The sequence below is a fragment of the Bradyrhizobium liaoningense genome (assembly GCF_018130785.1).
GTDB classification, from domain to species: Bacteria; Pseudomonadota; Alphaproteobacteria; order Rhizobiales; family Xanthobacteraceae; genus Bradyrhizobium; species Bradyrhizobium liaoningense_A.
In genome coordinates, this window is sequence record NZ_JAFCJT010000009.1 from 1 (window position 1) to 225,930 (window position 225,930).

Here is a 225,930-nt window from a genome sequence, read left to right on the forward strand (position 1 = left end):
ATGTTGAGGCGTCCCGCTCCATTCGCCAGGCCGAGGTCGGAGCGGCGAGGACAATGATCGAACGAACAGAGGAGCGCTTTGGTCTCAAGCCGGACCGGCTTGCCGGGGATACCGCTTACGGGGCTGCTCCGATGCTGAACTGGCTGGTCGAGGAGAAGGGCATCGCGCCACATATCCCCGTGTTCGACAAGTCGAAGCGAGATGACGGTACCTTCTCGCGCAGCGACTTTCGATATGATCCGACCAGTGACGTCTACCACTGCCCGGGCGGAAAGCGGCTCGGGACGAGCGGCACCGTGCACGAGGGCAAAACGCTTCTGTATCGTGCGAGCAAGCTCGACTGCGACGCATGCCCGCTTAAACCGCGGTGCTGTCCAAAAGAACCATCGCGCAAGATCCCGCGCGACATACATGAGCACGCCCGGGACGTCGCCCGGTCGTTCGCTGGCACCGAAGGCTTCGAGACGTCGCGACGTCAGCGCAAGAAGATCGAGATGCGGTTTGCGCACTTGAAGCGCATCCTGAGGCTTGGCCGGCTTCGGCTTCGTGGCCCACGGGGCGCCCAGGACGAGTTTGTTCTGGCTGCCATCGCTCAAAATCTGAGGCGCCTCGCGTCGTTCGTTGCGCGACCACCACCCGCTCATGCTTTGCGCATTGCGTAGCGTAGGAGTTGCGTTGAGAGCGTTAGGGGCGGCGGATCAAAGCCGGTCGGCCTGACCGAATGGCCGAAAGACATCCGTCGGTTACAGCCGACTTTTGCAACAAAATCGGCCAACAGGCGACGTGCCTTATCGGTCCCGAAAGGAGATTAGGGGCCGGCCTCCGGGAGGCCAGCCCCTTGCTGATCGGATCACATGCGAACAAGCTTATGCGGCGCTCTTCATAAGCCCAAGTTGCGTCAAAGCAGCCACGCCGTCGTCAAGGCCGATCTCCTCGACGATCATGCCGTTCTTAAGCTTAAGAACGGTCGTTCCGGTGAACCTCATCTTGAGTCCAGTGTTGGCTGGAAGCGATCCCGCCAGAAAGTCGCGAAAAGCAGGGCCGGTGTGGGTACCTCCACCCTCCCAGCGCCCGACGACGTAATCGCCCTCGGCGATTAGGTCAGCCGCCCCCCAGAAGTTGAGGTCGGGAAACGCTTTGCGAAAGTCGGTCATGAAAGCCTTGATGTCGTCGCGGCCACGGCGTGGCTCGTGAAGCGAATACCGCAACAGCATGTCCGGCGCGGCGAGTTCATCCACGATATTGAGGTTGCAGGTCTCGCCCCAAAAATCGGTAAACCAGCGACCGACGATCGCCTTGTTCTCACTTTCCATCGACATGTAGCTAACTCCTGTATTTCTGTGTTCAGCTCGAGTGGACGCCTTGGAAACGGGATCTGGGCCGGCTTGAACCATGCCGTCATGGCGGATGTGCAGCCCAGAGTGCGGATCAATCGCCAGCCTCTGGAACAGCTCTCGCAGTTCTGGTCGTAGACCGTCTCCACAAAGAGCTGCGATCGAATGAAATTTGTGCATATCGTCGTGCTCCTATGTGCGCGCCCTCACGATAGGATTTCACGTGGACCGATCCACCCGATTTCTGATTGGCTATTATCGTAGCGAAACCCATCGGGTTCACCGCGCGATATTGATGGGTTTCGCTTCGCTCTACCCATCCGACATCATGGAGCTCACGCCCTCTTCCCGCTCCGTTTGGTCATCGGCGCGTTACGGCGCTCCCGCTTGCCGCGCGCGATCTCGGTTGCCAGTGCGTCCAGCTTCGGCTCCCAGAAATTCCTGAACTGACCGATCCACGCATCCACCGACCGAAGCCCCGCACCATCGACCGAATAGAGCCGTCTTTGCGCCTCCGCACGAACCGTCGCAAAGCCGCTCTCGCGCAGCACCTTGAGGTGCTGCGACACGGCCGCCTGCGTGATCCCGAACTCGGCCCCGATCACTTCAACGACCTCACCGGACGCCATCTCCCCCGGGGCGAGCAGCTCGAGGATGCGACGGCGCACGGGATCGGCGAGGACCTCGAAGACGTGCATCAGCTTGCTGTGCCCGGATGTGCGACGTCAGGCGGCATCTCGCCGCGATAGAAGGCGATGGTGCGGTCGGAGCGCTGCTTCGCCGTATCAGGATCGACCCCGCTCGCGACATGCGCCGCGCACCAATCTTCACCGCTTGTCGTCATGAATTCCTTGCCGGCAGGAGAGCCCATCCAAGCCTCGGCCGTCTCGTGGTCGACCGATGCGCCGGTCGCAACATATCGCTCCAATCCCGCGATGGCGAGATCCCAACCGATACCCACCGCACCTGGACCGAACTGATTCCAATGGTCCTCGATAATTGCGGTGTGCTCCAGCGTCAGACGCGCCTGATCTCGTTCTGCTGCCAGCTTGACGTCGATCCAACTCATCCCGCCGCCGAATTCCCACGTGGCTGCAAAATGCGTCGGCGGCGTGCATGCCGTGATGGTGCCGCCCGCGTTCCCCTTCAGCTGGTACCTTCCGCCCAACTGGAGGTCTCCCTCGATCGGCAGGAACCAGCGCGGAATGCGTTGCCGGCTGGTCACTGCGTCCCAGAGATCGTCGAGGCTGGTCTCGTAAAGCCGCGACAGCGTCACCGTGCTGGCTGCTTTTCCATCCTTCTCGAAATTCTTCACCGAACGCGTGACAAGCCCCAAGACCCTGGCGACGTCGATTTCCATTGCATCCCTCCGCATCGTTTCGCGCAATGGCGAGTATCGGCCCTCACTAATATAAGTCAACTCTTATATTAATGACCGTGCCGCTATGTGGAGCGCGTGATATTGAATGATGCCGGTTCGTCCGCGGTCGGAGGGCGCTATTTCAGCGGCAGGAATACATCCGCGACCGTCTCATGCTCCGGCACCTCCGGGAAGAGTCTCAGCCGCTGGCAATAGATCGGGAAGTCGCGTGCTTCCTCGCCGCTGGCCGGAAGCCAGTCGCGATACAGGTAGAGCGCGGCGGGCTCCAGATTGTCGGTATAACCGACGACGCGCAGCACGGCGCAGCGCCCGCCGGGGATCTCGCCGGCCTTGATCGCTTCGCCATTCGCCTCGATCGGCTGGTCGGTCCCGACGCAAAGGTCGATGCTATATTCGGCCTGCTGCGCAGGACGCCCCTCGGAATGCCAGACAGTGAAGGTCGGATTTGTCCTGGGGTGCAGGTTGGCCGCCTTGCGCCACGCGATGAACCGCCGGATGGTGGCACCAAGCGTCTCAGGGCTCCCCCGATGCTCCATGATCGCCACCCGCGTGGGGGGCACATCGCGTATCGTCACGTCGTCAGTGGTAAAACTCGTCTGCATGAGCTTGCTCCTCGCGTTGTCGAGAGGCCCGAAGGCCGCAAGCCACGGCTCCCAGTCGGGAGACTTCCGGAACGACGACGGCGATTGCCCGAACCGTTGCCGAAAGGCGCGGGCGAAAGCATCCGGTGCGTCGTAACCGGCATCCATCGCGATGTCAGTGACATCAAGGGCGTCATTGTAGGCCAGTTGATGCGAAGCGCGCTTCATACGGGCCAGCTGGACATAGCGATGCACCGACAACCCGAAAGTCGCCGTGAACTGCCGGTGGAAATGAAATTTCGAGAAGGCCGCAACACTGCTCAGCGTTTCCAGGTCCAGATCACCATCGAGATGCCGGTCGATATGGTCCAGCACCCGGCGCATCCGGTCCTGATAGTTCTGCAGCGCCGCCTTCATCGTCCCTCCTCCGTGGCGGCTCCAGATAGCCGCTGACGGCGATCATTTGCTCGACCGATCTTGCGGTTTGGCATGAGAGCGTAGGATGTGTAGAGCGCAGCGAAACCCATCGACTTCTTTATGGAGGAGCGATGATGGGTTTCGCTTCGCTCTACCCATCCTACAATTGCGCCCTATCCGCCCGCCATCAGCTCCTTCGCCAGCGCCATATAGGCCGGCAGCGTTACGGGATCGTTGGCGGCGTTGCCCGCGACGGGGTGCGATGCGTAGCGCGCGATCACCATCTCGGCCTTGGGATCGACGTAGATGCCCTGGCCATGAACGCCGCGCGCCATATAGGCGCCGTGGGCGTTGTGCGTGACCCACCATTGGTTGCGGTACGACGCGCCGGGCAGCGTGGTGTAGCCGGCCGGCTTGAACTTCTCGGGATCGCCGCCGCGCACGATGTCCTCGACCACCTGTGAGGGGACGATCTGGCGGCCGTTGAAGCGGCCATGATTGCGCATGGTCTCGCCGAAGCGGGCGAGATCGCGCAAGCTGGTCGAGAGTCCGCCACCGCCGCTCTCGGTGCCGATGCGATCGACGTGATAATGCGCGTCCTCCTCCGCCCCCATAGGCGTCCAGATGCGCTCGGAGAGAAGGTCGGACAGCGTCATGCCGCTGGCGTGCCGGCAGATCCAGGCGAGCACGTCGGTGTTGACGGTCTTGTACGCAAAGGCCTTGCCGTGCTCGCCCTGCTTCTTCTGCGCGACGAGGAAATCGAAGATATTGGTCGGGCCGTCATAATCAGGCGGAATCGGCGCCATGCCGTTGGCGCGCCGCAAGCCCCACACGTGGGAGTTCTTGTCGGTATAGACTTCGGTGTATTCTAGCCCCGTGGTCATATCCATGACCTCGTGCACGCGCGCATCGCCGAACGCGCTGGCCTTCAGCTCCGGCACGTAATCCGTGACCTGTGCCTGCGGATCGATCTTGCCCTCGGTGACGAGAATGCCGGCCAGCACGCCGGTGAAGGATTTCGTCACCGACATCGCAATATGCGGCTTGTGCGGCTTCAGCGCGCCGAAATAGCGCTCATAGATCAGCCTGCCCCGATGCAGCACGGCGATGCCGTCGGTGTAGGTCTCCTCCAGCATCTTCGCGAACGTCATGGGCCGGCCGTCCAGGGTGCTCGAGGCGACCGCGCCGATGTCGTGGTCTTCCCGCGGCAACACGGACGCAGGCCCTGCCCCGCGCCAGACATTCACCGTCGGCACCAGCTGGCGGACGTTGCTCCAGGCCCAGCGCAACTCGGGGAAATTGCGGAACGAGCCGTTCTGGAAGGTGATGGCGCGATCGGGAGACGGCGGGAAGCCGATCATCCAGCCGAGCGCTTCGGGATCGGTCTCGGTGGCGGTTGCGGGCTGTTGGTTGGGTGCAGTTGCGGCGGACATGAAGACGGGCTCCGGGGGCGGCGATGCAGTCGGCGTATCATGGGACAGCGCCGTCTACATCCCGCGTTTGCGCCGGGGGGCTGTGCAGTGATCCCGCCGCGCTTCACTCGAAGGTCGCGCTGTTCCAGTACACTGTCGGTGACGACTTGCCGGGATGCACGACAAGAAAGCCGCCCTGCCAGGGGACCACGCTGGGCGCCGCTTGGAGAACGCGCCGGCGACCCCGCCGGTGGAGGTGACGGCGCGCAAGGCCCACGACGTCGTCGCAGGTGCGGCCGTCGCCTTTGACACCGACGGTCTTCACCGAACTGTCACGAAACGTTCACCCCTTCCGGCCCCTGCGCTTCTTCGCCTTCGCTGCGCGCTTGCGGCCCGGCGCTGCCGTTCGCCCCGGTCCGCGTGCCGTGCGGCCGCCTGTGTCGGCGGTCAGCTCGGGACGCAATCTGGCGAGCTTGGCGCGGTCGGGCAGCAGGTCCGCAAAACCGTCGAGCACGCTTGGCGCGGGCGCGCCGTCGCCGGCGGCAGCTCGCGCAGCGCCTGCGGGAGCGGTCTGGCTGAGCGCCTGCAACCGCCGGCACGCTTCACCGAGGTGATAAGCATCGCCGCCGAGCGCCACCCATTTGCCGACCTCGGGATGCAGCACGAGATTGGCCGAATGGTTGTCGGCGTTGCTGGTCGGATAATCGACGAACACGTCGATGCCCGACTGCACGCCCACCATTACGCCCTGCGCCGACCATGACACCGCGACGTCGACGCGGTAGCGGCCGGGCTTCTCGAAGGCAAAGCCCGCCGTGCTCCAGAACACCTTCGCCGAGGCGGTGACGCTTTGGCCGGGCTCAAGCTCGCTGAGCTTGGCGTGCTCGCACAGGATCACGAAGGGCCTGACCGGGCGCTCGCGCCCCTCGCCGTCGGTGACGGTGATCGATGCGAACAGGGCCTCGATGCTGACGTCGTTCGGCGCGCGCAGCGACACGCCGCTGGTATTCGTCATCGTCCAGGTCAGGTCCAGCGGCTGGCCGAGCGCGACGCGGTCGGTCGTGGCCGTCACCGTCAGCGCCAGCTCCGAAGGTTCGAAGTCGTGGCGATCGGCGGCCTGCGGCGCGCCGGTCGGGAACCAGCTTGCGAACGGCCATCCGCCTGGACGAATGACCGGGTCCGGCATGTGGTTGAGGTGATGACGGACGTTGGTGTTGTGCGCGAGCTGGATCTGGTCCGGGAACACGCCGGGCTGACCGGTCGCGGGCCCGCCGAGCACGTCCGCAACGCTCGGCGTCGTCGTCATGATCGAGTTGTCGGCCGCCGTCTCCTGCTCCTGGTGGATCTGATTGAGCGTATGCGTCAGCTCGTGGGTCGCGCTGCGCAGGAACGCACGCGGCACGTCGCGCTGCTTCTTGTTCGCGGCGAGACCGAAGTTCGAGGAGTCCGAGACGGGATAACCGTCATCGGAGAAGCTGGCGCAGCCCTCGCGGGGAACGCCGATCTGGTCGTACATGATGCCGCGCGAGCACCCGAGCTTCGCGGGCACCACGATCATGTGCACGCGCCATTCGGTGTCGAGATTGGTCGCGGGATTGCGCACATTGGTCATCAGCGCGTGCAGATCCGCGGAGCTCCAGCAATTGGTCGGCACCACGCCTGATGGCACCGGCACGTTGAGCTGGTCCTGCACCACCGTCAGCTGCCAGCCGGTCTTGGCGAAGACCGTGTCGAAGAACTCGGTGCCGCCGGCACCATCGGGCACCGGTGCGGGCCGCACGGCTCCGACCAGCGTGTCGATCTCCAGGGTGCAGCGGCGGAAGAATTTCGACACCCAGGCGAGCGTGACGCTGCCCTTGTCCACGCCGCCGTCGAACAGCCGGCCCTGGTAGAACGGCCCGCCGGTCAAGGAGAACGGGAACGGCGCCGGCACCTTTGAAAGCTTCATCGTCACGGTGCGCGACGGCGTCGCCGGGAACGTGCCCTTGAACTGGCCGGCCGGCGGCTGCGTGTAGTTGAACTGCTCGGCTGTGATCGTCAGCTCGCACTTCTTCGGGAACGCGACCGCGAACGGCGCGGACACGCTGGTCACCCTGAGATAGGAATGATAGCGCGCGCGGGGGAAGATGGGGATCCGCGGCCTGCGGATCGGAAGCGGAATCAGGGGTTCATCGACTGCGCTGAGCGAACCGGCCAGGCTCGTCAGGCCCGAGTCCGCCGCCGCTTCATCTCCGTCCGCGTCGCCCACCGGAAGCACCGGCCCCACCGGCGGGAACGGATCAATCACCAGCCGGCGCGAGTAGAGATCGCCGCTGACGATCAGACGGTCGGCGCCGCCGTCGGGCGCAGAGCGATCGACGCGCAGCGTGCCTTCGAAGGTCACGAAGCTCGCGGTCGGCCTGAAGTTGATCTGGTAGCAGCCTTCGCGGAAGTCGAGCCTGCAGAGCCTGAAGGGCGGAATCGGCTGCAGATCGGTTGAGGCCGGCTGATCGCCGGACTCGTCGTCGCTGAAGCTGATCTGGCGCGACAGGGGCGCTAGCGGCTTCATCGCGGGTTCGACCGATGCCGCGGTCATCTTCGAAAGGCTTCCACTCGCTTCATGCTCTGAGCAATTGCACATGTCGTCTTCTCCTCGTTGAAATGGCGAGGCGATCGACGTGAGCATCGGGCTCGTTCGCGGCTACACCCGCGTTATCTAAAGTCAGCTGTGGCGTGCGCAGTCCTACGCGCGCCGATAGGTCACGACACAGCCCTCTGAATCCGTAAACTCAAACCGGTCGGCCTCGAGTGAAATGCGATAGGTCACAAGTTCATCAGTCGCCGTCCCGACGACGAGTGTGTTGGAATCCTCGAGACGGTAGATTCCCGCATCCCACCACACCATGCCCTGCCCTTCGCCGCGCATGCCGCGGTAGGTGCCGGTCGAGAATGTGAGGGTGGCGGGATATTTGTCCGCACACGCAGCCGACGTGGTTTTGCTCCACGTACCAACCATGCTCTGTTCGAGTTTGTCAGCCATAGTGTCTCCATAGCTCTCATCGGCCGAGCGGCCGATTGATGGCTATTTCAACATGCCGTTCTGGCGTGTGCAGCTCATTTGAGGCTGATGTGATGGCGGGTGTGTCAAATCGACTAAATTCACCACGTTCAATCACAACAGGTACTCTATCGCAGCATTGACGCAAGCGTGCGTGTGAGATGCTTCACACCGAAGGTGCGACAATTGAGCACCGGCGGTGAGAGCGAGATGAAAGCGCGGCGGAGGAGCAGCTCAGCCCGCACGTTCAATCGGAGACGTTCACTTCCGAACCGTGCGGTTGACCTTGGCTTCCATCAAGGCGTTGAGCGGCCCGGTAGCGGCCCGGCGACAGGCCGTGATGTCGATGAAAGAGTTTTGAAAACGCCGCCGTTGTCTCGTAACCGACGCTGCTCGCGATCCGTGCGATGGGCTCGTCGCTGGTTTCGAGCAGGAACGCCGCTTCCGCCATCCGGCGTTCGATCACATAACGGTGCATCGACTGGCCGACGAGCTTGGTGAAGCGGGCCGAAAATACCGAGCGGCCGAGCCCCACGCGATGGCCGAGGTCGCTCAGCGTCCAGGGCCGTTCCGGGTTTTCGTGGATCAATTTGAGCGCCGGTCCGATATGCGGGTCCGATATGGCCCCGAGCCAGCCGCCTTGTCCGGGACTGAGAGACGCGATCCAGTTTCGGAGCACCTCGACAAACAGCACTTCCGTCAGTCGTGAAAGCGCGACGCGCTGGCCGGGACGCTCGAGCGCGGACTCGCTCACCATGCGCCGCAGGATGGCTTCGAGCCAGCCAGCGTCCGCCGTTGGCTTCAGCAGAAGCACGGGCGGAAGTAATTCCAGCACGCTGCCGAACGAGGGCCGCGACACCGTGAAATTGCCGCAGATCATGGTCGAGAGCGGCCTTGCACGGCCGCCGTGACGAACGACGCCAAGACGTGCCGACGATCGATCGAGGTCCACGATCTGCAAAGGCTTGGCCCGGCGATCCGAATAGAACACATGGGGCTCACCGCGTGTGATGACGACAAAATCGCCCTCGGTCATCTGGATTTCCTGTCCCGGTTCGAGCGCGAGGGTCGCGGAGCCCCGACTGAGATAGTGAAACAGCGCGTAGGGGCGTGCCGGCAGCTCCAGATTCCAGGGATGGCCGAGCTCGAAGTGGAACAGCAGCGTCCCGCCGAGACGAACGCGATCGAGCACCTGAGCGAGGATGTCCATGCCGCCGAAGTTAGTCCGGTGGACGATCGGACACAACATCCGGACGATTGATCCCTATCGTCCGAAAAGCCCGCGAACTAGGTCATGTCGCGGCGGGCCGACGTCACGTGCGGCAACCATTTCGCCAATGGCGGATGGAAGAAACCGCGACCTGGCTGGAAACGCCTGTCCATTCCTTCCGGACCTCATTTCCGTCCGACATGCCAACAGGAACAATCAATGCGACATATTCTACTCTCAGCTGCCGCCGTACTCCTGGCCGGAACGACATTGGTCGGCTCCGTCCATTCCGCCGAACTGCCCAAGGGAGCAGCCCACAACATCGTGCTCGTGCACGGCGCCTTCGTGGACCAGACTAGCTGGCAGCCCGTTGCCGATATTCTCACCAAGAAGGGCTATCGCGTCACGCTCGTGGAAAATCCGCTCACCTCGCTCGGTGCTGATGTTGACGCAACCAGACAGGCGCTCGCCAAGCAGGACGGCAGAACCGTTCTCGTCGGCCATTCGTGGGGCGGCGTGGTGATCACGCAAGCCGGCAACGATCCCAAGGTTTCGGCGCTGGTCTACGTCTCCGCGTTCGCGCCCGATGTCGGCGAATCCCTGGCGTCGCTTGCAAAGGCAGGTCCGCCGACCGAAGGCGGCAATGCGATCCATCCCGACGCGAGGGGCAATCTGTACATCGACCCCAAGGTGTTCCCGTCGGCTGTCGCGGCAGACCTTCCTCCGGAGATCGCCGCGCACCTGGCCACCTCGCAGCTTCCGTTGAATCACGTTGCGTTCGAGGCTCCCGTCGACATCGCGGCCTGGCGCGACAAGCCGACGTTCTATGTCATCAGCACCAAGGACAAGGTGCTCGCGCCCGAGGCCCAGAAATTGTTCGCGGCCAGGATCAAGGCCCAGACGACGGAAGTCGCCGGCAGCCATGCCTCGCTCGTGGTCCATGCGAAGGAAGTCGCCGAGGTCATCGAAAAGGCGGCGCTCGCGAAGTGAGGAACCTGCTCCCGGCACGTCGGTGTCGGGAGCGACCCCACGTTTGAGGGCAGACGCCCAGGCGCGCCCTGTCACGTGCTGCATATGCGCGAGCGGCGCAAGAGTCGAAAAGGCAATCTGCTTCATTATTGCCAAATACGTTGTTATCTTTTGTCGACAGAAACTTGACTGACCAGTCGACCGAGACCCACTCGAATGAAAAGCTTGAACAATCTGGAGTGCGTGACCCTCTTCGTTTGACGATCTCGCGCGCGCGAGAACATTCTACGAGACCGTGTTCGACGCCAGGCCGATCTATTCCGACGCCGTATGCAGCGTGATCGGGCTCGGTGGCGTCATGGTCAACTTGCTCCAGGAGACGCAGGCGCTGCAGCTCGTGGAGCCGGTGGTGCCGGCTGCTTCAAGCGCCGGACCTCGCATGCTCATGACCATTCGCGTCGCCGATGTCGATGAAGCGTGCGCGAGGCTTCGGCAAAGCGGCGTAGACCTGGTGAACGGCCCCATCGATCGTCCCTGGGGTCGTCGCACTGCCGCCTTTTCCGACCCATCCGGCCATATGTGGGAGATCGCACAGGAGATCCCCTCCTAGAATCCGCCACCCAAAGCGGTTCTCACCGGCGACTAGCGGAGCGATGGCATCAATAGGTCAATCGACCAATAGCGCCGAGATCCCCTACTCCCACTCTATCATTTCAGACAAAGTCTCGTCGTTGATTTGCCAGCACAATTCTTCAAGTCTGACGGACAAATGCCGACGGTATACCTGCCGCAATCTTTTGGTCTTGAATTCACAGAAAGATTCGAGCCGTTTGCGCTCTCCGAGATTTCGCCACCTATCGGTGTCAATCGAGTGATCAACGCAACCGGCGCGGTCAAGACTGCCGTGACCGCCCGGGTTAGGCGTATGTTCAAATACCGTCAGAGATCAGCGACGCGCGAGTCGGTCGTCCGATGCCCTTGCCATCGCTCGCCACTGCGCGCAAGCCATTCCGGTCCGCTTTGCGCTACGAGCGACCGACCGTCGGGTGGCAAGTGTTCCTACGGCTCTTTCCACCAAGGATACTGACTGGGCATATCGGTCGAGACGTTACCCGGGAATACTGGCGCCCGCTTCTCCAGGAAGGAAGCGACCCCTTCGCGGACATCGGCATGACTGCCGCGCTCGCGTGAGATGGGGCCATCGATCGCCAGCAGCTCGAACGGATCCGGCGCGCCTGCGAAGCGCCACAACATCTGCCGCGTGAGAGCAACCGACACGGCCGAAGTCTCGGCAGTCAATTCCCGCGCGATCTCTTTCGCACGTGCCAGGAGTTCGGCAGGCTCCGTGGTTTCGCTGACGAGACCGCCGCTCACTGCTTCCTCAGCGCCGAAAGTGCGACCGGAGATCGCCCAGCGCAATGCCTGCGGCAGTCCAACCAGCTTGGGCAGAAACCACGCGCTGCCCGCCTCCGGCACCAAGCCGCGTCGCGCAAAGATGAAACCGATCTTCGCGTCCTTCGCGGCGATGCGTACGTCCATCGGCAGGGTCATGGTGATGCCAATGCCGACCGCGGGGCCGTTGATGGCGGCGATCGACGGTTTGCGGCAGCGGAAGATGGCATCGACGAAGCCACTGCCCGAGCGCGGACCGCCGCCCGCCAGGCGATTGCCGAACACACCGGCGCCATGCGCGCCCGAGGTATCAAAGCTCGCAGCGCCCCCCGAGACATCGGCGCCGGCGCAGAAGGCACGGCCCGCGCCCGTCACAATGATGGCGCGGATCTCGTCATCGAGATCCGCCTTACGGAAGGCATCCTCGATCTCGGAGCCCATGGCGCCAGTGTAGGCATTGAGCTTGTCCGGACGATTAAGCGTGATCACCAGGACTGCGCGGTCGATCTCGCACCTGATCAGGCTGTAGGTCGAATATTTCTGATCCACGAACTTCTCCTCAAATCGCCCGGCCCGTCCCCTGCCAGAACGGCTCCTTCAGCTTCCGTTTGAAGATCTTGCCGGTGTCTTCGCGCGGCAGCGAACTGGAGAACTCGATCCGCCGCGGGATTTTGTAGCCGGCAAGTCGGGACTTCAGGTCCGTGCGGACCGCGTCCTCATCGAGCACGGCACCAGGGCTAGGCTGAATGAAGGCGCAGACCTTCTCGCCAAACTCGTCGTCGGGAATGCCGAACACCGCGCAATCGGCCACGCCGGAAACTTTCATCAACTCCGACTCGATCTCGGCGGGATAGATGTTGGTGCCGCCGAAGATGATCATGTCACTGGCACGGCCCGACAGGTAGAGAAAGCCGTCGGCGTCGAAGAAGCCGATGTCACCGGTGGCGACGAGACGGCCCCGCGCGGACTTCGCCCGCTTGGCCGGATCGCCGTGATAGGTGAATTCCGGATAGAGATCCCGCCCGCAGACGATCTCGCCGGACTGGCCGAGCGGCAGCTCCTTGCCCTCCTCATCCATGACAACGACGGCGCAGCCGGGCAGCCTCCGCCCGACGGTGCCGGGATGCGCCAGCCATTCGTCCGCGGTGCAATGGGTGACGGCGCCGACTTCGGTCGAACCGTAATGCTCGGTTATGACAGGCCCCCACCAATCGATCATGCCGCGCTTGACGTGCGGCGGACAGGGCGCGCCGACATGCATCGCGTAAGTCAGGCTCGACAGGTCGTAGCGCGCCCTCGTCTCGGCCGGCAGCGCAAGCATGCGCACAAACATGGTCGGCACAACCAGAGCGTGGGTGACGCGATGCTGAGCGATCGTTGCGAGCATCCGTTCGGGCTCGAAGCGTGGCTCGACGATGATGTTGGCGCCCATGTTGTAGAACGAGAACATCCAGCCGTTCGGGCTGGAGTGATAGGCCGGTCCCGGAATCAGCAAAACGACATTACCGAGACGATCAGCCCAGTCGGCAAGGCCACCGACCATGCGCATCATCTGCTGGCTGGCCGCTGCCTGCTCCGGCGTTGGCGGCTGCCGACGCACCCCCTTGGGATGGCCGGTGGTGCCCGACGTGTAGATCATCGATCCCGGCGAGGTCGGGAACGGCGGCACGGCGGGCTCGAAGCCCGCAAGCCAGTCCTCCCAATCATTCATCCCGGCCGGCACTCCTGCGGCCTCGTCGGAGACGCGATACGGGCCGCGCAGGCCCCGCGGCGTCTCAACAACGATCACTGCGACCGACGCAGGAACGGCATGTCCGACGCTACGCCAGAGATCGGCGTGGATGACCAGCACCTTGGCGCCGGAATTCTCGATGACGTAGCGGGCCTCCTCCGGCGTGTTGTGCCAGTTGACCGGCACCACATAGGCGCCGCACAGGCCCGCGGCGAGCGAAGCCTCCATGAAAGTGAAATCGTTGCGCATGTAGACCGCGACGACGTCCCCCGAGCCGACACCGATGCTGGCATAGCCCCGTGCGGCGCGCTGGGCGCGCGCGTCCATCTCCGCCTTGGTCTTGACGCGATCGCCAATTCTGACCCACGAACTCATCGCGTGCCTCCCGGCTTGTTGCAGTCCCCGCTTGTCGCGGTGTTTGAGCTTTGGCAAGAACGGCGGTCCGCCCTCGCAATTCTCACGTCAGCGGCCGGAGAACACCGGCTCGCGCTTCTCGAGGAAGCTGCGCACGCCCTCACGATGATCCTCGGTGTCGAACAGCTTGTAGATAACCTCGATGGCCCAGCTTCCGGTCTCCCTGGGATCGCCATGGGTGGCACGGCGCAAACCTTCTTTCATGAAACGAAGCGCCAGCGGCGAATTGCGCGCGATGCGCGCGGCAAGGTTCATCGCCTTTGGTATCAGGTCAGCATGCGCGGTGACCTCACCGACAAGCCCGATACGCGCGGCCTCATGCGCATCTATGACGTCGCCGGTATAGAGCAGTTCGGCCGCCTTGGCCGGCCCGACGATGGCCGGCAGGCGCAAGAGCCCGCCGACGTCGCAGATCAACCCACGGCGGATGAACAGCTCGGCGAAATTTGCCTTTTCGGACGCCAGGCGAATGTCGGCGTAGAGAGCAAGCTCCATGCCCCAGCCGACCGCCGACCCATTCACGGCCGCGATCACAGGCACCTGGCATTCCAGCGCCGCCATCGCAGCCGGCGTCGGAGGACGATGCACCACCGGTGCGCTGGCCCGCTTCTCGCCGGTCATCATCTCCTTGACGTCCTCTCCGGCGCAGAAGGCCGGGTCGGCACCGGTGACGACGACACAGCGGACCTCGCTGCCGATCGACGCGGCGCGGAAGACGGATTCAACCTCATCATAGGCGCGGCGGTTGAGTGCGTTGCGCCGCTCCGGACGGTTGAGCGTGACGATTGCGACATGATCCGTCACCTCGTACTTCAGACACTGGAAATCCGCCGGCGCGATTTTTGGCTGCATGGTCATTGCAAGCTGCTCCCATCAATCCCGCGTTTCGGGCTGCATCACCGTCTCCGACATGATCGGCCCGACCTTGTCGAAACTCTCGCCGTTGAATCGGATCAGTTGCATCTGGGTAATCGGGAAATAATTGGTCGGACTAGTGTTGATGGTGATGCCGTCGAACAGCAGGCCGAATTTGAGATTTTTCAGGTTCGTTGCCTGCTTCATGACGTTGTCGCGCGAGAGGTCGTCGCCACACTGCTCCAGCACCTTCTGGAGCACCTGCGAGGCAAGGAAACCATACGCATTCTGCGCGTTCGCCACGTCGCCCTCCGGATTATAGCGCTTCATGAAGTCGAGATATTCCTTCACGCCGGGATCGTCGACATAACGGGGATCGTTGGGCTCCTTGATCGCCTGCGCCGTCATGACGCCAACCGCGTTCGCTAGGCCCGCAGGCTTGAACACGGTCGAGATCGACGAGGCTGTGGTGTTGATGAAATGCACCGGCTTCCAGCCGAGCTCGGCCACTTTCCGGATCGCCAGCGCACCGAAACGCGGGGTCGAGAAATTGACGAAGATGTCGGCGCCGGACGCCTTCAGCTTGCTGATCTGGGAATCGACGGTCGGCTCGGTGCTGTCATAGGACGCCTCCGCGATGATCTTCGTCCTCGCCTTGTCGCCGAGCGCGTCCTTGAAGCCGCCATAGATGTCGCGGCCGTAATCGTCATTCGGAAACAATACAGCGATTTTGCCTTCCGGATAGTTTGCCAGGATGTATTTTGCGTAGATCGCGCTTTCGATACGATAGACCGACGGCGAGAAGCCCATCGTCCAGGGAAAGTTCCTGGGATCGCCGAACTTGGTCGCGCCGGTGGCGGAGAAGAGCTGCGGCACCTTCTTCGCGTTCATGTACTTCATCATCGCGGCGTTCGAGGGCGTACCCACCGCCTGGAAGATCGCCAACACCTCGTCCTGCTCGACCAGCTTGCGCGCCTGCTCGACGGCCTTCGGCGGGCTGTAAGCGTCGTCATAGGAGATGAACTGGATCTTGCGCCCGTTAATGCCGCCCTTGTCGTTGAGCATCTTCATGTAGGCCGCCTCAGTCTTGGCGAAGGCGCTGTAGGCCGAGGCCGGACCGCTATAGGGCGCAATATTGCCAATCTTGATGTCACCCTTCGCCGTTTCCGCGCGAACCGGAGCCGGCGACTGGACCGCGAGCGCTACTGCCGCAAGCAGAATGCAGGCGCGCGACACCAGCCGCGATCCATTGCAGGCATCCATGGCATTTCTCCCGTAACGGCGATTCCGGATGCACGAGACCTCGCGCCGTCCGTCCGCCGAAATATTTTTATAACGCGTTCTTATAACGTGATATAAATTTGTCAGGGTGTCAACCAGCGCCTATCCTTCACGCGAGAGTTCACGGCAAGCAGGCGAGAATGGAAAACCGACGCGACACGGCAAAGGCTGAGCGGCGCTCGCGCATCATCAAGGCGGCGCGCGACCTGATCCGCGAGACCGGCGACGCGGGGCTCTCGATGCGCGCGCTCGCGGCAAAGGCCGGCGTCAGCCTCGCCACGCCGTACAATCTGTTCGGCTCGAAACGCGCCGTGCTGGTCGCCGTGCTCGAAGACATCAAGGGATTTGGGACCCGCTTTGCGAGCTTCAAATCACTCGATCCGCTGGAGCGGATCTTGCGCGCCGCAAGGCTTGCGGTCAGCTATTACGAGGACGATCCGGTGTTCTATCGGGCACTGTGGACCAGCATCCTGGCTGCGTCCGCATCCGAAGAGCGCAGCGCGATCTTCAACCAGAAGCGCGATGGCTTCTGGATGACACTGCTCGACGACGCCGTCAACGAGGGCCTGCTGCTACCCGACATCGACACCGCCATATTGCTGCGCAATCTCGACTACACGTTTCGCTCCATCATGCTGCACTGGGTGATCGCAGAGATAGAGATTGAGGACATCCAGCCCGCGGTCGGCTACGGCTACGCCCTCGCCCTGCGCGGCGCGGCGACGCCGAAGGGACAGCAGTTGATGCTCAAGCGCCTGAAGGTTCTTCAGGCGCAGTGTCCGACGCCTGGCACAAAAAGCAGCCGACGGCTGGCCGACGCGGAGACAACGGTCTGATGATTGCGAAGTGACGAGGTGAACGACTACAAGACGCAAGTTTGACACTGACATCAGTGTCAGTTTAGCGTCACCTTTGATCGACGACGTGCGTCAATGCGCACGCCGCGACGTGCACAAAGCACGCGCGGGAAAGACAGGGAAGAAACGTGGCAGGGAAACGACGCATTACGCGTTCGGCCGCCGTGCGCCGTGGTGCGCCTGCGGGAGATTCGCGACGCACCCGCAACTCGGCCGAGGCCACCGAGCAAATCCTGCTCGATGCGGCGAAACGCGTGTTCGCTGAAAAGGGCTACATCCGCGCTACCGTGCAGGACATCATCGAATCCACCGGGCTAAGCCGCGGCACCTTCTACCTCTACTTCCGCAGCACCGACGACATCTTCGTCCGCACCATTGCGAAAGTCGTCGACGACATCGTCGCCTCCTCGCGGGTACACTCCGGCCAGACGCTGCGCCAGCGCGTCTACGACAACAATCTGCGTTATTTCGAGATCTTCGGCGCCAATCGCGGATTGCTGCGGGCCTTCTTCGAGGCAAGCTATGTCGACCCCGAAATCGGCCGGAAGCGCGCCGAAATGCGCAGCGCCTATATCATTCGGGTGCGCGACCATCTCGAACGCCAGCGCCAGCTCGGTCGCTGCTTGCCGATCGATCCCGACGCCGCAGCGCTCTCGCTCGCAATGATGGTCGAAGGCACCGCACAGTCCTTTGCCGTATTGAAGATGGAGCCGTTCGAGCAACCGCTGGAGTTGAAGAAGCTCTGCACCGCCGTCACCGAGATCTGGTGCCGCGCGGTCTACACCGATCCCGATCGGCCGCTCACCCCCGCCGCCGAAAAGGCCGCGGCAGCCGGTGGCAAGCGCAGGAAACAGCTAGCGACGGCGGCGCGAGACAGATGAACGCGATGGACAATAGCTTCAGCCACGCGCTCGAAACCATGACTGCCCGCATCGTGCCTGGCGCGCGAGGAATCGCCAATCTGCGACGGCTGTCGGCTGGCGCGACGCTGGAGACCTGGTCGTTCGATGCCGTTGACGGCGAGCGGGTGTTGCATCCGATGATCTTGCGCCGCTCGCCCGGCGGCCTGCGCAGTACCGAATCGCTGTCGCTGGAGGCGGAAGCAGAGCTGATCCGCGTGCTCGACGGCAGCGGCGTGCCGGTGCCGACCGTGGTGCACACGCTGATGCCCGCGGACAATCTCGGCGACGGATTTCTGATGACGCGGATCGAGGGCGAGACCATCGCGCGCAAGGTGCTGCGTGACCAGGAGTTCGCAGGTGTGCGCCCTCGCCTCGCCGCGCAGTTCGGCACCATCCGCGGCACCATGACCAATGTGGACACTGCGCGCCTGCCGCCGCTCCCATTCAAGCCGGCCGAAATCATCGTGGCACGGCTTGCGAGCCGCTATGAGGCCCTCGGCGTGGCGCGGCCGGTGTTCGACCTCGCATTTCGCTGGCTGGAGCAGAATGCACCCCTCCCGCTTGACAAATACAGCCTGGTGCATGGCGACTATCGCAACGGCAATATCATCTTCGGAGCCGAGGGCGTACGCGCGGTGCTCGACTGGGAGGTCGCCCATATCGGTGATCCCGCCGAAGACCTCGCCTGGATCTCGACGCCGCCATGGCGCTTCGGCGAGCTCGACCATCCGGTCGGCGGCGTCGGCTCGCGCGAACAATTGTTCGAAGCCTATCAAGCCGCGAGTGGCGAACGCATCGATCCCGCCCGCGTGCATTATTGGGAAATCCTCGGCAGCCTGCGCTGGGGCGTGAGCTGCGCCAGCATGCTGGAATGGTTCACCAGCGGACGCGACCCAAGCGTGGAGCGCGCGATGATCGCGCGGCGCGTCTCCGAGAACGAGCTCGATCTGATGCGTATCCTGACCGGGACGAACTGATATGCTGGATCAACCCCGTGGCGCCGAAATTCTTGCAGCGGTCTCGAAGCTCCTGCGCGAGACGCTGATGCCGCAACTGCCGGCCAATGCCGCATTCCAGGCGCGGGTCGCGGCCAATGCGATCGACCTCGTCGCTCGCGAGATCAATTTTGGCGAGGCTGCCGAAAGTGAGACGCTAGTGCGATTGCGCACGCTGCTCGGCCATGACGGCTCGCTACAGGAGCTGGAAACCGACCTGTCCGGCCGCATTCGCCGCGGCGAGCTCGACCTCCAAAGCGACGGCCTCGCCGAGCATCTCTGGCTGACCACCCTCGACAAGATGAAGATCGACCAACCCGCCTACGCCAGTTATCGCCGCACAATCGAGGCGCGCGCTGGCCAGCAACAACCCCGAAAAGAGGATTGAGCAGAGATGGATTTCAGCATCCCCAAGGATCTCGTCGATTATCTCGCCAAGATCGACGCCTTCGTCCAGGCCGAGATCAAGCCGCTGCAGGCGCAGGACGACAATGAGCGTTTCTTCGACCATCGCCGCGAATGGGCTCGCACCGATTTCGACAAGGACGGCCTACCTCGCCCGGAATGGGAAGCGCTGCTCGAAAAGGCCAAGGCGCTCGCCGACAAGGCCGGCTTCTTCCGCTTCTCGCTGCCCAAGGAATTCGGCGGCCAGGGCGGCGGCAATCTCTGGATGGCCGTCATTCGCGAGCATCTGGCGACGCAAGGCCTCGGACTGCACAACGACCTCCAAAACGAACATTCAGTGGTCGGCAACTTCCCCTTCATCGTGATGCTGCGCGACTTCGGCACGCAGGAGCAAAAGGAGAAGTTCATACGCGGCTCGCTGGAGCGCAAGATCCGCGTCACCTTTGGCCTCACTGAACCGCACCACGGTTCAGACGCCACCCATATGGAAACGCGCGCTGTCCGCGAGACTCGCGACGGCGTCGCCGGCTGGCTGATCAACGGCGAGAAGATGTGGACCACCGGCATGCACACCGCGTCCCATTGCAGCCTGTTCGCGCGCACCAGCGGCGAGGACGGCGACGCCAAGGGCATCACGGCGTTTCTCGTCCCAACCACCACGCCAGGCGTGAAGGTCGAGGAATATATGTGGACCTTCAACATGCCGACGGATCATCCGCGCGTCAGCTTCACCAATGTCTGGGTGCCCGAAAGCGCGATGTTCGGACAGATCGACCGCGGCCTCGCGCTGGCGCAGGCTTTCGTGCACGAGAACCGCATCCGCCAGGCGGCGAGCTCGCTTGGCGCAGCGGCGTATTGCGTCAACGAGAGCGTCAAATACGCCAACCAGCGCAAGCCGTTTGGCAAGCCGCTGTCGGTCAATCAGGGCATCCAGTTCCCGCTGGTCGAGCTGGCCACGCAGATCGAGATGCTCCGCCTGCTCATTCGCAAGACCGCCTGGGAGATGGACAGCATGCCCCACCCGGAAGTCGAGAAGCGGCTCTCCGACAAGGTCTCGATGTGTAACTACTGGGCCAACCGGCTCTGCTGTGAGGCGGCTGACCGCGCCATGCAGGTGCACGGCGGCATCGGCTATTCGCGCCACAAGGCGTTCGAGCACATCTACCGCCACCACCGCCGCTACCGGATCACCGAGGGTTCCGAAGAGATCCAGATGCGCAAGGTGGCCGGTTATCTGTTTGGTTTCATGGGCCCCAACAAGAGGGCCTAGGACCAGATCCGCCCGCGCAGCCAGCACGGGCGGACGCGTTAGGGAAGCACAAGGAGGGTATCATGCCGGACGTCTCTCGGCGAACGATCACGCTCGCCTCGCTTGCTACACTTGCCGCCACGCTCGCTCCAAAGGATCGCGCCTGGGCCGAGAAGAAATACGGTCCAGGTGTCAGCGACACCGAAATCAAGGTCGGGCAGACCATCGCCTATAGTGGTCCGGCTTCCGCCTACGGCCAGCTCGGCCAGGCCGAAGCCGCCTTCTTCAAGGCGATCAATGATCGCGGCGGCATCAACGGCCGCAAGATCAACTTCATCTCGGTCGACGACGGCTATAGCCCGCCGAAGGCCGTCGAACAGACCCGCCGCCTGGTTGAGCAGGACGAGGTGGCCGTGATGTTCGGCATGCTCGGCACGCCGCTGAACCTTGCGACGCGAACCTACCTCAATTCCAACAAGGTACCCCAGCTCTTCGTGGCTGCGGGTTCCGAGCAGTTCGCCAATCCGGAGAAGTTTCCGTGGACGATGGGCTTCCAGCCGACGTTGCGTTCGGAGAGCACGTTCTTCGGCAAGCAGATCCTGGCCGTCAACGCCAATCCGAAGGTCGGCGTGCTCTACCAATACGACGATTTCGGCAAGGAGATGCTGTCGGGCCTTTCCGACGGCCTCGGCGCCAAGGCTTCGGCGGTCATCGCGGCCGAGAGTTTCACCCCCACCGATCCGACGGTCGACTCACAGATCGTCAAGCTGAAGTCGGCCGGCGTCGATACCGTTATGCTGTTTGCCTACGCCAAGCAGGCGGCCCAGGCGATCCGAAAGATTTACGAGCTGAACTGGCAACCCGACACGTACCTGCATTCAGGCTCGGCCTCGATGAGCGCGACCCTGATCCCGGCGGGCCTCGAGCGCTGCGTCGGAATCAAGACCGTGCGCTACATGAAGGACCCGTCGGACCCTCGCTGGCGCGACGACCCCGAGCTGAAGCCGTTCTACGAATGGCTGAAGGAATACATGCCAGCTGCGAATCCGTCCGACACGTTTTTCCTGTCGGGTTGGACTTTCGCCCAGATGCTGGTGCAGGTGCTACGCCAATGCGGCGACGATCTGACGCGCGAGAACATCATGCGCCAGGCCGCCAATCTCAAGGATTTTCGCAATCCCGGATTGCTGCCAGGCAGCCTCATCAACACCAGCCCGACCGACTACCGGGTCGTGAAGTTCATGACGCTCGAACGCTTCAACGGCAAGAGCTGGGAAAACTTCGGGACCTGAGCTGATCATGTCCGGCGGAGCAACTCCGAGTGCTGCTCCGCCGAGACCGTATCGTGCGCTTTCTGCTCCTTTCAACTCGCCAGCAGACTAACGCAAGCATCAACCCATGATGTCGCTTTAAGATTTCCTTGCGTCGCGCCTTTCACGAATTGCGCTTCGCCAACAACAAGCCGCGACGAGGCAAAAAATGCAGTCTGAGCGACGCAATTGGCCATCGGTCTCGCTCGACGAAACCTACCGCATCCTCACTGCTCCTGCCGCACCGTTCGAGATGGAGACCATCGACGTGGCGGGGCGCCCCGTCCGGGTCTACAAGAAAGCCTATCGCGATCTTCGCTGGATTTTCGAGGCCAGCAAGGCGTGGGGCGACCGAACCTTCCTCGTATTCGAAGATGAGCGGCTGAGCTTTACGGAACATTATCGCGCGGCCTCCGCACTGGCGTGGCGGCTGGTCGATGACTACGGTGTGCAGAAGGGAGACCGCGTGGCGATCGCCATGCGAAACTTCCCGGAATGGCCGATCGCCTTCTGGGCCGCAGCGACCATCGGCGCGATCGCGGTGCCGCTCAATGCCTGGGGAACCGGGGATGACCTCGCCTACGGCTTGCGCGATTCTGGCGCCTCCGTTGCCATCGTCGACGGTGAACGCCTGGCGCGGCTCAACTCGCTAACCCCGGGAAGTCACTCCGCCAAGCTCATCGCAGTCCGCGCTGTATCGGACATCCGGAACGCAACCGACACGCTGGAAAATCTGATCGGCCCGGCTTCGAACTATCGTGCATTGCCGGACCGGGCACCACCCGACCGCGACATACATCCCGACGACGACGCGACCATACTCTACACGTCGGGCACGACCGGCCGCTCCAAGGGGGCGCTGGGCACCCATCGAAACATCATGTGCAACCTCGTGAACATCACGTTCTCGAGCGCCCGCGCCGCGATCCGACGCGGTGATCCCCTGCCGGCGCCACCGGAAGCCCAGAAAGCGGTGCTGCTTCCGGTGCCGTTCTTCCATGTCACGGGGTGCCACTCGATCATGATCCCCGCCATGGCGAACGGTTCGAAGATCGTGCTGATGTATAAATGGAACGTGGAAGCAGCGCTCGAACTGATCGAGCGCGAACGCATCAACTCTATGTCCGGCGTGCCGTCGATGACATGGCAATTGCTGGAATCGCCGGATTTCGAACGGCGCGACGTCTCGAGCCTCGAGGGTCTCTCCTACGGCGGCGCCGCCGCGTCGCCTGAGCTGACCCGGAAAGTCGCTGCGCTGTGCCCGGGTAAGTTCGGCGGCACGGGCTATGGCGCCACCGAGACGTCCTCGGTCTCGACTTCGAACGGCGCCGAGGACTATCTCGCACGGCCGGATTCCGTCGGGCCTGCTGTACCCGGATGCGACTTGCGTGTCATCGATGAGGCCGGAAACGTCCTGCCGGTTGGCGCGATCGGCGAACTCGAAATCTACGGTGGCAACGTCGTGAAGGGTTACTGGAACAACCCTCAGGCGACGGCGGCAGCGTTCCGCGATGGCTGGTACCGCACCGGCGACATTGTCCGGATGGACGCGGAGGGTTTCGTCTATCTGCTTGACCGCGCCAAGGACATGCTGATCCGCGGCGGCGAGAACGTCTATTGCGTCGAGATCGAGGACGCCCTCCTCGCGCATCCGGACATCTTCGAAGCCGCCATCGTCGGCATTCCCGACCGCGTGCTCGGCGAACTCGTCGGCGCCGTCGTTCGCACACGGGCCGGATCGCGTCTGACCGCGGACCAGGTGACCGAGCATCTGCGCCCAAGGCTCGCAGCGTTCAAGCTGCCCGCGCATGTCGATATTCGAACCGAGGAGCTGCCGCGCACCGCGAGCGGCAAGATCGTCAAGCGTCAGCTCCGCGAAGAACTCGCCGCAAAGGCAAGTGCACCTGGATAATGGTGAACAACAAAACAGGATCGGGAGGATAGAATGAAGAGACTTTTGTCGGCCGTGGCCGTTTTGTCGGCCGGGCTCCTCTTCGCGACCAGTGTCACTGCCGCCGAGAAGAAATATGACGAAGGCGCCTCAGACACCGAAATCAAACTCGGCCAGACCATGCCCTATAGCGGCCCCCTGTCGATACACGGCATCCAGGGCCGCACCGAGGTCGCTTATTTCAAGATGCTCAATGAAGAGAAAGGCGGCATCAACGGCCGCAAGATCAACCTGATTTCGCTCGACGACGCGTTCTCGCCCCCAAAGACCGTCGAGCAGACTCGCAAGCTGGTTGAGGGCGACGGCGTGCTCGCGATGTTCGGCTCGTCCGGAACTGCCGCGCAATCGGCGGTGCAGAAATATCTGAACAGCAAGGGCGTGCCGCAACTTCTGGTCTCGACGGGCGCCAATAAGTGGAACCAGCCGAAGGCCTTCAAATGGTCGACGCCCGCGTTTCATCTCTACGGCACCGAAGGCGAGATCCTCGCAAAGTACCTTCTATCCGTGAAGCCGGACGCGAAGGTCGCGATCCTCATGCAGAACGACGATTTCGGGCGCGACTACGTCTCCGGGTTCAAGAAGGGGCTCGGCGACAAGGCCTCGACCATGATCGTCAAGGAAGTCACGTATGAGTTGACTGACCCCACGATGGATTCGCAGGTCGCGCAGCTCAAATCATCGGGCGCCGACGTGTTCTTCAACGTCTCGCTCGGCAAGGCAGCCTCGCAGTCGATGAAGAAAGCGTATGAGCTCGACTGGAAGCCGCTGCAGCTCGTCGTCAGTCCCTCGGTCGGGCGACAGTTCCTGGAAGCAGCCGGCTTCGACTCGGTCACCGGTATCATCGCAGCAACGCCCTACAAGCAGGTGTCGAGCCCGAAATGGGCCGAAGACCATGACGTCGTCGCCTATCAGGCCTTCATGAAGAAGTACCTGCCCAATGAAGACCCCAAGAACGAGATCGGCTTTGCCGTCTATTCGTTTGCCTACATCATGGGGAAAATCATTGAGGCCTGCGGGGACAATCTGACCCGTGAGAACCTGCTATATCAGGCGACGCACCTGAACAACGTGGCCGCGCCCTCCCTGCTGCCCGGTACCACTTACAATACGACGCCGGACAACTACGTTCCGTTCAAGCGCCTGGTGGTGCAAAAATTTGATGGGCAGGATTGGGTCCAGGTGACGGCGATCACGGTCGATTAAATTCTCAACGACGCGCAATCGGGATTGCTGGAGCGACCGGATTTGATGTCCGGTCGCTCCAATTACTTGTGCTCCTAGCGGGGGGCCATGCGGATGGCGCCGTCGAGGCGGACGTCTTCGCCGTTGAAGTAGCCGTTGGTGATCATGGTCAGCGCAAGCTGCGCATATTCCTCCGGCATTCCGAGACGCTTCGGGAACGGCACCGAGGCGCTGAGGGCAGTCTTGACGTTCTCCGGCGCACCCTGCAGCAGCGGCGTGTTGAAGATTCCCGGCAGGATGGTGTTGACGCGGATTCCGTCGCTCATCAGGTCGCGCGCGATCGGCAACGTCATACCGACGACACCGCCCTTGGAAGCCGAATAAGCGGCCTGCCCCATTTGCCCGTCCTCGGCCGCAACCGAGGCGGTATTGACGATCGCCCCGCGCTCGCCGTCCTCGAGCGGGGTCAGCGACAGCATGCCCTTCGCCGACTTCGCGATGCAACGGAACGTGCCGACGAGGTTGATCTGGATGATGCGGTTGAAGGCATCGAGCGGAAAGTGGGTGGGCTCACCGGTCTTCTTGTCCCGACCTGCGGTCTTCACCGCATTGCCCGTGCCTGCGCAGTTCACCAGGATCCGCTCCTGGCCGTGAGCCGCGCGGGCCTTGGCGAAGGCCGCATCGACCTCGTCGTCGGAGGTGACGTCAACCTTGCAGAATACACCGCCGATTTCCTTGGCGACAGCTACACCCTTCTCTTCGTTGAAGTCGAAGATGGCGACCTTCACGCCATGCGCAGCGAGCGCCCGCGAAGTGGCTGCACCGAGGCCGGAAGCGCCGCCGGTGACGACGGCAACGATCGATGAATCGAGTTTCATTGCAGTTCCCTCCCTGGTCAGATGCGCTCGATGATGACGGCCGGCGCCATCCCGCCGGCGGCACACATGGTAACGAGACCATAGCGTCCACCGCTGCGCTCGAGTTCGTCGAGCGCGGTGCCGATGAGTATCGATCCCGTCGCGCCGATGGGGTGGCCGAGCGCGATGGAGCCGCCATTGATGTTGACCTTGGTCCGATCGAGATCAAGGTCGCGGATGAACTTCTCGGCGACGACCGCGAAGGCCTCGTTGATCTCCCAGACATCGATATCGTTCTTGGTCAGGCCGGCCTTGGCGAGAACCTTCCTGGCCGCTGGAACCGGAGCGTTCAGCATCAGCGTCGGGTCGTCACCCTGATTGGCATAGGCCACGATCCTGCCCCGGGGCTTGAGGCCGTGCTTCTCGGCATATTCCTTCGACGCGATCAGGACCGCGGCCGCGCCGTCCACCACGCCCGAGCTGTTGCCGGCGTGATGCACGCCTTTCCACTCGAGGTCCGGGTAGCGACGCTGAATCTGCTTTTTGAACGTCGATCCGCTGCCGAGATCGAAATCGGCGAGCTGCTCGAAGCTGGGCTTCAGCGAAGCAAGTCCTTCGGCGGTCGTCTCGGGGCGCGGGAATTCCTCACGATCAAGGGCGACGCTGCCGTCGTCGTTGTAGACGGGGACCACCGACTTGGCGAAGCGGCCTTCATCGATCGCCCTCTTGGCCCTCTGCTGGCTGACCAGTGCCAGGGCATCGCAGGCCTCCCGGCTGATCCCCTCACGGGTCGCGATGGCGTCGCCGCATACACCCTGGTGAGACTGCGGGTGGACGGCATCCAGCGCCGCGTTACCCGCACCCATCAGCCGCGCCGGTTGCCCTGCCCTGGACCGTTCGGCAGCCAGGGCCTGCTGATAGCTCATCATCTCGGTGCCGCCCGCGATGACACAATCCTCCATCCCTGACATCACCGAAGCGGCCGCCAGATTGACGGACGTAATACCGCCGCCGCAGAAGCGGTCGAGCGTCGTGCCGCTGGCGTTGATGTCATATCCAGCCGCGAGCGCCGACATGCGCCCAAGATCGCCGCCTTGCTTGCCTTCCTGGGTCGAGGTCGACCAGATGATGTCATCGACGGTCGACGTATCGAGCTTGTTGCGCTCCTTGAGCGCCTTGAGCACCGTTGCGGCCAATTGTTGCGGATGGAGGTGCGACAGCGCACCCTTGCCCGGCTTGCCGATACCTCGCGGCGTGCGAACAGCGTCGATGATATATGCTTCAGACATGCGTTCCTCTTCGTTTTGAACGTTCTTGCTTCAACGCGGGAGCTGATTTTCCGCCATACGGACACCAGCGCGTTCGTGGACGTCCTGATCTGCGGCGCAGGCAGGCCTGCTCCAGCTCTCCGCAATCGAGAGCCACCGGCCGCCATTGCATGCGGAGCCAGCACTTCGGTCGGAGAACTCGACGAACTTGCAATTTGCCCCAAAGACAATCAAGGGCGCCCAAGCTCCATAACGCAGGACGCCCGAAACATCCATGCGTTCCAGCTCATCGAACTCGACGCAGAGCGTCTTTCACTTTCACGAGACGGAATTGACTTCGCCTGCGCGTCATTAAGGCTCTTTCCTCAAGCACTCTTCATATCTCCAGTACTGCAACCGTATTACCCTCGTTGACGGCGGCGCCCTCCTCGACGGAAATCTTCACAACCACCCCGTCAGCCTCCGCCACGACCGGGATCTCCATTTTCATGGACTCAATCAGGATGAGCGTGTCGCCCTTCACCACGCGCTTGCCGAGCTCGGTCTCCACTTTCCAGACGAAACCGCTGACCTCAGATTTTGCTTCCAGCTTTGCCATTCCAAATTACCTTTCAGCTTTCTCAATGTAACTCACTCGGGGTGTTCGATTATCTGTCGCCGAAGGCGCCCGCGGCGGCCAGTTGCACCAAGCGCTCCTCGTCGTAGTCCAGCACGCGCCGGAGTGCGTTCCTCGTTTGTGATCCCAGCAGCGGAGCACCGGCCGGCTTGCGCATCGGCGTCTCCGAGAATGTGATCGGTAATCCGACATTGGGGATTTTGCCGAGCTTCTCGTGCTCGGCCTCACCGAGAATACCCAGCGCGCGCACCTCGTCCGAGTCCAGGGCCTCACCGACGCTGCGCACCGCAGCAGCAGGAACGCCCACGCGCTGCATCGCGTTGAGCCAGTCTTCGCGCGCGCCCTGTGACAGCGCGGCGCCGATGATCTGCTTCAACACTTCATTATTGGTGCGGCGGCTGACGCTGGTGCGAAAGCGCTCGTCATCGGCAAGCTCCGGGCTTTTCAGCACATCCCGCATCAAACGCCTGAACGTGCCATCGTTTGCGCAGGCGATGTAGAGCGGACCCGTGCTGGTGGCGAAGGAGCCAACGGGCACCGCGGTCACCTGCCAATTCCCGAACCGCTTCGGGCTCACGCCCGACATGAGGTAGCCCATGTGGAAATTTCCGAGCATGTTGACGGCCGCCCCGAGCAGATTGGTCTCGATCGGCTGCCCTTTGCCGTTCCGCGCACGCGCGTGCAATGCCGCCAGGATGGCATTGCAGGAAAGCATCGCCGTGGCCATGTCCATGATCGACGATCCGGCCCGCATGCCCTCGTCATCCGAGCGACCGTTCATCGAAATGAAGCCGCTTTCGGCCTGCGCGATCGGATCGAAACCGAGACGATCGGCGAACGGACCGCTGCGGCCATAGGCCGAGATGGAGCAATAGATCAGGCCCGGATTACGCTCCCTAAGCATGGCATAGTCGAGCCCTAGCCTTTGCATGACGCCGGCCGAAAAGTTCTCGACGACGACGTCGGCCTTGTCGGCGAGTTCGAGCGCAACCTGGCGGCCGGCCTCGGTTTTCAGGTCGAGGGCAACGCTGTCCTTGTTCCGATTGGTCCAGAGATACGGCGCGCCCTCCCCGTCGCGGTGCGGCGGATATTGCCGGAAGCCATCGCCCCCATCCGGGGATTCGATCTTGATCACTTCGGCGCCAAAATCCGCGAGAATCATGGTGCAAAACGGACCGGCGATGAAATGAGTGAAATCGACGACGCGCAAATCCGTCAACGGCGTCTCGATCGCCCGTTCGCTCATCGCGCGCTCCCTCAGAACGGCTCAATGACGCGCTTACGCGTCGCTCGCGGCGCCGGTTGCGGCAACGTCTCCAGCGTCTTGACGAGGATGTCCCGCGTGTCAGCAGGATCGATCACGTCGTCGTAGAGGAACTTGGCGCCGCTTTCGACCGCCGTATTCGAGCGCTTCAGCTCCGCGGTCAGGCCGGCGTGCAATTCGGCTCGCTCCTCCGGCGTCGCCGCGGCCTCGAGCTCTTTCGCGTAGATGATGTTGACCGCGCCTTCGAGGCCCATGCCGCCGAACTCGGCGGTAGGCCAGGCAACGAGGATCGCTGGCTCGAGCGGGCGCGAGCCCATGATGTAATAGCCGAGGCCGTAAGCCTTGCGCAACACGACCGTCAGCACCGGCACGGTAGCATTGGCAAGCGCCGACAGTACGCGCGCGCTGTGACGCATCAGCCCGGTCTTCTCGACCTCCGGCCCGACCATCAGGCCAGGCGTATCGCAGAGCACGACAAGGGGAATGTCGAACGCGTCGCAAATCTGGATGAAACGCGCCATCTTCAGGCAGGCCGGCGTATCCATGGCGCCGGCCAGATACATCGGCTGATTGGCCACGATTCCAACGGTGCGGCCCGCGATGCGACCGAAGGCCGTCACGGCCGCCTTGCCGTAACCCGCCTTGACCTCCATGACGCTGTCGACGTCGCAAAGCGTCTGGATCACGTTGCGGACGTTGTAGGCCCTGCGGGGATTTTCCGGGACCATGTCGCGAAGGACCGCCTGGTCCGGCGCTTCGCCCGCCGGCTGTTGCATCTCGAAATAGCCGAGATATTTCTTCGCCGCGGCGATCGCCTCGGCCTCGTCCTTGACGAGGATGTCGATCACGCCAGATGCCCAGTGCACCGACGCCGGGCCGATCTCCTCCGGAGTGTATCTCTTGCCGAGCGCGGCTTCGACCAGCGGTGGACCCGCCATGCCCATGGCTGAATCCTCGGTCGCGATCAGGACATCGCACAGACCGGCGAGATTGGCGTGCCCTGCAAAGGCACGGCCGGGCGAGATGCCGACCGTCGGCACCAGACCCGACAGACGGGCAAACACGACGAAGGTCGGTGTCGAGGGTCTCGCGGTGACGTGCATGTCGTGCGGCCGGGCGCCGCCGCCGTCGAGCCAGCAGATCACCGGCAACCGGTGCTTCTCGGCATGCGTGAACATGCGCGTGATCTTGGCGTGGTTCATCGCGCTCTGCGTGCCGGCGTACACGGTGTAATCGTAGAGAACCATGTCGACCGGCCGCCCGTCGACCTTGGCCGTGCCCATCACGAGTCCGTCGGCGGCACCTTCCATTCCCTTTGTCGCGGGACGTACCAGACCGCCATATTCGACGAAGCTATTCTGGTCCACGATGGCTTCGACGGCGCGACGCGCGGTCCAGCGGCCTCGCTTGTCCTGACGCGCCACGGCACGGGGGCGCGCGGCGTCGAGACGTTCGGCCTGGGCATCCAGAACGAGCCTGAGGTCGGCCCGCAATTTCGTATCATCCTTCATCGCGCGACCTTCAAGTCTCCGGCGGTCAGTTTTTCGCGCTTGAGGCGGATACCCGCCTGCTCGCGATCCCACGTGTCGCCGGTGACCCCTTCCGAGCGCAGCACGTGCTTTTCGATCTTTTGCGTGGGCGTCTTCGGCAACTCCGCCAGGAAGCGGATGTAGCGCGGCACCATGAAGTGCGGCAGACGCGGCGTCAGGAACGAGATGATCTCGAGCGGGTCGATGTCGGCCCCGGGGACCGGCGAGATCACCGCCATGACCTCGTCTTCCGCAAACTCGCTGGGAACGCCGACGACCGCACTCTCGCGGACCTTCGGATGCGCCCCGATTTCCGCCTCAACCTCGAACGAGGAGATGTTCTCGCCGCGGCGGCGGATGGCGTCCTTCATGCGGTCGACGAAGAAGAAATTGCCGGCCTCGTCCCGACGAAAGGCATCGCCCGTGTGGAACCAGCCGTTGCGCCAGGCACGCGCGGTCGCCTCAGGATTTGCGTTGTAGCCGTGGTTCATCGTCCAGGGCTCGTCGGCCCGGACCATCAATTCGCCGATCGTGCCATGCGGCACCTCGACGTCGTTCTCGTCTACGACCCTTGCTTCAAAGCCGTCACGCACCCGACCGCAGGTCTTGAGCACATCCGGATTGCGCACCGACACGATCGGGCACGAGATCTCCGTCATGTTGAAGACCGTGTAGATGTCGACGCCGAAGCGGGCGGTGAATTCCGCCGCGTCGTCGGCGAGCGGCACCATGATTGCTTGCCGAAACGTATGATCACGGTCGCGCGGGCTCGGCGGTGCCTTCATCAGGAACGGGATCATCGCCCCGAGCAGCGTTGTCGTCGTGGCGCCGGTGCGGCGCACCGTGTCCCAGAAGGTCTGGGTGTCGAAGGCCTCGACCAGCGCGATGGAACCGCCGCGCACGAGCATGCGGTACACGCCGCTGGTGCCGCCGACATGGAACAGCGGCAGGTTGACCATCGCCCGGTCATCCGAGGTCACGGTATCGATCGCCTCGGTCGTCGCCGCGAGATGGCGATAGGACGACAGCACACCTTTCGACGGACCGGTGGTGCCCGACGTGTAGATGACCGCATGGGTGTCCCATGGCATGACCGCGCGGGACGGATCGACGGGCTCGCCGGCAGCAGAGCCAAGTGCATCTTCGGTCAGGCCGCGAATCCCCTTGAGGCCCGGCGGCGGATTGCCCGACACCGCGACCAGGGTATCGAGCGCGGCCGTCTCCACCTCGGAGAGCCGCTCGGCAAGCCTGGCATCAGCGATCATCAGCCGTGCGCCCGAATTCTTGATCACATGGGCCAGCAGCCGCCCGCGATAGGAGATGTTCACCGGCACGTAGACCGCACCGATATAGTTCAGCGCGAACCAGACGGCGATCGCGTGCGGCCCGTTTGGGAGCCAGGACAGCACGAAATCGTCCTGCTTGACGCCAAGCGCCTGGAGGCTGGCGGCAACCCGGCGCACCTTGTCGCGCAGCTGCGTGTAGCTCCACTCCTCTCCGGTCGACAGCACGACGAATGTCTTGTCGCCCCGCTCGCGCGCATGGCGATCGACGAGATTGCGCAGCACATATCTGTCCGACGGGGACAGCCGATCGTTGTCGCCACTCATGGGCGCCTCCCATTGCGCCGCCTTCAGGCGGTCGTTTATTCCGGCGCGAACGCCGTCAGTCGTTCTTCCGGCGGCCGGATGCGCGTCCTCCCGCCCCGTTCAGGCGTTTGCGCAAGCCCGCATCGATGAATGCATGAATTTGCGCACGGTTCGTTGCGAGGCTCCGGGCATCGCCCTCGAGCAGCGACTGGATGATCAGGCCGCGCAGCATGCCGACCAGCACGTTGGCCATCTTCGCGCAATCGACCCCTTCGCGGAGCTCGCCGCCGCGGCGCGCCTGCTCGAGATGCCTGCGAAAACCATCATGGAAGCTGGCGCTGATCGCGCGCGTGCGCGGCTGCAGCTCCGGTATTGCGCAAAGCGATTCGACGAAAAGCGAATAGAGTGCCGCGGTTGCCACCGGGCTCGCACAGGCACTGTCCACATGCGCATCGATCCGCGCCTGCACGGCATCGATCCCGGTCTTATCTCCGATGGCGTGACGCAGCCGCTCCGCAAACCAGCCCTCCATGAAATCCATCAGCGCGTTCAGCAGCGCGAATTTCGTGCCGAAGCGCTCGGCCGGAAGCCCACGGCTGAAGCCCGCGGCGAGACCGATTTCAGCGAGCGTCGCGCCCGCGGCACCCTTCTGCGCGATGATCGACATCGCTGCGCGGAGCATGCGTGAATCTGACGCGCGCCGGCGCTCTTCCTGCCGCGACGCAGGCTTCGTCTTGAGTTGAGGCGCTAGGGAAACCATGGCCGAAGTTAATAATCTACTTGCTGGTCGGTCAACAAGTATTATGATTGAGCCAAATTGCGGCCAACACAAGAGCCGCACATCCGGGAGAGAAAACGCATGCGCTCGACGCCCGCAATCCCTTTGCTTGCCCGCAACGTCATCGACAGACGCGCGTTGCTGCGCCTCGCCGCCCAGCTCGGTGTCGCCTCTTTCGCCGGCCCGGCATTCGCGCAGCAGCAAGCATTCAAGGTTGGCTGGATCAGGCCGACGACGGGCCGCCTCGCCTCTTCCTTTGCTCCGCTCTATTTCGGCGGACTCATCGCCGTGGATGAAATCAATGCCGCCGGCGGCATCCTGGGCCGCCAGATCGCGCGCGTCGAAGAAGACGACGAGGCATCCCCGGCAAAGGAACCAGGCATCGTGCGCAAACTGCGCGAGCAGGATATCGGATGCTTTGTCGGCCCTACCGGCAGTTCGCAATCGCTCGCCTCGATCGCTGCCACGACATCTGCGAAGACCATCCAGTCGACCTACGCGGCGGCCGCGGAAGCCGGTGATGGCCGCAAATACCCCTATCACTACCAGATCATGTTCAACACCGACCAGCAGGCCGACGTCTGCGTCGAGTACATGATCAAGACGCTCGGCCTGAAGAAGATCGGCATTCTCCAGGAAAACACCGCCTTCGGTGAACAGGGAACAGCCGCGACGAAGGCGATCCTGCAGAAGAAGTTCGGCCTCACGCCGGTCAGCGAGCAGGTCTACCCGATCTCGGCGCCCGACCTGTCGGCCTACGTCGCCAATTTGCAGAAATCTGGCGCGGACGGCGTCATCGGCTGGATCGCGAACGTCCCCAACGCCGCGATGATCTTCAACGCGATGAAGACGCTAAAATGGTTCCCGCCAGTCACCGGTCACAGCGGCCTGATGCTGCCGGCCCTGTTCGATCTCGTTCCAGCCGAAGCCGTGAAGAACGTGTTCGCGACCTATTACCGCAACTTCACCTGGACCGACACCGAGCAGCCGGGTGCGCGGCAGGTCGAGTTCGCCAGGAAGCTCGCGAAATATCCGGAGTCGAAGGGCTACGAAGTCAACGTCGCCGCCGCGCCCTATTACGATTTCCTCTACTGCCTGAAGGCTGCGATCGAATCCGAGAACAGCTTCGAGCCCGAAGCCATCAAGCGCGGGCTCGACAAACTCAGCAATCACAAGGGCCTGCTGGGCGACATTTCCTTCACGCCGGAAAACCATTCGGGCATCGGAGCAAAGGACGTGGTGCTCGTGTCGGTGGCGTCGGGACAGGACCCGCGCGCCATGGGCTGCCTCCGCGCCCGCGCACCCGGCCAGTGAAGGTACGCTGATGGATATCGACGTCCTCGCGCACGGCATCGTCGCCGGCAGCCTCTATGCATTGGTCGCGGTGAGCTTCAATATTCTCTACCGGCCGACCAACGTGTTCAACTTCGCGCAAGGAGAGCTCGTCATGCTCGGCGCGATGATCTTCGCGAGCCTCACCTCGCTCGCGGGCATGCCGTGGCTGGTCGCCTTCGCAGCGACGCTGATCACCGTCGGATGCATCGGGCTGATCGAGGAGCGTATCGCAGTTGCACCCATCCTCGCGCGGTCGCAGACGGGAACGGGCTGGGTCATCACGACGCTCGCGACGTCCCTGATCATCTCCAACTTCGTCGGACGCTTCTGGGGACCCGACCCGATCCTGGTCAAGCCGCCCGCGCTGCTGAGCATGGAATCGCTCGACATCCTGTCGTCGCGCATCTCGTCCTACGAGATTGCGCTCATCCTGGTCACATTGGTGCTCGTTCTCATCGTCGAACGAATCTACCGGACGCTCAAGGGCAAGGCCGTGATGGCGGTCGCCGAAGATCGCGAGGCGGCCCTGCTGCGCGGCATCGATCCCGGCAGTCTCGGCCGCTGGTCGTTTTTCCTCGGCGCCGCGTTCGCGGCCATGACCGGCATTCTCGCCTCGCCCGTCCTCTATGCATCGACCTCGCTCGGACCGGATCTGTTGCTCAAGGGTTTTGCGGCCGCAGCCGTCGGCTCAATCGGTAACAATCGCGGCGCGCTGATCGCCGGATACGTCATCGGGGTCACGGAAGCGGTCGGCGCGTCGCTGCTGTCGCCTGGCTACCAGGAGGCGGTGATCTTCATCGTCGTCCTCGCGGTGCTGCTGCTGAAGCCTGAAGGCCTGTTCGGCAGCCCGAACGCACGGACGGTCTGATCATGTCACGCGCCGTCATTCCTATCGCCATGCAGCTTGCCGCACTCGCCGCTGCGCTCGCCCTTCCCGCCTTCGTCGGCGCCAATTCCTATGCGTTGTTCGTCGCGACCCAGCTCGGCATCTACATCATCGCCGCGATCGGGCTCAATCTGCTCGCGGGCTATGCCGGGCAGGTCTCGCTCGGCCACGCCGCGTTCGTCGCGATCGGCGCCTATTCGGTGGCGCTGCTGACCGTCGATCATCATTGGCCGTTCTGGGCCGCGGCCGTGGTCGGGATGGTGCTAGCCGCCGGGCTCGGCGTGCTGGCAGCCCTGCCTGCCTTCCGACTCAGCACCTGGTACTTCGCTTTCATCACCCTTGCCTTCGCGCTCGTCTTCGAGAAGATGATCGTCGAATGGCGCTGGCTGACGAAAGGCTTTGCCGGCGTCGTCAGCGTGCCGCCGCCCTCGGCCTTCGGCTACGAATTCGGCCCGCGGCCGCTCTATTACACAATCGTGGCAGTCACCGTCGTCGCCTTCATCCTGGTGCGCAACGTCGTGCACTCCCGCTTCGGCCGCGCCTTCGTCGCGGTGCGCGACGTCGAACCGGCGGCGCTTGCCGTCGGTGCCTCGCCGCAGCGGACCAAGCTCGTCGCTTTCGTGATCTCGGCCGCACTTGCGGGTGTCGCGGGGGCCTTCTTCGCCGTGCAGAAGACGGTGGTCACACCGGACGATTTCACCGCCGACTTCTCGATCTTCTTCCTGCTGACCGTGGTGCTCGGCGGTCTCGGCACGCTGTGGGGACCGATCATCGGCGCGCTGGTCTTCTTCCTGATCCCGGAATTGCTCGCGGGCCTGCAGAGCTGGCGCATGCTGATCTACGGCGGCATGCTGCTCGGCCTGATGCTGTTCGCACCGCATGGCCTGTACGGCGCACTGCGGCAGGCCTGGCGGAGGATGGCGCCGGCCAATCCGGGGGCCAACGCTGCCGCGTCCGAAGCCAGGGAGCATCCGCCGATCGCGGGCCTGGCGCTCGACATCACCGGACTGCGCAAGCAATTCGGCGGCGTCCAGGCGCTCGACGCCGTGGATCTCTCCGTTCCGGCTGGAAGCTGCTGCGCCATCGTCGGTCCGAACGGCTCCGGAAAGACAACGCTGCTCAACCTCGCCAGCGGCTATTACGTGCCCGATGCCGGCAGTGTGAAGATCGGCGACGTCGAGGCGCTTGGCTCCGGCGCACAGAAGATCGCCGCGCGCGGCGTCGGACGCACCTTCCAGACGCCGCGCCTGATTGCCGACCTCACGGCGCTCGACAACGTCATGCTCGGTGCCTATACGCGCGAACGCGCCGGGCTGCTGGCGACGGCACTGCGGCTGCCATCCGCGCGTGCCGAGACGCGGCGGCTGCGGCAGGAGGCCCTCGGCTTCCTGCAATTCGTGGGCGTCGCCGATCGCGCCGATGTCGAGGCCGGCGAGATCCCGCATGGCCAGCAGCGGCTGATCGAGATCGCCCGCGCCATGATGGGCGGCGCGCGGCTGATCCTGCTCGACGAGCCCGCGGCAGGACTGTCGATGTCCGAACTGGAGCGGCTGGAGCGGCTCATCATGCGCATCTGCGGCCTTGGTGCGACGATCGTGATCGTCGAGCACCACCTCGACCTCGTCGCCAATGTCGCAAGCCACGTGACCGTTCTCGACCGCGGCGTGGTGCTCGCCGCGGGCAAGCCGTCAGCGGTGTTCAACGACGAACGCGTGATGCGGGCCTATATGGGCGACAGGGCGCTGAAAGCTGGAGTTCCCGCATGAAGGCGATAGTCTCCGCACCGCTGTTGTCGGCCGCCAATGTGGATGCAGGCTATGGTCATGTCCGCGTTCTGGAGGACGTCTCGGTCGACGTTCGCCAGGGACGCATCGTCGTGCTGGTCGGACGCAACGGCGCCGGCAAGTCGACATTGCTGCGCGCCTTATCCGGCCTCAATCGTCCGACCTCGGGCAGAATCACCTTCGACGGTCGCGACATCACCACCGCGCGGCCGAATGGGATCGTCGATGCCGGGCTGCTGCACGTCGCGGAAGGCCGACGCCTGTTCCGGCGCCAGAGTGTCGCCGACAATATCGAGCTCGGCCGCTATGGGCTGCGCCTCACCGAGCAGGAGCACGGCCGGCGTGTTGCGCACATCCACGAGCTCTTTCCGATCCTGCAGGAGAAGATGAACCTGCCGGCCGGCAGCCTGTCCGGCGGCCAGCAACAGATGCTCGCCATCGCCCAGGCGATGATGCGCGAGCCGAAATTGCTGATGCTCGACGAGCCCTCGCTCGGCCTCGCGCCGGTCCTGGTGGACCAGGTGCTGGCCGCCATCCTCGCACTAAGAGCGCAAGGGGTCGCGATCCTCCTCGTCGAGCAGATGGTGGAGCGCGCCCTCGAGATCGCCGACGATGCCTATGTCATGCAGAACGGGCGCGTCATCGCCAGCGGCCTGGCTGCCGACATCGCAGCCGGCGACGCCCTGCACGCCGCCTTCATGGGCGAGCACGGCGCGCCCCATCATTCCGAACCACGACAGAGCCAGCCATGACGATCAATCCCGATGCCGGGCAGCGGCAGATTCTTGCAGCCATCGAGAGCGAGCGCGCCCGGCTGATGGACGAGGCGCGCCCCGACGCGATGAAGCGGCTTGCCGAGCGCGGCCGCATGTCACCGCGCGCGCGGATCGCACAGCTTGTCGATACCGGCACGTTCGACGAAATCGGTGCGCTCGCCTCGGAGGAGCCGCAGGCAGGCCAGCCCCATCCCCGCGACAAATCGCCGGCCGACGGTGTCGTCACGGGCACCGCACGCATCGACGGGCGCCCCGTCGCCGTCTTCGCGCAGGATTTCAGCGTGTTCGGCGGCAGCATCGGCAAGCTCGGCAGCGCCAAGACCCACCGCCTGGTGAAGATCGCGATCCGCCGCGGAATCCCCATGGTCATGATGCTCGACGGCGGCGGCCACCGCATCCAGGGCGGACAGAACTCGCGGCACTTCGCCCAGGCCAACAGCATGTTCCACGACCTCGCGCGCGCCTCGGGCTGGGTCCCGATGGTCGCGCTGATGCTCGGCGCCGGCTTCGCCGGTCCGACCAATTATGCCGGCCTTGCCGATCTCGTCGTCATGGTACGCGGCCAGTCCGTGATGGGCCTTGCCGGACCGGCGCTGGTGAAGGCCGGGACCGGCGAAGAGGCCGACCAGGAGGCGCTCGGCGGCGCCGCGGTGCAGGTCGACAAGCAGGGCCTCGCCGATCTCGGCGTCGCCAGCGAGGACGAGGCGTTTGCCGCCGCGAGGCGCTTCCTCTCTTATTTGCCCGGAAACGCCCGCAAGCCCCTGCCCCTGGTCGCGACCGACGATCCCAGCGATCGCGCCGACGATGCGCTGCTCGACATCGTGCCGCCCTCGACCCGACGCGCCTACGACATGCGCCAGATCATCAGTGGCATCGCCGATGTCGGCAGCCTGTTCGAGATCAAGCCGACCTTTGCCGCCAACATCATCACGACGTTCGCGCGGCTTGGCGGACGGCCGGTCGGCTTCATAGCCAACCAGCCGATGCGAACCGGCGGCATCCTCGATGCCAATGCCTGCGAAAAGGGCGCGCATTTCATCGCGCTCTGCGATGCCTATGGCCTGCCGCTGATCTCGCTGATCGACGTGCCAGGCTTCTATATCGGCTCGGCCGCGGAACGCACCACGCTCGGGCGCCGCAGCGCCAAGCTGATCTACGAATGGGGCCATGCCAGCGTGCCGCGCGTGTCGGTGGTGATCCGCAAGGGTTTTGGCCTCGGCTATTTCGCGATGAACGGTGGCCGTGCCTTCGATTCCGATGCCTCCTTCGCCTGGCCTTCGGCGCAGATCTGCGCGATGTCGATCGAGGGCGCCATCGACGTCGCATTCCGAAAAGAATACATGTCGGCTCCCGATCCGCAGGCACGCCGCCAGGAAATGATCGAGGAGACGCGTGCACAGACCGGCGCCATCCATGCGGCCGAGGGCTTCGGCGTCGACGACGTGATCGATCCGCGCACCACGCGCCGCCGCATCATCGAGATCTTCGCGCAGGCGCCGCCGCGGCGTGAGCCGGATCACCCGCCAAAATTCCGGTCGATCCCGCCGATCTAGCTCCAGCGCCTCGCGCAGAAGCAACAAGAACATATTGGGAGGAATGCCATGACGATCCGACGCAACACTCTCGACCGTCGCCTGTTTCTCGGCGGCGTGGCAGCCCTCGGCGCGAGTACTTTGGTGCGACCGGGTTTCGCCGACGACGACACCTTCAACGTCGGCTGGGTGCGACCGACGACCGGCCGGCTCGCCTCCTCCTACGCCCCGCTCTATATCGGCGGACTGATCGCGATCGACGAGATCAATGCGGCCGGCGGCATCATGGGCCGCAAGATCGCGCGCCAGGAAGAAGACGACGAAGCCTCCCCGGCGCGCGAACCTGCCGTGATCAAGAAGCTGCAGGAAGGCGGCGTCCGCTACATCTGCGGTCCCACCGGTTCGAGCCAGTCACTAGCCGCGCTCGCGGTCACGACGGCGTCGAAGACCATCACCACCATGTACGCCATCGCCTCGGAAGCCGGCGACGGCAACCGCTATCCCTGGCATTATCAATGCACCTTCAATTCGGACCTACAGGCAGAGATGGCCTCGCGCTATCTCGTCGAGACGCTGAAGCTGAAGAAGATCGGCATTCTCCAGGAGAACACCGCCTATGGCGAGCAGGTCGTCGCGGCGTGCCAGACCATCCTGAAGAAACTCGGCGTGGCGCCCGTCGGCGTCGAAGTTTTCCCGATCACGGCGCCGGATTTGAACGGCTATGTCGGCAATCTGCGCAAGGCCGGCGCCGACGGCGTGCTGTTCTGGACCGGGTCGACGCCGATCACGGCCAAGGGATTCAACTCCATGCACAGCCAGAAATACTATCCGGCAATCGCCGGTCACAGTTCGCTGTTCGCAGATTCACTGCTCGACCTCGTGCCCGCCGAAGCACTGCAGAATGCGGCCGGCACCTACTACAAGACGTTGACCTGGAGCGACAAGGAAGAGATCGGCAGCCGGCAGATGGACTTCGCCAAGAAGGCGAACGCCTTTCCCGAGACCAAGGAGGCCGGCGTCAACGTCGCTGGGTCGCCGTTCTACGACTTCCTCTATCTGGTGCGCGCGGCGATCGAGCAGGAGAAGTCCTTCGAGCCCGAGAAGGTCAAGCGCGCGATGGATGCGACCAAGGATTACAAGGGCCTGCTCGGAAATCTCACCTTCACGCCGACGAATCACGCCGCGATCTCGGTCGAAGACATGACGATGGCGACGCTGCTGTCAGGTCGCGATCCCAAGGCGATGTCCGTGTTCCGCAAGCGCGCGGTCTAGGCATGGCGCCGATGCAGGCTACGAGCCCCAGCCGAGATGCGGCCTGGAAGGACCCGCGCATCCTTCCGCCTGACGTCTGCGTGCTCCCTCATGTTCTCGACCGCCATGCGGCTGATACCCCGGAAAAGGTGTTCGTCCGCTTCGACGACGGCCATGAGTGGAGCTATGCACAGATCCATTCGACCGTTCGCCGCACCGCGGCCGCCCTGCAGCGCATGGGCGTGGCGCAAGGCGACCACGTCCTCACCTGGCTGCCGAACAGTCCGGATGCGCTGCGCATCTGGTTTGCCATCAACTATATCGGCGCCGTCTACGTCCCCATGAACATCGCCTGGCGTGGGCAGGTGCTCGAGAACGCCGTGCGGATTTCCGGCGCGCGGCTGCTGATCTCCCACGCGGGGCTCGTCGACCGCCTCCACGACATCGACCGCTGCGCGCTGACCGATTTGCTGCTGATCGGGCCTGATGCCCGCGACAAGCGCTTGGCCGGCTTCCGGCACCATGACGCGGCCGACCTTTCCACGCCGGGTGAGCCCGACGCGCCGCAACGCCCGATCATGCCCTGGGACAACCAGATGATCATCTACACGTCGGGCACGACGGGCCCGTCGAAGGGCGTGCTCTGCACCTACATGCATTGCGGCTCCTGCGCGCTCGCCTTTGCGCCGCTGACCACCGATGACCGCAATCTCGTCAACCTGCCGCTGTTCCATATGAGCGGCACCGGCGCCGTCTACCGCATGCTCGTCAAGGGCGGATCGATCGCGCTCGTCGAGTCCTTCGACACGCGCACGTTCTGGGACACGGTACGGCGAACGCAATCGACCTATCTGACCCTGCTCGGCGCCATGGTGCCGTTCCTGCTGAAGGAGCCACCGGGACCGGGCGACCGGGACCATCCGCTGCGCGTTGTCAACATCGTGCCGCTGGCCGATGGCTTCAGGGAATTCGGCGAGCGTTTCGGCGTCGAGGTTTACACCGTCTTCAACATGACCGAGACGTCGTGGCCGATCATCTCCGAGCGCGATCCCGAGACGCTCGGCACCTGCGGCCGGCCCCGCCCCGGCGTGTTCGCGCGCGTCGTCGACGAGAACGACATCGACGTCGCGCCGGGCAAGACCGGCGAGCTGGTGCTGCGCACGGACGCGCCCTGGGCGATGAGCCATGGCTACTACGGCAACCCGGAGGCCACCGCGCGCGCGTGGCGCAACGGCTGGTTCCATACCGGCGATGCTTTCCGCCAGAACGAGCGTGGCGAGTTCTTCTTCGTCGATCGCATGAAGGACGCGATCCGGCGGCGCGGTGAAAACATCTCCTCATTCGAGGTCGAGGCTGCGATCAACGCACATCCCGATATCCGCGAGGTCGCGGTCGTCGGCGTCCCCAGCGAGTTCGGCGAGGACGAGGTGCTTGCCGTCGTTTCGCCGGTCGAAGGACGATCGGTCGATGCGACCGCCCTGCTGGAGTGGCTGCGCCCGCGGCTCGCCCACTTCATGATCCCGCGCTACATCCGGATCCTGCCCGTGCTGCCGAAGACGCCGACGCAAAAGGTCCAGAAGCACCTGCTGCGCGCCGACGGCGTCTCCGCGGACACATGGGACCGCGAGGCGGCCGGGCTCAAAATCCGCCGCGACAAGCTCGCCAGCCTCGGCGGCGCCGGCGAGATCAGCCGGTGAGCGGGCCGCTCGCCGGCCTGCGCGTCGTCGAGATGGCCGGGATCGGTCCCGGCCCGTTCTGCGCCATGCTGCTCGCGGATCTCGGCGCAGAGGTCGTGCGCATCCGCAGGCCCGGCGGCTCTATGTTCGACACCGAGCCGCGTTTCGATGTGACGGGCCGCGGCTGCCGCTTCGTCGAGCTCGATCTGCGCGCGGACGGTGCCGTTACGAGCGCGCTTGCGTTGATCGAAAAGGCCGAGGTCCTGATCGAGGGCTATCGCCCTGGCGTGATGGAGCGCCTGGGTCTCGGCCCCGACCTTTGCCTCGCACGCAATGCGCGCCTCGTCTATGGCCGCATGACCGGCTGGGGGCAAAACGGCCCGCTCGCGCGCCGCGCCGGCCACGACATCAACTACATCGCCTTGACTGGCGCTTTGCACGCGATCGGCCGCCCCGGCTCGCCGCCGCCACCGCCGCTGAACCTGGTTGGCGACTTCGGCGGCGGCGCGATGTTCCTGGCCTTCGGCATCATGGCTGCACTGCTTAGGCCCGCGCCTCCGGCAAGGGACAGGTGGTCGATGCCGCCATGACCGATGGCGCCGCGCTGCTTGCCGCAGGTCGCTACGCAGGTCGTGCCTCCGGCAGCCAGAGCAATCAGCGCGGCGACAATCTGGTCGATGGCGGCGCGCCGTTCTACGACACCTATGCTTGCGCGGACGGAAAGTTCCTCGCGCTCGGCGCGATCGAGCCGCAATTCTATGCGCGCTTCCGCACGCTGTGCAGGCTGACGGACCCGCTGTTCGACGACCAGATGAACAAGCCGAAATGGCCGGCGCAAAAGCAGCGGATTGCGGCGATGTTTCTCACGCGGAGCCGCGCCGAATGGGTTGCGCTGCTGGGGAGCGACGACACCTGCGTCGCGCCCGTGCTCGACTGGGATGAGGCACCGAACGATCCGCACAATATCGCACGCGACACCTTCGTCACGATCGACGATGTGACGCAGCCGGCCCCTGCGCCGCGCTTCAGCCGCACGCCGGCTGCCACCCCGCGATCTGCCCGCGTCTCCGGCGACGATACGCGCGAGGTGCTGCAGCGCTGGGGAGTGGCGCAACCGATCGTCGAGCGTCTGCTGGCGTAAGCGGCTTGCGACAAACCGTCAGGCACCTAATACCGCCAGCGGACCAATGCCTGCATTCATGTCAAGATATTGACATATATAGGCCTCCGTGAAATCGTGGATGCAAACATCGACGAAGAAACATCGGGAGGACAGAATGACGCGGACAACGGCGACGCTTGCGTCGCTTGCACTTTTGGCGGCCGCCATGGGCATCAGTGCGGCTTCGGCCCAGGATCGGCCCGTCAAGATCGGCATCCTGAACGACCAAGCCTCCGTCTACTCCGCCATCACCGGGCCTGGCTCGGTCGCGGCTGCCCGCCTCGCCATCGAAGACATGGGTGGCACGCTGTTGGGCAAGCCGATCGAGCTGGTCTCCGCGGACCACGGCCACAAGCCGGACGTCGGCTCGGTTATCGCCCGGCGCTGGTTCGATACCGAGGGGGTCGATGCGATCTTCGACATCTACAGCTCCGGCGTCGCACTCGCCGTGCAGGGCATTGCTGAGCAGAAGAACAAGCTGCTCATCGTCTCGATGGCCTCGAGCCGCGACATCAGCGGCAAATCCTGCTCGCCGAACGGCATGCAATGGGCCAATGACGGCTACGAGGTCGCCAACCTGACCATCAAGGGTGCGTCCGACGGCAAGCCGACATCCTGGTTCTTCCTGACCGTCGACTACACGGCGGGCCACTCGATCGAGCGCGACTCCCAGAAGCTGATCGAGAAGGACGGCGGCAAGTTCGTCGGCTCCGTGCGCTTCCCGCTCAATACGCCGGATTTCAGCTCGTTCCTGCTGCAGGCGCAGAACTCCGGCGCCAAGAATATCGGCTTCATCGGCGGCGGCGCCGACATGACCAACGCGATCAAGCAGGCCGCCGAGTTCGGCATCGACCGCACCGGTCAGCGCTTCGTGCCCTTCTCGCTGACGACGGTCGATATCGACGCGCTCGGCAACGATGCCACACAGGGCATGCCGCTGGTCCTGAGCTACTATTGGGACGCTTCCGACCAGACCAAGGCCTTCGCCGAGCGCTTCAAGAAGGCCTTCGGCAAAATGCCGAGCGATCCGCAAGCCAACGTCTATAGCGCGGTGCTGCACTATCTGAAGTCGGTGAAGGCCGCCGGCACCAGCGACACGACGGCTGTGCTGGCGAAGATGAAGGAGACGCCGGTCGAGGATCTCTTCACGTCGGGCGCCCGCATCCGCGAAGACGGACGCCTGATGCGCGACGTCTATTACGCCGAGGCGAAGAAGCCCGGCGCCAAGAGCGGCCCCACCGACCTGATCACGCTCGTCAAGAAGGTGCCGGGAACGGAAGCCTTCATCCCGGCCAGCGAAAGCGAATGCAAAGCCCTCAAGAAGTAAGGCCCTCGACAACCAAGGCCTTCGAGAAGAAACTCTACGCGACCTCGGGACTCGCTCAGCTGTAAAGCCGAGCGAGTTCTTCTTTTTTGACCTTGCCGGTCGCAGTCATCGGCAATGCATCGACGATCCGGATCTCGGGAATCTTGTAGACCGCGAGACGCTCCCGGCAGAATGCCGAGAGCACCTCAGCAGTCGTCTGCCCCTTGCGCTCCGGCAGCACGGTGACGAAGGCGACCGGGACCTGCCCGCGCGCGTCGTCGACGCGTCCGATCACACCGCTTCCGGTGACATCGGGATGCTGACCGAGCGCCGCCTCGATCTCGGAGGGAAACACGCTCATCCCCTTCACTTTCAGCATTTCCTTGCGCCGGCCGAGGAAGTGGATGGTCCCCTGCTCCGAAATCATTCCGATGTCACCGGTGCGCAGCCAGCCATTGACGAGACCCTCGGCCGTCGCATCCGGCTTGTTCCAGTACCCCTTCAGCAGCGACGGCGTGCGCACGCACAACTCGCCCTCCTCCCCGAGCGGCAGAAGCCGGTCCGAGCCGAACTCCAGGATCTTGAAGTCGGTCTGGGGCACGGGAATGCCGCAGAAGATCTGCCGCTGCTTGAGGTCGCGATCGTCATCCTGCCAGCCGCGGTTGAAGGCATCGTAGGAATGCGTTTCGGTCATCCCCCACGCCGCTTCCCGCAGCGTCGTTCCCGTGAGCTTGCGCCATCCGTCGCGGAACACCGGATTGAGCTTCTTGACGAAGGACGCCACCATGACTTCCCGCAATGAGCTGAGGTCGTACCGGCTCGCGTCCGCCCGGTTCATGATCTCGACCTCATTGTCGACAACCATGTTCGAGATGGTCGCGCGATAGCGCTGGACGGCGAACATGTAGGCCTGCGGATCCCAGCGGGCCATCAGCACGCAGGTCGACCCCGTCACCATCGGCAGGATGATGCCGAGGTCCTCGCCGGCCATCCAGAAGATCGGCCAGAAATTGATGATGACGTCGTCGGACGTGACCCTCATCGACACCGATCCCATGACGGCGCCGGTGAACAGCATGTCGAACTGCGTGTGGACGCAGCCCTTCGGCATACCGGTGGTACCGCCCGTGTAGTTCAGCGCCGCAATATCGTCGATGCCGGCATCGACCCGCGGCGGCGCATCGGCTTCCTGAGCGAGCGCTGCCATGAGGTCGATGGAATTGGCGATCGCGACCCGCGGCGCCGTCAGCGCCGGCGGCAGCGGCCCCTCGGGTTCGGCCCCCAGCGCATCGCCAAAGCTCGTGACGACGAGATGCGCGATATTGCACTCCTGCCGGACCTCCTCGACGAGATGGGCCAGCTGATCATGCGCGATCACGATGCGCGCCTGCGTGTCGTTGATCTCGTAGGCGAGCTCCGGCCGGGTGAACATCGGGTTCACGGGCACATGGACACAGCCGGCTTTGAGGATGCCGTAGAAGCAGACATAGAATTGCGGGCAATTCGGCAGGAACACCGCGACACGGTCGCCCCGCCGCGCACCGAGACGGTTGAGGAGGCTCGCGAAGCGATCGCTGAGACGATCGAGCTCGGCGTAGCTGATGGCACGACCGTAGAACAGCACCGCCGCCTTGTCGGGTTGCCGCCGTGCCCACTCACGCAGGTAATGCGTCAGCGGCTGGCGGCCGAGCGGAAACACCGGCTCCCTGGGCACGCCAGCCGGCCAAAGCGTGACCTGCAGGCCGCGCACATGCGCCAGATAGCTCTCTTCGTTGCGTGTGTAGTCGGTATCGGGCTCGACCCCTGTCATTGCTTCCTCCCTTGTTCGCCCGTGTTCACCACAGGTCGACGCGTGTCGTTCGTCTCACGCTGAACCGTCCTGGCTGCATCGACGCCTTGAGCCCGCGGACGATCCAGCGCCGGGTCTCGCAGGGGTCGATGACGTCGTCGACCTCGAGGAAGGTCGCGCCGCTCAGCGCCTTGTTGTCCTCGTAGGACTTGGCGACCATCTGGTCGAACCAGGCTTTTCGTGCCGCCGCGTCCTCGATCGCGGCGAGCTCTTTCCGATAGGCGAGCTTCACGGCGCCTTCGAGGCCCATGGCACCGAACTCGGCGCTGGGCCAGGCCACCATGAAGAACGACATCTGGCTCGATCCGCCGGCCATGGCCAGCGCACCGAGCCCATAGGCCTTGCGCAGCACCACCGTGAAATACGGCACCGTTGCCCGCGACGCCGCGACGAACACCCGGGAGACGTGGCGGACCTGGGCGGTCTTCTCGACCTCCGGCCCTACCATCATGCCCGGCGTGTCGCACAGCGAGACGATGGGAATGCCGAACCCGTCGCAGAGCTGGATGAAGCGCGCCGCCTTGTCGCCGCCATCGGCGTCGATGGCACCACCAAGATGACGTGAATCATTTGCGATCAGGCCAACCGGGATGCCCTCGATGCGCGCGAGCACCGTGATCATGCCTCGCCCGAAGGACGGACGCAGCTCGAGCACCGACCCGGCATCCGCGAGCGTCTCGATGATCGGCCGCACGTCGTAGGCGCGCAGCCGGTTCTCGGGCACGGCGTGGCGCAGCAGGCGCTGGTCGGCGCACGACCAGTCACGGACCCGCCCCTGGAAATAGCCGAGATATTTACGGGCAGCAGCGACACCCGCCGCCTCGTCCTCGACCAGCACGTCGATCACGCCGTTCGGCGCCTGGACATCCACCGGGCCGACGTCTTCAGGCCGAAACACGCCAAGCCCGCCGCCCTCGATCATCGCCGGGCCGCCCATGCCGATGTTCGACGTGCGGTCGGCGATGATGACGTCGCAGCTGCCCAGCAGCGCAGCGTTGCCCGCAAAGCACCGTCCCGAAACCACACCTATCAACGGCACCTTGCCGTTAATGGCGCCGACCTTCGAGAAGGTCGTTGTTTCCAGCCCCGCAGGCGTCGGCCATTCGTCACCGGGCCGGCCGCCGCCGCCTTCCGCAAAGAGCACGACGGGCAGCGACCATTTGTCGGCGAGCGACAACAGTCGGTCCTTCTTTTTGTGATTGACGACGCCCTGCGTCCCCGCGAACACCGTGTAGTCGTAAGCCATGACGGCGCAGCGCGACTGCTCATCGCTGAACAGCTCGCCATTCACCGCCCCGACGCCCGTGATCAGGCCATCGGCGGGACTCGTGCGGCGCAGTTCCTCCGGCGAGCGCCGCTGGCGCTGCGCCGCGAGCGCGAGCCCGCCATACTCGATGAAGGAGTCGGAATCGCAGAGGTCGGCGATATTCTCGCGCGCGGTTCGCTGGTTGGTCTTGCGACGGCGCGCAACGGCATCCGGGCGGCCCTCGTCGAGCCGTTCTGCACGTCGCGCCAACGCTTCGGCCAGATCGCCTCTGATGTGATCGAGATCGATGGCTTCGGCTTCCTCGACACCGACCCCGACGTCGCCGGAAGGCGTGATGTGCAGGAGTGACTCGCCTTCGAAGATGGTGTCGCCTGGCGTGACGAGAATGTCTTCGACGACGCCCGCAACCGGTGCCGCGATCACATGCTCCATCTTCATGGCTTCGATCGCGACGACCTGCTGTCCCGCTCGCACGCGGTCTCCCCGCGCGATGTTGCAAGCAACGATCGTCCCCTGCAGCGGCGCCGGGATTGCGACCAATCCCTCCGGCGCATGGACCGCGTACCGCGCGCGTCCTGCGGTAAGCTGCGAGGACGCGATGGCCGCCTTGCTGTCGAAGACGCCGAGCGGATCGATGTCTCGGACATCGCGCGAGCGCTTGGCCGGCTGTTCAGCGCGGTCTGCAAACTTCGCCGCGGCCGCAAAGATGCTTTCGTGATGTTGCTCCAGGAATTTCGTCGACAGGCGGTCGGCAAGAAAATCCGCGTTTTCCAGGAGCGCGCGCAGCACGGGAATATTGGTCTCCACGCCGTCGATGCGAAACTCCTCCAGCGCCCGCCGCCCGCGCCGAATGGCATCGTCCATGCCTTCGGGTGAATAGGCGATGACTTTCGCCAGCAGGGAATCATAACGAGGACTGGTGCGGTAACCGACATAGCCGAACGTATCGACACGGATGCCTGGACCGCTCGGCAGGGTGAACTCCATCAGCGCGCCTCCGGTCGGCCGCGCGCCGCCATCGGCCGTCATCTTCTCCATGTTGACGCGGAACTGGATCGCGCCGCCGCGCGCAACGGGCGCGTAGCCGAGACCGATGTCGAGCAAGCGCAGGCCCGAAGCGACGCGGATCTGCGTCTTGACCAGGTCGATCCCGTAGATCTCCTCGGTCACGGTGTGTTCGACCTGCAGGCGCGGATTGGCCTCGATGAAGACGAAGCTGCCGCCGTCCGCTGGCATCAGGAATTCGAATGTCCCGAGGCCGCGATACGCCGCAGCAGTGGCCATGCGGACCGATGCCTCGCACATGGCGTCGCGCAGTTTTGGCGTCAGACTCCGGCTCGGCGCCATCTCGACGATCTTCTGATGGCGCCGCTGGATGGTGCATTCGCGCTCGCCCAGATGGACGATTGCGTAGCCATCGCCGACGACCTGCACTTCGATATGGCGCGCGTTCGGCAGGTAACGCTCAACATAGAGCGCATCGGCGCCAAACGAGGCCTGCGCCTCGGAACGACAGCGCTCCCAGGCAGCAGAGAGTTCGGCCGGGGCCGATACGACGCGCATGCCGCGGCCACCGCCCCCGGCCACCGCCTTGATCATGATCGCGCCGTCGCTGCCAAGCTTGTCTAGGAAGGCCGCGGCCTCGGCCTGGGAAACCGCTCCGGCGGATCCTTCGAGTACGGGGACGCCGGCGTCGCGCGCGTGCCGCCGCGCTTCCGACTTGTTGCCGAACAGTTCGAGCGTCTCCGCGGCCGGACCGATGAAGGTCATCCCTGCAGCAGACAGCGCCCGCGCGAAGGCCGGGTTCTCCGACAGAAACCCATAGCCGGGATGCACCGCATCGCAACCGGTCTGTCGCGCTGCATCGACGATGGCTTCGATATCGAGATAGGCCGCAGCTCCCACACCCGGCAATTGGCGTGCTTCGCTGCCGGCCTTAGCGTGGGCGGAAGCCGCGTCATCCGCGGGAAACACCGTGACGACGGGGATGTCCAGCTCGAACGCCGCCCGTGCGATGCGAAGCGCGATTTCGCCGCGGTTGGCGATGAGCATCTTTCGAAACGGCATGTCGATCCTTCCCGGCTCTTCCCAGCTCTTGTGCTAACTGTCGTGCTAGCTCTTGGGACTGCGTTTGGCCGGAAGGCTATGGACAAGCCGATATTATGTCAATATCATTACATAACTAAGGGGGCGCGCGCGATGCCGACTGCCATCAAGACCGGAACAAGGACCAGCCGCGACCTGCCGGCCGGCAATTCGTCACGCGATCACCTCAACAACAAACTGTTCTTCCGGCTGTTTCAGGCCGCCAACATCTACGAGACCCAGGCCGTCCGCGAAGTGGGTTTTTCTGCCGTCACCGGTGCGACGCTGGGCGCGCTGTATCGCGACCCCAAGGGCATGCTGTTCTCCGATCTTTACGCTTATCTCGGCGTGAGCCGACAGAATCTCGACGCCGTCCTGAAGGGGCTGGAGAAGAAGGGCTTCGTCGAACGTGTCGAGGTCGAGGACGATCGCCGCAAGCGGATGGTGTGCCTGACACCTGATGGCATCGAGGCCTGGACCGATCTGCACACCCGCTCGCTGGAATTTTTTCGGCAAGGAACGAAGGGCGTGTCGGCCGCGGAGATTACCGAGTGCATCGAAACGCTGTCCCGCGTCGCGCGCGGACTGCGCGCCATCGGAGCGGACTGAGATTGCACGGTTGCGCCCTCCGGCGCGGGACTGAAGGAAGCTCCGGCACATCGCAACGACCGGGGCCATTCAAATCGGCCAGCGCGCCTCTGGTGCGCGGTCGGAACACGAACAAGCAGGGAGGTTTCAATGACGAGCCACAAGGTTCCCGCCGCGGAAGAATGCGTCCTGAGCTGCCTCCTTGAACGCTGGGGGCGCGAGACGCCGGAGAAGGTCTACGCCACCTTCGACGACGGCACCCAGCTGGAATATGGCGAACTGCTGCGTCTGGCGCGCAGAACCGGCAACGCCCTGCAAACGTTGGGCGTGAAGCAAGGCGATACGGTCCTTGTCTGGCTTCCGAACGGCCCCGAATGTTTGCGCGCCTGGTTTGGCATTAACGTGATAGGCGCCGTTTACGTACCCATCAACACAGCCTATCGTGGCGGAATTCTCCAGCATGTCGTCAACAATGCCGGCGCAACGGTCGCGATCGTCCACGCGAGCCTGCTGCCGCGCCTCGGCGACATCGACAGAGCCGAGCTACGCAAGGTCGTCGTGATCGGCGGTGAGCCAGCTTCAATTGGCGGCCTCGAGGTGCTGCCGTCGAGCGCCCTCGATTCAACGTCCGAGAATGCCCCGCCCCTCGATCGTCCGATCGCGCCCTGGGACACCCAGACTATCATCTACACATCCGGGACGACCGGCCCCTCGAAAGGCGTCCTGTCGTCCTACGCCCACCTCTATGCCACAGGGCGAGGCATCTCGGCCGACCGGGACGGCATCCCGTACCTCGACTCCAGCGACACATTCATGGTGAACCTTCCGCTGTTTCATGTCGGCGGGACGGGGCCGAGCTACGCCATGCTGATCAACGGCGGCTCTATCGCCATGGTCGATCGTTTCGACACCGGATCATTCTGGTCCACGGTGGCGAAGACCAGGACAACGATGGTGATCCTGCTCGGCGTTATGGCCAGCTTTCTGATGAAGCGAACAGACAACGGCGATGAGAAAGACAGCCCGCTCAAGAACGTCACCGTCATTCCCCTGAGCGAGGAAGGGATCGCGTTCGGCAAACGCTACGGCGTCACAACGCACACGCTCTTCAACATGTCTGAAGTCTCCTGCCCGCTGGCCACAGAGCCCAACCCGACCGTCGCAGCCGCCTGCGGCAAGCCACGGGCCGGCGTCGAGGCCCGCCTCGTCGACGCTCACGACTGTGAAGTCGCGATTGGCGAGATCGGGGAACTTGTCCTGCGAACCGACACGCCTTGGGCCATGAACCACGGTTACAACAAGGCCGCGGAGGCCACCGCACTCGCCTGGCGCAATGGCTGGTTTCACACGGGCGATGCCTTCCGCGTTGATCAAGACGGCAATTTTTTCTTCGTCGATCGCTTCAAAGACGCCATCCGCCGGCGTGGCGAGAATATCTCTTCATTCGAAGTCGAGCTCGAAGTCGCCGCTCACCCGGCCATTCGAGAAGCCGCTGCCGTTTCCGTACCGAGCGAACATGGCGAGGACGACGTTCTTGTCGCGATCTCCCTCGCGGAAGGACAGACGCTGGATCCCGCGGACCTCATTCACTTCCTCAAGCCAAGAATGGCTCACTTCATGGTGCCACGATACATCCGCATCCTGGGAGACCTGCCGAAGACGCCAACCAACAAGGTTGAAAAGTATCTTCTACGCAGAGACGGAGTAACTGCGGACACGTTCGATCGCGATGCGGCAGGCATTGTCATCAAGAGCGAGCCGGTGCGCCCGCTGCGTTAGGCACAAGGCACTCTGTTCACTAGATTGGTGCGTTTGGGTCGCCGACTTAGTGCTCCCTGTCTCCTCGCTATACGTACGCCACGCTACGCAGCACCACTCCTTCAGCAAAACGTCTGTTGGAAATCCGCCTCCACACACTTAAACCCAAACCCGCGAGATCCATCGAGACCTAAGCTTAATGCAGCCGTCAACCGCCGATCGCACTACTCCCACTCAATCATTTGGGACGACGTTTCGTCGTTGATCTTCAAGCACAATTCCTCGAGCTTGCCGGACAAATCCCGACGGCATATCCGCCGCAATTTTTTGGTCTTGAATTCACAGAATAATTTTGGACCTCACAAGCACCAGCAGTTCCGCCACCTATCGGAGTGTATCGACTGGATAGCTCGCCGCACGCGCAAGCAACACTGACAGTGCTCGCACTGACACAGATCTTCAAATACCGTCAGATGTCAGGAACACATCTCCGGTCCCCGGAGCCGCTCTCCGCATTGCCGTGCTTCGGCTCAAGCGTCCAGCGTCGGCAGATGCTGGCGGCGTCGACATTACGCGCTTTGGCGTCAGTCTCCTCCCTGAGTCAGCGTTGAAAGACGACTTTGCCTCCGACGAGCGTGATGTCCGCTTTGATGTCTTTGATCTGCTCTTCCGGGATGGACATGTAGTCCGCGGAAAGGACCGTGAGGTCAGCAAGCTTGCCCGGCTGGATCGTACCCTTGCGTGCTTCGTCGAACGTGTAACGCGAAGCTGCCGACGTATAGAGGCGGAGCGCCTGTTCGCGACCGATAGCTTCCGCCGCGCCGTAAACGTTTCCATTGGGATCTTTTCGGGTCACCATGATGTACATGTTGAGGAACGGGTTGATCGGGTTGACGGGGAAGTCGGTTCCTGCGCCGAGGCTCTCTAGCCCCATTCTTTCGATCAAGGTCTTAGTCGGCACGGCGCGATCGGCGGTCGGCCGTCCCAGGAAGCGCTCGACGGTCGCGGCCTTGTCCCACATGAAGACGTTTTGGAAATCGACCCTAACCCCCAGCTTGTGGGCCCGCTCCATCTGCTCCGGCCTGATCAGACTGGCGTGAATGAGAACGAAACGCCGATCCCTGATAGATCTCTCCTTGTCGGCAGCTTCAAAAGCATCGAGCACCTGGTCTATACCGAGATCGCCGACGACGTGTACGCCGACACGCCAACCGTAGCGATTGCAGATCGACACGAGTTGCTTTAGCCGCTCGGGCGTCTGCTGGGCGATGCCGTGGTAGTTGTCGTGCGAGTCCGGATAGACGTCGCGCATCAGCGCCGTCTTCAGCGTCATGCCGCCGTCGTAGAAAATCTTAATACCGGCAAACCTGACCCAGTCGTCGCCGAAGCCGGACGAAGCGCCATTACCCGACATGATCGCTTCCCAGGCGCTCAGATCGGCGGGCGGCTCTGGTCTGTACATCAATCCCGTCCGCAGCGTCGCTCGTCCGGACGCGGCGAGCTTTTGCAGCGTACGGACGTCGCGCGCTTCCGTGGCGCCTTCCACCGCGCTTGTGATCCCAAAACTGTTCAGCGCGCCTTCCGCAAGCGTGAACTGCCTGATTTCATCCTCTTCGGTCCACGGCGGAACGGCCTTCTCGACCCGATCGATCGCGGTCTCGACGAGGACGCCGGTCAGTTCGTCGGCCGCGTCGCGCTCGAAAGAGCCACCGTCCGGGTTCGCGGTGGTCTTGTCGACGCCTGCCTTCTGCAAAGCCATCGTATTCGCCATCGAGAAATGCCCGACGGTGCGCAAGTAGACCGGATTGTTCGGAGCGACGCTGTCGATCTCCTGCCTCGTCAGGTAGCGCTTCTCGGCGAGTTGTGACGGAGGATGCCACGCTCCGCCAACGATCCACTCGCCCGGCTTCTTTTTGGCGACGAAGGCCTTGATGGCCTCGAGCGCTTCCGTGACCGTCTTCGCCCGGCCCATGACGACGACATAGTCGCCAAGTCCAGCCGCCTTGAAGTGCGCATGCGTATCGATCAATCCGGGAACGACGGTCTTGCCGGATATATCGAGCACCTGCGTGCGCGCTCCAGCGAGCGCCCGTATGGACGCGCTGCTTCCGACCGCGAGAATCTTTCCGTCCCGGATGGCGATCGCCTCGGTCACGCTGGATTGCTCGTCGAGGGTCAGAACCTTTCCGTTGATGAGGACGAGATCGGGCGAGTTGACCTCCGCCTGCTGGGCTATAGCAGGCGCCGCGCCTGCGAACAGAATTCCCGCACCGAGCATCGCGACTGCCGTCGATCTGCAGACCATTCCAACCTCCAGATTATTGTGTTCAATAGGCGAACATTTGGTCTTTCTTCGATGATAGCCGCGCGTATCGAAGCGGTCCAACGATCCGGCAGCCGCTCACGCCGCGATGGTGGCCCCCCATCGACGACGACGGTCGAACCGGTCGAGAACGGATTGCATGCGAGAAAGAGGACCGCGTTCGCGATGTCCGCTGCCTCGCCAATACGACGCAGCGGCAGGCGCTCCGCCGCGCCGGCGAACATCTTCTCGCGCTCAGCGTCGGCCATGCCAGACCACATCGGCGTAGCAACCAGGCCGGGCGAAACCGCGTTGACGCGGACCGGAGCCAACTCGAGCGCGAGGCCACGCGTCAACGCCTCGAGCGCCGCGTTTACGGCTCCCTGCAGCACCGTGTTTGCGGAGGGGCGCGCGCTCCTGAAGCCGGAGACGAAGCAGAGCGAGCCAGTACCAGAAGCCGAGCCTCTTCATCCGAATAGCGAACAGGCGGATCACGCAAGCGCAGCGCCTGTCAGCCCGCCCGCGCAAACCGTGGCTTCTTGGGAAGAACAGCCGACCAACCCACCGCAGATCATTGCCGCACTTCAAAGCGCTCGAAACGGGGAGAGCTGGAATGCTCTCGCCCGCCTTCGGCGCGACTTGGAGGGTCGGTTTCGAGCCGAACTCATGGGGGCTGAGCCGGGCACCTCTCGGATACCGATGAAAAAGGTGCCCGTGCCTGTTGAAGCGAAGTCCGTATTCCGGCGCTTCTACAGAACTGCAGGCCGCGCCATTCACGGGGAAGACGTCACCGACGAGGAGGTAATCCAAGCACGACCGAGCACCGGAAAGCACACAAGACGATCTTGCCCTACGTTCTAGGTGTGCTCACGCCCATGACATTGGCAAAGCGGTGGGAGATCGAGATTCTCTAACACTACACCGTCACGCAAAAATCGCCGGGCCTATGCTACAGCCGCCGATTTCCCTACTCCACTCAATCACTAGGACGAGATCGCCGCGTTAACTTGAAAGCACAAACTTTCGCAGCTGACGGTCAAATCCCGACGGTACATCCGCCCAAACCTTTTCCTCCTGAATTTACAGGAAAATTATCATCACTCGGCGGGACTGCTATTTCGGCAAGTATCGGAGTCTTTCGGTTAGGGACCGCGCGTGCTTCTGCCGTAAGGGCCACCGCCACACACGCGGCTTCGCGTCCCGATACCGTCAATGATCAGGATAGCCTTGGCCTACCTGATTGGTAGGTGATGGCTCGCACCGCTCACGGGACCGCCCTTAGCAAACCGTCAGGCCGCTTCACGCTGATAGATTCCGATCTTCACGCACTCTGGAAAGCCCGGCACCGCGCTCACGGCAACCGGGCTTAAGGAGAACTCGTCATGCCCAATACGCCGAGCTCTCTGCAACAATAGGCTGAGAAAGGCTACCTGCTCTCTTCAGCCGCAGATCGAAATCCTGGTCGACGGCTGTGGCGACGTAGTCCTTCAGCGGGAGGAACCGCGTAGCGAAGACCGCGCTCGCGACGTCATCTTCGTGAGCCGCGAATATCTCCCGAAGTTGATCGATATATTGCGAAATGCCCGGGCGAGCTTCTTGTGCTCCCTCCATCATGTGATGGGACATGGCGCACTGCGCGTCGGCACCCTTGCGGTTGCGGTGGATGTATGACACTATTTTGATTATAGCCTCGACCCCGCGTCTGTGAGCGATTTCACAGTAGTAGCCTGCGCTGCAGGGTAAGTCTGAGCCTGTCCGCACGAGTGTTGTCGGGTGCAGCATATGCCGCCAGAGATCGAACCGTCAGGGCATGCTCCTCAGGACCTCTCGTGGCCCACATCCGAGCGCGCTGATCCGGCTACTGCACCACCGCCGATTCGCCTCGCCATCGCCAGCGCGGTGCGGCTCGTCCGCGAAAGCCTCGCTCTGACCTTGGTGGATCGCCCGGACATCACGATCCTCGATTCCGTAAATCTCGAGCCGGCCGGCATCGCCCGTATCGCCGAGCTCGCACCCGATGTGGTGCTGGTGGACCTCGGGCACGTCGACGTCATCGCCATCACGCGCCTGATAAAGGTGGCCTGCACCGAGGCGAAGCTCGTCGCTTTCGCGCTCGCCGAGGTCGACGACGACGTGTTCGCCTGCGCAGCGGCCGGCTTCTCGGGCTACGTCCCGCGCGAGAGCGGCGCCGACGAGCTCTACGGCGCGCTGATCGACGCCGCGAGCGGCCGCCTGCGTTGCCCGCCGCACATCACGGCCGCCATGTTCAACCGCCTGTCCAACCTAATGCGGCAAGCGCCCGCGCGAGCGCCGCTGCCTGAGCTAACCGCGCGTGAGAGCGCGATCCTGGCGCTGGCCGCGGAAGGCCAATCCAACAAGGAAATCGCCCGGCAGCTGCAGATCTGCTCGGCGACCGTGAAGAACCATATGCACAATATCCTCCAGAAGCTGCACGTCGGACGCCGCGGCGCAGCCGTCGCCCGCTTGCGCATGGCGCGCTCGGGCTGACGCTCCCGGATACTCTCTGGCACATAATAAATCTCGACGCGGCACTAACGCGTTCCCAAGCGTCCTTGCGCGGTGGGCTCCACGCGGCGACGGTCTAGATCATTCGGCCCAGCCCCGGTCTATTCCATTGCCGCAGCCGCATGGAGCATCCGGTTCGGGCGAGAGGATTCCGCACGGCGCGCATCAGATCGGGACCATCGCCCATCCCCTCCGATCCATGGCCTCGTCCGCCGTATCGTGGTGAAACTCGCAAACCTCCTCTCTTCATCCAGGAGCCGCAGGCTTGGCCTCGACGATCGTCCTTCTCGCCGACCTGCCGCCAATGCTGGAGGACATGGTGTCGAGCGTGCTCAAAGGACGATCCGATCTCCAAGTCGTGCGCGGCACCAGCAAGGGCAGCAGGCTGATCAATTCGGCGATCGCGGCCGGCGCGCCGGTGGTCGTGGTGGCGCGCAGCGATCCCGCGGATCTCGCCTCAATCGATCCATATCTCGCCGAAGCCTCGAACGTCTCGGTAGTCGCGGTCGCCCTCGACGGCGCGTCGGCCTGCACGCATGCCTTCAAACCGACGCGGAAGCCCATCGACGACGTATCGGCTGAGCAGATCCTGAGCGCGATCACCGACGCTGCAGCCGGACGAGGTCAATGATGCGCGGCTCACGAGCAATCCAGGTGCGCGATGTACACGTCGCTCTATAGCGCCAGCATAGCGCTCGGCTCATACCTGCGCACGCAGCTCGAGGCGCTGCCCGCGCCGGGCCTCGGCTTCGGAGGGGCCGGCACCCGCGTCGTGACCCTCAATTCCCCGCAGGAGATGCGGGAGGACATGAAGCAGGAGGGGCTCGCGGTCTGGCTCTACCGGATCGAGCGCGACGCCATGCGGATGAACCGGCCGCCGGAGCGCATCGCGAGCGATCTCTTGCGCCCGCCGCCGCTGCCCTTGCATCTGCATTACCTGATGGCACCCGTGACCTTCAAAGGGACCGGCGGCTCGCCCGACATCGAGCAGAAGATCCTCGGCCGCGTGATCCAGGCGCTGCACAGCAAGCCGATCCTGCAGGGCGTCGACTTCAAGGACACCGACCTCGAGGGCACCGACGCCGAGGTGCACGTCCATCTCGAAGCGCTCGGACTCGACGAGATGTCGCGCTTCTGGGAGGCGCTCGAAGGCTCGTTCCAGCTCGCCGTCTCCTACGAGGTCGCGGTGGTGAATATCGACCCGGCGCTTGAGCCGATCCGCGTGGCTCCGGTCGAGATCGCCATGCCCGAGCTCGCCGTCATCGTGGGAGCCCCGTGATGGCGCGCCGCAAAGTCCAGGTCCAGGACCGCATGCTCACCGTCTCCATGCTGGAGCCGCCGCCGGTGGGGCATCGTCCTTGCGCCCTGCTGCAGGTGACGCTGCTCGACGAGTTGACCGGGCGGCCGCCGCTCTCGAGCTTCACGGCACGCCTGATGACGCCGCCTGCCGCCGACGCCAGCATTCGCGTGGTGCACGAAGGGCTACTCGGCGTGGCCGGCCGCCCCGAGCGCGCCTTCGCACCGCAGCTCGCGACCATCGGCGTGATCGAACTCGAGATCGAGGCCGCGCGCTTTGCGCGCCGCCGGCTCGCGGTGAGGTTCGCCTGCGCGCGGCGCGCGCTTGCGAGCGCGGCCACCTCGGCGGTCATCACGCTCAATTCCAATGCGGGCCTGGAGCCCGGGCAGCGCCTGCTGCTCGGCAGCCTCGACGGCTCGCGCGCGGAGTTCGGCGTGATCGCGGCGATCGGCCCGGGCGCCAATCAGGTGACGCTGCAGCAGGCGGTGAACTTCCCCTACCCGGCCGGCAGCCCGGTGCAGCCCCTGCCGGCTGACCAGCTGCTCGCGCTGCGGCGCAAGCCCGTGACCATCGTGGGGCGCGTGCTCAAGCGCACCGGCGCCGTGACGGCGCCGCTCGCCGGCGCCACCGTGCGCGTCAGCAAGATCTGGCGGCAAATCCCTCCCGCCGGCACCACTGTGGATCCCGAGCTGCCGGTCCCCGGCGGCCCGGCCCCAGCCGGGCCCTGGGACGTGCCGATCGCCGCGCTGTGGCCGGCGGCTTATGCGGATATACCGGGCACCGGCTCGATCAGGATCGAGGACCGCTCCGTCGACGGCGCCACCAGTCCCAAGACGCTGCTCGACGACGTGGCAGCCGGCAGCACGGCGCTGCGGCTGTCCAATGCGGTCGGGCTCGGCGTCACCGACGTGATCGCGGTGGATGCCGACGATGCCGGCCGGCGCGAGGTCTTCGCGATCCGCTCCATCACGCCTTCGGGTTCGGCGAGCGACTGGTCGCGCGTGGTCGTCAACCAGCCGCTCGCCTTCGATCACAAGCGCAATCGCCTGGTGCGGCGGCTGCTCGGACCGGCGGCCGGCGCACCGGTCGCGCTCAACTATGCGGTCGCGCGCGGCGACGAGGCCGTGCTGTTCGATGCTTCCGGCACCACGGGCTCGCACCAGGTGCGCGTCTTCGATCCCGGTCCGCCGCTGGTGCAGTCCTTTCATCGCATCGACGTGCTCGCGACGACGACCGATGCGGACGGCCTCTATCGCCTGCCGCCGATCACGCGCGCCGGAAAGATCGAACTGCTCGCAAAGGACTCGAGCTCCCCCGCGAGCAAGGCCATCGAGTTTGTGCCCGACTACGCCATGTTCGAAAACCGCGTCGATGTCACGGTGAGCTAGACGTCTCGAGGAGAGCGCCATGCCTGAATACCTCGCTCCTGCAGTGTACGTGGAAGAGGTCGATACCGGTTCCAAGCCCATCGAAGGCGTCTCCACCAGCACGGCCGGCATGGTCGGCATGACCGAGCGCGGCCCGCTCAACGTGCCGATCCTGATCACCAGCAACGGCGAGTATCAGCGCTGGTTCGGCGGATATCTCGATCCCGACGTGTTCGACGCCGAACGCTGCTACCTGCCGCATGCGGTCGAGGGCTTCTTCACCAATGGCGGCAAGCGCGTGTTCATCACGCGCGTGCTCGATCCGGGCGCAGCGTCCGTCGCACGCCGGCCGCTGGTCGCGCCCGACGCGACCGCGCCCGCCACCACGCAGCTCCTTTCGTCGGCGGCCGCTGCTGCATCCAGCGTGATCGTTGCCGACGGCACTGGTTTCGCGGCCGCCGATACTGTCCAGATCGGCACCGGCACGGGTGCCGAGTTCCGCACAATCAATGCGCCGCTCAACAATGCCTCGGTGCTCGCGCTCACCTTGCCGCTCTCATTCGAGCATGCGGCGGCACAGACCGTGGAAGTGCGCACGATCGTCGATAACCCGGCCCCGCTCCCCCAAGTGCATTCCTCGACGCTGCAAGCCGACGCCGCCGAGGGAGCGAGGAGCATCACGTTGGTCAGCGCGGCCTTCACCCCGGCGCTGGCAGGCGGCCAGCTATTGCGCATCGGATCCGGGGGCACTGCTGAATATATCGTGGTCGCCGGGGCGCCGGCCGGTAATGTCGTGCCGTTGCGCGCGCCGCTACGGCTGCTGCATAGCGCGACTGCGCAGGTCTTCCGCCAGGACGTTACGGTCCCGCTAGGGCCGCCATCCACGCAGGTCGCGGCCGGCGGCGTTGCGGCCGGTGCTTCGGTGGTCAATGTGGCGAGCACCGCCGGTTTCGCCGCGGGCGATTTCCTGTTCTTCGACCACACCAATCCCGATCGCGAAGAGTATCGGCCGATCGGCGGCCTGGTGCGGCTCAGCCTCGACAAGCAGGCCTATGCGAATTACCCGACCGGCTCGCTCGTGGAAGTCGTCACGATCGCCCCGGCGACACCGCCCTCCTACGATCTCACCGCGGACGCCGCCGCGAACACGAACGTCATTCAGGTCTCGAACCGCTCGACGATGAAGGTCAACGACGTCGTCCAGATCGGTCTCGCCGCCGACGCCGAGTTCGCGCAGATCGCCGCGATGCCGGCCACCGCGCCCGGCAACAACCCGGGACCGCTGGTGCTGCGCAGCGCGCTGCGCCGCAAACATGATGCCATGGCCAACGTAATCTTCCGCTTCGTCGATCCATTGACGACGACCTTCGCAACCACGCTCGCGATCGACTCCGCGATGGACGAGACGAGCCTGATCGTCGCGGCGGCCGGATCGATCTCGGCCAGCACCATCGTTCGCGTGACCCCGCCCGGCGGGACGCCCTCTTATCACGTGGTCAGCGCCGCCCCGGTCACGCTTACGGCACGCAACGTGCCGCTCGACCTGCCGCTCGACCTGCCGCACGCGGCGGGTGAAGCCATGGTCACGCGCACGCCTATGATCGAGGTGCGCGCGCTCGACGCCGGCGCCTGGGGCAACCGGCTACAGGTCGGCGCCGAGGTGGCCGGGCAGCCGCTGCTGACGACCACGATCCGGCAGATCGTCCCCGGAGGCCTGCGGCTCAATTCCGCGGCAGGGGTCGAGGCCGGCACCGAACTGGTCGTGACCGACGCCGGCGGCATCGAGACCGCCCACAAGGTCCAGGCAATCGACCGTCAGAACAACTACCTGATCACGCTCGAGACGGGGACGCCGCTGCCTGGGACTGCAGCCATCAACAATCCGGTCCGTTCGCGCGAGTACCGCTTCGTGGTCGAACTGCTGCGTCAGCCCGATCCCGCCAACCCGTCGCGCAACAACACCGCGATCGATCGCGAGGTATTCGCGGCGCTGTCGCTCGACCCGCGCCACAGCCGCTACTTCGAGCGCATCGTCGGTGCGACCTGGGACACGACCAACCCGGCGCTCACGCAGGACGACGCGGGCCGCGACCTGCGCAAGAGCGATCGCCGCTCGGAAGGCGAGTCCGCCTATATCCGCGTGCGCGACCTCTCGCCAGGCACCGGGCTGCGCGCGGGCCCGGTAGCGGACTATGAGGTCCGGCCCGACGGCACGCGCCGGCTGATCCTGCTGCGCCTGTCGCGCGGCGATGATGCGCTCGGCGCCGTCACGGACGCGATCTATATCGGCACTGACAACACCGAGCCGGAGCAGCGCACGGGCCTGTTCACGTTGCGCAATATCGAGGACATCAGCATCGTTGCGGCGCCGGGACGCACCTCCGTCACGATGCAGGCTGGACTGATCAATCACTGCGAGCTCGCGCGCTATCGCTTCGCGGTGCTCGACGGCACGCCGCCGCCGGCCGACACGATGACGAACGTGCAGGTGCAGCGCCAGCAGTTCGATACCAAATATGCGGCGCTCTACCACCCGTGGCTGGTCATTCCGGAGCCCTACCCGCTCAACCCCGCGATGCCGGCAGACTATCCGCTGCCACCCTCCGGACACATGCTCGGGATCTATGCGCGCACCGACATCGAGCGTGGCGTGCACAAGGCGCCCGCCAACGAGGTGGTGCGCGGCGTCACCGGCCTGCAGCGGCTGCTCAACAAGGAGCAGCACGACATTCTCAATCCCTATCCGGTCAACATCAATGTGATCCGCGACTTCCGTGCCAACAACCGGGGCATCCGCGTCTATGGCGGGCGCGTGATCACCAGCGACTCGGATTGGAAATACGTCAACGTCCGGCGCCTGCTGATCTTCATCGAGGCCTCGATCGACCGCGGCTTGCAATGGGTGGTGTTCGAGCCCAATGCTGAGCCGCTGTGGGCGCGTGTGCGCCGCTCGGTGAGCAACTTCCTGACGCAGGTCTGGCGCAACGGAGCGCTCGAAGGCACCCGCGTCGAGGAGGCGTTTTTCGTCAAGTGCGACCGCACCACCATGACGCAGACCGACATCGACCAGGGACGACTGATCTGCCTGGTGGGCGTCGCGCCCGTGAAGCCGGCGGAGTTCGTGATCGTGCGCATCGGCTTGTGGACGGCGCACGCCGAGGAGTGACGCAAACATCGCGTAAGACGGCGCCGTTCCCGCGCGAGCGCAACAGGAGAGACAGCGATGGCGACCGACAAACGAAACGATCCCTTTCGCGCCTACAATTTCTCCATCGAGATCGATGGCGTGCCGAGCGGCGCATTCTCGGAGGTCGGCGGCCTGACCGCCGAGGGCGACGCGGTCGACTACCGCGAGGGCACCGACCTGCAACGCAACGTCCGCAAGCTGGTCGGGCTGCGCAAGTACACGAACCTCACGCTCAAGCGCGGCTACACGCCCGATAACGTGCTCTGGAAGTGGTACAACAACATCATGAACGGCGACCCCGATCGCCGCAACGTCACCATCGTGCTGATGAACGAGGCGCGCGAGCCGGTGCTGCGCTGGCATGCCGAGAACGCCTGGATCAACAAGATAGAAGGTCCGGCCTTCAAGGCAAGCGGCAACGAGGTGGCGATGGAATCGGTGGAACTCGTCCACGAGGGTCTCACGCTCGAGATGTAAGGGGGAGCGCTCCGCGATGGCCACCTACGAGACACCAGGAGCCTATATCGAGCGCGCCGACCGCGCGCAGGGCGGTATCAGCCGCCTGCGCACGGATATCGCGGGCTTCGTCGGCATCGCAGAGCGCGGGCCGGCACGGCGCGCGGTCGCGATCGAGTCTTGGAAGCAGTTCAACGCGGTGTTCGGCGGCTTCTTCCCGCACGGCTATCTCGCCTATGTGGTGAAGGCCTTCTTCGAAAATGGCGGCCGACGCTGTTGGGTCGTGCGGGTCGAGGGCAAGGCCGCGCTGACGGCGAGCGCGGTCCTCAAGGCTTCAGCGGGCGCGCCGGTGTGGCGCGCGGAGGCCGAGTCGAGCGGCGCCTGGGGCAATGGACTCAGCCTGCGGCTGATCGAGGTCCGCCGCGTCGCGCGTCGCGCCACCAGGGTCACGCCGGATTTCGCGGTGGTGGATTCGGTCGCCGGCTTCTCGCGCGCGGGCACGGTGGAGCTCGTCCAGGACAAGGGCGGCGCCATCGTTCGCGAGCTGCGCATGTTGAGCGCGGTCGATTCGGAGAGCGGCAAGCTGATCTGGAACATCGGCGATGCCGCGCTGCGACTCCAGAGCGACGCACCGCTGGCGTCGCTGATTGATCCGGTGCTGCCGCTGCGCATCGAGACCGTGTCCTATCAACTCCAGGTCTCGAAAGACGGACGTCCGTGGCGTGTCTATGACGACCTGGCGCTTTCGCCTGACCATCCGCGCTACGGCCCGAAGATCGTCAACGGCGTCGGCAGCCTGTTCGCGCCGGCGAGCCGCGGCGGCCGGCCGCCGCAGCCGGAGCGCGAGAGCACGGCGGAGCTGGTCGCCTTCGGCAAGCGCAGCCGGATCGGCGCGCTGCCCGAGCCGGCGCGGCTGGTCGAGCTTCGTGCCGCGCCCGGTGCGAACGCCGTGCGACTCGCGGACCCGGGTCCGGTGGTGCTTACGGGCGGCGCCGACGGGCTGAGCTCGCTCACCACGCAGGACTTCATCGGCGCCGACGTCGCGCTCGACGATTCCGACGCCGCGATCCTCGCCAACCGGCGCGGCACCGCCGCACTCGGCGAGATCGACGAGATCTCGCTGGTCGCGGTGCCGGACATCCACATCCAGCCGCGGATGGTCGAGATCGTCACGCCGCCACGCTGCGAGCCGAACCCCTGCCTGCCGACCGAGGCCGTGATCCTGCCGCCGCCGCCCGTGGTCCATGGCGACCTCCCGCCGCGCTTCCCGGACGCCGCGGTGGAGCGCGTCATGCGCGCCCTGGTCGAGCACTGCGAGAAGCGGCACGACCGGGTCGCGCTGATCGATCCGCCGTTCGCGGCGTCGACGCGCGACCGCCTCGGCGTCGCGGCGGTGCGCGACTTCCGCCGGCTGTTCGACTCCACCTTCGCGGCGCTCTACTTCCCCTGGATCGAAGTGCACGAGCAGCTGCCGCATGCGCGCCTGCCGGCGCTGCCGATCCCGCCCTGCGGCCACGTGGCGGGCCAGATCGCGGCCACCGACCTGCGCATCGGTCCACACAAGGCGCCCGCCAACACGCCGCTGCTGATGGCGGAACGCGCGACCTTCGCGATCGACGAGGCGACCCATGGCCTGCTCAATTCGGAAGGCATTAACGTCATCCGCGCGGTGCCGGGGCGCAACCTGCGCATCGCCGGCGCGCGCCTGCTCTCGAGCAATCCGGAATTCCGCTTCCTCAACGTGCGGCGCCTGCTGCTCATGATCGAGCGCTCGCTCGAGAGTGCGGTCCAGTGGGCAGTGTTCGAAGGCAACGACTGGCTGACCCGCGCCAAGCTCGCGCTCGCCGCCGACAGTTTCCTGCGCGAGCTGTGGAGCCGCGGCGCACTGATGGGATCGGTGCCCGCGGAAGGCTTCTTCGTGCGCTGTGACGAGACCAACAATCCGGCCGACGCGCGCAACCGCGGCGAGCTTCTGTTGCAGATCGGAGTAGCGGCCTCGATCCCGTTCGAGTTCGTAGTGCTGCGCATCGGCCGCACCGGCAACGGCTTCGAGATCACCGAAAGCATCACGGAGGCGGCGGCGTGATGGCGGCAATCAATGAGCTGCGCAGCGACCCGATGCTCAACCACAATTTTGTGGTGAGCCTGCTCGACACCAGCAGTGTGCTGGCGACGGTCGGCTCGGCGCTCGTCTCCGGCCTGCTCGATGTCGCGGTCGGCGGCTTCTCCGAATGCCAGGGGCTCGAGGCCAGCATGAAGGTCGAGGAGTTCAACGAGGGCGGCAACAACGGCGCGGTGCTGAAATTCCCGGGCCGCGTGTCGTGGACCAACATCACCCTCAAGCGCGGCGTCGCCGGCAACAGCTCGCTGTGGGACTGGTTCTACGGCTTCGTCGAGGGACGCGGCAAGCGGCGCGACGGCGTCATCGTGCTGCTGAACGAGATGATGGTGCCGAACAACATCTGGTACTTCCGCCGCGGGCTGCCGCTCAAATATTCCGGCCCGCAGATGAACGCGACGCAGAACAACGTCGCGATCGAATCGATGGAGATCTCGCACGAGGGCATCTATCAGCTGCCGTTCGTCGGCCTCGCCAGCAGCCTCTCCTCCGCGCTGACGGGCGGCGGCGCGGGCGGTCTGGTGACGGCGGGGGTCTCCGGCACCGCGGGATTGGTGGGCTGACATGGCCAATATCCACATCCAGAACGCGATCGGCACCGTGAAGGCCATGGACGGCGATGCGCTACTGTCGCCGCAGACCCTCGAGCAGATCGTGCAGGCTGTGCTCGCCGCCTTCGACGAGCGGCAGCTGCGCGACAAGCGGTCCAAGTCCGACACCACAGTCACCACCGGCGTCGCCGCCGAGCAGGAGACCGCATGAGCACCAAGGTGAAGAAGGCCGTCATCTATGTCGAGTGGCAGGATCGCTCGCGCGAGCCGAAGAAGATCGACGTGCAGTACAATCCGACGGAGTTCAGCCTCGACAAGCAGGTGACGCTCGGTGAGGTCGCGATCCCGGGACTCGACGCTCCGGTCCAGCAATATGTGCGCGGCAATGCCGAGAAGATGACACTGGACCTGTTCTTCGACACGACCGAGCACGGCATGGGCGCCGGCGCGGTGAGCGTTACGACCGAAACCGACAAGATCTATCAGCTCATCAAGATCGAGCCGGAACGGCACGCACCGCCGATCCTCACCTTCGTGTGGAGCGACCAGTTTCCGGGCGCCTCGATCGGCGGCGCACCCGGCAATGTCGCGGGCGCCGCCGCCAAGGCGATCACCAGCGCCGTGGCGGGCGCAGTCTCGGCCGCGGTCGACGCAGCGGTGTCGGCGACCGGCGCGATCGGCGCGGCGGCCCTGGCGCTCGCGGGACCCGCGCTCGGCAACCAGCGCCGCAACGGCTTTCGCTGCGTGATGGAGTCCATCAAGCAGAAGTTCACGCTGTTCTCGCCGGACGGCGTGCCGCTGCGTGCCACGCTTTCGATCACGCTGCGCGAGTACAAGACGCTCAACGACCAGCTCGAGCAGCTGAATCTGAGCTCGCCCGACCGCACGCATGCGCATGTGCTGATGCAGACCGACTCCCTCTCGGGCGTGGCGCATCGCTACTACGAACGGCCCGCCGACTGGCGCACCATCGCCGACCATAACGGCATCGACGATCCGCGCCGCCTGCGCATCGGGCAGATGCTCGAAGTTCCCCGCATCAGTTGAGCAGCGCCATGGCAGTCGTCACACTCGCAAAGCAGGCCAGGGAGTTCGGGGAGTTCTACATCCCGCGCTTCGAGGTGCATGCCGAGGGCACGGCGGTACCGGAAGCGATCATCCGCGACATCACCCAGGTTACCTACAAAGACAGCATCAAGGAGATCGACAGCTTCGAGCTCACGGTCGGCAACTGGGACTCCGCCGCACGGCGCTTCAAATATATCGGCTCGGAGACCGAGAAGACGCTCTCGCCCGCCTCGCCGGAGTCGCTGCGCTACAAGCTGCTCGAGCCATGTGCGCGCGAGTTCGAGCTGCGCATGGGCTACGGCAGCCGCTTGACGGTGATGACCCGCGGCAGTGTCACCACCATGGAGCCGAACTTTCCCGCGAGCGGCCCTCCCACCCTCGCGGTGCGCGCCCTGAACGTGCTGCACCGGCTGCGTGACAAGCAGCGCTCGCAGCATTGGACGAACAAGAAGGACAGCCAGATCGCCCAAAGCATCAAGACGCTGACCGATCCGGCGACGCAGAAGAAGCTGAAGATCCGCGTCAGCAAAACCGCGATGAGCAAGGAGATCCCGCTCGACTATGTCGCGCAGGACAACCAGTACGATATCGACTTCCTGTTCCTGCGCGCGCGCAACGCCGGCTATGTCGTGTTCATCGACAGCGAGAAGAAAGCGAACGGCAAGATCGAGGAGTTCCTCTATTTCGGCCCTTCTGACGACAAGCATCCCCGCCTGCGCGACGTGACCTACGAGCTCGAGTGGGGCATTTCGCTGATCGACTTCAAGCCGACGCTGTCCACCGCGAAGCAGGTGAAGAGCGTCGAGGTGCGGGCCTGGAACCGGCAGACCAACAAAGCGATCCGCGAGACGGTCGACCTCAAGCATCCGGACATCAAGACCAACAGCGACCTGCTGGAGCTGCTGACGCAGCCGGGCTGCCAGCCGCGCGAGGAGGTGGTCGCGAACGAGCCGCAGGTCACGCCGCAGCAGGCGCGCCGGCGCGCGCTGGCGATCCTCTCCGACCGCCTGAAGGAGATGGTGACCGCACAGGGCACCACGGTCGGCCTGCCCGATCTCCGCTCTGGCCAGCGAATCCGCATCAAGGGTGTCGGCTCGCGCTTCTCCGGCACTTACTTCGTCACCGAGACGACCCACACGATCGGAGATTCCGGCTACACGACGCGCTTCACGGCGCGGCGCGAAGAACCCTTGCCGAAAGGGACGAAGCCATGAGCCACAGGCAGGGCGTTGTCACCGCCTTCGTCAAAAAGATCGACGCGAAGCAGGGACGCTGCATCGTCGAGTATCGCTCGATCGACGACAAGCTCGAGAGCTGCTGGGCGCCGATCGCGAGCCCCATGTCAGGCAAGGGGCGCGGCGCGCTCTTCATGCCCGAGAAAGGCGACGAGGTCCTGGTCGGGTTCCAAGACGGCAAGGTGGATACGCCCTACGTGTTGGGCTTCCTCTGGAACGGCGAGCATGTGTCTCCGGAGAAGGAGGCGCATAACCGCGTCATCGTCACGCCGGGCGGCCATCAGCTGCGTTTCGAGGACAAGGAGGGCGACCGCCGCGTCATCGTCAAGTCGGCCGGCGGGCACAGCATCACGCTCGAGGACAAGGAGCCCGCGAAGAAGATCGAGATCAAGTCCACCCAGCACACGGTGACCCTCGACGACACGGCGGGTGCGTCCAACATCTCGATCAATGCGGGCCCGGCGGGGCTCGTCAGCATCAAGCTCAACACCACGCCGCCGTCGATCACCATCACGACGGGCGCCGGCACAATCGGCGTCGACTCCACCGGCGTGTCGGTCACCTCCCCGGGCACGCTGACCATCAACACGGCGGGCGTCGTCACCGTGAACTGCACCTCGGCCTCGATCAATGCGGCAGGCGTCACGTCCATCAACACCGGCGTGCTGTCGGTCAATGCGGGACTCGCAAACTTCACAGGCGCGGTCACGTGCAGCGCGCTTATCGCGAATGCGGTGGCGAGCCCCGTCTACTCGCCCGGCATCGGCAACCTGATTTGAGGCGCGTCATGACAACCGTCCCCGCCCCCGTCCTGGCCAGCACCACGGCTCCGCTCACGAAGCCGCTGACCCTCCGGCTGACAGACGTGAAATTCTCCGACGGCGCCGTTGCGGGCGAAGCCGACGTGACGCTCGCGGGCGTTTTCGTGTTTCGTGGCAGCCCAGCCGAACTCTGGGACGAGATGCAGAAGACCTGGCGTGCCGCGCCCGGCGACGACGAGCTCAAGTCGGCGAAGCCGCTGGCGGCGGCCTTCAAGGCGGGCGGCGCGCCCGCCTGGGAGGCGACGCTGGTCGCGGTCGGGCAGAAGGACGCGGCCGATGCCGACGTCTACAAGCCGGCAGAGGCCGGCACGCCGACCTATTTCGTGCGCGGTCTGGTGAAGACGACGCATGCCGGCGTCGAGGAGACGACGCTCGGAGCGCCGTCGCCGACCTTTACCTTCGTGGACGAGAGCGCCAACAAGCGCTTCACCACGCAGTTCGATACGCCAACGACCAAGCCCGACGAGGCGCACAAGGTGCGCATGCAGCTCAAGGGCGATGCCATGCAGGCTGCGGGTTACCTGGAGATCCGGGCACAACCCAACTTCGAGGTCGAGATCGCAAATTGCGACGGCGGCGGCAACGTTCTCGCCAAGTTCCTGCTGGTGGCGAACGGCGACATCCGGCTCACGCCCGCGGCCGGCGCACACGTCATCGTCGAGGGCGACATCGAGACCAACAAGATTCTCTACGCGCCGTCGGGCGGCGGCGCGAAGCAATGGTTGTCGTGAGGACTGCATATGGCCACCCCCGCACCCCAGGAACGGCGCTTCCTCGGCATCGGCTGGAAGTTCCCCTTGCAGGTGACGCCGAACGGGAAGATCGCCCAGGCGCGCGCCGAGCAGCGGGTCGAGGAGTCGATCCTGCTGATCCTGGCGACCGCGCGCGGTGAGCGGCCAATGCTGCCAGACTTCGGCTGCGGCATCCACGATCTCGTGTTCTCGGAGAACAATGCCGGCACTATCGCCCTGGTCGTGCACATGGTGCGCGAGGCGCTGGTAAAGTACGAGGCGCGCGTGGACGTGCTCGACGTGCTCGCGGAGAGCACCGCCGACAGCCCCAATCTGCTGCTGATTCGCGTGAACTACCGCATCCGCGCCACCAATGCGATCGGCAACCTGGTCTATCCGTTCTACATCACGGAGGGACACTAGATGGCCCTCAAGGACGCGGTTCCGATCATCGACGATCGCCGCTTCGACGACATCGTCGAGGAGGTGAAGACGAGGATCGCACGCTACACGCCGGAATGGCAGCCGGTGTGGAACGACCACAACGACAGCGACCCGGGCATCACGCTGGCGCAGCTCCTCGCCTGGCTCTCCGAGATGCTGCTCTACCGCATGGGCAAGGTGCCGGAGCTCAACTATCTCAAGTTTCTCGAGATGGTGGGGATCGAGCTGCAGGCCGCGCAGCCGGCGCGCGTCGACGTGATGTTCCCGGTCACCGACACCACGACCATGCCCTTTATCGATGTGCCGCCGCGCACCCAGGTCTCGGCGCCCGCGGACGACGGCGGACCGCCGCTGATCTACGAGACCGAGAAGAGCGCGCGCGCCCTCACGGCGACGCTGCAGTCGGTGCAGAGCTACGACTCGGGCGTGCACCGCGACCTGACGGCCGCGAACGAGGCGCTCGATCCCTACCTGCCGTTCGGCGAGCTGGCGCTGACGGAAGCCGCGCTTGTGCTCGGGCTCGGCTTTCCGAGCGCCTATCCGACGCCGGACGACTTCCCGGACACGACTTTCGACATCGCGGTGTATGCTAAAGGCGACCGAGCGGAAAAGCCGGTGGTGACCTGCGGGCCGGGGCAGACCGCGTTCCCGTCGGCACGGGTGCAGTGGGAGTTCTGGAACGGCGCCGAATGGCAGCGCATGGCCGCGCTGAAGGACGGCACGCTCGCCTTCACGCGCAGCGGCTTCATCACGCTCCGGGCGCCCGCGCCCGGCCCGATGAAACGCGACTATGTCGGCACCTATCCGAGCGACGGCAGCAAGCCGAAGCTGTTCTGGATCCGCGCGCGTCTGGCCAAGGCGCAATACGAGACGCCACCCACCATCGTCGCGATCCGCACCAATATGGTGATGGCGCTGCAGGCGCAGACTGTGCAAGGCGAAGTGCTGGGCGGCACTGACGGGTCACGCAACCAGACATGGGAGCTCGCGAATACGCCGGTAATCGCCGGCAGCGTGCGCATTCAGATCGACGACGGCACCGGGCCCGCGGTTTGGGAGGTGCGTGAGGATCTACTCGACGCAGGATCGAACGATCCGGTGCTCGCGCTCTCGGCCAGCAGCGGCACGCTCAATGCCGGCGACGGCGTGCACGGCGCGGTGCCGATCGCCAATGCGCAGAACCCCGACGCCAATGTGGTGGCACTGGAATATCGCTACGGCGGAGGTGCGCGCGGCAACGTGCCGGCGCGCGCGATCAACAGCCTGATCACGCCGGTCGAGGGCATCGACGGCGGCAATGTCACCAATCTGTTCGCGGCCGTCGGCGGCCGGGAAGAGGAGCGCATCGAAGCGGCGAAGGAACGGGCCCGGCGCTCGATCCGCGCGCAAGGACGCGCCGTGACGCTCGAGGATTTCGAAGTGCTGGCGAAGCAGGCCGGCGACATCGCCCGCGCCAAGGCGTTCCCGCTGCTGCATCCGCAGTTCCCGACCGTCGAGGTCCCGGGCGCGATCAGCGTCGTCATCGTGCCGAACGCCAAGCGGGTCCCGGGGCGGCCGTTCATGCCGATGCCTTCCGAAGGACTGCTGCGCACGGTCTGCAGCTACCTGGATGCGCGGCGGCTGCTTACCAGTGAGGTGTTCGTGGTGGCGCCGAGCTATCAGGAGATCAGGATCACGGCCGACATCGTCGCGGAGGACGATGCTGACACCGCGGGCGTGCGCGAGCAGGCCGAGGCGGCGATCGCCGCCTATTTCGACCCAATCATCGGCGGTGACGAAGGCGACGGCTGGGGCTTCGGCGAGACCGTCCGCTACTCCAAGGTGTATCAACGGATCTTCTCGGTCGAGGGCGTCGACTCGATCGAGCGGCTCGTGATCACGGTCGATGGCGAAGACTTCCCGGAATGCAAGGACGTGCCGATCGCGGCCAACAGCCTCCTGTTCTCCGGTGAGCATCAGCTCGAGGTCCGGCTCACGGATGCGGAGGCAGCGGCATGAACATACACGCCACCGCATCGTCGACCGGAGCGCTCACCGTAGCGCAGCGCGACGCGCTGCACGTCGGCGCGGAGCACGGGCTGCCGCATGATCCGCTCGCGCTCGTACTCTATGCGCGCGGCGGCGCGGATCCGCGGCGCGGTTTCGCGGTCGGCCGGCTCGATGCGGTCGAGATCGATCCCTGCGCGCGCGCCCTCACGCTCACGCCCGCGCCGGACACAGACCGGACGCTCGCCGAGGGCTCCGGCAGCTTCGGCGGCCTGAAGCCGCCGACCAATGTCGCGGTCGCGCGCAACGGTGCCGTCTACCTGGCGGACCGCGGCAACGGCCTCATCAAGTATTTCGACCCGTGCGACTGCGCATTCAAGCCGCTGCCCTGCCTGATTGCCCGCCCGCCAGCCGGAAACGATTGCGTCCCGAGGCCGCCGAGTTTCGTGCCGCCTGACCAGCTCGGCGATCCGACGGGACTCGCCATCGCGGGTCGCACGCTGCTGATCGTCGACCGTGCGTATCATCGCGTGGTCTTCCTGGACCTCATCGGCTCGGTGCCGCGCGGCACGCTGCGGCTGCCGGTCTCCACGGGGCTGCGCAAGCTCTGGGCGCCGTTCGGGATCGCGGTCGACTCCCACGGCCGCATCCACGTCAGCGATCCGGACCACGGCCGCATCGACGTGTTCGACCGCGATGGCCGCTGGCAGAAGGCATGGATAAACCTTGGTCGGGTGTCGCATCTCGCGACCGACTGTCACGACGCACTTCTCGCCGTCATCGAGAACAACGTGCTGGATGCGTCGGGCAAGCTCGTCGCCGCCGCGGTCGAGATAGTCGACGGGCAGCGTCAGCCGATCCCGCCGCGCGCGGTCGATGCGGCGCGCCGCTTCCCTTGCCCGCCGATCGCGGTCGACCGCGACGGCAGGCTGCATCTCGGGACGCCCTGCGACGCGGTCTTCGACGCCCAGGGCTATCCGGCCAAGGAGAAGGATCGCGTCGCGCCCGCGCTCTATGGCAAGCTCGGGAACTATCGCAGCGCCGCCCTCGACTCGCGGCGCCGCGGCTGCGTCTGGCACCGCGTGCAGCTCGCCGGAACGCTGGCCGCGCGCACGCGTATCGATATCCGGACAACGACATCCGATATCGTGCTCGATGACGGCGAACTCGCGGATCTTCCGCCACAGGCGTGGAGCGACACCGTCGCAATCCGCGCGATGAAGGACGGCGTGGCCGACGCGCTGGTGCGCAGCCCGCCCGGCCGCTATCTCTGGCTGTGCCTGGTGCTGAGCGGCGACGGCCAGTCAACGCCGGCGATCAGCCGCATCGTCGTCGAATTTCCCCGCGTCTCGCTGCGCCGCTACCTGCCAGGCGTCTACGGCATGGATCCGATCAGCGCCGACTTCACGGACCGCTTCACGGCGCTGTTCGACACCACGCTGCGCTCGATCGAGTCGCGCATCGACACGACGCACGAGCTGTTCGATCCCTTGAGCGCGCCCTCCGAACGTCCGCGCGCCAAGACGCGCGAAGGACAGCCCGTAGTCGATGTGCTGACGTGGCTCGCGAGCTGGATCGGGGTGACGCTCGACCGCCAATGGCCGGAGGCAATCCGGCGCGCATTGCTCAAGCGCGCGACCAAGCTCTACGGTCAGCGCGGCACCGTCGCCGGCTTGCGCGACCTGCTGTTGACCTTTCTCGGCTTCGATCGCGCCGAGTGCGACGATGCCTGCCCGCAGATGCGCTGCTTTCCGCGGCCGGACAACTGCGCCCCGCCGCCCAGGCGCTGCCCGCCGCCGCGGCCGGCTCTGATCCTCGAGCATTTCCGCCTGCGGCGATGGCTGTTCGTCGGCGCAGGCCGGCTCGGCGACGACGCCATGCTGTGGGGCAAGCGCATCGTCAATCGCAGCGAGCTGAGCGGTGCCGAGCGGACCGGCAATGCGCGCGTCGGCCCCCTCTCCTGCCCGCCCGACGGCAATCCGGCGACGCAACTGATCTCGACGCCGGATCCGTTGCGCGATCCGTTCCACACCTCGGCGCATCAGTTCACGGTGTTCGTGCCCGCTTGCCTGAAGCGCAACGACTGGCAGCGCCGCGGCCTCGAACGCCTTCTCGCGCAGGAAGCTCCGGCGCACACGAAATGGCGGGTCGAATATGTCGAGCCGCGCTTCCGCGTCGGCGTGCAGGCGATGATCGGCCTGGACAGCGTGATCGCGCGCGTGCCGGCCGGCCTGCGGCTGCGCGACAACCGTCTCGGACACGGCACGGTGCTGCCGCCGCATCCGGGACGTCCCGCAGTCGTCGGCGTGAATGCGCGCGCCGGCGAAACGATGCGCCTGAATTGAGCTGGGAGGTTCGCGATGAATTCCAAGCACGACGCCGAAGCCGCACTTGGATGCGTCACCTGCGAATTTGAGCCGTTCGTCAGGAACAACTATTTCACCGGCAAGATGATGGGCGCCTCCGATTTCATCGCGGAGACACATTTCCATCAGGAGAAGATGCGGCTGCACCAGGCGCGACTGCATGGCTGGGGCGTGGTCTGCGGCCTCAATGTTTTCCAGCATCCGAACCAGGACTGCCAAAGGCGCTATGTGCGCGTCGAGCCGGGCTCGGCGGTGGACTGCTGCGGACACGACATCCTGGTGCCCGAGGAGGAGATGCTCGACCTCCTCACCTACAAAAAGGTCGCCGAACTCGCGAAGGAGGACCCGCGGCGCATCCATGCGCTCGGGATCTGCGTCCGCTACGTCGAGTGCCCGACCGAGAACGTGCCGGTGCTCTATGACGATTGCGGGTGCGACGACAATGGCTGCGCGCCCAACCGGATCCTGGAGTCCTATGCGTTTGACGTGACGGTAGATCCGGCCCTGACGCCCCTGCCACGCGTGCAGCCAGCCGAGCTCGCCAGCGTAGTCTTTGCCCGCGCCGCCGAGGCTTCGCTCGGCGCCAATACGCCGCGCTTCGGCAACGCACCGCTGGTCGGCAACGTGATCTATGCGCTCGATGCCAAGCAGCCGCAGAAGCTGATCACGTTCGATCTCGCGACCCATCACGCGGGCAGCAGTGATCTCGGCGCCGACGCCATGGCGGTCGCGGGCCGTGGCAACTTCGCCTTCGTAGCCACCGGCCCGAAGGCCGGAACCACCGACGTCATCCAGGTCTTCAGCCCCGCCTCGCCCACTGTCGTCGCAACCATCGACATCACGGGCACCACAAGTGCCAACACGGTCGCGCTCGCGGCGTCGAGCGACGTCAGCCGCGCCGCGATCGTCTATGTGCGCCAGTCGGGCGCGCTGCTTGCCTACGCGGAGGACGGGGCCAATGGGCTGAAGTCCGCCTCAACCTCGCTCGGCAGCATCACGGCGTCGCTGACGAGCTTCGTTGCCAAGTCGGACGGCAGCGCCGCCTATGCGATCGACGAGGCGGCCGGCAAGCTCAAGGCGATCACGCTGGCGAGCTCGTCCTCGGCGACGGACGCGACGGCGCTTCCGGCGACCGCCAAGCCCTCCGCCCTCGCCTATCTCGAAACCGGCGGCAAGACGTTGATCGCGGTCGCGAGCCGGACCACCAAGTCCCTGTTCATCCTTGACGCGGCGAATCTCGGCGCCGCTGCCGGCTTGCTCGCCACTCTCACGCTCGATCATGTGCCCGAGTTCGTCGCCTCTGGCGCCGACGGCATGCTCTATGCGATCGAGGAATCCGGCACCACGACCTTCGTGCAGGCCGCCGTTCTCGCGCCGCTCGCGACCGGCCAGCCCGCGATCCTGACGGCGCCGCGGCCCGTGCCGGGCACAGGATTGCGTCTCATCGGCCTGTTGAAGAATGCCGGCCTCGGCGTTGTCGTGTCGGACGAGCAGATCGAGATCGCCTGCGCTGACCTGATCTGGCATCAGGATTGCCACAGCTGCGACACGCCGAACTGCATCATGCTAGCCAGCATCGAGCGCTACCAGGCCGGCGCATCGGTGCTCGATGCTGCGAACGAGTCGCTCGCCAACGATCTCGCGGCCAAGCGCGCACGCATCGACAACCGCGCGGGCCGCAAGATCCTCGCCAGCACGCAGACCCTGCAAGCCTGGCTCGAATGCTTGCAGACCAGGGGCACGCAGGGACCGAAAGGCGACAAGGGCCAGGACGGAAAAGACGGCACCGGTACGAACGGGGCGCCGGGGAAGGACGGGATCGGCTTCTATCCCGACCTGCCGAAGATCCTCGACATCGGCTGGCGCTTCGAGGAGCGGCGCAACATCAACCAATTCACCGATCAGTACATGGCGCCCCCGACGGCGCCAGTCGACCTCACCGACCTGATCGTCGAGCGCATCAAGCGCGGGCGCGACGTTCCGCCGCTCACGGTCTACTTCAACCGCGAAGTTAAGGGCGTGACGCGCCGCACGCTCGAGGTACGGATCGACGCGCCCATGTCGACCCAGGAGGGCAAGCCCGCTCAGGCGGTCTCTTCCGGTGTCTATTTTCCCATCGATCTGAGAATGTATGGCGACATCGTCCAGATTCCGGGACCGGTACCAACGCCGCACACTGGCGAGATCGCGAACTTCGCGGTCACCTTCATCCCGCGCCGGCAATTCTTCTGGGTGTTCGATTCGAACAACCAGCCGCAAGCGGCCTGGCCTTATCTGCTGCTTTACTACCTCATAAACGCGAACATGCGCGTGCCACTCGACTTGCCGCGTGTCAACGTATCGCTGAAGGGCAACTTCGTGTTCGCGCCCGACGCCGGCGGCAAGTACACGGAGTTCGGCGTGCTCGACGGTGATAATATCGGCGGGCAAGTGGGCGAGCCCCCGCCCGCCGCGCGCCAGCCGCCGATCCTCGGCGGCAAGAATCCCTCAGGCAATCTCACGCAAGGTGGCCTGTTCGAGAGCTGGTTCTTCCTCACCCAGCGCGACTCGCAAGGCCGCGAGCAGCCGCAAGAGGTGTCCCGCCTCGGCGAAATGTTCCGCAACTTCACGCCGGAACAACCAACGCTCGAGCGCATGCCGACGCTCGCGAACTTCAGCAGCGCCGAGGCCATCGTGGCGGCGACCGGCGTCTCCGACGCGGTGGCGCGGCGCATCGCTGCGGCGCGCGAGCGCCAGCCCTTCGCGGACGCCGACGACTTCCGCAGTCGCGCCGGGATCTCCGAGCGCGACTGGGCCAAGCTCGACAAGGCCAGGCGCGAAGGAAAGCTCCTGATCCTGTGATCGATCACGGCTGCCGATACGGAGAACGACCATGCCCATGGCTCACGAACTGATCGATCGCTACATCGGCCGCGCGACCGGCCTGCGGCCTCACACTCCCCCGCGCGGCGACGTCGAGTGCGAGTGTCCGCCGCCCTGTCCGACCTGCGGCGGCCTGGAATGCCTGTGCCGCCCCCGCTTCTTCGCCGGTCAGGTGCTGACCGAGGACGATCTCAATCGTCTCGAGAACTACGTCATAGCCAAGAACCGGCTGCACAATCGCTACTTCCACGGCTCCGGGGTGGTGTGCGGGCTCGAAGTCGTCTGCGACTTTTGCGATCCCGGTAGCGTTGTGGTGAAGACCGGTTATGCGCTTTCGCCCTGCGGCGACGACATCATCGTCTGCAAGGACGCCAGGGCCAGTATCTGCGACCTGATCAGCCGGTGCAAGCCGCGCGACAACGACTGTGATCCTTACGGCGCGCAGCAGCCGACCGAATGCAAGGAAGGTATTCGGCAATACGTCCTCTCGATCTGCTACGAGGAACGTCCCTCGCGCGGCGTGCAGCCGCTGATGACCGAGCCGTGCTCGTGCGGTGGCAAGGGCTCGTGCGGCTGCGGCGGTTCAGGCAAGCACGCGAGCGGAGGTGGATGCGGCGGTGGCGCATCGATCCACAGGACGGCTGCGAGCAAGGCGGCCACCAGGTACAATCCGCAGTGCGAGCCGACGCAGATCTGTGAGGGTTTCCGCTTCACGGCGACGAAGTATGTCGATCCGAAGCGCAAGCCCGCTGATCTAGGCCGCTACGGCGTGTGGGGCATGCTGGCCGCGAAGGCGGAGCAGTTCGGACCGCTGCTGCTGCGGCTGATCGCGTGCTATCTCAAGGCGGTCGAGATCCGCGACTCCTTCGCTCAGATCCAGAACAACCTCACCGGCAATGTCCACGAGATCGGGCTGGCGCATAGCGAGTATCTGTCGGCGCTGCGGGACTTCGCGGCCGAGCACGTCGCTCATCGCTGCGACCTCGCGCGCGAGCTCGACCGGATCGCCACCCCGCGGCCGACCATGCTGCACGGACGTGAGAACGCGGTCTCGGCCGGCGATTGGAAGGCCGCCTTCGACCGGCTGAACGACCTCTGGCTCGACGCGTTCCGGGAATGCTTCTGCTCGGCGCTGTTGCCGCCCTGCCCGGAATTCGCCAGCGACTGCGTGCCGCTCGCGGTGGTCACGGTCGACACCGAGAGCTGCCGCGTGATCGAGATCTGCAACTGGTCGGCGCGCGAATTCGCGCTCGCCCTGCCATCGCTTTACTACTGGAGCTCATTCATCCAGTGGGCCGCGATCAAGGACGGGCTCGCCAAGCTCTGCTGTGGGAGCAGTCGCGAGATCTGGCAGATCATCTTCCGCGCGTTCGAGAGCATAATCCGCAGCAACACCGAACATGTCGGCCTTGCCGCGATGGTGCAGCCGTCCGGCGCAGCAGCGGCGCCGGTCTCGGAGCTGCCGAACGGCGTCACACCCGCTACGCTCACGGCGCTTTCCGAGATGATACAAAAAGCGACCATGCCGGACGGCATGGCGCGGCTCCTGTCCAGAGCCGGCGGCGGAGCGCCGCCGGAGGTCGCAGACCTGCGCGCGACGGTGGCCGAGCTGCAACGCGTCGTGAGCGCGCAAGGCGCGGAGATCGAGAGACTGGCGCGGAACAGGTAAGACGGAGGCCGTGATGGCAAACCAGAATCAACGGCCACGCTTCTACGAGAGACAGTATATCGGCGCCGACGACATGAATGCCGTGGTCGAGTACGGCCATGTACAGCTCGGCCGCCACGAGCTCGGCGCGCACACGGCGGGCATCGCGATCGGGCTCTATCTGGTCGAGAGCCCCACGCCGGGCGCGCCGGAGCGGCGCAACGTCACACTGGTTCCCGGCATGGCGCTCGACGGCTTCGCGCGCCAGATCGTCGCGCTCAGACGCGAACTGCTGCCCGAGAGCCTGTTCGCCGGGATTGCCTATGACGCCGATGTCGACGATCCCGTCAAGAACAACGGCACACCGCGCGGACGTTTCGTGCGCGTGTGGCTCGAGTATGACGAGACCAACGCGAGGGCGCCGGCGCCGGGCTTCGAGCGCTGCGACGCCGGCGAGACATACGCTCGCGTGCAGGAGAGCTATCGCTTCGTGATCGGCGATAAGCCGACCCTCACGGACCGGCGCGGCCGTCTCGCCATCGCGGGCCAGGCCGTCGCCGCGGATCGCGCATTACAAGCCTTCGACATGACAGCTGGCCTTGTGTTCGACGAGAGCATCCCGCACCAGACCTTCCCGGCCGACAGTCAGCGGGCACGCTGGCTGGTGCCGATCGGGTTCGTCCGCTGGGTAGTATACGCACAGGGCGGCGGCTATTTCGTCAATCGCAACATCGACGCTGCCGATATTGGCGACGATCGCTGCCGCAAGTTCCGCCAATATATCGGGGTTCCGGCCGAGACTATTCTCGCGACGGACGGCGCATTGGTGCTGCGAAACCGCAGCGATCGCCCGGACGATCCGGGCCGCTTCCAAGCGCGTCTCCAGTCGGGCGATCCGCTCGCCGAGACGCGGCGCGATCTCGTCTGGATGGAGGGCAACCTGCGCATGATCGGCGATGTCCGGCTGGCGCGCGGCGCGCTCCGGTTCGCCGACATCAACGGCTCCGACCGGCAGACGCCGCTCTCGATCGAGCGCCTCGGCGACAGCGCGGCGCCCCCCGGCGGGCGTGCGCTGCAGGTGTTGATCGGGCCCGACGCGCAGGCCAACAACCGGCTGGCCGTGAGCACAGTCGCGATAGACGACCCCGACCCGGCCACGCGGCAGTTCAGCGAGAAGCTCACCGTGATGTCTGGCGGCAACATCGGCATCGGCAACGATACGCCAGCGCGCAAGCTGCACGTGAAAGGCGACCGCGTGCGGCTCGACAGCACCGACGGGACCAAGACCATCGAGATGCGCACCGACGGCGCGGCGGTCGACCTGCAATCGACCACGAGCGATCTCTTCCTGCGCTCGGGCGGTGGCGCCCCGCCGCATCATATCGTGATGAACCCGGACGCGCCGGACGGCAATGTCGGCATCGGCACCCCCGCGCCGAAGCACAAGCTCGACGTCAACGGGAATTCGATCAAGCTCGGGCTCGAGGCGGCCGGCGGCGGCCAGCTGATCCTCAAGAACAATCCCGGCGACAACAAGATCTTCCTCGAGGCGTTCAACACGGCCGGCACGGGCAGCGCCGCCGAGATGCTGCTAACCGGCGCGAACGACACCAACGCGCCGCTCATCTCGATCAAGGCCAACGCCACCTTCGTGAGCGACAAGCTGGGCGTGGGCGTGAACGCGCCCACTGCGAATCTGCACGTGGTCGGCGACAACATCCTCCTGGAGAACGGCGCGCGCAACAAGCACATTGCGCTCTTCACGAACGGGTCCATGGTCGATCTGTTCACGGCGTCGAACGACCTGTCGATCCGCAGCGCGGCCCACAACTGCGTCATCAACTGGATCGCGGGCGATGGCAATGTCGGCATCGGCATGGCGAGCCCCGTGGACAAGCTGCATGTAGGCGGCTCGTTCATGCAAGTGAGCGGCGCCGCCAACGAGCAGGCGATCGTCGGCGGCGAAGGGCAACAGGGAGTCACATTCGGGACGCGCAACGGTGGCGTGCAGTTCTTGGATGCGCGCAACCTCGCGGTGCCGTTCGGCCAGTTCAATGCCAACGCCTGGCTCACGGTGTGGTGCCGGGACGTGCACGAGGTCTCCGACGAGCGTGCGAAGTCCAACATCCGTGGCATCTCGGGTGCGCTCGACAAGGTCACTCAGCTGCGTGGGGTCGCTTTCGAGTGGAAGGGCGGCGCGGCGCGCGGACAGACCGAGAACCGGCTCGGCCTCGTTGCGCAGGAGGTGCAAAGGGTCGTCCCGGAGGCCGTCACCGTCAACGAGCGCGGCGCAGCGCTCTCGACCTCGGCGCTGATGCCGTTGCTGATCGAGGCCATCAAGGAGCTCAAGGAGGAAAACAAGCAGATCAGGGACGAGCTCGCTCGCCTTTCGGACGAGCGCTCCGCGCGCAAGGCGACCAACCGCGCCAAAACTTCGCGCAGGAGGAAGTGACCCATGTCCTCCGCCCTGGCGATCGAGCAGCTCATCGTCGAATGCCACGTGCCGGCGGCCGCCGAGGAGCGCCGCGCGCGCGGCATCCTGGAGCGGGTCCTCTCCTCGGTGCAGCACGAGCTGCCGGATTATCTCGACCGTATCCTCGCGGCGGAAACCGACAGCGAGGCCATCGTCGTGATCGAGACCTTGCGGTTCGACGCCACTATCAATGCGCAGTGGCCGCGCGAGCGGATCGCACGCGCGCTGGCGAACCAACTGTCGTGCAGCTTGTGGCGCGCGCTCGAACGTCCCGACGCCATGCGCTTCCAGGATCGGCCCGAGATGCTGTCACGCTTCTTCAGCGATCTCGCGCAGGGCACCGCCTACGCGCGCGTCTGGCACCGCGCCTTCGATGGGCTCCGCCTGCTGCCGGCTTCCGCGATCGTCCGCACGCTGATCGGCGACGAACCGGTGGCGAGCCGAACGGCCCTCAGCCGGCTTCTTCCCGCCGATCTCGATCGCGTCATCGCGCTGCTCTCGCGCGCCGATGCGGAGCGCGCGCTGGCTGCCGTGCTGAGCACCGCCAATCCTGAGACGGCCTGCGATCCCGCGAGCGTCGTCGCGGCTGCGCTTTCGCAGCGTTGCCTTGCACTCGAGACGCCACAGCAGCAGCTCGCCCTGGCGGTTGCCATCGCGCGGCAACCGGATGCTGAAGCGAATGCCGGCGCCCTCGCGCTCGCAGGCGTGCTGTTTGGTCTGGCCGCGACGTGCGATCCGGACGAGCCGGGGGCATGGGTGGAGTTCCAGGGCCTGGTGCAAAGGCTCGCCGCCGACGGCGACGCGGCTGCACTCGCCGAGGTGCGAAGCGGCCTCGCACAGTTCGATGCCGACGCCGTTGCGGACGCCGTAAAGGCGCTGCGGCGTGAACAGCCGCGCGCGGACGTTCGGGAGCTCCATGCCGGCTGCGGCGGGGCCTGGCTCCTGCTGCCCTCGATCCTGAGTGCCCTCGAGGGTCGGCCCGACGCCGCTGCTTTCGCACTTCATGTGCTCGGCGCATCCGCGGGCGCGCGCGCCCCGGAGGTTTGGAACAGCGCCCCGTTGCGCGAGGCCCTCGGTGTCGATGAGGGGCAGCTGGCTCATGTGACGAGCGTGGCGTGGCCCCTGCCCGGCCTCGGCGCGGTATCGCCTCCAACCTCGGATGGGATCGAAGAGCAGAACCGTGCGCACATCCGGCTCGGACTTGCTCCGCTCGCGGTGCCCCGTGGAGCAGCGCGGATCATCGGCCAGCTCGCCTCCGAAGCCATGAATGCCTATGCGTGGCGGCTGCCGGGCTTCGCGGGATCGAGCTTCCGCTATCTCTGGGACAATCTTCTGGCCACCGATGGATCGATCCGAATGGACAGTCGAGCAATCGACGTCGCCCTGAAGCCGCCTCCGCTCGACGTGATCTGGAAGATCACCGGCGCCGATCGCGCAAGCTATGCGCTGCCCGACGGCCGAGCGGTGCGCGTCGCGGTGCGCCGATGACCCCGCGCCCCAGCATCGTCCCGGCCGCGGTCGCGCAGCTGCGCGCCGAACTGGACTGGCTCGACGCGCTGATCCATCGCGAGACGCTGCGGCTGCGCGCTGCGTACCAACTCTCGCTCGATGAGTTTCGCGGCCTCTACATCAGCGACGAGCAGGTCGACGCTCTGGTGCGCGAGGCGTCCGACGGCACATCGGACCTGACGCAGCTTGATCTTGTGGCTCAACAGCTGCGTGTCGATCGCGCGTCGTTCACCGAAGCCATGTCGCCCTTCGTGCGGCTGTCCCGTGAATTCGAGCTCACGAGGGTCGAGCAGGACATCCTGCTGGCGGTGGCTGCGCCCGAGATCGAGTTCAAATACGAGACCCTGTACGCCTATCTGAACAACGACGTGACGCGCAAGGCGCCGACACTCGGCCTGCTCGAGCGCCTCTTCGGCCGCGACGCGGCTTCGCGCCTCGACGTCCGCGCGGCGCTGCGCGCCAACGCGACGCTCCTGACCAGCCGGTTGCTGCATACGATTGGCCCGGATCCGGCAGGCACTATGCACGCCGCGCTCAAGATCCACCCCGCGCTGCCCGGCTATCTGCTCGCGCTCGGCTATGCGGATGGCAGCGACTTGATCGAGCATCGGCCGCGCGAGGGCCTCCTGCGCACAGCCGCCCTCGACGACCTCGTGCGTGCGCGGCTGCGCACGACCTGCCGCGCTTGGACGCGCGGCTCCGAGACGGCGCCGATCTGGCTGCTGCACGGCCGCGACGCTATGCTGCGGGAGGCTGCGGCAGCGACCCTCTGCGGCATGCTCGACCTCGACCTTTTGACGCTCGATGCGGCCGCGCTGCCGCGGCACCACGAGGAGAATGCCGCGACACTGCGCGATGCGCTGCTGCGCCAACGACTGACCGATGCCGGACTGCTGCTGAGCGGCGTCGAGCAGCTCAGCGACAGCGAGGGGCGGCTCACCAATGACGCCCGCATGATCCTGCGTCTGGTGCGGCAGACACGTCGGCCGGTCATCCTCGATTGCGAGACGCCGGGGCCACTGGCCGAGGCGCTGCGCGGCGCGCACGTGATCTCGATCGGCATCTCCGACCTCGATCGACGCGGCCGTGTCGTGACCTGGTCGACCGCGCTCTGCGCACGGCAGCTCGCCGCCGGCCCGGCCGCCGTAGAGCATGTGGCGGACAGTTTCGGGCTTCTGACCGAGCAGATCGACCGCGCCGCGCAGGCGCTCGCGGATCATCGCGACGACGCCGAGCCGGTGTCCGCGGCCGAGCTCGCGGCGGCGGCGCGCGCGGCCTCGGACCAGTCGATCGCCCGCATGGCGCAGCGGATGCCGCAGCCCTTCACGTGGTCGGATCTGGTGCTGCCGCCCTCGACGATCCGCCGGCTACGCGACATCGTGCATGCGATCCGCGACCGCCAGCTCGTGTTTGGCGACTGGGGCCTGGCGCAACGCGCCGGCGGCTTCGGCCTGCGCCTGCTGTTCTCGGGACCGTCCGGCACCGGCAAGACCATGGCGGCCGCGACCATCGCGCGCGAGCTCGGGCTCGACATCTTCCGCGTCGACATCTCCCAGACGGTGAGCAAATACATCGGCGAGACCGAGAAGAATCTGGACAAGATCTTCCACGCCGCCGCGCACTCCAACGCCATCCTGTTCTTCGACGAGGCCGACGCGCTGTTCGGCAAGCGCTCCGAGGTGAAGGACGCGCACGACCGCTACAGCAACATCGAGACCGCCTTCCTGCTCCAGCGCATCGAGGAATATGCCGGGGTCGTGTTCCTCGCGAGCAACCTCAGCCGCAACATGGATACGGCGTTCTCGCGGCGGCTCAACTTCGTGGTCGATTTCCCGCTGCCGGACCGCGACGCGCGCGAGCGGCTGTGGCGGCTGATGCTGGCGAACGGCATTCCGATCGCGGGCGATGTCGACGTCGCGTTCCTGGCGGCTCAGTTCCCGCTCAGCGGCGGCGAGATCCGCAACGTCACGCTCGACGCGGCCTTCTTCGCCGCGCAGAGCGAGCAACGTTGCGTCGGAATGAAGGCGATCGTCGTCGCGCTCGCACGCGAGCTCATGAAACAGGGGCGCGCGCCGTCGCCCGCGGAGTTCAAGCAGCACCACACGCTGATCGCCGACAGCCTGTAGGACGAGGACGCGCGAGGCCGCTGGACAGGCCGCGACACCTGAGACGCGGCTGAGGTGCTTGGGAGGTTTCGATGGAACGCGTTGCGAAGAACGGTGCCAAGCTCGCGCTCCGCCCGCTGGCGGGCCGCGCGGGGTCGTGTGTCCCGCGGCACGCGGATGCAGCGCATGTGGATCGCGCCGGCGTGCAGGAGTCGGCCGGCAACTTCGCGATTCAGTCGCTGCTGCGCAGCGGCATCATCCGGGCCAAGCTCACGGTCAGTCAGCCGAACGATCCCGACGAGCGCGAGGCCGATCGCATCGCGGACGCAGCCGTCTCGGGCGCACCGCCGACTCTCGTGCGCCGCAAATGCGCGTCGTGCGCAGCCGGCGTTCCATGCGGCCAGTGCGACGAGGAGACTCCGGTGCGCCTCAAGGGTAACGGTGCGCAGCCGACGCCTTCGGCGGCCGCCGCGATGCCGGCGCTCTCGTTTTTCGGCAGCGGCGGCCGGCCCTTGCCGCGCGAGACCCGCCGCGGCTTCGAGACGATGCTCGGCGCGGACCTCAGCGGCGTGCGCATCCACGACGGACCTGCCGCCGTGCAGGCGGCGAGCGCTCTCAACGCGCGCGCTTTCACGGTCGGCAGCGACATCGCCTTCGCACCGGGCCAGTTCGCGCCGAGCACGCGCAGCGGGCGGCATCTGCTGGCGCACGAGCTGGCGCACACGCTGCAGCCGGCGCGAGGGTCCTCCGTTCCGGTGCGACGATCCTGGTACGATCCGTTCGTGGACGCGGCCGAGTGGGTCGGTGGCAAGGTCGAGGCCGGCGCCTCGGCAGCCTGGTCGGGAACCAAGTGGGTCGGCGGCAAGCTCTATTCGGCGGGCCGGTGGGTCTACAATACGGCCGAAGACAAGCTCAAGGCAGCCTATCACTGCGCAAAGGGGATCGGCAGCTCGCTGTTCGCGCCAATCTCGCTGGACATGCTCACGGCGCCGCAAAACCTGTCCCTCGCGGAGGTGACGGGTCACTCGAAGCCGGACGCCGAGGACGCTCCCACGGGCGTTCTCAACACGGTTCTCGATGTCGTTGGGCATCCGTGCGTTCAGATGCTGCCCGGTGCCGGCCTGCTCCTCGGCGGCGTAAAGGTCCTCAAGGGATCGGCCGACCTTCTGGAGCTCGCATGGGACATCTACAAGAATCCGGATCCCTACATGGAGCGGATCCGCGCGTCTCTGACAGGAATGATCGGCGGCGCGGCGGACAAGGCGCGGTCGCTCGCGACGGCGATCGCTTCCAACGAAAACGTCGACTGCATCCTGCGGCACCTCAATCCGAAGCTCCAATACATGGCGGAGAACTGGTGGCCCATCCTGAAGGAGATGGCATGGGAGCTGATCTGGCCATGGCCCGGCGTCGGGCAAGACTTCGGAATGATCTGGGAGAAGATCAAATCCCTCGGCTCCAATCTCTGGGATCTGGAGTTCAACAGGGCGGCCGACGACGCCTTCTCGATCCTGCGCCACCTCAACTCTGCGGCCGGCCGGCTGTACGGCTGGTTCCTGATCGGTGCGGTTCTGGCCGGCGCCATCGTGGGTGGCATCGCGGGCACCGCCGCGGGCGGCGCCGGAGCCATTCCGGGCGCGGCCGCAGGTGCTGTCTCGGGCCTCGCGTTTGCCAGCGAGGTCGGATACGGGCTGCTGCTCGCGACATTGGCGATCGAGGGCGCGTCGATCTACAAGGCGAGCTACAACCTCTCGCGGTCCGACCGCTCGCCGAAGGAGCGCGAGTGTGACTGCGAGCTGATCAGCTCCAGCAGTCTCACGATCGGTGTTTGCGGAGCCATGGCCCTGCTGGGCGGGCTCGCGGCCCGCTTCGCCAAGGCCATTATACAAAGAGTCGGCAATCGGCTGTTCAATCCTCAAATCCTCGCTCCGCTCGAACGCGGCCGCCTGGTCGAAGCGCGCATCGCCATCGGGGAATTGATCCGCGCCCGTTTCAGGGCCGCCGCCATCAGGATCACGGACCGGCTGACGGCCCGTGGACTCTTCCGTGGAGAGGGCAATTTCCCCGGCATCGATCTCGCCCGCGACGCGCAGATCACGATTCGCGGGCAGCAGGGACAGGTCATTGCGGATACGGCCGGGCTGCAGAATGCCATGCGCAACGGGGAAAGCATCACGATCGACATCGCGGGTGGAGATCTCGTCTCGGTGAAGTCGCGTGGCGGCGCGGACGTTGCTGCGGCCGTGGAGGAGGACATCGCTCAGCTGGCAAATTTCGGAGCGACCCCCCGCAGAATTCCGAGCTTCACCGCTGGTGTGAGGCAGGCTCGCGTCACGATCACCAATCCGGCGGCGCGGACCCTGACGGTCGCCTACGAGCCGGGCAGCCTGACGACGGCCGAGATCGCCAATCTGCGAGTCACCGCAGCCCAGAACGGCGTCACATTGGATCTACGTGCAGGCATCCCGCCGGACCCGCGGCTCGTCACGCCCATCGAATCGATGCCGGACATTCTGGCCGAGACAGCGACACTGGCGACGGAGGTGTCCGACACGCAGCAGCCGGGCGCACAAGAGTGCAAGCTTTGAGCATGCTCGAAATGGTGCGCATTCCGCGCAGGGCGCGAAGCGCCGGCCGCGCCGATCATGGGCGCGGTTACCTTCCTGATGGTGGGGTATCTGGCGATTCCCTATCGGACGATCATTCTCGCCGCGATCGCGGCAGCGTTCATGGCCGACCCGCATCGGAGCCGCAGCATGCGCCCTTGGATTGCCAGCGGTTCGAGGGTGGCGCGACAGCAACAGTCATCGAAAATTCTGACGCCATGTCTTCATTGCCAAAAACTCGGCGCCAGCTAGTACCGTCTTCAGGTGCGAGTTGAGCTTGCGCCGACGCACAGCGCGACTTTTCGTTGAATTGCCCTCTTTTTGCTGAGGGCAAGCCGTGACGTCGGCGCAACAACTCGCATCGCGATTGCGGGACAAGCGGGGGCGCAGGGCCCGCTGCTAGCGCGAGCCGCAAGGCGCTTTGCAGCTAGAGAAGGTTCGACTGCGGCACCAGTCCCTCCGCCAGCGCAATCGGTTCCGCACGCGTGGTCGGGCATGCGGGCCCTGCACGAAGGGAGGCGGCGCGGCGCCCCCCCCACGGCCATCACAGCCAGCGCCGCACCTTCGCCCGATACGCCTCATAGGCCGCACCGAAGCGTGCCTGCATCGCCCGCTCCTCCGGCACGATCTGGAACCGCGTGATGAACGCGACGAAGGCTGCCGGGCCCAGCGCCAGCCAGGGCTGGGCCGGGAAGGCCACCAGCGCGCCAAGCAGCGCCGTCATCGCCAGGTACATCGGATTGCGCGACCAGCGATAGACGCCGTCGGTCACCAGTACCGATGTCCACCCGATTATCAGCGAGTCGCATAATATATTGATGCAATTGGGAAACGAATTTTGTTCGGACGGATGTACCGTCAGCCAAGCTGTCGAAAGTTGTGGCTTTAAAATCGCTGGAGGTTTTCGCCGGATTTGCCGGCCACGGCTACTGACGCATTCCCGATACCAATTCACCGTCTCCCGCCGTTCCGACGCTACAGGTCGCTTAAGACCATCCCCTCACATCCGTACCGGACGCGGTGGGCCGCCGCAAAAAACACCAGCCTTGCGCTTCAAGCGCCCGTAAATTCTAATCGCCCCTCCGGGAGATGCCGATGGCGAGGTCAACACGAATAGCCGACCTGTTGCAGCTTGTAGCGAACGACGCGGTTGATCCACATAAGGCCGTCGAAAAGAGCTACGAGTGGGAGCACGCACGGGCGCTCGAGGTAGGTAAGTGGTCTCTTGCTGGGTCGACTGCGTTGCTAGCCGCGGTGGCAACGGGCATTTTTCGGCTAGGAGACGCCGGCCAGCATGTCACGGCTACCTCTACCAGCCCCGCCGCTATGAGCGTCTGGACTATTGCCACTCTTGTCCTGGCGGGCCTGTTACTTGGGATTGGAGTGAGCTCCTTGGTGCTTGCCTCACGAGTCGAACGTCGCTTTGTTTTGACGCTGGCCCTCGTCGCCAAAATGGTAGAATTGCGTCCGTTCCTAAAGCGAGCAGCTGAAGACGGGACAGCGTTCCAATGAGTCTCCTCAACCAGCTAGAATATGCCTTTTATGAGGTTCGCTGGTTCGGTGCCCTACCATTTGTCGTCGGGGCAGCAGTTCCCTGGGTTGTCGCGTTGGGACGCATTTGGTTTCAGGCACGCAGCGCTCAGAAGTTGTCCGCCGAAGCGGCTTTCAACGAGGCCCTAAGCAGCGACGATCTCGGCAAGCTCTCTAGCTATCTACGCGACGAATTCGGGAAGGTGTCGCTGGCGATCTATCTTAGCGACGAGGAACTGCGTGCTCGGCTGGATAAGTACCTTGCTCGCTTGACTGAATTCGTTGCTCCTCCAGTACCAGAAGCCGAGCCTCTTCATCCGAATAGCGAACAAGCGGATCACCCAAGCGCAGCGCCTGTCAGCCCGCCCCCGCAACCCGTGCCTTCTTGGGAAGAACAGCCAACCGACCCACCGCAGATCGTTGCCGCACTTCAAAGCGCTCGAAACGGGGAGAGCTGGAATGCTCTCGCCCGCCTGCGGCGCGACTTGGAGGGTCGGTTTCGAGCCGAACTCGTGGGGACTGAGTCGGGCACCTCTCGAATACCGATGAAAAAGGTGCCCGTGCCTGCTGAAGCGAAGTACGTATTCCGGCGCTTCTACAGAACTGCAGGCCGCGCCATTCACGGGGAAGACGTCACCGACGAGGAGGTAATCCAGGCCATACAAGACGCGCGCGTGGTCTACCGTGCAATGGAGCAGCTAGTGCCAGGATGGAGCAATCAGCCAGTCCCCGTGCCACCGACCAAGCGTCGGGTCATCTTCTAGAATCTGGCGCAATCCTACTTGCAGCCTATGATCTTGCGCGAAGCATCTCCATTGTCGTGGCCCGATCTAACGAACGGATCCGTCTAGCTGTGTGTATTTGTTGAAATGTCAACGCCGTATTCCCCCGTGTAGAGAAAGTAATCTCTCACTGAGGTCAGCTGCGTGGCAGCTAAACATACAACGACTGTCATTGCTGCGCCGGCAATCAAGAAGCTGACGCTCGCTCGTTTGTTCTCGTTCTCGCTCGCAACGTGCATTTCAGTTTGGTCGGTCGGACACACGCCTGCAATCATCGAATGCCCTCCATAGTGAGCAGGTTGTTCGCTGCTTAGCCGCAACGGCGACCGCCGCCCCTCCGCTTTCCGTCCGATACCGTCAATGGCCATCTATCCCCAGTTCCGATGACATGGTCACGTGAACGTCGACACCCAAGCCGATGGTCGCTCAAAGAGGCAGAGTCGCTACCCGGCGATATCGAAGAATTCATCGCGGGTCATCGTGCAAGCGCATCAGCGGTGCTCGAACGTGTTAGGTATCGCAGAAAGGCATGATTTTTCGTGACTTTCTCGAAACCGCTTCAATATAGGGGATCGGGAGGGATTGCCGCGCGACTTAAACAATCCAATTAAAATCAGGCACTTCCTGTACGCCCAACAGCGGCGTGCGTACCAAGTCCTGTGTCCCCAAAGTCGACCAATTTCGGTGCATTTGCCGCGGCAAAATGCGGCAGATCGGTTTAGTGGCGGCAGTAACGCCGCGCTATATGGTAGCAAGATTTCTAAACCAAGGATTGTCTACCCGCTTTGCCTCAAAACATGATGAAAAGCGTAGGAGTCATTGGATGCCCAGGCCAAGCGCTCGATCCTACAACACCGATTTGCTGGACGACTTGCCGGGCCCTCGCGATAGCCATGGAATTGCCCCTCGTCGCGAGTGCGAGCACACCGATACGAGAGTGAGGCGTCAGAGCGCGGAGCTCGCGCTCTTTATCCTCTCCGATGTGTGCTTCGTTCGCGAAGGAGTGCTCGCCGCGTTTCTATCGGACGGCGATTTTTCGCGCGTTGTCGCCGGTGCGACGATCGAAGAAGCGGTTGCTGTCTGCTCTGCAGACAGACCGGGAGTAGTCCTTTTGGATGCGACCTTCCCGGACGCGAAGGCCGCCGCCAACACGCTGGCGCGCAGCGCACGGCGTTGTCTGTTAATCATCCTCGCGATCGAAGAAAATGCCGAGACCGTGATCGAATGGGTCAGCATTGGCGCGAGCGGATATGTACCGCGCCAAGCTTCAATCAAGGAACTGGTGGCCACCGTGAAGGGCGTCATCCGCGGAGAGCAGGCCTGCGGCCCGGCCATCGCAGCCGGGCTCATGCGTCACATTTCGGAGCACTCCCGGACCTCGGTGACGGGCTTCGTCGACCCGATCCCGCAGCTCACGGTTCGTGAGGCAGAAATCCTGCAACTGCTCGGCACCGGATGTACCAACAAGGACATCGCCCGCCGGCTGGAGATCGAGGTGACCACGGCGAAGTGCCACGTCCACAATATCCTCGGCAAGCTCCGGTTACAGCGCCGAAGCCAGGTGGCCCACTGGATCGAGAGCCAGTGCCGGGCGAGTAGCAAGAAACAGATATAGGTTTGCAGCCCGGCAAAGCGATCCCAGTTTGGCTTGACCGTACTCCGTCCCAATCTCTCTCGAACCTTTGACTGATTTTGCTCTCGCGATAGTAGTCGTAGCATCCCACTCCTCGTCGGCGAAGGGGGATGGAATGTGAACTCCTTGCGCGTGGCCTTTGTTACGATGCCGGGCGTCTACGCAGACATCATGTCCGCGAGCCTCGCCAAGAGGACAGACGTCGCTATTGTCGGCAGCTTGAGCACGCGCCACGATTTGACTGCCGAAATTGAACGCCTCGCACCCGACGTCGTGTTCATCGGACTCAGCGAGAACGAGGGCGAGGCCGACGTCGGACAGGCTCTGCGCGCCTGTCGGGACGGCTGCGTCATTGCGCTTGCGTTCGATGGACGCAGCGCCACCCTCCACTTCCTGCGTCCCCACCGCATCGCATTTGGAGCGGCCCATCCGGACCACATCACGTCGGCAATTCTCGACCGCCACCTCCACCCAAAGGACTAGTTCCCGCTCTACGCTCCTCGCTCCTCTTCGATCGATCCTCGTCTCTGTCCTTTGGACGATTGGGCCCGCTGCCCTTGCCGAATAACATTCCCGCCGGTCATCCGATCGACGTGGCGGGCACGCGTAAACGGGGAGCAACTCTTATGAGCGAATTTTCGGAAAATTGGGTCGCGTGCATGCGTGGTAACGGGCTTCCCGTGCCTGACGTCGAGGGTATTAACGAGGCACTTGAATTCGTCCACAAGATCCATTCTGCCTGGGAAAACGCAGGTGGTGGAGAGGAATTAACAATCGTAGCGCTTATCGCGGCTGGCGCATTTGCAGGAGTTGATGAAGCGGTTTTGGCAGTACTTGCTGAAGCCGGAGCAGTTGCCGCTGTAGCTTACCTTTCGGCTTGCATAGGATGTATAGCCGCCGTGGCTCTCGATGATCTAAAGGGACTGTTTGCCCAGGGCGAGCTTCCGGATTTCGTGGTGGCGGAGTTGGAGACCCAAGGCATCGACCTAGCCACCGCATGAAATCAGATTTACGACTGCCAGGTTGTGATCATTTTAAGGTCAAGGGGTGGCGTCACCCGAGACGCTTTCGCGACACTTTAACATCGACACCGTTTCGCGCCCAAGTTGGCGCCCTACGCGCGCCGCCACACAGGGGGACCGCCTTATGCCGCGACCTTCGCTCGTCCGCATCGGTGTCGTGACCTGCATTGCCACCGACGACTTCACCGGCAGCGACACCCTCGTCGCCCAGCTCGGCGGGGACCGCGTCTTCATCGGCGACTTTGTTGCCGAGGACAGCCGCGACGTCGGCGTCGAGGCCTCGATCGCCCCTGGCATCACGGAGCTCACCATCCTCGAGGAGGACCCCACTGGCGACGACGAGCTCATCACCATCGATCTCACCAGGGACATGGACGTCGACCGTACCGTCGGCGTGCTCGTCGGCGACGCCCGCTACGACATCAGCTTCAAGGTCATCAGCGAGCCCGACCCGTAAGACCCGACCGAGGGCGATCCGCGGCGCCCCCCGTCGGCCACCAGCCTTGTTGCACCTGACACACCGCATGGGGAATGCGATGCCGAAAGTCTACGGCAAGCCGGCGGTTGCATCGTGGGAAACCAATAGGCTGGACGTCTTCATCCGGTCCCAAGCGCGCACGCTCGTTTACGCCTTCAACCATTTCGGCGTCGAGGGCGCCGTCAACCTAGGCGGCGCGCTCGGCTCCGATCCCGTTGCCGTGACACGCGGCCCCGGCCGGCTCGACGTCTTCGCACGCGGCGACGATTTCCGCTGCCTGCACTGGGCGTGGGACCAGACCCTCGGCCGCATGGTCGAGCGCCCGCCGCTCCCGGGGCTCCTCGGCACCGACCCGGCGCCGGCCGCACTCGATGCCGATCGCATCGTCATCTTCAGCACCACCGTGGAAGGTTTCGTGCGCTATTGGGAGTCTGACCCCGACGGCTTCGGCGGCGTCATCTTCAGGCCGCCCCGGCTCGTCGAGGGCCTGGTCTCCTCCGACCCGGTGCCGGTGAACCGCCAGAACGGGCTCGACGTCTGGGTCAACGGCGGCGGCGAAGGCCTGGTCCTGCGCCGCTTCATCAATGGCGTCCTCGGCGAGCCCATCGCCCTTCCCGCCGACATCAGTGGCGCCGTCGTCGCCATCTCCTGGGCGCCGGTGCGCTCCGACGCCTATGCCCGCGACCGCGATGGGCGGCTGCGCCACTGGGGCCGCGGACTCATCGGCAACCCAAGTGTGCCGGGCGGCTTCTTCATCGACGCCGACGTCCTGGGCGAGTCGCTCTTTGCTGCCCCCACTGTGGTGACGCTTGCTGAGGATGACGCCGACCTCTTCGCCCGCGACGCCAACGGCGACCTGCGCCACTGGAACTGGAATGGCGCCGCGCGCAAATGGGACCCGCTTGGTGTCGTCCTCACCAACCTCAAATCCGACGCTGGCGCCACCGTCATCGGCCCCAACCGCATCGAGGTCGTCGCCCGCGCCGGCGACACGCTGCTCCACCATTTCCGGCAAGAGATCGGCGGCACCAGCGCCCGCGCCTGGCGACTCGACATCACCGACACCCTGCCGCTGCCCGACCCCGGCGAGGCCGGCGACTCGGTCGGCCCCGCCTTCCTCATCACCCGCGCCGCCGATCACCTCATCGCCGGCGTCTCGGCGCCCGACCACGAATTCGTCGCGGGCACGCCGCCGCGCCTCGTCACCGATACCGACGCCGCTCTCTTCCTCACTCTGCCCCCCCAGCACATCGCCGAGGAAGTTTCAAAGCCCGGCGCCCCACCGCTCAGCGGCGCCGACCTCTGGCGGGCCGAGCTTGCCGCCCCCAGCCGTCTCGCCTTCGACCTCCCCGCCTCCGCCGGCATCGCCATGACCGCCGAGGGCATCCTCGCCAGCACCATGACGGGCAACATCAGCGCAGTGGAGGAGTTGACCGCGCTCGAGGTGCCGTGGGGCCTCATCGTCAAGCCCGTGGCCGACGACGGCGCGGTCGTCTCCCGCCACCCCAGTGCCCCGCTCGACTTCGACGGCACGACCGCCCTCTGGCGCACCCGCATCGTCACCGAGGCCGGCGCCCCGCTCCGCCTCGAGCCGCTTCGGGTCGAGCGCGCCGAGCCTTTCCCGATCCCGCTGACGCGCGCCAACCGCACCCAGATCTTCTTGCAGCGCCCCGCCGCCGAAGCGAGCCGCCTCGAGCTTTCGGCACTCGGCGCTTCGCTCACCGCCTCGGGCAAATGGCGCGCCTTCGAGTGGGACCACCGCGCAACGCTAGGCCGCGACCAGACGGTGCGCACCGTAACCAAGGGTGTGCTCTACCCGCTCGGGCACAAGGCGGTCTTTATCGAGATGACCGAGCGCAGCGATCTCGAGCCCATCGCCGTGCTGCGCAAGACGCGCACCCTCATCGTCACCGAAGCGGTCACCGCCGATCCGGTGCAGCCGCGGTTCAGGAACGCCTTCCCGTTCAGCGCCGTCGAGCTCACCACTCTCCTCTTCGAGAACATCGACGAGCCGTCCCCCTGGGAGAAATTCCCCGTCCCCACGACGACGATCGAGCGTCTCGAGGAAACCCAGCTCCGGCCCGTCCAGGCCCGGCTCGACGAGCTCTTCAGGGAAATCCACGGCCCGGTCATTGGCCCGCCGCGGGATCGCATCGAGGATCTGGCGGAAACCGACTCTCGCGCCTTCGCCTACCTCGAGTTCACCGCGATCGAGCGCGACATCCTCGACAAAATCCGCCAGCTTAAGGAAGGCGGACTCGACGCCATCGCGGTCGAGACGTTCTTCGCCCCCAAGCGCGGCGGCGAGGAGATCAGGTTCCCCGTGAGCTGCCGCGCTGGTGACCGCGACATCCACTTCACCATGCCGTTGATCTTCGTCGTCGATATCGTCGCCGGCGGCGGCACCCACGATCAATTCCTCTCGCTCAGCGACGAGCGCGTCGCCCAGCGCCTCAAAGTGGTCTATGACAAGAAGGGAGTCGTCGAACTCTTCGGCACTTCACTCAACCTCACGCCGCTGGGCGCCCCCCCCGGCGGCACCGACCTGCATGAGGTCCACCGCATCAACATCGCCGGCAACCACGCCGGCGTCGGCTTCCGCCCGACCCTGGGCGCGCTCGACGATGCCAACGCGTGGGCCGCCGAGATCGCCCTCCCGACGCTGCGCACTCTGCTCGGCACCGACCCGCGCGAGCGTGTAAGATTCTCCGAGCAGTATCTGGCCGAGGGCGCCGGCGACATCGCCCTCAACCTCTTGCCAAAAGTCCCGCCGGAGGGCGGCGAGGCCATCAAGCTTGCTGTCGAGTTCAGTAAGAAAACCGACCGCTCAGGCGGCCTTGCCGCCCCCAATTTCGTCACCGACGGCATTTCCCGGGCCAAGGGACTGATCAACGTCGCCGCCCAGGTCGCCGACGATGCCGGCAATCTTGATCCGGCCAAGCTGTTCTTGGACGGCGCTTCCCTGTTGGGCTTTCGCCTCAAGGACCTCGTCGGCAAGATCGACAAGGCCCCCGAAGTGACCACCATCTACGAGCCGGGGAAGCCCCCGACGGTGCGTATGCGCTGGAAGGACGTCCCCCTCAAGGCGCCCGACATCGGCGGCTTCAAGCCGCGCGCCGGCTTCGACTCAAAGCTGGACCTCGTCGTCGAGAGCGCCCCCGACCAGAACATCAGCACCTGCACGGTCACCAACTTCACGCTGGTGATGCCGCCCACCAAGCCACTGATCGAGATCGACTTCGAGCGCATAGCCTTCACGCAGGAGACGGGTGAGGTACCCAGCCTTGCCATGAAAATGCTCGACATGCGCCTCGTCAACGAGCTCAAGCTCCTCGAGGCGCTGAAGAAGGCCCTTAGCTTTTCCGACCTCGGCCCCGCCATTGAGCCGGGCCCCGACGGCATTGTCGCGCGCTACATGCTGCCGCTGCCCAACGTTTCTGCCTTCTCCTTCGTGATGAGTAATCTGAGCTTCAGCGTCGCGCTGCACGTGCCCTTCGGCGGCGAACCGGTGTCGCTGGCGCTCGGCTTCGCCAGCCGCGCGAAGCCCTTTACCCTGACGGTGCTGATGTTCGGCGGCGGCGGCTATGTCGACGTCGAGTTCATCGCCGAGGGTCTCAGGCGCCTCGAGATATCGCTGCAATTCGGCGCTGCCATCGCCATCAGCTTCGGAATCGGACAGGCCGAGGTGCACGCCTTCGGCGGCATCCGCTATGCCCTCGTGCCCAACGCTGGACCAACGCTCACCGGCTTCATCCATATCGGAGGGAGCATCGAGGTCCTGGGTCTCATCTCCGTCTCGGTCGAATTGCGCGTCGAGCTCGCATACCAATTCGACACGAACGCCCTTATCGGCCGCGCCACGCTTGTGATCGAAATCGACGTTACGCTCTTTTCCGATACGGTCGAGCTCGATAGCGGCAACTGGGTCATTGCGGGCGGCGCCGAACGGCGCGCCATCCCGCAGCCCGGCCATGAGATGATCGGCGGCATGCTCGCCCAGCCTGTCGCCGCGCGCCGCGCCGCTGCCGACGCCTGGCGCGCCTACCGGGAGGTGTTCGCATGAGCGAGCTCTTGTGGCTGGCAGTGCCCGGCAGCACTGTTGACGTCAACGACGCCGTCACGCTGCGCGCCCTGATGGTCCCCCGCCTCACCGCCGAGACGCCTAAAACCCTCGCCGATTTCGGCCTTACCGACTGGCCCCAACTCCTCGCCGCCTCGACCCTGAGCATTGAGTTGGGCGCTGCCCCCGACGACCCCGGCACACCCATCACCGCGACAATGGAAGCGGTCGCCAACAGCGATGTCTGGCGCGCCTTCTTCGCCCCAAGCATGCCGGTCAATCCATTCCGCCAGAAGAGCTACGAGCGCCCCGAGACCGCCCGCACTTCCGAGTTTGCCGGCCGCATCTCCGGCAACTACCGCTCTGCGGCAATAGCCTTCGCCAGCGCCCCCGCCGCCGCCGCTGTGACGGTGCGCGCCCAGTACGTTGACTGGCAGGACGATCCACCGCCGCAGGGCGTAGCCGGCAGCATCGCCCCCGAGCCCTGGCAGCCGCCCGACTTCCATAAGACCGTGGCGCTCCTCCGCGAGCATCCAGCCGTGCTGCGGCACCTCGGCCTCAACATAGTCTTTTCCATCAAGGCGGCAGCCCTTAGCGGCGCCGCCGCCACACAGCGGCTGATCCGTCTGCGCTTCACCCCTGGCCCCGGCCTCGACCTGCGCTCCATTACCCCATGGACCCAGTTCCAGTTCGACGGCCGCCGCTTCGTCCCCGCCCCCCCCTCAGGCAGCGACCTCAGATCCGGCATGATCGACCTCACCGGCACCCAGCCCATCGGCTCGACCGCCCCCACGCCCGGCACGCAGCGCTGGCGCCTCGTCACCTTCGACGTCGACGGCGGCGTCAACCGCTTGCGCGACGCCGCCCGCGCGCTCGGCGCCGCCCCCGGCAGCCCCGGCGACGTGTCGCTGCCGGTGCTCCATTCGGCCGGCATCGGCCTGCTGCGCGTCGGCCGCGGCGTCCAGCTCGAGGAGCGCACCAACAACAACCGCCGCGGCAACACCGTCGCCGAGCTCACCAGCCGCGTCCTCACCGCCGACGATCTGGTGCTGGGCTATCGCATCGACATCAAGCGCCAGGAGGGAGGCTGGCGCCCGCTTATGCAGCGCCTCGCCACCTACGAGATCCCCGCGGGCGAAGGCCGCCAGCGCCTCGTCATCACCGAGCGCGAGCTTGAGGAGGGGCACGTCAAAGCCAACGCCGCCGTGCTCGGCGCCGACCGCGTGCTGCGCGCCGACGAGCTCGTCGCGCGCTGGACCGGCTGGAGCATGGCCGTGCCACGCCCCATCTTCGACCAGGACGGCGCGCGCCGCCCCGACGCCCGCCCGCCCGAGCTGCCCTTCGCCTTCAGCTACCGCTTCGAGCCCGCCCCGGGGCTCCCCACGCTGCGCTTCGGCCAATCCTATTCGCTGCGCGCCCGCGTCGCCGACATGGCCGGCGGCGGCCTCACCCTCGAAGACGATCCGCTGAGCACCGATATGGCGACCGCCGTGCTGCTCTACCGCCGCCACGAGCCCGTCGCCCCGCCCGAGATCGCCCCCACCCCCGGCCTCATCGTCACCACACCGACCGGTGAGCTCCACCCCAACCCCAAGGCGCTGGGCCCTGCCGGCACGCTCGACATCATGGTCATCCGCTCCGATCCGATGGGCGAGATGCCCATGGACGTCGCCCAGTTCGCCGCCGCTAATCCGGGGCGCTATCCGGCCAACGACCGGCGCGTCATCGTCGCCCCGCCCACCAGCCTCGATATCGCCGAGCAGTACGATGTCCTCAACGGCACCGACGAGGACACCTGGGCGATGGTTCGCCGCACCACCCTGCCGCCCACCGTCGACACCGAGGGCCGTTACACCTGGCTCCCCGACCCGGCCGCCATGGGGGTGATGGCCTTCGTCATTCCCCGCCCGCTCTCGCCCGCTGCCGGCGCCGGTGGCGGCAGCCTCTGGTCCGGCACGTGGCCCGACCCACAACCCAAGACCGTGCACCTCTCTGGACCGGATCCCGCCCGGCCGGTCATCGCATGGACCGGCGCGAACGGGGCGCCGGACACCAACGCCCTGGAGGTGCATCTCAAACCCGCTGAGCAGATGGAAATTGCCCTCAGCTCCTTCCCGCGTGACGACGACCTCTTCAAGTTCGAGATCAGCGAATGGGTGGCCGGCCCAACCGCCACCATGCTGGTCGCCGGCCGCCATCCGATGCTAACGCCGCCGCGCACGCTGACCCTCATCCACGCAGTGCGCCGCCCGCTCGGCGTCCCCGCCGGCCGCCTCGAATCCACGCGTAACCCCGGCGACACCTGGGCTTCGATCGCCCCGCCGTTCGCCGACGACCCAACAGCTCCACCCCTTGTCGGCATCGACCCCGCGAGCACCGCCCAAGTCGACGTCGAGGCCAGATGGGACGAGCCCGTCGACGCCGAGACCGAGCCGCGCACCGAGCGCGTCGCTTCCCTCGCCATCGATCGCGCCGCCGTCCGCCTGCCCGAGCTGCGCCACGAGTTCAGCGACACGCGCCACCGCCGCATCACCTATACCCTGACCGCACTCAGCCGCTTCCGCCCCTTCTTCGACCCCGAGCCCGCCGCGATCTTCGCCCAGACCGGCACCGTGGCCGAGCCGGTGAACATCCTCAGCTCCGCCCGCCCACCGCAGCCCTCCGTCCTTGCCGTCTCACCCGCCTTCCGCTGGGAAGGCACGCCCTCATCCCCCGGCCTCGCGACGCCCGTCCGCCGCTCACGCCTCGGCAACCGCATCCGCGTCGAGCTCGCCCGCCCCTGGATGATGACCGGTCCCGGCGAGCAGCTCGCCATCCTCCTCAAGCCCCCGGCGCTAACTAACCCCTCCCCGTCAGCCACCCGCCACTTCACGCGCCTTCAGCGCGACCCGATCTTTGCGAGCGCCCCGGCCCTGGGCTTCGCCACCCCCGCCATGGTCTCCGCCGAGGCCGCCGCCGCATCGCGCGAATTCGCCCTCGCCGAGACCGACGGTACCGCGCTCGCCGTCCCCTTCGCCCCGAACTTCGATCCCTTGAGCAACCGCTGGCACGCCGACCTTGTCCTCTCCGCGGCCGCCGGCAACTCCTACGCGCCCTTCCTGCGCCTCGTCGTTGCCCGCTACCAGGCGATGAGTCTCCCCGGCCTCGAGCTCTCGACCTCGGTCATCACCGACCCTGTCCAACCGCTCCCCGACCGCCACCTCTCCATCGACCTCGTCGCCGGCGCCGCCCAGATACTGCTCCAGGGCGTCGCCCCCACCGCGCCCCGCCCCAACCGCGTCATCGCCGTCCTCGAGCGCTGCCTCACCCCATCCGGCGGCCTCCCCGCCTCCGACCTCACCTCCTCCTCGCCCGACCATCCCGGCCTCTGGCACCGCCTCCCAGCCCACACCGCCGTTGGCACCGTCAACACCCCCCTCCCCCTCCTGCCGCTGCCGTCCCCCGAGCCCAACACCCACCTGCGCCTCGTCATCCGCGAGATCGAAGACCTCCCCGCCCCGTCCCCCTCCGAAGACGACGGCCCCCTCGCCTCCGATCTGCGTGACCATTCCGTCTTCATCGACGTGATCAACATATGAGGACTTGAATGTCTCACCCTCAACTGTCTCACCTCCGCGAAATTATTGAGTCGAAACAGCGAGACAGTCGGGTGAAAGGTCACGGCAACAACCGCCACGAGCCCGGCGTCTACGGCGCAGACGGATCATTTCGAAGAGATGGATAGGCCATAGTCAGAGCTTGATCTTAGTAGCGCCGCAGCGCGCGTCTTCGTTGGCCGGATCTGTAAAGAGCCTGGACTTGTGGACATCAATCAAGACGACCATTTCGACGACGTCCTTCATCCAGTCACCGGCTCAAACGCAAACGCTGAGTGGAATTGCGAGTTGTCGTACTGGCCGAATGATGTTTCGCATAATCGGGCGACGAGAAGATCATCGTTCCCTGGCGCATGATCGACGGCCCGGAATCGGCGGATGCAGTGGCCGCCGAGATCATGAAAACGCCGGTTCGCCGAGGTTCAAGTATCTCGATTTCCGGCGCGACTAATTTCGCACTGCGGGGCCCTGACCGAAGATCGCGATGGTTTCGCTGCCGCGGAATCCAAGCCGATCCAGACTGCCCCAGGCCGTTCCCGTGCCGCAGGAGATCGCGGCGCCGGTCTGAAACGTCAGATCGTCCGGAAGGACAACCAGGGAGTCCGCGGGCAACCTTCATGAACCTCGCGTGGGCGCCGTGGCCGTTGGCGCCGAACGTGATCGAGCCTTCGTCGCACATCTGCGTCCAGCCGCCCCTGCATTGATGGCAGCAACCGCAGCCGGCGTAGTGATCGTTCATCACGCGAGCACCGACCCTGGCGAGAGGGCTCCAGACGCCCTTCCCAACCTCCGCCACGACGCCGCACGGTTCGTGGCCAGCGATGATGGGCTTGTCGGACTTCTTGCCCAACTCGAGTCAGCGCCGTCCGCCGCGCGGTAGTATTTCAGGTCGCTCCCGCACATTCGGGAAGCCTTGATCTCGAGAATGACCTCGCCCGGGCCCGGAGTCAGATCCGGAGCGTCGCGGACTTCGAGCTTCCTATCGCCAAGGAAATAGACTGCCTTCATCGTCGCACCTCTGCGGGTTCGCTTTGCGATGGTCGGAATACCTTGCCGGAATTGAACGAGCCGCCCTCGTCGAGCGCGGCCTTGATCCGACGCATGAGATCGAGCTCGACCGGATCCCTCTTGCTCTCGAGCATGTCGACCTTGGCCCGACCGATGCCGTGCTCGGCCGAGAACGTGCCGCCCAGGGAGAGCACGATATCGTAGATTGCCTGGCCGATCCGTTCGCCCTGCTCCGCGGCCCGTTCGGCGCCGAGCGCAGTCGGCAGGACGACGTTCAGGTGGATGTTGCCGTCACCGACGTGCCCGAACGGAACGACCGTGACGTGCGGGAATCCGGCTTCGATGTCGGCCCGGCTCCGGCGCAGCAGCTCGGGCACCTGCGCGACCGGCACCGCGACATCGTGCTTGAAGTCGCGGCCCGCCTTCTTCTGAAACTCGGTCTGGTCTTCCCGCAGGCGCCAGATCTGCTTCTGTTGCTCGCCGCTCTGGGCGAGCGCGGCGTCGACGATGGTGCCTTCCTCGAGCCTGTCGGCGAGAAACGCCTCGAGCATGTCCCTCAGCCCGGCATCCAGGCGGCTCAGTTCGACGAGCACATAGTGATCCGCTTTCTCGACGGGTGAGCGCATCCTTCGTGCTTCGCCAGCTCCACGCAGGAGCCCGAGAGATACTCGATGGCACGCACGTTCCCCTCGGCGGCCGCCCGCAGCTTCATCCAGAAATCCAGCACCTGGTCCTCGGTCTCGACCGCGCAGAAGGCGACCTCGCGGCCGACCGGCAGGGGCGCGAGCTTCATCGCCGCCGCCGTGATGATGCCGAGCGTTCCTTCCGAACCGGTGAAGAGGTGCTTGAGGGCGTAGCCGGTGTTGTCCTTCCGCAGCGTGCGCAGGCCGTTCCAGATGCGGCCGTCGGGAAGCACGACCTCCATTCCGAGCAGGAGATCTCTCGCGCTCCCGTATCGAACTGCCGAGATGCCGCCTGCGTTCGTCGCAAGGGCGCCACCCAGCGTGGCGGTGCCCTCCGAGGCAAAAGACAAGGGAAACAGGGCGCCCGCGTCCGCTGCGACGCTTTGAAGCTCTGCGATCGTTGCGCCCGCTTCCGCGACGATGGACATGTCGACCGGGTCGACCGTTCTGATCTTCTTCATAGCGCCAGTGCTGATTACGACCTGCAGGCCCGCCTCATCCGGCGTGGAGCCACCGACGAGGCCCGTGTTGCCGCCTTGCGGCACGACGCCGACGCGGGCCTCCCGACAGATGCGGACACTCTGAGAGAGCAAGCTCGTCGACCCCGGGCGCAGCACGCAGGCTGCGTTGCCGCGAAGCAGACCGCGCCAGTCCGAGAGATATCCATCCGTCAGCGCCGGATCGGTGATGCAATCGGAACCCAGCAGCTCCCGGAGCTTGGCGACGACGCCGCTCACAACTGCTTCCAGGTGGACGTCGCGTGCGCGATCGTCTCTCCGGCGCGGTCCTGGGCTAACGATTGCAGGAAGAAAGTCTTGCGTCCCTTCTTCAAAAAGCTGGCGCGGCAAGTCACCAGGCCGCTGCGGATCGCGGCGAAATACTGGACCTTCATCTCGAGCGTCGCGCCGGCGCCGAACTGATGCTTGAGGTGATGTCCCATCGAGATGTCGAGCGCCGTCGCGAGCACGCCGCCGTGTAGCGATCCTTGCGGATTGAACATGTAGGGCTTCACGTCGAGAGTAACGACGCAGGCGTCGGCCTCATAGGAGACCGTCATCCCGAAGAAGCGCGACAGGAAGAACGATCCGAATTCATGGCGGCCGTCGCCCATGGCCGCCACGATCAGCTCCCGAACCTGCGCCTCGTCCATCCGTTCTACTCCTATTCGGCCGACTGCTTCAGCGCGGCATCGCCGAACGCGCCCTTGGAGGCGAAGCCTAAGACTTCCGTCCGCGTCCAACCGAGCCAGTGCTCGAACACGTCGACGGTGTGCTCGCCGAGGGTCGGCGGCGGCGTGGACGGCGCGGGCGGCTTGTCGTCGAAACGCAGCGGCCGGGCGACGAACTTGACTTCGCCGGCGACCCTGTGCGTCACGGTCTGGACCATGTCGCGCTGAACGAGCTGCGGCGCTTCGCAGACCTCGCCGACCGTCCTGATCGCACCGCACGGAATGCCGGCTCCGCCGAAGATCTCGAGCCAACGGTCGCGCGGCTCGGACTTGAAGATCGGACGCAGAATCGCGCCGAGCGCGGCGCGGTTCGCCGCCCGCTTGGGCGCAGTGTCGAAGCGGGGGTCGGCTTCGAGGTCCTTGCGACCGATGGCGACGCAGAACAGCGACCAGAACTTGTCGTTGGCCACGCCGAGGTTAAACCAGCCGTCGATCGCCTCGAACGTTTCGTACGGACTGATCGTCGGGTGAACGTTGCCGCGACGCTTCGGGCTTTCACCGGACGCGAAGTACATGCCGGCGTTGAACGTCAGCAGCGACGCCATGGCGTCCAGCATCGAGACGTCCACCCGCCCGCCGACGCCGCTCCTTTCCCGCTTCATGAGCGCAGCGAGCACCGCCTGCGATGCGTAGAGGCCGGTGACCAGGTCGGCGATCGAGGTGCCGACCTTCATGGGCGGCCCATCCGGGTCGCCGGTGATGTCCATGACGCCGGACTCGCCTTGCAGGATCAGGTCGTAGCCGGGCCGGCTCGCATCCGGACCGGTCCGACCGAAGCCGGAGATGCTGCACTGGATGAGCTTGGGGTTGTGGGCACTCATCGCAGCGTAGGACAGGCCCCAGTTGTCGAGGGTCCCGGGCCGGAAGTTGTCGATCACGACGTCGGCGGCCTTGGCGAGCGCAATCACCGCATCCCGCCCCGCCGGCGACTTCAGGTTGATCGCACAGCTCCGCTTGTTGCGGTTGACCGACAGAAAGTACGAGCTCTCCCCGTTGACGAACGGAGGGCCGTAGCGGCGGCTCTCGTCGCCGACACGGGGATCTTCGATCTTCACGACGTCCGCCCCGAGGTCGCCGAGATGCATTGTGGCGAAGGGACCGGAGACGACGCGGCAGAGATCCAGGACCTTGATGCCGGAGAGAGCTTCCGTACTAGACGATCGCATCTGCCAGATCCTTCATCGTCTCGACCGTGATGTCGGGCTTGTGCGGCGTCTCTTCGAACGGCCGGTTGCGGCGGTTGATCATCGCCGTGCGCATGCCGGCAGACTTGGCGCCGATGACGTCGAAGGCGTGGTTCGCTACGAAGAGGATCTGATCCATCTTGAGGCCGAGGATCTCGGCGGCCTTCGTGTAAGTCGCCTTGTGCGGCTTGAAGGAATTCGCCTCGGCGACGGAGATCACGTTGTCGAACGGGATCTTGTGATACTTCTTGGCGGTCTCGAGCATGTCGCGGTCGCCGTTCGAGAGCACGACCAGCTTGTACCTGGTCTGCAGCTTGGCGAGAGCCGCCGGCACCTCCGGGAAGCATTCGAGCTTCTCAATCTCGCCGACCAGGTACTTCACCTCGTCCTTCGTGTACTTGATGCCCGACCGGTCCATGACCTGGGAGACGGCGCGGTGACCGATCTCGCGGTACGGCGTGTGCTCGCCATGGAGCAGCGCGTCGATCATCGAGTTTTCGAAGTGGGTGCGGCGCCACCAGGTGACGAAGGAGTTCGGATTGCCGGTCCAACCCTTCTCCTTGAGGAACGGCGTCGCGATCTTGACGAGGCCGCCCTGCATGTCGACGACCGTGCCGTACTGGTCGAACATGCAGACCTTCACGCTGTCTTTGATCTTCTGGATGTCGGTCATTGCTTCTTCCCTTTGCTCGTTGACTGAGTGGATGATCCGGATTTGACCGCATCCACCGCCATTTTCGAAATGGATTGTTCTTCTGCGCACATTCGCGACGTGAATGTCATCGTCGCGGCTCGACAGGTTCGGTCACAGCTTCTGCAAACGGCTGGACGGCAGGGAGCCCGAAGGGAATCTCCGGGCCCACTGCTACTTGTGGTCCGTGTCCGCTAGGCTCCGATACCGACGACCTTCTCTCTCGAGGCCGAGGGTTCCGTCCCGGTCGCCGCGCCCGAGACTTCCTCAAGTGCGCGACCTTTGGTCTCGAAGCCAAAGATCATGAAGACCACGGCCTGGAAGAGAAGAATGCCCGCGAGCGTCACCAGCACGCCGACGAGCCCTTTCCACGCGAAGATCGCAATGACGACGAACTGGACCAACGCCGTCGTCACGCGCCCGGCGGTCGCGCAGATGGCCGTGCCACGGAGCCTGTAGCGGGTCGGGAAGAGCTCCGGAACGTGCATGGCGAAGCCGGTAGCCAACATCACATAGATCGCTGTGACGAGAAGGAAGCCAACCACGACGAGCGGAGCGCCGTCCGGCATGAACGGATACGCCAGACCGAAGACCGCCGCCGCGATCGACGATCCGATGATCGACGGTCTACGACCTATCGCATCGGCCAGCGCCAGGCCGATCAGCGATCCAATCGGGCCGCCCAGAGACATGAAAGTCGTGTAGCCGAGCGACGACACAACGCTATGGCCACCCTTCACCATGAATGTGGGCAACCAGCCAATGAAGCCGTAGAGACTGAAGCCGACGACGATGTGCAGGAGACTGCCGAGCAAGGTCCGACCGAGGTAAGGAGGTGCGAACAAGCGCCAGACGGATCCCCCCTCGTCTTCCACACGCTGCGCAGTCGAAACCGGCGCCAGCGGCCCCTTCTTGGCAGCTTCCGCTTCGATGCGAGCGAGGATCGCCTCGGCTTCGTCGCTGCGGCCGTTAGCGGCCAACCACCGAGGTGACTCGGGCATCGACTTTCGGAGGAACCAGACGATCATCGCCAGCACGCCGACGAGGCCGAACATATAGCGCCATCCGAGGCTCGGAATGACCCACAAGCCGACCATCGACGAGACGAAAAGTGAAAAGTTGGTGATGACGGCCAGAATACCGATCCATCGGCCGCGTGACGACGCAGGGACGAATTCGGTCAGCGTTGCGTAACCGACGACAATTTCGGCGCCAAGTCCGATCCCGATGACGAAGCGCGCGGCGATCAGCGCCTGCATGGACGGAGCAAGCGCCGCCGCCAGCGAGGCAAGGCCGAAGATGGCCAGATTGATCTGATAAGAGAAACGGCGACCGTAGCGATCGCCGAGAATGCCCGAGAACCAGGCACCCAGAGTCATGCCGATGAAGGTCGCGGTGACAAACGCCGCGTTGAGTTCGAGTGTCGACCAACCCTCCTTCAGCACAGCTCCAAGAACGCCTCCGGCGAGGTAGATGTCGAAGGCGTCGAGAAACATGCCGGCGCCGATCAGCGCCAGGATCCGCCAATGAAAGCCGCAAATCGGCAGCCGGTCGAGGCGAGCGCCTGCGTTGACCGATGCCACCTGTACGTCCGAAATCACCTGCATTCATCCCTCCCAAGGGTCGACAGAGATCGACCGAAATTGTTTGGGAGCAGGATGGCGATCGGGATGGCGGCGTCTAATCGGAATCCACTATTCCACTATTTGGCAGACCAATAATCCTGCGTTTACCGCAAATTATCGAAAGGTGGTCGGTGGAGCGGCTCCGTCTCAGTCGCTGTCGGGAAGGCTTCGCGTGGCATCGACGAAGATCGAACGCAACCAGTTCAGGTCCTGACCGGCATCGTGCCTTCGGTGCCAATACATGGACCATTCGAAGGGATCGGACGCGAACGGCAGGTCTCTGATCGCAAGATCTTCCGAGACCATCGCGAAGGCCAGGCGCCGGGGCATGACCGACAACAGATCGGAATCCCGCAGCACGTGCGGGACCAGCAGCCAATGCGGAACGTTGACCGCGACCCGCCGTGTCAGCCCTTGCCGGGCGAGCACGTCATCGACGAAGCGGAGATCTGTCGGCGACATTGAGACCTTGAGATGCGCCGCCTGCAGAAACGTCTCCATCGTAAGTGGGCGCTGCGCCAGAGGGTGACCTTCGCGCATCACGCACACCATCCGATCCTTCATCAGGACGACCGACTTGATCGAATTCGAATGCGCGAGACCCATCGAGATCGCAAGGTCGATTTCGTCCTTCTCCAGGGCCTCTACTGTTTGCGTCGGCGAATAGTGCACGACATCGAGCTGCGCGAAGGGTGCCGTCGTCTCCAACGTTTTGCCGACGGCGGGAAGAAGAAGACGGCTGAGAAGATCGGACAACCTCACGGAAAAGCTACGTGTCGTGGTGGTTGGATCGAAAGCGGATTCGCTATCCAGAAGGCGCTCCACCTGCCGCAAAAGCCGCTTCACCGGCTCCGCCAGCTCGATCGCACGCGGCGTGGCCTGCATGCCGTTGGCCGTCCGGACCAGAAGCTCGTCCTTGAAGATGTGACGCAGCCTGGAGAGCGCATTGCTCATTGCGGGTTGACTGAGGCCAATCCTGTCGGCAGCACGGGTGACGTGAAGGTCCGTGAGAAGAGCGTTCAGAGCGACCAGAAGATTGAGATCGACAGATCTTAGGTTCATGACGCGCCATCATTGATATCACGAATAATGAAGCCTTGAAAATCCACAATACAAATCCCGATCAGTCGGCGTCAATGTCCGCACTCGATGAGATCTAATGCGCACGTTTCAGGACAATCGGCGGCCGTAAGCGCAATGCCAATGGCGGGCGGCCTCAAATGAACGCCTCGGCTCTAGCAGCTCCAGCCCTTCTGCACGCTGTGGTTCGATGAGATACTCCGCCAGCCAAAACGTGCTGGAGCGCCGAGCTCGTTCGAGTTAAGTCGAGACCACCAGCTCTCTTTGCATGTGAGTGAGACCCACAACGCCAAAGCTACGCTAAACCGCGCATAACCAGCCGAATGCCCTACTCCCACGCAATCGTTTACGGCGACATCTCCGCGTTGATTTACAAGCACAAATTCACAAAGCTGACGGTTAACTCCCGACGGTATATCCGCCCGAAGTCTTTGGTCTTGAATTCACAGAAACATTTTTCGGGTTAGGACTATTGGCCACTTCAGCAACTATCGGAGTCAATCGATGAAGTGGCGTGTTGGCTCACTTGAAAAAGTAAGCCACACCTTCAGCCACCGAAGCGAACAACCAGCATACTATCGCGAGAAGCACTATTGCGAACAGCGGTGCGGCTCGCATAGTTCGATTAACAATCTCAACAGCTAAACGAGTGGAACCGCGCGGTTCGGGGCGGGGTATGTATCCCGAACGCCACCCCATCTGTCGAGCAGCAAAGCACACCTCTTCGGGTGAAAGATAGCCTAGCGACGTGTAGTTCCGAATTTGATCGCCAGAACGGTAGCGTCGAAATTCAGCAATCAACTTCTCTGAAAATCGCGAGGGTGCCCCCACCTCAACGTAATCCGCTCCCACTACATAGATGTCGCGATAACCTAACCACATCGCTGTCAGATCAACGGCGGGCTCCTCTGACCGAAGTGGATGCCGAAGACCCTCCAGGACGATATGCGCCATTTCATGGGCGATAGCCTGAATAACGCTCTCGTATCCACTGCAATCCAAGAACGATTTTCGGATGAAGATAGTGGCAGTAGTCTTCTCGAACTCCCGGCTATTCAACGGAGGCATAGGGACAGGAAGCGACACCCACGCAGGGGCATCCTTCTTCGGCAAACTGGGATCGTCCCCTCTGTTTACAAGGCCAACTCTTAGCCTCAGCTTCAATTTCATGCTGTCGCGCACAAACTTCACAACGCCTGTATAGTCCTGCGCTTCATAGAGCTGGCGCAATAACGGCGATTGGATTTGTGTTGTCACCTGAGACATCGATGCGCGGAGCACTTCTAGATGCGACCGGATCATCTTATCGCGAAAGGGCTTGACCTCGGCTGCCGTCACTTGCTGCTCCAAACACTGCAGTCAGAAGCAGGGCGAGCAATACGAAAAGCGACTTTCGTCCGCTCAGGTGTCTTCGTTTGCTTGTTCTTTTTACGTGCCGATGGTTGCATTTGCGCAAAATCTGATGATTGCCGTGCTGGCGAAAAATTCTGGAAGAGTTTGCGATGAACAGGAAACATCCTGGGTTCGCAGTACGCCGAAACTACGTAGACCGGCTGAGGCCGAAGAGGATCGGGTTAGGCAATCTCTGGCGCTTCAATCAATACGGGACCGTGGGGAATGAACTCGGTCAGATACCGCTTTGGCTTTTCGGATCCCCGGAGGCTGGAAATCCTGATCGGAGACTCAAGCAAGCGCAGGCTGTCGACTTCCCAAAAGAGGATCCAATTCCCTTTGTTATCGAGGGGATACTTCAAAGTACTGTCCGGGCGGTACATCATTCCGTCTTTGTGCGCTCCATTTCTTGCGACTGATGAACCAAGATATCGAGCCGCCCAGGTGACGCTGGGTGGATTGATAGGGCGCACTGGATCGGACGCGTAGATCAAAACATCGCATCTTTCCTCGGAGAGTATGGAATCGAGGCTGTTGAATAGCTCCCAATTTCTACTGCCGAACGCAACCTTGCCTGCTCGTTGCAGTGTTCTTGTGCCCGAAAGCAAATGTTCTTCCGGAACTGAGGCTAGAAGGGCTACCGGCATTGATATGTACCTCGGCTGGTTATTCCCGGAGAAGCGAGCATGCTCTTCCAATTCGTTCGATCTCGCGGCGCACGATCACACAATAGCGCCATCCTCCGCTGGCCTCACTCGGGAGAGAACGAAATCATCACCCGCCTTCTCCGGAAAGGATGCAATCCGGAAGACCTCGAAGCGGACCGGCCGATCCTCCCAGCGCCGCGATGCTGCCAGGTTCAACCTGGCGATGATCCCGGGGTGCCGAAGCAGAGGATGAATCGATGGCGCAAGCAATACGGCGCTGATGTCCAGGCAATTAGCGAGCTGGTCCCGCGTGATCGCTGTGTTTCGCTCGCGAGATCCGCCTTCAAATTCGAACCGGCCATTTAGCGCATCGCGCATCACGCTGGAGTAGAATATCAGTTCCGACAGGGCCCCGACCTTGTTGTTTCCCCGCTTTTTCAGTTCGACAAGGACAAGCGTGCGTCCCCTGATTCCCATAAGGTCGATTGCACTCTTTCCGCCCGAGAAAACACGGCTGTCCCTGGAGACGCTTTCATGAAACAGCCCGACGGGCCATTGCCGCATCACCCTGTCGAGGCCCAGCTCGGCCCGGAAGGCCGGCGAGATCTCCAGCGCCATTTCGAGGTCGCGCTCCGAGTGGCTTGCTGGATTTGCTATTATCGCCTCGAAGCGCGTCGCCAGCTCACTGTCAATCAAGTCAGAACGATCGCCTGGTTCATTCAGGAACAGTCGTCCCTTGCTGCTCACGACCCTGGAGCGGGTTGCGACAGAGCTGTCGATTGAGATCTCTTCAGGAAACAGTTCGGCGAACCTCGCAAGGCGATACAGAAGCCGTTCAAAATGCAGCAGCCCCTCCCGATCGCCCGGCTCTTCGTCCAGCCGTATGGCGACCCTCTTCACTCCGCAGTGACAAAGCAGTGCAAGAGACCAGGCTTCGAACGCTGCGGCGTCCCCCTGCATGTTTTCATAGAGGCCCTTGGTCCTGATGGTAAGCGTGACCAGATCCTGGCTTCCCTCGACACCTATCTCGTCCTCGTTCGGAAACCTGCAATTCGAAAAGTCGTCGCTGCGCCGAAGCAGATTTTCCCAGTCGCGATTGCAGAGCATGAAATTAAGCCCTCCCCCTGATTCCGGAATGAACTTGTTTTGCGGATTCTAGACATCGATCCATTCGCCGTCGTCGACCAGCATCACGTTGTTGAATAGCTCCGGAAACCGGAGACGTTCAAAGGTGTGAACCGGGATTAGGCGCCTGGGCGAAACGGCCATCGCAAGGCGTTTGAGGTCGCCCGGGCTGGCATGCCCCGAAGTGTGGACGACTTCAAAGGGAATATCGCGACGTTCGCAGTCGGCCCGAAGTGCTGCTCCTGGACTACCGTCCCTGAGATACCCATCCCACTGGGACCAGAACAGCCTGGCTCCGGCAAGCACGTTTACGACGTCGGGATCGCTCATCATCCAGCCGCGAAACAGCATGACCGAACGGGCACCATGCCCCGCCAGCTGTCCTGGCCAGATCCTGAATGCCCGATAGCTGTCCACTAGAGGAGCGATCCCCTTTTGCTTCAATTGCTGGCGCTGCCGTTGCGGGATGAAGACCGCGAGGTTAGGCCAGCCAGCGACGGGCTTCGGAATGCTGTCGGTCCCCGTCGCCTTTAAAACCTCCGCCGCGTAAGCGTCGACTATCAGTGTTCGTCCGGTTCGCTTCGCTGCCCTGTAGACAGTCACCACCCTGTCTATGTTCTGCGCCGAGCAGGCGACCAATGCGATTCCCGGCGTCTCTCTGAACCTTTCGACAAATACCTCCTCGAGAGCCTCCTCGGTCGGAAACGCCTCATCCTGAGCCAGGCGCCCGAGGCTCGAGCCTTCCATCAGCATGACATCAACGTCACGTGGCGGAGTCTCGATGAGAGCCTCAAACAGCCTGGCCTTCCGGCCATGTGCCCTCAGATCGCCGGAATAAAACAGCCGTTTGCCGTCTGCCTCGATCTCCATGGCATACGCGTCGAACCCGGAATGGTCCACAAGGCGCGGCAGGATGGCGAAGGGGCCTATCTGCATGCGCTTTCCATGCTCAAGATGCTGTGCCGCGTTCAGGGCGACTCCGTCAGGAATGAAATCGGCCGCGGCCCGCATGATGCTCTCGGTCGCCCTGCCCATCACAAGCGGAATCCGCGGGCTCGCCCTGGGCACGAGTCCCCAGTGATCCCTGTGTCCGTGAGACAGGACGATTGCGAGAAGGCCCGAACTGCCATCCGCAAGCCCGTCGACGCCCGGAAGAGGTGCCGAGGCAGGATCCGTAGCGTCCAGTGGCAGGCCCAGGTCGAGCAGGATTCTGGAAGCTGCGCTTTCCAGTTCGATGCACGTGCCGCCGATCTCCCGCGTCCCCCGATGAATTCTTATTCGCACTATATTCCCTTAAATAACGACGAGCCGCAGGCTCGGCACGGCTCGTCAGCCTTCGCCGCCCCGGCCTTCACGCCCCAACCGGAGCAGCAGCGCGGCGCTCAGCTCCATAGATTCAAACAAGGCCCGAAGAAATTTACACTTTATGGAACATTTCGAAAAAATTTCCTTCTGGCTACAGGGGTGGCGCCCGTGTCATCTCTCCCAATGAATTCCGGGCCGGAACAATGGACGATCTGATCACATTTGCAATCGGTGATATCCATGGCTGCTTTGACAAACTGGCGAAGCTTGTGGCCGCGTGCGCTTCGGCAGGCGCCGGAAGGCGCACCCGGTTTGTCTTCATTGGCGATTACGTCGACCGGGGGCCGGACAGCAGCAGGGTGCTGGAGTTTCTGATCGACAGACAGCTGCGCGAGGAGGACAGCTTTGTCTGCCTACGGGGAAATCATGATGACCTTCTGATACGGGCCGCCTGCGAAGACCGCACTGACTCTGACCTGATAAACTGGTGGGCAAATGGCGGGGAGCAAACGCTGGAGAGCTATGGCATCAATGATCCCTGTGAACTCCCCGCCAACCATCTCGCCTGGCTAAGGTCGCTGCCGCTGACGTTCATCGATCAGCACCGCATTTTCGTGCACGCAGGAATCCGGCCGGGCATCCCGATCCAGGACCAGACCAAAGAAGACCTGCTGTGGATACGGGAGCCGTTCCTGAGTTCTGAGGTGGACCACGATGCGTTTGTCGTTCACGGGCACACCCCGACGCAATCGAGATTGCCCGAGCTCGGTCCAAATCGTCTTAATCTCGATACGGGAGCCTGCTTCGGCGGCACGTTGACGGCCGCAGTATTTACTGGCGCAGAGCGCCCGCCGGCGTTGTTCATCAACAGCGACGGGCATTCCTGGCGACCCCGGGGCAAGCGGAAATAGCCGATTGCGTCATAGCCCAACGCTAACGGCACCGGGCGCCCGGACTACCGGGAAGCCCGTCGCTCGGCGTGCGTCCAAATCTGACGTGTTCGTCTCCTAATCCAAGGCTCCAGATGGAGCTCACAATGACGACCTGGCTTGCCGAATTTCCTGTCCCCTATTCCACCGATAAACCGCCAGGCTTTCTTCTGGAACCGTTCAGGTGGGCGACACCACGCCTCATAGCCATAGTTCGTGATCAACCTGGATATCTCCCCGATTTGATCGACCTCAGCCATACCCGGATGCATCTGATAGGGGTCGCTCTTGGCCATCTCCAGACCGATCCGGGCACAGACCTTGCGGAGATTCTGTTTCGGGGACCAGCAGAGACCCTTCTGGAATTCAGCGTCGGTCGACAGCCACCGGGGCTCAAGCGCGCGGTACGCATCATGCCGAACTACATGATGGAGGCGGAAAGCTATCGCGCGCTCGTAAGGCTCCTTGATGAGCCGCAAGCAGCGCGGTTCTTTCACCATGCGCCCGAAATCCGCGATTCCACGATCAGGGCAATGAGCGGCGTTCCTGTTGAGTTGCGCTCAGCACTATTTTGCCTGCAGGAGAATATCGTGGACATGAGTTCATTTTCCGAGGGATTGCGCCACATCGCGCGTCGCAGTGGCAGGCTCACCTTTGACGGGCTTGTCGCCGAACTCGCCCGCGCCCGTCAGCCGCAGCAGCTCGTGGCAAGGTTAAAGTCCTTTGTTGACACCCTTCCGCTGCCTGATGCCCTGCCCCCGGCCCGCGTGCATCATGCAACGCGCATCGATTCCGGTCGTCAGCTCCGTGAGCTCGGGAAGAAGTGGGGCAACTGTCTGGAGAGCTACGTATGGAATGTTGAGCATGGCCAGTGCGCGATTTATCTGTGGCGACATGCGGGCTTTCAGGCTGCCTGCTCGGTTACCCGATCCGGTCGCCTTGGCTGGTTTCTCGATCAGATCAAGGGGCCTGAGAACGCCGACGTTACACCTTCGGAGGAGGAAACTATCCAGGCCGCCTTCAGGGCTGCGGGAATTCTCCCCGAATCAGTTATCGGTTCGATCGCACAGATCGTGGCACTGGATGGTCTGCCGCGAAGGCGGCGACGACATCTTGCTCGCGTCAGGGGCCTTCCCGTACGCGATGAAATCACGCTTCCCGATCCTGCGTGAGCCGCCCTCGCGAATCCTTCCCTGCCCTCCTAGTATCCCTCCCGCGGGCTTGGGGAGACCAGAATGCGTTATGAGAAACTGGAGGCACTGCTTCGGGTGGCACTCGACATGCGAGGCAGCGCGGAAGGGATTTCGCTGGACGATATCCAGCGCAGCTACGGGATCAGTCGCCGCACCGCCGAGAGAATGCGCGATGCAATCGAACGCGTATTCCCTCAGATGGAGCAAGCCAATCCAGGAGAGGTCCCCAAGCGCTGGCGTATTCGCTCGGGGCCCATTGCAAATCTCGCGGGCATTTCCAGCGAGGAGCTCGCAGCGCTCTCTACAGCCGCACAGATCGCGAAACGTGACAACATCGCCGATTTACCGGCACGGCTCGAGACGCTTGCCGCAAAGCTCAAGTCACTCGTACGCCCCGAAGTCGCGCGCCGGATCGGTCCGGATCTCGAAGCGCTGACGGAGGCAGAAGGAATTGCCCTGCGGCCTGGTCCCCGACTGACAATCCCCAATGCTCTCCTTGAAGATCTTCGGCACGCTATTCTCGCCTGCAGGAAAATTCGACTTCACTATCGGGCGAGAGGCACAGGCAAATTAAGCCGCCAGCTGGTCTGTCCCTATGGATTTCTCTACGGCAACCGACACTATCTCGTGGCCTACAGTCCGAGCGAAGGCATCAGCGACTATCGGCTGTTCGCACTTGCAAATATTGAGAAGGTCGAAGTGCAGGAGGCGCCGTTTCGGAGACGCAAGGATTTTTCGCTACAAGGTTTCGCGGAACGGTCCTTTGGCGTGTTTCAGGAAGATCCTCTTGATGTGGTGTGGCGTTTCACGCCACAGGCGGCACCGGATGCGCGACAGTTTCTGTTTCATCCCAGTCAGATCGTCGAAGACGAGCCCGACGGCTCGCTTGTAGTCCGCTTTCGCGCCGGCGGGGCTCTGGAAATGTGCTGGCACCTGTTTACGTGGGGCGATCAGGTAGAAGTGGTGCAACCGAAACGGTTGCGAACGTTGCTCGGACAGGAAGCACGCAAGAGTGCACAGAACCTGCCAGGCTGACGCACGGGGCTCTCAATCCGTATCATCGTCCGGATTGAAAAAACCGGTCCATTCTGGCTGCTTGTTTTCGCTTCTGTAGACCCCCGAGGGCGTTACAATCCGCTTGAACACCAGACCGCGACGGCCACAATATTGCTCGATCTCCTCGATCCTGGACCTCATATTCGGAATGCCGTCAAATCCCCTGCGGGTAAAACAGAGCCGGCGCAGTGATTGCAGAGTTTCCAGTTCCGAAATCACGTCACGCCACCGGGTGACGCGACCGTCGATGTAACTGTCTGGCCGATCGCACTCGCGACCTACCTCTACCTCGACCTCGGAAATCAGATCAATAAAATCAATGCGCCTGCGCGATATGAACTCGAGTTTTTTACCGAGTTGGGCGCGGCGCAGATCCTGCTCTCCAAATGCGCAAGGCAGAAGACTCCACAGCTCGTTTTTCGGGCTGCTATAGAAAAACTCGGCCTTGTTGGCCTCGTGGCCCGGATTGAATGTCCCGAGAATGATCGTTTCGACAGCCGGGTTCATCCTGTGGTCTGAAAACTTGTGCCGAACGCGCACCTTTTTCTCCTCTTCTTCGCCATGCATCATGAACTGGGCTGTCCTCAGATGGCAGGCATCGGCTGGGTTAAACAGTGCACCCCACCGCCCCCATCTGCGATTGCGTCGATTCGCAGCAGAATAATTTCCCGCCCCGGGAACGCTTTCGCAAGTGCTACCCGGGCCAGTCCGTCCCGCTCGGGATCGCCGAACCGTGGACCGATCACCGCGCCATTGGCGATGTAAACATTCAGATAGGCCGCGGCGAACATGTCGGGGTCACCGTTCCAGTACCGCTTCCGTGGTGGAGCGAGACGCACGAGACGGAGCGTGCGACCATCGGCATCTCTTGCCCGCTCCAGGTTTTCTATGTCGTGCTCGCGCGAGAGAGGCACTCCGCTGCGGCGATCATCATCGCTTTCCACCAGGATCTGGCGTCCGGGCGCCTGGAGTACGTACCCGTCAACGTGACCACTTGTGATCGGCTCGCAGGGATCGCCTTCAAGCCAGATCACCTTGCGAATGCCCATTCCCCGGAGTCCGGATGCGATCGCCTGCTGGCGAGGCGGACCTGTTCGCACCGGATTGCGGTTCGGGTTGAGGAGACAACTGCGGGTCGTGATGACAGTGCCACGACCGTCGAATGAAAATGCGCCACCTTCGGCCACGAAGGATGCCGCGATTTCCGGTACGCCAAAGACTTCGGCTGCGGTCTTCGCAAGCCGGTCACCGGCGCGGGCCGGACGATCCGGCGAACCGCCCCATCCATTAAAATTCCAGTCGATGGCGAGGATCTGCTTGCTAACGCCCTGACCGCGGATGGCGAAGGTTGGCATGATGTCCCGCATCCAGAAATCATCCACCGGCGCCTCGATGACAGTTACTGGCGGGCAATCGGAAAACCGCTTGCGGGCCTCAAGGAATTCGCGGCCCGGCGGGGCCAGCAGGCGAACAGGTTCGAAGCGCGCGATCGCATGGACGACTTTCGTTAAGTCACGCTTTATCCTAGCGGCATCCCTCGAACTCCACTCCCGATGAACTACCCATGCCATCCAGCAGCAGGCGTGAGGCTCCCACTCGGCCGGAATACGTATTGATGCCTCGCGGCGGCTGTTGCGTGTCATCTGGAGCCGGACAAAGCCCTGGAGGAGGAAAGGCTGAAGAAGTTATCCACTGCTGCACGTCAGATCTGGACGCACCAAGCCACTCTACCTGAGGCTTTCGGTTGGCAACGCCTCTATCATACGGGATAGTAGGTTCCAGAATTGATCCTGATCACCTGCTTGCCGGGTTTGGGGGCCCTTCGTGAGCATCGCATTTTCGGCCCGCCGCACGGTTGTCGTTCACACCAATTTTGCAGCGCACATGGCCCGGGTGGCTGCCGCCCGTAACGGCGAGATCGGCCTTCAGATCATGAGCATGGGTCAGCTGACTGCCCGCCTTGCGGGCGGGTTTCTAATGCCAATTGATATGGAGGCCCTGCGGGAGGCTGTTCGAAGCACATTGCCGGAAACCCCGCTCGGCGAACTTGAGCCAATCAAGAGCCTGCCAGGTATGGTCCGCGCCGCCGTTGGCACGCTCGACAGGATCTGGCGGGCGGATATCGATCTCTCGAGCTTCGCGCACCCGCGCCTGCAGGCACTGGCTGCGCTTGAATTCCGGGTGCTGCAGCGACTTCCAGCCGCGATGAGGAAGCCACGGACGCTGGTTGATCTTGCGCTTGTCCGTCTCGTACATGCACCGGCCGTGCTGGGTCCGGTCGAGATTCGTGGTCATAGCGAGATGCCGGTCTGCTGGCGTCGGCTGTTAATTGCGCTGGCAAACCGTGTCCCCGTCACATGGATCGCCGGACCTCGCCCGGTCCCGAACTGGCTTAACGACAGGAAAATTGAAATCCGGCGGAGCACTACGTCCGGGGTTACCCCGGAGGTTTATTCCTGCGCTACGCCGCAACATGAGGTTCTGGAGGCTTATCGATGGATGCGATCCCTTCTGGCTGATGGAAGGGCAAAGCCCGAGGACATCGCAATCGCCGCCGCAAGCCCTGCTGATTATGACGACTACATTGCAGCGCTTTCCCGCGAAGCCAGTATCCCGATTCACTTCGTGCAGGGCGTCAGGGCCGTCGCGACGCCCGAGGGCCAGACCGCCGCTTCGCTGGCGGATGTTCTCGTCAATGGCATTTCGCAGGCGCCGGTACGCCGCCTGCTGCGCGGTCTGAAAGGGACGGGACGGATCGCCGAATTGTCACCGGACTGGGAGCGCGTTCTCCCGACTGACGCCCCCCTTTCGACCGTCCAGCGATGGAAACAGGCCTTCTCTTCGGTCGACCCTTCCGTCTGGCCTGACGGGATCGACAGGTCGGACGTCATACTGGAAATGCTGGACCTGCTCGAAAAAGGCTGCGCAGGAGCGCACGAAGCCGGAGAAAGGCTGCTTCCCAAGCTGTCGTTGAAGCTGTGGCGACTCGCGCTCGAGGATGGCCCCCCTGAAGCACTGCCCGTCACGCTTGCGCACCTGCGGATTGCCGACGGGCTTGAGCCAGCCTCGCATCCAGTCTGGTGCTCAGCGGTCTCCCTCGCCGCGTCACCAAGGCCGTTTGTGCGACTGCTTGCGCTTAATGCCGGCAGATGGCCAAGGCGCATCCCCGAAGACCGTCTCATTCCCGATCACATCATTCCGATCGAGGATCTGGAGCCGCTGCCACTCGCCGATGCCGACCGCCGCGATTTTGCGACCATCATCGCCAGCTCTGCCGAGGCATCCGTCTCGTTCAGCCGCCGGGATGTGGAAGGTCGCCTTCTGGGGCGCTCACCTCTCGTCGGTGACTTCGAACAGATCTACCTCAGTTACGGCAGGATCCCGGGACACGCAGCGAGTGAGCCGGACCGCCTCATAGCGCGCCCGACTGAATTCCGGGCAACGCCAACTGCTCAGTCAGGCCTCGCGGCCTGGCGGGATTGGAGCAAACCGCGGATCAGCGCGCACGATGGCCTCGTCCGCGCAAGACACCCGCGGCTGGAGAAGGTCTTTCAGCAGCCGTTATCGGCAACGTCCTTGCGTCTGCTGTTGAGAGACCCGATCCGGTTCGTCTGGCGATATGCACTGGGATGGCGACAGCCGGAGGAAGCCGACGAACCATTCAGCCTCGACCCGCAGGGGTTCGGTGTTCTCGTACACGAGACGTTGCAGGTCGCTGTCAGCGCGTTCGAGTCAGCCGGCGGATTTGCGGCAGCCGGACCGGACGTGATCGCGACAGCTATCGAGGACGCAGTACTCGTGACCGCCTGCCGGTGGGAGGCCGGCCAGCCTGTGCCGCCTCCCCTCATCTGGCGCAACGCCGTGGATCTGACGCGCAGGATCGCCAGGACAGCCCTGACCCGTCATCTCGAGAGCCTGCCAAAGCAAACGAGCTGGACCGAGATTCCGTTCGGAACGGCAGATGGACATGGCCGGAGCGGTCTACCCTGGGACCCCTCAAGGCCCGTCGAAATCCCGGGAACGGGAATCACCATTCAGGGGCAGATCGATCGGCTGGACCTTTCCGGTGACAATCGCAGGGCCCGGGTCATCGACTACAAAACCGGCCGCCCGAACCGCAACATGGCCGACGTGGTGGTCAAGGGTGGTACGGAACTGCAGCGTTGTCTCTATGCCTTTGCGGTCCGGACGCTGCTTGGCTCCAGAGTTGAGGTCGAAGCTGCCCTGCTCTACCCGCGTGCTGCAGAAGGCGAACAGGCGCTGTTTCCACTCAAGGACACACGGACAGCGCTGGACAAACTTGCATCCGCCATAGCCTGCGCACGGCACAGTCTGGAAAACGGGCTTGCGCTTCCCGGCATTGATTCCCAGGACGCCTACAACGACTACTCATTCGCCTTACCCGCCAGTCCGGGCTATCTGGCCCGAAAGCGTCCGGCTGCGGACAGGCAGTTGGGGGACGCAACCAGAATCTGGGAGGCGCCATGATGAAGGCAGGTCGACTCCCGGACATCGCCGCCCGTACAGCCGCCCTCACCCGGATCGACAGGTCCCTGTTGATAGAAGCCGGTGCGGGCTCGGGCAAGACATCGATCATGGCCGGCCGCGTGGCCTGCCTGTTTGCCCGGGGAATCAGTCCTAAGCACGTCGCGGCGATCACCTTTACCGAATTCGCCGCCAGCGAACTGCGGATCCGTATCGAACGCTTCGTCAGTTCGCTTTGTGCCGGCAGCATCCCGGCCGACATCGAGACCGCTTTTCCCGAAGGAGTAACAGAAACAGACCGGCAGAACCTGATCCGCGCCAAACAATCTCTCGATGAGCTTGTCTGCACGACGATCCACGGATTCACGCAGGCCCTGATTCAACCATATCCGGCGGAGGCTGGCATCGATGCTGGCGCAGGCATCATTGATCCGACGGAGGGAGACCTCGCCTTCAACGAAAGATACCAGGCCTGGCTCCGGGAGCGTCTTTCCGGGGAACAGGACGACGACGTCATCGCCGCGCTCGTACAAGCCGATGAATTCCGTGGTCTCGCGCTTGTTCGCAGCATCGCGGATTTCCTCAGAAAGAACCGCGATGCGATGTCCGCAACTCAGGCCTGGTCAGGTTCTCAGGCCAGGCAACTCTCGGCTGCTGCGTCAGCGTTTGAGCAGGAGATTGGGCAGTTTGACTTCCGGGACGAAGAGACCAGCGAGGCGTGCTCGGCATTCAGCGAGATGGCCAGGGTCCTTGACGGGCCCGATCTTGCAACGAGGGAGCCAGAAAGCCGCTCCCTTGTCCAGGCCGCACTCATCCCGCGCCACATGGCCTGCTTCACGCAAACCGGTGGCCGGAGACAGCTGAGGAGAAAGGGGGCGTGGGAACAGGCCGCACGCGCAGCTGACAGAAGCAAGGCCGAGGGTGCGATGGCCTGGCGGTCCTGTGCAGCGAGATATGACGCCTGCCATGAGGCCTTCGAAGAATTGATGGCAATGGTGGCTGGCGAGTTGCTCGTCCGGATTGCCGGATCGATCGATCGGCTTCTGTCTAACTGGCACGCATACAAGCGGTCTACAGCGGTTCTCGATTTCGACGACCTGCTCCACCACGCCCGGGCTCTTCTGGCGAACAACGAAGACGTCCGGAAGGCACTCGCAAGGCGCTATCAGCACGTACTGGTCGATGAATTTCAGGACACCGATCCGCTCCAGATTGATATCCTTTGGCGCCTGTGCGGCGATCCCCCGGCGGATGGAAATCAGGACCCTCTCGCCCGGATCCTTCGCCCCGGCTCGCTCTTTCTCGTCGGCGATCCGAAGCAGGCCATCTACCGATTTCGCGGAGCGGACGTGAACGCCTATGTACGGGCGCGGGAGGCAATCGGCAAATCATCAACGCTCAACATCGTCGCCAACTTTCGGTCAGTTGAGCCGGTCCTTTCGTTCGTCAATGGAGCGTTCACAGGCCCCCTTTCGACGGCAGCTGGCCAACCCGGCTTTGCGGCTCTGGTGCCGACCCGCCCGGCAGGCGAGGACGCAGCGGCGGTCGCCGCCCTCGACATTGCGGTCGAGGATGGTGAGGACCGCGCCGAACAGCTGCGCGACGCTGAGGCGGACAGAGTTGCCGAGCTGTGCTCGAGAATGGTCGGCAATCTGGAGGTATGGCGTGATGGCGGGTTCAGGCCCTGCCGCTTCGGCGACATCGCCCTGCTCGCCCCGGTTGGAACGGACCTCTGGCGGTTTGAGGAGGCGCTGGAGCTGCGTGGAATCCCCGTTTCAACGCAGGCCGGAAAAGGTTTCTTTCGACGACAGGAGATCCGGGACCTGATTGCGCTGACACGCACAATCGCCGATGCCCGCGACACACTTGCCCTCGGGGCGCTCCTGCGCGGTCCACTGATCGGACTGTCCGAGACCGAGCTACTCGACATCGCCGACGGACTTCCTGTTGACCCCCGCCGCCCCCAGCGACTCCCGAACCTCGGCCTGTGGACGGATCCCGACAGCATCAATCACCCCGTGGCGCGCGGTATCATCAGGATCCTGCAATCCCTGTCGCAAAGGGCGCGCTCGACCACTCCCTACGCGCTACTTTCTGACGCCACAGGTCTGCTCCATATCCGGGCCCATTTGCGTCATCGCTTTCCGGCCAGCGCCGATCGCGTGCTTGCGAATCTCGACCTCTTCCTCGAGATGTCGCGTGCGTACGATGTGCGAGGACTGCGCGCGTTCGCAAGGGACATGCGCGCGAACTGGGAGGAGCAGACTCTCCAGGTCGAAGGCCGGCCGGACGCCGAAGAACAATCCGTTGCGCTGATCACCATTCACGCGGCCAAGGGACTCGAATGGCCCGTCGTCATCCCCGTCAACATGACTGGAGCACCCAGGTCAGAAACCGGCCTCGTGCACGACCGGCAGTCGGGTATGTTCTCCGCGCCAGTGCTGGGCATCGAACCGGCCGAATACGCCCGGCTAAAGTCCCTGAACGAGCTGGAGTCAGCTCGTGAACGGGTCCGCCTCTGGTACGTCGCCGCGACAAGAGCGCGGGATCTGCTTGTCTTCCCACGGCATTCGGGCCGATTGCCCGACAGATCATGGGCGCAACTGGTGGATTTCAATGTCGGGTCTATGCCGGCATTGGAGCCCGCAAGCCTCGGCCCGGACGCAAGCATACCTTCTGCTCCTTGTAAGAACACCCAGATCGCCGAAGCGTTTGCGGACCAGGCGAGAAAGATTGCCGAAACATACAACAGGATCGTCTGGCTCCGACCGAGCCGACACGAGCTGGATGAACCTGAGGATGAACTGGTTCAAATATCCTCTGACCCCGAACAGCTTGAACGTACAGACTCCGCAGGGGTTCTCGGCAGTGCTACACGCGGCACAATCCTGCACAAGCTGATGGAAGAGGTTCTCACAGGAGAGACATCGGATACCGCGCCCGAACTCGAGCTGCGCGCGTCTGAACTCCTATCCCAGCTGGGCATCGAGCCATCGGGTGATCCCGGTGCCGGCATTTCGCCGCATGAACTCGCTTCGACAGTTTCCCGCACCTTGCGCCTTCCCGAGATCGCGGTGTTGCGAACCGGTCTTGCGCCCGAACTCCCGGTATTCGGCCGACATCCGGACAGCGCGCGTGAGGCGCTCGTTTCCGGCGTGATCGACGCGGCATCCCTCGACGGCAGTGGAAAGATCGAGGTCGTGCTCGACTGGAAGAGCGACGTCGTCTTCAGTGATGCCGTGCGTCAGTCGTATCGTCCCCAACTCAGGGCTTATCGCACCTACGCGGGCGCCAGTCGCTCCCTGCTGGTCGCGCTGACGCATGGGATTGTTTTGGATGAATAAGGTGATGTCGGTTCAGGTTGAGGAGAGATAGTCAATGTTGCTGATGACAGAGAATGAGCTTCTTGATCGATTTAATTCGCGAGTCAAAAGGGCCAACCAGATCGACGTAGCGGTCGCCTGGGCGAATGAATGTAATGCACTAGATGCCTTGAAGACCTTCGCTTCCAATGGCAGCGTCGTACGGGCCATTGTGGGAATTGCCGGAAACGCAACTCACCCGAATGCCCTGCGCACCCTTCAGAAGTACGCGAGATTACGCATTCACGACAGCCTCGACGGGCTATTTCATCCCAAGCTCTACATTTTTCACGAGAACGGCACACGTTATTGCTGGATTGGCAGCGCCAATCTCACGCGAGCCGGTTTCGAGCAGAACAACGAACTTGTTCTCGAATCCGAAGACGTTAGAGGAGCCGCTTTCGAATGGTTCGAGACCTGCTGGACCAGCCTGGGTGACGAGGAATCCAGCGGCCAGTTACTCGATATATACGAGCGCGACTGGAAGCCGCCTCAGGCATGGCCGCAGACCGAAAAAAACTATAATCGTTCGAGCAGTCGTGGTCAGGGCGAGTTCGCCGAGTACCTCTCGGACTGGAACTCCTTCGTAGTGCAGCTTGCAGAGGCTGAGCTGTTCTGGAGCGCCAGATGGAACAGGGAATCACCCATCACCGGCGAAGGAGAGACATGGCTCGAGACAATCACACTTGGTCAGAGGGTCGTCCGACGAGAGGACTGGAGCAGCCTTTCCAAGGAAGATCGTTACCTCCTGCTCGGTCGTGACCCTTATGGACAATTGGGTTCGATGCGCGGAGCAGGCCTCGCCAACAACATCTTCCGGGTAGACAGCTCCGAAAATCTGCAGATCCGCCGCCAAATCAGAAACGCGCTTCAACCTTGCATAACCGCAAGTGATAACCGCTTCGCAGAAGTCGCGTGCGATTTCATTGAGGAAGTCAGCTCGATCGACGGTTTCGCGGGAGCGCTTGCAACCAGACTTCTCGCACTCGCCCGTCCCGATCGAGCGGTCTCCGTAAACAGGGGATCGAGCGCAAAACTCGCAGCCCTGACAGGCTTGCCACAAACCAGTCTGGCCAAAGCGCCTCGGGGCAAAGGGAAGTCCTACCTTGATCTCCTGCACTGGCTCGAACAGCAGAAATGGTACTCAAATCCACAGCCGCAGGGTTCGCGCGAAAAGCTCTACGCGAGCGTGCGAGCAGCGCTTTTCGACGCGCTCGTTTATGAATGGGATGGCTAACCACGGCGCCGGATCTACCAGCCAGCCGCCGCTCTCAGGTTTCCTGATTCTCGCCTTGTTCCTCCACGTCGGTTGGGTCCGGCTTGCTGGATTTCAGGCTCAGCCCGGCTGCGCGCAACAGCTGCAAGGTGCGTCCGATGTCGGTGCCTGCAGGAGTCCTGGTAATGCCCGGCATTATGCGATCGACCATTTCTTTCAGAGTAATGACCCTGATGGGATTGTTGCGCAGCGCCTTTCTGAATTGCTTGCAATTTTCCCAGATAGAGCGGTCGCCTTTGGCCAGAGTGACTGCCAGGCAGTAGGTGAACCTGTCAGTGCCTGTCAGCTCACGAATCTTGTCGACGAAGGCCTTTGACCAGTCCGGCTTGGTAAGCTCACGGTAACGCATTTTCCCGAGCTTGTTGTTTCCTTCGACATCTTCATCGATCAGTTTCCTTTGATATCGAAAATCGAAACCGCCCTGCCAGCTCTTGACGTTAACTACCATTACCCGGGAGGGACCAGAGCGGCGAGGATCGACTGCGAGCACGTCGATGTCGCTCGGAGTTTGTTTAAAGTTGTGTGGCCTGTACTTGATATTGTGTCGCACAAAGTAGCCTTCGTGCGTCAAATACTCTTCTACGATTTGTTCGAGAATGTCTTCCTTTTGCGCCATGTTTTTCCCCAATTGTCAGGATCGGGCGCCGAACCGATATGCAACAACGACTTGAATGACGTCAGTAAACCGCCGTCAAGGCCTGCACCACCTTGCCAGCGGGTGATCGCAAAAGATACCGGGCAGGAAATCGTCATCGCTTGCAGCGTGACCAAATCGTTCGCGGCTGGCTCGAGCAAAAACGGAACGCGAGCGTCGACTGTGCTCTATGGCTATGCAGAAAGAAAGAAAGTCGCCGCAGTTGACAAAAGATTACCAACAGCTTCCCTGCACTTCTCGAAGCTGCAGAGACGATCGCCGGTAAGCTCATTCATGTAGACGCGCCGGTTCACCTCTATCATTAGCGATTGAACCCTCATGTCGGCACGGTAGTGTTTTGCCGGAACGATCGCGCCCGCAAATGGTCTGTTAACAGCAACGGTGAACCCGAGTTTCCGCGCCGCGTCCGCAAGTGCTCCAGCCAGTCCTTGCGCGGTGTGGCGAGGATCCGTCCCAATGCAGATTTCGGGTCTCTGCGGGTCCTGGTCGGGTTCGTGCGGTAGTGGACGATCAGCGAAACTGTGGCAGTCGATAATGAGGCAAAGGTCTTCGCGGCGGAGCACCTTGTCCACGGACGAAGTGAGTAACTCATGATGCGGCCGATACCAGCGCGTCATGATACGCTCACGTTCAGGCGCCGAAACTGTAGTGCGCAGACTGCTCCCGGTGCTGGTTGCCGTGTAGATCGCGCCCATGCCGCGGCCTGACATCGGCTCGTCTGCATCGTTGGGAAAGCGTTCCACATCGCATACCAGCCGGCTGACTGGAAACACAACTCGCTCCGCTTCATGAAGCGTAGGTGGGAACAGCTCGGCGGTGAAGGCGTCCGTCATTCGCAGCAACTCTGTTTCGAGCTCCCCCTCGCTGACAGAAAGTTGCGCACGCTCGTCGGCCGGTATCAGGCGAGAACTGTGAGGAATGTGCAGTACAACGATCTTTCTCGCATCCATTCCGTTTCCGGTTTCGGTGCTCTGCCGCATGGTCATTGGCAGTTCTCCCCAATCCGGATGGCTCTTCGCGCGCTCGGCCGGTCGTTGATCCAGCCGTCTTGGCGCGCGTTGCGGACCAGGCGTTCGGCTTCATGCAACGTCACGGCCCTGTTGTTCAGCCGGACCGTGATCCGGCCTCGGGCAATCCCGGCGGTGAGAGCATTATAGAACAGGAGCTGGGCAAAGCTGGCCGATGGGCGGCCGGTTTCAGCGACCACCATGCTGCGGATTGGCATGATGCCGCCCACGCGGACAATGGCTGGAGCGGGAAGAGAAGACGCGGCCAGTCCGATGATGACACCGCGCCGCGTTGGCCGAGCGGAATACAGATTTAAAGGTGGGATAGACATGTTGCCCCTGAGCTTCGCCGGAGGCTGGTACTGCCTGGATTGCCACTGAACAGCCCCATCCCACAAATGGTGGATACCACCTTACCGCAGCGGGCAGGTTGGTGAAGGTACCAGCCTTCGTCTTAATGTATCTTGTACATAGGAGGCGAACGAGGGGCGTTCAAGTGGCGCCGCCGATCTGCTCCCCCATCCAGAAGTCCCTCGACTTCGAAATCACTACCGAGCCCTCAACTGAAGCCCGCCTGACGTGCCCCGTCCGCTCTGCACGCTGTAGTGCGCCACAACACTCCGTTCGCCGGAGCGAGGTAGAATTCAGACCCTGATCCCGCTCAAGTGGAGGTCAGAACTTGGGTCAACACTTGAATTGGAGGCAAGCAGCCTCGCCAAGACTACGCCAAGCCGCGCAATAGCACCCGATCGCACTACCCACTCAATCATTTAGGCAGATGATTTCACGTTGATTTACAAGCACAAATTCCCAACGCTGACGGTTAAATCCCGACGGTATACCCGCCCTAATTTTTCGATCTTGAATTCACAGGAAAATTTGCGCGGCTCGGAGGGATGGCACGCTCAGCAAGTATCAGAATCAATCGACGCAGCAGGCTTATACTAAGCTGGGACGGTCTCCTCTGGGCCTCTCCCCAATTTCCGTCCGATACCGTCAATGGTCAGTCGATCCGGCTTGTGATAGTCCGCGTTGCGCCAGGAGCGGGCCCTCCCCGCCAAGTGGCCTTTGATCCGAAGCGGATATCTTGCCCGAAAAGAGGCCCTGTGGGTCCTTGGTTCGCGGCCGAGCTTGGCCTCAAGAGTGGCGGGCTTGGCGTGCTGCTGACTTGGCGACCGCTCTATGCTTTGGACGTCCCGAAGGGATGCGTTCTACATGCCTAACTGCGCCCGCCAGCTAGAGAAGGCTGGCCATGCCAATATTCACTTCCGGCCAACGGCAACAGACATCCGCTGCCGGACCAGTCGCATTCATTCGTTGCGCATCGCGAAGCCGCGGTCTAACGGAATATCGAAGTCGTTTTCGGCGAGGCTCCTTTCGATTTCAGCACAGACGGCTGCGGGTGCCAGCGATCAACCTGTGCCGCTGCGTTGGAGACAAGGCGCTCGCAGGAAGCCCGAAGGGACGCAGGAGAGTCGCGACTTGTCGGATCGTGCTAGATCATTCCAGGAACACGTTCAGATCGTGACGGCCCCCCAAAAACGCCGCCGAAAGCGCATGAACGAGGAGGTTGGCTCGGTCGGGTTGCGCATAGAGCGTCGCAGAAAGGACCAGAGCTTCAAGTCTTTCCGCAATCTGAATAGAGAGCGCCCCTTCTGAGGATTTGCCAACCAGGATGAGAAGTTCTTCGATCCGCTTATTTAGATCAGGCGCCACAGCAAGGCAGCGTATCGTCTAGCGAGCGGTTCGCTGCGCGATTCCGGCCGGTAACGGAAATATCGACCGCTCCAGCCGGTTTTCAAGGCGCCGCGCCTCCTCCTGCGTTAGACCCTAGGCGACCCGACGGAGCCTCCGCCGTCAAGAGGCAAGCGAAGCGACGACGAAGGCGATGCCACCGAAGCGAAGCGATATTCTGCCCATCCGCACATCTCCCATTGACGTCAAACATCCTGCAACCACAGCAATCGAGATCGCGCGAAATCAGAGTTACTCCCGCCTTGGCGAGGCCGTGCTGATCGCACCAGTCTCCGGGCGCGCGCCTGCACTACGCTCCAGGTGAAGGTAAGGCATTGGAGACGAGCCAAGCGACATCCATCATCGTGATCTGGCGGTGAAGCTCGAAGTCGAGGCCACTCGGTACGTCTCGGGCGGTATGTTCGTGGGGGTAGGCGTCGTCGGCGCCTTCGATGGTAAGCACGGCCGGAATGCCGTTGCAGATGAAGGGGACGTGATCGCTCGCGAAGGGTTTGAGCGACACCTGCGTCTCAAGCTGGGTGTAGGTCGCGGCCGCGTCCGCGAGTTGATCAATAACCTCTTGCGATAACGCGGCGCCCTCCAGAAGGACCGTCGGTTTTGACGTGTTCTTGCTGGCGGCCATGTCGATGTTGACAACTCCGGCGATGCGACCGCGATCCTCCGGCGAGAGATTATTGACGTAGTGTTTGCTTCCGAAGAGGCCTTGCTCCTCGCCGCCGAAGAGGATGAAAGCGACGTCATGGCGCAGTTCCGGTAGTCTCGCCAGTGCGGTCGCCACCTGCATCACGGTGACGCAGCCGCTGGCGTTGTCATCGGCTCCCGGTGCGCGCGCACCTGCGCCGCCCTCGTGGTTCACCGAGTCCAGGTGAGCGCTCATGATCAGCAGCCTTGCGTCCGGCGCAGTGCCGCGGCGACGTCCCACGAGATTGAAGGATTGTGAACCCTCCATGGTGAAGGTTTGCCGCGAGGTCTCGCAGCCGGCCGCGGCGAGAACCGGCTCGCAGATATCGAGTGCCTGCAGGAAACCCTGTCCGGTCGACTCGCGGGTGTGGATCGCGCTCAGGCCTTGGACCTGGAGCTTTAGATCCTGTGCTGTGAAACTGTTCACCAGCCCGACGATGTCGCTTCGGGGTTGTGCGCGCCGCCCGCTTCGCAGCCCAACGTCGATCGCCCCGTCGGCGTACGGCACGACCGCGAAGCATCCGGGCTCCTCGACCCAACGCTGCTTCTCGGCCCAGTCGATCAGGAGAAAGCGTCCGGAATCGACGAGCACCTTCGCCTGCGGGTTGGCGCGCTGGAAGCTCCTGCCCTTCTGCACAACAACGTAGAACTCGCCCTGCGCCGTTGCGACGGTACCATCGGGTCCGGCACCGCGCCGGTCGTCCTCGCGGGTCACGAGCACGTTGCCAAACCTGCAGCCGTTGACGCCGACCGCAAGTCTCTCCGACGACGTTTGTTCGCGTGCTATCCTCAGCTGCATCTTCGGCCTCACCGGCTTTCGGGTGGCAGGTCCCGCGGCGAAACGCGGGCAGAAATGAGTCCCGGTCCGTCCCAGGCTCGAGCATCGCTAAGCGCCTTATCGAGGTCCGCTTCCGTCGCTACGGACACGGCATTACCGAAACCCATGGCGCGCGCGAGTCCCGGATAGTCCCACCGGTGAAGGCCGACGTAAGACAGCGATTCGCGGTCCGGATCGGTAAACCACTTGGGATCGATCAGGTATTGCTCGATGGCATAGAGGCCGTTGTCGATCAAGATAACGACGGCCCGGATGCCGTGCCGCGCCATTGCGGAAAGGCCGGCGGCGACGATCTGGAAGCCGCCGTCGCCGCAGATCACGAGCGGGCGCCTCGCGTCGGCGAAGCCGACCCCGATGGCAGCCCCGATCGAATGCCCGATCGAGAGCCAGACCGGGCAGCAGATGAATGCGTTACGCCCCTTCACGTTCAGGTCCGCGGCGGGGTAGCTGCCAAGGCAGGTGTCATGGACCACCACCCATTCCTCGTCCAGGTGGCGGTCGACGACGCGGTAGAGCTGTTCGTGCGTCAGCTCTTGCACAGCAGGTTCGCGCGCCCACTCCCGACGGGAGGCAAAGGATAAGTTGCCGTCGATCCTTTGCGCGACCGCCGTGGCGCGCTGAACCAATCGCGACCCGAGCAGCGGAAGCAAGGTGCCAATCTCCGCCCGCTGCGGGACCCGGTCACCGATCCTCGCCCATCCATCGGCGACCGACAGCATCTCCGCGTACCGGGTCGTTACGAGTTTGCTGTGATCCACGCCGAACACGCAGCCGAGGGTCAGAAGGCAATCGGACTCCTCCAGAAGCTGTCGGACGGGTTTTGGCGCGAGATCGCTGTCATAGACGCCGACGAAGCCCGGCGTGGTCTCCGGAAGCAGCGCCTTTCCCAGCAGCGTCGTTGCCCAAGGGATACCGGAACCGGCCACCAAGCGCTTGGCCCCTTCGGCAAGCCCGTAGCGCGCAATCTCGGCGCAGAGCAGGATCGCCGGGCGGCGCGCCTGGCTCATCCGCCGCACGATCTCGTCGGCGAGCTCCGCCTCCTTGCCGCTGGCCGGTCGCGAGACATCGAGCGTGCCTTCCGGACTCGGGCACGGTGCCTGCCAGAGGTCGTTGGACACCTCGATGTAGACGGGGCGCTGCTCACGCAGTGCAACGGCGATTGCCTCATCGACGATTCGCGGCGCATGCTCGGCGCGTTCCACCCGCGCTGCAAACGCCGTGACTTCCTTGAACATCGCGAGGTCCGTCAGCGGCCGGCCGGTGGAATGGGAGAACAGGACGCCGTAGCGGCGCTCGTTCCAAAGGTCGCGTGCGCCGGGGCCGCCATTCACAACCACCACCGCGCTGCGCTCGACAAGGGCTCCGGCGACAGCGTTGACCAGGCTGAGCGTTCCGACGCCATAGGAGACCGAAACGGCGGCAAGTCCGCGCATCCGTGCGTAGCCGTCGGCCGCGTAACCCGCGTCGAGCTCGCTGCTGTTGACCACAGTCGTGAGTCCCTGAGCCGAAGCGCTGTCGAAGACGGCTGCGCACGACGTGCCGGGGATTCCGAACAGCACCTCGACGCCATACTGCCGCAGGCGACCAACGACGTAGTCTGCGACTGTCTCCGTCACAGGACCTCCCGTTGGGCTATGAACGTTGCCGCGCGAAGGCCGGACTCGATCCCGCCCTGGATCCAGGAATGATGCATGGACGCGTGCTCGCCGGCGAGCAGGACCTTTCCCTCGGGCGCGACGAGGGCGTCATGCAACTCCGTCTGATCGCCGGGGTAGTAAAAGGAATAGGCTCCCACGCTCCAGGGGTGATCACCCCACGCCCATGTCTCGAGATGCTCGATCTGATCGGGCTCGGTGGCGAGCCGATCGTGCAGCGTCGCAAGCTCAGGTATTACCGTTCGCGGCCCAGCGTTGCGCGCCATGCGGCGAGCTGTCTGCCCCCAGCTGTACGAAGCAAGAAAGATCGAGGGTGAACGGGAAACATCGGCGGATCTATTCTCCGCATTGTCTGAGGGATACCAGGTTGATCCCAATATGCCGTCGCTGACCGAGCCCCCGCCGAAGATACCGTCGTCGAGTTCCCAGAAGCGGCATTTGGTGAGTGCCAGGACCTTTGTCGAATCGTCGTAGTTGACCCGCCTGATCGCGTCCGACTTTCTGGGCGACCAGCCTGGACGGTACTTGATACGCGTGAGGACGCCGAGCGGAACGGTGCAGATCAGCCAATCCGCCGTGTACGTCCGATTTCCATCGCCAGCGTTCACTACCGCGGTCACGCCCGATCCGTCCTGCTCGATGGCGATGACCGGGGCCCCGAATGTGACCTTCTGCGACAGCCGCGATGCCAGCGTCTTCGGCAGTGTGTCCATTCCACCTACGATTTCGTCGAACGGCTCGATCCAGACCCCCTCCAGTTCCTCCCGGAGGTGCTCGCACAGTCCGAAGTGCACAGAAGTCTCGAGATTCCACGTGCTCGCGAGCAGCTGGATCGCTCCCTCGCTGAGCCCTGCCTCCAGCAAACGGCCGTGGAGCGACTTCTCGTCGAGGCGGCTCGAGCCGAGGAAACCCGGGCTGGGGCTGAAGAGGTCGTTCTGCTCGGGCTTGCTCAGCCGGGCCGTAATGGTGCCGACGGCGCGCTGCCACAGCTGGAGATCGGTCAGCAGAGCCTCGTCCGCGTCCAACTCGAACAGGTCGCGCAGGCTCGGAGCATCCTTCATAACTACCTTGCGGCCTCGCACCCGCAAAAACGCCTGATCATTTACCTGAACGAAGGGGCGTAGACTGAGCTGTAGCTCGCCACAGTAGAAGCGCGTGAGATTGTGATCGCGCGGTATGCGCATCGCGCCCGCTTCGCCCGATCGGTCCCCAAATCGGAGCGTGCGGACGCGCCCGCCCGCGTGGCTTTGATCTGCTTCGAGCACCGTGACCTCGAACCCGTGCATCTGGAGTTCGTATGCCGCGCACAAGCCGGCAATCCCTGCGCCGATGACCAGCACGCTTCGGCCCGGGGTGGCATTGCCGAAGGACCGCAGTTGCTCTATCTCGATCGGCACGGGTCGCGCGGCGCTGGTGACCCGCAGCGTTTCAGTCCGTGCGACGCTCCTCGGGCCGAAGCCACGCCGTATCATCGCTGGTCCCCGTTGCCTGTCGCGCCCCACATCCCTTCTTCAGCCATTCCCCCCGTCCCACTTGTGCTGCGGCGGCGCTGCACCGCGCTACAGCTTCAATATCTCATAGTCAGCAAGGTTCTTTCTCCGCCTGCAGCGCGGCACAACAGAAACAACTTGTCGAATTCGGTTTCCTGGATGGCAGCGATACTTCCGCCGCCGAGCCCTCTGATGATGGGACCTACCGTATCGCTGTGCCCCACGACAACGACGACTGTGTCGGCCGGCAGGGATTCGATGTCTGTCACGATCTCATTGACGTGGGCAAGCCCGCTAGACGCCTGCGGCTTCTTGATCACAAGCGCATCGCCACGCATCTGCTGCAACGGCGAGAGCGTCTCACGCGTACGTTGCGCACCACTCCAAAACGCCACGCTGACGCCGGTCTCGCCCAGCATGTGGCCGAGCCGTTCGGCGCGCTTCCGACCTGTCGGCGACAGGGTATCCGCCGACGTCGAGCGGTCGGCATGCCGCAAGAGGAAGATCATCATATCGTGCCTCGCGGACGCACTTCACCATCCACCGGGCTCTGTCAGCGCAAGTACCATGTCGAGCGATGCGGCGGATACATCATTGAGCAAGAGTCACGACGTCAGCAACTTCGCTGTTCAGCCGGGCAATGGCCGGACGTTCTGCCGACAGCGCTTCGATCCCAATTTCGCGCGCAACTCAGGTCACGCGTCTGTACAATGCGTTCAAGTCTTCCGGACACTTCGGTCCGGCCAATTACTGTGAGCAATACACGGTACGGTAGCATAAGCTATTTCACACCCGATGACAAGATGTGGCGCTGATTGCGTCTGAAAAATCGAACCGCCAGAGCGCCGGCAGGGTGTCGCTTCAAAAGGGATTGCGTCCTCCCTCATGTCGGTCCCCCAGCCGTTGAGAGCCCCACTGAAGCGCCTAATGGGTCGATCCAGCGCCATCTCCGCTGGGGCTGTAGCCGACGTCTCTGCGGACAGCCGCCCGCGGCAGCAAAACCTTCCGATAGCGCTTTGGCTGCAGGGGGTATAAAGTCTCGCACACGTTGCAACCCCGGGAGGAAAGGTTGCTTTCGCCGCCCCAGCGTCAAGTTCTTGCCCGGCTGATCCTGGACCAGCTCAGTACGTCTCCCAGCGTTCAAGAGATTGGCACTTGGGTCGTTCCTTCCGCACGTTTTGAAGTGCCAAATTCTGGTTTTACTATAAATTTGGCCGAATGGATCGTAACATCGGCGCTCGCGCAATCCACTCCTGATCAGTTGGTTGTCGTGATCCGTAGGGCGGATAATCAGCAGCCAGGTATAGAGTCCCTGCTCGCACTGGCGACACAATTGGAGAACACCCCCAACATTTGGGTGCCGGTTGCATTTTCAGCGGTAATCAGTTGGTCCCCCAATGACGATCCCCTGACCGTGTTGGACGGCAGGCCGTTTGTAGATCGCGCAAATTTTCGCGACTTGTTGCCACGGACCCAACAGCCGGACACACCGAAATGTGTTTTGGTTCAGGGTGAAGAAGGTCATGGCAAGTCATACCTCCATGACTTCTGCAGAAGCTTTGCTGAAGGGCGCAGAGACTTTTTTGTCGGTTATACGAAAATTGGATCAAGCGGGCTCGCGAGTCTGAGCCCGCGCGATCTGGCGATCGAAATCGGAGGCGGCCTTGATACTAACTTCAACAGCTTTCCGCCGGACCATGCAGACCCGCATAGGCATGCCAAGGATCTTGCGAGCTGGGTCCTATCTTTCACTCCGAAGCGTCGAGTACCGGGCTTGGCGGTATTCGACGATGTTGGCGCTTCCGGTGTAAACGACGGAGTCCGCACTTTTATCCATACGCTGATTCGTTCGGTTCAAGACGATGCTGCAGCTGCTGAAAAGCTGCGAGTTGTTCTCATCGGGTATGACGAAAAACGTCTGCAATCGGAGAAATTGAACTATCAGACATATGTCCTTGAATACGTAGATTCCGCCGCCGTGGAATTGTGGCTTCGGAAACAATACCCGGGAAGACCGGACTACCTGTATGAGGAAACAATAAAGCAACTGAATGTGCGCGTCCCGTTGAGTGGAAGCACGCGCATGCGTTCCCTATGTAACCACCTACATTCTCTCCGCGGCAAATTTCAGGCTCCGCCATGATATCACCTGGAGGACTGGAGAGCCTTTTCCTTACGCTCTTCCCGGGAAAGCCGGAACTGCTTCGATTCACGCGCCAATTTCTGGGCGCGCGAATTTCCCAACTTATCGATCGCGAAGAATCTCAAGCATCGACTTCGAGAAGGCTGGTCCGTGAATTGCTTGAACGCAAGCTTGTGAACGAGAAACTCTTCGATTCACTCGTCGCGGTACGGCCTGATCGCTCTGATGTTATCAATAACGTCCGTGAAACTACCCTTGCCGCGATCGCAAACGATGACCGCAACGAAACGACCAGGCTCGAGAATCGAGCACAGCCGGAAAGTACAACGGCGTCGACGGTAGAAAGTGCTCCCGGGCCGTCAAGTGATGAATATGATCGAGAGAAGTGGCGATCATCGCTGAACGAGTTGTTTGAATCCATACCGGCATCGTCCAATACACCTGTCTCAAACTGGACAGAAGCGGCGGCGGTTCTGCCACACTTTAATCCTCTCGAGTTGCGCCCGCTCGGTGGGACGAGCGAGAAAGACGACGGGCTTACCGCCCTGGCTGGACTTTCGGAGGTGCGCACCGATGGACGGTGGACGCTACAACTGCGTCCAAGACGCGAGGCCATTGCACGACTGTGGAAGGAAAAACGACTTCCGGAGGCCTTGAAGGCAACAACAAAGCTGGACCGAAATTCTGCCTACAGGTCGATTCTCAAGAGTATTGCGAAACGAAAGAAAATTATTATCAATCCGCATGCGGACTACACATGGGCTCTTGCAGCGCGAGAGGTTGCCGAATGGTTCGCGAATTCCGAGGTCAGCCCGATCAATCTGGACCAAGTCTCAACCTTGCTGGAACGACATGAAACTATCGAACCGCTCCGCAAACTAACCGGCACACACTTTCGCGGCCGAAAGAAGGAGCTTGCGCGGCTGCGGGCCCACCAACGAGCCCAGCAGGGCACTCGCCGTGTTCTAAAAATCACCGGGATTGGAGGCGTTGGGAAGTCGACTCTGCTCGGAAAGCTGCTCCTCGAACTCGAGCAAACGAAGGGGCCGCCGCCTCCGTGGGTCTACCTCGATTTCGATCATCCCGAAGTCGACCCCAACAATCCAGCTCGCCTGATCGAACTGATCGCCCGACGCCTCGGTCTATTATATGCTGGTGGCGACCGCGCGCACCTGTTCCATCAACTCGAATCTGCTTCTGCTGGCGATACGTCGATGGCGTTCGACATCGGACTGGGGCCGGCGGCGAGTCGCAGCGAGCTTGTCGAAGCCCTGGACGGCGTAGTCCGCCAATTAACCCTCAAACCTTCGTTGCTACTTGTTTTTGATACATTCGAGCAGACTCAAGTCCGAGGGCCTGCCGTTGTCGCAAGCTTCATGGAAACGATCCATGCCATATTATCGCAACTGCCCTATGCCCGGCTGGTAATCTCCGGACGCGGAACCATTGAAGGATTTAGCAATGCGACTTCCGTCCATCTGACCGAATTGGACAAGGCAACCGCACTATCGGTGCTGCAGGCACTTGGGATCCGAAGCGCGGTGACTCGTCGTCGCATTGTCCAAACCGTCGGCCGTAACCCGCTCAGCCTTCATCTCTCGGCGCGAGCCATCAAGCTTAAGCAAATCAGCGTCAAGGATCTGGCACTGTTCGCCGCCGACACGCAACGAGTCCAACTCCAAGGGCGCTTGTACACTCGCGTGCTGGGGCACATTGCGGATAGCGAGATTCGTCATCTTGCTCATCCAGGACTGATAGTCAGAAGGATCACACCCGGCGTCATTCGCAAGGTCCTCGCGGATGTCTGTGGAATTGACCCCGGTCACGCCGATGCTCTTTTCGCCAGATTACCGGAACAAGTGTCCCTTTTCACGTCAGACAACCCGGCACCCGGCGAGCCGATGGCATTGCGGCACCGGCAAGACCTGCGCGAATCGATGCTCGATCTGATGGTGGTCGATCCAATCTGGAAAGACCGCCTCAGCGGCATTCACTCTCGCGCAATTGAATACTATCAGGGACGACGAGACCCCATCGGACGGGCGGAGGAGTTGTACCACCGTTTGATGCGGAATGATCCCCCAGCCGACCTGGATCGGCTTTGGTCCGACGACTTGATCAACTCGATGAGTCGATCATGGCTTGAGCCGTTTCCGGAGCGCGCGCGGTCGTGGCTGGCGATACGACTGGGATACAAGGTCTCCACCCCGAAACTTCGGCAGGTTGATTGGGAGGCCTATGCGCAACGTGAGGTGCGTTCATATCTGGAGACAGGAAATCTGCAAGCCGCCTTCAAGGTTCTTTCTGAACGATCAAGGCGTCTTCCGGGATCAGTGCTAGTCCCCCTTGAGATTGAGGCGCTCCGGGCAGGTGGGCAACTCGAGAAAGCCCTCACGGTATGCCTCAAAGGCCTCCATCGGATTGCTCGCGCCCAAAAGCCCGATGCAGCTTTACAGCTTCATTTACTTGCGGCGCAGATCGGGCTCGAACTGGCTAGAAAGCGCATCGTGAAGCAGCATGCCGAGCGCGCACGACGCCTGGCGGTAAGTCTACAGGACCAGGTCGCAGAATTACTGGCGCTGGAGATGCTCGCCAGGCTCGATACCATCGGTTCGAAGGGGATCCAGGGGTTCAGCACGAACAACTTGTTGGCGATTGAACGAGCGTTCGTTGGTACGCAAGAAGACACGTTGCGACAATCGCCTGATGTTGCGACAAAAATTGTTCGAGCGGTCGGTCCCCAGTCGAGGCAGGTCCTCAAGAAGATGGCGACCACGTTCAACGGACAACCCGAACTTTTTCGACAGGACGCCTTTCAGATGGCCGGCCTCTTGCGCCAAGCGCAAGCCAAGGAGGGCGGCAACCTCGTTTTGGGCGACATCGCCTCATCGGTCGGACTACCTTCGGACAACTTCGACTTGCAAGAACTCGCAAACAACACCATCCGCTATAATTACCAAGGCAATGCTCTGGCTACTTTGCTTGATGCTTTTGGAGAAGACAAAGACATTCGGTCAGCAACCGCAGATCTAATCTTATAATTGGCGATGCCATGAATGGTTTCACAGGCTATCTCTCCGATGCAGAAATCCTCGCAATCAGCGACGCTATCATCGCTGTGGGCCTGGGTGGCCTCTCCAATCAGGAGGCAATGTTGTCCGGCGTATTGCCGGCTTATGCGACGTTGCTGCCCTCCCCTTCCCTGCCCAAAGCGCGAATGCTTGCTCAGCTTTCGTTGCTAAACAAAGTCCACAACCTTCGGAATGGAGACGTTCCACTCGCTCAGTATCTGGCATTCGCGGCAAACCTGGCAAGCGCAACGCAGGCTGCCGAGATCATCGAGAACGCTCTTGAAAAAGTAAACCGGGTCCGAACCGGAAGCCCGGCGTCAACAACACCCGCGCCGCAAATCAATGCCCAAATCACGCCTGAGGCCTACGCCAGAGGCGCGGATGGAACGCTTGATGTCAAATTCCTGCGCGCCGGCGCGGAAGCGGCCGCGTCGGTTGTAAAGTTGCTCGTCCATCGGCATATGGACGGTATGCCGCAGTTTGAAGATGGCGATAAGCCACGATTGGTGAGCGGCACAGGATGGATTATTGCAAGCGGCCTTGTTGTCACCAATCATCATGTGATCAATGCCAGAAGTGACTTTGGCGTAGCGCGCGAAGCCGACGCAAGCGATCAGGACTTCAAGCTTCAGAGCGAGAATACGCATATCCTCTACGACTACCTTGACAAGAACGACCGTCACGAGATGTACAAGACCCTGGCGGGAGCGCTCATTTGCGCCGACAAAGGCCTCGACTTCGCGATCTTTCGCGTACCGGAGACTGCGCCGAACCGTCCACCACTTCGTTTCCGGACACACGCAATAAGGAAGACGCCAGACCAACCGCTGGGAACAGGCGTCAACGTGTTGCAACATCCGAACGGGGATCCGATGCGCATTGGTTTCCGGGACAATTTTGTCGTTGTGGGAGATGATACTATTCTAAGCTACCTCACCGACACCGCTTCGGGATCGTCGGGTTCCCCGGTCTGCGACGATAGCTGGTCGGTGGCGGCGCTCCACCGCGGCTCTCGTCCCGTCTCCAACCAAAACATACAAATCCGCGGGATACAGGTGAGGCGCGAAAACTACGGCACACCTATCCCCACACTTATGGAAAAATTGAGAGTCGATTTCGCGGCTGCTCATGCGCAGATCCTGGCCGGGCGAAGCTAAGTCAGGACGTCAGCGCGACGATCGCAGTGGCGGCGCGCTTAAATTCATCGCGTCGGGCGCCTGCCGCCGGCGCCGTCCACGGAAAGCGGATTGTCAACGTCGGCTGACCAGCTTCTGTCCTCTCAATTGGCGAGATAGGCTCCAGAATTCTTTCGACTTTACTGATCAACTCGGTAGTGGCAGCGACGGTAGTTTCGCCGCTAGGGCTATCGCCTAGTCGAAGCAGTGCGGAGATTCGATTTGCCTCTCCTTGCCAAAGCAGCCGGTCCATCGGGATGGTCAGAGCCCCGGTCGTCGACAAGCAGTGCAGCACCCCAGGAGAACCCGGTCGCTCAAGGAGGGCGGCTGTCAGCGCAAACGCCGCTTCTAATTGACCTTTGCTTATAACGTCTCTGGCCCCAGCAACGACGCCCTCGTAACTCACCACAATCAGGTCTTCTGACGCAGATCTTCGGCAAGGTGACATAAACGTAACCATCGAGCCTTGGAGGTGATTGACCACGAGATCCACTGCTGCACTCGCAGGAAGAAAGCCGCGCAACGTCGCCAAGAGCCCCTCGGGCGCTTCATCCTGGAAACCTTTCACCTCTTTGAGATTGAAGGAATAATCCGGATCAGAATCGTTGTCGGCAACCTGCCCTGCCGAAGACGTTGCCGCAGGAATGATGCGCCGACGCACTAAAGCCCATGACTTGACCGCTCCTCGGGGATCAGTTCCTCGCGCCAAGCCGATCGTGTAGCCGTGCGCCGAGAATAACGGCTCAATCAGGCTCTCAGCAGCCGTCGGAGCGAGCACCAGACTTTGCTTGCTGATATTTCGTTGCAACCGAATGGCGTGGGTGTTCGATATCAGGCTCTGTTCCAGTTCCTCACTCTCGACGTACAGCAACATTGTACCTCCGATTACTAGCCAATCGGAGCGTGGGTCATCTTGGATTGCTGCACGCGCTCGCTCAAGAGCATCAGTTACATCGGTGACCTCACAAGCCAGTAGCGAACCAGTACGGGATTCATCTGACATCGGACGGGGAGTGGGCAGGCGGAGTGCTTCTGCTATGACGCGCTCCGCCTCAACGAGCACCAATTGTTCGATGCCATACAAATGCTGGTCGCTCAGCACATAAGCGGGTATGCCCGCTGCCAGCGCTTCGGCAACCGGGCGATTCCGGCCGCTCATCAACATAACTCCCATACGCCTTGAGTGCGTTGGGTCGGACGTCAATGCCTTCAAGTCGGCAGCGGTATCGACCAGCAACGGCTCAGCGCCAAGTCTTGTGACACTGGACATCAGGTCGAGCCTGTTCAGCTCGTCCAGCAAACTGGACCGCGCCTCGGCAACGCGGCCGATCGGAGCGTAGGAGAGAAGGTAGATCTCAAGAGTCCGATCAGACTTCGAAGTGGCTAACCGCTCTCCCACTCGATAAAGCTGTGCCAGCAATGCGGCGCCATCTGGCACAACCTTGCCAAACCGTTGCAACAATCCGTGTACATCAAGAACGAGGCGCAGACCATTTATCGCGCTCGGCTGCGCGCTGACCTGCTCTTTTCGCCTTTCATTTACCAAGAGACCCGTAGCGCACTCCTGGCGCTCGCTTCTGCCATTTCTGCCATTGGGCCGGTCTCCAGCAGGTCAGTACGGAACATTGCGATCTGCGCCCAAACGCGCTCCACCTGCCCCGGCGTAAATTCATTCATCCAGTCGTCGTCAACGTAATTCATATAGTTGTGGATCGGGCAAAGCGATCCGCCAGGCGCGTTAGAGCAAAGGTTATGCGGTTGCTCATTGTCGAGCGGCTTCCCATAGTTAGGAGCCGAATGGGGAGGCGTATCGGTGACTTCATCCCCTTGCTCGAAACATCCGTCCTGGAAAGTATGATATAGCCCTAACCAGTGACCAACCTCGTGTGTAGCGGTTGCACCGAGGTTATAGTTTGGCTCGCTACCGCCGGGCAATGTCCTGTGCAGTATGACTACACCATCCATTTGCGGATCGCCCTCGAGTTCGAACGGGAATGTCGCCCACCCGAGAAGACCGCCTCCCGGCTCAGCCGTATAAAAATTGAGTCCTACTTCTGGAGCAATCGCCTGATGCTGGCTCTTGCACTGACGCTCCCGGGCGGAGTCGTGCCCCATCTTGAAAAAGCTCCTGTCGTCGACGAAAACTGTCTTGCTTTCATCAAAGCTAAAGCGGATTCCGTGCGATTGATATGCCGAATTTAGTACGCTGATCTGATTGGCCCGCTGCTGGGCCGTGATATTTCCATTGTCGCCATCGACAATATGAATAAACACCACCGGTATCACGATCTGACGCGCAGCTTCAGGAATTGCGCCTCTGGCACTCCGTTCGAGGTCGGCCATCCGGGCTCGATCTCCGCTGCTGGGCTGGTGCGTAGCACAACGACGTTGCAGAACCATCGCCTCCTCCTTTAAATGATTATTTCACTCCGTCCGTAGGCACGAAGACCCAAATGATCTTGGGAATGAACTTCTCTTCTCAGGTTGTAGGCCCGACAGAATACAATAGGACAACATTGGTGTCGCCGTAACTATCCTGCGTTACTTTAGAAACCCAGTCGTCAGCAAAAGTAGGTTTCGATAAAACGATGAAGATCAATATCATCAATAGAGAGCGCACCACCTGAGCCCCCTTAATACATTGACGAATAAGCTCGGCCGTTACCGGAGTTTGCTGCGATCCCTGCGCAATTCGGTGCCAATTAAAGGCCAACAGTTTCGCGCTGCACGTACTTTGTGTTGTCCAGCCGGCGAACAACTACGGCATGGCCGAGTATTGCACTTGCGAAAATTAAACCAAATCTCCTCTCCACTAGAGCTTTTTCGGCTTGTCGAGCGGAGGAGCTGCAATCTAAAGTAAGGTCATACTTATACCCGGATGTTTGCTACCCAACCGTGTGGCATGGTGCCGCGGTTGAGCTATACGAGCCCGACGTCCAGCGGTAGCCGTGCCCGGAACGCCAGAAGTCGCGCGTGATCTAGCCCGCCTCGGTCAAATTGATCATCTGAATCGGTGTCGTCTGCTGACATGCTGTAGCAAGAACGAGAAATCGGTCGACGCTTCATGCTCGGTATGCCTCTGGGCCCACCATGCTGCCGATGCTCCGCGGCCACGACACACGTTGGGTCGGGGCGTTCCGGTGTTCAAAGGCATTGATAAATCAGCGTAAGCCTCCGCGGTCGCGCCTTGATGCCGACGACACGGCCGCAATAGAGTAACCCTCGTGGCGAACGCCTAAGCGCTATCGCAACACTACTCTAATCGATTGAGCCCAGCTCTCGTGGAGGTCCGATATGATTGAGCGGGCGAAATAGGGCAGCCGGCGGTTATGGGCTAGAGCGGCGTAGGTTCATTCGTGTAGATCTGGTCTGTTGCACACTCCGCTTAACTCAATGGAGGTGGATGTCCAACAGGCGGTTCGCCGGCGGGTTAGTGCAGCGTAGCAGCGCGCGCGAAAAACGCAGGTCAGCATGCCCCATAATCGCAAATTTCAACAATCTCTGCACGTCTTCACTCGTGGCTTAGCCACAACTGCGCCTCCCATCGCGGAGGTGGACGGCCCGCCATAAATCTATCGACCCGCTCCAAGCCGGCCCAAGCGCTTGTCAGGATCAAGGCCGTGACAACGCTGACCAAATTCGGCCAAGCAGGGCAAGAACCAATGGCGGGGCCTCGAGGGTAGGCTGGCGATCATTCAGCGGACACCCTCGTGCACCTGGTTGTGGTTCGAGCGCCTCGTGGACGAAGACGTTACTTTGGTGCGGCGCCACCGAACGTCGGCGCTTGGTTGTCCAGCGTTTGACCGATCTTCTAAGGCAGTGACGTTAAGTCTCTCAATCTATGATTGTCTTTCTGCCAGTTCTGTTATCTAATGGTAAGCAAACCTCCGGGACCGCCGCGTTAATCGGCGACGTGTCGTGGGGCTGCCAAGGCATGTATCAAGAAGGGAAACCAACTTTGCTTACATTGCCGCTTGCTGTCATCAATGCCAGCACCCTCGTTAGCCAGGACGAGGTGCTTGCTGCGACTGCGGCATTGCAAGTCCAGGTGCATCGCGACTTCGCGCCGGCATGGCAGGTAGATGCGGATCTAGCCGTGGTCGTCCCGGGCGGTCCGCCGCCAACCGGTGCGTGGTGGATTGTGATCATGGACAATTCCGACCTTGGGGCGGCGCTTGGGTACCATGATTTGACATCCCAAGGCCTTCCCCTTGGCAAAGTCTTTGTCGAGAGTTCCAAAAAATCCGGACAAGCCTGGACCACCCTGCTTAGTCACGAAATTCTCGAAATGCTCTCGGACCCCTTCATTTGCCTGACTGCGCTGGCGCCAACCGCTTTTGGAACGTACCTCTACGCCTACGAAAATTGCGACGCGTGCCAGTCTGACCAGTTCGGCTATCTGATTGGAGATCAATTAGTGTCCGACTTTTGTTTGCCGGCCTGGTTTGACGCGAACCGCGCAGGCGGCGCCGGTCCGTTTGACTTCAAACAACATATCAAGCAGCCCTTTGCCTTGCTTCCTGGCGGATATGCGATGTGCCGAAATCTATCCGCCGGCACCGGGTGGACCCTGGTCACGGCGCCGGGCGCTACGCTTACGTATCGCGACCGACCTAGGGTCGGCAGCCGGCGAGAGCGTCGAAAGATCGCCTACCCCAATTGGCTGAAAAGCAACGTTACCGTCGGATCCGACTTTGCCAGCGCTCAATTGATGCGCCCGCGGCTGTAGCCGGAGATGACGAACGCCGCGCCGCGGCCGCCTCGACCCGTAATGATGCTTGTTGACGCAAAAGTTTAAGTTGCTTGGCCGCGGTCGATGGGAAGACAAGATAGAAACTGGATGTCGGAGCTCTTGCTCGAGGCACTGTTCGAGGAATTTCTACACAACAAGATTTGAAGGGAGACTGACATGCAAATTCCAAAGCAGCCCCGCAGTAAATCATCAGCCGGGCCGGCCTCGGCGTCGACAGAAAATCCAGCCAGCGACCAAAACCCCCCTGCCCCCTCCAGTGTCGAAGACGCTAACAAGCAACTTCAGGAGGCCTATTCCTCGTATGTGGAAAAAGTCAATTCGGCAAACCTGAACGCGCAACTCGAGCAAACAAGGGCCTACCTAACCTATCTGGAGACCATCCAGGACCGGGCTGGATCGAGTCCGGATCCCACGCTGAAGTATTGGAAGGAACTCCTTCGGGTCCCAGCCGACGCGGCCGCCGCCGCGGACGCACACAAGAGCTTTGCGATGGCGAGTTATGAAAAAGGAGCTGTCGATCAGAAAACGCTGGCAGACGCCGCCACGACTTATGCGCAAGCCGTGAACGAAATCTGGAACAAACTGCAGAGCGATATCAGGCAGCACAATGCGGAGATGGCGGATTCGCTCAAGAATGCTCTGCTGAGGGCCGACGTCAATTCCGCAAGTGTCCCCGCGCTTTCCATGCTCTATCAGGGACTACGGACCATGAGTGGCACCCCCAGCAGCGACGCGGCCAATACTGGCTGACTGCAACAACCGCTTGGCGGCTAGACCGGAGTAGCGCGTGTGGCGTTGACAGGGGCGGAAACAACCAGCGGAAGCGCGGTAGCCGAAACCGATTACGTCTTCCCGTTGTCCTTTGCCCAGCAACGCCTGTGGTTTCTTCACCAGCTCGAGCCGGGCAATACGTTCTACAATTTACCGCTCGCCGTGCCCTTCAACGTTGCAGTCAACGCTGCCGTGCTCAAGCGCAGCATCAACGAGATCGTCAACCGTCATGAAACGCTGCGCACTGTTTTTGACGCTATTGATGGCGAGCCGAAGCAGATCGTTCGTCCGTCGCTCGCCGTGCCGCTTGAGGTCATCGATCTAGGTGCCCTTTCAAAGGATGAGCAAACTGCCGAGACGACGCGGTTGACGGCCGAGATGGCGCAGCGTCCCTTCGATCTCGCGCAAGGCCCGCTGCTGCGCACCGCCCTGCTTCGGCGCGGCGTTCAGGACCATGTTTTCGTGCTCGTGATGCATCACATTATTTCCGACGGTTGGTCGCTCGGCGTGTTCTGGCGCGAGCTCATTGTGGTCTACAATGCATTTTACATGAGTTTGCCCTCGCCACTCGAAGAACTGCCGATACAATATGCCGACTTCGCCGTCTGGCAGCGCGAGAGGCTGCAGGGCGACCGCTTGCTCGAATTGTCCACCTATTGGCACAAAAAGCTGGACGGACTGCCGACGCTGCAGCTTCCGGTTGACCGGCCGCGGCCGCCGATGCTCAGCTATCGCGGCGCATTCCAGGAATTAGCGTTGCCTCGCGTGCTGACCGGCGCGCTGAAGTTGCTTAGCCATCGCGAGGGTGTTACGCTTTTCATGACACTGTTGGCCGCGTTCGCCGTCCTGTTGCAACGCTATTCCGGACAGGACGACATCGTTATTGGTCTGCCATCTGCAAGCCGCGACCGCAAGGAACTCGAAGGACTGATCGGCTTCTTCATCAATTCGCTCGTTCTGCGCGTTGATCTATCCGACGATCCCAGCTTTCGCGACCTGCTGGCGCGGGTGCGCGAACTCGCACTGGACGCCTATGCGCACCAGGAATTGCCATTCGAGAAACTCGTTGAACAGCTCCAGCCGGAGCGCGATCTAAGCCGCAATCCGCTGTTCCAGGTCAGCTTTCAGCTGTTCTCCGCACCTGGCGAGCGATCCCGAGGTATACAGTCTGCAGATGCGCCACCAATCGTCGTCAATCGCGGCTCGGCGATTTTCGACCTTGCAGTCAATCTTTGGGAAGCTACCGACGAAATCGGCGGTAACCTAGAATATAGCACCGATCTGTTCGACGCCTCGACGATTGCGCGCCTCGCCAGTCATTTTCGAACGCTGCTCAGGAGCGCCTCCGCTAATCCCGACGCCAAGTTATCGCGGCTGCAGCTGCTCTCGGATGCCGAGCAGCAGCAAATTCTTGTCGAATGGAACGATACCCTTGCCGCCGTTCCTCAATCGTGCGTCCATGAACTGTTCGAACAGTGGGCATCGCAAATCCCCGACGCATTAGCCGTTGCCGAGGGCGAAAAAACACTCAGCTATGGGGATCTGAACCGACGAGCCAATCGGCTGGCCCACCGTTTACACGCACTTGGCGTCGGACCTGGCAAACTGGTCTGTCTGTGTGTGGAGCGCGGCACCTCGATGGTTGTTGGGCTTCTTGCCATTCTCAAGGCCGGCGGCGCGTACGTGCCGCTCGATCCCGGTTATCCGCCGGATCGCCTTGCCACCATGCTAGAGGACAGCGACGCAAGCATCGTTCTGAGCGAACTCTCCACCTCCACTCACCTGAACATAAAGGCCGCTTCGCTTGTTTTGCTCGACGACAATGCCAACTTCGACGGATACGACGACACAAATCTCGGCTGTCGCGTGTCGCCCGATGACCTCTGTTATGTCATCTACACGTCGGGCTCGACCGGCAAGCCCAAGGGCGTCTCAATCCCGCATCGCGGCTTGATGAATCTCGTCGCGTGGCACCGCGAGGCTTTTGGAATTTCGCCCGCCGACCGCGCCAGCCAGGTCGCTTCCGTTGCCTTCGACGCGTGCGGCTGGGAGCTTTGGCCTTATCTGGCAGCTGGAGCTTCCGTCCATATCGTGTCCGACGAAATCCGCACGTCGTCACGCGAGCTAATTAAAGCCCTGATCGAAAAGAAAATCACGATTGGATTTCTGCCAACACCTCTGGCGCAGATGGTACTGGAAGATCCGGCGCATGTCGGCCTTCAGCTGCGTTACCTGCTTATCGGCGGCGACACACTTACGCGCGCCGTACCGCCTGGCAACGATTTCATCACCGTAAACAATTATGGACCGACAGAATATTCTGTCGTCGCGACGTCGTGTGCGCTGGGCACGGACCACGGATTGAAGCCATCCATCGGTCGTCCGATTGCCAACACCAGGATATTCGTTCTCGACCGTCATCGTAACCCGGCACCGATCGGCGTCGTGGGCGAACTTTATGTCGGCGGCGAGGGCCTAGCCCGCGGCTACCACAACAGGCCGGATTTGACCGCGGAGGCGTTCATCGACAGTCCCATTCCTGGCGACGCGGGCAAGAAGCTCTACAAAACGGGAGATCTCGTCCGCTATCGCAGTGATGGAATGCTCGAATACCTCGGCCGGACCGATGCTCAGATCAAGATCCGTGGATTTCGCATCGAGCTCGGTGAAATCGAGGTCGCCTTGGCAGAGCATAAGGATGTCAGCGACGCCATCGTGACGGTGGTTACGCGCGCTGGCGAAAGCAACCGTCTGGTTGCCTATGTCGTGCCCCGCCAGAAGTCGGCGCTGAACGGCAATGGCAGCGCAGTTTCCGCCCGGCAGGAACTGATAGACGCGCTGCGAACTCATCTGCGCGCCCGCCTGCCGGATTACATGATGCCGGCGCACTTCATCGTTCTGGCTCAACTGCCGCAAACCCAGAATGGAAAGATCGACCGGCATGCATTGCCTTCGCTCGCGGGGGCGCGCGACAGGGAAGAAAAGGTCGTCGTCGCGCCCAGGAGTGCGATCGAGGAAGTTCTCGTCGGCGCTTGGGGCGAAGTCCTCGATATTGAAGCCGTCGGCATCGACGACAATTTTTTCGAAATCGGAGGGCATTCGCTTCTCGCCGCCCGGCTGATCTCCCGCGTCCGCGATCGCCTGAAGGTCGAGGTTCCCCTTCAGACACTATTTCGTTCGCCGACACCGGCCGGATTTGCCGCCAGCCTGATAAATAGTTCAGCGGACCCGGCTGCCATCGAAAGAATCGCGAAGCTTGTCACTTCCTTATCCAAGCTTACCGATCAGGAAGTCAAAACAATACTCACCCGAGGCGCATTGACCACCGATCACGAGGTTCGTACGTGAGCGTCCAACCATTCTCTGCCGAAAAGCGCGAACTGCTGGAGCTCTTGCTCAAGCAGGAAAATATCGATGTTGACACCACGGGCGGCATCCCGCTGCAAGCCACTCAGATCAACGGAAACGACGCGTTTCCCGTCTCATTTTCACAGCGTCGGCTTTGGTTTCTGGATCAACTCGAGCCCGCCAGCGCCTTCTATAATTTTCCTCTTGCAGTGCCATTTAATGTGGCGGTCAACGCCGCCGTGCTCGAACGCGCGATCAACGAAATCATCCGGCGCCACGAAGCGTTGCGGACGGTGTTCGATGCCATCGGCGGCGAACCAGTGCAAGTTGTGCTTCCCGCACTTACCTTGCCTCTCGCCGTGATCGATCTTCGTCCTCTCGACAAGGAGGCACAGGATGCCGAGATGGTCCGGTTGGGAACGGAAATGGCCCAACGTCCGTTCGATCTTGCCAAGGGTCCGTTGCTGCGCACCGCACTGCTGCGACGCGATCAGGAAGAACATGTCTTTCTCCTCATAATGCACCACATCATTTCGGACGGATGGTCGTTGGGCGTTTTCTGGCGTGAACTGATTGCGCTGTATAATGCCTATTACGTCAATCGTCCTTCACCTCTGGCCGAGCTGCCTATTCAGTATGCCGATTTCGCAGTCTGGCAGCGTGAACGTCTGCAAGGCGAGAGACTCGCCAAACTCATCGCATATTGGAGGCAACAACTGGACGGCATGCCCGTATTGCAATTGCCATCCGATCGGCCGCGACCGACAGTGGCGAGCTACCGGGGTGCATTTCAGGAAATCGTCATCCCTCACGCACTGACGGACGCACTGCGCACGCTCAGCCAGCGGGAAGGCGCAACGCTGTTCATGACGCTGTTCTCCGCCTTTGCCGTACTGCTTCATCGTTACACCGGGCAGAACGACATCGTCGTAGGCTCCTATGTCGCAAGCCGCGACCGCGCGGAATTGGAGGACTTGATCGGCTTCTTCATCAATTCGCTGGTATTGCGCGCTGACCTGGACGGCGATCCCAGTTTCCGCACGCTACTCCAGCGAATACGAGAGATGGCGCTCAACGCCTACGCGCACCAGGAGCTACCATTTGAGAAACTGGTTGAGGAACTACAACCCGAGCGAGACCTCGGCCGCAATCCGCTCTTCCAAGTAAGCTTTCAGCTGTTCTCGGCGCAAGTCGACCGTGGTTCCCCTAATGCGGCGGGTGGCGAAGCGACCATCGACCTCAACCGCGGGATGGCCATCTTCGACATTGCCGTCAATATATGGGACGGACCGGACGGCTTGAGCGGGCATGTAGAATACAGCACCGATCTATTCGATGCTGCCACCATCGCACGCATGACAATGCATTTCCGTACCCTGTTGAAGAGTATCGTCGCTGCTCCTGAAACTAACTTGTCCGCCCTACAGATGCTGAGCGGAGCCGAACAGCGTCAGCTGCTGATAGAATGGAACGCGACCTCGGCCGACACACCAGCAGCCAGCGTCCATCGGTTGTTCGAGGAGCAGGTGACGCGCAGCCCCCTCGCGACGGCGATCGTGATGGACGACAGGGAATTGACCTACGAGCAGCTGAACCGCCGTGCCAACCAGCTTGCACACAGGCTTCGACAACTCGGCGTCGGACTTGATGCACCGGTCGGTATTTGCTTGGAACGCGGCCTTGCCATGATGGTCGGAATTCTTGCAGTTCTGAAAGCCGGCGGGGCGTATGTTCCCCTCGATCCGAGCTATCCGTCCGAACGCCTCGCCTTCATGCTCGAGGACAGCAACGCGAGGGTCTTGCTGAGTGAGCGCCGAACGGTTGGGTCATTGCCGCAGCACCGCGCCAAGACGCTCTTGCTGGACGACGAAGACGTTTTTGCCGGCCATAGCGAAGAGAATCCGGGAGTGGCCGTCACGCCGGACAATCTCTGCTACGTCATCTACACATCGGGATCGACTGGGAAACCGAAGGGCGTCATGGGTCCGCATCGTGGCACCATCAATCGGCTGCAATGGATGTGGACCAATTACCCGTTCGAACCAAGCGATATTCTTTGTCAGAAGACGACGCTCAGCTTCGTCGACTCGATCTGGGAAATGTTTGGCGGGCTGCTCCGGGGTGTCAGAACCGTGTTTCTGGCGGATGCCACGGTAAAGGATCCGCGCAAACTCGTTACGGCGCTAGCCGCGGCGAAGATCACCCGGATTGTGCTGGTACCTTCGCTACTGCGGGCGATGCTAACGAGCGGAATCGAACTTGCCACGGAATTGCCGACCCTCAAATATTGGACACTGAGCGGCGAAGCCCTGGCCTACGATCTTTATGCCGACTTACGTCGTAGTTTGCCTGACGCCACGATCCTCAATCTGTATGGCTCGTCCGAGATTGCGGCCGACGTGCTGTGCTGCAATCTGGGCCAAACCGACATAGTTCGTTCGGTGCCGATCGGACGGCCAATCGCGAACACCGCGGCTTATGTTCTCGATCGGAACCACAACCTCGTGCCGATCGGTGTGCCAGGTGAACTGTACGTTGGCGGCCAGGGCCTTGCCCGCGGCTACCATAATCGGCCGGATTTGACCGCGGAGGCGTTCATTGCCAATCCGTTTGCCGGTACGCTTGGCGATCGACTTTACAAGACGCGTGACCAGGTCCGCTACCGCGCGGATGGACAGATCGAATATCTTGGACGGCTCGACCACCAGATCAAGGTGCGCGGCTACCGGATAGAGTTGGGTGAGATCGAAACTATCCTCGCCGATCACAAGCAGGTCCGGGAATCCGTCGCATCCGTCGTTCAGTCTCACGAGCAGGACAACCGCCTGATCGTCTACGTCGTTCCGGAACAGGGCGTCGATAGGGAAATCATCGCTGACCCGGTTCAGGAGCTGGCATCGCGGTGGCAAACCGTCTGGGACGAGACTTACCTCAAGACCACGAATGCAGATGGCTCGTTCAATATCGCCGGCTGGAATAGCTCGTACAGCGGTGCCCCCATTCCGGCTGCCGAAATGCGCCAATGGGTCGACCAAACCGTCGACAGGGTGATGTCATTCGAGCCCAAACGTGTTCTGGAAATCGGCTGCGGTACGGGACTTATTCTGCTGCGCGTCGCGCCTTATTGCGAATATTATGAGGCGACCGACTTTTCCCGCGTCGCGCTCGATCACGTTAACAGCGAAATAGAGAAGGCACCTGGTGAATACAAGCGCGTCCGCCTGCATCAATGCGCGGCGAATGAGCTGGACGTTGTGAAGGGACCGTTCGACCTGATCATCCTGAATTCGGTGATTCAATATTTTCCGAGCGTCGAGTATCTCGCCGAGGTCCTGAATGCCGCCATTCGATTGACCACTCCGACGGGCAGCATATTGATAGGAGACGTGCGGAGCCTGCCGCTGCTACCGGCGTTTCACACTGCGGTCGAACTGCACCACGCACCGGACACGCTGAAGGTCGACCTGTTCCAGGCTCGCATCAAGAACCAGGTAGCCCAGGAAAGGGAACTCGCCGTCGATCCGATCGTGTTCCACGGATTTGGACCGGAAGTTTCGCAAGTCACCATCGATTTGAAGCGCGGCACGCTTGTCAACGAGGTGATGCAGTTCCGCTACGACGTAACGCTACGCCGCGGGGATGCACCGAAGGCGGCGGCCCCCGAACATTGGATCGACTGGACGGCCGGCGCGCTTTCGCTCGATCAAATCCGCACTACATTGATGGAAAGCCGTCCCGAGACGCTAGGCATTACCGCCATTCCCAATTCTCGAACGAGCGTACCGCAGCAGGCACTCGAGCTACTTGTTGGCCAGCCATTCGCAACCGTCGGAGAGTTGCGGCGCCACCTCGACTCGCTGGAAGATGACAGTATCGACCCGGAAGCCCTTTGGTCCCTTGGCCGCGATACCGGCTATGACGTTTCGATCGGATTGCTCCGGTCGGGAGCCGATGGCCGTTACGACGCGGTGTTCCGGCGCAGCGATGGGTCACGCCCGTCCCGCTCGTTCGGTTTCCCTGCCCTGCAGGCCCGTCCTAACGGCAGCAGCGAAAGATATGTCACCAATCCCGTCGCCAGCGTCGTAACAGAGAGTGTGCTCGCGGATCTGCGCGCTCATCTCCAACGGCACCTGCCCCAATACATGGTTCCTGCCTCGATTATCTTGCTCGACCGCTTACCCCGCACTCCCAACGGCAAGGTTGACCGACGCGCTTTGCCCGCCCCCGATACGGTGCGTACCAACGGCGGCCGCACTTTCTGCGCGCCGCGCAGCCCAACCGAGCGGCGTCTGGCGGCTATCTGGGCGGACGTCCTCAATATCGAGCGCGTGGGAGTGTCAGAAAATTTCTTCGAACTCGGAGGCCACTCCCTGCTGGCTACGCAGCTGGTATCCCGCATCTATCTTGAGTTCAGCAACGAGATCCCGGTAAGGGCCATTTTCGAAGCGCCGACCATCGCAGCCTTGGCAATGAAGTTGGACCAGCAAGCAGGCGAGGCCCAGCGCGGAACTGGACAGAGCATCGGACGCCTGTCGCGCGAGGCAGCGGTCAGAGCTCGAAACGCGCAGTCAGCTCCGGCATCATGAGCGTTTCGGGCAGCCGGCAGGCGGAAGTCGAACTATACCATCTCGGCGGCACAGCTGGTTCGGTCGCACTCATCTGTGCGCCCTATGCCGGTGGGGGAAACGCGATCTTTCGTTCATGGCCAAAATCACTTCCATCAGTCGACTTCTATGCGCTTAGTCTCCCAGGACGCGAAGCTCGGTTTTCCGAACCGCCGTTCTCCGCGCTCAACACCCTCGTCACTTCCGCCGTGGAAGCCATGCGGCCGCTTGAGAGCCGGGCCTTCGCGCTATTCGGTCACAGCATGGGTGGATTGGTCGCCTTCGAAGTCGCCCGACAATTACGCAGAAGTAATGCCAGGGCGCCAATCCATCTCTTTGTCTCCGGTTTCCGGGCGCCTCACCTGCCCGACCCCAAGCCACCGCTGTTCGACCTGCCGCGAGTCCGATTCATTGACGAACTCCGCCGGATCTCCGCGCCGAACTTCGACGCGGACCGCTTTCCCGAATTGATAGACCTCATGCTACCCACCCTGCGCGCGGACTTCCGTCTGGTCCAGACTTACGACTACCGTCCGGAACCAGCTCTGACTTGCCCCGTCACGGCGTTCGGTGGAACCGAAGACAGCGACGTCGGCGAGCGCGAATTACGAGAATGGCGACAGCACACCTCGGGAGCTTTCACGATCAGAATGCTGCCGGGCGGCCATTTTTTTCTGCAAACACAATCGCGAGCGCTGTTGAGGGAAGTTGACCGGCATCTAAGGTCGACGGTGCAAGATGCACGCGCCCCATTCGATGGCTGTAGTGCTGGATCAGTTCACTGCACTAAAACCCAGACATGAATGTCGTCGACCAAGAGCCACCACGATTAAGAAAGCCTTCATCGCTCTTGCCATCCTAAATCGGCGCGAGACCCAACGTCTCTTCACGAAACGCACACATGCTACAAGCCTTTCTTGGTGGTCATTTGTAAAATGGAACAAACCAGCGTAAGCCACGGATGGTTAGACTCGCAAAATCCACACGCCTCGCGTGCGACCACGTCTACCGTTGTGAGCGGTCTGCGAGGAGCGCCTCAATGATGAGGGGCTAGACTTCGGCCGGACAATGTCGGGTGCCGCGCTCGGCAAGACGCGTCTTGAAGAAGGTGTCCGCCGAAAGATTATAAGCACTCAGCGCTCAGGAAATAAGTCCGGATAACGAACGGCCAATGCCCTTTGAGCAGCACGACGAGTTTCGGCTGAACAATGTCGGCCAGCTATGCTGGCCAGCACGTCTGAAATATCATCATTGCACAAATAGCCCGCTGCTTCAATCAACCAGCTCTGACCGATATAATTGGCGCGCAATATCGATGCAATGCGCTGGGACTCTAGATCAAATATGTACTGCTTGCTTCCTGGGATAGGCGGGGCAAGCAAATTCAGCGAAATTGAAAAGTCGTCAGCAGGCATCTTCTGAATATGAACATCACGAGAAGCTCGATACAGCATTACTTTGTGTTGATGAAGCACTGTCCGCTCCAACAGCTTGAGCTCCACTTTCTCGCCTACATAGCCTTCGCAATTTCCATCGTAATCGTATATGTGCGTTTCATACCCATTACCAAGATAACCAGCAGTTATGAACTCAAAGTTGTGGTCATGACCGCGCTCAAAGGAGTAAAGGCGCTTTTCGCTCTCATAATTTACGGGATGCAATAGCCTAGCTGGAAGCCAGACATTGGCACGGACATAGAATTTACCCGCGACGCCTCCGAGCATTATCGTTTGCGCCGTGTAATTGTTTTTCGGCTGAAAATCATATATATTCTTCAATTCACCTATGATCACGTTGGCGAGAAATTGTCGGTTGTTAGACAACATCCGTAGGTGGCCCGCGTGAGATATCAATACGTCTCGAGACATCACGTCGTTGCTTTTGTCGACCAGCTCCAAAAAGTCTCGGAGTTCGATCTCTCCCTTTTCATCGCCGCCAAACGTGATTGCCATCGCAACTTCTCAGCTACCTGGAAATAAGATCTCTAGAGCTTTTCTTGCCGCAGAACTTACGTCCGGATGAGGATCATTCAGTGCATCCCGCAGCAAGCGAACACCTTCGACTTCGTCCATACAAACGACACTCGAAATTGCTGTCCATCTAACAAAATGGTCTTTCGATTTTGAGGCTTGGATAATCTCAGGAATTGCATCTTTCCGATCCATTCGGACCAAAATGTCAATTCCGGTTTGGACTCTAGATGACATTAGGTTAGCTGACGTACAGTATTTTGCGTCCAGTGAAATTGCGTCAAAATGCCAAAGTAGAGGCATCCTCGGCTTTAGAGACACCGCATAGAGTTGGAACGTATCGTGTGCGGGAGGAGAGAACCGAAGTACATCAACTCCAGCTCGGGCCCTAAGAATTTCGCCTATTGCCTGGTCCTTTCGACCAACAGCGATTGGTCGAATAGACCTATCAAAGACTTCTACATTACATCCACTTGGGAGCTTGAATAGCTCAACGTCAAGCGCGCAAGGGCCCAGATTGACACACATGAAGTCGCTGGCATAACAAATTATCTCTGAGTAACTGGCTGCTGAGGACGTTCCGGCTTTTAGCTTTCCCATCGAAATCCGGAAACCTTCCCCGAGCACAAGCTCGAGTTCGTCGTCGGATTGAACCGCATCATAGTCTTTTTCATTCGCAATCTTTGATAGCTCACCCTGCAAAAACTCTGACAGGAAGTTTGAGCTGAAAAACTCTTCAAAGAACGAGTCATAGTCCCAAAAATTTTCGCTCATGCAGCCTTTCGTTGTTTCGAAAAGGCGACCTAAAGCTGGGATGCGGCTCGGGCGCTCCTCATTCCACGTATCGTGGCTAAAGAACGGCAATTCGCATCTCCAGCTCAAGATTACGCAAGCGCTCATACAGCGCGTGAATCACGATATCAGCAGTCTTAGCAGCGAGGTTCAGCGACCGCCGGGTGCGCTTGATATGCCGGCGAGCGCGGCCGCCTCAACGATGGCAGCCAAGACCGGCACCAGCGAGCAAGCGCCGGCGCTTGACACTGATACCTCTTCGCGAAGCAAGCGCAGGCTTGCCAGTCGATTCTCAATTTCGTCCATTTTCTTATTGGAACAATGGGTTTCGACATTCGCCATCTTTAGTCTCCTCTGAGATTAATCGATTTCAAATCCCGTATTCTTGCAAGATATCCTTTGCCAAGCGCAGCGCTGCTTTAACCGCAGCCTTCCCTTCCGCGGAAGAGTAGTGCGTAACTAGACTATCCAGCTCTTCTTCGGAAAGCCTATCTGCGTAAAAATTGATAGCGTACTGACAAACGCTCGACCTCGACTCGGGTTTGGCCTCACCCAAGGGGATTGAGTTTAACGCATCTATTGCTCCGGCGGCCTCGAGAAATTGCCTGACTTTCTCAGCTTTCAAAGCTGGCGCTTCATTGATCGATGTTGCGCCAGACAGAAGCCGGGGCACCAGTTGAGAAAACTCTTTTGACAGCTCTCTCTGCTTGATTCCCTGCTCTGAATTAAGAAACGTTGATGCCTCCGCAATCTCAGAACTACTCAAGCCGTCGTAGCGCTTGCGTATAAACGCGTGCGCTTCGTCATTTGATATCACCACATCCTTTTTTGGCTTCGTGGGCTCTACATTCAACGCCGCGAAAATTCTCTTCGGATTTTCACTGCCGCTCGCAAGTAGCAAATCCACCTCGGGTCGATCGCTAGCCATAGCTACTCCTTCACTTAAGGTTTTGTCGTTGCACTAAATTTGCCAATGCTCATTAAGCTGTAGTTCGGGAGAATCCAAACTGACTGGCGTCTGCACAACCTTGGAAGTCGGAGGTCGGAGTATCTTGTGCAAATTTCTGGACGTGTCAACCAATGATTGCGCCGGAATTCTGAAGCTGATGACTGAGTTCGGGCTGTCAGCCGGTCTAAGCCGTGTCAACCGGGCTTGCCGCGGTTCGCCGACAGCATCGCCGGCAACGATTGAAGCCTGAGTTGGGCCAGCGGCGGCGAGCCCTGCCACCATGCCGCGAGCTAGATCGAAGATCCAGGCCGCCACCAGCACGCAGTTCGAGCCGGCGAGACATGGGACGAAACCAGCTGGTTCAACGATCGCCGGTCTTTGAGGCATGAAAGAATTGTGGGCCCTCCTGAAGTCCGACCACATAAAGAAGAGGACGGAAAAGATAGATTTTGTACCACTGTTGATCTCTACACCGAGCTGTCCAATCACAACGCCGACCGGCAGCGTTCCGGCGATACCGGCAAGGCCGAGGTTGCCGATAGTCCGCTTCGCCGAAACCAATCGGTGCTCAACACTCTGGGCGCCGCGCCTTTACGATCAACTGCGCTGCGATACTCCGTTAGCGAAGACGCGGTGGATTACCGAGCTCGATCGGACTAAACTTATGACAGTACTTCGGTCGGCGTCCTCAAATGCTAGAGGAATCGAAAATAACACCGCCAGCCTACGCTAAAGTGCGAGATCGCGGCCGACCGCCCTACTTCCACTCAATCGTTTACGGCGACATCTCCGCGTTGATTTGCAAGCACAAACTCACAAAGCTGACGGACAGATCCCGACGGTACGTCCGTCGCAATTTTTCGATCTTGAATTCACAACAAAATTTGCGTTGCTTTGAGAGATGGCTATTTCTGCAGCTATCGTAGTCAATCGGTAAAGTGAGCGCGTGCGCTTCGAAGCAACCGAATATACAGCTTCCTCTCTCCTTTCCGTCCGATACCGTCAAGCGTTGTCGGTCCCCTGGCGAGTGGACAATGATCCGCATGCGCGAAAGCGGCCCTCCGGCTAAGGTACCCTTTGATCTGAACCGCAAAGGCTTGGCACCGCGCTGGTTTCATATTGCGTCTTGCCTCTTCCGAAGGTGCATCGAGAAGAGCGTTTCTCACATTGCCTAAGTCAGAGCAGGCAATTTGCGGGCAGAATTCTGGAGTATCCCCGAGGCACAGCGCCCAGGAGCCTCTAGGCCATCCCGCCCTGCCCGGTCACTCGTGTTGCATGTAGAACAACTCGACCAGGTCCATGATGAGGTCGGCCGGGTCATCCCCCCGTTCCTTGATCGCGATCATCTCGATCAGCTCATCCGGGGTCAGGAAGAGAATAACCTTCTTCTCTTCGCTGAAGATTGTGTTCCGCTTCAGGTGAGCGGCATGGTTTGGCTTCTTGTTGACGCACAGGACAGCCAACCGCCCCATCGGTTGGGTCAGGTAGTTGCGGGTTTGATTGACCTCATCCTTCCCGACTTCGCTCGTGTCGTAGTTTTTGAATTCGAACAGAACCATCCTAGCGCCGAGTTCCTTGTAGAGATGTGGCCAATGACCGGGGCCTTCGTGGTTTCGGTTAGCGAAAATCGCGTCCCGCCGGTCAATCTGAGAATACGACCGCGGCTGTATCTTTGGTGCCGCCAACGGCGGCACCAGCAGGTAGGTCAACGTCTCGATGCAGACGTCCTCAAATTCCTTCCAGCCCGCAAGGCCTGGTGGACATGCTTTAAGGCGGGCGCGCAGCGCGATTGGGTCGCTCATTTGAGCCGCCGGTCCGCATGCTTGGCGACCAAGTGGTGGCGCGTCAGCAGGATCCGCTTCAACTCCACACCTTCCACGACGCGCAGGTGAGTGGACTTCAAGATTTCTCGGCCGGCGGACGTGAGCTGGCCACTCGTGATCAACGCGAGCTTGGTATTTTCGAGTGCGTTGATCGAACGGGCGAACCCGATAAATTCCCTGATGGTTTGAACACTGACCCGACCGCTGCTGTGGTGCTTCGCCTCGATGAGCCATTGCTCCGTTGCGAGGGCGCCAAACGGATCACGCACCGGCACGCTCGCCCTGAAGTCGAACTGCTTACCATGCACCCTGGGTTCCCGCTCGACCGTGAACCCCAGATCGACCAACAGGTCTCCTACGAGGTCTTCAAAGGACTGCGGCGTGAACTCTGATAAGTCGATATCGACACTCGCGGAGAGGTGCGACACCAAAGCGTCCATGGCGCGCTGTTTGTCACCCCGAAAATCGAGATACTGTATCCTCGACAAGGAGAGCGGCATCTCCACGTTCTCGAGGAGCACCGGAACGACCGTCACTGCCCTATCGCTGTATTCGCGAATGGCCTCGGAGGTCTCGGCCATCACCCAGTCGGAAGCCAACGCTGCGTGGGTCACGAGGATTATAAGGTAGTCGGCGGCCCGAAGTTGGCCCTCGATCGCCGCCGCCCAGTTCTCCCCAGGCGCGACGTGTGAGTCCCTCCAGACGCCAATTCCAGCAGCCTCGAGCCGCGTCGCAAGCTCGGCAGCAACGTCCGCATCGGATCGAGCGTAGCTGATGAATACAGAGGGGCTTGATCGGGAGCCGTCGTTGGATGCCTCAGCCATTCGTTCCCCCTGACCGATCCGTGTTGCCGTCTGCTTCGAGACTGTGAATAGCCGACATCGTCGTCTTCGCCAACGAAATCGTTGTGAGCAACGTTATCCAAGGCGGAAACCTCGAACGCGTCCCGAGTACCTGACCAGTTTCGACGGGCATGACTGGAGATGAACCGATGTGGAACGAGCTTTGACTGCGCCGCATCCTATTCGCCGACGTTGCAGATCCGAGGTGACCTTTTCTATCGGCGGCGGCTGAAATTGTAGCGGATGCTGTCACCGGCAATGTTCAGCACCCCGTCGGCATCGGGGCTGAGCGGATTGGGAAGAATGTCGACCGTCGTCGAGCCTGTCTGACCGACGTTCGCCACATAGGCGATCACGTAGCGCTCCGCCGACCTCGAGCGGGCGACGTCGCGCGCTTTGCGAACCTCGGTCTCGCCGAGCTCAAATTGGCACGGGTCCTCCATACTCGCTTTCACTTCGATGTACCAGATCTGCTTGTTGAAGCTGATGCAGAAGTCGTAACCAAGCCCGTCGTCACCCTCCTGCCCGTTGAATAGCGTCGCATTGCCGGACACCCAGCAACGGTCGATGTCCTGACCAGGTTGCCGCGTCTTGAGCCAGTGGTACACGGTCAGCTCGCCGAGGCGACCGATCATGTCCTTCTTCTCCTGCGGAATCCCACGGTAGGCGCCACCGCCGCCCCCTCCGCCGGAACCGCGATTACGCCGCCGCGCGTCCTCGGCGGGACCGAGATTGGCGAAGGTACCGATAGGTCTGTTGAGCACGGCCTTCGGAAGCCCACTTGCAATCTCCTCAGACAGCTTCAGCCAATCGACCGTTTGCGGATCACGCATTTCGCCATTCAGTTTCAGCGATCGGGCCTCGCGATCGCGACGCTCGCGATCCTCACGCGCCTTCTGCGCCGCGGCCTCGACCTCAGTCTCGGGAACACCGAGCCTTTCCCTGTCGAGCGTGAGCTCCATCCCTTTCGGCCAGACCCCGAGTCGGCCGAACCAGCTTAGCAGCTCGCCGTCGCTCCAAGCCCTGCAGTCGAATGCCCCGGCATCGTCGAGGCGCCGGCGCAGTTCTGATTCCGCTGTTACAGGATCCCGCCAGAGCTCGTGCACTGGCACCGCATGCTGGATGCTCCAGGCCCGAACGAGTGGCTGCGCTGACCGCCCGGTTTGCCGGGCGGCTTTTGTGTTCGCGGCCCTGACCACCGCCACATCCTCAAGCCCATGAGGATTGCTTCCTATCGGTGGGGCACCCTTCGCCGCGAGCCATTTCTCCACGTGCTCCTCGAGCAGTGCATCTGGCACGCGTAGGAAGCGCGTCAACCAGGCTGGATCCGGTCGCAGGTCGGACAAACCCTCGCGCGCACTCTTGTAACGCTCATCCGGCTCGAACTTGAATACAGTCGGGGCCACCATATTCCTGAGTGCATCACCGATCGCGATACGACAATCCTCCACCAAGAACGCGAGCTGCGACGTTTGCGCCGCCAGGTCAACGTCGGGTGCGCTTCCCGTCGCCACGAGGCTCGCATTGAACGCGGCGAAGTCGAGCGCCAACCGCTCCCGCAGCTCGCCAGTTGAGAAGCTCAACTTGACGGCCTCAACGACTTTCGCGGGTGACACGGCGGCTTCTGAAGGAAAGCAGGCGCGCAGGAGATCGATAAGGGCCGCGCCGTCCTCGGTGGCAGCGAGTTCGCCGTCCAGCCACGTCTTTAGCCCCTCCTCGTGACCGACCACATGAACGATAGCGCGTAGCCATGGGAGCTGACGGTGGATCCGCTCGCCGAGAGAGTCGCGGGCAACCTGGCTCGCCCGTTCGCTAAGGTCGAGCGCCTTGCAGAGACGAATCCAATCCTCGTGCCCAATCGGCCGATCATCGACGGGAATCCCGTCCAGGGAGAGCTGGCGGATCAGCAGCCTCATGTGCGGCACGACTGCAGGATGCTGGATGGCGTCGCCAATTGCCGGCAGGGCCGCCTCCACATGCGACCAGCTGAACGCTCCCTCGCCCACGATGACGACGAGAGGTTCGCCATCGGTCCGCCGCAACGCATAGGCTTTACGAGGCGTGGACGGCATCACATTGCGATCTGCGAGCATGAAGCTCACGCTGCCCTTTATCTGAAGCTCGATGCGGTCCAGCGACTGGATGATGCTCGACCGGTCCGCAGGCAGGCGGTTGAGATCGATGCTATCCAACGCCTCGAGCGCCACGGCAAGTACAGGACGGAGCCACGGGCACTGATCCACTAGCCGCGCACCGCGCGGGAGCTCCCCGAGCGGCGCACCGCCAACGTGGACGGCGTAGGCCAGCTCCGACGTTCGACGGATCTGCTTCTCGTAGAGCCGCTGCAGGAGCGTCCCGATTTTGGCCGGCTCGGTGGTGCGCACGTCGACGAGCGGATCGCCGATCACCTCGACAAGTCCCGTCGCGATCGAATCCGCGCTGTCGCGGACATACACGGTCTCCGCCCCGCTGCCTAAGAGGCTCGCCAACCCGAGTTCGCCACGGCGACGCACGAGAAGTCGGGTCGGAGGCCTTCCTGGTGGAGCCGCCGCCTCCGGCGCGCCGTACTGGTCAGCCAGGCGCACCAGGCAGCGGTTATAGATGTTGACTAGCTCGCGTTCGTGGAAGCGGGTGACGCCGCCCCCGGCGAACTGCTCCGCTAGAAAACCCACCTGATCAAGCAGGCTCTCGTTCGCCTGAAATGTCCTGAACCCGGCGTGCGTGCGCAATTTATCGTTCGCCGCCTCCGGCGCACGGTCTAGGGCGCGTGTCAGTTTGAACGACGGACGACGAAGGAATGGAGGATAACGGTCCGAGCCCGTCGGAAGCCATACTTCCGCCGCCTTGCAGCGTCGACGCTTCCATCCATCTGCGACTGGTTCCTCGCATGGCACCCAGGCGGCCGATCGCAGAAACGCGGCGAGCGGGGTTGGCCATTTTCGGGTATCTGACCTGTAGCTATGTCTGTGACGAACCTCCATCCAGAGATGCTGGTACTCGACCAAGCCGACCCAGTCGACGATGAGCGTCGCGTACGCATCAAGAGCATCGTCGGTGAAGTCGCCGACCTCGGACTGTCCGGGCAGCCACCAGAGCGCATCAGCCACCTCATAGCTGGTCGACGACTGCAGGCCGATGCTGCCCCCGGGACGGCTCGTGATATCCTCCTTGAGCAATGAGCCAACGGCGTCCGGAAAGCCGAGATCCTTCAAGAAGGCGAAGCTCGTGACCCGCCATGCGTCGACGTAGTGTTCGAGCTTGACCGATCGGGGCTGAAGCCCGCGCTGGACGCCAATGCCGGTCAGGAAGTCGGTCCATTCCTCCAGGTGCTTGATACCGAACGCCGGGTCCGACGGCGGCGCGATCCGACGCGCCCGGACTTCATTGATGTCACGGGATGCGTTCGGCGCCAGTTCGAGGAACTGTTGAAGCCTGCGGCCGAGGGTGCGGTCCGGCCACGGCGACGAAAAGACTGCCACAGAGGCGCGGATGAAGTCGCCTCCGAGCGTTGGCACGTACAGGCGGTAGCTCGGACTTAGCGTGATCGTGCGCTTGACCGCCACCGAGCGGCGCCAGATCGTGAATGCCCAGCGCAGACCGGCGGTCCGGACCTTTTTCGCCTCGACCCGTTCCACAATCTGCGAGATGCGGGTCAGAAGCGCTTCGCTCTCAAACGGCTGTGCGAGCTTCTTCTCAAGGAACAGACGCGCGTCCGCGAGGTCGTCGTACCAGGGCAGTGCATCGTGCAGGAAGGCGAAGAAGCCGCGGACTGCAGAAGGCGGATAGAGCTCCTCGCCGATGCTCTCCTCGGCATCGCCACGACGCGGTGGCACGAAGACGGAGGTTTCGAGCGGATTTCTGCGACGACGCGTCTTGGGAGAGTCACCCGGCAACTGCTCGAGCGGCGTACTCGATCGGGCTGCCCGAAGGCTTCCGTCCTGGCAGATCAGAATCTTCCGCCCCGCGAGTGCGTTGCCGTCGCTCTCCATGAAGTCCGATAGATCGCCGTAGAAGGCGCGCCACCGAGCCCAGCTGTGCCGCTTCGCCTTGGCCAGCGCCCTGGCAACCCCCTCCACGATCTCGGCCCGTTCGGCGGACGACAAACGATCCTTGAAGTGTCCCCCGGAGTGGACGCGCAGAAATTCCGCAAAGGAATCGGTGCGGCGCGGTCCAAGGCCCGGCCACAGCGACTCGATGCCTGCGGGGCCGCCATAGCGCGCGATAACCTCCAGCGAGAATGAGCCTTTGGCCGACGGTCTCCGCGCGGCCGCAGGCGTGGACCAGCGGACGGGACCGAATTCCGGGCACCTCAGGGGATCGCCGTTCCAATCCCCGAGACAGGGTACGAACTCGGCCTCGGCCAACGACGCGGCCGACCAGCGTCGGGCGATCTCCGCCGCCATATTCGCCCCCAAATCGGCGGCCTTCTTATCGCCGGCGTCCTCGCCGTCGCCCTGGATCAGGCTCGCCGGCGTCTTCCAGACCAGCAGGTCCACTGCAGCTCTCGCCGCCGTGACGGCCGAAACGGCCGTATCCTTTCCGCGCGACAGCCTTTCCTGGAGCCAGCGTGCTGTGTTCGAGGCGAGCCTGACAGCGTGCTCAAGCACAAGAGCGTTCACCTTGACCGCCGGATCTAGACTCATCCGGTTCGAACTCGGGAAAAAACTGCCGTGGAGGTGCCCCCAGAACGGAGATGACGCCCCGCGTCCCATCGGCAGGAAAGTGTAGAGCCGGGGATGAAAGCCCGTGCGCTCCTCGCCGACAAGCACTGCCACCGCGACCTCGCCTGCTCCCTTCCACCCCTTCCAGCTCGCGGGAAGTGCACCCGATTCCAAGCCCTCCGCGACCGCCGTCTGCATCTCGGATTCGGGAATCTCGGCACGCGCGATCCAAAACTGCCCGTTCTCGCCCAGATCAGCCAGCGAAGGCCCGGACGTCCCGACCAGCGGGTTTTCCTCCCGGGTCAGCACGAGCGAAAGGGCGGCGTCCGCCGACTTTTCGCCCTCAATCACGGCCTCGAGGCGACCGATGCGGCGCAGGAAGAGCAGCATCGGCGCCTCAGCCTTTGCCAGCCCGAGCATCTCGTCGCGGACGACATTCAGAGCCGCCTCGTTACGGATCGGTAGCCGCATAACTGTTGAGAAGCCGCGCCTCGCGAAGTCCGCGACGGCATCGGGTACCTCTTCGAGCCAGCGCGGGATGTAGAACGCGGGCAGGTCCGAGCGCGCCAACTTTCGCCTGGTCTCGTCAGGTAGCAGCGGATCCAGCTCTGCGTCGCGAGCGAAAGTGAAGCAGTAGCCGTCGAACGCGTCGCCCGGCGCGCCCTCGACGAGCCGCGAAAACACCTGCGGCTCGTTCGTTACGTGCCGCACGCTCCGGAAGCCGAGGCCCTTATTTCCAACGGCCTCCCCGGGCGGCTTGCTCGAAAGCCCCATCTCGCACAGTGCGTCGACGTTGTTGGCGCGGAACGGTTGTCCCCTATTGGCGACGTAAAGCGTCCCGCTCGGGCCCTCGTCGCTGGCCAGGCGAACCGCGATCTCGCCATCCCGGCGCTCCCGGTCGTGCGCGTCGTGACCGTTCTGAATCAGTTCGATCAGAAAGCGGCCGTGATAGTCGGCGATAATGTGTTGAGAGAGACTCTGGTTTTGCTTGTGGACCGGGTCGTAATACCTTCCGTTCTCGTCAATCGTGCCCAGGAAGCCCTTGATCTTGCGCCTAGCGATCGTCTCGACATGCGCCCGCGGCCCCAGGGACGTCACATCCATAGGCTGGCGTCGACGCTGCGCGTCGGCATCGCTCGAATCAGCAACGATGGCGATCTGCTCTTCCCTCATCGAACGACGATGTGCCCATGGCCCCGAAACATCGCAAGTAGCTGAACAAGCAAGCAGTGCCCGTTCCGCCGCGGCGCGGCTTTGTCTTGACGTACGACCGAGTGATACGAAACTCAGCCATAGCATCGACCAAGCGCGTTAGCTTGACTCGTTTCTCGCGAGCTACTTCGCGCCACGACACGTTCAATAGCCTCCGGTGGTGGTCGAGTTCCCGATGGAATACGCACTCCGCAATCGAAATACCCCCCGAGGTATATCCGCCGCCGGCGGACAGTCCGGCGAATGATTGAATCTCGAAGCGAGGACCTTCCTTACGACCAACGGAATGAACTGCTCGGTCCCGTTATCGACTTCATCGCCGAGTGCTAGTTCGGCATCAAATTCGATGACCATCTCAGCCGCGGCCTGGAAAGGCGCGCGGCTTAGAGCGTTGCGGAACTGGGCCGCGAGGGAAGTCGGCAACCCGGCAAGCATCGGATCAAGGAAGCGTGGATGGAAATCAATACTCACGCAGTGATCCTTTTCGGCGAAAAGGCTATTCGCGCTTGCCGTCATCAGCTCGTCTGAGACACGCGCAAACAGATTGAGCTGCATGCCCTGGAAGACAATCTTTGCGTGCTTTGCCAAGCCCAATCGTGAAAAGGCAAGACCAAGGTCGGGAGCAAATTTCCGTAAAGCTGGAAACCTCAAAAATCGTGGAGCAAGAAACCGCTCGACATCAGTCCAACGCGCCTCGAACTCATCATATCCCACAACAAGGAGAGGCTTTGCATTATCAACGTCAAACACGACAAGTTGCCTGCCATTGCACAAAGCGAAATGCACACATTTTATTTCGGGGTGGATGGCGTAACTGTATGCCTGCTGAACATGTTTGCGGCTCAGGATATCTTCGCTTGGTCTTTTTGCATCCAGTACGCAAACAACCCTTCCCTCGCTCAGCAGCGTATAGTCCGGTATCAAGGTGATCGGCACTTGCCTTGTACCGGCATAGATGAAGGGATGGGCAAGAGTTTTGCTGCGGATAACGCGATCCGAGCCAGAAGGCGTGTAGCCGAGGCGCGAAAGGATGGGCGTTATGATGACCTCCCGAACGGAGTCCTCCTTGAATTCGGGATCGTCCAGCAAAGCATGATCAAAATCAGGGAACACAGTCCGCAACCTTTCGAGTCAAAGCTCCTAAACACTTGTGTTCGTGCCGTCGCGCTCATGGTCCGGGATGACCAGCCGTGCGGATCTCAGACTCCTTCTAGAGAATCGCCGCAAGCTCCACGCGATCTCGAGTGACTGCTGTGACGAGTTGCTTGTAACGTTTGGAATTGAGGTATCCCCGCACTGAATGCACGGGCTCCGGGATCAAAACACGCCAGCGATTATCGTTAAGTACAAAGACCTCATCATCTGATTCCACTATTACGCCCGCCTGGCTAGCCGAATACGCGCGCTGGCGGCTTCGCCTTCATTCCCGCCCGGTGGGGCTTGGTAATCTCACCGTGCTCAGCAATCCGGAAGCGATAAAACCCATCCTGCGCCAATACCCACAGGGTATCCTTAAACAAGAACGTGCGGATTGCCCCAGACAAGTTTGAGATCAATTGATTGAGCTGAGCATCTTGTGAACCAAAACCGCGGCCCGTCACCTGGGTCAGTTCGAGACTATCGCGGAGGTCATCCGCAAACGCGTTCGCGGATCTCTTCGGAGCGGCTCGACGATTGACCGCATAGAGCTCTACCGTCGTCGCACTTGCGAGGCACGAAAGCGCATTCCCGTTAAGTTCAATGCCGTAAGACTTCTCGGCAAACGACTCAAACGTAATGCGCCAGTTTCGGTCTTCCGTACCAGCGCCGAGACCAAGTAGACCGCCGGCCGGGCCACAAGCGGCAGCAATTGCGCCATATCGCCCCAGAATCTGCCGTGCCGGCAGCTCGGAGACGCGCTGATCTTGCAGGCTTGCAACGGCCGAGCGACCAACCTGACTATCCTGAAGATCGTCGCGCCCGAGCGCAACAAATTGCTGGATGCCGTTGTCGGCTCCCACAAACGCGCGTCCGTTATAGAAGCGAACATCAAGGATCGAGCGGCATACGCCCTTTGTCTGGAAGATGTAGGAATAGCCATCAACGTCAGAGGCAGACACCTCGATAGGTGCCTCGTTCGACAACAATGACGTCAATACCTCGTCTTCCTGGCCTTCAGTCGACTGATACGACCGCAGGTTCTGATTATTAGAGAACAGGGCAGCTACCACACCTGATTCCCCATTAAGCTGGTCTTCGCAGTATCTGGCTATGTCAAAGGCTCGGACAGCTCCATCCTTCGAAAACAGCCAGGCGAAATCGAAATAGAGATAGGCGTCCACAAATCGACCCGGCAGGACAAGGCGCTTTATTCTCATAGCTTGCCCTTCCGCATCCGACCGGCAATCAGGTCATCAATCGTTTCATCTTCTTCCCACTTTTTTATGAGCTCGTCAGGCACTTCATAGTTGCGATCCGATAGTGCTGAAACGGGATAGCCGTGCCATGGTCCGGGATGATTGTTGCAAGGGGGAAAAAACGCCAGCCGCTCACCCGCCAGCCCTACGGTCGTCTTCGCTTCTTTGGACACCCACCAGTAGTCTCCCGAGGAGCTCAGCCAGGCCTTGCTCTCGCTTTGATCAAAATAGCCAAATTCATCATCGCGACTGATCGAGGAATCCCATTTTGTCTTTTTTGGCTTCAGATTGGGCTGCCGATGATAGTTCAAAGACTTGTAAGTCCTCTGCTTACAAGCGGTATAGCCAAAGAGGATTCCATCGGGTTCGACCGCCAGCTGCGCCATGGTCCACACTTAGCCCACTCGTATAAATTACACAAATATTCTACTACAATCATTCCGGGCGCAAATTCCAACCGGCTTTCAAAGCCAGGGGGCGCCTACCTGACCGAAGCAGTTTGACCGCTCATTCGTCCCGAAGCCTGCATCTCAACTCCACCCCCGCTCGACTTCTACGCTGGCGATCATTGTGAACAGGCCTTCGGCGCCGCCACGGGTGGCATCGAGACTGTCGGCCGCGGCTTCCGCCCACGCCATCCATTCGGCAAGACTCCTTCCACCGATAGTCGCCTCCTCCGCGAATGGCTTCGATTTGACCGCATCGAGAAGCTCGCGAATTTGGCTGGCCACAACTCGATTGCGAGCGAGCTCACCAAGCCTCTCGCGACGCTTCTGGTCTTGCTTCATCAAGCGTTCCCGTTCAGCCCTCCGAGCCGCCTCCTGTCGCCATCGTTCCCGCTCCTGCTCCTGCTCGATGTGCCATGCTTTCAGGATCTGCGCTCCCTGAAAGAGTCGATCGACAATTCCGGGCAATTGACCCTCGAGCGGCCTGCTATCGGTCTCACGCCACTCCTCATTATGTGGACCTCGCAGGTAGGTGCGAATTGCGAAGACGAGCCTGCCGGTGCCGACGAGCTCTTGGGAGAGATAGGAGCTTCGATTGTCCTGAGGTGAGATCTTCACCTGACGGCTTTTCTCCCGAACTTGGAAGGTAATCTTTTCGCCGTCAATCGTTGCGCTCAGCAGGCCTTTCTCGGCTTCAGCTATTTTTGCGCCTCTGCCTTCGAGCGCCTGAAACAGCGCGTCAAGGATCGCATGGCGGCGGCGGTCGATCTCGGACAATGGAGAGGGTGCATTCCTGATACGCCATTGATCGCGACTCGCCGCGGCCTCCCGACGACGACGCTCGCGATTCGCAATCCAGCTCGCTATGATCGGGTGTGGCTTTGTCAGCGGCTCCTTTACGACGATCGCAGCGCTGGTGGCAGGCTCGGCGGAATTCGGCTCCTGCGCCGTCGCTTCAGCTGTCCGCTTTTCCGTCCGCCGCACGCGCGGCTTCGATGGCTCGATCTCTACGGCCTGCTCCCCGGGCTCTGGCGGAAGCGGATCAAGAGCAACCGTCTGCCCCAGTGACTTCCGCGTCCAATATCCTGATCCGGGATACGGCACGTTGCGTGCTCTGCAAATCTCCGCCAATGCAGTCGCGGAAACGCCCAGGCCGGGCGCAACCTTGCTCAAAGGCGATTTTGAGACCAGCTCGTAAAGTTCGAGGCGACTGATCCGCATAACCCATCCTGTTTCCCGGAATCTCGATCATGCAGTCGTCGTAGCGGCATCCCGATGACGCTGGTCGGCTACTCCGAACACCAGCGGCGTCCGGATTTTATTGGGCGGAAAGAACAGCGCAAACCCCGGCTGGAACTCTTTTTTGACCTCCGCCGGAATGGGATACAGCAGCATGACCGCCTGACGCGCCTTGTAGAGCTTCTGGGTCTCGGCCGACGGATTCGCGATCCGTGGCTTGTCCGCATCCTTTCTCTTTCCAAGGGAGGCGTATTCAGCAAGAACCTTGTGCCGAGGCTCGCTGATGACACCTACCCGGTCACCATCAACTCGTCCTCGATCGAACGCGGACATTCGCTGGCCGTTTACATCGCACTCGAATTCGCTCCGCGAATCCCGCCGTTGTGGAGCAATGACCAACCATCGGTCGATCTCCGGATTACGGTCCCCTGTTCCGCTCATGAAGTCCAGCTCACGGGCTATCAGGTTGGGATTAGAGCCGAGCCATCGGTACGACTTCAGAAATGCCATAACCCTTTCAGGTGCGAGGTCGACGTGCATAATGTCATACGACAGATGTTCGTCACCGACATCCAGATCGATTGCAGTTGGCGCGAAGCGCGTGCCCTCGACCATCTTCAAAAAGCTGTTCCAGTTTGTGCGCGTGTCAGTCGCGCTGGTAGGCAGCATCGTACGCTCTACCCACTCCGTCCGGAAATTCTGATGTCGCACCTTGGCGTTGAACATCTTGTTCGACGATGTCGGCTTGAGCAGGTGAGCGGGAACAAGCGGCGGGATCTGGATTGGCAGAATCCTGGGGTCGTCCATTGACGCGTACTGCTTGAGTTGTCCTCGAAACATCTCCTCATCGCGGCAAACGCCGCCGAACGCTTCATAAAGATCGATTGTCTTTCCTTTTCCGAGCGGCTCCTCCGTCCCAATGAAGAGGCGCACCAGATCCGCGTATCCCTGACGGAAGCCGAACCACCGTCCCATCTGCATCAGCGTGTCTGCGGTTCGGGCACTCCGGCGATAATAACTTACTGTGAGCCCTTCGACAGTATAGCCGCGGGAAAGCTTGGTTCCGCCAACGATTATTTTCCAGACACGAGCTTCATCGAAGACGGGAGTATCGGCGTCCTCGTCACTGTTGACCATCAGGACCCGCTTCCCGCCCTCGGCCAGTCTTTCAAGCGTCTCACCGATGTGCGGAACGATCGCAGAAAACTTGGACGGCAACTGCAGGTCAGGAGCACGTGCGGCTGTGACCGGTCGAAAATCGCTTCGGTAGAGTGCTTCGAGTCGATCGAGCGCGGCGCCGCTTCTGTAGTCGGAGCGGTTCAAGAGCTGGTTGATCATCGTTACATGCTGCTCGTGCTCCCCCTTTCGACTGGAAAGATGTACGAGCATCGTGTGGTGGATCCCGCGAACCGGTATTCCCTGTGCGACACGATACAGCTTGATCGCACCTGTCAGGATAAAGCTGTCGACAGCCTTCGTGAGATTTTCAGGGATCTTCAGATCATCTCCCTTCACCGGCCGGACAAAGCAGCTCCTCTTCGAAGTCAGATCTTTCGGATCATATGGTGGTTGCCTGTCCAGGTCATAGAAATCGGATACACCCATGTATCCGGGCGGCCGCGGGAGGCTGAGGAGAAAATCCTTCGGAAAGAGATCCTCCGGCTGGGCCGGATCCACAAACACGTTCGCAAAGGGTGTAGCCGTATAACCCACATACTGGGCCCGGGGTAAAATCCTGAGCAGCTGTACGATACTTCCGTTTACGGCCGGGCGCTCCTTGTCGGCGGGCCGCGTGTTGAGCGACGCCTGATCGGACTCGTCATCAATGACAAGTGCAGGGATGTCTTCAAGACGTACCCGCGCCTTGACTCGATCGAGATCCTCGAGAACCTTGCCCATCACGACAGAGTTTTTCTTGATGACGATCAACCTCGCCTTTGCACTCCTGAGGTTTTCCGGTGAGTGGAACGGCTTCCGCGGGCTAGCCTTCTCAAATTCCAGGGCGTCAATTCCCCGTTTCAGGCTCTGGTAGTCATATTCGGGGCCGGTAAGTCGCTGCCAGTCAAAATAGCCCAATTGGCTGGGTCTCGTGCCGTGAGAGATGAAGCTGTCAAGTTCCCGATCGCCTTCGTAATCCTTGTCGAGAAACTCACGCCCGATCATCTCCTTGTCGAGCCGTCGCTGCGTCTGCTTGCGCAGCAACTCGGTGGCGCCGGCGAGAACCACAATAAGCCGGTAGCCCGCGTCCGCCGCCCGCGCAACAACGCCGGTAAAATTCGCGGTTTTGCCACTCTGGACGTAGCCGACCACAAGTCCCTTTGACTGGAAGGCATCTTCCCTGGATGGATTCGACAACCGCTCGATCACGGACCGTGTGCTGGCATCAAGCCCAAGAAGGGCCTCCTCTTTCCATCCTCCCACGCTCGCGAGATACTGTCTGTAGGCCTTCCAGTAAAATCCGTTCGCCTCGATTTCGGCGGTGTACCAGCGCTCATGCTCTGCAGCGATTACGACGGGCTGCTCGGCAGCGTAGGACGGAAGAGCACGATCAAGAACCTTGCCCTGAGCCGTGTCCAGACCGAGAAGCCTGTAGATGAGCTTTCGTCGTTCAGGGGTGTTTGGCTCCGTATCGGTGGTCCAGCCTGCGTCCGTTGAGTAATCCCACCGGGCCAATGCGTGATGAAGCGCCAACTTGACCGGGTCGTTCAGGTCTGGCCTTGCCGCCCGATCGATTACTTCAGCGATATCTATGCAGTCCGGCACAGCGAGCTCGTCACCAAAGAACTCAAGGTATCGGGACAGTTTCTTGGGTTCTCGTTCAACCGCCGCCAGCGCCTGCTGCAGCACCTTGATCTTGAGATCCTCACTAGCGGTTGGCACAGCATACCCCCTTCACATCGTCATGATTTTTCGGAATTCGTCCGTTCCGTGCTCAATGCCGAGACCGTTTACGTCCAGCGCGTACCCGACGTCCGAGATCCTTCCCGCGCTTGAGGCTCCAAGCATTCGGTCAAGTTTGGTTTGGGTAATGCAGGGAAAGTCAGCATCTATGAAAATGGCCTTTGGTGCTGCACGCAGCACCCAGCGCATGACGTAGTGAACGGCATCCGCTTCGCGGTAGTCGACAGCCCTTAACCGGTCCTGAAACGTGCCGAGCTGGACTCGGGCTGAAGAAAGCAGCGCAACAATGCTGGAGACGAGCTCCGGAACTGAGTGCCCCGCCGCCGGACCAGTCACCTGAGCAAGAATCGACACGAGATACAGGTTACATCCTACAGACGGGACCAGCTGACCTGCACCATTGATATGATGTCGCGCGCTGGAGGACGACGTCGTCTTCACTTCCAGCTCGGTTTGCCCGTACCGGAAGTCGTGTGTGAGCCTTTTTGCTCCAGTCCATGTGTCGACCGATTTTGCTCCATTCACATGGATCAGTTCACGCAACGTCCATAATTCGCCAAACAATCCCTGCAGCTGCTCGTCCGACAGGAGATCTCCCCCAGCCAGCAACTGACGGAAATCGGTGAGCGCGGTTTCGACAGCATTCGCAGCTGTTCCAGATCCAGAAAGCAGCTGATCGCAGATTGCGAATATCAGGTTCAGGAAGGGCTGATGCAGGTAACGGATCGAAGTTGAGACCTCGAGCACCCTCTCCTGGCCCAGCGATACAAAGCGGGCCGTGATCGAACGCGGTGTTCCGATTGCGACAACCTGTTCCGTTGTCCAAACGCGCAGTGTCAGCCGATCTTCGGCTGGCACGGCAACTATTTCGACCCTCGGCTGATCAAGCACATGAATCACCGAGGGCGCAGTCGTGCCCAGGTAGATCTCCCGAAAATTTGACCAAAGGAGACGATCGAGCTTCTGATTACTCATTCAGGCTCCGCAGTAGCAGCTGGTTGCATCCTTCGAGATACTCAAGTCTCGCCTTCGTCATTGCCTGAAAATCGAAATAGTCCCTAACAAGAAGAAAGAGCATTGTCTTGAAGATCTGGGCATCGTTTTCCGAGCGTCGTTTGCCTGCCAGAATGCTCTTGCGATACAGCTCGTTCAGGACGATGCGGCGCCTCGGCCGGTCAATCTCAAAAACCGTTCCGGCATCAAGATTGGCCCAGCGAAAATCAATTGTGCGGACCCGCGATTCACCGGGCGCCGCAAATTTGCGGGCCGCCTCACGCAATGGTTTTGAAAGCCCCCGGCCTGGCACAAGCGGAAAGTCACTTCCGTCGGTCGCGCGACCTCTCGTGCGATAGACCTCCTGTGCCTTCTTGATGTAGTCCGGGAAGCGAATCGAGCCAACCGCGGCCTGCCGGACCGCATCGATGAATCCTCTCGGCAGCGTCTCGACCTTGTCCTTCTGGATACTGACATCGATGTTTTGCGGAAGATCCACAGCTATACGTGCGAGCGAAAGGTGGGGCTCGGCATCATCATCCCGGTAGCCGTTCCATCCGCCCGCCTGGATCAGCCTGTCGTTACGATAGAAATAGAATCCCTGCCTCGACGCCACTTTGCCCCCACCGAGCCGGTATGCGGGCTCGTTTGATCGCGGCGGCCAGATGTGCGCATTCAAGTCGACCCGGATGTCTTCACCAAGCTCGACTTCAAACTTCTTCGGATATCCGATCGCTCCGGACTTGGCATAGGAAAACGGGTCAAGCGGCTTGACTTCCTGCGACGACGGACTTTCCCGCTTCCCGACAAACTGCACGTCCAGAAGTATCTTCAGGGCCTCGCCGGAAAGAAAACGGTGGAAGACAAGCCCGAGATGAATGGAGAGCTCGCCGAGCGCGCGATTGACGGTCTCTTCCGGAGTTGACTGGCCCGACTTCAATCCGGTGAGGTCATCCCAGACGACGATCGTTCCCTTCTGGTTGAGTTTGAGCCCGCTCCAGGGAGCGAGCAGAAGCTGCCTGCAGCCGGATTCGGCAAGCTTCTCGCAAAGCCAGTCGCGCTCAAACGATGCGTTGGTCCAGCGCCTGCCCGAAATCTCCCGTCCGTCATTCGAGACGACCGAAAAGGTGCTGCACTGGCTGAACGATGCAGCTTTCAGTCCGATGCCATACTGCCCGAGGTCCTTTGCGCGATGAGGCAACGTCGAACCGAACTGCATCGCCTGGCTGAGCACGTCTTCTGACATTCCCTTGCCATCATCGGCAATGAAGATCCGCTGGACTCCCTTTTTGTCATAGAGAAACCGCACGAGGACCGTGCCGGCTTTGGCGTCAACGGAGTTGTCAATCAGATCGGCAATAGCTTCGACCAGTGAGTAGCCAACCCGAGCAAACGCCATTTTGGTACGTGCCGGATTAGGAGGTGTCTTCTCCGTTCCGCTTGTTTCGATTGGCGACAGATAATCCGGAACCAGGCTCATCCTAATCTTTGCCCCACCCAACCGCGTTGCCGGTCCCGACAGTTCGGCCCCGACTCAAAATTTCACCAGAGGTACCAGAAGTTGAACCTCGAGCGCGGTCAATGCCACTTTCTGGTGCAAACTTCATAAGGTGCTTCAACGCGCCCGTCAGGCCCCCGGGCAATTCCAAAATGACAAATAACCAATATATTTCAATTTGTTACAAGCCCCCCCCCCCCGCAAGTCAATCGTCTGTGTCTTGATGTTGCAAATCCGGAATGCAAATCCGGAAAGGGGCGCAGCTCATGTAACTGTTGAAGACGCAAGCGGCCCGAACTCTTGCCGCGGAAGCACAAGCCGCGGGAAATATCGTCGCGCGGTAGAGAAAGGACGTAGTACTCGGCTGACCCATGACCGGTTCGAGTGCACCGCAACAGAATACCAAGAGCGGCTCTCTGGATTGGCTGCTGATTCAACATCGACAGGGTAAGACGTGCACACGGTTTTGCGTGAAGAGCTCTACGAACAGGTCTGGGCGAGACCGATGACCAGGGTCGCGGCCGAGTATGGCGTGACCAGCACAGCACTCAAAAAGACCTGCGACCGCCATAAGATCCCGACTCCCGACCGTGGATACTGGGCAAAGCTCGAACACGGCAAGCCGGTTCGGACGAGGCCGCCGCTGCCCGGTCTGGCCGACACAAAACTCGAGCGGGTGCACATCAACGGCAACACGTCGGACCGCCTGTCGGAAGAAGTGAGAAAGGCGGGCACGGAAGTCAGAGAGCGGCTCCAGGCAATGAACCCACCGGATGCCACCGCGGCAGCTACAAACGACTCCGGTGTTAAAGAGCCTTCGATCCTGAGAGCGACGCGTCGGGCAATTTCCAAAGGTCGGCCCGACGCGCAGGGCTTCAAGAGCAGCCAGGGACGCGGCATAGTCCCTCTCAAGGTCGCGCCGGACTCAATTGACCGGGCTCTTCAGCTCCTGTCCCGACTTTTTGCCCTTGCAGAGACCGAGGGTTACAGTCCGAAAATCAGCGACACCGGTCTCGAGCTCGCAACCGAAGACGTGGCGATCGCCTTTGGCGTTGAAGAACGGCCGCGGAAGACACCACATGAGCCAACCGCAGCTGAGTTGAAGCGCAAGGACGACAATCTTCGATGGGGCTCTTCGAGAGCCGCCTGGCCCCAATACCACTATTCGCCGTCCGGGCGCCTATCCATAGTCATTCACGCAAATTTCTGGTCAGGGCTCCGCCGAACACATTCTGACGGCAGGACGCGAAAACTCGAGGCGATGCTGCCTGAGATTGTCGTGAGCCTTGTTGAGCATGGGGCGCTTCTCAGGGAGCGTCGGCAAACGGCGGAGGAGCGTGAACGCCAGCAGCGGGAAGCGGAAGTACGCCGCGAGCGTGAAGACACCTTCAACGCGCGCGAAAAGCGACGCCTGGAATTTGTGGATGCGGTCCATGAGCAACTCCTCGAGCGATCAAGGCTCGCCGCAGTTCTTGCGCACCTCGAGGTCGCCTTGTTGGACGGCAAGAACCGCGCTGAGAGCATCTCTGCATGGATCCGACGGCGCATTCAGCAGATCGATGCCCTCACCAGCCCCGACTTTCTTGATCTCTCGGCCAGATCAGCAAAGCTCGGCTTCCTCGAGCCATTGAGCCACCCGAATGGTTCGGACACCGAAGGCCACTACTACGGCTATTCTTCCACCCCTGGACTACAATTCTGGTCGATCGACGAAGAGAAGGAGCTTGCGACATCAATAAGTGCGCTGGAATGGGCCACCCAGGCCGGACTTTTGCCAGATACCCAAGGCCACGACAGCAAACTGGAGCAGACCGGTCGATCCCACTGTTTCAGGATCCCCCTGAAATCGTAGACCGGCACGGCATGCTGAACGATCTCTGACGAGCGGCCCAGCGTCCGCCTTGTAACCACCGTACGGCACCAGTTCGATCATCCGGGGCGGCGTAAGCTTGAGCACGGTCAGCGCGGCAAGCGAGAAAATGGCCATCAATCATAATCCGCGATGCGGACGTCGAGTGCGAACATGCTCTAAATGATTTCAGGCTCGCTCGCGCGGGCGAGGACCTGCCGAGGACATTGAGATTGGACACAGGATCATGATCCGTGCGGCCATTTTTCGCTCTCCTTTGCTTATTCTGCCCGGCTAGCCGCCGAGCCATCTCGCCGGGATCGTCACCAGGCCCGGGAATAGTACCATCGCGAACAACACAATCAGTTGCGCGATCATGAACGGCCAGACGCCCTTGATGATATCCTCCATGCTGATCCTGGAGACGCCGCAGACGACGTTGAGCACGATGCCCACCGGCGGCGTGATCAGGCCGATCGAGTTGTTGATGATGAAGAGCACGCCGAAATACACGGGGTCGATATGCGCCGCCTTGATGATCGGCATCAGGATCGGCGTGAGAATTAGAATGGTCGGCGTCATGTCGAGCGCCGTTCCCACGATCACCACTACGACCATGATCGCAAGCATCAGGATGGTGTTGTTGCCCATGAAGGGCTTCAGGAGATCGACGACCTGGGCGGATATCTCGGACACCGTGATCAGCCAGGACGACACCAGCGCCGCGGCGACGAGGAACATGACGACGCTGGTCGTCACGGCCGACGACACCATCACCGCATAAACCTCGGACCATTTCAGCTCGCGATAAATGCAGGTCGCGACGAACAGCGAGTAGACGGCGACGACGACGCCCGCCTCTGTGGGTGTAAAGATGCCGAAGCGCAGGCCGACGATGATGATCCCGGGCAGCATCAGCGCCCAGAAGCCGTCGATGATGGCGTGCAGGATTTCGCGAAAGGAAGCCCGCGGCGGCGGCGTCAGGTTCTCCTTGCGCACGACCCAGTACCAGGACGCGCAAAGGCCCAATCCAAGGAGCAGTCCGGGCACGATGCCCGCCAGAAACAGTTTTGAGATCGACACGTTGGCGGCGACGCCGAAGATGACGAAGCCGATGCTGGGCGGAATGACCGGGCCGATGACGCCGCCGGCGGCGACAAGGCCCGCGGCATAGGTCTTCTTGTGGCCCGCGGCCACCATCATCGGCACCAGCAGCGCCGCGAGCGCGGCAGCATCGGCCGCCGCTGAGCCTGACAGCGACGACAGGATGCAGGCCGCCATGATCGTGACGTAACCCAGGCCGCCCCGGAAGTGCCCGACCGCAACGAGCGCGACATTGACGATGCGCTTGGCCAGCCCACCCTTGTTCATGACCTCACCGGCGAGCATGAAGAAGGGAATGGCCATCAGCGGAAAGCTGTCCGCGCCGTTGATGACGTTCTGCGCCACGATCTGGGAATCGAACATGTCGATCGTGCTCATCAGCGCAACGCCGCAGATGAGGAGCGCGAAGGCGATCGGCATGCCCAGCGCCATGGCGCCGAGCAGCGAGAAAGTAAAAACGGCGATCGTCATGGCATGATCCGGGTGACACGAAGAGGATGAACAGGCGCAAGGACGATGCAGGACATCACTGCTCCTCCGATTCCCGGATGGCCACCATGTCCTCCTCGCTCGCCTGCCCGCTGATCACGCGGCACAGATCGTAGAGAAGGATGACGGCGGTCGATGCGCCGAAGATCACGCCGACAGCGTAGAAGAGGCCCATCGAAAGACCGGTGGCGGGCGCGCGGTCGTCCAGATTGATGATGGTCTGCCGCCAGCTGCCAGACAGCAGCAGCCAGTCGGCAAACAACATCAGGCAATAGTTGAGGACAAAGCAGATGCGCTTGCCTGAAGCAGGCAGTTTCCGGATCAGTGTGTCGACGCCGAGATGGGCGTGCTCGCGCATCGCGACGATCGCGCCGAGAAAGGTCAGCCAGACCAGCAGCCAGCGGGACAGCTCCTCGGAAATCGTGATGCCGGAGTTAAATCCATAACGCAGGACCACATTGCCGAAGACCAGGACGACCATGACCGCGAGACACGCGGCAATGACGGTCTTCAGGAAGGTGCAATAGAGGTCGAGAGCGCGCGCCATGCGTGACGTCCGGGCAAAGGAGGGGCGTGAACCGGCCATGGGCCGGCTCCGCCGCCTGCGTGATGGAGAGCTTGGCTAGATCAAACTAGGCTTGGCTACTTGACGTCCTTGCGGATGCGCTCGACTTCGTCGTTGAAGAGCTTCACCGTCTCGGGACGAAAGCTGGCGGAGATCTTGTCTGCGACCGGCTGCGAAGTTTTGCGCATGCGCTCGGTCTCCTCAGGTGCAATCGTGTTGTACTGCATGCCCTTGGCCTGCAATTCGGTCAGCGCCTTTTCGGTCTGAAGGCGCGTCTGCTCCTTCTGATAGCCTCGGCTTTCCTCATAAGCCTCGCGCATCAGGCGCTGCTCGGTCGGCGACAGCTTGTCCCAGAACGCCTTGCTCACCAGGATGATGTTGAAGGTGAAAGTATGGTTGGTGCCGGAAACGAATTTCTGAACTTCGTAGAAATTGTTCGAGAGAATGACCGTGTAGGGATTCTCCTCGCCGTCGACGGTGCGGGTCTCTAGCGCCGAATACAGTTCACCAAAGACCATTGGGACTGGATTGGCTTTGAAGGCACTGAAGGTCTCAAGATAAACCGGGTTTGGGATCACACGAAGCTTGAGACCGCTGAAATCCTCAAGCCTGGCGATCGGACGAGTGCTGTTGGTGACATTGCGGAACCCCATGCCCCAATATCCGAGACCGATCAGTCCTTTCGACGGCAACGCATCCAACATCGCTTTGCCGAATATTCCGGTCGCCAGCGCGTCGGCCTGCTCGACCGTCTTGAAGAGGAACGGGAAATCGACGAGGCCGAACTCCGGAATGACGGTTGCGAGCGAGGTCGTCGAGGCCGACAGCATCTCCTGGGTGCCGCCGCGCAGCGCGGATTGCTGCTGCAACTCGTTGCCGAGCTGTGAGGCCGCGAATTCGCGGACCTTCATCTTGCCCCCGCTCTTTGCCAGCAGGATCTCGGCAAACTTCTGCACGCCAAAGCTCACGGGATGATCAGTGTTGTTCAGGTGCCCCCACCTGATCGTCCGCTCCTGAATGTCGTCGGCGGCGGACGCGCCGACCATCAGCGCCACGCCGATCGCCGTCGCAAACAGCACCCGTACCAAAACGATCATTAGTTTCCCCCCTCTTCACTGGGGCACGATCCTGCGTCAACCCCATTCAGCCTTGCTCGAAACGGCTTCGTCAGAGCTTCAGGATCGCGCACCACGTTCAACAGATCCCCTGATATCATTCCCTCTCGCTCCAGCAGTTCCGTGATCGATTCTCCTGTAGCGAGCTTCGCTTTGGCGAACGTCGTCGCCTTTTGATACCCAATGAGCGGGATAAGCGCGGTTATAAGCGCTGTACTGGCTTCGAGGTGCCGCGAGCAGTTGAATCGATCGGCTTCGATCCCGTCAACGCACCGGGCAGCGAACACCTTCACGACATTGGTCAACAGGGTTATCGAATTCAGAAGGCTCGCAACGATCACCGGCTCGAACGCATTGAGTTGCAACTGCCCTGCCTCGGCCGCGAGTGTCACGGTGAGGTCTGCTCCAATGACATGAAAGGCCACCTGATTTACAACTTCCGGCACGACTGGATTGACCTTTCCAGGCATGATGGACGAGCCCGGCTGAACCGCCGGAAGCCGGATCTCGCAGAGACCTCCGCGCGGTCCACTGGAAAGTAACCTGAGGTCATTGGCAATCTTGGAAAGCTTGACCGCGACACGCTTTAGCTGGCTCGAGTAGCTTACGAAAGCGCCTGCATCCCACCCCGCTTCCACCAGATTAGTTGCCGGTACGAGTGACAAGCCAGTAAGCCTGTTCAACTCATCCAGCACGAGGCCCTGGTAACGGGGATCTGCGGTCACGCCAGTCCCGATGGCAGTTCCGCCGAGGTTGATTTCACGCAGCAGAGCCGCAGCTTCGCCCAAGCGCTCAATATCTTCGCGAATTGTTGCGGCGAAGGCACTGAACTCCTGCCCGAGAGTCATGGGAACGGCATCCTGAAGCTGCGTGCGTCCCAGCTTCAGTAGATTAGCGAACAAATTCCCTTTGAGTGCGAAGGCCGCGGCCAGCTCCTCAAGAGCCGCGGTCAGCCCGTCTGTGCATGTCAGAAGTGTCATCCTGATCGCGGTAGGATAGACATCATTCGTGGATTGCGATTGATTGACATCGTTATTGGGATGAAGGGCATCATAGTCACCCCTGCTGCGCCCCATGTGTTCAAGCGCCAGATTGGCCAGAACCTCGTTCATGTTCATATTGGTCGACGTGCCGGCACCACCCTGGAACACGTCGACCGGGAATTGGGTCGTCACCCTGCCAGCGAGCACATCGGCGCAGGCGAGTTCGATGGCTTCCTTCTTTTCATGACTTAGATCTCCGAGGTGGTGGTTCGCTCTCGCTGCCGCCAACTTGATCCAGGTCAGCGAACGCATGAATCCCGGATAGCTCCCGACACTCACTCCGGAGATGGGGAAGTTCTCGATCGCACGAACTGTCTGGACGCCGTAGTAGACATCGTCAGGAACCAGAACCGTACCGAGTGAGTCAGTCTCTGCTCTCATATTTCCTCTATTCGTCAATGCAGACGCCTTCACGCAAGGGGCGGCCCGGTCGCCGTTTCTCGGCAACGACCGTCCCTAACCGCATATTCAGCACTGCTTCGGGATCCAGATGCGCGCTAATGCAAGACCATTAGCGGCGAGCACTACTATGGCGTCGGCCTGTCATTTGGTGCGTCGATCACGCTCTTCAGGGCCGCGCTGATTGGAAGATTCAACACATGACCAGCAGGCTGGATCGGAGAATTGAACCACTTGTTATAGAGCCTGGCGAATTCACCGGATTTCATCATCGCCGCGATCGTCTCGTCCACGATCGATTTGAAGTCGGCGTCATCTTTCCGGATCATCAACGCGTCGTTGAACGTTGCGTAGGCTTTTGGAAGAATCACAAAATTCCCGGCGTCAGAAGCCAGTGCTCGTGTTCCCGCAAGTACCACATCCTCTTCAAGCCAGCCAGCAGCCCGACCGGTTCGCAGCGTGAACAGCGACTCGGCATGATCCTTCGCATTGGTAACGGTGAGCCCCGCAAGATCTTCTGATGGATGCTTCTGTGCTATTGCGAGCGCGCCAGACCCCTGGGTGATCACGACTGTCTTGCCTCGCAAATCCCTGGGATCAACGATCCCTGACGCGGATGTGACCATGAAGCGGGGCTGGCTGACAAAGGTGGTAAACGAGAACCCCACCTGCTTCTGCCGCTCGACAGTGTTTGTTGTGCTTCCGCACTCGATGTCGATCGTCCCATTTTGAAGAAGCGGAATGCGGTTCGACGCGTTGACCGACGTATAGGCGATATCAAGTGCGTCCAGCTTCAAGACCGCCTTTATGCGTTCCGAGATCGCGACGCACAGATCGACTGAAAATCCAACCGGGCGCTGCTGGTCTCCAAGGTATGAGAACGGGACTGATGCCTCACGATACCCGATCGAGATTCTTTTCGAGGATTTTATCTTCTCAAGCGTGTCACTCCCCGCATGCGCCACCTTTGCCGCACCGCAAACTGCGAGAAGAAACGACAGTATCGCGAGGCAGGGAAGTCTGCGTTTCATTTCAATCCTCTTGCGCTTTGCATTGGTTTTCGTCGAGTGGACTTCGACATTGAGAATGGATAGAATTTGCACCCAACGCCTTGTTCCAGCGCATAATTGTGGATCAAAAGCCAAAATGAGCGCCAACGGAAAAATTTCATCAGGCCCCAAGCTCCCTTTGTCGGAATTGCCAACCGGTCGGAAGCTCCCTCCACTCAAGGCCCTCCTGGCATTTGAGGCGGCCTCCCGGCTGGGTAGCTTCTCACTGGGCGCCGAAGAGGTCGGAGTTACGGCGTCGGCAGTCAGCTACCACATTCAGCAACTCGAGGAATTTCTCGGAGTAACGCTCTTCAAGCGGCACGCTGGGCGTGCCATTTTGACCAATGCAGGACGGGCTTACGCGAACGAAGTCGGACTGGCCTTCCGCGTTATTTGCGACGCAACAGCGTTGGTGGCTCCCCAGTCACAGAGAGGCAATCTGACCATAGCTGCGGTCCCGAGTTTTGCGAGTAAATGGCTTCAACCACGACTGCCAGACTTCCTGAACCGCAATTCCAACGTCGACCTACGCTTGTCTACTCTATCTGGACGCGACGATATCGAAACGGCGCGCTTTGACGTCGCAATCACTCACGGGACGCCGCCAAGCACGACCAAATTTTGTGAGCCCCTCCTGAAGGAGCGCGTGCGGCCACTTTGCAGCCCTGCGCTCGCTGCGTCTCTACACATTCACGCTCCAGCGGATCTGCTCCGTGGCACGCTCATACATTCCGTAAATCCGCTCAGTTGGGCGGAGTACATGCGACAGATGAAAGTCCCGTCTTATCACCCTGAAAAGAGTCTGTGGGTGGATCGGTCGGCTATGGCGATTGAAGCTGCGGTCAACGGATTGGGCATCGTACTGGAAAGCGATATTTTGGCACAGGAAGAACTGCTCGATGGCCGGCTGATCGCCCCGCTTGGAGACGACGCATTTTTCATCGAGACGACTTCCTATTTTCTCGTCAAGCCTCGCACCTACAACCGGAACACTCCCGCCTGGCACTTTGAGGCCTGGCTTCGCTCTGTAATTTGATCTCGCCCCCGGGGCTCCCGGAATTGATTATCGGCAGATAATAGCGCTCGGTGGCGTCGGCCGACCATCCCTGTAGAACACTCGCGGCATCCGCCCGCTTACCGCCAGTAGAATATCGCTCCCCGTTGTTTTTTGAGCAGCAGCGACGTCCGACAGCGAGATCGCGTCATCAGCACTTTCGCCAATAACGAATACCTCATCGCCAAGGACAGGGTCCTTCACCATGGACAGATCCAGCACACAGTGCTCCGACGATACGCTGAGGACCTCGGCACGACTGCCCCGGATCAACATGTATGCGCGCTGACCGGCGGCGGGCGCGCGATTTCCGTCTGCCCGACCGAATGGCACCACCCCGGTGGGGCCCGAGACGCGCCCTGCAAAGCGGCTGGGATACGTAACGTTCAGATCGGCCGCCCTGTGCGAGATATGAATCAGTCGGCTCCTGATAGAGCGAAGCACTGGCTTCAACTCCTTCTCCAGGGTCGAAAGACCAGCATCGAGAGGTGAGCGGCCGAAGAGGAAGCCACCGGGAGACACTGCGTTGCAATGATCGTCCAGCCCGCCCAGAATGCAAGCCGACGCTCTGGCCTGTGCGACCGGAATGTCGTGGCCACTCGCGCGAAGCTCCCACACCAGCGTGTCGAACGCGCCGAGCCGCTCTTTTGCCCACGCCCGTCCTTGTTCATCGCCGAATGGGACATGAGTGTAGATGCCCCCTACCTCTACCCGCGGCAATGCCGCCACTTGTTCGACGAACGATCGTGCCTCCGAAAGCGGCACGCCAAGCCTTCCAAATCCAACGTCGATCTTGATGTAAACTGGATGTCGTCGCATCGCCGCCGCTGAGACGGCTTTCGCGACTTCAAGATTGTGGGCGGTCGGAATAAGCCCGCGTCCAACAAACTCGGGCATCGCGTCCGGGAGAGCGCCGCCAAAGACGACAATCTCACCGGCCATACCGGCTTCGCGAATCCGGATTGCGTCACTTATCGATCCAGCGGCGAAAGCCGGTACACCAAGGCTCTCGAGTTGCCTGGCGACTTCAACGAGGCCAAGACCGTAGGCGTTTCCTTTCAACGACGCGATCACACGCGTACCGGGTCGAACGACTCGCATGAGCAGCCTGTAATTGCTCTCCAATGCATCAAGATCAATCTCGGCGTAGTTCGGACGAGAATAGAACGACATCATGTGTTTCTGCTTGCTGGTCGCCCGGGTTACAGGCACCGGCGCCCCTGTTTGAATTGACGCGGTTTCGCCAGCTCGCGTCGCCTGGTTATAACCCGAGCTGAGCGCCACAATCGTAACCACTCCCACGACGACTTCGCCAACGTAAAATACTGTTCAGGTTGCAAGCAGATTGAACGCAATGCGTACGGGCGAGCGAAAGCCACCCGTCGCGCTTGTCTTAGCGCTCGGTCAGCGCATTGTCCTGTCACGCTCATTCGATCGCCTTTACGCCCTAGACTTATCCTTCGGCCAACGATTCAATAATCCGGCAAGGCAGCCGGAGGCACCCAGAGACAGGTCTGCGTTATTGTAAAGACATTTCGGCGCGTCGCATTTCATCGGCAAACATAGAACTGAACCGCGCATCGCCGAAGATATCAATGGACCATCTGCTGAAGAAACCTCTTCGCGCGCTCGGTCTGCGGGGCGTCGAAGAAGCTGGACGGCTCGCTCGTTTCGACAACTTCGCCACGATCCATAAAGACGACGCGGTCAGCCATTCTGCGAGCGAAGCCCATTTCGTGGGTCACACAGATCATCGTCATTCCGTCAGAAGCAAGACCAACGATGGTATCCAGTACTTCCGAAACCATCTCAGGATCCAGCGCGGACGTTGGCTCGTCAAAAAGCATTATCTTGGGTCGCAAGCACAAAGCCCGGGCTATGGCCACTCTCTGCTGCTGACCGCCGGAAAGCTGCCCGGGATACTTGTCTGCCTGCTCGGGGATCCGGACCTTCCGCAAGAAGTGCATTGCAGTCTCGCCGGCCTCGTCGCGAGACACGCCCAGCACTTTCTGCGGCGCAAGCATGCAGTTCTCAATGATCGAAAGATGAGGAAAAAGATTAAAGCTCTGGAACACCATCCCCACTTCGCGTCTGATTGCGTGAATGTCCTTCAGGGTGTCCGTCAGCTCGGTCCCATTGACGACGATACGTCCTTCGTCATGATTCTCGATACGATTGATGCATCTGACCAGCGTGGATTTGCCTGATCCCGAAGGCCCGCAAATAACGACCCTCTCTCCCGTCGAGACAGACATCGAGACGCCGTTCAACGCGATATAGTTGCCATACCTTTTCGTAACGCAATCGAGTGAGATGATCTTGTTCGACAGCTCGCAATCATGCCTTGCGGTTTTCATATTTTGTTCCTGACAACTGATACCATTTCAGATTTGGACCGCACCGGCACCTAGCGTGTGGATGCGTAGAGCCCCGCTCGACGTTTGAGGATCGCGACGACCTGTGAAGCAGAAGAACAAATTGCCAGATAGACGACCGCGACAACGATGTACATTTCAACAATCCGGCCGTTCAGCTGCGCGAGCTTTGTTGCCGCTCCAACAAGGTCAGTCAGGGAAAGAACGTACACAAGCGACGTATCCTGAAAGAGGATGATGGTCTGGCTAAGAATGATGGGCGACACGACACGGGCGACCTGCGGCAGGATAACCGAGCGATATGATTGGCCGGTTGTCAGTGCCAGGGCCTGGGCTGCCTCGAACTGACCTCGGCTCAGCGAACGCAGCCCCACCTTTATGATCTCGGAATAATATGCAGCTTCAAATAGTCCAAACGTGATGAAAGCTGTCCACGTTGCGCCGATCGGAATCGGGCGACCACCTCCAGCCAGACGACCAAGGATCAGCGGAACCAGAAAGAAGAACCAGAATAGTACAAGGATCAGGGGGATTGACCGGATCACGGTGATGTAGGCCCTGACGAGACTGCCGAGAACCGGAATCTCGAAGTGTTGAATAAGCGCGAATATCGTCCCCAGGCAAATACCGGTGACAAACGCGAATGCCGTCAGGTACAGCGAGAACTTCAACCCTTCCCACAGGTATGGCAACGAGCTCGAGACGATAGCAAAATTGAGATCGTTCACGTTTGCACTCCTTCACGGCTTGCCTTGAAGGACATTGGAAGTCGCTTGCGCGCGCTCACCGCTGTGCTGGGTATCCGCGTTCGCGCATCAATCAGGTCCATCATGCGGTACGCCATAACGGCAAGTATCAGATACATGATCGTTGCACCGCCAAAGGCCGCGAACGTCTGGAACGTCGCTTCGCTGATCTGGCGCGACTGCGCTGTCAGTTCGAGCAGGCCGATCGTCAAGGCAACCGAAGTATTCTTGTAGATGCCCATCACTTCGCTTGTCAGGCTGGGAATGATCAGGCGCAACGCCTGAGGCAAAACGACAAACTGATACGCCTGAGTCCGGGATAGCCCGAGCGCCGCCGACGCTTCGCTTTGTCCGCGCGGGAGCGCCTCAATACCGGCCCTTACCTGTTCGGCCACACGCGAGGACGTATAAAGACCCAGGCATATCATCGCAGGAAAGAAGCTCCCCCACGGCTGCGGTAGTTGCTTTATCCATGTCCCTGCGGTCCGCGGAAGTAGTTCGGGAAGAACAAAGTACCAAAGGAACATTTGTACAAGCACCGGAATATTGCGAAACAGCTCGACGTACAGCCGGCTCAACGCGGCAATGGTCCTGCTGGATACGGTTCGGCCAACTCCAACGACCAGGCCCACTATGAAGGCAATCCCCCATGCAGAGACTGCAAGCGCCAAAGTCCAGCAGAGCCCCGATATCAGCCACTGAATGTAAAGCCGGCCGTCTGCGGCTGTTTCTGTGAGTACGTCAAACATCGACTCTCCTAGCTACGCATGATGAAGCGCTTCGAGGACGATGTCCTCACGAAGCTCTGCTGGCTGCAATTTCATCGAGGCTTGAGCGAAGCGCTTTTTCCAGGATATCGACCGCCTGATCAATTTCACCGCGAGATACAGTTAGGGGTGGAGCAATCCGCCAGACGGAACCGCGTTCGGGTCGGCGCCGGATGTTCATGCTGAGGCCATTTTCGAAGCACTTCTGGGAAGTCATTGCCCCGAGGTGATGCGCAGGAGTGCGGCTGGCTCGATCAGTTACCAACTCCACACCCAGCAAAAGTCCCAGACCCCTTATATCTCCGATAACCTCATAGCGCTGCCCGAGATCGTCGAGCCGGCTTCTCAGGTACCCCCCCATCTCGATTGCCCGCGCGACCAGATCCTGCTTTCGAATGACATCAAGTACAGCCAGACCGACCTCCGCCATGAGCGGGTCCGACACGTGGCTTGTATAGAACGCAAATTTCTTTGCGAAGAGATCGTCTTCGATTTCTGCGGTCGTGGACACGGCCGCGAGCGGCAAGCCGCCGCCGAGGGTCTTCGACATGGTCATTATGTCTGGCACAACATCGAAGTACTCAGACCCTGTCCTTGCGCCAATTCGGCCAAATGCCGTCTGGGCTTCATCGAAGATCAGGAGCATGCCGCGGTCATTGGCGGCTCTCCGCAGAGCGTGCATGAAGGACTTTGGCGGCACTAGCACGCCCCCTGCGCTGATCACTGGCTCGACGATGATCGCCGCCCCCCGCCCGGTGCTCTGCATATCGAACATCTTGAGCGCAAGCTCGAGATTGGCGAGAGCCGCCTCTTCTTCACTGGCTCCCGAAATATAAGGCCGGTAGGAATTCGGTTCAGGGATAATGAAAACGCCTGGGATTGGTACGCCATATCCCTTGCGATCGCTGGCCATCGAGACAGAGCTCGCGCCAGCGGTTATCCCGTGCCAGGACCCGCCGAGCGCAAGTATCTCGTAGCCCCCCGTGTACATCTTCGCCATTCGAAGAGCCACTTCGGTCGCCTCTGACCCGGTATTGACGAACACGCTTCGCTTGATTTCTCCGGGTAACCACTCTCTGGCAAGCGTCTGAGCCAGCTCGACAACCACCTCTGGAATCATGCCACTAAAGAAGTGAAACGCCTTCTTTCCAGCGCGATTGACTGCCTGCACGATTGCCGGATGGTTATGTCCGATAGTTGCGCACATCTGGCCGGACGTGAAGTCAAGGTATTCCCGCCCGTCGGAATCCCTGACGATTGTTCCGCTCGCCGATGTAAATAGCGCGGGGAAGACGTCGCCACCGTACCGGACGAGATATTCCTTCGAAGCATCCAACAATGACTGGTTCACTTGTTATCTCTTGATGTTGCCAGGTCTCCCCGCTGGATCTCGGGGGCCTCACCGCTTGGCGGACACAAGAGCTAGCTCGCGTTGACCGGCCACGCCAAATCAAACGGCTTGTCACCTGATAAACTCACTTGATGTGGTTCGGCCTTCGAAAACCTCGCTCGGTTGGGAGGCAATCCGTACACTTGCGTCAACAGGACTGTTGCTTCGCAGTGGCGCGATCGGCACACTCACCTGAACACTCAACCTCTGCGCGATTCATCCGCATACGTGAGCATGGACGCACTGCAACGGCGAGCTTAGGGAAATGCGCACGACCAAGCCTGTCGCGCTCTTTCAAAAGATGCACAACGCGCTGCAGATGTCCCATACATTCCAGCGATACGTCGATGGCCTGATGGAATGCCACGAGGAAGGACAGCTTCGACAAAGCATGGCTGATACAGCGGCGGCGCTGGACCTGTTCTGCTTTGCATATCTCGCCTTGCCGCGCCCCCATGCGGCGGCACCCGTTCTGATATCCAACTACCCGACCGCCTGGACATCTCACTACATTGCGATGGAGTACCAGCGCTCCGATCCCGTGATCATCCAGGCGCTCAGGGAGCCCAGTCCTTTCGAATGGGGACTCGGAGTTGGACCAACACAGAAAGCTCCACTTGCTCAACAGCTCTTCGAGGAGGCTGCCGGATTTGGCATCCGCTGCGGCTTCACGATCCCGGTCCACGATAGCGCAGGCGCAATCGCTGCAGTGACATTTGCGGCTGACACTCCACGACCCTCCTTCAAGCGCGCAATAGACAAACATGCTGACGTTTTGCAGTTAATGGCAATGTGCTTCCACGCACACGCCAGCCGACAGCTAACGTCAAAGCGCAATGTTGATGGTGTACTGCTGTCACCGCGGGAGCTGGAATGCCTTAAGTGGGCGGCCGAGGGCAAATCAGCATGGGAGACTGGCAGGATTATGGAAATATCCCGGCACACGGTGGCCTTCCATCTTGAGAATGCGAAAGCAAAGCTTGGGGTGCGATCCACGGTCCAGGCAGTCGTACGCGTTGCCAGGGCCAATCCGCAGGTATAGCCCCTTTCGGATTTCCGGGCACCTCCTTGCCTAAGGAGGCTGCAGACTCACAATTCCTTGCTTGAATGCTCCAGCGCTCATTGCGGTGGAGATTTTGATGATGCAGCTAATAACGCCAGACTTTTACGAAGCGTTTGCAGAAGAACTCTCCGAAATGTATCGCCTTCGATATCGGGTATTCGGGCAGCGATTGCAGTGGGACGTCCAGGTGCACGACGAAAAGGAAATCGATCAGTATGACGCCCTCCAACCCGTTTATCTCATTCAACGCGCGAATGATCATCGCATTCAGGGTTGTGTGAGGTTACTTCCTTCGACCGGACCGACAATGTTGCGCGACACATTTTCTATTTTGCTGGACGGACATTCCGTCAAGACGAGTTCCTCTGTCTGGGAAAGCAGCCGATTCGCGCTGGAGCTGGAAGCGGTTGCCCGAAGTACGGTTCACGGCCTGACGAACGCAACTTATGAGCTCTTTGCCGGAATGATCGAATTCGGGCTATCGCGACAGCTTACTGAGATTGTTACTGTTACGGATACCCGGGTCGAGCGCATTCTGCGCCGCGCCGGGTGGGCGCTTCGTCGGGTAGGTCATCCAAGGAAGCTTGGAAGTACGGAAGCGCTCGCCGGCTATCTTGAAGTCTCCACAGACTGTCTGAAGCGTGTGCGGGATGTTGGAAAGATCCGGTCGCCTGTACTTTGGGAGCCGGCGCTGAAAGCCGCGTAGACTGCTCGTTGCGCCAGATCCTTAACCATGGCCAGCACTGTTCGATCGAACAATGTCAGTTTGCACCATCTGCGCTCCGCCGTTGCCGCATCAGATTGCGGAAGCTTTCGTCGAGCGGCCGAACTCCTTGGAGTTCGGCATTCGGCCCTGAGCCGCTCTGTCAGCCAGTTTGAGTATCTGCTCGGAGTAACTCTCTTTGAACGCTCCACAAGTGGCGTCACGGCGACGCCTGCGGGGCGTGCTATCCTGCGTATGTCGCAGATGATCCTCGAGCAGGTGGACACCCTCGTCATCACCGGAAGGTCCAGCGGGCACGGTGAAGCCGGCCGCCTGTCGGTTGGTTTCTGTACCTCGGTTTCGGCCGGCAACCTGCGGGCAAGCCTGATCGAATTCAGACGACGGGCTCCGCTGGTCGAACTTGCTACCGTTGAGCGATCATGCGTTCGTTTGATGAACGCCCTGCGTAGCGGCACGATCGACATAGCCATTTTGCCTGGAGGCATTACGCCACCGGATCAGGAGAGTCTGCCAGTCTGGAGCGAGCGTATACTGATCCTGCTACCTGAGGATCATCCTCTGGCCACGCTGAACGTTGTCCACTGGACCGATCTTCGCAACGAAACGGTCCTGCTGAGTCAACATGATCCGGAAGATGACCTTGAAGACCTTTTGAATTCAAAGATCATGACACCTGAGGATCGACCCAAGGTCGAGCGGCACGACGTCAGCCGGGGTATCGTAAAAAGCCTTATCGGCATGGGCCTTGGAATAAGCCTTGTCATGGAATCCGACGTCGGGGCAACATTCGCTGGAATTGTTTATCGCGAGCTGTTGGACGGAACGGGCCCGAGCCGTCTCAGATTTCGTGTACATTGGCTGCCGGATAATGAAAATCCGGTTCTGAGGCGCTTTCTCGATCTGATCGCAGAATGTTACCCCTCTCCTTCCCGGGACAAAGATTGACGGGCACGCCGCAACTTCGCAAATGCTCGATCGGTTGCCATAAACCGCGCCAGCATCGGCGCAACGAGCTTTAAGGGATCTACTGATTGTCCGCTCTGGCGGGCCAGCACTTCTGCATATGCCAGAAGGTCACGATGCAGCGCCGCGGGAAGTTCGGCCATGACCTTGACCGGCTTGTCGTCTGGAACTGCCGCGATCCTGAGCTTGGGCATCCGGTTTCTATCCCCGATAGGGTTGGAGTACGAGATCGCGATTGACGATGACGCGGACTGGAAATCCAGGTCGAACCGTCAGCGTCGGTTGCATATTGAGGCTCCGTCGAACCACCTGCTGTCCGGTTTGGTTCAGTGAATCCGAAGCGCCATGTCGTAGTGCCTGAATGATTGAGCTTTCGTTGCTGTTCGTATCCGAACCAGCTCCCAGTTCCGTCCCGACGGCCAAAAACGTCGATAACGCGGCGGCCTTTAATAGTTCACCCCAGTGATTGTCGACCTGGTCCTCGAGACCTGCATACCCTGCGGTGTCGGCGCCAGGTTGCCGCTCGAGAACGATTGAACGTCCATTCGGCATGATCAACCGTGTCCAGACGAGCAACACACGGGACTGGCCAAATGTGACCTGGCTATCGTAGATCCCGATGAGACGCGCTCCCTGAGGCACAAGCAGAAAGCGGCCGGTCGGCGTATCAAAGACGTTCCCGGTGACCTGCGCAGTAATCTGGCCTGGCAGGTCCGATCGGATCCCTGTGATCAGGGCTCCCGGAATGACCGTCCCGGCCTGCACGACATACGGTGAAGCCGGTCTCGCGATGCGGTCGGGGCTGACCGTGCGACGGTCCACGGAGGCGTTGACGAAGGCAAGCTTGTGGTCCTGACCATTTTGCGCAGATCCATCGTCGCCAGTGCTCGCAGCATTCGCTGGCACGTCGCGGCCGCTGCCTGCGCCTACAGCCGCGGGCTGGCGCAATTCGCCTCCACTTGTCGAAGCGAACAGACGGCTGATGCGAGCCGCCTCGGTCTCCTGATCCCGGCGTTGCTGCTCCTGATCCACAGCCATCGTTGGCGACTGGCTCTGAGCGGCAAGGATTGGTCGGCCGAGGTCTCCGGGCAGCGGCGGGCCAAGCTGCGGGACTGGCTGGCGAGGAACGCCAGTATAGTCCTTTGGCAGAACTGCGATGCCGTCGGCGACATTGTGATGATCCGTACCGTAAAGCTCATCAGCCACCTGGTTTCGGGGCCAGTTGTTTTGCAGCGACCACAGCACCGCTCCGCAGACGACAAGCAGGGCAACCGCGCTCGCTCCGGTCAGGACCTTTCGCGACAACCGTGTCACGCGCGGATGCTCCGCTCTCAGGCGGAAGCTCCCGGCCTTGTCCTCTTGTGCAGCCGACGGGACGGACTGTTCGTGATCGGCACCATTCCCGCTGTTCATGACGACGGCCTCCCGTCGGTCCTGACGATCCTGACCTTCTGCTGGTGTTCGCCGCCGAGCCGGAGTTCGGCGGCTGCAAACAGCCGGTCGACGATCAATACGTTGCCCCAAGTGCGATAGTTGACGAGCTCGGTCTTGCCATCAGGACCGACCACAAAGATCGGCGGCATCTCGCCTTGCACGATGCCTTGCGGGAACTCGACATAGACCTTGCGCCCGTCATCGTATGCGGCGAGCGGCCGCCATGGAGGATTGTCCCCTTCGATGTTGTAGCGGGAGATGCGTTGCGCCGGATCCGGAAGAACAGGCTTCAGAGCGACTGAACGGGATCGGTCACGTACCGTTTCCGGATAGTACCAGGCAACAGACGGCATGTATGGCCGCTCGCGGGAGCGGAGCTCGATCAGATAGGTACGCCGGTCGGTATTAACGACGAGGTTGGTCTCGATTGATGCACGGGTCGGCTTGACCAGGATATGGACCCGTCGCGTATCGCCGCTTCCGCTCTCGGTATCCCCAACGACCCAACGTACGGTATCTCCGGCCGCGATAGGCCCCGATCCCGTCAGCTGCTCTCCTTCCTCGAGCGCGATATCGGTAATCTGTCCAGGTGCGGCGTAAATCTGATAGAGCGCTCCGGGGCTGTAGGCGTAGATTTGCGCTGCATTGAAATACCCTCTCCTGCGCGGCTCGACCCGGGCCGCGCTGTTTGCCGTCTCAACCCGGCTCACGGGTTCGGGTTCTTCCTTCCCGGCCAGCTTGCCGCCGAGAGTTGGTCTCCAGACCGGCGGGACGTGAAGCGGCCGCGACGTGTCGTCCAGAGCCGCTGGAGCCGCCGGCATCGGCGGGACCTCGGCGTCATAGCTGATCTCGGGCGGAATGTAGCTCGCACACCCACCGAGCGCCGAGGAACCGACCAGGAGCGCAAACAGAACTGCTCGCTTCGCGGCCACTAATTCAGGACAAGCCGGGCTGATTGCGTTGCGCGGAACGGGATGCTTCGAATGAACGGCGGACGGCGTCTTGGTCACTGACTCAACTCCTTTGACCAGTTGATGGCGCGGACATAGACGCCAAGGGGGTTCTTGCGCAGCCGTTCAGCATCGCGCGGCGTCTCGATCACGATCGTCAGGATCGCAGTCCAGCGTTCGGTGGAATTCAGCGAGCCGTTGTCGTAACTGCGTTGGGTCCACGCGACCCGAAAGCTTTCAGACGACGCACGAATGACGCTCGAGACGTCGACGGAGATTTGCGCCTTGCCCAGCCTGGCAAAGGGGTCATTGTTGCGCGCATAGTCGTTGAGCGCAGCAGCACCACGATCCGTCGTAAAATCATAGGCCCGGAGCCAGTTTTGGCGCAGAACGATGCCATCAGCCGGTAAGCCTCTGACATCCTCGATAAAGCGCGCCAGATGGTAGGCGATCTGCGCATCAGTGGGTTGATAGTCGATGTTGGCCGGCGCAACCCTTTGGGCCTGACCGAGATGGTCCACTTCAACCACCCACGGCGTGATCGAGCCTTGGCTCGATTGCCAAACGAGGCCACCCGCGAGACCGGCTGATAACATCAAGCAGCCGAACGCCATCAAGCGCCAGTTCCTGGCCTGCACGCGGGCAGATCCAATGCGTTCGTCCCAAACCTGCGCCGCCTTCTGGTAAGGCGTGATCGGCACGGGCATGCGCCCGTAATGTACGGAAGGTCGTTTGAACATCGATGGTTGCCCCTGAGATCAAGTGATCGTTTTCGAGTTGTTCGGAGTCCGCGTTTCCGTCGCCCACGCAGCGGCTGGCGAAGGCGCTGTGGCTAAGTGTCAGCGCTCTCCTTCGGACAAATCGACGGAAGAGCCGCTGCCACCGCGATCACCTGAGCGGACCGCGTGGCTGACTGCCGACGCACCATGGCGAACAGTCTCCGCACGCTTCATGCGCCGCGCCCAATCGGGCTGCCCTTCGGCCGAAGTGCTCGCGCCCCGCGTGCCGGCTTCCCCTCCTCCGCCGAGCGCAGCCGCTGCACGACGCAACGGGCTCATCGCAGCGGAAGCGCCGGCCTCCGCGACACCGACAAGGCCGCCGCTCCGATAGGCCGCTGATGCTCCGCTCAAGGCAGCGCCGCCACTACGCGCGGCGCCCGCGATCGCGCCCCCAGCGAGACCAGCACCGCCGGCGGCAAGACCCGCGCCCGCCGCAACAATACCGCCAGCAGCAAGGCCCGTTCCAATTACGGCGCCGCCGCCGAGTTGCGGTCCGCCTGACACAAGGCCGTTTGCGATACCCGGACCAAAGATGCCGAGCCCCAGCAAGGAGAGCGCCGCCAGCATCAGCGTCATCGCGTCTTCAATGGTCGGCTGATTGCCACCAAAGCCAGCGGTAAACTGCGAGAACAGGGTCGAACCAATGCCAACGATGACGGCCAGGACCAGGACCTTGATGCCGGATGATATGACGTTGCCCAGGACCCGCTCGGCCGCGAAAGCAGTCTTGCCGAACAGGCCGAAGGGAATGAGCACGAATCCGGCAAGCGTCGTGAGCTTGAATTCGATCAGGGTGACAAAGAGCTGGATCGCCAGAATGAAGAAGGCGAGCAACACCACGACCCAGGCGAACAGGAGAACGACGATCTGGACGAAATTCTCGAAGAAGCTGATGTAGCCCATCAGGTTGGAGATCGACTCGAGCAACGGTCGACCCGCGTCGAGACCAACTTGAGCGATCTTTCCAGGCCGCAGGAAATCGGCTGCGGAGAGGCCTGCCCCCGACGCTTTCAGTCCAAGGCCGGCGAAGCTTTCGAAGACGATGCGCGCCAGGCTATTCCAGTTACCGATGAGCCAGGCAAAAACGCCCACAAAAAGCGTCTTCTTGACGAGACGCGCGATGATGTCCTCGTCCGGCCCCCAGCTCCAGAACAACGCCGCCAGCGTGATGTCGATCGCCGCAAGGGTCGCCGCAAGATAGCCGACATCGCTACCGAGCAACCCGAAACCGTTGTCGATATAGCGCGTGAACGTTTCCAGGAACTGGTCGATGATCCCCGTACCCGTCATGGCTTGTTCGCTTCTGGTGTCACCGAATTCGGATATCCCTGCGGGATCCGGGATTGATCCTTTTGGACAGGTATCGAGCTGGTCGGGTCATTGCGGCCAAGAGTTACGACGCCGTCTTTCCTGCCAAGGAAGCGGCGCCGGTTTTCCGCCCAGATCTGCTGACAGTGGCGATAGCCCGCCGTCTCCTCGGGAGTGACGCCGCGGCAGTTTACGCGGTCGGCGTTGGCTGCATCGGTCTTCTGCTCGACCTTCGGCGTCGACCCGGACTCGTCTCGGCCACGCAGCTGAATCGTGCAGGCGGCGACGGCCACCAGGCCGATTGTCGCAAGCAGCGAGAGCGCCTTGAATGCCTTCAGGTCGCTCATCAGTGAAACATCTGCACGCTGGAGGATTGATAGCCCTGCCCCGGTGTCAGGAAGCGCCGAAGCTGTTCTCGCCCCTGATCCTGGGCGGAGGCGCGCTGAGCGGATTCAAGACCCTGCGCCCTGCCCTGTGCCGTGACGACAGCGGTGAGGTCGGCGAGCTGCTGCGCGTTCAGCGCGAGGATCTGATTGCCGGCCTGCGTTGCTTGCAGAGCGCCGCTAGCGCCTTGACTTGATGTTACAAGTGCGGAGGTCTGGATACGGTTGGTGTCGAGGTTTCCAACGATACCGGCCTGGACGCGAAGCGCGTCCTGCGTTGCCGAGTAGGTATTTTGCCAGCGTGATTGAGCGTTCGAAACCAGCAACTGGTTCGACTGGCTGCCGGTCGCCGGCGCGTAGCTGGTCGAAAAGGCACGATCGATCTGCTGCACGTCGTAGGCGATACGCTGGGCCTGGGCCAGCAATTGCTGGGTGCGCTGGATCGAGGATTGCAGTTGCTGTAATGACGAATACGGTAGGTTTGCCAGGTTCCTTGCCTGATTGATCAGCATCTGTGCCTCGTTCTGCAACGAGGTGATCTGATTGTTAATCTGCTGCAGTTCCCGCGCAGCAGTCAGAACATTCTGGACGTAGTTGTTGGGATCAAAGACGATCCACTGCGCCCGCGCGGGCGCCGTGACGCCAAGGAGCAGCGCCGTGGTGCCAACAGCCGCTAACAGGCTGAGACGCCTCATAGGGATTTCTCCAGATTGACGAGATTGGGGATCAGATCTGCCGCCCAGGCGACGCCACGTTGCTGGAGCCAGGCAGGCACGAAGCCCTCGGGTCCATGTTCGGCGATGAGCTGCGCGACGGCAGCCTGGTCTGTCCTGGAAGAGGCTGCGGCGAATGCGAGCGCAACCTCACCAAGGCCAAGTTCGAACATCCGGTTGCCGCGGCGAGACTGGCAATAGTAGTCGCGCTTTGGCGTTGCCCGGCTCAGAAGCTCGATCTGGCGATCATTGAGGCCGAAACGACGGTAGATGGCTGTGATCTGCGGTTCGATCGCCCGTTCGTTCGGCAGCAACAATCGCGTTGGACAGCTTTCGATGATAGCCGGCGCAATCGCTGAGCCATCAATGTCCGACAGCGACTGTGTGGCGAAGATGACGGACGCATTCTTCTTCCGGAGCGTCTTCAGCCATTCCCGGAGTTGCCCGGCAAAATCCTCGTCGTCCAGGGCAAGCCACCCCTCGTCCACGATCAGGAGTGTTGGCCGACCATCGAGGCGATCACCAATACGATGGAAGAGGTACGCCAGCACGGCCGGTGCCGCACCCGTTCCGATCAAACCTTCGGTCTCAAACGCCTGGACCGACGCCTCGCCAAGACGCTCGAATTCGGCATCCAGCAAGCGCCCGGAAGGTCCACCCAGGCAGTATGGTTGCAAGGCGCGCTTGAGGGAGTTCAGTTGAAGAAGGACTGACAGGCCCGTAAGGGTCCGTTCCTCCCTCGGCGCCGAAGCGAGAGATGTCAGTGCCGACCACAAATGATCCTTGACCTCCGGAGTGATCTCGATCTTTTCCCGAGCAAGGATCGCGCAGATCCATTCCGTCGCCCACCCTCGCTCGGAAGGATCGTCGATCCAGGCCAGCGGCTGCAGAGCGACCGGGTTTTCGTCCCCGTCGGACAGTGCCCCACCGAGATCATGCCAGTCGCCACCCATAGCGAGGGCGGCCGCTCGGATCGAACCACCGAAGTCAAACGCAAAGACCTGAGAGTTCGGATAACGCCTGAACTGTAGCGCCATCAACGCGAGCAGCACTGACTTGCCAGCGCCCGTCGGTCCCACCACAAGGGTATGGCCAACGTCGCCGACATGGAGCGAGAATCGGAAAGGCGTCGATCCCTCGGTTTTGCCGAATAGAAGCGGTGGCCCTTTGAAATGCAGATCCCTCGCCTCGCCGGCCCAGACGGCCGACATCGGAATCATATGGGCGAGGTTGAGGGTCGAAACCGGAGGCTGCCGCACATTGGCGTAGACGTGCCCGGGCAAACTGCCGAGCCAGGCTTCGACAGCGTTCACGGTCTCGATCATGCAGGTGAAGTCGCGCCCCTGAATAACCTTCTCGACCAGTCTCAGCTTTTCATCGGCAGCACTGGGATCACGATCCCAGACGGCAATGGTTGCCGTGACAAAGGCTTGTCCGATCTGATCGGACCCCAGCTCCTGCAACGCAGCGTCGGCATCAAGCGCCTTGTTGTGGGCGTCGGTGTCGAGCAGTATCGACGCCTCGTTCGTCATGACTTCCTTGAGAATGGCGCCAATCGACTTTCGTTTGGCAAACCACTGCCGCCGAATCCTGGTCAGCAGCTTGGTGGCGTCGGTCTTGTCGAGCATGATTGCGCGCGTCGACCAGCGATACGAGAATGCCAGACGATTCAGATCGTCCAGGATCCCCGGGGTCGTGGCGCCCGGAAAGCCGACAATCGTCAGGACCCGAATATTGGCTGAGCCCAGCATCGGCTCTAGCCCGCCGGTCAACGGCTGGTCTGCCAACAGCGCATCGATGTACATGGGAATTTCGGGCACACGAACGCGATGACGGTTGGTCGAGATCGTCGAGTGCAGGTAGGTCAGCGTGTCCTGATCATCGAGCCAGCTGCATTCCGGCATGAACCCTTCGACGAGTTGCAGCACGCGGCTGGTTTGATCGACAAACCTGCGGAGCACCTCGCGCGCGTCTGCGCCAACAGTCCGATCGTGGCCCTCATAGAGCAGGCGCTCTGCCCTCGCAGCGCCCTCTTCCGACGGCAGATAGAGGAAGGTCAAGAAGTAGCTGGACTCGTAGTGGGCATCCGCCTCTTCGAACTGAGCCCTGCGTTCCGCGTCGACCAGCGCGGACGCGACGTCCGGAAAGGAGTTAGGCGGGTATACCCCCGCAGAGTGACGCTGCGCCTCAACGAACACGGCCCAGCCGGATCCCAGGCGACGCACGGCGTTGTTCAGACGGCCGGCGACGGCGACAAGTTCAGCCGGCACCGCGCTGTCGAGGTCAGGTCCCCGGAACTTTGCTGTCCGTTGGAACGAGCCATCCTTGTTCAGGATAATTCCGTCGTCGACGAGGGCTGCCCAAGGCAGAAAGTCAGCAAGACGGGCGTCGGAATGGCGATATTCGGCAAGGTTCATCATGACCGAGAACTCAGAGATTGAGATGACCGGGAATGCGCAGATGTCGGCGCACCACATCGACAAAGGCGGGATCGCGCCTGGCGGCCCAGACAGCAGCCATGTGGCCGATGAACCAGAGGACAAGACCCGCAATCCAGAGCCGGAGTCCAAGCCCCAGGGCTGCCGCGAGCGTGCCGTTGACGATCGCAACCGATCGCGGCGCGCCGCCCATCAGAATTGGCTCAGTGAGCGCGCGGTGAACGGGCACGACAAAGCCTGTGACCGGTTCATCCATCAGATCACCACGCCGCCGCCGAAGGAGAAGAACGACAGGAAGAAGCTCGAGGCGGCAAATGCGATCGACAGGCCGAAGACGATCTGGATCAGCCTGCGGAAACCACCCGACGAGTCCCCGAACGCGAGCGTGAGCCCGGTCACGACGATGATGATGACGGCGATGATCTTGGCGACCGGCCCCTCCACCGACTGCAAGATCTGATTGAGTGGCTGCTCCCACGGCATGTTCGAGCCAGCCGCCCATGCCGGCACCGACACCAAAAGAACCGCGCCGGAGCCGACTAGCGATGCGGTATGTCGAAGAAGGTGAAATTGCTGACTCATGTCAGTCTCCTGCTGATGAAAGGTTGTAATCGCCGGCGGCCCCAAGCCCGGTGACGATGGCGAGCTCAGCGAGGCGACGGTCGGCGCCGCGTCCCGCAAGCACAGCAACGAGGTTGATGGTCTCCGCGATCAGGGCGCGTGGAACCGTGATGACGGCTTCCTGGATGAGTTGCTCGAGCCGCCGTAGCGCTCCAAGCGCACTACCCGCGTGAATGGTCCCAATGCCGCCGGGGTGACCTGTGCCCCAGGCCTTGAGCAGATCGAGTGCTTCGGCACCGCGAACTTCGCCGACCGGAATGCGGTCAGGACGCAATCGCAGCGAGGAGCGAACGAGATCCGATAGAGTCGCCACGCCATCTTTAGTCCGCAAAGCTACGAGATTTGGCGCCTTGCACTGAAGTTCGCGCGTATCTTCGATCAACACGACCCGATCGGCGGTCTTTGCCACCTCGGCCAGGAGCGCATTCGTCAATGTTGTCTTGCCAGTCGATGTCCCGCCGGCGACGAGTATGTTCTTGCGAGCGGCGACCGCGCCCTTCAGGGTCCTGGCCTGCTCCGGGGTCATGATCCCCCTTGTGACGTAGTCGTCGAGCGTAAACACCGCGACCGCAGGCTTGCGGATAGCGAAAGCAGGAGCGGTAACGACCGGAGGCAACAGGCCTTCGAAACGCTCGCCAGTGCCAGGCAATTCGGCCGAAACGCGTGGCGCGCCGGCATGCACCTCGGCGCCTACGTGATGAGCTACCACCCGAACAATGCGCTCACCATCGGCCGCGGACAGAGTTTCGCCTGTGTCGAGCAAGCCGGTTGTCAAACGGTCGATCCACAGGCGCCCATCCGGATTGAGCATCACCTCGATGACAGATTCATCTTCGAGGTGGTACGAGATTGCCGTACCCAGCGCGCTACGCAGCATACGTGCGCCTCGCAGCGCTGCCTCTGACTGAATTGACTGAATTGTCACCGCCGCCCCCTTCCATGAGGGCGCCTCAAGTCCGCCCTCAAGTGGGACGATCAAAAAGCCATCATGTGGCTTAGGGCAACAAGCAGTTTCCGCGATCGCAGACCAGCGTAGAAAAGAAGGCAACCGGCGAGATTGCTACACTTACAGAGTGATCGCCAGGTCGTTAGCTCTGGCCAAATTGATGGCTGCCAAACCGCCAGCTTTCTCCTATGGTGTCACTGACGAAATCGCCCGCTCCATTCCACCGATAAAGTTGGGAAGCTCAGGAGAAGGTTACGCATCCGATCGAAGCGGGCGCCAGTAAGGTACGCACCAGCGAACGACAACCCCATTGATGAACAACACAATTTATGATTGATTACAAACTACCCGGTTGATAACGATTTATCACAACGAATTTCCTCGGCTATTCTTCCAAGTTATTCTTCCGGCGCGACATTCGTGCGCGGCTTGGTGGCGTGCCTACCGGCTTGCCCTGCAAGAGCTTCCAAGTCGGAGCTTGTCTCCTCAGTTGGGATCAGGTGATTTATGCGGGTTATTCAGCTGCTCACTCTGCTCGGCGCCCTCCTTTTTTCGCAATACGGTGTTTCGTCGGTTTCAGCGGCAAAGCCTACTCGACTATGTTGGCTAAAGTCGGTCGCCAGGGTCGACGATCTGGTAGAGGTACGGACACCTTCCGCTCGAGATGTTCGATCCGGAGACTCAATCAAGATTGAATGGCGGCTCAAGAGCGCCCCGGCGGCTCGTTGTCAGAATCCCATGTATATCGTGCTGACCACTCCGGTCCGGACCAGGTTCGGTGGAGACGGGTTCTTTGTGCTGCCTCCTGGTATCACAGGTCCATTTCAACTCGACGATGCAAAGGACCTCACCCGCCTTTTTATACCGCTTCACGTCGGTAAAGATACGCAGGAGGGCCAACTCACGGTTCGCGTGTTTGACGTCGGCACTGTCGAACTCGGCCTAGCTCTAATCGAGATACCTAAGGCCAAGGCCGCTTCGCGGATTCTGGCCGATTTCGCAACCAAGGACGCGACAATCGTGCGCGGCGAGCCCCTGAAGTTCAACTTGAGGCCCGGTGTTCCCGCCCTGTCTATTCGCGATCATTATTCCATCGATAGTCCGCAACGACGACTCCTATCGAACTCCGGTGAGTTCGAGCTTCAGGATTTCGGCCGCCATTATCGGGTGCTCGATCGATCGACCAGCGCCCTTTTGGTCGAGCGTGACGGCCATTCACCAAACTTCTCCCCTACTTCCCGTTTCGTGGCGGCCTACACCAGAGCCAATCATGTCGTTGAAATTGTCGACCTGTACGCCGGTCAGCTCGCCACGCAGATCGGAGCTGGCAACCGGAATGGTGACTATTCTACGATCTTTGAGGTCGCCTGGGGAGCCAACGATGCGTTCGTAATGGCCGGCATGGAAAGCTATGGTCTGGGCGAATTTGCGCAAACGTACATTGACCGGCCATCCTTCCCCTTCGACTCGGGAAGCTTGCCCGATTTCACCTGGTACTCAACAGCCTTTGTAGTCAGCCTTGAGAATGCGGCCTTCAACTATTTCAGAGTTCGCGCCCCGACCAGAGAGGACCGATGCTTCTCGCTGGATTCTCTCGCTTCCCTACTTTTTGCGGTCGAAGGCGGCACTGTCCGGTTAGGTCTTGACAGCCCGGAAGCTGAAGCGAAGAGCGACGCGGCCGAAGCTCGCATTGCGCAAATCGTCTCGCGAAATCCGAACCATGTGCCGGTCGATAGATGCGAGCCGAAGCGTATTGAAACCGGAGGCAATTGGGACCTCCTGGGCAGGGCGAAGCTAAGTCATTCCGTCGATCTCGGAACGTTCCCTCTGCTCAAATCGAGAGCCCGTGGTCAAGATGCAGTGTTGGTCAAGCACCAGCAGATCTCAGACAAGAGAGAGCCCGATCGCTCTTCCGCACCTCTTGTCGTGCGAGGAACAGAAGATCGAACCGTTCTGATGGGGGGCATTCCAGTCAGTAAAGGCGATGCGACTGCCCGAATATCCACTCTGTTGAAGTCCTACGGCATTTCCGTCGAGGAATCGAGGCCAGGCCGCGAATTTGATTTCGGTTTGGATGTCGAGAGTGAAGACGAAGTCCGTTCGCGACGTCTGCAAGAATGGAAGCGTGAATTCATATCTGCAAGCCCAGCGGCGGAGAAGATACTCTCAGATGAGAACTGTGATTTTGAGTCCACACAGCTCTTCTTACCAAATGTCGTTACCGTTTGGCGCTGGGACGTGAGAGGTAGACCGATTTGGCTCATATATTCGCATTGCACGGCTAGAAACTCAGGAAATGCCGGCCTCGGAACCCTGTCGCTGCTTCTGCCCGAAGAATCCCCACGAATTCGAAAGCTTGCCGATCTAAACGAGCCTCGAACTCTCGTCGCCGCATTGTTCTCTGACCGATATATCGCCGTGAGCGGGCCGGACCGTCATGCATTTTTCGTTGATTTGACCGCCCCTGACAAACTTACGAACTTCGCGGACATTCAGGGCGGTGACATCATAAGAAAGTTCGCGATTTCGACCGACCATAGATGGCTGTTGAGCGTAAGCGAAAATGGGATGTTCGCGATAAATGCAACTAGCGGAGAGCAGAAACGTCTGCTTGGCAGATACGTAGACGATGAACTCGTGATCTACACTCAGGATGGATACTATGATTCCACACGAGAGGGTGACAGCTTCGTCTACATGAAATTCCCGGGGCTTCCTGGCTACTACTCATTGCGCCAGATGCGCTCTGCGCTCAGGCGTCCGGACATTATCGAGAGCCTTCTCAAGGATGATCAATTTCAGACTGCCCCGATAAGGTTGATCTCTCCACCCCGACTCGCGGCAGAACTCCTGAATCGATCCAGCGAGAGGGTGACGTTGAAGGTTAAAGCTGTCGCCGACAGCTCGCTCTCTAAAGTGACAATCTACCGGGACGGCAACACGATTACTCAGCTGGACGGAGTTGGTCCGGCCGTTGAGCAGGTTGTAGACGTCCCTATCCTACCAAATACTCGATGGCTAACCCTCCAGGCAAAGGACATCTCGGGGTTTGAAAGTAACTTGCTTACCGTCCAAGTCGAAGGCACTCGAAGCAATGGAACGCTCTATGCCGTTTCGGTGGGCACTGACATTTACGCCGACCACTCGATCTCTCGCCTCAATTTTGCTGTGTCGGACGCCCGAAAATTCCTGAGTGCGACGGAGTCCGCTGGACGTCGCTATTATAGAAGGGTCGACGCAAAGCCAGTACTTGCCAACGCAGGAACAATGCGGGCCGACGTGCTACGCATCGTTCGCTCAGTGGTAAGCGAAGCGTCGTCCCAGGACACGGTCATGCTGTTCTTCGCAGGACACGGGATACGCGACGCGGCCGGCACATTCTACCTGGCGGCTTCGAGGACGAATCTCTCCGATCCAGCAGAAGAGTCACTATCCTGGAAGGAACTGAGCAGTGCCCTCGTGGGAATCCGCGCGCGAGTAGTCGTTTTTATCGATGCTTGTCATTCCGGAGCTATTAGCGAATTCGTTTCCAATGACGCATCGGTCGATGCGTTTCTTCAAGCGGACGTTCCATTGACGATAGTCGCCGCATCGAAAGGGCGGCAGTTCAGCAAGGAAGGTACGGACTACGGTGGTGGGGTATTCACCAGCGCTCTTACTAGGCTCATCACGGACGGCGCGCGATCGACGGATCTGAACTCAAATGGCGTCGTTGAGCTGTCTGAGCTTTACGGAGCTCTCAAGCGAGATGTATCCAGCAAGACCAATGGCGAGCAAACTCCTTGGATCGCACGAAATCAGATGGTCGGAGAGATTCCCCTATTCTAGACACGCACTCAGGATCGCGCGCAGCCACGCAGCCGATCAGATTGTAAGCGACAACAAAGACGACGTGGGGGCACCCGTCGTCTGTTCATTTAAGGTCTCTTGCGCGCGGGACTAGGGAGCAAAGACCGCCGGGTTCTTTTTCCACTCTGCCCAAGTAATGCGAGGATCTTCTGGCCACTTTGCCAAGATACGCTTCTCTCCCGCGGCTTTAAGCGCTGCATTCCCATCCCAAGCTGATTGACCGAAGCGACGAACGGCTTGATAAATTGCTGTCACGGTCACTTTATCAATTTTGAAATCGATCATGGATAGCCGGATCACTTCGTCGCATTCCTCGCGTGGTCGGTTCTGTGTCCAGTAGAGGTAATCGTGCAAAATGGCTGGATACGTATAGTCCCCGTCCGGTCGCAACAAGGAATAAAAGGCGCGCGGTATGCTCGCAAAATCTGTGACAAACCCTGTCGGCACGTCAACCCGTGCAATGGACGAGGTTCCGGCTTCGGGGTACCATGCGATTGGCTTCAGAAGTGCCCACATCGGTTCCTTAAAGCGGTATACATACAATCCGCCCACCGGGTCGCGCGCGCGTACGCCCGTCCAAGCGTCCATCCATTCCGCCATCGAATTTGACTTCTTTCTCGGAGCGGGAGCCGCCACTGCCGTCAGCGAGGTTGACATTGGCGACAACACCGCGACGCTGAGTCCCGACTGAAACAAGAATGTCCTGCGATCAATATTCATCCCAATACTCCTATAAGAACCATCAATTTATGGATTGTTCGCCCTGCCAACTGGCACGCCGAAACCAAGGCGTTTGCCGGCCACTCGTCTGGGCTACAACCGACTTTCTCACTTCTGCATAAAGCTTTTCGATGCCAAGCGGCTCGCCAGGTCGCGCGGACTTAAATGCCTCCACCACTGCCGAGGTGAAAGCGCCACCTCCCCATCCCTTGTTCTCCAGACTGCTTTGCCGACCTTTCGAGGCAGCGATAATTACGATGTTGTCACGCGCTGCCGCGAGCTGCTCAGACGCCGCATCCTGCGTCGCATCCGCAGAATGACACGCGTCGAGAAAAATGAGTACTCGGCCTTCCGATAGCCCAACAAGACTCGCCATCTCTGCGAAGGAAAGAACGCCGACCTCGCTGGTGGGTCCGGCACCTGGTATGAGTAGATTAAACCCCTTGCTATCACTAGCACCATGAGATGCAAAAAATAGAATGAGCGTATCGCCGCGCCTTGTTGCGATTGCGCGCGTGCGGATCGCCTCTATAAGCTCATCACGCGACCGCGCTTCAACGTCAAACATGGCACCATCATATTTCCCGTAGGATTTTGCAAGGAATGCCCTGGCGCTCGACTCAAATCGCCGAGCATCGCTTTTGGCAAATGTCAGATCAGGTACTATCTTTCCCTGGAAACGACTTGCCTTGAATTTATTTGCGCCAAGCGCAAGCACCCTTAACGTACCCGCGTAGGGAGTATCGGTCAGCTTGAATGACCGCACGACACTCCTGATCCCGCTTGCGTCTTCTGCCGAAAAACTTAGCCATCTCCCGACTGGTATAGTCTCGACCGGCACTGCAACCGTTGCCGCCAATCCTGACAGCGGCCAAGTGCGCACAGGAAATCCGTCAACTACCAAGGTAAGCTTCGCCAAAGCCGTTTCAGAACGCGCATGCACGTCAAAAGACGTTCCCGTCCGTACAACATCAAGAGAAGGCGGGGTCAGGCCGGCGGGCGGCGGAGGTACCTGAATCGCCTGATTGACCCGCTTTTCCGCGAGTGACGGCAGCGCGAGCTTCTTTGAAAATTGATCAAGAGTGAATAGTTGTGGATTCCCTGGCACCTGCACATAAACGTACGAAGCGCCCTCCGGCGTCGCTTCGTAGTTTAGAGAAGCATCGAAGAGAACGAGTTCGTCATCGACGACGCGTCCGCGCAAAACAGGCTCTTGATTGTCAGCAGCATAGAAGGACAGTGCACCGCTACGATTCATTTGCACGAGGGTCCGATGATCGGTAGTCATTGTTACTGCAGACAGATCGAGTGGGTTATCGAGCCGTCGAACGAGACGTAGACGCTTCATGCTCGGCACCTCGAAGACGGCAGTTCCTCCAGAATCCCTGGACGAAACGACGAGCCAGCGTTGATCGACCACCGTCATTTGGAGGCGCGGACGAATGTCGAGCGCCAGTGCGGCGCCTGATTCTGCGCGCTCCGCATCAATTCCCTCAGGATCGGAAACCGCGCCAGCGTCGGAGTAGGAAGCCGCAAACCGGGCATGGGTGATGGGACGCGCCATATCCCGTGGAGAAAAGGCCGCTATGAGGTCGCCGTACTTATCGGGAGCAGTCCCACACCGGGTCTGCTGCTGAGCTATTAGCAACGTGCCCTCGGCAAGTTGAAACGTCCAGAGCGCGACTAGTTGACTACCACTTATCACGGGCGGATTTTCTTCGGGCGTGCTGTCCTTAGCGCTATCTGACGGCTTTTCGGGTTCCTCTGGGCCCTCGTCATGCGCGCAAGCAGATAGATCCATGCCGTAGCTCTTGGCAAAAAGCGTGGTTCGATGTGTTGCCTGATTTGCTTGGCTTCGAAAGATAAGCGGTGCGCGACCCTTTGCCAAAATCGCCATGGCGTTCTGGAGAATGACGGCGGCTCGCTTCTCATCCTTGACGTAATCGTCCGACTGAGGAATTAGCACCGGATCGACCGGGCCGGCGTCAAAAACAGAGATCTTGAATGTTTGGAGGCCAATGGCCAGGCGCTCCAAGCTATTGCGCGGAGAAGCCCGAACGCCGCCGACTTCCACCATGCGCTTGGAGACCTTGCCTCGCGTTGCAACCTTTTTCAGCACTTCTGGCGCCGGCAGCGCGACCGGCTTGTCTGAATGCGCAGCAAGAATAGTTCGCTGCGTTGCTACATCACCATTCCACACACGATAGAACGAGACCTTTACCTCGTCTGAGAACTCCCAAGAGGCCTCATCTTGCTCTTTCTTCTCTGAAGCCGGCACGAGGAGCTCGGCGCCTACCGTTCCAACCCGCTTCGCACTACCTGCTGCAAACCTCGGTCTTTTCGGCGCCGGGCCACGATCTTCCGGCTTGCTCTCGTCCCATAATTTGACGGTGCCGGCGGAATCCGCGACTTCCAGAAGCGAAAAAACCTGATCGTCCGAATCATCAAACTGAACATTGAGAGTATCGAGATCAAGAGAGAGTGAAGTGGTGCCAAAAGCGTGGCACGCATTGCAGCTCAGCGAACCGGAAAAGACATGTCGCGTGTCAATGAGCGCCAAGCTTACGCTGACGGCGCCCTGGCGGCCGTAGCCAAGAATCAATATTGCATCGTGATCCATCCAGAGGCCGACGGCCGCACCACCAAAAAGACCTTCAAGAACTTCGTCTGTTTCAAATATGACGCGCTGCGCCACAACATCGAATATCTGTAGGCGGCCGGATCCTCCGCGTGCGCTGATGTAACGGCCAAAGGGGGAAAAGCGCGGCGAGGTCCCGGCAAGCTCGACAAGCAAATCGCCTGACTCCTTGTCGAAGACTTGATACCTGTCCGCAAACTCGAAAAGCACAGTTCGCCCATCGCTCGACACCGTACTCGATTTTGGGTCGCCCGTGGCAAACCGGTCCTGAGCCACAAACTGCGGCGAGCCCGACAAGACATTCACAGACGCCGAGCCCTGTGCCCGCAGCGTTTCGTTACACAGCGTATTTCCGCTCGAAATCTCAACAATCGCCCAGTCGATTTTTTGTTGCCCGGTTGCATAGAACAAGATCGAGGCCGATCCTTGTGGATTCGCTACCGCTCCGGCAAGAGGAGCTACCAGGCGCGTTTGCCCAGCATGCGCCTTGATTGATCGAGGAGCTCGAGCGCCTGCAGGAACCGCGATAAAGCCGTCTCCACTGAAGCGCGTTGCGCTTGGCGTCGCCACAATAAGGTAGAGATCGCCCGAATGCGTGGACTGAGAAACATTCCAAGAAAGTTTTGAAGGCTGTCCTGTCTTTGCTACCGGATCGAGACTTACATCCAATTTCAATGCGGGATCTGAGGCCGATTTTTGCGAATTTACCCTACACGGAGCCGCAGGTTGTTCCGCGTGCGCCACGTCTAGGAGCGCAGCGACCATCGCCAGGATCACCACACTTTTCATCACAATGCCCCCACGGTTGCCGGTCGCCCCTATCTCAGCTTACACGGGAACTGTTTCCCGTTTCAATCGGCCCGGCGAGAGCTTTTATTGAGGATGGGGGGTTTTTGAGAGCAGCCGGCCTTCCGGGAAGGTGCCATGCCTTTACTCTGGCGACGTTTGACCCTTCTGCTGCTGGGGTCCGATATCTTCCGATATTTCACGCAGAAAGCTTTGCCCCTTTTGCAAGCGACGCCCGAGAGCCTCGACAAATCCTTCAAAGCGCTCCCTGCCCTTCGCCTGCGCGGCCATCTGGGCATCGTTGGGCAACGGTGGCGTAACCGTCAGCCAGAAACGGATGAAGAGTGCCAAAGTTTCCGCCGTCAAACCAACGTCGCGCTCCAGTCTCTGCATCTGACGCGACAGCCGGTCCAGACGGCGGGTGAACGCGGCCTCCTGCCTGTCCGCCCCATCCGGCGATAGAAAGGAAGCAACGGCCGCTTCCACGATCGCGGACCGGGAAAGCTTCTTGCGATCAGCGAGTTCGGAGATCTGCTTCAATAGCTCTGGCGGGAAATAGACGTTCATTCGGTCGCGCATACGCCTCAAAGCTCCATACCGTCATTCGGGTCCATGGCAGCTTGACGAGCGACACCGCGCATCTGTTGACGTATGAGCCGGGACTGGCGGACCGCCCCTTCGTCATCGTCAAGAACGGCGGCAAACTCTTCTACCGGTGTCGGTTCGGTCGTCTCCCTGACGATCGCGACGTGATCGGGGAGTTCGGGCTCACGACGGAGCCCGCTATTTGCCGTGTCTTCCCCGGCCCCTGCGGCTTGGTCAGCCAGACCTCCCGTCGGCTGCGGAGTTCCGAGCGCTGACCATCCGTCCATTCGCGATGAAAGGGCGGCCTTCGTCAGATCGGGCGGCGGCAGAACCCGCTCGGTGAAGCGTCGATCCTCGTAGTAGCGGACTTTCTTCGCCCGGATCGGCGGAGTGCCCGCCACCATGACGATCTCGTCCATCGGCGGAAGCTGCATGACCTCGCCCGGCGTCAGCAGCGGTCTCGCCGTCTCCTGCCGCGAGACCATCAGGTGACCCAGCCAGGGATTCAACCTGTGACCGGCGTAGTTCTTCATGGCCTTCATCTCGGTCGCTGTACCGAGTGCATCGGACACACGCTTCGCCGTCCGCTCGTCATTGGTCGCAAAGCTGACCCGGACGTGACAATTGTCGAGGATGGCGTTGTTGGGCCCATAGGCCTTTTCGATTTGATTGAGCGATTGCGCGATCAGGAAACTCTTGATGCCGTACCCCGCCATGAAGGCCAGCGCGGACTCGAAGAAATCGAGCCGCCCCAGGGCCGGAAACTCGTCGAGCATCATCAGGACTCGATGCCGGCGATCGCGGGCGTGCAGTTCCTCGGTCAGACGCCGGCCAATCTGGTTCAGCACCAGGCGGATTAACGGCTTGGTCCGCGAGATATCCGACGGCGGCACGACGAGGTAAAGCGTCACAGGACTCGCATCGGCGATCAAGTCCGCAATCCGCCAGTCGCAGCGGCAGGTCACCTGAGCCACGACGGGATCACGGTACAGCCCAAGAAGCGACATCGCGGTGGACAGGACGCCGGAGCGTTCGTTTTCCGATTTATTGAGGAGTTCGCGCGCGGTCGATGCGACCACGGGATGGATGCCCTGCGCACCGAGGTGCGGCGTGGTCATCATCGCCTTCAGCGTCGCTTCGATCGGCCGCTTCGGATCGGACAAGAAGGCCGCCACTCCGGCAAGCGTCTTGTCCAACTCGGCATAGAGAACGTGGAGAATTGCGCCAACCAGAAGCGAATGACTGGTTTTCTCCCAGTGGTTTCGCCTGTCGAGCGAACCGTCGGGGTCGACCAGGACGTCGGCGACGTTCTGGACGTCACGAACTTCCCATTCCCCGCGCCGGACCTCGAGCAGCGGATTGTAGGCCGAGGACTTCGGATTGGTCGGGTCGAACAACAGGACGCGGCCATGACGAGATCGAAAGCCGGCGGTCAGCTGCCAGTTCTCACCCTTGATGTCGTGGACGATCGCTGAGCCGGGCCACGCGAGCAACGATGGAACGACGAGGCCCACACCTTTGCCAGATCGCGTGGGTGCAAAACACAACACGTGTTCTGGTCCGTCGTGGCGAAGGTAGTCGCGATCCAGTTTACCCAGCACCACGCCATCCGGACCAAGAAGTCCGGCCGCCGTCACTTCCACCGGATCAGCCCACCGCGCGGAGCCATAGGTGTGCGCATTCCTGGCCTCACGCGCCCGCCAGACTGCCATGCCTATAGCCACAGCGATCGAAACGAAGGTGCCCGACGCGACTATGAACGCCCCCTCGACGAAGACCTGAGGCGCATATGCGTCATAGACGAACCACCACCAGAAGAAGACCGGTGGGTAATAGATTTTGAAGCCCGATAGCTCGAACAGGGGCCGCCCAAGCTCGGGTTGCCAGGCGAGCCGCCAGGCCGCCCACTCGGTTGCTCCCCATATGGCCAGCAATACGATCAAGCCGACAACGATTACCTGTCCCCAAAGGATTTTGGTTCCGGACATCCAGAACGCCCTTTCCGCAGCTGAATAGGAGAGATTGCTAGAGGCCGAGGTCGCGCTTCCGACCAAAGCCCCATTCGATTCCACCGCCGTCCTTCACGACGCCGGCGACATGTTGGCCCAGCCTCTGTTCGAGTTCGCGCGACCAGGGCACGAGCTGAAAGCCGAGACCATTATCGATCATGGCGAAGCGTCCCGAGGTGAGCGTCAGCCGCTGGCGATATGTGCCCGCCACGTGCTCCCCGGACGCGGCCTCCACGTGAGGCAGGCGGGTGTCGGCCGAGACCTTTGCGGCCACCTCGTTCAGCTCACGCCGACGCAACGTGTTCAGAAGGTCGCGCTGCAGGATAATGCGCTGGCCCTGCCGCCGCGCCAGCCCCTCCTGGATCAGATGCTCGGTTCGGGCTTCCATGGCGTCGCGGGTCTCGCGGCCGAATCCGCCCATGGCGAGCTGCATGGGATCGCGTTCAACCAGTCTGTGGTCGAGCCAGGTCGCTCCTTTAGCCGTGACCTGCCCACCGAGATCGAGTTCGGAACGGGTTGCGAGCACTACGGTCGGCCGCTGCTCGCCGGCTTGGCCGAAGCGTCGAACCTCGACGATGCCGCCGATCGGCGGTGCATGGTCGAAGGCTTCAATTCCGCGGAAACGGACATGGTGCGCGCGTCCATCTGTCCCGTCGATCAGCGCATAGGCCTCACCAGTCAGTTCGTCATGCAATCCGCGATCGACCAACCGACCAACGATCTGTGATGTCGACTGCCCATCTTCGACGACGAAGTCGCTAACGCCGCGCGTTTCCCCACGTTCGGTAAAGGCGCGGTGCATGGTCTTGATGATGTCGCCGCGCATGCCGAGGTCGCGCAAGCTACGCTCGGCCTCGAGCCCGACCATCCATTCCCCTGGTGCGGCGGATGCGGCAAGGCCCATCTTCTCCAGATGTTGAAGGCGACCGACCATCAGGCGCCGGATCTCGGGAGCGGATCTACCGGGATTCTCCGGACGGAGATCGATATAGCCGGTCTCGTCGGCTGCCAGCCGGATCTCCCGATCGAGTCGCGTCCATCGCTCCGCCGCAACTTCCCTCTCCAGCGAATTGCGGATCTCGTGCTCGGGTTTTGGCCCCAGTTCGATGGCGACCAGTTCCTCGGCGCGTGAGCGCAGGCCCTGGCTGATGTAGTCGCGGGAGATCACGAGATCCGCCCCTTCCTTGTCTACCCCGCGAACGAGAAGATGGACGTGAGGGTTGTCGGTATTCCAATGATCGACAGCTACCCAATCGAGGCGCGTGCCGAGATCGGTCTCCATCTGCCTCGCGAGATCACGGGTGAAGGCCTTCAGATCGGACATGTCGCCGGCTTCCTCGGGCGAGACAATGAACCTGAAATGATGCCGGTCATCCTTGCACCGTTCTGTAAAAGCGACGCTGTCGGCACGGTCGCTGCCGGCGTCGAACATCTCGGCTCGCTCACCACTCCGGGTCACGCCATCGCGCTTCAGATACGAGATATGGGCCGTCAATGGTGCTGAGCGAAACGCGCGCCCCTTGTGACGAACCACGCGCGCCTTCACCACAACGCGCCGGGTCGGGTTGAATAATCTGGCGCGGCTAAAGGACAGCCGGCCGCGACCAAACGTCGAGCGCCCATAGGCCGCAGAACGCCTGCCGGCCACGGTCTGATCCGGGGTGTACCCCGCTTTCTTCGCCGCCCGCAGCACCTGATTGATGAAGCTCTTCTGCTTCGGCGCGCGTGTACTGCGGATACGCCCGGGCCGAATACGCAGATCGCTGTCGCCCACGCTCACGGCAGGGCCTCCCAACGATCAAAAGCACGCACGGTGCCGAAAACGCCTTTGACTACATTCGTCAAAATACAAAGCGCGGCACGCGCGCCGACCGACCGGCACGCCAGAACCCAAGCCAGGCCAATGGCTTGCGGTTCGACCGGCGAGCCCCTTTTATCTCGCCGTCCTGCCGTCGTGGTCTCCCAGTCGCCGGATCCCGAAAGAGTCGCCGCAACCTGGCACCTGACTTGCGAAGCCTCCGCTGCTTCCGAGGGGTTGCGATAGCGATCGTTACCCGAAGGGCCGAGACACCTGCAGGGTGGCTCGGTGAGCAGCGAAGCGACGAGTAGAGCGCGGGCCGAAGGCATCGCCCGTATGTCCCCAGCACGCGCCACTCTCCAGGTGAAGCGCACCAAGGCTTGCAAACCCGCACACCTGGTCATTGCGATGCTCCCGAATCCGATCGAGCGACGAACACGCCAACAGACCGGGGGAGCATGTGCGAAACATCGGGCGCCGAGATTGCGGACGTGACACCGCTCGACGGCATAAGCGCCAGCAACCGACCGCGTGTTTTCATGAGATCAGATCGCCTGACGAATAGCGTCGAAGCTGCCGATGTCTGTCCGCTGGACGTCCACCCCGGCGGCAATTCGATGGCAAGCAGATTTCCAAGCTTTGCCACGTATGCTCGCGTCTCGTCTGGCAGAGACCCGCCCGCGAGGTGCTCTTCATAGCGAGATGGTCCCGCGTTGTACGCGGCAAACACGCCAGGCGCGCCATACCGATCGAGCAGTTCGCGCAAGTACGCCGTGCCGGCCAGAATGTTGTCGTGCGGGTCGTAGGGGTCGTTCCCGAGACTGTAGCGCTCGCGAAGTTCCGCCCAAGTCGCCGGCATGATCTGCATCAGGCCCATTGCGCCTTTTGGCGATCTGGCGTGCACGTCACCATCACTCTCGATGCGTTGGACCGACCGGATCCAGTTCGGCGCAATCGCAAAGCGTTGTGAGGCTTCATTGATGAAGCCGCCAAATGAGTGAGCGATCTGACTGATCATCGGCTGCGCGGCTGAACCGCTCTGGGCCAAAGCACCATTGTCGAACACGGTCAGGAGAAGCATCAGGGGCAAGACAGCACAAACGCGCGTCCCCAACGCACCCAGGCACGCGCTCGGGCTGGCGCCGGCGCTGCAGATATCGACCGAGACGGACGAATGATCCAGCAATCGATCGAACAAGGGAATAACGCGGAGAACACGTCGAAGACGCACGATCACTCCTCCCGTGTCCACACCGGGAACGCGTGGCCGATAACAGCCGACGCAGGCAGAAACCCGAAATACCGACCATCGAGAGAATCGTCGGACTGCCAGTTCATAAGGAAGAGCTCTTCCTCCCCGACCACGCGGCACCCCTCCCACTTCGGCAGCGGTCGGCCTCGTCCGTCGCGATCCCTCGCCTCGCCCACCGCAATCGTGTCGACCGAAATCATGAGCCCGTTTCTGCAGACTATCTGTCCAGGCAATGCCAGGACCCGCTTGAGCATCGGGACGCCTAGCGGCAGATAGCCATTCAAGTCGAGAAAGGTCGCGAGTGGCTCGGGCGGCTGCACCGCGAGCAGCTCGGTGACATGGAAGCGTTCCGCCGGCCGCAATCGATAGAGGCCAATTGGTACACTTGCGGATGCATTCCAGATGTAGAGTGGAAGCGGATTGAGGGCGACTGTCGCAACGAGTGCGCCGGCAGTCCCAAACGTCACAATGAGCATCTTCAGCCGGCTCGTCATCGCATCACCTTTTGACGATGGAGCCAGGCCAGGTGGCGCGCCTTCGTATATGGGCGCGGGTTTTCGTTGACGGACAGACGGTTATGAACGTGATGCCAATGATCAGGCGCGACGTCCGCGGGGTCGATGCCGAGCGCTTCGACGGTGTCGATCATCTGCAGCACACGTTCGACCTTTGGCCAACCGGAGAGCCGCAGCAAGATCTCCGCGCCGGGCTTCACATACGGCACGGTCGAGCAGCGCTGTCCTGGCGAGACCGCGCGCAAGATGTCGATCCGCGATATGACGGTGCCAAAGTCGTTGGACGTCCAGCGGACGAAGGCAAATATGTTGCCTGGCGCGAATGACAGGACACGCCGATGCCGATCGAGCTTTCGTTCGTTGACGATACGACCGAACCGAATGCGGTTTTCGATCCGCTTCTCGAGCCACAACACTTCCACTTCCGTGAGATCGCTCATACGGCTGCTCGCTGACGCTGGAGCTGGCAGTCGTGAGCCGGGAGCTTGGTGGAGAGTGTGTATGGCCTGCAAAGGCAGGCTGGACTGTCAGACTGCCTTTGCCGCACCTTACCAACGTGGCTTTCGGCCTGGTCCGTTAGAAGAAATCCGGAGGATTTCCGGTTAGTAAGGTTACGGCGCCTGAAAAGCGCAGCGAAGCAAGGACTTGATCCCGATTCCGGTCCCCGATAGCACGAGGATCCGGTCCCTGATGGCACGAGGAAAGCGGTCCCCGATAGCACGAGTTGATTCACTGGTTGTCCTCCGTCCCGGGGATGAGGCCGCGCTTGCGTAGTCTATCCGCGAGTGGATCGACCGCTGTGGGTGCGAAATTCAGTCGCTCGGCACCGTTCGGATCGCGCGTGAGCACCAGCTGATAGCCGGGCAATATCTGGCGCTGGACAATCTGCCGTACGTCGTATGCAAAATGCTTGAGCGGCGAGAGACTGCCGGACTTGGCATGGAGGTACACAAGATCGAAACTCCAGCCACCGTTCTGACGCCCGCCGTGTTTGCGAACGAGACGATAGAGCCAGCGCTCGAGCCCTCCTGTCAGATCGAAATATGCGCGATCGATCGTGAGCACGAGCGCATCATCAACGACACCTGCATAGAACCAGTCCGGCAGGATCAGCTCGAGCCCGTACGGACGCCCGCTGGCGTCGGCCATTTCCTTCCACTCATTGATCCAGGAGAAACGGTGCCGTCGTCGCTCTGCAGGCTGGCGGATCGACGTCAGCACCGTGGTTGACTGCAACCTGTCGAGGCCGGCCTTCAGCCGATCGTAGTCCCGTGCGCTGGTGCCGCGGCCGACAAACGTCAGGATCTCGTAGGGCGTTGCCGCCATCAGGCGCGACGTCTTCAATCCGGCGTCACGTGCCTCGACGATCTGGGAAGCCGCCCAGATCAGAACGTCTGCATCCCAGATGGTCGCCATTCCGTGCTCGGGCACCGATTCAACGCGAATAGCGATTGCGCCCGCGCGGAAATCGATCGGCACGATCCGCTTCGTTTTTGCGAGCGAGAAGAATGGATAAGCCATGAGATCCTGCGCGTCGCGAGGTGCAAGATCGCCGGGTAGCGCCCGAAACAGCTCAAGCTGCTCGCGCTCGGAATGGTGTTTGTGCCGCATGGTGACTGCTCTTTCGCGGCGATCAGCGGCGTTCCTGGCCGGCATACGGGCGCAGCATCGGCTGCTTCCTGGCCGGCAGAACAGTCCCCTTTCCGGGATCGGACGTCGACGTCTTGGCGCCGAGATCAGCCCACGCTTTCAGGTCATCCACGGCGTAGACAACACGGCCACCGATCTTCCGATACGTTGGTCCTGTACCGTACGTGCGGTGCTTTTCCAGTGTTCGGCCAGACAGGCCAAGATAGCGGGCGGCCTCGGGCGTGCGCAGGAAACGGGGTGGCAGACCGGCCATCGGATCGGGCATCTGAGAGCTCCAGGATGACAGCGCGCTGCGAAGGGTGGCGCCGTCGTGTGTGCGGCCATCATGGAGAAGTGCGACGTCGGAGGGGGATGCCGAAGATTGAGGGGGTGATTTTCGATACCCCTCACGCCGTCCACTATTCGTCCTTGTGCCCCGGTCGCAGAAGTCGGCGATAACCGCCACGCACCAAAGCGAGGCCGGTTTGCACCAGCCGGACAGTCCGATTGCGCAGATCGTGCGTTTTCCAGGCGCGGTCGGGGATGCGCTTCTTGCCGAACAGCGCCTCTGCGATCACCCGGTATGTACTGCCGGCAGCTTGCGCATCGAGTGCACGAAGAGCCTGGCCGAAACGCTCACGCCTTTGCTTTGACAGATCACGAAAAGCGGGACCCGTCGCGCGTCCGTTCATCGCACGCCACAGCCGTCGCGCGGCAAATGCGCGTTCTTCAAAATCGACATCAAATGGCAGTTCGGCCGTATAAAGACCGCCGACGACTGGAGGTTCTTTCGACCAGACACGGTGCTCGACCGACCCGATGCGTAGCACAGCGTGCCAGCCGTCCCGGGCGCGCCGAATCCGGCCAGCCTCAAGATCGAGGAGCGGCTGAGACAGCGCGCCATTGCCAGGAGGTGGCGCGGCCACTGCCACGGGCACGACGGAAGGCAGAACCCCGGGCGCCCAAAAAATCGTCTGTTCCCGGAAGGACCTCAGCGGGTCATGGGCGAAAGCAGATGCCCCATCTCCTCCTGAATTCTGCCGTCACTTCGCCGTCCGGGTTACTGGCGATTATCGTTTCGTAGTCGCGCTTATAATCCGCGTTACGACGAAGACATTCCCAAGCGATGTCAGTGATTTCTGCTTCCTGAAGACACTTGTAGGATTTCGGCGACCGCCAATCGAACTCAGGCATTGCTTCCGCCCCACCGCACGCAGCTAACAAGGATCGCGGCGCAATAAATATAAACCGCGGGGTTGCAGGAAGGCCCTGTTTGCGCACCACGTGGTGCTCGTGGAGTGACCACGGATCGGCTGGAGAAGATGGTGGCCGGAAAGATGTTTCCGACGAAGAAATTCTTCTACCTCGTCCCCCCGGCGCGCAAGAGACGCCCCTGCTCCGTCAACCACTTCGCACGAGAAAGATGACTCTGGTATGCGTTCCGGGCGCGGTCCGGTTCATGATCCGGATCAATGTGCAGCACTATTCGAGCTACGTCCCGCCAGTCGGCGCCCTCACCTTCGGCTTGCAGAATTCGAATGTAAGTCACAACGTGTTGCTCGTCGTAAGGTGTCAGGACTAGCTCAGCGGGAGCAAGGTCGTCCACATCAGGATCGAGCGGCGGAGTGTGAATCATTTTATCGGTTGCGTCGTTCACTGTGTAACGTTTCAAGGGACGGCCACTTTGTTAAGTATATCGAGGTGCAATATACTGAACAAGCGGCATGTTTCTTTGCATGGATTTGCGGGAGACATTCGCCACCAACTTGCGTCGTCTGCGCAATGCCAAGGGATGGTCTCAAGATGAACTTGCTTTAGAGGCCGAGATAAGCCGAAGCTATTTGAGCCAGCTTGAGAAGGGCGTCTACCACGTCAGCATTAAGGTGATTGGCCGCCTTGCCGATAAGCTTGACGTCGAACCCGATGAATTTCTGAAGCGAACGGCAAGGAAGGCTCGTGCCAAATAGGTGCTGGCCGATCTGCCGGCCATGAGCGTTGCGACCGGGCAATGTAAGAGCCAACCGCTAGAATAACACTTTTTCTCATAAGGGCTGCGGTTGAAGCGCAGCACTGCGCTGCAACCCTGCCCGTCGGCGAGACCGGGGGTAGCAAGTGCCAGGGCGCCCCGTGCGGAGGGGGATCACCCGCCCGACCAAGGGCCGCTCGAAGAGCGGGTCTGCACAAGCGCGTGGGTGGCTCGGGAAACTGCAGGATACAGGAGAGCGCGGAAGATCGGGGAGACCGCTCGGGGCGGCGCCGGCATGAGCCGGCGCCTTACCCTGGCGCGCGCGAGGGGCAGAGCCCCTTAGCTTTCAAAAGGTCTATTCGTGTAGCGCAAGCGGAATGCCAAACAATGATAAAGGCAAAAGAGGCACCCGCAGGAGGGTCAGCATAGCGCCGACGCGCAGCGGCGGGACCCGGGACCGAGTGCAGTCGCGAGACCGGTTAACAAGGCACCCGCGCGATGGGCAGTGATAGCGACGCCGGCATGAAGTGACGGCGGGCCCCTCGCGCGAGTGCCTCCGGCGAGCGACACCGCAAGCTCATGGCAGGCTCAAAAGGCAGCTCTGAAAAAGCTCCCAGTGCTGCGCAAGAGCGCTGGAATCAGGGCCCGTTGTCTCGCCAACGAACAGCAGAACTCCGTCGAACTCCCGGTAGGCAGAGCACATGCAAGCAGGATTGAGCGAGATCCGTAAGGTAGCAGGGTTTATTCCAATAAAGCCCAGATCAAAGAGAGTATGGAGATCACTGCGAAGAAGAAGCCCGTTTCCTGCGCCGTTGTCTTCGGATGACGCATAAGGTCGGATGTGAGCGGCCTCTATTGCGGCGGCAAAATCAAATCCACTAATCTGGCAACGGAGGCCATACCGGCGAATGAGCCTGTTACGAAATTGTTTTTGCCCCCGCCGCAAGCTGATCTCTCGCAAGACCCGCCGACGTGCGGCGATAACGGACTGGAGGTCGTCGTCCCGCGCAAAAGTTGCCTCATCGGGAACAGACATCCGGCCGATATAGCGTTTCAGCAACCCGTCAGCATTCCCGCCCAGAAACGCCTCGAGACGCGCAAGATCCATCTCCTTGATTGACATCTGGTCACTTGGCCTCAGCACCGCTTCGTTAAGGCGACTGACCGTCAGTTCAGGGGACACAGAGCGGAACGAGGATGCATACCGCGCCTCGTAGGTTTTTACGGCGACAGGCTCGTTGAGAGGCTCATCAAAATAGTGACCGGATTTGCAGGCCCATCGAGGGGTCTTTGTCTGACGTTGCTTGATGTTTGTCGCCCTGCAATGAGGGCAGCGCAGTCGGTCCTTCTGCCCTTCCCCGACATGAACGCTTTCAATCTCGGCAACGCCAAGCACATTCAATCGGGAGCGAACAAACACAACATCACCGACCTGGACCTGAAGGTGGTTCGCTACATCGCTGTCATACCGATAGACGACTTCCGGATCATCGTCATAGCCCGTATTGCCGCCATACTGGCGAACGCCGTCAATCGTTAGAAACGACCATACCCGGTTCATCGTCGGCGCACCTCAGCAGTGCCCGAAGCAAGGGATCCGTCCGCGGCGGTCTGCATGACTGCAAATTTCAGGGAGTCGAGCACATACTCCACTGGCGCCTGGTCACGATGATAGCGATCGGGTGTATCCACGATAAAGGTTCGCAACATTGTGTGGATTCCGCCGAGCGTGCGGAAATCCCCCTGCTGCTTTTCCATGAGCATTACGGTGTTGACCAGTTGATCCCAGGTGGCAAACGAGGTGTCGTCATCAAGCTGCGCGGACCGAAGCGACCATGCGTGATGCCGCGCCAGAACAAGCTTGCGAATTCGCTTTATCTGCAGGCCACGCGGTATACGAAGCGTAGCCCCCAAATTTTTCTCGCTCGTGACCTCAAGCCATCCCGACACGACTTCAAGCCAGCGCACCGACTCATCGCGGAAATGCTTCATGCGGGAAGCGTCGACCCGGAAATCACTGGCGGCACTATCCTGAAATTTCAGCTGTATAAGCAACAGATAGCCTTGCTGCCGGTCGATGACGGCCAAATCAATGTCCGTAAGATCTTTTCCATCCTTTCGTAGCCTGACGTTCCGGCGCATTTCAAGATCGGGAAATGAGCTAGTGAGAAGACACTCAACAGCGCTTTGGAAGGAACCTTCCCGCAATCGCTGGTAGGAATCGAATTCCTTACGATAGGTTCGTCTGAGCGATCCCAGCAGAAACTCCATCTGACGATGTCTCCCGAAGAGACATTTAACGATCCCCCCTTGCGAGAATTCGATTATGCAAGGTAGCGCGGCCGCAGCACCGTCGAGAAGTTCAGCGTTGCGGGGAGTGACGGCAATTATTTCGTATATCTGCTTCGCCTGCTCCTCCGTTGTGGTCGTGTAGTGCTGGAAATTGCGACCAACAATGTTAAGGGAATCCCGGATCGAATCTATCAATCCTGCCCGGTCAGCAGATATAGTCAGAATATTTTCCATCCGCACTTCCGGATGTTTCCTCACCATGGCGCGGCAAAAGGCCTCGTGCTTCAGGCAGAGAGAGTTCACGAACGCCGCCGCTAGAGTATATTTTAAATAGCTGATCCCACCGAATTCGCGGCGCTCGTTAAAGGAGTCGAATCCCGTCGCATTTTTAAGGTCGTTCCATGCGATCTGAAAATAATACTCGTCAAGCAGCGGATCCGCATCATACCCCATGAAATAATCGCGAAAGAGAAACACGTTTTCATCGTGCAGCTCGTCTATGACATTCCGCAGCTTTAAGCCTTCTGATTGCTGCATCTGTTCATTCCGGATTCGCACAATCTCGCGGGCAAAATGGTTGGTGACGTCCTTCTCAACCGCCGCATGGTTGACGATCTCCGCGGGCAGGACGAACTCATAGCGACCTTCTGCTCCGCGCCCGACTTGGCAGATTCCCGCGAGCGCTGACTCCGCTATCCGGCGGCCATGCTGAATGAATCCAAGGTGGCTGATGAGGGTCAGGATCTCCCGGTATGGCCCGTCCTGCCGTCTAAAGGTAAGTGCCGGAACAAGGAAACCGCAGTGAAGTTGCATCGAGAGCCGAATGAGCCGGGTCACCCCCAATGAAATAATCAGATACTGCTCTTCCTGCTCTTCTGTTGGCTCGTCCTGCTGCGCATAATTCCAGACATACCAGTCGAGCTCATTGATTGCGGTGCGGAAGCCCATGCCGAGCTGATCCGAGGCGAGGTTGCGACTAACGCTCTCTTCCTCACGCACGAGTCCGGCTTGAAATTCCCGGATGATTTCCCGCTCTTCCGGCGTCATGTCCCCTCAACGGCATCAGGCTTACTTCAAAGTGCGGAGACAAGCACACAAAAAAAGGCCCCGCCGTAGAAAGGCGGGGCCCATTGTCGCCAGCGATCAGTCGCCGTTGCGGCGCGACCAGATCAGGATGAAGCCTTCCTCGCCTTCGACTTTCACCAGCGAGGCGTAGATAGGGGCCGGGAAGCTCGGATCGTCGAGCTTGACCGAGAGGTATTCACGATCGCTGTCGCGAGCAGTTTTCTTCCAGGCGGCGCCGAACTCGGTCACACCGGCGAAGATGCGATAGTCGGGCGCCTTTTCGTTGTCCTTCTCGGATGGGGCGAACCGTGCCTTGATGTTCAGCGTCAGGGTCTTGATCGAGCCGATGTAGCCGTTGTCCGAAGCTGTGAAGTTGCCGATGGTAGCCATGGTTGTCTCCGTTTGTTGCTCGGGCCGCCCTTCGCAGCCTCGATGGCGATCACTGGCCCGGGGAGCGATCGGCCCGCAGCCTCCAGGCCCGCAGCGCCAGCGAAGGACGGCGAGAAGCCTGCTTTTTTGTCTTCCGCGAGGAATGCCGTCTCTTCCGGCAGGGGAAAAAAGCAGGCGTAGCCGTTGCGGGAAGGCGATCGAGGCTCTTGCCGGCCCTCGGGCTTGATCAGCCCATTCGAGGTTGCGTTGGACGCGCCCGATGAACGAACTGACGGAGACAATCATGGCGGCCGGCACCGACGCAGGACAAGGACGCGCCTGGATTGATCGAACAAAAAATGACGGCCGCGTATCAAAGGCAAGAAAGAGGCATCCTGGCGAACGCCAGCTCGCCACGCATTCCCGCGCGTCGGATATAGGTGCTGCTGGCGTGATCTCCCGGACAAGCCGTCGCGAACCGGAAGGGCTCCTGGACTGGGAGGCCGTGGCGGGCCTCGCGCAAGGCCTGTCCGGGTCCCACTTTGAGGCAGGTCGCACCGCGCGTGCTGATGCGGCTGACAAGCACTAAGGATCTTGGCCTTCACGTGCGACTGCCGCCCGACTGTGGGCCGCTCACGAGCCTCGCGCGCGCCGCAGCGCAGCTTCCAATCGCGCCTTCTCTTGATCCCAGCGGGTTTCTTCGGCCTGCAACCTTTTCTCGAGAGCCTCGACCTCGGCCTGGACGGCCGCGGCCCGCTTCGTGTGCTCTTGCCTGGCCTTGTCCAGCGCAGCCTGCGCCTTGTCGACCGCCTGCTGACGGCGTTCGCGCTCCTTCTGCCTGGCCGCCTCCTCTCTTGCTCGTTCAAGCTCGCGACGTCTCTGTTCCCGGTCGTAGTCAAGAGCGGCATTTCGCTCCGCAGCCTTGTCGACAGGGCGAGACTTCTTTGCTTTTGAGCCTTTCGACCTGCGGGCAGCCGTTGATCTGCCGTCGCCAAGATCGGTGGGCAGCCCGGCATGCTCGTTGAAAGATCCGTCGGATCCGACCGGGCGCCTGAGAACGACGCCGGGCTTTGTCATGGTTGCGGCGATGACGTCCGGTTCATCGCTTTCTTTAGCCGCGCCCTGATGAAAGAGATTGCTGTCTGCGCCCCACGCGTCCAGCGCCGCTTTCATGGAAGGCGTCGCTATCGCCAGATCGAAGAAACCCAGCGATGTCTGGTAGGTTTTCAGTTTTCTCGCCATGACACCCCTGCCCACCAACGCGACCGTAAGATCCCGTCGTTTCGTCTGCGCCGCAAGCAGCCATTCCCAAAGCATTTGAACTGCGCGGCCGACTGGTCGCACAGACCAGGATTTGACGGCCGTCAAAGCCTGCCGCCGACGACGAAGTAGCGATCGCCGGCATCACTGGACGCTTACAACACCTAAGCCGACTTACGCTGCGGTTTTGCCGCCGGTTTCCTGGCCGCAGCCTCTTTCGCTTGCTTCTTGCCTGCGATCGGCATCAGCATTTCCTTCTGCCCGGTCGCCGCCTTGCGCGGTTTTTTGCTCAGCTTTTTGGGAGCCTCTGTTGCGGCCGCCGCGTCTCGTCCAATGCTCTTGCGCAGCGCGTCCATCAGGTCGACGACGTTCTCGCCTCGCGGGCGCGCTTTCGCGGTGATGGGTTTGCCGGTGCGTTTCTGGTTGATGAGATCGATAAGGGCAGTTTCGTATTGGTCTTCGAACTTGTCAGGCTCGAAGTGGCCCGCCTTTTGATTGACGATGTGCCGGGCCAGGTCGAGCATGTCCTTGGTGACTTTGACATCCTGGATATCGTCGAAATACTCTTCCGCGGGCCGGACTTCGTAGGGATAGCGCAGCAAGGTCCCCATAAGTCCCTTGTCCAGCGGCTCCAGCGCTATGATGTGCTCGCGATTGGTCAGCACCACGCGACCGATCGCGACCTTGTTCATTTCGCGGATAGTTTCGCGGATAACCGCAAAGGCGTCGTGCCCGACTTTGCCATCGGGTGTCAGGTAGTAAGGACGGATCAGATATCGCGGATCGATCTCGCTGCGGTCGACGAACTCATCAATCTCGATGGTTCGCGTCGACTCGAGCGCGACGTTTTCGAGCTCATCCTTTGTGACCTCGATGAAGGTGTCGGTGTCGACCTTGTAGCCCTTGACGATATCCTCGTTGGCAACCTCCTCCCCGGTATCGGCGTCCACCTTCGCGTATTTGATGCGATGACCTGTCTTCCGGTTGAGCTGGTTGAACGAGACCTTTTCGGATTCCGAAGTGGCCGGATAGAGCGCTACCGGACAGGTGACAAGGGAAAGACGCAGGAAGCCTTTCCAGTTAGCGCGGGGGGCCATTGCGGGAACTCCGTTACTCGGTGCCGGATTCAAGACGAACGGCCCGGCTTGGTTCCGACATGGCTCCCCCGGTCAAAACCCAAGATTTTTTCTCGATGAAGGTTGAAGGGGACTCGACATCTGTTCTTGTTATGTTCTAATTCAGAATGACCGATCGACCCGCGAGCTGGCGCATGCCGACCCCGAAACAGATGGAAAAACTGGCCGCTAAAGGCGACAGACAAGCGCCGTCCGCTGCCGGTCCAGATGCCCCACTCCCGGCCGAATATTGGGAATCCGTTCTCAAGGACCCTCGCGCCCGTGCGAGCGTGGCTGAAGCCCGGCAGCGACGCCTTTCGGAGATTCAGCGCCACGTGCTGCGCATCTCCTGCCAGCGCTGCGACCGGACCGTGGAAATCCAGACCGCCGACGCCGTCCGCCTGTATGGAGCCAACGCAGTCTGGAAGGACGTGGCGCAGCGGTTGCTCGACAACACCTGCCGGCAGCGTACCGGCAGGCATGAAGAAGACGGGTGCTGGCCAGAGTTCGAGACTCCGTAGTCGCTCAGGATTTGCCGATCCCGATCTCTCTGCGCCTGGATATCCGGATGGCCCCGAAGTATCACCCTACGCCACTGTCGAGCGGCGATCGCAAGGCTCTGGCAAAAGAGCTCGGCAAGGCGCGCGCGATGGCGAATATCCTGGCTGCCCAATCGACAGAAATGCGGGCCAAGGGCGAGGCGATGATCAAGCAAGCCGACAGGCTGCTTTGCGAAAGCTGGAACGAGCGGATGTGGAGTAACGGCGAACCGATTGATCCGTCGCCGACCATCGATCAGTCCGTGAATGGGGGCTTCCCCTGGCTGGAAATCCGGTGCACGCGCTGCAAGACGCCAAGCGATGTCGACCTCGCAGCAATGAAGCATCCGCCGAGCACCTTCGTGCACGATCTCGCCAGCCGACTACGCTGCCGCAAATGCGCAAGGGCGGGCCGGCGTCCATCCGCGACTCTGCTACAACTAACGTGGCAGCCTCGCCATCCCAGACCCGAGCCTGACTGATGTGCTGGTGTGGACGGCCTCTCATCCCCACGGTTCTATGGCGCTGTCAGCGTCACAGCTAGATGAGAGGAAAGT

The 225,930-nt window shown here is 61.7% G+C and carries 177 protein-coding genes, 4 pseudogenes and 1 riboswitch; of the genes and pseudogenes, 78 read left to right on the forward strand and 103 right to left on the reverse strand.

Annotated features, from left to right (window positions below; all coding sequences use genetic code 11):
• A partial coding sequence (locus tag JQ627_RS19720) for a transposase (protein ID WP_212485812.1) occupies positions 1-662 on the forward strand: 662 nt, incomplete at its 5' end.
• A 204-nt stretch (positions 663-866) separates the two neighbouring features.
• On the opposite strand, the gene JQ627_RS19725 is transcribed toward JQ627_RS19720, so the two are convergent.
• The 8 genes from JQ627_RS19725 to JQ627_RS19760 form a co-directional block, all read right to left on the reverse strand.
• A complete protein-coding gene (locus JQ627_RS19725; RefSeq protein WP_212485972.1) occupies positions 867-1,319 on the reverse strand; it encodes an ester cyclase in 453 nt (150 codons plus the stop codon).
• Between the two features lie 350 nt (positions 1,320-1,669).
• Positions 1,670-2,032 (reverse strand): helix-turn-helix transcriptional regulator, encoded by a 363-nt coding sequence (locus JQ627_RS19730; RefSeq protein WP_212485813.1) that lies wholly within the window; start codon positions 2,030-2,032, stop codon positions 1,670-1,672.
• Positions 2,032-2,694 carry an SRPBCC family protein gene (locus JQ627_RS19735; RefSeq protein ID WP_212485814.1) on the reverse strand — a complete coding sequence of 221 codons (663 nt, stop codon included), beginning with the start codon at positions 2,692-2,694 and terminating at the stop codon, positions 2,032-2,034. Before JQ627_RS19735 ends, JQ627_RS19730 begins: the two co-directional genes overlap by 1 nt.
• A 137-nt stretch (positions 2,695-2,831) precedes the next feature.
• Entirely contained in the window at positions 2,832-3,713 is an 882-nt protein-coding gene (locus tag JQ627_RS19740; protein WP_212485815.1) for a GyrI-like domain-containing protein, read from the reverse strand.
• Positions 3,714-3,886: 173 nt separating this feature from the next.
• Entirely contained in the window at positions 3,887-5,146 is a 1,260-nt protein-coding gene (locus JQ627_RS19745; protein WP_212485816.1) for a serine hydrolase, read from the reverse strand.
• Positions 5,147-5,468: 322 nt separating this feature from the next.
• Positions 5,469-7,700: a hypothetical protein gene (locus tag JQ627_RS19750; protein ID WP_249143210.1), complete on the reverse strand. Its 2,232-nt coding sequence runs from the start codon at positions 7,698-7,700 to the stop codon at positions 5,469-5,471.
• Between the two features lie 147 nt (positions 7,701-7,847).
• Positions 7,848-8,144: a hypothetical protein gene (locus JQ627_RS19755; protein WP_212485818.1), complete on the reverse strand. Its 297-nt coding sequence runs from the start codon at positions 8,142-8,144 to the stop codon at positions 7,848-7,850.
• 265 nt (positions 8,145-8,409) lie between these two features.
• A complete protein-coding gene (locus JQ627_RS19760; RefSeq protein ID WP_212485819.1) occupies positions 8,410-9,372 on the reverse strand; it encodes an AraC family transcriptional regulator in 963 nt (320 codons plus the stop codon).
• A gap of 219 nt (positions 9,373-9,591) precedes the next feature.
• On the opposite strand from JQ627_RS19760, the gene JQ627_RS19765 reads away from it, so the two are divergent.
• Both JQ627_RS19765 and JQ627_RS19770 read left to right on the forward strand, forming a co-directional pair.
• Positions 9,592-10,362 (forward strand): alpha/beta fold hydrolase, encoded by a 771-nt coding sequence (locus JQ627_RS19765; protein ID WP_212485820.1) that lies wholly within the window; start codon positions 9,592-9,594, stop codon positions 10,360-10,362.
• 195 nt (positions 10,363-10,557) lie between these two features.
• Positions 10,558-10,951: pseudogene (locus JQ627_RS19770) on the forward strand (VOC family protein).
• A gap of 449 nt (positions 10,952-11,400) precedes the next feature.
• On the opposite strand, the gene JQ627_RS19775 reads toward JQ627_RS19770, so the two are convergent.
• The 4 genes from JQ627_RS19775 to JQ627_RS19790 all read right to left on the reverse strand — a co-directional run bounded on the left by JQ627_RS19775 (position 11,401) and on the right by JQ627_RS19790 (position 15,997).
• Positions 11,401-12,282: an enoyl-CoA hydratase-related protein gene (locus tag JQ627_RS19775; protein ID WP_312015784.1), complete on the reverse strand. Its 882-nt coding sequence runs from the start codon at positions 12,280-12,282 to the stop codon at positions 11,401-11,403.
• 10 nt (positions 12,283-12,292) lie between these two features.
• Complete coding sequence (locus tag JQ627_RS19780) at positions 12,293-13,840, reverse strand: acyl-CoA synthetase (RefSeq protein ID WP_212485821.1); 1,548 nt, start codon at positions 13,838-13,840, stop codon at positions 12,293-12,295.
• 87 nt (positions 13,841-13,927) lie between these two features.
• Positions 13,928-14,737, reverse strand: a complete 810-nt coding sequence (locus JQ627_RS19785) for an enoyl-CoA hydratase/isomerase family protein (RefSeq protein ID WP_212485822.1) — start codon at positions 14,735-14,737, stop codon at positions 13,928-13,930.
• A gap of 15 nt (positions 14,738-14,752) precedes the next feature.
• The gene (locus tag JQ627_RS19790; protein ID WP_212485823.1) at positions 14,753-15,997 is read right to left on the reverse strand and encodes an ABC transporter substrate-binding protein; all 1,245 of its coding nucleotides are present in this window, start codon (positions 15,995-15,997) and stop codon (positions 14,753-14,755) included.
• A 158-nt stretch (positions 15,998-16,155) separates the two neighbouring features.
• On the opposite strand from JQ627_RS19790, the gene JQ627_RS19795 reads away from it, so the two are divergent.
• From JQ627_RS19795 to JQ627_RS19830, 8 genes are all read left to right on the forward strand, one after another.
• On the forward strand, positions 16,156-16,851 hold the full coding sequence (locus tag JQ627_RS19795) for a TetR/AcrR family transcriptional regulator (RefSeq protein ID WP_212485824.1): 696 nt from the start codon (positions 16,156-16,158) through the stop codon (positions 16,849-16,851).
• 149 nt (positions 16,852-17,000) lie between these two features.
• Positions 17,001-17,753, forward strand: a complete 753-nt coding sequence (locus JQ627_RS19800) for a TetR/AcrR family transcriptional regulator (RefSeq protein WP_212485825.1) — start codon at positions 17,001-17,003, stop codon at positions 17,751-17,753.
• Entirely contained in the window at positions 17,750-18,751 is a 1,002-nt protein-coding gene (locus tag JQ627_RS19805) for a phosphotransferase family protein (protein ID WP_312015785.1), read from the forward strand. The genes JQ627_RS19800 and JQ627_RS19805 overlap by 4 nt, the downstream gene beginning before the upstream one ends.
• A 1-nt stretch (position 18,752) precedes the next feature.
• Positions 18,753-19,157 carry a DUF6285 domain-containing protein gene (locus tag JQ627_RS19810; RefSeq protein WP_212485826.1) on the forward strand — a complete coding sequence of 135 codons (405 nt, stop codon included), beginning with the start codon at positions 18,753-18,755 and terminating at the stop codon, positions 19,155-19,157.
• Positions 19,158-19,163: 6 nt separating this feature from the next.
• Positions 19,164-20,444 (forward strand): acyl-CoA dehydrogenase family protein, encoded by a 1,281-nt coding sequence (locus JQ627_RS19815; RefSeq protein ID WP_212485827.1) that lies wholly within the window; start codon positions 19,164-19,166, stop codon positions 20,442-20,444.
• Positions 20,445-20,506: 62 nt separating this feature from the next.
• On the forward strand, positions 20,507-21,715 hold the full coding sequence (locus JQ627_RS19820) for an ABC transporter substrate-binding protein (protein WP_212485828.1): 1,209 nt from the start codon (positions 20,507-20,509) through the stop codon (positions 21,713-21,715).
• Positions 21,716-21,902: 187 nt separating this feature from the next.
• Complete coding sequence (locus tag JQ627_RS19825; protein ID WP_212485829.1) at positions 21,903-23,645, forward strand: class I adenylate-forming enzyme family protein; 1,743 nt, start codon at positions 21,903-21,905, stop codon at positions 23,643-23,645.
• 33 nt (positions 23,646-23,678) lie between these two features.
• Positions 23,679-24,887 carry an ABC transporter substrate-binding protein gene (locus tag JQ627_RS19830; protein WP_212485830.1) on the forward strand — a complete coding sequence of 403 codons (1,209 nt, stop codon included), beginning with the start codon at positions 23,679-23,681 and terminating at the stop codon, positions 24,885-24,887.
• Positions 24,888-24,961: 74 nt separating this feature from the next.
• Here the strand turns inward: JQ627_RS19830 and JQ627_RS19835 are convergent, their stop codons facing one another.
• The 7 genes from JQ627_RS19835 to JQ627_RS19865 form a co-directional block, all read right to left on the reverse strand.
• Positions 24,962-25,744, reverse strand: a complete 783-nt coding sequence (locus JQ627_RS19835) for an SDR family NAD(P)-dependent oxidoreductase (protein ID WP_212485831.1) — start codon at positions 25,742-25,744, stop codon at positions 24,962-24,964.
• A gap of 17 nt (positions 25,745-25,761) precedes the next feature.
• Positions 25,762-27,012, reverse strand: a complete 1,251-nt coding sequence (locus tag JQ627_RS19840) for an acetyl-CoA C-acetyltransferase (RefSeq protein ID WP_212485832.1) — start codon at positions 27,010-27,012, stop codon at positions 25,762-25,764.
• Positions 27,013-27,367: 355 nt separating this feature from the next.
• Positions 27,368-27,589: a biotin/lipoyl-binding carrier protein gene (locus tag JQ627_RS19845; protein WP_212485833.1), complete on the reverse strand. Its 222-nt coding sequence runs from the start codon at positions 27,587-27,589 to the stop codon at positions 27,368-27,370.
• A gap of 49 nt (positions 27,590-27,638) precedes the next feature.
• Positions 27,639-28,817: a CaiB/BaiF CoA-transferase family protein gene (locus JQ627_RS19850; protein ID WP_249143211.1), complete on the reverse strand. Its 1,179-nt coding sequence runs from the start codon at positions 28,815-28,817 to the stop codon at positions 27,639-27,641.
• A 47-nt stretch (positions 28,818-28,864) separates the two neighbouring features.
• Positions 28,865-30,382, reverse strand: a complete 1,518-nt coding sequence (locus tag JQ627_RS19855) for an acyl-CoA carboxylase subunit beta (RefSeq protein ID WP_212485835.1) — start codon at positions 30,380-30,382, stop codon at positions 28,865-28,867.
• Complete coding sequence (locus tag JQ627_RS19860) at positions 30,379-32,010, reverse strand: AMP-binding protein (protein ID WP_212485836.1); 1,632 nt, start codon at positions 32,008-32,010, stop codon at positions 30,379-30,381. The genes JQ627_RS19855 and JQ627_RS19860 overlap by 4 nt, the downstream gene beginning before the upstream one ends.
• Before the next feature lie 55 nt (positions 32,011-32,065).
• Complete coding sequence (locus JQ627_RS19865) at positions 32,066-32,749, reverse strand: TetR/AcrR family transcriptional regulator (protein WP_312015786.1); 684 nt, start codon at positions 32,747-32,749, stop codon at positions 32,066-32,068.
• Positions 32,750-32,848: 99 nt separating this feature from the next.
• Here JQ627_RS19865 and JQ627_RS19870 point away from each other — a divergent pair, with 99 nt between their 5' ends.
• The 10 genes from JQ627_RS19870 to JQ627_RS19910 all read left to right on the forward strand — a co-directional run bounded on the left by JQ627_RS19870 (position 32,849) and on the right by JQ627_RS19910 (position 44,496).
• Complete coding sequence (locus tag JQ627_RS19870) at positions 32,849-34,081, forward strand: ABC transporter substrate-binding protein (protein ID WP_212485838.1); 1,233 nt, start codon at positions 32,849-32,851, stop codon at positions 34,079-34,081.
• A 10-nt stretch (positions 34,082-34,091) separates the two neighbouring features.
• A complete protein-coding gene (locus tag JQ627_RS19875; protein ID WP_212485839.1) occupies positions 34,092-34,970 on the forward strand; it encodes a branched-chain amino acid ABC transporter permease in 879 nt (292 codons plus the stop codon).
• A gap of 2 nt (positions 34,971-34,972) precedes the next feature.
• The gene (locus tag JQ627_RS19880; protein WP_212485840.1) at positions 34,973-36,754 is read left to right on the forward strand and encodes an ABC transporter permease subunit; all 1,782 of its coding nucleotides are present in this window, start codon (positions 34,973-34,975) and stop codon (positions 36,752-36,754) included.
• Complete coding sequence (locus JQ627_RS19885; protein WP_212485841.1) at positions 36,751-37,524, forward strand: ABC transporter ATP-binding protein; 774 nt, start codon at positions 36,751-36,753, stop codon at positions 37,522-37,524. Before JQ627_RS19880 ends, JQ627_RS19885 begins: the two co-directional genes overlap by 4 nt.
• Complete coding sequence (locus JQ627_RS19890; protein ID WP_212485842.1) at positions 37,521-39,101, forward strand: acyl-CoA carboxylase subunit beta; 1,581 nt, start codon at positions 37,521-37,523, stop codon at positions 39,099-39,101. The genes JQ627_RS19885 and JQ627_RS19890 overlap by 4 nt, the downstream gene beginning before the upstream one ends.
• A 48-nt stretch (positions 39,102-39,149) precedes the next feature.
• Positions 39,150-40,352: an ABC transporter substrate-binding protein gene (locus JQ627_RS19895; protein WP_212485843.1), complete on the forward strand. Its 1,203-nt coding sequence runs from the start codon at positions 39,150-39,152 to the stop codon at positions 40,350-40,352.
• Positions 40,353-40,432: 80 nt separating this feature from the next.
• Entirely contained in the window at positions 40,433-42,028 is a 1,596-nt protein-coding gene (locus tag JQ627_RS19900; RefSeq protein ID WP_212485844.1) for an AMP-binding protein, read from the forward strand.
• Complete coding sequence (locus JQ627_RS39645) at positions 42,025-42,597, forward strand: CaiB/BaiF CoA-transferase family protein (RefSeq protein WP_312015787.1); 573 nt, start codon at positions 42,025-42,027, stop codon at positions 42,595-42,597. The genes JQ627_RS19900 and JQ627_RS39645 overlap by 4 nt, the downstream gene beginning before the upstream one ends.
• The gene (locus tag JQ627_RS39650; protein WP_312015788.1) at positions 42,594-43,148 is read left to right on the forward strand and encodes a CoA transferase; all 555 of its coding nucleotides are present in this window, start codon (positions 42,594-42,596) and stop codon (positions 43,146-43,148) included. Before JQ627_RS39645 ends, JQ627_RS39650 begins: the two co-directional genes overlap by 4 nt.
• A gap of 136 nt (positions 43,149-43,284) precedes the next feature.
• Complete coding sequence (locus tag JQ627_RS19910; protein ID WP_212485845.1) at positions 43,285-44,496, forward strand: ABC transporter substrate-binding protein; 1,212 nt, start codon at positions 43,285-43,287, stop codon at positions 44,494-44,496.
• A 55-nt stretch (positions 44,497-44,551) separates the two neighbouring features.
• Here the strand turns inward: JQ627_RS19910 and JQ627_RS19915 are convergent, their stop codons facing one another.
• The gene (locus JQ627_RS19915) at positions 44,552-46,285 is read right to left on the reverse strand and encodes an AMP-binding protein (RefSeq protein ID WP_212485846.1); all 1,734 of its coding nucleotides are present in this window, start codon (positions 46,283-46,285) and stop codon (positions 44,552-44,554) included.
• A gap of 25 nt (positions 46,286-46,310) precedes the next feature.
• Positions 46,311-49,658 carry a carboxyl transferase domain-containing protein gene (locus JQ627_RS19920; protein WP_212485847.1) on the reverse strand — a complete coding sequence of 1,116 codons (3,348 nt, stop codon included), beginning with the start codon at positions 49,656-49,658 and terminating at the stop codon, positions 46,311-46,313.
• Between the two features lie 132 nt (positions 49,659-49,790).
• Between JQ627_RS19920 and JQ627_RS19925 the strand changes: the two genes are divergently transcribed.
• Both JQ627_RS19925 and JQ627_RS19930 read left to right on the forward strand, forming a co-directional pair.
• Entirely contained in the window at positions 49,791-50,285 is a 495-nt protein-coding gene (locus tag JQ627_RS19925; RefSeq protein ID WP_212485848.1) for a MarR family winged helix-turn-helix transcriptional regulator, read from the forward strand.
• A 129-nt stretch (positions 50,286-50,414) separates the two neighbouring features.
• Positions 50,415-52,043, forward strand: a complete 1,629-nt coding sequence (locus JQ627_RS19930; RefSeq protein ID WP_212485849.1) for an AMP-binding protein — start codon at positions 50,415-50,417, stop codon at positions 52,041-52,043.
• 580 nt (positions 52,044-52,623) lie between these two features.
• On the opposite strand, the gene JQ627_RS19935 is transcribed toward JQ627_RS19930, so the two are convergent.
• The 3 genes and pseudogenes from JQ627_RS19935 to JQ627_RS19945 form a co-directional block, all read right to left on the reverse strand.
• Positions 52,624-54,327, reverse strand: coding sequence for an amidohydrolase (locus tag JQ627_RS19935; RefSeq protein WP_212485850.1), 1,704 nt, complete (start codon positions 54,325-54,327; stop codon positions 52,624-52,626).
• Positions 54,328-54,440: 113 nt separating this feature from the next.
• Positions 54,441-54,770: pseudogene (locus JQ627_RS39080) on the reverse strand (SDR family oxidoreductase); the annotation flags it as partial.
• Positions 54,771-55,704: 934 nt separating this feature from the next.
• The gene (locus tag JQ627_RS19945; RefSeq protein WP_212485851.1) at positions 55,705-55,950 is read right to left on the reverse strand and encodes a hypothetical protein; all 246 of its coding nucleotides are present in this window, start codon (positions 55,948-55,950) and stop codon (positions 55,705-55,707) included.
• A gap of 156 nt (positions 55,951-56,106) precedes the next feature.
• Between JQ627_RS19945 and JQ627_RS19950 the strand changes: the two genes are divergently transcribed.
• The 23 genes from JQ627_RS19950 to JQ627_RS20060 all read left to right on the forward strand — a co-directional run bounded on the left by JQ627_RS19950 (position 56,107) and on the right by JQ627_RS20060 (position 87,933).
• Complete coding sequence (locus tag JQ627_RS19950; protein WP_212485852.1) at positions 56,107-56,832, forward strand: response regulator transcription factor; 726 nt, start codon at positions 56,107-56,109, stop codon at positions 56,830-56,832.
• 283 nt (positions 56,833-57,115) lie between these two features.
• On the forward strand, positions 57,116-57,481 hold the full coding sequence (locus JQ627_RS19955) for a hypothetical protein (protein WP_212485853.1): 366 nt from the start codon (positions 57,116-57,118) through the stop codon (positions 57,479-57,481).
• 30 nt (positions 57,482-57,511) lie between these two features.
• Positions 57,512-58,129, forward strand: a complete 618-nt coding sequence (locus tag JQ627_RS19960) for a DUF4255 domain-containing protein (RefSeq protein WP_212485854.1) — start codon at positions 57,512-57,514, stop codon at positions 58,127-58,129.
• Complete coding sequence (locus JQ627_RS19965; protein ID WP_212485855.1) at positions 58,129-59,535, forward strand: hypothetical protein; 1,407 nt, start codon at positions 58,129-58,131, stop codon at positions 59,533-59,535. Before JQ627_RS19960 ends, JQ627_RS19965 begins: the two co-directional genes overlap by 1 nt.
• Positions 59,536-59,554: 19 nt before the next feature.
• Positions 59,555-62,680 carry a phage tail sheath C-terminal domain-containing protein gene (locus JQ627_RS19970; RefSeq protein ID WP_212485856.1) on the forward strand — a complete coding sequence of 1,042 codons (3,126 nt, stop codon included), beginning with the start codon at positions 59,555-59,557 and terminating at the stop codon, positions 62,678-62,680.
• A gap of 57 nt (positions 62,681-62,737) precedes the next feature.
• Positions 62,738-63,178: a phage tail protein gene (locus JQ627_RS19975; RefSeq protein WP_212485857.1), complete on the forward strand. Its 441-nt coding sequence runs from the start codon at positions 62,738-62,740 to the stop codon at positions 63,176-63,178.
• A gap of 16 nt (positions 63,179-63,194) precedes the next feature.
• Positions 63,195-65,243 (forward strand): phage tail sheath C-terminal domain-containing protein, encoded by a 2,049-nt coding sequence (locus JQ627_RS19980; protein WP_212485858.1) that lies wholly within the window; start codon positions 63,195-63,197, stop codon positions 65,241-65,243.
• Positions 65,243-65,839 (forward strand): phage tail protein, encoded by a 597-nt coding sequence (locus JQ627_RS19985; RefSeq protein ID WP_212485859.1) that lies wholly within the window; start codon positions 65,243-65,245, stop codon positions 65,837-65,839. The genes JQ627_RS19980 and JQ627_RS19985 overlap by 1 nt, the downstream gene beginning before the upstream one ends.
• A 1-nt stretch (position 65,840) precedes the next feature.
• Entirely contained in the window at positions 65,841-66,038 is a 198-nt protein-coding gene (locus JQ627_RS19990) for a hypothetical protein (RefSeq protein WP_212485860.1), read from the forward strand.
• Positions 66,035-66,874, forward strand: a complete 840-nt coding sequence (locus JQ627_RS19995) for a LysM peptidoglycan-binding domain-containing protein (RefSeq protein ID WP_212485861.1) — start codon at positions 66,035-66,037, stop codon at positions 66,872-66,874. The genes JQ627_RS19990 and JQ627_RS19995 overlap by 4 nt, the downstream gene beginning before the upstream one ends.
• Before the next feature lie 8 nt (positions 66,875-66,882).
• Positions 66,883-68,109: a phage late control D family protein gene (locus JQ627_RS20000; RefSeq protein WP_212485862.1), complete on the forward strand. Its 1,227-nt coding sequence runs from the start codon at positions 66,883-66,885 to the stop codon at positions 68,107-68,109.
• Positions 68,106-68,909, forward strand: coding sequence for a phage baseplate assembly protein V (locus tag JQ627_RS20005; protein WP_212485863.1), 804 nt, complete (start codon positions 68,106-68,108; stop codon positions 68,907-68,909). Before JQ627_RS20000 ends, JQ627_RS20005 begins: the two co-directional genes overlap by 4 nt.
• Positions 68,910-68,917: 8 nt before the next feature.
• A complete protein-coding gene (locus tag JQ627_RS20010) occupies positions 68,918-69,682 on the forward strand; it encodes a hypothetical protein (RefSeq protein WP_212485864.1) in 765 nt (254 codons plus the stop codon).
• A 9-nt stretch (positions 69,683-69,691) separates the two neighbouring features.
• A complete protein-coding gene (locus tag JQ627_RS20015; RefSeq protein WP_212485865.1) occupies positions 69,692-70,105 on the forward strand; it encodes a GPW/gp25 family protein in 414 nt (137 codons plus the stop codon).
• Complete coding sequence (locus JQ627_RS20020) at positions 70,106-72,124, forward strand: putative baseplate assembly protein (RefSeq protein WP_212485866.1); 2,019 nt, start codon at positions 70,106-70,108, stop codon at positions 72,122-72,124.
• Entirely contained in the window at positions 72,121-74,457 is a 2,337-nt protein-coding gene (locus tag JQ627_RS20025) for a phage tail protein (protein WP_212485867.1), read from the forward strand. The genes JQ627_RS20020 and JQ627_RS20025 overlap by 4 nt, the downstream gene beginning before the upstream one ends.
• Positions 74,458-74,472: 15 nt before the next feature.
• Entirely contained in the window at positions 74,473-77,319 is a 2,847-nt protein-coding gene (locus JQ627_RS20030) for a hypothetical protein (protein WP_212485868.1), read from the forward strand.
• 31 nt (positions 77,320-77,350) lie between these two features.
• A complete protein-coding gene (locus tag JQ627_RS20035) occupies positions 77,351-79,009 on the forward strand; it encodes a hypothetical protein (RefSeq protein WP_212485869.1) in 1,659 nt (552 codons plus the stop codon).
• Positions 79,010-79,022: 13 nt separating this feature from the next.
• Complete coding sequence (locus JQ627_RS20040; RefSeq protein ID WP_212485870.1) at positions 79,023-81,440, forward strand: tail fiber domain-containing protein; 2,418 nt, start codon at positions 79,023-79,025, stop codon at positions 81,438-81,440.
• Positions 81,441-81,488: 48 nt separating this feature from the next.
• Positions 81,489-82,949, forward strand: coding sequence for a hypothetical protein (locus JQ627_RS20045; protein ID WP_212485871.1), 1,461 nt, complete (start codon positions 81,489-81,491; stop codon positions 82,947-82,949).
• Positions 82,946-85,096: an ATP-binding protein gene (locus JQ627_RS20050; RefSeq protein ID WP_212485872.1), complete on the forward strand. Its 2,151-nt coding sequence runs from the start codon at positions 82,946-82,948 to the stop codon at positions 85,094-85,096. Before JQ627_RS20045 ends, JQ627_RS20050 begins: the two co-directional genes overlap by 4 nt.
• Before the next feature lie 71 nt (positions 85,097-85,167).
• Positions 85,168-87,663: a DUF4157 domain-containing protein gene (locus tag JQ627_RS20055; protein WP_212485873.1), complete on the forward strand. Its 2,496-nt coding sequence runs from the start codon at positions 85,168-85,170 to the stop codon at positions 87,661-87,663.
• A 57-nt stretch (positions 87,664-87,720) separates the two neighbouring features.
• Positions 87,721-87,933, forward strand: a complete 213-nt coding sequence (locus JQ627_RS20060; RefSeq protein WP_212485874.1) for a hypothetical protein — start codon at positions 87,721-87,723, stop codon at positions 87,931-87,933.
• 292 nt (positions 87,934-88,225) lie between these two features.
• Here JQ627_RS20060 and JQ627_RS20065 read toward each other — a convergent pair whose 3' ends face one another.
• Entirely contained in the window at positions 88,226-88,453 is a 228-nt protein-coding gene (locus JQ627_RS20065; RefSeq protein WP_312015789.1) for an isoprenylcysteine carboxylmethyltransferase family protein, read from the reverse strand.
• Between the two features lie 736 nt (positions 88,454-89,189).
• Here JQ627_RS20065 and JQ627_RS20070 point away from each other — a divergent pair.
• Positions 89,190-89,975 (forward strand): hypothetical protein, encoded by a 786-nt coding sequence (locus JQ627_RS20070; RefSeq protein WP_212485875.1) that lies wholly within the window; start codon positions 89,190-89,192, stop codon positions 89,973-89,975.
• A gap of 83 nt (positions 89,976-90,058) precedes the next feature.
• Here JQ627_RS20070 and JQ627_RS20075 read toward each other — a convergent pair whose 3' ends face one another.
• Complete coding sequence (locus JQ627_RS20075) at positions 90,059-90,268, reverse strand: hypothetical protein (RefSeq protein WP_212485876.1); 210 nt, start codon at positions 90,266-90,268, stop codon at positions 90,059-90,061.
• 662 nt (positions 90,269-90,930) lie between these two features.
• On the opposite strand from JQ627_RS20075, the gene JQ627_RS39655 reads away from it, so the two are divergent.
• The 7 genes and pseudogenes from JQ627_RS39655 to JQ627_RS39090 all read left to right on the forward strand — a co-directional run.
• Positions 90,931-91,608 (forward strand): response regulator transcription factor, encoded by a 678-nt coding sequence (locus JQ627_RS39655; protein ID WP_212485877.1) that lies wholly within the window; start codon positions 90,931-90,933, stop codon positions 91,606-91,608.
• Positions 91,609-91,752: 144 nt separating this feature from the next.
• Entirely contained in the window at positions 91,753-92,109 is a 357-nt protein-coding gene (locus tag JQ627_RS20085; protein WP_212485878.1) for a hypothetical protein, read from the forward strand.
• 143 nt (positions 92,110-92,252) lie between these two features.
• Positions 92,253-92,627, forward strand: a complete 375-nt coding sequence (locus JQ627_RS20090; RefSeq protein ID WP_212485879.1) for a hypothetical protein — start codon at positions 92,253-92,255, stop codon at positions 92,625-92,627.
• 145 nt (positions 92,628-92,772) lie between these two features.
• Entirely contained in the window at positions 92,773-93,105 is a 333-nt protein-coding gene (locus JQ627_RS20095; protein WP_212485880.1) for a hypothetical protein, read from the forward strand.
• A 79-nt stretch (positions 93,106-93,184) separates the two neighbouring features.
• Positions 93,185-97,189 carry a hypothetical protein gene (locus JQ627_RS20100; protein ID WP_212485881.1) on the forward strand — a complete coding sequence of 1,335 codons (4,005 nt, stop codon included), beginning with the start codon at positions 93,185-93,187 and terminating at the stop codon, positions 97,187-97,189.
• Complete coding sequence (locus JQ627_RS20105) at positions 97,186-100,764, forward strand: hypothetical protein (RefSeq protein WP_212485882.1); 3,579 nt, start codon at positions 97,186-97,188, stop codon at positions 100,762-100,764. The genes JQ627_RS20100 and JQ627_RS20105 overlap by 4 nt, the downstream gene beginning before the upstream one ends.
• Before the next feature lie 338 nt (positions 100,765-101,102).
• Positions 101,103-101,243: pseudogene (locus JQ627_RS39090) on the forward strand (DUF1194 domain-containing protein); the annotation flags it as partial.
• Between the two features lie 158 nt (positions 101,244-101,401).
• Here the strand turns inward: JQ627_RS39090 and JQ627_RS39795 are convergent.
• The 12 genes and pseudogenes from JQ627_RS39795 to JQ627_RS20165 form a co-directional block, all read right to left on the reverse strand.
• A pseudogene (locus JQ627_RS39795) lies at positions 101,402-101,632 on the reverse strand (alcohol dehydrogenase catalytic domain-containing protein); the annotation flags it as partial.
• A gap of 154 nt (positions 101,633-101,786) precedes the next feature.
• Positions 101,787-102,416, reverse strand: a complete 630-nt coding sequence (locus JQ627_RS20115; RefSeq protein WP_212485883.1) for an FAD-binding oxidoreductase — start codon at positions 102,414-102,416, stop codon at positions 101,787-101,789.
• Positions 102,368-103,210, reverse strand: coding sequence for an FAD-binding oxidoreductase (locus JQ627_RS20120; RefSeq protein ID WP_212485884.1), 843 nt, complete (start codon positions 103,208-103,210; stop codon positions 102,368-102,370). Before JQ627_RS20120 ends, JQ627_RS20115 begins: the two co-directional genes overlap by 49 nt.
• Positions 103,207-103,623 (reverse strand): PaaI family thioesterase, encoded by a 417-nt coding sequence (locus tag JQ627_RS20125; RefSeq protein WP_212485885.1) that lies wholly within the window; start codon positions 103,621-103,623, stop codon positions 103,207-103,209. The genes JQ627_RS20120 and JQ627_RS20125 overlap by 4 nt, the downstream gene beginning before the upstream one ends.
• A gap of 11 nt (positions 103,624-103,634) precedes the next feature.
• Positions 103,635-104,867 (reverse strand): CaiB/BaiF CoA-transferase family protein, encoded by a 1,233-nt coding sequence (locus JQ627_RS20130; RefSeq protein WP_212485886.1) that lies wholly within the window; start codon positions 104,865-104,867, stop codon positions 103,635-103,637.
• On the reverse strand, positions 104,854-105,558 hold the full coding sequence (locus JQ627_RS20135) for a haloacid dehalogenase type II (RefSeq protein ID WP_212485887.1): 705 nt from the start codon (positions 105,556-105,558) through the stop codon (positions 104,854-104,856). Before JQ627_RS20135 ends, JQ627_RS20130 begins: the two co-directional genes overlap by 14 nt.
• A gap of 212 nt (positions 105,559-105,770) precedes the next feature.
• Positions 105,771-107,072 (reverse strand): MFS transporter, encoded by a 1,302-nt coding sequence (locus JQ627_RS20140; RefSeq protein WP_249143213.1) that lies wholly within the window; start codon positions 107,070-107,072, stop codon positions 105,771-105,773.
• A 276-nt stretch (positions 107,073-107,348) separates the two neighbouring features.
• Positions 107,349-108,263 carry a LysR family transcriptional regulator gene (locus JQ627_RS20145; protein WP_212485889.1) on the reverse strand — a complete coding sequence of 305 codons (915 nt, stop codon included), beginning with the start codon at positions 108,261-108,263 and terminating at the stop codon, positions 107,349-107,351.
• 540 nt (positions 108,264-108,803) lie between these two features.
• The gene (locus JQ627_RS20150; RefSeq protein WP_212485890.1) at positions 108,804-109,619 is read right to left on the reverse strand and encodes a hypothetical protein; all 816 of its coding nucleotides are present in this window, start codon (positions 109,617-109,619) and stop codon (positions 108,804-108,806) included.
• Positions 109,620-109,855: 236 nt separating this feature from the next.
• Positions 109,856-110,320, reverse strand: coding sequence for a hypothetical protein (locus JQ627_RS20155; RefSeq protein ID WP_212485891.1), 465 nt, complete (start codon positions 110,318-110,320; stop codon positions 109,856-109,858).
• Between the two features lie 75 nt (positions 110,321-110,395).
• Entirely contained in the window at positions 110,396-111,427 is a 1,032-nt protein-coding gene (locus tag JQ627_RS20160; RefSeq protein WP_212485892.1) for a hypothetical protein, read from the reverse strand.
• A 48-nt stretch (positions 111,428-111,475) separates the two neighbouring features.
• On the reverse strand, positions 111,476-112,729 hold the full coding sequence (locus JQ627_RS20165) for an MBL fold metallo-hydrolase (protein WP_212485893.1): 1,254 nt from the start codon (positions 112,727-112,729) through the stop codon (positions 111,476-111,478).
• A 224-nt stretch (positions 112,730-112,953) separates the two neighbouring features.
• Between JQ627_RS20165 and JQ627_RS20170 the strand changes: the two genes are divergently transcribed.
• The 3 genes from JQ627_RS20170 to JQ627_RS20180 all read left to right on the forward strand — a co-directional run bounded on the left by JQ627_RS20170 (position 112,954) and on the right by JQ627_RS20180 (position 115,907).
• Positions 112,954-113,661 (forward strand): metallophosphoesterase family protein, encoded by a 708-nt coding sequence (locus JQ627_RS20170; protein ID WP_212485894.1) that lies wholly within the window; start codon positions 112,954-112,956, stop codon positions 113,659-113,661.
• A gap of 125 nt (positions 113,662-113,786) precedes the next feature.
• Positions 113,787-114,851 carry a hypothetical protein gene (locus tag JQ627_RS20175; protein WP_212485895.1) on the forward strand — a complete coding sequence of 355 codons (1,065 nt, stop codon included), beginning with the start codon at positions 113,787-113,789 and terminating at the stop codon, positions 114,849-114,851.
• A 63-nt stretch (positions 114,852-114,914) separates the two neighbouring features.
• On the forward strand, positions 114,915-115,907 hold the full coding sequence (locus tag JQ627_RS20180) for a YafY family protein (protein ID WP_212485896.1): 993 nt from the start codon (positions 114,915-114,917) through the stop codon (positions 115,905-115,907).
• Positions 115,908-115,919: 12 nt separating this feature from the next.
• Here the strand turns inward: JQ627_RS20180 and JQ627_RS20185 are convergent, their stop codons facing one another.
• Together JQ627_RS20185 and JQ627_RS20190 are read right to left on the reverse strand one after the other, a co-directional pair.
• On the reverse strand, positions 115,920-116,498 hold the full coding sequence (locus JQ627_RS20185; RefSeq protein WP_212485897.1) for a hypothetical protein: 579 nt from the start codon (positions 116,496-116,498) through the stop codon (positions 115,920-115,922).
• A 14-nt stretch (positions 116,499-116,512) separates the two neighbouring features.
• Positions 116,513-117,571 (reverse strand): agmatine/peptidylarginine deiminase, encoded by a 1,059-nt coding sequence (locus tag JQ627_RS20190; RefSeq protein ID WP_212485898.1) that lies wholly within the window; start codon positions 117,569-117,571, stop codon positions 116,513-116,515.
• A gap of 181 nt (positions 117,572-117,752) precedes the next feature.
• Here JQ627_RS20190 and JQ627_RS20195 point away from each other — a divergent pair, with 181 nt between their 5' ends.
• Genes JQ627_RS20195 through JQ627_RS20205 form a run of 3 tightly spaced genes read left to right on the forward strand, consistent with a single transcriptional unit; the run spans position 117,753 to position 125,012 of the window.
• Positions 117,753-120,416 carry a PD-(D/E)XK nuclease family protein gene (locus tag JQ627_RS20195; protein ID WP_312015790.1) on the forward strand — a complete coding sequence of 888 codons (2,664 nt, stop codon included), beginning with the start codon at positions 117,753-117,755 and terminating at the stop codon, positions 120,414-120,416.
• Positions 120,413-123,757: an exodeoxyribonuclease V subunit beta gene (locus tag JQ627_RS20200; RefSeq protein ID WP_249143214.1), complete on the forward strand. Its 3,345-nt coding sequence runs from the start codon at positions 120,413-120,415 to the stop codon at positions 123,755-123,757. Before JQ627_RS20195 ends, JQ627_RS20200 begins: the two co-directional genes overlap by 4 nt.
• A 34-nt stretch (positions 123,758-123,791) precedes the next feature.
• Positions 123,792-125,012: a phospholipase D-like domain-containing protein gene (locus JQ627_RS20205; RefSeq protein WP_212485899.1), complete on the forward strand. Its 1,221-nt coding sequence runs from the start codon at positions 123,792-123,794 to the stop codon at positions 125,010-125,012.
• Positions 125,013-125,046: 34 nt separating this feature from the next.
• Here JQ627_RS20205 and JQ627_RS20210 read toward each other — a convergent pair whose 3' ends face one another.
• From JQ627_RS20210 to JQ627_RS20240, 7 genes are all read right to left on the reverse strand, one after another.
• Complete coding sequence (locus JQ627_RS20210; RefSeq protein ID WP_212485900.1) at positions 125,047-125,667, reverse strand: nuclease-related domain-containing protein; 621 nt, start codon at positions 125,665-125,667, stop codon at positions 125,047-125,049.
• A 212-nt stretch (positions 125,668-125,879) separates the two neighbouring features.
• On the reverse strand, positions 125,880-126,692 hold the full coding sequence (locus JQ627_RS20215; RefSeq protein ID WP_212485901.1) for an N-formylglutamate amidohydrolase: 813 nt from the start codon (positions 126,690-126,692) through the stop codon (positions 125,880-125,882).
• On the reverse strand, positions 126,689-127,045 hold the full coding sequence (locus JQ627_RS20220; RefSeq protein WP_212485902.1) for a hypothetical protein: 357 nt from the start codon (positions 127,043-127,045) through the stop codon (positions 126,689-126,691). Before JQ627_RS20220 ends, JQ627_RS20215 begins: the two co-directional genes overlap by 4 nt.
• Positions 127,046-127,070: 25 nt before the next feature.
• A riboswitch (SAM-I-IV-variant riboswitch) is annotated at positions 127,071-127,179 on the reverse strand.
• A 1,578-nt stretch (positions 127,180-128,757) separates the two neighbouring features.
• Positions 128,758-129,948: a M28 family metallopeptidase gene (locus tag JQ627_RS20225; RefSeq protein WP_212485903.1), complete on the reverse strand. Its 1,191-nt coding sequence runs from the start codon at positions 129,946-129,948 to the stop codon at positions 128,758-128,760.
• 8 nt (positions 129,949-129,956) lie between these two features.
• Entirely contained in the window at positions 129,957-131,603 is a 1,647-nt protein-coding gene (locus JQ627_RS20230; RefSeq protein WP_212485904.1) for a thiamine pyrophosphate-binding protein, read from the reverse strand.
• The gene (locus JQ627_RS20235; RefSeq protein WP_212485905.1) at positions 131,600-133,114 is read right to left on the reverse strand and encodes an FAD-dependent oxidoreductase; all 1,515 of its coding nucleotides are present in this window, start codon (positions 133,112-133,114) and stop codon (positions 131,600-131,602) included. The genes JQ627_RS20230 and JQ627_RS20235 overlap by 4 nt, the downstream gene beginning before the upstream one ends.
• Positions 133,115-133,209: 95 nt before the next feature.
• Positions 133,210-133,644, reverse strand: a complete 435-nt coding sequence (locus tag JQ627_RS20240; protein WP_212485906.1) for a histidine phosphatase family protein — start codon at positions 133,642-133,644, stop codon at positions 133,210-133,212.
• Between the two features lie 557 nt (positions 133,645-134,201).
• Between JQ627_RS20240 and JQ627_RS20245 the strand changes: the two genes are divergently transcribed.
• Genes JQ627_RS20245 through JQ627_RS20255 form a run of 3 tightly spaced genes read left to right on the forward strand, consistent with a single transcriptional unit; the run spans position 134,202 to position 139,503 of the window.
• Complete coding sequence (locus JQ627_RS20245) at positions 134,202-135,275, forward strand: hypothetical protein (protein WP_212485907.1); 1,074 nt, start codon at positions 134,202-134,204, stop codon at positions 135,273-135,275.
• Entirely contained in the window at positions 135,272-138,316 is a 3,045-nt protein-coding gene (locus JQ627_RS20250; RefSeq protein WP_212485908.1) for an AAA family ATPase, read from the forward strand. Before JQ627_RS20245 ends, JQ627_RS20250 begins: the two co-directional genes overlap by 4 nt.
• 11 nt (positions 138,317-138,327) lie before the next feature.
• Positions 138,328-139,503, forward strand: coding sequence for a trypsin-like peptidase domain-containing protein (locus JQ627_RS20255; protein WP_212485909.1), 1,176 nt, complete (start codon positions 138,328-138,330; stop codon positions 139,501-139,503).
• A gap of 1 nt (position 139,504) precedes the next feature.
• Here JQ627_RS20255 and JQ627_RS20260 read toward each other — a convergent pair whose 3' ends face one another.
• Together JQ627_RS20260 and JQ627_RS20265 are read right to left on the reverse strand one after the other, a co-directional pair.
• Positions 139,505-141,067 carry a hypothetical protein gene (locus JQ627_RS20260; protein WP_212485910.1) on the reverse strand — a complete coding sequence of 521 codons (1,563 nt, stop codon included), beginning with the start codon at positions 141,065-141,067 and terminating at the stop codon, positions 139,505-139,507.
• Positions 141,061-141,864 carry a zinc metalloprotease gene (locus JQ627_RS20265; RefSeq protein ID WP_212485911.1) on the reverse strand — a complete coding sequence of 268 codons (804 nt, stop codon included), beginning with the start codon at positions 141,862-141,864 and terminating at the stop codon, positions 141,061-141,063. Before JQ627_RS20265 ends, JQ627_RS20260 begins: the two co-directional genes overlap by 7 nt.
• A 1,498-nt stretch (positions 141,865-143,362) precedes the next feature.
• Between JQ627_RS20265 and JQ627_RS20270 the strand changes: the two genes are divergently transcribed.
• The 5 genes from JQ627_RS20270 (at position 143,363) to JQ627_RS20290 (ending at position 153,800) form a co-directional block, all read left to right on the forward strand.
• Positions 143,363-144,250, forward strand: coding sequence for a hypothetical protein (locus JQ627_RS20270; RefSeq protein ID WP_212485912.1), 888 nt, complete (start codon positions 143,363-143,365; stop codon positions 144,248-144,250).
• 180 nt (positions 144,251-144,430) lie between these two features.
• Entirely contained in the window at positions 144,431-145,024 is a 594-nt protein-coding gene (locus JQ627_RS20275) for a hypothetical protein (protein ID WP_212485913.1), read from the forward strand.
• A gap of 39 nt (positions 145,025-145,063) precedes the next feature.
• Positions 145,064-148,393, forward strand: a complete 3,330-nt coding sequence (locus JQ627_RS20280; protein ID WP_212485914.1) for a non-ribosomal peptide synthetase — start codon at positions 145,064-145,066, stop codon at positions 148,391-148,393.
• Positions 148,390-152,979: a non-ribosomal peptide synthetase gene (locus JQ627_RS20285; protein WP_212485915.1), complete on the forward strand. Its 4,590-nt coding sequence runs from the start codon at positions 148,390-148,392 to the stop codon at positions 152,977-152,979. The genes JQ627_RS20280 and JQ627_RS20285 overlap by 4 nt, the downstream gene beginning before the upstream one ends.
• A complete protein-coding gene (locus tag JQ627_RS20290; protein ID WP_212485916.1) occupies positions 152,976-153,800 on the forward strand; it encodes a thioesterase II family protein in 825 nt (274 codons plus the stop codon). The genes JQ627_RS20285 and JQ627_RS20290 overlap by 4 nt, the downstream gene beginning before the upstream one ends.
• Before the next feature lie 330 nt (positions 153,801-154,130).
• Here the strand turns inward: JQ627_RS20290 and JQ627_RS20295 are convergent, their stop codons facing one another.
• The 15 genes from JQ627_RS20295 to JQ627_RS20365 all read right to left on the reverse strand — a co-directional run bounded on the left by JQ627_RS20295 (position 154,131) and on the right by JQ627_RS20365 (position 174,701).
• Complete coding sequence (locus JQ627_RS20295; protein ID WP_212485917.1) at positions 154,131-154,949, reverse strand: hypothetical protein; 819 nt, start codon at positions 154,947-154,949, stop codon at positions 154,131-154,133.
• A 9-nt stretch (positions 154,950-154,958) separates the two neighbouring features.
• On the reverse strand, positions 154,959-155,831 hold the full coding sequence (locus JQ627_RS20300) for a HEAT repeat domain-containing protein (RefSeq protein ID WP_212485918.1): 873 nt from the start codon (positions 155,829-155,831) through the stop codon (positions 154,959-154,961).
• Between the two features lie 78 nt (positions 155,832-155,909).
• Positions 155,910-156,101, reverse strand: a complete 192-nt coding sequence (locus JQ627_RS20305) for a hypothetical protein (RefSeq protein WP_212485919.1) — start codon at positions 156,099-156,101, stop codon at positions 155,910-155,912.
• Between the two features lie 28 nt (positions 156,102-156,129).
• Positions 156,130-156,687: a DUF2059 domain-containing protein gene (locus JQ627_RS20310; RefSeq protein WP_212485920.1), complete on the reverse strand. Its 558-nt coding sequence runs from the start codon at positions 156,685-156,687 to the stop codon at positions 156,130-156,132.
• Between the two features lie 33 nt (positions 156,688-156,720).
• The gene (locus JQ627_RS20315; protein WP_212485921.1) at positions 156,721-157,269 is read right to left on the reverse strand and encodes a hypothetical protein; all 549 of its coding nucleotides are present in this window, start codon (positions 157,267-157,269) and stop codon (positions 156,721-156,723) included.
• A gap of 701 nt (positions 157,270-157,970) precedes the next feature.
• Positions 157,971-158,510 (reverse strand): hypothetical protein, encoded by a 540-nt coding sequence (locus JQ627_RS20320; protein WP_212485922.1) that lies wholly within the window; start codon positions 158,508-158,510, stop codon positions 157,971-157,973.
• Positions 158,507-159,355, reverse strand: a complete 849-nt coding sequence (locus JQ627_RS20325) for a TIR domain-containing protein (RefSeq protein WP_212485923.1) — start codon at positions 159,353-159,355, stop codon at positions 158,507-158,509. Before JQ627_RS20325 ends, JQ627_RS20320 begins: the two co-directional genes overlap by 4 nt.
• A gap of 233 nt (positions 159,356-159,588) precedes the next feature.
• Positions 159,589-165,207 (reverse strand): sacsin N-terminal ATP-binding-like domain-containing protein, encoded by a 5,619-nt coding sequence (locus tag JQ627_RS20330; protein WP_212485924.1) that lies wholly within the window; start codon positions 165,205-165,207, stop codon positions 159,589-159,591.
• Between the two features lie 183 nt (positions 165,208-165,390).
• Complete coding sequence (locus tag JQ627_RS20335; RefSeq protein WP_212485925.1) at positions 165,391-166,368, reverse strand: type I restriction enzyme HsdR N-terminal domain-containing protein; 978 nt, start codon at positions 166,366-166,368, stop codon at positions 165,391-165,393.
• Positions 166,369-166,634: 266 nt separating this feature from the next.
• Complete coding sequence (locus tag JQ627_RS20340) at positions 166,635-167,567, reverse strand: hypothetical protein (RefSeq protein ID WP_212485926.1); 933 nt, start codon at positions 167,565-167,567, stop codon at positions 166,635-166,637.
• Between the two features lie 32 nt (positions 167,568-167,599).
• On the reverse strand, positions 167,600-168,028 hold the full coding sequence (locus JQ627_RS20345; RefSeq protein WP_212485927.1) for a hypothetical protein: 429 nt from the start codon (positions 168,026-168,028) through the stop codon (positions 167,600-167,602).
• A gap of 144 nt (positions 168,029-168,172) precedes the next feature.
• A complete protein-coding gene (locus tag JQ627_RS20350; RefSeq protein ID WP_212485928.1) occupies positions 168,173-169,309 on the reverse strand; it encodes a hypothetical protein in 1,137 nt (378 codons plus the stop codon).
• Positions 169,310-169,336: 27 nt separating this feature from the next.
• Positions 169,337-172,207, reverse strand: a complete 2,871-nt coding sequence (locus JQ627_RS39660; RefSeq protein WP_212485929.1) for a Z1 domain-containing protein — start codon at positions 172,205-172,207, stop codon at positions 169,337-169,339.
• Positions 172,208-172,219: 12 nt separating this feature from the next.
• Positions 172,220-173,203, reverse strand: coding sequence for a PD-(D/E)XK motif protein (locus tag JQ627_RS20360; protein WP_212485930.1), 984 nt, complete (start codon positions 173,201-173,203; stop codon positions 172,220-172,222).
• Positions 173,196-174,701 carry an ATP-binding protein gene (locus JQ627_RS20365; protein WP_212485931.1) on the reverse strand — a complete coding sequence of 502 codons (1,506 nt, stop codon included), beginning with the start codon at positions 174,699-174,701 and terminating at the stop codon, positions 173,196-173,198. Before JQ627_RS20365 ends, JQ627_RS20360 begins: the two co-directional genes overlap by 8 nt.
• Before the next feature lie 523 nt (positions 174,702-175,224).
• On the opposite strand from JQ627_RS20365, the gene JQ627_RS20370 reads away from it, so the two are divergent.
• Positions 175,225-176,571, forward strand: a complete 1,347-nt coding sequence (locus JQ627_RS20370) for a hypothetical protein (RefSeq protein ID WP_212485932.1) — start codon at positions 175,225-175,227, stop codon at positions 176,569-176,571.
• A 291-nt stretch (positions 176,572-176,862) separates the two neighbouring features.
• Here JQ627_RS20370 and JQ627_RS20375 read toward each other — a convergent pair whose 3' ends face one another.
• The 5 genes from JQ627_RS20375 to JQ627_RS20395 form a co-directional block, all read right to left on the reverse strand.
• A complete protein-coding gene (locus JQ627_RS20375) occupies positions 176,863-178,143 on the reverse strand; it encodes a TRAP transporter large permease (RefSeq protein WP_212485933.1) in 1,281 nt (426 codons plus the stop codon).
• Positions 178,144-178,198: 55 nt separating this feature from the next.
• Complete coding sequence (locus tag JQ627_RS20380; RefSeq protein ID WP_212485979.1) at positions 178,199-178,708, reverse strand: TRAP transporter small permease; 510 nt, start codon at positions 178,706-178,708, stop codon at positions 178,199-178,201.
• 95 nt (positions 178,709-178,803) lie between these two features.
• On the reverse strand, positions 178,804-179,823 hold the full coding sequence (locus JQ627_RS20385) for a TRAP transporter substrate-binding protein (RefSeq protein ID WP_212485934.1): 1,020 nt from the start codon (positions 179,821-179,823) through the stop codon (positions 178,804-178,806).
• Positions 179,823-181,265, reverse strand: a complete 1,443-nt coding sequence (locus JQ627_RS20390; protein ID WP_212485935.1) for an aspartate ammonia-lyase — start codon at positions 181,263-181,265, stop codon at positions 179,823-179,825. Before JQ627_RS20390 ends, JQ627_RS20385 begins: the two co-directional genes overlap by 1 nt.
• Before the next feature lie 146 nt (positions 181,266-181,411).
• Positions 181,412-182,440 carry a transporter substrate-binding domain-containing protein gene (locus JQ627_RS20395; RefSeq protein WP_249143215.1) on the reverse strand — a complete coding sequence of 343 codons (1,029 nt, stop codon included), beginning with the start codon at positions 182,438-182,440 and terminating at the stop codon, positions 181,412-181,414.
• Between JQ627_RS20395 and JQ627_RS20400 the strand changes: the two genes are divergently transcribed.
• The gene (locus JQ627_RS20400) at positions 182,430-183,368 is read left to right on the forward strand and encodes a LysR substrate-binding domain-containing protein (protein ID WP_212485936.1); all 939 of its coding nucleotides are present in this window, start codon (positions 182,430-182,432) and stop codon (positions 183,366-183,368) included. The two genes, JQ627_RS20395 and JQ627_RS20400, sit on opposite strands and share 11 nt — an antisense overlap.
• Positions 183,369-183,395: 27 nt before the next feature.
• Here the strand turns inward: JQ627_RS20400 and alr are convergent, their stop codons facing one another.
• The 5 genes from alr to JQ627_RS20425 all read right to left on the reverse strand — a co-directional run bounded on the left by alr (position 183,396) and on the right by JQ627_RS20425 (position 188,625).
• Complete coding sequence (gene alr / locus JQ627_RS20405) at positions 183,396-184,562, reverse strand: alanine racemase (RefSeq protein ID WP_212485937.1); 1,167 nt, start codon at positions 184,560-184,562, stop codon at positions 183,396-183,398.
• 416 nt (positions 184,563-184,978) lie between these two features.
• Positions 184,979-185,743, reverse strand: coding sequence for an amino acid ABC transporter ATP-binding protein (locus JQ627_RS20410; protein ID WP_249143216.1), 765 nt, complete (start codon positions 185,741-185,743; stop codon positions 184,979-184,981).
• A 50-nt stretch (positions 185,744-185,793) separates the two neighbouring features.
• Complete coding sequence (locus JQ627_RS20415; RefSeq protein ID WP_212485938.1) at positions 185,794-186,489, reverse strand: amino acid ABC transporter permease; 696 nt, start codon at positions 186,487-186,489, stop codon at positions 185,794-185,796.
• A complete protein-coding gene (locus tag JQ627_RS20420; RefSeq protein ID WP_212485939.1) occupies positions 186,486-187,256 on the reverse strand; it encodes an amino acid ABC transporter permease in 771 nt (256 codons plus the stop codon). Before JQ627_RS20420 ends, JQ627_RS20415 begins: the two co-directional genes overlap by 4 nt.
• Positions 187,257-187,302: 46 nt before the next feature.
• Positions 187,303-188,625 carry an aspartate aminotransferase family protein gene (locus JQ627_RS20425; protein WP_212485940.1) on the reverse strand — a complete coding sequence of 441 codons (1,323 nt, stop codon included), beginning with the start codon at positions 188,623-188,625 and terminating at the stop codon, positions 187,303-187,305.
• A gap of 304 nt (positions 188,626-188,929) precedes the next feature.
• Here JQ627_RS20425 and JQ627_RS20430 point away from each other — a divergent pair, with 304 nt between their 5' ends.
• The 3 genes from JQ627_RS20430 to JQ627_RS20440 all read left to right on the forward strand — a co-directional run bounded on the left by JQ627_RS20430 (position 188,930) and on the right by JQ627_RS20440 (position 191,396).
• Positions 188,930-189,706, forward strand: coding sequence for a LuxR family transcriptional regulator (locus tag JQ627_RS20430; RefSeq protein ID WP_249143217.1), 777 nt, complete (start codon positions 188,930-188,932; stop codon positions 189,704-189,706).
• A gap of 97 nt (positions 189,707-189,803) precedes the next feature.
• Positions 189,804-190,433, forward strand: a complete 630-nt coding sequence (locus tag JQ627_RS20435; protein WP_212485941.1) for an acyl-homoserine-lactone synthase — start codon at positions 189,804-189,806, stop codon at positions 190,431-190,433.
• Positions 190,434-190,460: 27 nt separating this feature from the next.
• Positions 190,461-191,396: a LysR family transcriptional regulator gene (locus tag JQ627_RS20440; protein WP_212485942.1), complete on the forward strand. Its 936-nt coding sequence runs from the start codon at positions 190,461-190,463 to the stop codon at positions 191,394-191,396.
• Here the strand turns inward: JQ627_RS20440 and JQ627_RS20445 are convergent.
• The 11 genes from JQ627_RS20445 to trbB all read right to left on the reverse strand — a co-directional run bounded on the left by JQ627_RS20445 (position 191,366) and on the right by trbB (position 200,917).
• On the reverse strand, positions 191,366-191,608 hold the full coding sequence (locus tag JQ627_RS20445; RefSeq protein WP_212485943.1) for a DUF2274 domain-containing protein: 243 nt from the start codon (positions 191,606-191,608) through the stop codon (positions 191,366-191,368). The two genes, JQ627_RS20440 and JQ627_RS20445, sit on opposite strands and share 31 nt — an antisense overlap.
• 7 nt (positions 191,609-191,615) lie before the next feature.
• Positions 191,616-192,827: a TrbI/VirB10 family protein gene (locus JQ627_RS20450; protein ID WP_212485944.1), complete on the reverse strand. Its 1,212-nt coding sequence runs from the start codon at positions 192,825-192,827 to the stop codon at positions 191,616-191,618.
• Positions 192,824-193,858: a P-type conjugative transfer protein TrbG gene (gene trbG / locus JQ627_RS20455; RefSeq protein WP_212485945.1), complete on the reverse strand. Its 1,035-nt coding sequence runs from the start codon at positions 193,856-193,858 to the stop codon at positions 192,824-192,826. Before trbG ends, JQ627_RS20450 begins: the two co-directional genes overlap by 4 nt.
• Complete coding sequence (trbF, locus tag JQ627_RS20460; protein ID WP_212485946.1) at positions 193,855-194,538, reverse strand: conjugal transfer protein TrbF; 684 nt, start codon at positions 194,536-194,538, stop codon at positions 193,855-193,857. The genes trbG and trbF overlap by 4 nt, the downstream gene beginning before the upstream one ends.
• A gap of 99 nt (positions 194,539-194,637) precedes the next feature.
• Positions 194,638-195,867, reverse strand: coding sequence for a P-type conjugative transfer protein TrbL (gene trbL, locus JQ627_RS20465; RefSeq protein ID WP_212485947.1), 1,230 nt, complete (start codon positions 195,865-195,867; stop codon positions 194,638-194,640).
• Positions 195,864-196,232 (reverse strand): putative entry exclusion protein TrbK-alt, encoded by a 369-nt coding sequence (gene trbK-alt, locus JQ627_RS20470; RefSeq protein ID WP_212485948.1) that lies wholly within the window; start codon positions 196,230-196,232, stop codon positions 195,864-195,866. Before trbK-alt ends, trbL begins: the two co-directional genes overlap by 4 nt.
• On the reverse strand, positions 196,232-196,963 hold the full coding sequence (trbJ, locus tag JQ627_RS20475; protein ID WP_212485949.1) for a P-type conjugative transfer protein TrbJ: 732 nt from the start codon (positions 196,961-196,963) through the stop codon (positions 196,232-196,234). Before trbJ ends, trbK-alt begins: the two co-directional genes overlap by 1 nt.
• Positions 196,960-199,401, reverse strand: coding sequence for a conjugal transfer protein TrbE (gene trbE, locus JQ627_RS20480; protein ID WP_212485950.1), 2,442 nt, complete (start codon positions 199,399-199,401; stop codon positions 196,960-196,962). The genes trbJ and trbE overlap by 4 nt, the downstream gene beginning before the upstream one ends.
• A 10-nt stretch (positions 199,402-199,411) precedes the next feature.
• Entirely contained in the window at positions 199,412-199,675 is a 264-nt protein-coding gene (locus JQ627_RS20485; RefSeq protein ID WP_212485951.1) for a VirB3 family type IV secretion system protein, read from the reverse strand.
• Positions 199,675-200,001: a TrbC/VirB2 family protein gene (locus JQ627_RS20490; protein ID WP_212485952.1), complete on the reverse strand. Its 327-nt coding sequence runs from the start codon at positions 199,999-200,001 to the stop codon at positions 199,675-199,677. The genes JQ627_RS20485 and JQ627_RS20490 overlap by 1 nt, the downstream gene beginning before the upstream one ends.
• A gap of 1 nt (position 200,002) precedes the next feature.
• Complete coding sequence (gene trbB, locus JQ627_RS20495) at positions 200,003-200,917, reverse strand: P-type conjugative transfer ATPase TrbB (protein WP_212485953.1); 915 nt, start codon at positions 200,915-200,917, stop codon at positions 200,003-200,005.
• A gap of 807 nt (positions 200,918-201,724) precedes the next feature.
• Here trbB and JQ627_RS20500 point away from each other — a divergent pair.
• Complete coding sequence (locus tag JQ627_RS20500) at positions 201,725-204,814, forward strand: caspase family protein (protein ID WP_212485954.1); 3,090 nt, start codon at positions 201,725-201,727, stop codon at positions 204,812-204,814.
• Between the two features lie 111 nt (positions 204,815-204,925).
• Here JQ627_RS20500 and JQ627_RS20505 read toward each other — a convergent pair whose 3' ends face one another.
• The 13 genes from JQ627_RS20505 to JQ627_RS39105 form a co-directional block, all read right to left on the reverse strand.
• Entirely contained in the window at positions 204,926-205,555 is a 630-nt protein-coding gene (locus tag JQ627_RS20505) for a DUF1353 domain-containing protein (protein WP_212485955.1), read from the reverse strand.
• A gap of 22 nt (positions 205,556-205,577) precedes the next feature.
• A complete protein-coding gene (locus JQ627_RS20510) occupies positions 205,578-208,982 on the reverse strand; it encodes a caspase family protein (protein WP_212485956.1) in 3,405 nt (1,134 codons plus the stop codon).
• Positions 208,983-209,123: 141 nt separating this feature from the next.
• The gene (locus tag JQ627_RS20515) at positions 209,124-209,558 is read right to left on the reverse strand and encodes a CopG family transcriptional regulator (RefSeq protein WP_212485957.1); all 435 of its coding nucleotides are present in this window, start codon (positions 209,556-209,558) and stop codon (positions 209,124-209,126) included.
• 5 nt (positions 209,559-209,563) lie between these two features.
• A complete protein-coding gene (locus tag JQ627_RS20520) occupies positions 209,564-211,552 on the reverse strand; it encodes a conjugal transfer protein TraG (protein WP_212485958.1) in 1,989 nt (662 codons plus the stop codon).
• A 37-nt stretch (positions 211,553-211,589) separates the two neighbouring features.
• A complete protein-coding gene (locus tag JQ627_RS20525; protein ID WP_212485959.1) occupies positions 211,590-213,353 on the reverse strand; it encodes a DUF3363 domain-containing protein in 1,764 nt (587 codons plus the stop codon).
• A gap of 418 nt (positions 213,354-213,771) precedes the next feature.
• Positions 213,772-214,608, reverse strand: coding sequence for a lytic transglycosylase domain-containing protein (locus JQ627_RS20530; protein WP_312015791.1), 837 nt, complete (start codon positions 214,606-214,608; stop codon positions 213,772-213,774).
• Entirely contained in the window at positions 214,605-215,117 is a 513-nt protein-coding gene (locus JQ627_RS20535) for a S26 family signal peptidase (RefSeq protein ID WP_212485960.1), read from the reverse strand. The genes JQ627_RS20530 and JQ627_RS20535 overlap by 4 nt, the downstream gene beginning before the upstream one ends.
• Positions 215,114-215,578 (reverse strand): DUF2840 domain-containing protein, encoded by a 465-nt coding sequence (locus JQ627_RS20540; RefSeq protein ID WP_212485961.1) that lies wholly within the window; start codon positions 215,576-215,578, stop codon positions 215,114-215,116. The genes JQ627_RS20535 and JQ627_RS20540 overlap by 4 nt, the downstream gene beginning before the upstream one ends.
• 289 nt (positions 215,579-215,867) lie before the next feature.
• Positions 215,868-216,749, reverse strand: a complete 882-nt coding sequence (locus JQ627_RS20545; protein WP_212485962.1) for a replication initiator protein A — start codon at positions 216,747-216,749, stop codon at positions 215,868-215,870.
• Between the two features lie 22 nt (positions 216,750-216,771).
• Positions 216,772-217,053, reverse strand: coding sequence for an AlpA family transcriptional regulator (locus JQ627_RS20550; protein ID WP_212485963.1), 282 nt, complete (start codon positions 217,051-217,053; stop codon positions 216,772-216,774).
• 133 nt (positions 217,054-217,186) lie between these two features.
• Complete coding sequence (locus JQ627_RS20555; protein ID WP_312015792.1) at positions 217,187-217,699, reverse strand: DUF2285 domain-containing protein; 513 nt, start codon at positions 217,697-217,699, stop codon at positions 217,187-217,189.
• Between the two features lie 67 nt (positions 217,700-217,766).
• Positions 217,767-217,961 carry a transcriptional regulator domain-containing protein gene (locus JQ627_RS39100; RefSeq protein ID WP_249143219.1) on the reverse strand — a complete coding sequence of 65 codons (195 nt, stop codon included), beginning with the start codon at positions 217,959-217,961 and terminating at the stop codon, positions 217,767-217,769.
• 166 nt (positions 217,962-218,127) lie between these two features.
• Positions 218,128-218,400, reverse strand: coding sequence for a DUF2285 domain-containing protein (locus tag JQ627_RS39105; protein ID WP_312015795.1), 273 nt, complete (start codon positions 218,398-218,400; stop codon positions 218,128-218,130).
• Positions 218,401-218,491: 91 nt separating this feature from the next.
• Between JQ627_RS39105 and JQ627_RS20560 the strand changes: the two genes are divergently transcribed.
• On the forward strand, positions 218,492-218,734 hold the full coding sequence (locus JQ627_RS20560; protein WP_312015793.1) for a helix-turn-helix transcriptional regulator: 243 nt from the start codon (positions 218,492-218,494) through the stop codon (positions 218,732-218,734).
• 576 nt (positions 218,735-219,310) lie between these two features.
• Here the strand turns inward: JQ627_RS20560 and JQ627_RS20565 are convergent.
• The 3 genes from JQ627_RS20565 to JQ627_RS20575 form a co-directional block, all read right to left on the reverse strand.
• Positions 219,311-220,294, reverse strand: coding sequence for an HNH endonuclease (locus tag JQ627_RS20565; RefSeq protein ID WP_212485964.1), 984 nt, complete (start codon positions 220,292-220,294; stop codon positions 219,311-219,313).
• The gene (locus tag JQ627_RS20570; protein ID WP_212485965.1) at positions 220,291-222,072 is read right to left on the reverse strand and encodes a hypothetical protein; all 1,782 of its coding nucleotides are present in this window, start codon (positions 222,070-222,072) and stop codon (positions 220,291-220,293) included. Before JQ627_RS20570 ends, JQ627_RS20565 begins: the two co-directional genes overlap by 4 nt.
• A 96-nt stretch (positions 222,073-222,168) precedes the next feature.
• The gene (locus JQ627_RS20575) at positions 222,169-222,480 is read right to left on the reverse strand and encodes a DUF736 domain-containing protein (RefSeq protein WP_212485966.1); all 312 of its coding nucleotides are present in this window, start codon (positions 222,478-222,480) and stop codon (positions 222,169-222,171) included.
• A 259-nt stretch (positions 222,481-222,739) separates the two neighbouring features.
• Here JQ627_RS20575 and JQ627_RS20580 point away from each other — a divergent pair, with 259 nt between their 5' ends.
• Positions 222,740-223,048, forward strand: a complete 309-nt coding sequence (locus JQ627_RS20580) for a hypothetical protein (protein WP_212485967.1) — start codon at positions 222,740-222,742, stop codon at positions 223,046-223,048.
• Positions 223,049-223,092: 44 nt separating this feature from the next.
• Here the strand turns inward: JQ627_RS20580 and JQ627_RS20585 are convergent, their stop codons facing one another.
• Both JQ627_RS20585 and JQ627_RS20590 read right to left on the reverse strand, forming a co-directional pair.
• Positions 223,093-223,701 carry a cell envelope biogenesis protein TolA gene (locus JQ627_RS20585; protein WP_212485968.1) on the reverse strand — a complete coding sequence of 203 codons (609 nt, stop codon included), beginning with the start codon at positions 223,699-223,701 and terminating at the stop codon, positions 223,093-223,095.
• A gap of 182 nt (positions 223,702-223,883) precedes the next feature.
• Positions 223,884-224,816, reverse strand: a complete 933-nt coding sequence (locus tag JQ627_RS20590; protein ID WP_212485969.1) for a Ku protein — start codon at positions 224,814-224,816, stop codon at positions 223,884-223,886.
• A gap of 146 nt (positions 224,817-224,962) precedes the next feature.
• Here JQ627_RS20590 and JQ627_RS20595 point away from each other — a divergent pair, with 146 nt between their 5' ends.
• Positions 224,963-225,355 carry a hypothetical protein gene (locus tag JQ627_RS20595; protein ID WP_212485970.1) on the forward strand — a complete coding sequence of 131 codons (393 nt, stop codon included), beginning with the start codon at positions 224,963-224,965 and terminating at the stop codon, positions 225,353-225,355.
• Positions 225,356-225,402: 47 nt separating this feature from the next.
• Entirely contained in the window at positions 225,403-225,855 is a 453-nt protein-coding gene (locus JQ627_RS20600; protein ID WP_212485971.1) for a hypothetical protein, read from the forward strand.
• Positions 225,856-225,930: the final 75 nt, after the last annotated feature.

Excerpts from the sequence above, each read along its gene's own strand:
- JQ627_RS19820 (WP_212485828.1), top strand. The coding sequence starts at position 20,507 with ATGCCGGACGTCTCTCGGCGAACGATCACGCTCGCCTCGCTTGCTACA.
- JQ627_RS19880 (WP_212485840.1), top strand. The coding sequence starts at position 34,973 with ATGTCACGCGCCGTCATTCCTATCGCCATGCAGCTTGCCGCACTCGCC.
- JQ627_RS20600 (WP_212485971.1), top strand. The coding sequence starts at position 225,403 with ATGGCCCCGAAGTATCACCCTACGCCACTGTCGAGCGGCGATCGCAAG.
- JQ627_RS20545 (WP_212485962.1), bottom strand. The coding sequence starts at position 216,749 with ATGCGGCACAAACACCATTCCGAGCGCGAGCAGCTTGAGCTGTTTCGG.
- JQ627_RS20565 (WP_212485964.1), bottom strand. The coding sequence starts at position 220,294 with ATGAACCGGGTATGGTCGTTTCTAACGATTGACGGCGTTCGCCAGTAT.
- JQ627_RS20055 (WP_212485873.1), top strand. The coding sequence starts at position 85,168 with ATGGAACGCGTTGCGAAGAACGGTGCCAAGCTCGCGCTCCGCCCGCTG.
- JQ627_RS20440 (WP_212485942.1), top strand. The coding sequence starts at position 190,461 with ATGGCCAGCACTGTTCGATCGAACAATGTCAGTTTGCACCATCTGCGC.
- JQ627_RS20540 (WP_212485961.1), bottom strand. The coding sequence starts at position 215,578 with ATGAGCGATCTCACGGAAGTGGAAGTGTTGTGGCTCGAGAAGCGGATC.
- JQ627_RS20130 (WP_212485886.1), bottom strand. The coding sequence starts at position 104,867 with ATGCGATCGTCTAGTACGGAAGCTCTCTCCGGCATCAAGGTCCTGGAT.
- JQ627_RS20385 (WP_212485934.1), bottom strand. The coding sequence starts at position 179,823 with ATGATCGTTTTGGTACGGGTGCTGTTTGCGACGGCGATCGGCGTGGCG.
- JQ627_RS20075 (WP_212485876.1), bottom strand. The coding sequence starts at position 90,268 with ATGATTGCAGGCGTGTGTCCGACCGACCAAACTGAAATGCACGTTGCG.
- JQ627_RS19985 (WP_212485859.1), top strand. The coding sequence starts at position 65,243 with ATGGCGGCAATCAATGAGCTGCGCAGCGACCCGATGCTCAACCACAAT.
- JQ627_RS19925 (WP_212485848.1), top strand. The coding sequence starts at position 49,791 with ATGCCGACTGCCATCAAGACCGGAACAAGGACCAGCCGCGACCTGCCG.
- JQ627_RS20250 (WP_212485908.1), top strand. The coding sequence starts at position 135,272 with ATGATATCACCTGGAGGACTGGAGAGCCTTTTCCTTACGCTCTTCCCG.
- JQ627_RS19935 (WP_212485850.1), bottom strand. The coding sequence starts at position 54,327 with ATGGTCTGCAGATCGACGGCAGTCGCGATGCTCGGTGCGGGAATTCTG.
- JQ627_RS19890 (WP_212485842.1), top strand. The coding sequence starts at position 37,521 with ATGACGATCAATCCCGATGCCGGGCAGCGGCAGATTCTTGCAGCCATC.
- JQ627_RS20490 (WP_212485952.1), bottom strand. The coding sequence starts at position 200,001 with ATGAGTCAGCAATTTCACCTTCTTCGACATACCGCATCGCTAGTCGGC.
- JQ627_RS20095 (WP_212485880.1), top strand. The coding sequence starts at position 92,773 with ATGCCGCGACCTTCGCTCGTCCGCATCGGTGTCGTGACCTGCATTGCC.
- JQ627_RS19865 (WP_312015786.1), bottom strand. The coding sequence starts at position 32,749 with ATGGTTTCCCTAGCGCCTCAACTCAAGACGAAGCCTGCGTCGCGGCAG.
- JQ627_RS19875 (WP_212485839.1), top strand. The coding sequence starts at position 34,092 with ATGGATATCGACGTCCTCGCGCACGGCATCGTCGCCGGCAGCCTCTAT.
- JQ627_RS39650 (WP_312015788.1), top strand. The coding sequence starts at position 42,594 with ATGACCGATGGCGCCGCGCTGCTTGCCGCAGGTCGCTACGCAGGTCGT.
- JQ627_RS20200 (WP_249143214.1), top strand. The coding sequence starts at position 120,413 with ATGATGAAGGCAGGTCGACTCCCGGACATCGCCGCCCGTACAGCCGCC.
- JQ627_RS19885 (WP_212485841.1), top strand. The coding sequence starts at position 36,751 with ATGAAGGCGATAGTCTCCGCACCGCTGTTGTCGGCCGCCAATGTGGAT.
- JQ627_RS20070 (WP_212485875.1), top strand. The coding sequence starts at position 89,190 with ATGAGTCTCCTCAACCAGCTAGAATATGCCTTTTATGAGGTTCGCTGG.
- JQ627_RS20445 (WP_212485943.1), bottom strand. The coding sequence starts at position 191,608 with ATGCCCAAGCTCAGGATCGCGGCAGTTCCAGACGACAAGCCGGTCAAG.
- JQ627_RS19830 (WP_212485830.1), top strand. The coding sequence starts at position 23,679 with ATGAAGAGACTTTTGTCGGCCGTGGCCGTTTTGTCGGCCGGGCTCCTC.
- JQ627_RS19835 (WP_212485831.1), bottom strand. The coding sequence starts at position 25,744 with ATGAAACTCGATTCATCGATCGTTGCCGTCGTCACCGGCGGCGCTTCC.
- JQ627_RS20270 (WP_212485912.1), top strand. The coding sequence starts at position 143,363 with ATGATTGTCTTTCTGCCAGTTCTGTTATCTAATGGTAAGCAAACCTCC.
- JQ627_RS19740 (WP_212485815.1), bottom strand. The coding sequence starts at position 3,713 with ATGAAGGCGGCGCTGCAGAACTATCAGGACCGGATGCGCCGGGTGCTG.
- JQ627_RS20215 (WP_212485901.1), bottom strand. The coding sequence starts at position 126,692 with ATGACCATGCGGCAGAGCACCGAAACCGGAAACGGAATGGATGCGAGA.
- JQ627_RS20265 (WP_212485911.1), bottom strand. The coding sequence starts at position 141,864 with ATGGCCGACCTCGAACGGAGTGCCAGAGGCGCAATTCCTGAAGCTGCG.
- JQ627_RS19815 (WP_212485827.1), top strand. The coding sequence starts at position 19,164 with ATGGATTTCAGCATCCCCAAGGATCTCGTCGATTATCTCGCCAAGATC.
- JQ627_RS20375 (WP_212485933.1), bottom strand. The coding sequence starts at position 178,143 with ATGACGATCGCCGTTTTTACTTTCTCGCTGCTCGGCGCCATGGCGCTG.
- JQ627_RS20310 (WP_212485920.1), bottom strand. The coding sequence starts at position 156,687 with ATGGCTAGCGATCGACCCGAGGTGGATTTGCTACTTGCGAGCGGCAGT.
- JQ627_RS20100 (WP_212485881.1), top strand. The coding sequence starts at position 93,185 with ATGCCGAAAGTCTACGGCAAGCCGGCGGTTGCATCGTGGGAAACCAAT.
- JQ627_RS20160 (WP_212485892.1), bottom strand. The coding sequence starts at position 111,427 with ATGCTCTGCAATCGCGACTGGGAAAATCTGCTTCGGCGCAGCGACGAC.
- JQ627_RS20125 (WP_212485885.1), bottom strand. The coding sequence starts at position 103,623 with ATGGACGAGGCGCAGGTTCGGGAGCTGATCGTGGCGGCCATGGGCGAC.
- JQ627_RS20420 (WP_212485939.1), bottom strand. The coding sequence starts at position 187,256 with ATGTTTGACGTACTCACAGAAACAGCCGCAGACGGCCGGCTTTACATT.
- alr (WP_212485937.1), bottom strand. The coding sequence starts at position 184,562 with ATGATGTCGTTCTATTCTCGTCCGAACTACGCCGAGATTGATCTTGAT.
- JQ627_RS20190 (WP_212485898.1), bottom strand. The coding sequence starts at position 117,571 with ATGACACGCAACAGCCGCCGCGAGGCATCAATACGTATTCCGGCCGAG.
- JQ627_RS20295 (WP_212485917.1), bottom strand. The coding sequence starts at position 154,949 with ATGGCAATCACGTTTGGCGGCGATGAAAAGGGAGAGATCGAACTCCGA.
- JQ627_RS20210 (WP_212485900.1), bottom strand. The coding sequence starts at position 125,667 with ATGGCGCAAAAGGAAGACATTCTCGAACAAATCGTAGAAGAGTATTTG.
- JQ627_RS20435 (WP_212485941.1), top strand. The coding sequence starts at position 189,804 with ATGATGCAGCTAATAACGCCAGACTTTTACGAAGCGTTTGCAGAAGAA.
- JQ627_RS20010 (WP_212485864.1), top strand. The coding sequence starts at position 68,918 with ATGACAACCGTCCCCGCCCCCGTCCTGGCCAGCACCACGGCTCCGCTC.
- JQ627_RS20035 (WP_212485869.1), top strand. The coding sequence starts at position 77,351 with ATGCCCATGGCTCACGAACTGATCGATCGCTACATCGGCCGCGCGACC.
- JQ627_RS20105 (WP_212485882.1), top strand. The coding sequence starts at position 97,186 with ATGAGCGAGCTCTTGTGGCTGGCAGTGCCCGGCAGCACTGTTGACGTC.
- JQ627_RS20590 (WP_212485969.1), bottom strand. The coding sequence starts at position 224,816 with ATGGCCCCCCGCGCTAACTGGAAAGGCTTCCTGCGTCTTTCCCTTGTC.
- JQ627_RS20060 (WP_212485874.1), top strand. The coding sequence starts at position 87,721 with ATGGGCGCGGTTACCTTCCTGATGGTGGGGTATCTGGCGATTCCCTAT.
- JQ627_RS20135 (WP_212485887.1), bottom strand. The coding sequence starts at position 105,558 with ATGACCGACATCCAGAAGATCAAAGACAGCGTGAAGGTCTGCATGTTC.
- JQ627_RS20140 (WP_249143213.1), bottom strand. The coding sequence starts at position 107,072 with ATGTTTCTCGACGCCTTCGACATCTACCTCGCCGGAGGCGTTCTTGGA.
- trbE (WP_212485950.1), bottom strand. The coding sequence starts at position 199,401 with ATGATGAACCTTGCCGAATATCGCCATTCCGACGCCCGTCTTGCTGAC.
- trbF (WP_212485946.1), bottom strand. The coding sequence starts at position 194,538 with ATGTTCAAACGACCTTCCGTACATTACGGGCGCATGCCCGTGCCGATC.
- JQ627_RS20410 (WP_249143216.1), bottom strand. The coding sequence starts at position 185,743 with ATGAAAACCGCAAGGCATGATTGCGAGCTGTCGAACAAGATCATCTCA.
- JQ627_RS20255 (WP_212485909.1), top strand. The coding sequence starts at position 138,328 with ATGAATGGTTTCACAGGCTATCTCTCCGATGCAGAAATCCTCGCAATC.
- JQ627_RS20370 (WP_212485932.1), top strand. The coding sequence starts at position 175,225 with ATGACCAGGGTCGCGGCCGAGTATGGCGTGACCAGCACAGCACTCAAA.
- JQ627_RS20015 (WP_212485865.1), top strand. The coding sequence starts at position 69,692 with ATGGCCACCCCCGCACCCCAGGAACGGCGCTTCCTCGGCATCGGCTGG.
- JQ627_RS20180 (WP_212485896.1), top strand. The coding sequence starts at position 114,915 with ATGCGTTATGAGAAACTGGAGGCACTGCTTCGGGTGGCACTCGACATG.
- JQ627_RS20175 (WP_212485895.1), top strand. The coding sequence starts at position 113,787 with ATGACGACCTGGCTTGCCGAATTTCCTGTCCCCTATTCCACCGATAAA.
- JQ627_RS19805 (WP_312015785.1), top strand. The coding sequence starts at position 17,750 with ATGAACGCGATGGACAATAGCTTCAGCCACGCGCTCGAAACCATGACT.
- JQ627_RS20500 (WP_212485954.1), top strand. The coding sequence starts at position 201,725 with ATGTATATCGTGCTGACCACTCCGGTCCGGACCAGGTTCGGTGGAGAC.
- JQ627_RS20345 (WP_212485927.1), bottom strand. The coding sequence starts at position 168,028 with ATGGCGCAGCTGGCGGTCGAACCCGATGGAATCCTCTTTGGCTATACC.
- JQ627_RS20240 (WP_212485906.1), bottom strand. The coding sequence starts at position 133,644 with ATGATGATCTTCCTCTTGCGGCATGCCGACCGCTCGACGTCGGCGGAT.
- JQ627_RS20005 (WP_212485863.1), top strand. The coding sequence starts at position 68,106 with ATGAGCCACAGGCAGGGCGTTGTCACCGCCTTCGTCAAAAAGATCGAC.
- JQ627_RS19960 (WP_212485854.1), top strand. The coding sequence starts at position 57,512 with ATGTACACGTCGCTCTATAGCGCCAGCATAGCGCTCGGCTCATACCTG.
- JQ627_RS19810 (WP_212485826.1), top strand. The coding sequence starts at position 18,753 with ATGCTGGATCAACCCCGTGGCGCCGAAATTCTTGCAGCGGTCTCGAAG.
- trbJ (WP_212485949.1), bottom strand. The coding sequence starts at position 196,963 with ATGAGGCGTCTCAGCCTGTTAGCGGCTGTTGGCACCACGGCGCTGCTC.
- JQ627_RS39100 (WP_249143219.1), bottom strand. The coding sequence starts at position 217,961 with ATGCCTGAGTTCGATTGGCGGTCGCCGAAATCCTACAAGTGTCTTCAG.
- JQ627_RS19870 (WP_212485838.1), top strand. The coding sequence starts at position 32,849 with ATGCGCTCGACGCCCGCAATCCCTTTGCTTGCCCGCAACGTCATCGAC.
- JQ627_RS19910 (WP_212485845.1), top strand. The coding sequence starts at position 43,285 with ATGACGCGGACAACGGCGACGCTTGCGTCGCTTGCACTTTTGGCGGCC.
- JQ627_RS19930 (WP_212485849.1), top strand. The coding sequence starts at position 50,415 with ATGACGAGCCACAAGGTTCCCGCCGCGGAAGAATGCGTCCTGAGCTGC.
- JQ627_RS20030 (WP_212485868.1), top strand. The coding sequence starts at position 74,473 with ATGAATTCCAAGCACGACGCCGAAGCCGCACTTGGATGCGTCACCTGC.
- JQ627_RS19840 (WP_212485832.1), bottom strand. The coding sequence starts at position 27,012 with ATGTCTGAAGCATATATCATCGACGCTGTTCGCACGCCGCGAGGTATC.
- JQ627_RS19995 (WP_212485861.1), top strand. The coding sequence starts at position 66,035 with ATGAGCACCAAGGTGAAGAAGGCCGTCATCTATGTCGAGTGGCAGGAT.
- JQ627_RS19970 (WP_212485856.1), top strand. The coding sequence starts at position 59,555 with ATGCCTGAATACCTCGCTCCTGCAGTGTACGTGGAAGAGGTCGATACC.
- JQ627_RS20550 (WP_212485963.1), bottom strand. The coding sequence starts at position 217,053 with ATGCCCGATCCGATGGCCGGTCTGCCACCCCGTTTCCTGCGCACGCCC.
- JQ627_RS19780 (WP_212485821.1), bottom strand. The coding sequence starts at position 13,840 with ATGAGTTCGTGGGTCAGAATTGGCGATCGCGTCAAGACCAAGGCGGAG.
- JQ627_RS19855 (WP_212485835.1), bottom strand. The coding sequence starts at position 30,382 with ATGAAGGATGATACGAAATTGCGGGCCGACCTCAGGCTCGTTCTGGAT.
- JQ627_RS20570 (WP_212485965.1), bottom strand. The coding sequence starts at position 222,072 with ATGACGCCGGAAGAGCGGGAAATCATCCGGGAATTTCAAGCCGGACTC.
- JQ627_RS19765 (WP_212485820.1), top strand. The coding sequence starts at position 9,592 with ATGCGACATATTCTACTCTCAGCTGCCGCCGTACTCCTGGCCGGAACG.
- JQ627_RS20305 (WP_212485919.1), bottom strand. The coding sequence starts at position 156,101 with ATGGCGAATGTCGAAACCCATTGTTCCAATAAGAAAATGGACGAAATT.
- JQ627_RS20365 (WP_212485931.1), bottom strand. The coding sequence starts at position 174,701 with ATGAGCCTGGTTCCGGATTATCTGTCGCCAATCGAAACAAGCGGAACG.
- JQ627_RS19755 (WP_212485818.1), bottom strand. The coding sequence starts at position 8,144 with ATGGCTGACAAACTCGAACAGAGCATGGTTGGTACGTGGAGCAAAACC.
- JQ627_RS20275 (WP_212485913.1), top strand. The coding sequence starts at position 144,431 with ATGCAAATTCCAAAGCAGCCCCGCAGTAAATCATCAGCCGGGCCGGCC.
- JQ627_RS20595 (WP_212485970.1), top strand. The coding sequence starts at position 224,963 with ATGACCGATCGACCCGCGAGCTGGCGCATGCCGACCCCGAAACAGATG.
- trbB (WP_212485953.1), bottom strand. The coding sequence starts at position 200,917 with ATGCTGCGTAGCGCGCTGGGTACGGCAATCTCGTACCACCTCGAAGAT.
- JQ627_RS20320 (WP_212485922.1), bottom strand. The coding sequence starts at position 158,510 with ATGAGCGACCCAATCGCGCTGCGCGCCCGCCTTAAAGCATGTCCACCA.
- JQ627_RS20325 (WP_212485923.1), bottom strand. The coding sequence starts at position 159,355 with ATGGCTGAGGCATCCAACGACGGCTCCCGATCAAGCCCCTCTGTATTC.
- JQ627_RS20290 (WP_212485916.1), top strand. The coding sequence starts at position 152,976 with ATGAGCGTTTCGGGCAGCCGGCAGGCGGAAGTCGAACTATACCATCTC.
- JQ627_RS19725 (WP_212485972.1), bottom strand. The coding sequence starts at position 1,319 with ATGTCGATGGAAAGTGAGAACAAGGCGATCGTCGGTCGCTGGTTTACC.
- JQ627_RS20515 (WP_212485957.1), bottom strand. The coding sequence starts at position 209,558 with ATGCGCGACCGAATGAACGTCTATTTCCCGCCAGAGCTATTGAAGCAG.
- JQ627_RS20575 (WP_212485966.1), bottom strand. The coding sequence starts at position 222,480 with ATGGCTACCATCGGCAACTTCACAGCTTCGGACAACGGCTACATCGGC.
- JQ627_RS20585 (WP_212485968.1), bottom strand. The coding sequence starts at position 223,701 with ATGGCGAGAAAACTGAAAACCTACCAGACATCGCTGGGTTTCTTCGAT.
- JQ627_RS20450 (WP_212485944.1), bottom strand. The coding sequence starts at position 192,827 with ATGAACAGCGGGAATGGTGCCGATCACGAACAGTCCGTCCCGTCGGCT.
- JQ627_RS19950 (WP_212485852.1), top strand. The coding sequence starts at position 56,107 with ATGCCGCCAGAGATCGAACCGTCAGGGCATGCTCCTCAGGACCTCTCG.
- JQ627_RS20145 (WP_212485889.1), bottom strand. The coding sequence starts at position 108,263 with ATGAACCTAAGATCTGTCGATCTCAATCTTCTGGTCGCTCTGAACGCT.
- trbL (WP_212485947.1), bottom strand. The coding sequence starts at position 195,867 with ATGACGGGTACGGGGATCATCGACCAGTTCCTGGAAACGTTCACGCGC.
- JQ627_RS20360 (WP_212485930.1), bottom strand. The coding sequence starts at position 173,203 with ATGAGTAATCAGAAGCTCGATCGTCTCCTTTGGTCAAATTTTCGGGAG.
- JQ627_RS19845 (WP_212485833.1), bottom strand. The coding sequence starts at position 27,589 with ATGGCAAAGCTGGAAGCAAAATCTGAGGTCAGCGGTTTCGTCTGGAAA.
- JQ627_RS20170 (WP_212485894.1), top strand. The coding sequence starts at position 112,954 with ATGGACGATCTGATCACATTTGCAATCGGTGATATCCATGGCTGCTTT.
- JQ627_RS19965 (WP_212485855.1), top strand. The coding sequence starts at position 58,129 with ATGGCGCGCCGCAAAGTCCAGGTCCAGGACCGCATGCTCACCGTCTCC.
- JQ627_RS20090 (WP_212485879.1), top strand. The coding sequence starts at position 92,253 with ATGAGCGAATTTTCGGAAAATTGGGTCGCGTGCATGCGTGGTAACGGG.
- JQ627_RS20390 (WP_212485935.1), bottom strand. The coding sequence starts at position 181,265 with ATGAGAGCAGAGACTGACTCACTCGGTACGGTTCTGGTTCCTGACGAT.
- JQ627_RS19990 (WP_212485860.1), top strand. The coding sequence starts at position 65,841 with ATGGCCAATATCCACATCCAGAACGCGATCGGCACCGTGAAGGCCATG.
- JQ627_RS20225 (WP_212485903.1), bottom strand. The coding sequence starts at position 129,948 with ATGCAGCTGAGGATAGCACGCGAACAAACGTCGTCGGAGAGACTTGCG.
- JQ627_RS20205 (WP_212485899.1), top strand. The coding sequence starts at position 123,792 with ATGTTGCTGATGACAGAGAATGAGCTTCTTGATCGATTTAATTCGCGA.
- JQ627_RS19735 (WP_212485814.1), bottom strand. The coding sequence starts at position 2,694 with ATGGAAATCGACGTCGCCAGGGTCTTGGGGCTTGTCACGCGTTCGGTG.
- JQ627_RS19745 (WP_212485816.1), bottom strand. The coding sequence starts at position 5,146 with ATGTCCGCCGCAACTGCACCCAACCAACAGCCCGCAACCGCCACCGAG.
- JQ627_RS19860 (WP_212485836.1), bottom strand. The coding sequence starts at position 32,010 with ATGAGTGGCGACAACGATCGGCTGTCCCCGTCGGACAGATATGTGCTG.
- JQ627_RS19920 (WP_212485847.1), bottom strand. The coding sequence starts at position 49,658 with ATGCCGTTTCGAAAGATGCTCATCGCCAACCGCGGCGAAATCGCGCTT.
- JQ627_RS20485 (WP_212485951.1), bottom strand. The coding sequence starts at position 199,675 with ATGGATGAACCGGTCACAGGCTTTGTCGTGCCCGTTCACCGCGCGCTC.
- JQ627_RS20050 (WP_212485872.1), top strand. The coding sequence starts at position 82,946 with ATGACCCCGCGCCCCAGCATCGTCCCGGCCGCGGTCGCGCAGCTGCGC.
- JQ627_RS19980 (WP_212485858.1), top strand. The coding sequence starts at position 63,195 with ATGGCCACCTACGAGACACCAGGAGCCTATATCGAGCGCGCCGACCGC.
- JQ627_RS20520 (WP_212485958.1), bottom strand. The coding sequence starts at position 211,552 with ATGTCCGGAACCAAAATCCTTTGGGGACAGGTAATCGTTGTCGGCTTG.
- JQ627_RS20000 (WP_212485862.1), top strand. The coding sequence starts at position 66,883 with ATGGCAGTCGTCACACTCGCAAAGCAGGCCAGGGAGTTCGGGGAGTTC.
- JQ627_RS20510 (WP_212485956.1), bottom strand. The coding sequence starts at position 208,982 with ATGAAAAGTGTGGTGATCCTGGCGATGGTCGCTGCGCTCCTAGACGTG.
- JQ627_RS19945 (WP_212485851.1), bottom strand. The coding sequence starts at position 55,950 with ATGTCCCATCACATGATGGAGGGAGCACAAGAAGCTCGCCCGGGCATT.
- JQ627_RS20580 (WP_212485967.1), top strand. The coding sequence starts at position 222,740 with ATGAACGAACTGACGGAGACAATCATGGCGGCCGGCACCGACGCAGGA.
- JQ627_RS19760 (WP_212485819.1), bottom strand. The coding sequence starts at position 9,372 with ATGGACATCCTCGCTCAGGTGCTCGATCGCGTTCGTCTCGGCGGGACG.
- JQ627_RS19730 (WP_212485813.1), bottom strand. The coding sequence starts at position 2,032 with ATGCACGTCTTCGAGGTCCTCGCCGATCCCGTGCGCCGTCGCATCCTC.
- JQ627_RS20020 (WP_212485866.1), top strand. The coding sequence starts at position 70,106 with ATGGCCCTCAAGGACGCGGTTCCGATCATCGACGATCGCCGCTTCGAC.
- JQ627_RS19795 (WP_212485824.1), top strand. The coding sequence starts at position 16,156 with ATGGAAAACCGACGCGACACGGCAAAGGCTGAGCGGCGCTCGCGCATC.
- JQ627_RS19790 (WP_212485823.1), bottom strand. The coding sequence starts at position 15,997 with ATGGATGCCTGCAATGGATCGCGGCTGGTGTCGCGCGCCTGCATTCTG.
- JQ627_RS20155 (WP_212485891.1), bottom strand. The coding sequence starts at position 110,320 with ATGCCGGTAGCCCTTCTAGCCTCAGTTCCGGAAGAACATTTGCTTTCG.
- JQ627_RS20330 (WP_212485924.1), bottom strand. The coding sequence starts at position 165,207 with ATGAGGGAAGAGCAGATCGCCATCGTTGCTGATTCGAGCGATGCCGAC.
- JQ627_RS20350 (WP_212485928.1), bottom strand. The coding sequence starts at position 169,309 with ATGCGGATCAGTCGCCTCGAACTTTACGAGCTGGTCTCAAAATCGCCT.
- JQ627_RS20115 (WP_212485883.1), bottom strand. The coding sequence starts at position 102,416 with ATGCGCTCACCCGTCGAGAAAGCGGATCACTATGTGCTCGTCGAACTG.
- JQ627_RS19785 (WP_212485822.1), bottom strand. The coding sequence starts at position 14,737 with ATGACCATGCAGCCAAAAATCGCGCCGGCGGATTTCCAGTGTCTGAAG.
- JQ627_RS19750 (WP_249143210.1), bottom strand. The coding sequence starts at position 7,700 with ATGACCGCGGCATCGGTCGAACCCGCGATGAAGCCGCTAGCGCCCCTG.
- JQ627_RS19895 (WP_212485843.1), top strand. The coding sequence starts at position 39,150 with ATGACGATCCGACGCAACACTCTCGACCGTCGCCTGTTTCTCGGCGGC.
- JQ627_RS20025 (WP_212485867.1), top strand. The coding sequence starts at position 72,121 with ATGAACATACACGCCACCGCATCGTCGACCGGAGCGCTCACCGTAGCG.
- JQ627_RS20505 (WP_212485955.1), bottom strand. The coding sequence starts at position 205,555 with ATGAATATTGATCGCAGGACATTCTTGTTTCAGTCGGGACTCAGCGTC.
- JQ627_RS20220 (WP_212485902.1), bottom strand. The coding sequence starts at position 127,045 with ATGTCTATCCCACCTTTAAATCTGTATTCCGCTCGGCCAACGCGGCGC.
- trbK-alt (WP_212485948.1), bottom strand. The coding sequence starts at position 196,232 with ATGAGCGACCTGAAGGCATTCAAGGCGCTCTCGCTGCTTGCGACAATC.
- JQ627_RS20235 (WP_212485905.1), bottom strand. The coding sequence starts at position 133,114 with ATGATACGGCGTGGCTTCGGCCCGAGGAGCGTCGCACGGACTGAAACG.
- JQ627_RS20560 (WP_312015793.1), top strand. The coding sequence starts at position 218,492 with ATGTTTCTTTGCATGGATTTGCGGGAGACATTCGCCACCAACTTGCGT.
- JQ627_RS20400 (WP_212485936.1), top strand. The coding sequence starts at position 182,430 with ATGAGCGCCAACGGAAAAATTTCATCAGGCCCCAAGCTCCCTTTGTCG.
- JQ627_RS20380 (WP_212485979.1), bottom strand. The coding sequence starts at position 178,708 with ATGGCGCGCGCTCTCGACCTCTATTGCACCTTCCTGAAGACCGTCATT.
- JQ627_RS20040 (WP_212485870.1), top strand. The coding sequence starts at position 79,023 with ATGGCAAACCAGAATCAACGGCCACGCTTCTACGAGAGACAGTATATC.
- JQ627_RS20185 (WP_212485897.1), bottom strand. The coding sequence starts at position 116,498 with ATGATGCATGGCGAAGAAGAGGAGAAAAAGGTGCGCGTTCGGCACAAG.
- JQ627_RS20430 (WP_249143217.1), top strand. The coding sequence starts at position 188,930 with ATGCGCACGACCAAGCCTGTCGCGCTCTTTCAAAAGATGCACAACGCG.
- JQ627_RS20535 (WP_212485960.1), bottom strand. The coding sequence starts at position 215,117 with ATGACGAGCCGGCTGAAGATGCTCATTGTGACGTTTGGGACTGCCGGC.
- JQ627_RS19825 (WP_212485829.1), top strand. The coding sequence starts at position 21,903 with ATGCAGTCTGAGCGACGCAATTGGCCATCGGTCTCGCTCGACGAAACC.
- JQ627_RS19915 (WP_212485846.1), bottom strand. The coding sequence starts at position 46,285 with ATGACAGGGGTCGAGCCCGATACCGACTACACACGCAACGAAGAGAGC.
- JQ627_RS19975 (WP_212485857.1), top strand. The coding sequence starts at position 62,738 with ATGGCGACCGACAAACGAAACGATCCCTTTCGCGCCTACAATTTCTCC.